Source organism: Flexivirga aerilata, from assembly GCF_013002715.1.
In the GTDB taxonomy this organism is placed as follows: Bacteria; Actinomycetota; Actinomycetes; order Actinomycetales; family Dermatophilaceae; genus Flexivirga; species Flexivirga aerilata.
Genome location: NZ_JABENB010000001.1, coordinates 850,568 through 1,077,859 on the forward strand (window position 1 = coordinate 850,568; position 227,292 = coordinate 1,077,859).

The 227,292-nt window shown below is 70.0% G+C and carries 214 protein-coding genes, 1 pseudogene and 1 riboswitch (2 of these 216 only partly in view); of the genes and pseudogenes, 109 read left to right on the forward strand and 106 right to left on the reverse strand.

Annotated features, from left to right (window positions below):
- The 3 genes from sigM to HJ588_RS04025 form a co-directional block, all read right to left on the reverse strand.
- Positions 1-243, reverse strand: partial view of an RNA polymerase sigma factor SigM gene (gene sigM, locus HJ588_RS04015; RefSeq protein ID WP_171152155.1) — the start only. 321 nt of this gene lie to the left of the window's left edge; only the first 243 of its 564 coding nucleotides appear in the window; the start codon lies at positions 241-243; the stop codon falls past the left edge of the window.
- On the reverse strand, positions 240-1,982 hold the full coding sequence (locus HJ588_RS04020) for a hypothetical protein (RefSeq protein WP_171152156.1): 1,743 nt from the start codon (positions 1,980-1,982) through the stop codon (positions 240-242). The genes sigM and HJ588_RS04020 overlap by 4 nt, the downstream gene beginning before the upstream one ends.
- A gap of 203 nt (positions 1,983-2,185) precedes the next feature.
- Positions 2,186-2,581: a hypothetical protein gene (locus HJ588_RS04025; protein ID WP_171152158.1), complete on the reverse strand. Its 396-nt coding sequence runs from the start codon at positions 2,579-2,581 to the stop codon at positions 2,186-2,188.
- A 177-nt stretch (positions 2,582-2,758) separates the two neighbouring features.
- Between HJ588_RS04025 and HJ588_RS04030 the strand changes: the two genes are divergently transcribed.
- Positions 2,759-3,094: a hypothetical protein gene (locus tag HJ588_RS04030; protein WP_171152160.1), complete on the forward strand. Its 336-nt coding sequence runs from the start codon at positions 2,759-2,761 to the stop codon at positions 3,092-3,094.
- On the opposite strand, the gene HJ588_RS04035 is transcribed toward HJ588_RS04030, so the two are convergent.
- The 3 genes from HJ588_RS04035 to HJ588_RS04045 all read right to left on the reverse strand — a co-directional run bounded on the left by HJ588_RS04035 (position 3,038) and on the right by HJ588_RS04045 (position 5,685).
- Entirely contained in the window at positions 3,038-4,288 is a 1,251-nt protein-coding gene (locus HJ588_RS04035) for an MFS transporter (RefSeq protein WP_171152163.1), read from the reverse strand. The two genes, HJ588_RS04030 and HJ588_RS04035, sit on opposite strands and share 57 nt — an antisense overlap.
- A complete protein-coding gene (locus tag HJ588_RS04040; RefSeq protein WP_171152165.1) occupies positions 4,278-4,871 on the reverse strand; it encodes a winged helix-turn-helix domain-containing protein in 594 nt (197 codons plus the stop codon). Before HJ588_RS04040 ends, HJ588_RS04035 begins: the two co-directional genes overlap by 11 nt.
- A 421-nt stretch (positions 4,872-5,292) precedes the next feature.
- Positions 5,293-5,685 (reverse strand): hypothetical protein, encoded by a 393-nt coding sequence (locus HJ588_RS04045; RefSeq protein ID WP_171152167.1) that lies wholly within the window; start codon positions 5,683-5,685, stop codon positions 5,293-5,295.
- 490 nt (positions 5,686-6,175) lie between these two features.
- On the opposite strand from HJ588_RS04045, the gene HJ588_RS04050 reads away from it, so the two are divergent.
- Positions 6,176-6,751 carry a MarR family winged helix-turn-helix transcriptional regulator gene (locus tag HJ588_RS04050; protein WP_171152169.1) on the forward strand — a complete coding sequence of 192 codons (576 nt, stop codon included), beginning with the start codon at positions 6,176-6,178 and terminating at the stop codon, positions 6,749-6,751.
- Between the two features lie 11 nt (positions 6,752-6,762).
- Here the strand turns inward: HJ588_RS04050 and HJ588_RS04055 are convergent, their stop codons facing one another.
- The 4 genes from HJ588_RS04055 to HJ588_RS04070 are packed head-to-tail and all read right to left on the reverse strand — an operon-like array spanning position 6,763 to position 11,854.
- Positions 6,763-7,107, reverse strand: coding sequence for a hypothetical protein (locus tag HJ588_RS04055; RefSeq protein ID WP_171152171.1), 345 nt, complete (start codon positions 7,105-7,107; stop codon positions 6,763-6,765).
- Positions 7,104-8,990: a murein biosynthesis integral membrane protein MurJ gene (murJ, locus tag HJ588_RS04060; protein WP_171152172.1), complete on the reverse strand. Its 1,887-nt coding sequence runs from the start codon at positions 8,988-8,990 to the stop codon at positions 7,104-7,106. The genes HJ588_RS04055 and murJ overlap by 4 nt, the downstream gene beginning before the upstream one ends.
- Positions 8,983-11,421 (reverse strand): DUF6049 family protein, encoded by a 2,439-nt coding sequence (locus tag HJ588_RS04065; RefSeq protein WP_171152175.1) that lies wholly within the window; start codon positions 11,419-11,421, stop codon positions 8,983-8,985. Before HJ588_RS04065 ends, murJ begins: the two co-directional genes overlap by 8 nt.
- Entirely contained in the window at positions 11,369-11,854 is a 486-nt protein-coding gene (locus HJ588_RS04070) for an NUDIX hydrolase (protein ID WP_171152177.1), read from the reverse strand. Before HJ588_RS04070 ends, HJ588_RS04065 begins: the two co-directional genes overlap by 53 nt.
- A 78-nt stretch (positions 11,855-11,932) precedes the next feature.
- Between HJ588_RS04070 and HJ588_RS04075 the strand changes: the two genes are divergently transcribed.
- Both HJ588_RS04075 and HJ588_RS04080 read left to right on the forward strand, forming a co-directional pair.
- Entirely contained in the window at positions 11,933-13,423 is a 1,491-nt protein-coding gene (locus tag HJ588_RS04075; protein WP_171152179.1) for a CCA tRNA nucleotidyltransferase, read from the forward strand.
- A 147-nt stretch (positions 13,424-13,570) separates the two neighbouring features.
- A complete protein-coding gene (locus tag HJ588_RS04080; RefSeq protein WP_171152181.1) occupies positions 13,571-14,815 on the forward strand; it encodes an MFS transporter in 1,245 nt (414 codons plus the stop codon).
- Between the two features lie 21 nt (positions 14,816-14,836).
- On the opposite strand, the gene HJ588_RS04085 is transcribed toward HJ588_RS04080, so the two are convergent.
- From HJ588_RS04085 to HJ588_RS04120, 8 genes are read right to left on the reverse strand one after another with little or no spacing between them, the layout of a single operon-like run.
- Positions 14,837-15,280: a nitroreductase family deazaflavin-dependent oxidoreductase gene (locus HJ588_RS04085; RefSeq protein WP_171152183.1), complete on the reverse strand. Its 444-nt coding sequence runs from the start codon at positions 15,278-15,280 to the stop codon at positions 14,837-14,839.
- A 20-nt stretch (positions 15,281-15,300) separates the two neighbouring features.
- A complete protein-coding gene (locus tag HJ588_RS04090; protein ID WP_171152185.1) occupies positions 15,301-17,190 on the reverse strand; it encodes a 1-deoxy-D-xylulose-5-phosphate synthase in 1,890 nt (629 codons plus the stop codon).
- A complete protein-coding gene (gene hpnH / locus HJ588_RS04095; RefSeq protein WP_171152187.1) occupies positions 17,190-18,185 on the reverse strand; it encodes an adenosyl-hopene transferase HpnH in 996 nt (331 codons plus the stop codon). The genes HJ588_RS04090 and hpnH overlap by 1 nt, the downstream gene beginning before the upstream one ends.
- Before the next feature lie 16 nt (positions 18,186-18,201).
- Positions 18,202-19,671, reverse strand: a complete 1,470-nt coding sequence (gene ispH / locus HJ588_RS04100; protein ID WP_171152189.1) for a 4-hydroxy-3-methylbut-2-enyl diphosphate reductase — start codon at positions 19,669-19,671, stop codon at positions 18,202-18,204.
- Complete coding sequence (gene shc, locus HJ588_RS04105; RefSeq protein WP_171152191.1) at positions 19,668-21,617, reverse strand: squalene--hopene cyclase; 1,950 nt, start codon at positions 21,615-21,617, stop codon at positions 19,668-19,670. The genes ispH and shc overlap by 4 nt, the downstream gene beginning before the upstream one ends.
- Before the next feature lie 5 nt (positions 21,618-21,622).
- A complete protein-coding gene (gene hpnE, locus HJ588_RS18940) occupies positions 21,623-24,022 on the reverse strand; it encodes a hydroxysqualene dehydroxylase HpnE (protein ID WP_212755276.1) in 2,400 nt (799 codons plus the stop codon).
- Positions 24,019-24,879: a presqualene diphosphate synthase HpnD gene (gene hpnD / locus HJ588_RS04115; protein WP_171152195.1), complete on the reverse strand. Its 861-nt coding sequence runs from the start codon at positions 24,877-24,879 to the stop codon at positions 24,019-24,021. Before hpnD ends, hpnE begins: the two co-directional genes overlap by 4 nt.
- Entirely contained in the window at positions 24,876-25,739 is an 864-nt protein-coding gene (locus HJ588_RS04120; RefSeq protein WP_171152197.1) for a squalene/phytoene synthase family protein, read from the reverse strand. Before HJ588_RS04120 ends, hpnD begins: the two co-directional genes overlap by 4 nt.
- 132 nt (positions 25,740-25,871) lie before the next feature.
- Here HJ588_RS04120 and HJ588_RS04125 point away from each other — a divergent pair, with 132 nt between their 5' ends.
- On the forward strand, positions 25,872-27,080 hold the full coding sequence (locus tag HJ588_RS04125; protein WP_171152199.1) for a PucR family transcriptional regulator: 1,209 nt from the start codon (positions 25,872-25,874) through the stop codon (positions 27,078-27,080).
- A 72-nt stretch (positions 27,081-27,152) separates the two neighbouring features.
- Here HJ588_RS04125 and HJ588_RS04130 read toward each other — a convergent pair whose 3' ends face one another.
- From HJ588_RS04130 to HJ588_RS04155, 6 genes are all read right to left on the reverse strand, one after another.
- The gene (locus tag HJ588_RS04130; RefSeq protein WP_171152202.1) at positions 27,153-28,643 is read right to left on the reverse strand and encodes an HNH endonuclease signature motif containing protein; all 1,491 of its coding nucleotides are present in this window, start codon (positions 28,641-28,643) and stop codon (positions 27,153-27,155) included.
- A 132-nt stretch (positions 28,644-28,775) separates the two neighbouring features.
- The gene (locus HJ588_RS04135) at positions 28,776-29,243 is read right to left on the reverse strand and encodes a hypothetical protein (protein ID WP_171152204.1); all 468 of its coding nucleotides are present in this window, start codon (positions 29,241-29,243) and stop codon (positions 28,776-28,778) included.
- 128 nt (positions 29,244-29,371) lie between these two features.
- Positions 29,372-31,447: a phosphatase PAP2 family protein gene (locus HJ588_RS04140; protein ID WP_171152205.1), complete on the reverse strand. Its 2,076-nt coding sequence runs from the start codon at positions 31,445-31,447 to the stop codon at positions 29,372-29,374.
- A gap of 22 nt (positions 31,448-31,469) precedes the next feature.
- Complete coding sequence (locus HJ588_RS04145; RefSeq protein ID WP_212755277.1) at positions 31,470-32,135, reverse strand: DUF3159 domain-containing protein; 666 nt, start codon at positions 32,133-32,135, stop codon at positions 31,470-31,472.
- Between the two features lie 6 nt (positions 32,136-32,141).
- Positions 32,142-33,041: a DMT family transporter gene (locus tag HJ588_RS04150; protein WP_171152206.1), complete on the reverse strand. Its 900-nt coding sequence runs from the start codon at positions 33,039-33,041 to the stop codon at positions 32,142-32,144.
- Positions 33,042-33,827, reverse strand: coding sequence for an SDR family NAD(P)-dependent oxidoreductase (locus HJ588_RS04155; RefSeq protein ID WP_171152207.1), 786 nt, complete (start codon positions 33,825-33,827; stop codon positions 33,042-33,044).
- A gap of 135 nt (positions 33,828-33,962) precedes the next feature.
- Here HJ588_RS04155 and HJ588_RS04160 point away from each other — a divergent pair, with 135 nt between their 5' ends.
- The 4 genes from HJ588_RS04160 (at position 33,963) to HJ588_RS04175 (ending at position 38,461) form a co-directional block, all read left to right on the forward strand.
- Positions 33,963-36,071, forward strand: coding sequence for a catalase (locus HJ588_RS04160; RefSeq protein WP_171152208.1), 2,109 nt, complete (start codon positions 33,963-33,965; stop codon positions 36,069-36,071).
- Positions 36,072-36,162: 91 nt separating this feature from the next.
- The gene (locus HJ588_RS04165) at positions 36,163-37,143 is read left to right on the forward strand and encodes an LLM class F420-dependent oxidoreductase (protein WP_171152209.1); all 981 of its coding nucleotides are present in this window, start codon (positions 36,163-36,165) and stop codon (positions 37,141-37,143) included.
- Positions 37,140-37,790 (forward strand): HAD-IA family hydrolase, encoded by a 651-nt coding sequence (locus HJ588_RS04170; protein ID WP_171152210.1) that lies wholly within the window; start codon positions 37,140-37,142, stop codon positions 37,788-37,790. Before HJ588_RS04165 ends, HJ588_RS04170 begins: the two co-directional genes overlap by 4 nt.
- Before the next feature lie 44 nt (positions 37,791-37,834).
- Positions 37,835-38,461, forward strand: a complete 627-nt coding sequence (locus tag HJ588_RS04175) for a 4'-phosphopantetheinyl transferase family protein (RefSeq protein WP_171152211.1) — start codon at positions 37,835-37,837, stop codon at positions 38,459-38,461.
- Between the two features lie 34 nt (positions 38,462-38,495).
- Here HJ588_RS04175 and HJ588_RS04180 read toward each other — a convergent pair whose 3' ends face one another.
- Positions 38,496-40,052, reverse strand: a complete 1,557-nt coding sequence (locus HJ588_RS04180; protein WP_171152212.1) for an MFS transporter — start codon at positions 40,050-40,052, stop codon at positions 38,496-38,498.
- 122 nt (positions 40,053-40,174) lie between these two features.
- On the opposite strand from HJ588_RS04180, the gene HJ588_RS04185 reads away from it, so the two are divergent.
- Positions 40,175-40,885, forward strand: coding sequence for a TetR/AcrR family transcriptional regulator (locus tag HJ588_RS04185; protein ID WP_171152213.1), 711 nt, complete (start codon positions 40,175-40,177; stop codon positions 40,883-40,885).
- A 143-nt stretch (positions 40,886-41,028) separates the two neighbouring features.
- On the opposite strand, the gene HJ588_RS04190 is transcribed toward HJ588_RS04185, so the two are convergent.
- Positions 41,029-41,511 (reverse strand): DUF6584 family protein, encoded by a 483-nt coding sequence (locus tag HJ588_RS04190; RefSeq protein ID WP_171152214.1) that lies wholly within the window; start codon positions 41,509-41,511, stop codon positions 41,029-41,031.
- Positions 41,512-41,776: 265 nt separating this feature from the next.
- On the opposite strand from HJ588_RS04190, the gene HJ588_RS04195 reads away from it, so the two are divergent.
- The gene (locus tag HJ588_RS04195; protein ID WP_171152215.1) at positions 41,777-42,469 is read left to right on the forward strand and encodes a hypothetical protein; all 693 of its coding nucleotides are present in this window, start codon (positions 41,777-41,779) and stop codon (positions 42,467-42,469) included.
- An 86-nt stretch (positions 42,470-42,555) separates the two neighbouring features.
- On the opposite strand, the gene HJ588_RS04200 is transcribed toward HJ588_RS04195, so the two are convergent.
- Positions 42,556-43,647: an inositol-3-phosphate synthase gene (locus tag HJ588_RS04200; protein ID WP_171152217.1), complete on the reverse strand. Its 1,092-nt coding sequence runs from the start codon at positions 43,645-43,647 to the stop codon at positions 42,556-42,558.
- A gap of 3 nt (positions 43,648-43,650) precedes the next feature.
- Positions 43,651-44,265, reverse strand: coding sequence for a PadR family transcriptional regulator (locus tag HJ588_RS04205; protein WP_171152219.1), 615 nt, complete (start codon positions 44,263-44,265; stop codon positions 43,651-43,653).
- A 147-nt stretch (positions 44,266-44,412) separates the two neighbouring features.
- Here HJ588_RS04205 and HJ588_RS04210 point away from each other — a divergent pair, with 147 nt between their 5' ends.
- From HJ588_RS04210 to rplI, 6 genes are all read left to right on the forward strand, one after another.
- On the forward strand, positions 44,413-46,719 hold the full coding sequence (locus tag HJ588_RS04210) for a transglycosylase domain-containing protein (RefSeq protein WP_171152221.1): 2,307 nt from the start codon (positions 44,413-44,415) through the stop codon (positions 46,717-46,719).
- A gap of 85 nt (positions 46,720-46,804) precedes the next feature.
- Positions 46,805-48,145 carry a glycosyltransferase 87 family protein gene (locus HJ588_RS04215; RefSeq protein ID WP_171152223.1) on the forward strand — a complete coding sequence of 447 codons (1,341 nt, stop codon included), beginning with the start codon at positions 46,805-46,807 and terminating at the stop codon, positions 48,143-48,145.
- A gap of 187 nt (positions 48,146-48,332) precedes the next feature.
- Complete coding sequence (gene rpsF / locus HJ588_RS04220; protein WP_171152225.1) at positions 48,333-48,620, forward strand: 30S ribosomal protein S6; 288 nt, start codon at positions 48,333-48,335, stop codon at positions 48,618-48,620.
- A 26-nt stretch (positions 48,621-48,646) separates the two neighbouring features.
- On the forward strand, positions 48,647-49,234 hold the full coding sequence (locus tag HJ588_RS04225; protein ID WP_171152227.1) for a single-stranded DNA-binding protein: 588 nt from the start codon (positions 48,647-48,649) through the stop codon (positions 49,232-49,234).
- A gap of 281 nt (positions 49,235-49,515) precedes the next feature.
- Positions 49,516-49,752 carry a 30S ribosomal protein S18 gene (gene rpsR / locus HJ588_RS04230; RefSeq protein WP_171152229.1) on the forward strand — a complete coding sequence of 79 codons (237 nt, stop codon included), beginning with the start codon at positions 49,516-49,518 and terminating at the stop codon, positions 49,750-49,752.
- Between the two features lie 17 nt (positions 49,753-49,769).
- Positions 49,770-50,219 (forward strand): 50S ribosomal protein L9, encoded by a 450-nt coding sequence (rplI, locus tag HJ588_RS04235; protein ID WP_171152231.1) that lies wholly within the window; start codon positions 49,770-49,772, stop codon positions 50,217-50,219.
- Between the two features lie 320 nt (positions 50,220-50,539).
- On the opposite strand, the gene HJ588_RS04240 is transcribed toward rplI, so the two are convergent.
- Complete coding sequence (locus HJ588_RS04240) at positions 50,540-51,898, reverse strand: MATE family efflux transporter (RefSeq protein ID WP_343036589.1); 1,359 nt, start codon at positions 51,896-51,898, stop codon at positions 50,540-50,542.
- Between the two features lie 426 nt (positions 51,899-52,324).
- Between HJ588_RS04240 and HJ588_RS04245 the strand changes: the two genes are divergently transcribed.
- The 5 genes from HJ588_RS04245 to dnaB all read left to right on the forward strand — a co-directional run bounded on the left by HJ588_RS04245 (position 52,325) and on the right by dnaB (position 58,186).
- On the forward strand, positions 52,325-53,104 hold the full coding sequence (locus HJ588_RS04245) for a C40 family peptidase (protein ID WP_171152233.1): 780 nt from the start codon (positions 52,325-52,327) through the stop codon (positions 53,102-53,104).
- A 528-nt stretch (positions 53,105-53,632) separates the two neighbouring features.
- Complete coding sequence (locus HJ588_RS04250; RefSeq protein WP_171152235.1) at positions 53,633-54,658, forward strand: NlpC/P60 family protein; 1,026 nt, start codon at positions 53,633-53,635, stop codon at positions 54,656-54,658.
- Between the two features lie 162 nt (positions 54,659-54,820).
- Positions 54,821-55,483, forward strand: coding sequence for a DUF6318 family protein (locus HJ588_RS04255; protein ID WP_171152237.1), 663 nt, complete (start codon positions 54,821-54,823; stop codon positions 55,481-55,483).
- On the forward strand, positions 55,473-56,387 hold the full coding sequence (locus HJ588_RS04260; RefSeq protein ID WP_171152239.1) for a hypothetical protein: 915 nt from the start codon (positions 55,473-55,475) through the stop codon (positions 56,385-56,387). The genes HJ588_RS04255 and HJ588_RS04260 overlap by 11 nt, the downstream gene beginning before the upstream one ends.
- Before the next feature lie 428 nt (positions 56,388-56,815).
- Positions 56,816-58,186 carry a replicative DNA helicase gene (gene dnaB, locus HJ588_RS04265; RefSeq protein WP_343036688.1) on the forward strand — a complete coding sequence of 457 codons (1,371 nt, stop codon included), beginning with the start codon at positions 56,816-56,818 and terminating at the stop codon, positions 58,184-58,186.
- A gap of 478 nt (positions 58,187-58,664) precedes the next feature.
- On the opposite strand, the gene HJ588_RS04270 is transcribed toward dnaB, so the two are convergent.
- Together HJ588_RS04270 and HJ588_RS04275 are read right to left on the reverse strand one after the other, a co-directional pair.
- The gene (locus HJ588_RS04270; RefSeq protein WP_171152244.1) at positions 58,665-58,976 is read right to left on the reverse strand and encodes a 4Fe-4S binding protein; all 312 of its coding nucleotides are present in this window, start codon (positions 58,974-58,976) and stop codon (positions 58,665-58,667) included.
- A gap of 27 nt (positions 58,977-59,003) precedes the next feature.
- On the reverse strand, positions 59,004-59,999 hold the full coding sequence (locus tag HJ588_RS04275) for an NAD(P)/FAD-dependent oxidoreductase (RefSeq protein ID WP_171152246.1): 996 nt from the start codon (positions 59,997-59,999) through the stop codon (positions 59,004-59,006).
- A gap of 122 nt (positions 60,000-60,121) precedes the next feature.
- Here HJ588_RS04275 and HJ588_RS04280 point away from each other — a divergent pair, with 122 nt between their 5' ends.
- The 10 genes from HJ588_RS04280 to HJ588_RS04325 all read left to right on the forward strand — a co-directional run bounded on the left by HJ588_RS04280 (position 60,122) and on the right by HJ588_RS04325 (position 69,564).
- On the forward strand, positions 60,122-61,357 hold the full coding sequence (locus HJ588_RS04280) for an NAD(P)/FAD-dependent oxidoreductase (RefSeq protein ID WP_171155356.1): 1,236 nt from the start codon (positions 60,122-60,124) through the stop codon (positions 61,355-61,357).
- A 12-nt stretch (positions 61,358-61,369) separates the two neighbouring features.
- The gene (locus HJ588_RS04285) at positions 61,370-62,434 is read left to right on the forward strand and encodes a class I SAM-dependent methyltransferase (protein WP_171152248.1); all 1,065 of its coding nucleotides are present in this window, start codon (positions 61,370-61,372) and stop codon (positions 62,432-62,434) included.
- 25 nt (positions 62,435-62,459) lie between these two features.
- Positions 62,460-63,944, forward strand: coding sequence for an MFS transporter (locus HJ588_RS04290; protein WP_281358805.1), 1,485 nt, complete (start codon positions 62,460-62,462; stop codon positions 63,942-63,944).
- A 9-nt stretch (positions 63,945-63,953) separates the two neighbouring features.
- Positions 63,954-65,189, forward strand: coding sequence for a cytochrome P450 (locus HJ588_RS04295; protein WP_171152296.1), 1,236 nt, complete (start codon positions 63,954-63,956; stop codon positions 65,187-65,189).
- Positions 65,190-65,220: 31 nt separating this feature from the next.
- Complete coding sequence (locus HJ588_RS04300) at positions 65,221-65,580, forward strand: VOC family protein (protein WP_171152302.1); 360 nt, start codon at positions 65,221-65,223, stop codon at positions 65,578-65,580.
- Between the two features lie 32 nt (positions 65,581-65,612).
- Positions 65,613-66,548: a DNA-3-methyladenine glycosylase family protein gene (locus tag HJ588_RS04305; RefSeq protein ID WP_171152309.1), complete on the forward strand. Its 936-nt coding sequence runs from the start codon at positions 65,613-65,615 to the stop codon at positions 66,546-66,548.
- Positions 66,545-67,081 (forward strand): SRPBCC family protein, encoded by a 537-nt coding sequence (locus tag HJ588_RS04310; protein ID WP_171152313.1) that lies wholly within the window; start codon positions 66,545-66,547, stop codon positions 67,079-67,081. The genes HJ588_RS04305 and HJ588_RS04310 overlap by 4 nt, the downstream gene beginning before the upstream one ends.
- Positions 67,078-67,524: an SRPBCC family protein gene (locus HJ588_RS04315; protein ID WP_171152317.1), complete on the forward strand. Its 447-nt coding sequence runs from the start codon at positions 67,078-67,080 to the stop codon at positions 67,522-67,524. The genes HJ588_RS04310 and HJ588_RS04315 overlap by 4 nt, the downstream gene beginning before the upstream one ends.
- A complete protein-coding gene (locus HJ588_RS04320) occupies positions 67,517-68,464 on the forward strand; it encodes an SRPBCC family protein (RefSeq protein ID WP_171152321.1) in 948 nt (315 codons plus the stop codon). Before HJ588_RS04315 ends, HJ588_RS04320 begins: the two co-directional genes overlap by 8 nt.
- Before the next feature lie 167 nt (positions 68,465-68,631).
- A complete protein-coding gene (locus HJ588_RS04325) occupies positions 68,632-69,564 on the forward strand; it encodes a YcaO-like family protein (RefSeq protein ID WP_425483543.1) in 933 nt (310 codons plus the stop codon).
- Between the two features lie 42 nt (positions 69,565-69,606).
- On the opposite strand, the gene HJ588_RS04330 is transcribed toward HJ588_RS04325, so the two are convergent.
- The 7 genes from HJ588_RS04330 to HJ588_RS04360 all read right to left on the reverse strand — a co-directional run bounded on the left by HJ588_RS04330 (position 69,607) and on the right by HJ588_RS04360 (position 75,399).
- Complete coding sequence (locus HJ588_RS04330; RefSeq protein WP_171152331.1) at positions 69,607-70,086, reverse strand: MarR family winged helix-turn-helix transcriptional regulator; 480 nt, start codon at positions 70,084-70,086, stop codon at positions 69,607-69,609.
- An 80-nt stretch (positions 70,087-70,166) separates the two neighbouring features.
- Positions 70,167-70,850, reverse strand: a complete 684-nt coding sequence (locus HJ588_RS04335; protein ID WP_171152337.1) for a 4'-phosphopantetheinyl transferase family protein — start codon at positions 70,848-70,850, stop codon at positions 70,167-70,169.
- The gene (locus HJ588_RS04340) at positions 70,847-71,656 is read right to left on the reverse strand and encodes a cyclase family protein (RefSeq protein ID WP_212755278.1); all 810 of its coding nucleotides are present in this window, start codon (positions 71,654-71,656) and stop codon (positions 70,847-70,849) included. The genes HJ588_RS04335 and HJ588_RS04340 overlap by 4 nt, the downstream gene beginning before the upstream one ends.
- A complete protein-coding gene (locus HJ588_RS04345) occupies positions 71,653-71,928 on the reverse strand; it encodes a phosphopantetheine-binding protein (RefSeq protein WP_171152340.1) in 276 nt (91 codons plus the stop codon). Before HJ588_RS04345 ends, HJ588_RS04340 begins: the two co-directional genes overlap by 4 nt.
- A gap of 66 nt (positions 71,929-71,994) precedes the next feature.
- On the reverse strand, positions 71,995-73,149 hold the full coding sequence (locus tag HJ588_RS04350; protein WP_171152344.1) for a beta-ketoacyl-[acyl-carrier-protein] synthase family protein: 1,155 nt from the start codon (positions 73,147-73,149) through the stop codon (positions 71,995-71,997).
- Positions 73,146-74,411 carry a beta-ketoacyl-[acyl-carrier-protein] synthase family protein gene (locus HJ588_RS04355; RefSeq protein WP_171152348.1) on the reverse strand — a complete coding sequence of 422 codons (1,266 nt, stop codon included), beginning with the start codon at positions 74,409-74,411 and terminating at the stop codon, positions 73,146-73,148. Before HJ588_RS04355 ends, HJ588_RS04350 begins: the two co-directional genes overlap by 4 nt.
- A 37-nt stretch (positions 74,412-74,448) precedes the next feature.
- Complete coding sequence (locus HJ588_RS04360) at positions 74,449-75,399, reverse strand: ACP S-malonyltransferase (RefSeq protein ID WP_171152352.1); 951 nt, start codon at positions 75,397-75,399, stop codon at positions 74,449-74,451.
- A gap of 97 nt (positions 75,400-75,496) precedes the next feature.
- Here HJ588_RS04360 and HJ588_RS04365 point away from each other — a divergent pair, with 97 nt between their 5' ends.
- A complete protein-coding gene (locus HJ588_RS04365) occupies positions 75,497-77,122 on the forward strand; it encodes an acyl-CoA carboxylase subunit beta (RefSeq protein ID WP_212755280.1) in 1,626 nt (541 codons plus the stop codon).
- A 47-nt stretch (positions 77,123-77,169) separates the two neighbouring features.
- On the forward strand, positions 77,170-78,393 hold the full coding sequence (locus tag HJ588_RS04370; RefSeq protein WP_171152356.1) for a cation:proton antiporter domain-containing protein: 1,224 nt from the start codon (positions 77,170-77,172) through the stop codon (positions 78,391-78,393).
- A gap of 549 nt (positions 78,394-78,942) precedes the next feature.
- Here HJ588_RS04370 and HJ588_RS04375 read toward each other — a convergent pair.
- Positions 78,943-79,767 carry a phosphotransferase family protein gene (locus tag HJ588_RS04375; protein ID WP_171152359.1) on the reverse strand — a complete coding sequence of 275 codons (825 nt, stop codon included), beginning with the start codon at positions 79,765-79,767 and terminating at the stop codon, positions 78,943-78,945.
- Between the two features lie 276 nt (positions 79,768-80,043).
- Here HJ588_RS04375 and HJ588_RS04380 point away from each other — a divergent pair, with 276 nt between their 5' ends.
- Positions 80,044-80,565 (forward strand): M23 family metallopeptidase, encoded by a 522-nt coding sequence (locus HJ588_RS04380; RefSeq protein ID WP_171152364.1) that lies wholly within the window; start codon positions 80,044-80,046, stop codon positions 80,563-80,565.
- Positions 80,566-80,652: 87 nt separating this feature from the next.
- On the opposite strand, the gene HJ588_RS04385 is transcribed toward HJ588_RS04380, so the two are convergent.
- From HJ588_RS04385 to HJ588_RS04415, 7 genes are read right to left on the reverse strand one after another with little or no spacing between them, the layout of a single operon-like run.
- Entirely contained in the window at positions 80,653-81,345 is a 693-nt protein-coding gene (locus tag HJ588_RS04385) for a hypothetical protein (protein ID WP_171152368.1), read from the reverse strand.
- Positions 81,342-81,872 (reverse strand): DUF6286 domain-containing protein, encoded by a 531-nt coding sequence (locus HJ588_RS04390; protein WP_171152370.1) that lies wholly within the window; start codon positions 81,870-81,872, stop codon positions 81,342-81,344. Before HJ588_RS04390 ends, HJ588_RS04385 begins: the two co-directional genes overlap by 4 nt.
- A complete protein-coding gene (locus HJ588_RS04395; protein ID WP_171152374.1) occupies positions 81,869-82,282 on the reverse strand; it encodes an Asp23/Gls24 family envelope stress response protein in 414 nt (137 codons plus the stop codon). Before HJ588_RS04395 ends, HJ588_RS04390 begins: the two co-directional genes overlap by 4 nt.
- A complete protein-coding gene (locus HJ588_RS04400) occupies positions 82,275-82,448 on the reverse strand; it encodes a DUF2273 domain-containing protein (RefSeq protein ID WP_171152378.1) in 174 nt (57 codons plus the stop codon). Before HJ588_RS04400 ends, HJ588_RS04395 begins: the two co-directional genes overlap by 8 nt.
- A gap of 47 nt (positions 82,449-82,495) precedes the next feature.
- Positions 82,496-82,783, reverse strand: a complete 288-nt coding sequence (locus HJ588_RS04405) for a hypothetical protein (protein WP_171152381.1) — start codon at positions 82,781-82,783, stop codon at positions 82,496-82,498.
- Positions 82,780-83,091: a hypothetical protein gene (locus HJ588_RS04410; RefSeq protein ID WP_171152383.1), complete on the reverse strand. Its 312-nt coding sequence runs from the start codon at positions 83,089-83,091 to the stop codon at positions 82,780-82,782. Before HJ588_RS04410 ends, HJ588_RS04405 begins: the two co-directional genes overlap by 4 nt.
- Positions 83,081-83,593, reverse strand: coding sequence for an Asp23/Gls24 family envelope stress response protein (locus HJ588_RS04415; RefSeq protein ID WP_171152386.1), 513 nt, complete (start codon positions 83,591-83,593; stop codon positions 83,081-83,083). The genes HJ588_RS04410 and HJ588_RS04415 overlap by 11 nt, the downstream gene beginning before the upstream one ends.
- A gap of 106 nt (positions 83,594-83,699) precedes the next feature.
- On the opposite strand from HJ588_RS04415, the gene HJ588_RS04420 reads away from it, so the two are divergent.
- The gene (locus HJ588_RS04420; protein WP_343036590.1) at positions 83,700-84,275 is read left to right on the forward strand and encodes an RNA polymerase sigma factor; all 576 of its coding nucleotides are present in this window, start codon (positions 83,700-83,702) and stop codon (positions 84,273-84,275) included.
- Entirely contained in the window at positions 84,266-84,715 is a 450-nt protein-coding gene (locus tag HJ588_RS04425; protein WP_171152389.1) for a hypothetical protein, read from the forward strand. Before HJ588_RS04420 ends, HJ588_RS04425 begins: the two co-directional genes overlap by 10 nt.
- Here HJ588_RS04425 and HJ588_RS04430 read toward each other — a convergent pair.
- Both HJ588_RS04430 and HJ588_RS04435 read right to left on the reverse strand, forming a co-directional pair.
- A complete protein-coding gene (locus tag HJ588_RS04430) occupies positions 84,661-85,659 on the reverse strand; it encodes a phosphotransferase enzyme family protein (RefSeq protein ID WP_212755281.1) in 999 nt (332 codons plus the stop codon). The genes HJ588_RS04425 and HJ588_RS04430 overlap by 55 nt on opposite strands.
- 12 nt (positions 85,660-85,671) lie before the next feature.
- Complete coding sequence (locus HJ588_RS04435; RefSeq protein ID WP_171152392.1) at positions 85,672-86,493, reverse strand: SCO6745 family protein; 822 nt, start codon at positions 86,491-86,493, stop codon at positions 85,672-85,674.
- 179 nt (positions 86,494-86,672) lie between these two features.
- Here HJ588_RS04435 and HJ588_RS04440 point away from each other — a divergent pair, with 179 nt between their 5' ends.
- The 4 genes from HJ588_RS04440 (at position 86,673) to HJ588_RS04455 (ending at position 89,991) form a co-directional block, all read left to right on the forward strand.
- Positions 86,673-87,494, forward strand: a complete 822-nt coding sequence (locus tag HJ588_RS04440; RefSeq protein WP_171152394.1) for an enoyl-CoA hydratase/isomerase family protein — start codon at positions 86,673-86,675, stop codon at positions 87,492-87,494.
- Positions 87,495-87,531: 37 nt separating this feature from the next.
- Entirely contained in the window at positions 87,532-88,014 is a 483-nt protein-coding gene (locus HJ588_RS04445; protein ID WP_212755282.1) for a putative immunity protein, read from the forward strand.
- Positions 88,011-88,508 (forward strand): GNAT family N-acetyltransferase, encoded by a 498-nt coding sequence (locus tag HJ588_RS04450; RefSeq protein WP_212755283.1) that lies wholly within the window; start codon positions 88,011-88,013, stop codon positions 88,506-88,508. Before HJ588_RS04445 ends, HJ588_RS04450 begins: the two co-directional genes overlap by 4 nt.
- 106 nt (positions 88,509-88,614) lie before the next feature.
- Positions 88,615-89,991: an HNH endonuclease signature motif containing protein gene (locus HJ588_RS04455; RefSeq protein ID WP_171152400.1), complete on the forward strand. Its 1,377-nt coding sequence runs from the start codon at positions 88,615-88,617 to the stop codon at positions 89,989-89,991.
- Positions 89,992-90,200: 209 nt separating this feature from the next.
- Here HJ588_RS04455 and HJ588_RS04460 read toward each other — a convergent pair whose 3' ends face one another.
- From HJ588_RS04460 to HJ588_RS04475, 4 genes are read right to left on the reverse strand one after another with little or no spacing between them, the layout of a single operon-like run.
- Positions 90,201-90,860 (reverse strand): (2Fe-2S) ferredoxin domain-containing protein, encoded by a 660-nt coding sequence (locus HJ588_RS04460; RefSeq protein ID WP_212755284.1) that lies wholly within the window; start codon positions 90,858-90,860, stop codon positions 90,201-90,203.
- Positions 90,857-91,624 carry an ABC transporter ATP-binding protein gene (locus HJ588_RS04465; RefSeq protein WP_171152404.1) on the reverse strand — a complete coding sequence of 256 codons (768 nt, stop codon included), beginning with the start codon at positions 91,622-91,624 and terminating at the stop codon, positions 90,857-90,859. The genes HJ588_RS04460 and HJ588_RS04465 overlap by 4 nt, the downstream gene beginning before the upstream one ends.
- Positions 91,621-92,682, reverse strand: a complete 1,062-nt coding sequence (locus HJ588_RS04470) for a FecCD family ABC transporter permease (RefSeq protein ID WP_343036591.1) — start codon at positions 92,680-92,682, stop codon at positions 91,621-91,623. The genes HJ588_RS04465 and HJ588_RS04470 overlap by 4 nt, the downstream gene beginning before the upstream one ends.
- Positions 92,679-93,692 (reverse strand): ABC transporter substrate-binding protein, encoded by a 1,014-nt coding sequence (locus tag HJ588_RS04475; RefSeq protein ID WP_171152407.1) that lies wholly within the window; start codon positions 93,690-93,692, stop codon positions 92,679-92,681. The genes HJ588_RS04470 and HJ588_RS04475 overlap by 4 nt, the downstream gene beginning before the upstream one ends.
- Before the next feature lie 40 nt (positions 93,693-93,732).
- Positions 93,733-93,909, reverse strand: a riboswitch (cobalamin riboswitch).
- Between the two features lie 115 nt (positions 93,910-94,024).
- Here HJ588_RS04475 and HJ588_RS04480 point away from each other — a divergent pair.
- Positions 94,025-94,492, forward strand: a complete 468-nt coding sequence (locus HJ588_RS04480; protein ID WP_171152410.1) for a hypothetical protein — start codon at positions 94,025-94,027, stop codon at positions 94,490-94,492.
- Here HJ588_RS04480 and HJ588_RS04485 read toward each other — a convergent pair.
- The 4 genes from HJ588_RS04485 to HJ588_RS04500 all read right to left on the reverse strand — a co-directional run bounded on the left by HJ588_RS04485 (position 94,455) and on the right by HJ588_RS04500 (position 98,704).
- Entirely contained in the window at positions 94,455-95,123 is a 669-nt protein-coding gene (locus HJ588_RS04485; RefSeq protein WP_171152413.1) for a hypothetical protein, read from the reverse strand. The two genes, HJ588_RS04480 and HJ588_RS04485, sit on opposite strands and share 38 nt — an antisense overlap.
- Before the next feature lie 137 nt (positions 95,124-95,260).
- Complete coding sequence (locus tag HJ588_RS04490) at positions 95,261-97,303, reverse strand: ATP-dependent helicase (RefSeq protein WP_171152416.1); 2,043 nt, start codon at positions 97,301-97,303, stop codon at positions 95,261-95,263.
- A 41-nt stretch (positions 97,304-97,344) separates the two neighbouring features.
- The gene (locus tag HJ588_RS04495) at positions 97,345-98,118 is read right to left on the reverse strand and encodes a hypothetical protein (RefSeq protein ID WP_171152420.1); all 774 of its coding nucleotides are present in this window, start codon (positions 98,116-98,118) and stop codon (positions 97,345-97,347) included.
- Between the two features lie 7 nt (positions 98,119-98,125).
- Positions 98,126-98,704, reverse strand: coding sequence for a TetR family transcriptional regulator (locus HJ588_RS04500; RefSeq protein ID WP_171152422.1), 579 nt, complete (start codon positions 98,702-98,704; stop codon positions 98,126-98,128).
- 105 nt (positions 98,705-98,809) lie between these two features.
- On the opposite strand from HJ588_RS04500, the gene HJ588_RS04505 reads away from it, so the two are divergent.
- Positions 98,810-99,769, forward strand: coding sequence for an alpha/beta hydrolase (locus tag HJ588_RS04505; protein WP_171152425.1), 960 nt, complete (start codon positions 98,810-98,812; stop codon positions 99,767-99,769).
- A gap of 136 nt (positions 99,770-99,905) precedes the next feature.
- On the opposite strand, the gene HJ588_RS19925 is transcribed toward HJ588_RS04505, so the two are convergent.
- The gene (locus tag HJ588_RS19925; RefSeq protein ID WP_171152427.1) at positions 99,906-100,283 is read right to left on the reverse strand and encodes an Rv0909 family putative TA system antitoxin; all 378 of its coding nucleotides are present in this window, start codon (positions 100,281-100,283) and stop codon (positions 99,906-99,908) included.
- A gap of 126 nt (positions 100,284-100,409) precedes the next feature.
- Between HJ588_RS19925 and recC the strand changes: the two genes are divergently transcribed.
- The 3 genes from recC to recD are packed head-to-tail and all read left to right on the forward strand — an operon-like array spanning position 100,410 to position 108,972.
- Positions 100,410-103,799: an exodeoxyribonuclease V subunit gamma gene (recC, locus tag HJ588_RS04515; RefSeq protein WP_171152430.1), complete on the forward strand. Its 3,390-nt coding sequence runs from the start codon at positions 100,410-100,412 to the stop codon at positions 103,797-103,799.
- Positions 103,799-107,179 (forward strand): UvrD-helicase domain-containing protein, encoded by a 3,381-nt coding sequence (locus HJ588_RS04520; protein WP_171152433.1) that lies wholly within the window; start codon positions 103,799-103,801, stop codon positions 107,177-107,179. Before recC ends, HJ588_RS04520 begins: the two co-directional genes overlap by 1 nt.
- Positions 107,176-108,972 (forward strand): exodeoxyribonuclease V subunit alpha, encoded by a 1,797-nt coding sequence (recD, locus tag HJ588_RS04525; protein ID WP_171152435.1) that lies wholly within the window; start codon positions 107,176-107,178, stop codon positions 108,970-108,972. Before HJ588_RS04520 ends, recD begins: the two co-directional genes overlap by 4 nt.
- A gap of 93 nt (positions 108,973-109,065) precedes the next feature.
- On the opposite strand, the gene HJ588_RS04530 is transcribed toward recD, so the two are convergent.
- The 4 genes from HJ588_RS04530 to HJ588_RS04545 all read right to left on the reverse strand — a co-directional run bounded on the left by HJ588_RS04530 (position 109,066) and on the right by HJ588_RS04545 (position 112,850).
- Positions 109,066-110,343, reverse strand: a complete 1,278-nt coding sequence (locus HJ588_RS04530) for a threonine--tRNA ligase (RefSeq protein WP_171152438.1) — start codon at positions 110,341-110,343, stop codon at positions 109,066-109,068.
- 185 nt (positions 110,344-110,528) lie between these two features.
- Positions 110,529-110,843 (reverse strand): hypothetical protein, encoded by a 315-nt coding sequence (locus tag HJ588_RS04535; RefSeq protein ID WP_171152441.1) that lies wholly within the window; start codon positions 110,841-110,843, stop codon positions 110,529-110,531.
- 73 nt (positions 110,844-110,916) lie between these two features.
- Positions 110,917-111,630, reverse strand: coding sequence for a hypothetical protein (locus tag HJ588_RS04540; protein WP_171152444.1), 714 nt, complete (start codon positions 111,628-111,630; stop codon positions 110,917-110,919).
- A gap of 107 nt (positions 111,631-111,737) precedes the next feature.
- Positions 111,738-112,850, reverse strand: a complete 1,113-nt coding sequence (locus HJ588_RS04545) for a class I SAM-dependent methyltransferase (RefSeq protein ID WP_171152447.1) — start codon at positions 112,848-112,850, stop codon at positions 111,738-111,740.
- Between the two features lie 48 nt (positions 112,851-112,898).
- Here HJ588_RS04545 and rfbC point away from each other — a divergent pair, with 48 nt between their 5' ends.
- Complete coding sequence (gene rfbC, locus HJ588_RS04550; protein WP_171152448.1) at positions 112,899-113,447, forward strand: dTDP-4-dehydrorhamnose 3,5-epimerase; 549 nt, start codon at positions 112,899-112,901, stop codon at positions 113,445-113,447.
- On the opposite strand, the gene HJ588_RS04555 is transcribed toward rfbC, so the two are convergent.
- From HJ588_RS04555 to HJ588_RS04570, 4 genes are read right to left on the reverse strand one after another with little or no spacing between them, the layout of a single operon-like run.
- Positions 113,412-114,464, reverse strand: coding sequence for an NAD-dependent epimerase/dehydratase family protein (locus HJ588_RS04555; protein ID WP_171152451.1), 1,053 nt, complete (start codon positions 114,462-114,464; stop codon positions 113,412-113,414). The genes rfbC and HJ588_RS04555 overlap by 36 nt on opposite strands.
- Complete coding sequence (locus HJ588_RS04560; RefSeq protein ID WP_171152454.1) at positions 114,461-115,144, reverse strand: PIG-L deacetylase family protein; 684 nt, start codon at positions 115,142-115,144, stop codon at positions 114,461-114,463. Before HJ588_RS04560 ends, HJ588_RS04555 begins: the two co-directional genes overlap by 4 nt.
- Positions 115,141-115,965 (reverse strand): glycosyltransferase family protein, encoded by an 825-nt coding sequence (locus tag HJ588_RS04565; RefSeq protein WP_171152457.1) that lies wholly within the window; start codon positions 115,963-115,965, stop codon positions 115,141-115,143. The genes HJ588_RS04560 and HJ588_RS04565 overlap by 4 nt, the downstream gene beginning before the upstream one ends.
- Complete coding sequence (locus HJ588_RS04570; protein WP_212755286.1) at positions 115,962-117,293, reverse strand: class I SAM-dependent methyltransferase; 1,332 nt, start codon at positions 117,291-117,293, stop codon at positions 115,962-115,964. Before HJ588_RS04570 ends, HJ588_RS04565 begins: the two co-directional genes overlap by 4 nt.
- Before the next feature lie 452 nt (positions 117,294-117,745).
- Between HJ588_RS04570 and HJ588_RS04575 the strand changes: the two genes are divergently transcribed.
- From HJ588_RS04575 to HJ588_RS04585, 3 genes are read left to right on the forward strand one after another with little or no spacing between them, the layout of a single operon-like run.
- A complete protein-coding gene (locus tag HJ588_RS04575) occupies positions 117,746-118,606 on the forward strand; it encodes a glycosyltransferase family 2 protein (protein ID WP_171152460.1) in 861 nt (286 codons plus the stop codon).
- The gene (locus tag HJ588_RS04580) at positions 118,603-119,637 is read left to right on the forward strand and encodes a glycosyltransferase family 2 protein (protein ID WP_171152463.1); all 1,035 of its coding nucleotides are present in this window, start codon (positions 118,603-118,605) and stop codon (positions 119,635-119,637) included. Before HJ588_RS04575 ends, HJ588_RS04580 begins: the two co-directional genes overlap by 4 nt.
- Positions 119,638-119,677: 40 nt before the next feature.
- Positions 119,678-121,828 carry a hypothetical protein gene (locus tag HJ588_RS04585; protein ID WP_171152466.1) on the forward strand — a complete coding sequence of 717 codons (2,151 nt, stop codon included), beginning with the start codon at positions 119,678-119,680 and terminating at the stop codon, positions 121,826-121,828.
- A 39-nt stretch (positions 121,829-121,867) separates the two neighbouring features.
- On the opposite strand, the gene HJ588_RS04590 is transcribed toward HJ588_RS04585, so the two are convergent.
- A complete protein-coding gene (locus HJ588_RS04590) occupies positions 121,868-122,698 on the reverse strand; it encodes a glycoside hydrolase family 16 protein (RefSeq protein ID WP_171152468.1) in 831 nt (276 codons plus the stop codon).
- 57 nt (positions 122,699-122,755) lie between these two features.
- Positions 122,756-124,156 (reverse strand): glycosyltransferase family 2 protein, encoded by a 1,401-nt coding sequence (locus HJ588_RS04595; protein ID WP_171152470.1) that lies wholly within the window; start codon positions 124,154-124,156, stop codon positions 122,756-122,758.
- 82 nt (positions 124,157-124,238) lie between these two features.
- On the opposite strand from HJ588_RS04595, the gene HJ588_RS04600 reads away from it, so the two are divergent.
- Entirely contained in the window at positions 124,239-125,708 is a 1,470-nt protein-coding gene (locus tag HJ588_RS04600; RefSeq protein WP_171152473.1) for a lipopolysaccharide biosynthesis protein, read from the forward strand.
- Here the strand turns inward: HJ588_RS04600 and HJ588_RS04605 are convergent.
- A complete protein-coding gene (locus HJ588_RS04605; protein ID WP_171152475.1) occupies positions 125,665-126,513 on the reverse strand; it encodes a glycosyltransferase family 2 protein in 849 nt (282 codons plus the stop codon). The two genes, HJ588_RS04600 and HJ588_RS04605, sit on opposite strands and share 44 nt — an antisense overlap.
- 305 nt (positions 126,514-126,818) lie before the next feature.
- Here HJ588_RS04605 and HJ588_RS04610 point away from each other — a divergent pair, with 305 nt between their 5' ends.
- The 3 genes from HJ588_RS04610 to HJ588_RS04620 all read left to right on the forward strand — a co-directional run bounded on the left by HJ588_RS04610 (position 126,819) and on the right by HJ588_RS04620 (position 129,431).
- Positions 126,819-127,280, forward strand: coding sequence for a PPOX class F420-dependent oxidoreductase (locus HJ588_RS04610; protein WP_171152478.1), 462 nt, complete (start codon positions 126,819-126,821; stop codon positions 127,278-127,280).
- A gap of 76 nt (positions 127,281-127,356) precedes the next feature.
- Positions 127,357-128,052: a response regulator transcription factor gene (locus HJ588_RS04615; RefSeq protein WP_212755287.1), complete on the forward strand. Its 696-nt coding sequence runs from the start codon at positions 127,357-127,359 to the stop codon at positions 128,050-128,052.
- Positions 128,053-128,063: 11 nt separating this feature from the next.
- The gene (locus HJ588_RS04620) at positions 128,064-129,431 is read left to right on the forward strand and encodes an NAD(P)/FAD-dependent oxidoreductase (RefSeq protein ID WP_212755288.1); all 1,368 of its coding nucleotides are present in this window, start codon (positions 128,064-128,066) and stop codon (positions 129,429-129,431) included.
- Positions 129,432-129,496: 65 nt separating this feature from the next.
- On the opposite strand, the gene HJ588_RS04625 is transcribed toward HJ588_RS04620, so the two are convergent.
- The 3 genes from HJ588_RS04625 to HJ588_RS04635 all read right to left on the reverse strand — a co-directional run bounded on the left by HJ588_RS04625 (position 129,497) and on the right by HJ588_RS04635 (position 133,208).
- Positions 129,497-131,077, reverse strand: a complete 1,581-nt coding sequence (locus tag HJ588_RS04625; protein ID WP_343036592.1) for a DHA2 family efflux MFS transporter permease subunit — start codon at positions 131,075-131,077, stop codon at positions 129,497-129,499.
- A gap of 146 nt (positions 131,078-131,223) precedes the next feature.
- Complete coding sequence (locus tag HJ588_RS04630; protein ID WP_171152480.1) at positions 131,224-131,820, reverse strand: dienelactone hydrolase family protein; 597 nt, start codon at positions 131,818-131,820, stop codon at positions 131,224-131,226.
- A complete protein-coding gene (locus HJ588_RS04635) occupies positions 131,817-133,208 on the reverse strand; it encodes an MFS transporter (RefSeq protein ID WP_171152484.1) in 1,392 nt (463 codons plus the stop codon). The genes HJ588_RS04630 and HJ588_RS04635 overlap by 4 nt, the downstream gene beginning before the upstream one ends.
- A gap of 38 nt (positions 133,209-133,246) precedes the next feature.
- On the opposite strand from HJ588_RS04635, the gene HJ588_RS04640 reads away from it, so the two are divergent.
- The gene (locus HJ588_RS04640) at positions 133,247-133,675 is read left to right on the forward strand and encodes a hypothetical protein (RefSeq protein WP_171152486.1); all 429 of its coding nucleotides are present in this window, start codon (positions 133,247-133,249) and stop codon (positions 133,673-133,675) included.
- Between the two features lie 314 nt (positions 133,676-133,989).
- Here HJ588_RS04640 and HJ588_RS04645 read toward each other — a convergent pair whose 3' ends face one another.
- Positions 133,990-135,012, reverse strand: a complete 1,023-nt coding sequence (locus HJ588_RS04645; RefSeq protein WP_171152488.1) for an ATP-dependent 6-phosphofructokinase — start codon at positions 135,010-135,012, stop codon at positions 133,990-133,992.
- 58 nt (positions 135,013-135,070) lie between these two features.
- On the opposite strand from HJ588_RS04645, the gene HJ588_RS04650 reads away from it, so the two are divergent.
- Both HJ588_RS04650 and HJ588_RS04655 read left to right on the forward strand, forming a co-directional pair.
- A complete protein-coding gene (locus tag HJ588_RS04650; protein WP_171152491.1) occupies positions 135,071-135,592 on the forward strand; it encodes an NUDIX domain-containing protein in 522 nt (173 codons plus the stop codon).
- A 67-nt stretch (positions 135,593-135,659) separates the two neighbouring features.
- Positions 135,660-136,484 (forward strand): alpha/beta fold hydrolase, encoded by an 825-nt coding sequence (locus HJ588_RS04655; protein WP_171152494.1) that lies wholly within the window; start codon positions 135,660-135,662, stop codon positions 136,482-136,484.
- 105 nt (positions 136,485-136,589) lie between these two features.
- Here the strand turns inward: HJ588_RS04655 and HJ588_RS04660 are convergent, their stop codons facing one another.
- Positions 136,590-137,360 (reverse strand): alpha/beta fold hydrolase, encoded by a 771-nt coding sequence (locus HJ588_RS04660; protein ID WP_171152497.1) that lies wholly within the window; start codon positions 137,358-137,360, stop codon positions 136,590-136,592.
- Between the two features lie 70 nt (positions 137,361-137,430).
- On the opposite strand from HJ588_RS04660, the gene HJ588_RS04665 reads away from it, so the two are divergent.
- Both HJ588_RS04665 and HJ588_RS04670 read left to right on the forward strand, forming a co-directional pair.
- Positions 137,431-138,093: a GNAT family N-acetyltransferase gene (locus HJ588_RS04665; RefSeq protein ID WP_171152500.1), complete on the forward strand. Its 663-nt coding sequence runs from the start codon at positions 137,431-137,433 to the stop codon at positions 138,091-138,093.
- The gene (locus HJ588_RS04670; protein WP_171152503.1) at positions 138,086-138,577 is read left to right on the forward strand and encodes an OsmC family protein; all 492 of its coding nucleotides are present in this window, start codon (positions 138,086-138,088) and stop codon (positions 138,575-138,577) included. The genes HJ588_RS04665 and HJ588_RS04670 overlap by 8 nt, the downstream gene beginning before the upstream one ends.
- A gap of 125 nt (positions 138,578-138,702) precedes the next feature.
- Here HJ588_RS04670 and HJ588_RS04675 read toward each other — a convergent pair whose 3' ends face one another.
- Positions 138,703-139,203, reverse strand: a complete 501-nt coding sequence (locus tag HJ588_RS04675) for a rhodanese-like domain-containing protein (protein ID WP_343036593.1) — start codon at positions 139,201-139,203, stop codon at positions 138,703-138,705.
- Complete coding sequence (locus HJ588_RS04680) at positions 139,200-139,670, reverse strand: cysteine dioxygenase (RefSeq protein WP_171152505.1); 471 nt, start codon at positions 139,668-139,670, stop codon at positions 139,200-139,202. The genes HJ588_RS04675 and HJ588_RS04680 overlap by 4 nt, the downstream gene beginning before the upstream one ends.
- Before the next feature lie 252 nt (positions 139,671-139,922).
- On the opposite strand from HJ588_RS04680, the gene HJ588_RS04685 reads away from it, so the two are divergent.
- Entirely contained in the window at positions 139,923-141,314 is a 1,392-nt protein-coding gene (locus tag HJ588_RS04685) for a glucose-6-phosphate dehydrogenase (protein ID WP_171152506.1), read from the forward strand.
- A gap of 124 nt (positions 141,315-141,438) precedes the next feature.
- A complete protein-coding gene (locus HJ588_RS04690; RefSeq protein ID WP_171152509.1) occupies positions 141,439-143,244 on the forward strand; it encodes an exonuclease domain-containing protein in 1,806 nt (601 codons plus the stop codon).
- 75 nt (positions 143,245-143,319) lie between these two features.
- On the opposite strand, the gene dhaM is transcribed toward HJ588_RS04690, so the two are convergent.
- From dhaM to dhaK, 3 genes are read right to left on the reverse strand one after another with little or no spacing between them, the layout of a single operon-like run.
- Positions 143,320-143,742 (reverse strand): dihydroxyacetone kinase phosphoryl donor subunit DhaM, encoded by a 423-nt coding sequence (gene dhaM, locus HJ588_RS04695; RefSeq protein WP_171155382.1) that lies wholly within the window; start codon positions 143,740-143,742, stop codon positions 143,320-143,322.
- Positions 143,743-143,788: 46 nt separating this feature from the next.
- Positions 143,789-144,424, reverse strand: a complete 636-nt coding sequence (dhaL, locus tag HJ588_RS04700) for a dihydroxyacetone kinase subunit DhaL (protein WP_171152511.1) — start codon at positions 144,422-144,424, stop codon at positions 143,789-143,791.
- Entirely contained in the window at positions 144,424-145,419 is a 996-nt protein-coding gene (dhaK, locus tag HJ588_RS04705) for a dihydroxyacetone kinase subunit DhaK (RefSeq protein WP_171152514.1), read from the reverse strand. Before dhaK ends, dhaL begins: the two co-directional genes overlap by 1 nt.
- A 74-nt stretch (positions 145,420-145,493) precedes the next feature.
- On the opposite strand from dhaK, the gene HJ588_RS04710 reads away from it, so the two are divergent.
- Positions 145,494-146,156, forward strand: coding sequence for a DUF4190 domain-containing protein (locus HJ588_RS04710; protein WP_171152517.1), 663 nt, complete (start codon positions 145,494-145,496; stop codon positions 146,154-146,156).
- 3 nt (positions 146,157-146,159) lie between these two features.
- Here the strand turns inward: HJ588_RS04710 and HJ588_RS04715 are convergent, their stop codons facing one another.
- Together HJ588_RS04715 and HJ588_RS04720 are read right to left on the reverse strand one after the other, a co-directional pair.
- Positions 146,160-147,317: a geranylgeranyl reductase family protein gene (locus HJ588_RS04715; protein WP_171152519.1), complete on the reverse strand. Its 1,158-nt coding sequence runs from the start codon at positions 147,315-147,317 to the stop codon at positions 146,160-146,162.
- Between the two features lie 22 nt (positions 147,318-147,339).
- Positions 147,340-148,977 carry a long-chain-fatty-acid--CoA ligase gene (locus HJ588_RS04720; RefSeq protein WP_171152522.1) on the reverse strand — a complete coding sequence of 546 codons (1,638 nt, stop codon included), beginning with the start codon at positions 148,975-148,977 and terminating at the stop codon, positions 147,340-147,342.
- A gap of 150 nt (positions 148,978-149,127) precedes the next feature.
- Between HJ588_RS04720 and HJ588_RS04725 the strand changes: the two genes are divergently transcribed.
- The 6 genes from HJ588_RS04725 to HJ588_RS04750 all read left to right on the forward strand — a co-directional run bounded on the left by HJ588_RS04725 (position 149,128) and on the right by HJ588_RS04750 (position 155,028).
- Entirely contained in the window at positions 149,128-150,651 is a 1,524-nt protein-coding gene (locus HJ588_RS04725; protein ID WP_171152526.1) for a flavin-containing monooxygenase, read from the forward strand.
- 4 nt (positions 150,652-150,655) lie between these two features.
- On the forward strand, positions 150,656-151,885 hold the full coding sequence (locus HJ588_RS04730; RefSeq protein ID WP_171152529.1) for a glycosyltransferase family 4 protein: 1,230 nt from the start codon (positions 150,656-150,658) through the stop codon (positions 151,883-151,885).
- A 124-nt stretch (positions 151,886-152,009) separates the two neighbouring features.
- Positions 152,010-152,726 (forward strand): class I SAM-dependent methyltransferase, encoded by a 717-nt coding sequence (locus tag HJ588_RS04735; RefSeq protein WP_246241755.1) that lies wholly within the window; start codon positions 152,010-152,012, stop codon positions 152,724-152,726.
- Positions 152,726-153,793, forward strand: a complete 1,068-nt coding sequence (locus tag HJ588_RS04740; protein WP_171152534.1) for a prenyltransferase — start codon at positions 152,726-152,728, stop codon at positions 153,791-153,793. Before HJ588_RS04735 ends, HJ588_RS04740 begins: the two co-directional genes overlap by 1 nt.
- The gene (locus HJ588_RS04745; RefSeq protein ID WP_212755289.1) at positions 153,793-154,404 is read left to right on the forward strand and encodes a class I SAM-dependent methyltransferase; all 612 of its coding nucleotides are present in this window, start codon (positions 153,793-153,795) and stop codon (positions 154,402-154,404) included. Before HJ588_RS04740 ends, HJ588_RS04745 begins: the two co-directional genes overlap by 1 nt.
- 93 nt (positions 154,405-154,497) lie before the next feature.
- Positions 154,498-155,028 carry a hypothetical protein gene (locus HJ588_RS04750; RefSeq protein WP_171152536.1) on the forward strand — a complete coding sequence of 177 codons (531 nt, stop codon included), beginning with the start codon at positions 154,498-154,500 and terminating at the stop codon, positions 155,026-155,028.
- Between the two features lie 63 nt (positions 155,029-155,091).
- Here the strand turns inward: HJ588_RS04750 and HJ588_RS04755 are convergent, their stop codons facing one another.
- Together HJ588_RS04755 and HJ588_RS04760 are read right to left on the reverse strand one after the other, a co-directional pair.
- Positions 155,092-155,835, reverse strand: a complete 744-nt coding sequence (locus HJ588_RS04755) for a dienelactone hydrolase family protein (RefSeq protein WP_343036595.1) — start codon at positions 155,833-155,835, stop codon at positions 155,092-155,094.
- Positions 155,836-156,191: 356 nt separating this feature from the next.
- Positions 156,192-157,613, reverse strand: coding sequence for an HNH endonuclease signature motif containing protein (locus tag HJ588_RS04760; RefSeq protein WP_171152541.1), 1,422 nt, complete (start codon positions 157,611-157,613; stop codon positions 156,192-156,194).
- Positions 157,614-157,803: 190 nt separating this feature from the next.
- Between HJ588_RS04760 and argS the strand changes: the two genes are divergently transcribed.
- Positions 157,804-159,570, forward strand: a complete 1,767-nt coding sequence (gene argS / locus HJ588_RS04765; protein ID WP_171152544.1) for an arginine--tRNA ligase — start codon at positions 157,804-157,806, stop codon at positions 159,568-159,570.
- A gap of 15 nt (positions 159,571-159,585) precedes the next feature.
- Here the strand turns inward: argS and HJ588_RS04770 are convergent, their stop codons facing one another.
- Positions 159,586-161,304, reverse strand: a complete 1,719-nt coding sequence (locus HJ588_RS04770) for an alpha/beta hydrolase (protein ID WP_171152546.1) — start codon at positions 161,302-161,304, stop codon at positions 159,586-159,588.
- A 149-nt stretch (positions 161,305-161,453) separates the two neighbouring features.
- Here HJ588_RS04770 and HJ588_RS04775 point away from each other — a divergent pair, with 149 nt between their 5' ends.
- On the forward strand, positions 161,454-161,678 hold the full coding sequence (locus HJ588_RS04775; protein ID WP_171152552.1) for an MbtH family NRPS accessory protein: 225 nt from the start codon (positions 161,454-161,456) through the stop codon (positions 161,676-161,678).
- A 70-nt stretch (positions 161,679-161,748) separates the two neighbouring features.
- On the opposite strand, the gene galE is transcribed toward HJ588_RS04775, so the two are convergent.
- Positions 161,749-162,771 carry a UDP-glucose 4-epimerase GalE gene (gene galE, locus HJ588_RS04780; RefSeq protein WP_171152555.1) on the reverse strand — a complete coding sequence of 341 codons (1,023 nt, stop codon included), beginning with the start codon at positions 162,769-162,771 and terminating at the stop codon, positions 161,749-161,751.
- Positions 162,772-162,803: 32 nt separating this feature from the next.
- Here galE and HJ588_RS04785 point away from each other — a divergent pair, with 32 nt between their 5' ends.
- Entirely contained in the window at positions 162,804-163,391 is a 588-nt protein-coding gene (locus HJ588_RS04785; protein ID WP_171152557.1) for a hypothetical protein, read from the forward strand.
- Between the two features lie 32 nt (positions 163,392-163,423).
- Here the strand turns inward: HJ588_RS04785 and HJ588_RS04790 are convergent, their stop codons facing one another.
- Genes HJ588_RS04790 through paaI form a run of 3 tightly spaced genes read right to left on the reverse strand, consistent with a single transcriptional unit; the run spans position 163,424 to position 166,532 of the window.
- The gene (locus tag HJ588_RS04790; protein WP_171152559.1) at positions 163,424-164,827 is read right to left on the reverse strand and encodes a hypothetical protein; all 1,404 of its coding nucleotides are present in this window, start codon (positions 164,825-164,827) and stop codon (positions 163,424-163,426) included.
- Complete coding sequence (gene paaK / locus HJ588_RS04795) at positions 164,824-166,119, reverse strand: phenylacetate--CoA ligase PaaK (protein WP_171152561.1); 1,296 nt, start codon at positions 166,117-166,119, stop codon at positions 164,824-164,826. The genes HJ588_RS04790 and paaK overlap by 4 nt, the downstream gene beginning before the upstream one ends.
- Positions 166,116-166,532, reverse strand: coding sequence for a hydroxyphenylacetyl-CoA thioesterase PaaI (gene paaI / locus HJ588_RS04800; protein ID WP_246241756.1), 417 nt, complete (start codon positions 166,530-166,532; stop codon positions 166,116-166,118). The genes paaK and paaI overlap by 4 nt, the downstream gene beginning before the upstream one ends.
- Before the next feature lie 440 nt (positions 166,533-166,972).
- Between paaI and HJ588_RS04805 the strand changes: the two genes are divergently transcribed.
- The 5 genes from HJ588_RS04805 (at position 166,973) to HJ588_RS04825 (ending at position 172,796) form a co-directional block, all read left to right on the forward strand.
- Positions 166,973-168,847: a S53 family peptidase gene (locus tag HJ588_RS04805; protein ID WP_171152563.1), complete on the forward strand. Its 1,875-nt coding sequence runs from the start codon at positions 166,973-166,975 to the stop codon at positions 168,845-168,847.
- 184 nt (positions 168,848-169,031) lie between these two features.
- Positions 169,032-169,901, forward strand: coding sequence for a L,D-transpeptidase (locus tag HJ588_RS04810; protein ID WP_171152564.1), 870 nt, complete (start codon positions 169,032-169,034; stop codon positions 169,899-169,901).
- Between the two features lie 40 nt (positions 169,902-169,941).
- Complete coding sequence (locus HJ588_RS18950) at positions 169,942-170,766, forward strand: hypothetical protein (protein WP_212755291.1); 825 nt, start codon at positions 169,942-169,944, stop codon at positions 170,764-170,766.
- 106 nt (positions 170,767-170,872) lie between these two features.
- Positions 170,873-171,850, forward strand: a complete 978-nt coding sequence (locus HJ588_RS04820; RefSeq protein ID WP_171152566.1) for a L,D-transpeptidase — start codon at positions 170,873-170,875, stop codon at positions 171,848-171,850.
- A gap of 31 nt (positions 171,851-171,881) precedes the next feature.
- Positions 171,882-172,796 carry an NUDIX hydrolase gene (locus HJ588_RS04825; protein WP_171152569.1) on the forward strand — a complete coding sequence of 305 codons (915 nt, stop codon included), beginning with the start codon at positions 171,882-171,884 and terminating at the stop codon, positions 172,794-172,796.
- 24 nt (positions 172,797-172,820) lie between these two features.
- Here HJ588_RS04825 and HJ588_RS04830 read toward each other — a convergent pair whose 3' ends face one another.
- Positions 172,821-173,216 carry a phage holin family protein gene (locus HJ588_RS04830; protein WP_171152571.1) on the reverse strand — a complete coding sequence of 132 codons (396 nt, stop codon included), beginning with the start codon at positions 173,214-173,216 and terminating at the stop codon, positions 172,821-172,823.
- 71 nt (positions 173,217-173,287) lie between these two features.
- Between HJ588_RS04830 and hisC the strand changes: the two genes are divergently transcribed.
- From hisC to HJ588_RS04855, 5 genes are all read left to right on the forward strand, one after another.
- Positions 173,288-174,376 carry a histidinol-phosphate transaminase gene (gene hisC / locus HJ588_RS04835; protein WP_171152574.1) on the forward strand — a complete coding sequence of 363 codons (1,089 nt, stop codon included), beginning with the start codon at positions 173,288-173,290 and terminating at the stop codon, positions 174,374-174,376.
- Positions 174,377-174,521: 145 nt separating this feature from the next.
- Entirely contained in the window at positions 174,522-174,746 is a 225-nt protein-coding gene (locus tag HJ588_RS04840) for a hypothetical protein (RefSeq protein ID WP_171152576.1), read from the forward strand.
- Positions 174,747-174,927: 181 nt separating this feature from the next.
- Positions 174,928-176,154 (forward strand): pyruvate dehydrogenase (acetyl-transferring) E1 component subunit alpha, encoded by a 1,227-nt coding sequence (pdhA, locus tag HJ588_RS04845; RefSeq protein ID WP_171152579.1) that lies wholly within the window; start codon positions 174,928-174,930, stop codon positions 176,152-176,154.
- 38 nt (positions 176,155-176,192) lie between these two features.
- Complete coding sequence (locus HJ588_RS04850) at positions 176,193-177,212, forward strand: alpha-ketoacid dehydrogenase subunit beta (RefSeq protein WP_171152582.1); 1,020 nt, start codon at positions 176,193-176,195, stop codon at positions 177,210-177,212.
- A gap of 88 nt (positions 177,213-177,300) precedes the next feature.
- Complete coding sequence (locus HJ588_RS04855; RefSeq protein ID WP_171152584.1) at positions 177,301-178,782, forward strand: dihydrolipoamide acetyltransferase family protein; 1,482 nt, start codon at positions 177,301-177,303, stop codon at positions 178,780-178,782.
- A 258-nt stretch (positions 178,783-179,040) separates the two neighbouring features.
- Here HJ588_RS04855 and HJ588_RS20130 read toward each other — a convergent pair.
- A pseudogene (locus tag HJ588_RS20130) lies at positions 179,041-179,622 on the reverse strand (alpha/beta fold hydrolase); the annotation flags it as partial.
- Between HJ588_RS20130 and HJ588_RS19260 the strand changes: the two are divergent.
- Positions 179,587-179,754, forward strand: a complete 168-nt coding sequence (locus HJ588_RS19260; protein ID WP_246241758.1) for a hypothetical protein — start codon at positions 179,587-179,589, stop codon at positions 179,752-179,754. The pseudogene HJ588_RS20130 and the gene HJ588_RS19260 sit on opposite strands and share 36 nt — an antisense overlap.
- 63 nt (positions 179,755-179,817) lie before the next feature.
- Here HJ588_RS19260 and HJ588_RS04865 read toward each other — a convergent pair whose 3' ends face one another.
- Positions 179,818-180,192, reverse strand: a complete 375-nt coding sequence (locus HJ588_RS04865) for a MarR family winged helix-turn-helix transcriptional regulator (protein WP_212755292.1) — start codon at positions 180,190-180,192, stop codon at positions 179,818-179,820.
- Positions 180,193-180,334: 142 nt separating this feature from the next.
- Here HJ588_RS04865 and HJ588_RS04870 point away from each other — a divergent pair, with 142 nt between their 5' ends.
- From HJ588_RS04870 to HJ588_RS04880, 3 genes are read left to right on the forward strand one after another with little or no spacing between them, the layout of a single operon-like run.
- On the forward strand, positions 180,335-181,276 hold the full coding sequence (locus tag HJ588_RS04870; RefSeq protein ID WP_171152586.1) for an SDR family NAD(P)-dependent oxidoreductase: 942 nt from the start codon (positions 180,335-180,337) through the stop codon (positions 181,274-181,276).
- Between the two features lie 10 nt (positions 181,277-181,286).
- On the forward strand, positions 181,287-181,748 hold the full coding sequence (locus HJ588_RS20135) for a CocE/NonD family hydrolase (RefSeq protein ID WP_171152589.1): 462 nt from the start codon (positions 181,287-181,289) through the stop codon (positions 181,746-181,748).
- Positions 181,637-182,929, forward strand: coding sequence for a CocE/NonD family hydrolase (locus HJ588_RS04880; protein WP_425483544.1), 1,293 nt, complete (start codon positions 181,637-181,639; stop codon positions 182,927-182,929). The genes HJ588_RS20135 and HJ588_RS04880 overlap by 112 nt, the downstream gene beginning before the upstream one ends.
- A 21-nt stretch (positions 182,930-182,950) precedes the next feature.
- On the opposite strand, the gene HJ588_RS04885 is transcribed toward HJ588_RS04880, so the two are convergent.
- The gene (locus HJ588_RS04885) at positions 182,951-185,803 is read right to left on the reverse strand and encodes an FAD-binding and (Fe-S)-binding domain-containing protein (RefSeq protein WP_246241760.1); all 2,853 of its coding nucleotides are present in this window, start codon (positions 185,801-185,803) and stop codon (positions 182,951-182,953) included.
- 16 nt (positions 185,804-185,819) lie between these two features.
- Between HJ588_RS04885 and HJ588_RS04890 the strand changes: the two genes are divergently transcribed.
- The gene (locus HJ588_RS04890; protein WP_171152595.1) at positions 185,820-186,512 is read left to right on the forward strand and encodes a GntR family transcriptional regulator; all 693 of its coding nucleotides are present in this window, start codon (positions 185,820-185,822) and stop codon (positions 186,510-186,512) included.
- Positions 186,513-186,517: 5 nt separating this feature from the next.
- Here HJ588_RS04890 and HJ588_RS04895 read toward each other — a convergent pair whose 3' ends face one another.
- Positions 186,518-187,312 carry an IclR family transcriptional regulator domain-containing protein gene (locus HJ588_RS04895; protein WP_171152598.1) on the reverse strand — a complete coding sequence of 265 codons (795 nt, stop codon included), beginning with the start codon at positions 187,310-187,312 and terminating at the stop codon, positions 186,518-186,520.
- Between the two features lie 112 nt (positions 187,313-187,424).
- Here HJ588_RS04895 and HJ588_RS04900 point away from each other — a divergent pair, with 112 nt between their 5' ends.
- Together HJ588_RS04900 and HJ588_RS04905 are read left to right on the forward strand one after the other, a co-directional pair.
- Positions 187,425-188,690, forward strand: a complete 1,266-nt coding sequence (locus tag HJ588_RS04900; RefSeq protein ID WP_246241761.1) for a hydroxyacid-oxoacid transhydrogenase — start codon at positions 187,425-187,427, stop codon at positions 188,688-188,690.
- A gap of 10 nt (positions 188,691-188,700) precedes the next feature.
- Positions 188,701-190,098, forward strand: a complete 1,398-nt coding sequence (locus HJ588_RS04905; protein WP_171152602.1) for an MFS transporter — start codon at positions 188,701-188,703, stop codon at positions 190,096-190,098.
- On the opposite strand, the gene pdxR is transcribed toward HJ588_RS04905, so the two are convergent.
- Positions 190,023-191,519 carry a MocR-like pyridoxine biosynthesis transcription factor PdxR gene (pdxR, locus tag HJ588_RS04910; RefSeq protein WP_212755295.1) on the reverse strand — a complete coding sequence of 499 codons (1,497 nt, stop codon included), beginning with the start codon at positions 191,517-191,519 and terminating at the stop codon, positions 190,023-190,025. The genes HJ588_RS04905 and pdxR overlap by 76 nt on opposite strands.
- A 160-nt stretch (positions 191,520-191,679) precedes the next feature.
- On the opposite strand from pdxR, the gene HJ588_RS04915 reads away from it, so the two are divergent.
- Genes HJ588_RS04915 through HJ588_RS04925 form a run of 3 tightly spaced genes read left to right on the forward strand, consistent with a single transcriptional unit; the run spans position 191,680 to position 195,197 of the window.
- A complete protein-coding gene (locus HJ588_RS04915; RefSeq protein WP_171152604.1) occupies positions 191,680-193,044 on the forward strand; it encodes an aspartate aminotransferase family protein in 1,365 nt (454 codons plus the stop codon).
- A 38-nt stretch (positions 193,045-193,082) separates the two neighbouring features.
- A complete protein-coding gene (ald, locus tag HJ588_RS04920) occupies positions 193,083-194,201 on the forward strand; it encodes an alanine dehydrogenase (RefSeq protein WP_171152607.1) in 1,119 nt (372 codons plus the stop codon).
- 9 nt (positions 194,202-194,210) lie between these two features.
- Entirely contained in the window at positions 194,211-195,197 is a 987-nt protein-coding gene (locus HJ588_RS04925) for a phosphotransacetylase (RefSeq protein WP_171152609.1), read from the forward strand.
- On the opposite strand, the gene HJ588_RS04930 is transcribed toward HJ588_RS04925, so the two are convergent.
- Genes HJ588_RS04930 through HJ588_RS04940 form a run of 3 tightly spaced genes read right to left on the reverse strand, consistent with a single transcriptional unit; the run spans position 195,190 to position 198,631 of the window.
- Entirely contained in the window at positions 195,190-196,800 is a 1,611-nt protein-coding gene (locus HJ588_RS04930) for a cobaltochelatase CobT-related protein (RefSeq protein WP_171152611.1), read from the reverse strand. The genes HJ588_RS04925 and HJ588_RS04930 overlap by 8 nt on opposite strands.
- Positions 196,801-196,859: 59 nt before the next feature.
- Positions 196,860-197,819 (reverse strand): AAA family ATPase, encoded by a 960-nt coding sequence (locus HJ588_RS04935; protein ID WP_171152613.1) that lies wholly within the window; start codon positions 197,817-197,819, stop codon positions 196,860-196,862.
- Positions 197,816-198,631 (reverse strand): IclR family transcriptional regulator, encoded by an 816-nt coding sequence (locus HJ588_RS04940; RefSeq protein WP_343036597.1) that lies wholly within the window; start codon positions 198,629-198,631, stop codon positions 197,816-197,818. The genes HJ588_RS04935 and HJ588_RS04940 overlap by 4 nt, the downstream gene beginning before the upstream one ends.
- Before the next feature lie 184 nt (positions 198,632-198,815).
- On the opposite strand from HJ588_RS04940, the gene xsc reads away from it, so the two are divergent.
- On the forward strand, positions 198,816-200,654 hold the full coding sequence (xsc, locus tag HJ588_RS04945; protein ID WP_171152615.1) for a sulfoacetaldehyde acetyltransferase: 1,839 nt from the start codon (positions 198,816-198,818) through the stop codon (positions 200,652-200,654).
- Between the two features lie 273 nt (positions 200,655-200,927).
- Positions 200,928-202,448: an amino acid permease gene (locus HJ588_RS04950; protein ID WP_212755296.1), complete on the forward strand. Its 1,521-nt coding sequence runs from the start codon at positions 200,928-200,930 to the stop codon at positions 202,446-202,448.
- A gap of 76 nt (positions 202,449-202,524) precedes the next feature.
- Here HJ588_RS04950 and HJ588_RS04955 read toward each other — a convergent pair whose 3' ends face one another.
- Both HJ588_RS04955 and HJ588_RS04960 read right to left on the reverse strand, forming a co-directional pair.
- Complete coding sequence (locus tag HJ588_RS04955; protein ID WP_343036598.1) at positions 202,525-204,279, reverse strand: MDR family MFS transporter; 1,755 nt, start codon at positions 204,277-204,279, stop codon at positions 202,525-202,527.
- Positions 204,276-204,788, reverse strand: coding sequence for a MarR family transcriptional regulator (locus HJ588_RS04960; protein WP_171152617.1), 513 nt, complete (start codon positions 204,786-204,788; stop codon positions 204,276-204,278). The genes HJ588_RS04955 and HJ588_RS04960 overlap by 4 nt, the downstream gene beginning before the upstream one ends.
- 286 nt (positions 204,789-205,074) lie before the next feature.
- Between HJ588_RS04960 and HJ588_RS04965 the strand changes: the two genes are divergently transcribed.
- Positions 205,075-206,577 (forward strand): hypothetical protein, encoded by a 1,503-nt coding sequence (locus tag HJ588_RS04965; protein ID WP_171152619.1) that lies wholly within the window; start codon positions 205,075-205,077, stop codon positions 206,575-206,577.
- A 13-nt stretch (positions 206,578-206,590) separates the two neighbouring features.
- On the opposite strand, the gene HJ588_RS04970 is transcribed toward HJ588_RS04965, so the two are convergent.
- Positions 206,591-207,481: a maleylpyruvate isomerase family mycothiol-dependent enzyme gene (locus HJ588_RS04970; RefSeq protein ID WP_171152621.1), complete on the reverse strand. Its 891-nt coding sequence runs from the start codon at positions 207,479-207,481 to the stop codon at positions 206,591-206,593.
- A gap of 75 nt (positions 207,482-207,556) precedes the next feature.
- On the opposite strand from HJ588_RS04970, the gene HJ588_RS19265 reads away from it, so the two are divergent.
- Entirely contained in the window at positions 207,557-209,566 is a 2,010-nt protein-coding gene (locus tag HJ588_RS19265) for a cytochrome c oxidase assembly protein (RefSeq protein ID WP_171152623.1), read from the forward strand.
- On the forward strand, positions 209,566-210,360 hold the full coding sequence (locus tag HJ588_RS04980; protein ID WP_171152625.1) for a carbon-nitrogen family hydrolase: 795 nt from the start codon (positions 209,566-209,568) through the stop codon (positions 210,358-210,360). The genes HJ588_RS19265 and HJ588_RS04980 overlap by 1 nt, the downstream gene beginning before the upstream one ends.
- A gap of 208 nt (positions 210,361-210,568) precedes the next feature.
- Here HJ588_RS04980 and HJ588_RS04985 read toward each other — a convergent pair whose 3' ends face one another.
- Positions 210,569-211,195, reverse strand: coding sequence for a LysE family transporter (locus tag HJ588_RS04985; RefSeq protein ID WP_171152627.1), 627 nt, complete (start codon positions 211,193-211,195; stop codon positions 210,569-210,571).
- 110 nt (positions 211,196-211,305) lie between these two features.
- On the opposite strand from HJ588_RS04985, the gene HJ588_RS04990 reads away from it, so the two are divergent.
- The 5 genes from HJ588_RS04990 to HJ588_RS05010 all read left to right on the forward strand — a co-directional run bounded on the left by HJ588_RS04990 (position 211,306) and on the right by HJ588_RS05010 (position 215,365).
- Positions 211,306-211,842, forward strand: coding sequence for a hypothetical protein (locus tag HJ588_RS04990; RefSeq protein ID WP_212755298.1), 537 nt, complete (start codon positions 211,306-211,308; stop codon positions 211,840-211,842).
- A gap of 83 nt (positions 211,843-211,925) precedes the next feature.
- Positions 211,926-213,755: an NHL domain-containing thioredoxin family protein gene (locus tag HJ588_RS04995; protein ID WP_171152631.1), complete on the forward strand. Its 1,830-nt coding sequence runs from the start codon at positions 211,926-211,928 to the stop codon at positions 213,753-213,755.
- A gap of 38 nt (positions 213,756-213,793) precedes the next feature.
- On the forward strand, positions 213,794-214,291 hold the full coding sequence (locus HJ588_RS05000; protein ID WP_171152634.1) for a hypothetical protein: 498 nt from the start codon (positions 213,794-213,796) through the stop codon (positions 214,289-214,291).
- Positions 214,292-214,299: 8 nt separating this feature from the next.
- On the forward strand, positions 214,300-214,740 hold the full coding sequence (aroQ, locus tag HJ588_RS05005; RefSeq protein WP_171152636.1) for a type II 3-dehydroquinate dehydratase: 441 nt from the start codon (positions 214,300-214,302) through the stop codon (positions 214,738-214,740).
- Positions 214,741-214,813: 73 nt separating this feature from the next.
- The gene (locus HJ588_RS05010) at positions 214,814-215,365 is read left to right on the forward strand and encodes a TIGR03086 family metal-binding protein (RefSeq protein WP_171152639.1); all 552 of its coding nucleotides are present in this window, start codon (positions 214,814-214,816) and stop codon (positions 215,363-215,365) included.
- Between the two features lie 2 nt (positions 215,366-215,367).
- Here HJ588_RS05010 and HJ588_RS05015 read toward each other — a convergent pair whose 3' ends face one another.
- The 3 genes from HJ588_RS05015 to HJ588_RS05025 form a co-directional block, all read right to left on the reverse strand.
- Positions 215,368-215,745, reverse strand: a complete 378-nt coding sequence (locus tag HJ588_RS05015) for a COG4315 family predicted lipoprotein (protein WP_343036599.1) — start codon at positions 215,743-215,745, stop codon at positions 215,368-215,370.
- Positions 215,746-215,974: 229 nt separating this feature from the next.
- On the reverse strand, positions 215,975-216,676 hold the full coding sequence (locus HJ588_RS05020; RefSeq protein WP_171152643.1) for an anti-sigma factor family protein: 702 nt from the start codon (positions 216,674-216,676) through the stop codon (positions 215,975-215,977).
- A complete protein-coding gene (locus HJ588_RS05025) occupies positions 216,673-217,185 on the reverse strand; it encodes a sigma-70 family RNA polymerase sigma factor (protein ID WP_171152645.1) in 513 nt (170 codons plus the stop codon). Before HJ588_RS05025 ends, HJ588_RS05020 begins: the two co-directional genes overlap by 4 nt.
- A 95-nt stretch (positions 217,186-217,280) precedes the next feature.
- Between HJ588_RS05025 and HJ588_RS05030 the strand changes: the two genes are divergently transcribed.
- The gene (locus HJ588_RS05030) at positions 217,281-217,769 is read left to right on the forward strand and encodes a DUF2231 domain-containing protein (protein WP_171152647.1); all 489 of its coding nucleotides are present in this window, start codon (positions 217,281-217,283) and stop codon (positions 217,767-217,769) included.
- A 137-nt stretch (positions 217,770-217,906) separates the two neighbouring features.
- On the opposite strand, the gene HJ588_RS05035 is transcribed toward HJ588_RS05030, so the two are convergent.
- A complete protein-coding gene (locus HJ588_RS05035; protein ID WP_171152649.1) occupies positions 217,907-219,766 on the reverse strand; it encodes an acyl-CoA dehydrogenase in 1,860 nt (619 codons plus the stop codon).
- Positions 219,767-219,946: 180 nt separating this feature from the next.
- Between HJ588_RS05035 and cutA the strand changes: the two genes are divergently transcribed.
- The 7 genes from cutA (at position 219,947) to paaE (ending at position 225,289) form a co-directional block, all read left to right on the forward strand.
- Positions 219,947-220,891, forward strand: a complete 945-nt coding sequence (gene cutA, locus HJ588_RS05040) for a divalent cation tolerance protein CutA (protein ID WP_171152651.1) — start codon at positions 219,947-219,949, stop codon at positions 220,889-220,891.
- Positions 220,888-221,358, forward strand: a complete 471-nt coding sequence (locus HJ588_RS05045; protein ID WP_212755299.1) for a Fur family transcriptional regulator — start codon at positions 220,888-220,890, stop codon at positions 221,356-221,358. The genes cutA and HJ588_RS05045 overlap by 4 nt, the downstream gene beginning before the upstream one ends.
- A 119-nt stretch (positions 221,359-221,477) precedes the next feature.
- The gene (paaA, locus tag HJ588_RS05050; RefSeq protein ID WP_171152653.1) at positions 221,478-222,422 is read left to right on the forward strand and encodes a 1,2-phenylacetyl-CoA epoxidase subunit PaaA; all 945 of its coding nucleotides are present in this window, start codon (positions 221,478-221,480) and stop codon (positions 222,420-222,422) included.
- Positions 222,415-222,717, forward strand: a complete 303-nt coding sequence (paaB, locus tag HJ588_RS05055; RefSeq protein WP_171152655.1) for a 1,2-phenylacetyl-CoA epoxidase subunit PaaB — start codon at positions 222,415-222,417, stop codon at positions 222,715-222,717. The genes paaA and paaB overlap by 8 nt, the downstream gene beginning before the upstream one ends.
- A 29-nt stretch (positions 222,718-222,746) precedes the next feature.
- Positions 222,747-223,673: a 1,2-phenylacetyl-CoA epoxidase subunit PaaC gene (paaC, locus tag HJ588_RS05060; RefSeq protein ID WP_171152657.1), complete on the forward strand. Its 927-nt coding sequence runs from the start codon at positions 222,747-222,749 to the stop codon at positions 223,671-223,673.
- Between the two features lie 4 nt (positions 223,674-223,677).
- On the forward strand, positions 223,678-224,193 hold the full coding sequence (gene paaD / locus HJ588_RS05065; RefSeq protein WP_171152660.1) for a 1,2-phenylacetyl-CoA epoxidase subunit PaaD: 516 nt from the start codon (positions 223,678-223,680) through the stop codon (positions 224,191-224,193).
- A 7-nt stretch (positions 224,194-224,200) separates the two neighbouring features.
- The gene (paaE, locus tag HJ588_RS05070) at positions 224,201-225,289 is read left to right on the forward strand and encodes a 1,2-phenylacetyl-CoA epoxidase subunit PaaE (protein WP_171152662.1); all 1,089 of its coding nucleotides are present in this window, start codon (positions 224,201-224,203) and stop codon (positions 225,287-225,289) included.
- Here the strand turns inward: paaE and HJ588_RS05075 are convergent.
- Positions 225,286-225,939, reverse strand: a complete 654-nt coding sequence (locus tag HJ588_RS05075) for a TetR-type transcription factor C-terminal domain-containing protein (protein ID WP_171152665.1) — start codon at positions 225,937-225,939, stop codon at positions 225,286-225,288. The two genes, paaE and HJ588_RS05075, sit on opposite strands and share 4 nt — an antisense overlap.
- Before the next feature lie 159 nt (positions 225,940-226,098).
- Positions 226,099-227,292: the 3' portion of an NlpC/P60 family protein gene (locus tag HJ588_RS05080; RefSeq protein ID WP_171152667.1), read on the reverse strand. Its footprint extends 978 nt past the window's final position; 1,194 of the gene's 2,172 nt are visible here — the last part of the coding sequence; the start codon falls outside the window, past its right edge; its stop codon occupies positions 226,099-226,101.

A 227,292-nucleotide genomic window follows, 5' to 3' on the forward strand; every position in this document is an offset into this window, starting at 1 on the left:
GATGATCCGGTGCAGCCAGGTCGTCACCTGTGCGTCGCCGCGGAAGGAGTCGGCCCGCCGGAAGGCCGAGATGAAGCCGTCCTGCACGGCATCCGCTGCGAGCTCGGGGTCGCGCGTGGTGCGCAGCGCCACCGCCCACATCCGGTCCTTGTGCCGCCGGAAGAGCTCCCCGAACGCGTCAGGGTCACCGGCGCAGTGAGCCGCGAGCAGCTCGCGGTCGTTGCGCTCGGCGGGGTCGGTCACGACAGCACCTGGATCTCGTTGATTCGCTCGCGGTATTCGCCGGTGTCCTGCTGGCTCAGCTGGGTCACCCACACCGTGATGTATTTGCCGGTGGCGTCGTTCAGGGTAGCGGTCTGGGTGCCGGAGCCGGTCAGCGTCGCGGCCGGCTGCTTGGTGCTCACCGGGCCGACCTCGTCGGTGACGTAGAAGTTGATCGTCGACGGCCCACCGGTGGTGGTGATCTTGATGCTGCCGACCTTCTGGCTGGAGCCGAGATTGAGCAGCAGGCCGGTGCCGCTCTTGACTCCGCCGAGGGCGGCCGAGCCGTAGCGGAAGCTCTGCCAGTAGGTCGAGGGGTCGCCGTCGATGACGTTGCGCATCATCTGCGGGTTCTCGGAGCTGCCGGTGCCGTAGTAGCCGACGTAGGTGATGTCGATCGGCGTGGCCGAGGGGGATGGCGAGCTGCTCGGGCTGGCCGATCGGGAGGCGGAGGCGGACGCTGATGGCGACGCCGACTGCGAGGTCGCCCCTGCTGCGGCCTTGTCGCTACCGCCGCCGATGCCGCGCAGGCCGATGAAGGCGAACACGACTGCGACCAGGACCAGCAGCGCCACGAGCAGGAGCGCGAGCTTGCTGCTGCTGCGGTCGGGCTCGAAGCGCCCGGTCAGTCCGGGGACCGGCGGTTCGAGTTCGGTGAACGACGGGTCGTAGTCGTCGTCGTGCGCGGCCGGCGGCCGGGCGGTGCGCTCGCGCGCCGCGTCGAGGACCGACCGGGAGATCTGGGCCGTCTCGTCGGCGTCGTGGTCCGCCTGGGGCACCGGTGCCGTGGCCCGCGAATCCGTTGCGGCGTCGGTGTTTTCGCGATCGTCGGGGGCTTTCGCGAGAGCGGGTCGGCCCGGCATACGGGTGGCAGAGGGGGCGCCGCCGGGCACCGACTGCAGTGCTGCCGCGGGGCCGGCGGATGCCGGACGGGACGGGCGGCGGCCGCTGTCGGAGACGCGCTCGGAGGACCAGGGTGCGAGCTGCCGGGCGAGTTCGCCGGGAGTGCGTGGTCCCTCGTCGGCGCCGAGCGTGGTGCGGCAGAGCGTGTCGAGGTCGCCGGGGACGCCGGGGGCGAGTTCGCTCGGGGCGGGTAGTTCGCCGTCGGCGCGGCGTTCGGCGTCGAGGAGGCCGGGCACCGGCTCGTCGCCGGGCCAGCGGGAGGTGAGTCCGGCATACGCGATCTCGACGAGGGCGACGGTGTCGATGCGGGACGCCTCGTCCGAGGAGACATCGTCGGTGCCGGCGAGCGCGGCGTCGGTGGGCAGGCCGAGCACGGAGACCGCGCCGTCGGGTGAGCGCACGATGTCGTGCGGGGTGAGGCGCAGGTGGTGCAGGCCGCGCGCGGCGGCGGCACCGAGCCCGCTTGCCGCTTCGCCGATGAGCCGGCGTACCTCCTCGGCGGGGAGGCGGTCGAACTGCAGCAGTGACGCCATCGACTCCGCGCCGTGCAGCGCCTCGGTGATGACGTATGCGGTGCCGTCCTGCACCCCCACGTCGAGCACGCGCGGCAGGTGGTGGTCCTCGACGCCGGCCGCGCGGCGGGCGCTGTCGAGCGCGGCGTCGGCGTGTGCCGAGGTCGCCCGGAACACGGTTGCGGTGACTTCGCGGTCGAGGGTGGAGTCGAAGGCGATCCACAACTCCTGGTCGTCGCGTTGCGCGAGCATCCGCGTCAGCGTGTAGCGGTCCGCCAGCACGGTGTCTTCGCCGATGCCCTGCACTCCCCAGCGCTCCCGTCGGCACCGGGGTGTGGTCCGGTGCGCCTCGTTCGTCCGATGGGCCGACCCGCGTGGCGGCTCGGCATGTCCCGGGTCATCCTAAGAGGCCGGGCGGCGGACACCGGTGACGTGACGCGGTGTGCCGGGCTCGGGTTGTGCAGCGGGGTTGTGCAGCGGGGTGGTGCGTATGGCGGGTGCGTCCGTGCTCAGGGCAGTGGTGCGTCGCTGTGCAGCATCGAGGTGACGACCGCGCGGAGCGCGGTGGCTTGGCCGATGGTGCGTTGTTCGGCGCCCCAGTGCGCCCAGGCGCCGGCCGGCAGTCGGACGTGGCCGGAGGGTGCGGTCGGGGCAGTGTTGATGAGGTGGTCCGCGCGACGGCGGGCGAGTCGGGCGAGCAGGTCCAGTCCGGCGACGAGTTGTGACAGGTGCAATCCCCTGATCTGCAGGTGGCCTTCCTCCAGCTTCGCATCGACCGCCTGCTGGTCGAGCAGGCCGGAGATCTCGTGCACCAGGTGCAGGCACAAGTCGTGGTCCCACCGCTCGGCAAGCGGGACGTGGATGACCGCCGGGCGTCCCAACCGCAGACCGGACTGCTTTTCCATGGTGACCTCGAATCGGTGTTTGAAGCTGTCACCAATGTCCTCTCTAGAGGACATCGTGAGGTGGTGTTCCAGCTAAACACCACAACGACCCGTATGTCCTTTGTACTTGTTACAGACTTCTCAAAGATTTCGTAAAGATGTCCTCTGTAAAGGACATATGCGGCGATGATGGGGTCGATGGCCGCGATCGATGACCTGACACCAAACCTCGCGCTGCGAGCGTCCCTCGCAGCCGAGCGGCTCGACCTCACTCCTGGCGCGACTCGGTCGAGGCTTCAAGAGGTTGGGCTTCCAGTCGCTCGGAGTTTCATCTACGCGATCTTCGACGGCAGTGCACGCAACCCGAACTATCGCGTCGTCATCGGACTGGCCGCCGTGCTGGGTGTCCGACCCGCCTGGTTTCTCGATGCTTTTGAAGACGGGGTAACGGACGAGGAGATGCTGCCGCTATACGTTTTAGGCTCGAAGGACGACGCCTCGGCTGTTTCGCCAGACGGCGATGAAGCACCCTAGGCATGCCGCCGTGGCAATGGCGCCGAGCACTTCCGCGGTGTGATTGATACCCAGCGCGGCCGCAACGAGCCCAGTGATGAGCGAGCCGACCGGCTCGATGCCACCGGTTGCGACCGAAATGACTGAGAATACGCGCCCGGTAAGGGATTCGGGCACGTCCTCTCTGGCGAACCCGCTCAGCATCGGCGCGACCGGTCCGATGGTGAGGCCCATGACGAATGCACAACCGATCGTGAGGGCTTGACTGGTCGCCAGACCAATTCCGATGACGGCGGCGGAAGACAGGGTGGCGCCACCGACCCCGATCAGGAGTCCGCCACGGGTAGAAATATTCGTGAGGCGCAGGGTCATCGCTGTACCAAGGGTGATCCCTATGCCGTAGGCCCCGAACGAGCCTCCATATGCCCCTGCATCCCAGCCGGCATGGCGCGCCTTCAGCGGCAGGATGGCCATTACAGCTGCAGCGCTGATGAGGTTCACGACGCCTTGTGTCGTGATCGTCCACCGCAAAATCGGGTGCTTCTTGACGTAGTCGAGGCCTTCTCTGACGGAGGAGTCGTCGGCGTCTGCGACGACGATCTCCTTCTCCGGCGTACGTGCAAGACGCCCGAGTATTGCCAAGGTCACGAGGAGAGCGGCACCAGCAGCCAGTGACGCTGCCGATACGCCTCCATGCCCCAGCAGCCATCCGCCCGCGAAAGCGCCCGCAGCTTGGGCGAACCGGGACGAGACACGTTCGATTTTGATCGCGGTGCCGCGACCGCTGCGGGGCAGAAATTCCGTCGGATACTTCTGCAGCGCAGGGTCGTGATACCCAGCGACCGCCCCAATTGCAAAGGTAACTGCCAGGACCACCACGAGACGCCATGCCCCGATCACCGACGTTGCGACCGCGGCCCAGAGCAAGAACAAGGCCATTCGCAACGGCATCGTGCGGCGCAGCACCTTGCCGGCGCCGACCCGATCTGCCGACAAGCCACCGTGAAAGAGGAACAACACGTGAGGGATCGAGCCAGCAGCGAGTACGAGACCTGTGTACACGCTGCTATGTGCGCCGGACGCTACCCATCCAAGTGTCACCAGCCAGAGCGCGTCGGCCGCGACGTCAAGAACGTAAACAGTCAGGAACGCGCGAAAGTTCGGAACGGCGAGCACCTGGCTCGCTGACCATCGGGTCGCCCGCTCAGTATTCATCGGGGTACGGGAAGGCATGCGTGATGGCGACGACTGGGCGATACCTCGGATCGTCCACTGCTCTTCCCTCCGCCATCTCCTCGACCTTCCTCATGAGTGCCCGCATCTCCTCGGCGATCTCTCGCAACTCGTCAACGGTGAGCCTGACGATTGCATCGGAATTCTCGGCCGCGGAGCGCCACTCCTTCGGCCACCTCGGTGCGACGTCCACCCAATCCACCGCCAACTCAGCTTCGGCAGCCAGCAGGACTTTCATCCATCCGGACGCTGCCTGGGCATAAGACTCGGTCCGGTCAAACTCGTCTAGGTCGACGCCGCCGAGAACCGCGGCCCATTGGAGACTGCGTGGCTTCGCGGGATCACCCTCGGCCGTCACATAGCCGATCGCCTTCATCTCACGAAGGTGCACCGACATGCTCGCCTCTTTGACGCCAACGCGTTTGGCAAGCTCACGCGAGGTGCACGGGCCGAGTGTCCGGAGGGATTCGTACGCGCGCCATCGAACGCTGACCGAAAGCTTCTTCAGAGCTTCAATGGACGGCGGATTTGGTGTTCGGTTAACTGCTGCTGGCTCGTCGGACACAGCGTGCAGCCTAGTGACTTGCACGAGCACTACCGCTAACCTTGGAGAGTCGTCTCTGTGCCCCATCACAGTGGACCCGCTGCAGGAGTCGAGATCTCACGTGAAGGAGTCGCTCGTTATGCGCACTTGTGAAAACGTCAAGGGTGGCGGAGGCGGCTGACCGCCTGCGACCCACCAGCGAAGAGCCTCGGCGCCGTTTGGCGGCCGGGGCTTTCTCGTCGGCAGCGTCGGGTGGTTCGGCCGCTCGCGGTACTTGCGTCACAACTCAGACAGTAGTGAGCCACCCGACCGAATAGCGGTTATCCACAAGCGCATCTTCGAAGCATGTTGAAGGCCCTGGGCTGACGCCCAGGGCCTTCACGTCCCCCAACCCCCCCCACGACCGCGTCCTGCACTCCCCTGAGCTGCAGGCGCTGCCGGGTCAGGCTGTCTTCGCGAATTCGAGTGCGTCGCGCAGCGCTGCGATCTGGTCGAGCTTGCGCTGGGCGTCCTCCCACCGGTGCCAGAGGAACTCCGGCAGCTGGACCACGCCCTCGTCGTTGATGATCGCGGCGTCCTCCACCCGCGAGACGGTGGCGCGGGCGTCGTCGTCGACTGCCTCCAGCCCGTGCAGCAGATCCGGCAGATCGATGCCGTCCACGTCGAGCACCTCGTCGTGCAGTGCGACCGCGACGGTCCGGCGCCGGTCGACGGCATAGGCGGCGCTCTCCACCAGCGAGATGCACGCGCCGGAATCGACCTTCGAGCCCAGGTTGGCGTGGATCCGGTCCCAGCCGCCACGAAGCCCTGCCGTGTCCTCAACGACGTAGGTCATGTCACTTCCTCTGTACTCGTGCCAATACAGACTGTGCCGCTGAGATCTAGTGAACCACGCGAATGCGTCGGTGAAGCCCTGATCAGCGTAATGTTTTGGTAAGGGAACGGTAAAAAGTGTGTACTGTGTTCAGTACACCCACCCGGGACGTATGGCGCGACAGCTCTGCGCCATACGGCCCCGGACATGCAACAAGGCTCCACGGACAACTCCGTGAAGCCTTGTTTCGTACGGGGGTAGACGTCTCTACCGCTCACTCACCATCAACGGCGGCGACGTCCCCCGATGACACTCTTCTTGTCGCGCATCGCATGCTCCTCGGTCAGGGGACTCTGGGGGGAGGGAGGAACCCTCAGCACAGACAGCGGATCGGTTCCGCCATTCCCCAGAGTATAGGGACTGAGCAGTCGTCCGTTAACACATCGGTGCGGTGGAAATGCGCTGAATCCGTGCCTGGCTGCCGCCCAGATCGACGGATAGGCTCGCGGCGATGACTGCCGAGACCCCGCTGCCCACCGCGGAGATCCTGCGAACCCTCGCGGTGCCCGCCCGCTGGCGCGCCTACGAAGCCCTGCGCAACTTCGGATCGATGCGTGGCCGTGACGTCGCCAAGCTGGTCAAGGTCTCCGAGGGGTCGATGCTCGCCCACCTGCGCGAGCTGGAGCGGATCGGCTTCGTCACCTCCACCGGCGACGCGAGCAAGTCCCGGGCGCAGGTCTGGTCCGCGGTCGCCGGCGGCGTCCGGCTCATGGAGTACGACCGCACCGAGGACTACGCGGTGGAAGCGGACGCATGGCTCAAGGTGCGCCTCGAGGCGCAGGCCGACGTCCTCCAGGACTGGGTCACGGTCGCCGGGAACTGGCCGCGGGACTGGCAGTCGGCCGCCGAGATGTACGACAGCTTCCTGCACCTCACCCGCGACGAACTCGTCGAGCTCGGCAACGAACTGCACGAGCTGATGGACCGCTGGCACAACGCACACAGCGCCCCCGGGCCCGGCACCAAGCCGGTCGCCGTCTCGACCAACGCCGTGCCCTACCCGCACAGCTACGACCCGCCGGAGTGACCCTGCCGCGCTCAGGGCTCCCGGAGGTCGTCGACCTGTTCGGCCGCGGGCGCCCCGTCCTCGGGCCGGATGCGGTATTGCCCGAGCAGCAGCGCGTCGCGGGCCGGTGAGTCGGTCAGCACGAAGAACCACCGCACGTCCACCTGCAGCACCCGGGCGAGCCCGGCGATGAGCTCGTGCCGCGGGTCGGCGACCTCGCCGCGCATCAGCGTGTAGATGTAGTTGCGGCTCACCGGCAGCCCGAGCGCCTGCAGCCCGCGCCAGATGTCCGGCGCGGTCAGGCCGATCGCGTCCGCGGCGAGGTTGAGCCGGAAGTGGAAGTCCGGCACCAGCGGGGAGTGGCCCGTCGCCGTCATCGCGACACCAGCCGGCGCACCCCGCCGAGCTTGCTCAGCACGACGCTGACCAGCTCCTCCACCTCACGCACGTGCAAGCGGCGGGCGATCACGACGTACAACGCCATGAAGCTGACCGCCGCACCGACGAGGATGACCAGGTTGGCGGTGCGGGTGGAGTCGCCGAGGACGAACGACAGCGCATAACGCACCGCGAAGGCCACCACCAGGGCGAGCACGCCGGAGACGGCGAGGCGCACCCAGGTCTGCATCACGTCGACGATGTGCAACCGCGGCAGGCGCCGCTGCCGCAGCCACCGGAAGCCGAAGTAGGCCTCCACGACGTACGCGATCGAGCCGGCGAGCGCGACGCCGACGCCGACCCAGGCCCCCGGCAGCAGCAGCGACGGTATGGCGAAAATCGCGGTCACGATCGTGCACACGACCTGCATGACGAACGGTGTGCGGGCGTCCTCGTAGGCGAAGAACACCCGCTGCACCACCACGATCACGGTGAACGGCACGATGCCGAGCATCATCGCGATCGTCTGCCGCTCGACCGCGGTGCCGAGCTCGGCGCCGTAGAAGAAGTGCGCCAGTGGACCCGCGGCGACCAGGGCGCCGAAGGTGGCCGCGATCGTCGCCACCGACGACAGCCGCAGACTGAGGCGCGCGTCCTCGGTCACCGCGCGGGTCGAGCCGGCGTGCGCGGCCCGCGACATACGGGTGAAGAGGGCGGTGATCAGGCTCAGCGTGACCAGCGAGTGCGGCAGCATGAAGAAGAGGAACGCGTAGCTCTGCGCCTGGTTGGCGGTCGGCTGCGAGTTGAGCACGTTGTTGTTGACGATCTGCACGCCGATCTGCTGCACCACCACCGCGGCGGACGCCCAGCCGGCGATCTTGGACGTGGCGCGCAGGCCGACCCCGCGGAAGGTGAAGTTGGGCCGCCAGCGGTAACCCGACCGGCGCAGCGGCACGATCAGCACCAGGGCCTGCGCGACGATGCCGAGGGTCGCGCTGCCGGCGAGGATCAACGTCTGCGTGGTCGTCCAGTCGCCCGGGTCGCGCACCGGCCGGTGGTCCGCGGTGACCAGCAGCCAGACGATGCCGGCGATCGCGAAGATGTTGGCAAGCGCCGGCGCCCACATCAGCGCCCCGAACCGGCTGCGCGCGTTGAGCACCTCGCCGAACAGCGTGTAGAGGCCGTAGAAGAACAGCTGCGGCATACAGATCAGCGTGAAGACGACGCCGAGCTTGAACGTGTCGCCGCTGGAGGCGACGTAGCCGATCTTGAACACCAGCGGCGACGCCGCGGTGAAGACGATCGTCGCGCCGAGCAGGATCGTCATCGCGAGCGTGAGCAGCCGGTCGGTGTAGGCCTGGCCGCCGTCCTTGTGGGTCAACGCCCGGGTGATCTGCGGCACCAGCACCGCGTTGATCACACCGCCGGCGAGCAGCAGGTAGATCGCGTTGGGCAACTGGTTGGCGGTGGTCCAGACGTTGCCGACGGTGTCGAGGATCAGCGCGCCGAGCAGGATGGTGCGCACGAAGCCGAGCATCCGCGACACCAGCGTGCCGGCCGCCATGATCGCGCTCGCCCGGCCGATGCCGCCGCCCGCCGACTGCTCCTGCCCGGGTATGGCGGTGCCCGCGTCCGGACCGGCCGCGCCGGTCGCGGCGTCGGTCGGCACACCGGACCCGGCGGCGGCGTCGGCCTCGAGCTGCGCACGCCGGGCGGCGACCACCTCCGGGTCGGCGACGGGCAGGTAGCCGGAGTCCTCGCCGATCCACTCGGCGTAGAGCGCGCCGAGGCTCGCGCCCGACTCCGGCGCCTGCGGCGGACGGGGCGGGGCGGCGTGCTGCGAATACAGCTGTCCCAGGCTCGGGCGGCTGTCGTCAGTCATCGGTGGTGCTTTCGGTCGTTCGGGTCGGGCCGTCGGGCAGTTTGGCGACGCGCTCGCCGGCGTCGACGATCGCATCATCGCGTGCGGGCGAACCCGCGGGTGCGGGCGCCGACGCGGTGCGCGGGCCGCGGCGCAAGGCGCGGCGCAGCCCGAAGATCAGCACCAGCACCGCCAGCGCGCCGAGCACCCACATGATCCACCCCGACGTGGGCCGGACGTTGACGGTCAGCTCCGCGGGCGCGTCGGAGCTCGGCAGCGTGGTGCCCTGCGGGGTGCTGAGCAGTACGTCGATCGGGACGTTGCCGCTGCCGACCGCCTTGATCCCGAACTTCGCGGCGCCACGGGAGTTGGCGCGGATCTGGACCGTCGTCGACGGGCTCTCGACCTTCAGCTGGTACTTGCGGGGTTGCAGGGTCAGGGTCACGTCGTGGACGGCGCGGTTGAGGTCGTTGATGACCGTGACGGTCACGTCGCCGGAGTTGGCGAAGAAGTTGATCGTCGAGTCGCGCACCGACACCTTGTCGAGCAGTGCGGTCACGGCCATGTCGCCGCGGTCGGCCACCGAGGTCGCCGCCGACGCGTTGCCGCGCCACCGGGTCGACCCGATCACGTCGAGCGCCCGGCGCCGGTCGTCCATCAGGGCGTTGCTGTCGACCAGGATCGACTGCAGGGCGGTGAGGCGCCGCCGCGCGTCCGGCAGGCCGTCGAGCAGCGCGGCGGTCGCGGCCGGTGCCTCCGGGCGCGGGTATGGCGGGCCGGGCCGCGGCGTGCCGAGCAGGGTCGTCACCGGCGCGGACCGCAGTGCCGTGGTCGTGTCCGATCCGGTGCGCAGGTTGACCCAGGGCGCGGCATTCATCGCGCGCACCTGCGCGGCCAGCACCTGGGGGTCCGCGCCGCCGGTGCGGGGCGCGAGCAGCGCCAGCGAGCGCGCGGTGCCGGGCGACTGCTGGTAGGTGGCCATCAGCTCGGCGAGCAGCAGGTTGGCCTGCTGCCCGGCGGAGCTCGACGGGGTGCCGAACGTCGCGGAGAGACTCTCGTCATACGCGAGGACGCCGGAGGTGCCGGCGACGCGCGCGGTCGCCGACGGCTGGTCGCGGACGGGCAGGGCCCGTGACGGCAACAGCGCGATCGGGGCTGCCTTGTCGGTGCCGGAGAGCTTGCGGGCGGCGGCGGTCACCGCGGCGCCCGGCACGGTGCCGACCGGTGCGAGCACCCGCTGCGTGCTTACCCCGCGCAGGTCGGTGAGTATGCCGCGGGACAGGTCGCGGGTGGCGAGGGCCTGCCCGGCCGAGCCGGCCGTGCGCAGTGCGCCGAGGTCGGGGTCGTCCCACGGCAGCCACCAGACCGACTGGGCGGAGTCCAGGCCGGTGAGCCGCTGCTTCAGGCCGGCGACCAGGCCGTCGACGCTGTCGGTCGAGGCGGGCGGCGCGGAGCTGCTGGACGCACTCGACGGGCTCGACGAGCTGGACGAGCCGGACGAACTCGGCGAACCGGACGAACCCGATGCATTCGAGGAGTCGGAGGCGGCGGGCCCCGTGCTGGTCGCCGCGCCCGAGGACGTCGGCCGCGGTGACTCGGTCGCGCTGGGCGCCGCGGACGACGAGGCGCTCGGGGCCGGGGTGTTCGGGGTCGGAGTGCTCGGCGGCGCCGTGGTGGCGGCCGGGACGTTGTCGTCGGCGCCGACCGGCGGGTCGACGACCTCGGGGTCGATCGCCCAGGTGACCGGCAGACCGGCGAACGCGTCGAGGGTCTGCTGGATGCGCGAGTCCGGCCCGATCGCGCGCCGCCACGCGGCGACCCGGTCACCACCGCTCGGGCCGTAGAGCGCCGGGTCGGCCGGCAGTGTCAGCGGCACGACCACGCTCACCTGCAGCGGGGCGGTGACGGCGCCGTTGCGAAACTCCAGGGTGGTGCGGGTGGTGCCGCGCACCGCCGAGCCGGACTGCGCCGCGTCGTCGGTGACCGCGACCGTCATCGGCAGTGAGGCGAGTCCGTAGCTGAAGCGCAGGCGTTCGGCGGGGATGGTCACGCTGAAGGTGACGGTCTGGCCGGCCGCGATGGCGGCGGGCTGCCCGGACGCGACCTGTGCCGTCGCGATGCGGCTGCGCCCCTCGCTCCACGCGTCGACCTCGGCATGGGTGTCGAGCAGCTGATCGGCGAGCGACACCCGCACCACCGGCTGCTGGATGTCGCTCCCGCCGGTGTTGGTGATCGAGCCGGAGACGGTCACCGGGCTGTTGCGGGCGGCGACGACGGGGTCATTCGCGGCGAGCCGGATGTCGGCCGAGGTGGAGAGGTCGGTCGCCGCGTGCGCGGCTCCCGGCATACCGAAGGGGAGAAGGACGAGCAGTGCCGTCAGGACGACGGCGAGCAGGTGGCTACGCAGTGCCGGCGAGATGCTGCCATGCGGTCTGGACGATGCGGCGCTCATTGGGGAAGGTCAGCCTGCGCTGCACCCGGTCGAGCCGGAACCAGCGCGCGTCGACGGCCTCGTGATCGGGGTCGCCGTCGATGCTGATCTCGCCACCGAGTGCCTCCAGCATGTAGTGATGCACCCGCTTGTGGATGCGGAACTGCGGGGTGCTGAACCAATAGTCGATCGTGCCCAGCGTGAGCAGGGCACGTCCGATGATGCCTGTTTCTTCTCTGACTTCACGCACCGCGGTCTCGACCAGCGTTTCGCCGGGCTCCACGTGACCCTTCGGCAGGCACCACTCCAGCCGGCCGGCCCGGTTGTGCCGCGCGATGAGGGCGATCCAGCCGTAACCGCCCGCGACGTCGATGATCACGCCGCCCGCCGACGTCTCCTCCACGGCCGGCAGCCGTCGCACGGGGCGACCGGCGCGGGGGGTGTGGAGCGTCATTCGAACACTGTAAACCGCTCTTGCTGTCACGCCGTCCGGTTCGGCCGATTCGCTGACCTACCCTTGACTCTCGTGCCCATGTCCGACCCCACCACTCCCACCGCCTCGTATGACGCGCTGCGCCGGCGCGCCGTCAGCCGGCTCGCGCCGTCCCTGCCCCTGCTGCAGGAGCTCGGCGACCTGTTCGCCGGCGCCGGTCACGAGCTCGCACTCGTCGGCGGACCGGTGCGGGACGCGTTCCTCGGGCGCAGCTCGCACGACCTGGACCTGACCACCTCCGCCACCCCGGAGCAGACCGAGGCGCTCCTCGCGCCCTGGGCGTCGGCGACCTGGGACATCGGGCGCGACTTCGGCACGATCGGCGCGCGCAAGGGCACCGACATCGTCGAGGTCACCACCTACCGCTCCGACGTCTACGACCGCAAGTCCCGCAAACCCGTCGTCGCCTTCGGCGAGTCGCTCGAGGACGACCTGGTGCGCCGCGACTTCACCGTCAACGCGATGGCGCTGCGGCTGCCGACGCTGGACTTCGTCGACCCGTATGGCGGGATCGCCGCGCTCGCGGCCCGCACGCTGATGACACCGTCGGCGCCCGAGGTGTCCTTCGGCGACGACCCGTTGCGGATGATGCGGGCCGCGCGGTTCGCCGCGCAGCTCGGCTTCGACGTGGACCCGCGGGTGCGGGCCGCGATGAGCGAGCTCGCCGGCTCGATCGAGATGATCTCCGCCGAGCGGGTGCGCGACGAGCTGGTGAAGCTGCTGCTCTCGCCGGACCCGCGGGCCGGGCTCACGCTGCTGGTCGACACCGGCATCGCCGACCACGTCCTGCCCGAGCTGCCGGCGCTGCGCCTGGAGGTCGACGAACACCACCGGCACAAGGACGTCTACGAGCACTCGCTGACCGTGCTGGAGCAGGCGGTGGCGCTGGAGGGGCCGCGGGTCGTGCCCGGGCTCGACGAGCCCGAGACCGTCGGCGGGCCGGACCTGGTGCTGCGGCTCGCCGCGCTGCTGCACGACGTCGGCAAGCCGGCCACCCGCCGTTTCGAGTCCGGCGGCGGCGTCTCCTTCCACCACCACGAGATGGTCGGTGCCAAGCTCGCCCGAAAACGACTGCGGGCGTTGCGTTTCGACAAGGCCACGATCAACGACGTGTCCCGGCTGACTGAGCTCCACCTGCGCTTCCACGGGTATGGCGACGCCCAATGGACCGACTCCGCGGTCCGGCGCTACATCACCGACGCCGGCCCGCTGCTGTCCCGGCTGCACCTGCTGACCCGCAGCGACTGCACCACCCGCAATCGCCGCAAGGCTGCGGCGCTGGCTGCGTCATACGACGGGCTGGAGGGGCGCATCGCCGCGCTGCGCGCGCAGGAGGAGCTGGACGCGGTGCGGCCCGAGCTCGACGGCAACCAGATCGCGCAGGTCCTGCAGATCAAGCCCGGCCCGGTGCTCGGCCGTGCCTACAAGCACCTGCTCGCCTACCGGCTCGACCAGGGCCCGGTCGGGCAGGAGGCGGCGCGCGCGGAGCTGCTGCGCTGGTGGGGCGAGCAGCCGGAGTCGAACGCCTGACGTCCGCCGCCCGGACCGCCGGTGAAAAATCTTGCCAACTCTTTGCCTGTGGAAACGTATATCCACCTGCCAGGCGTGTCAGGTTGGCAGGTGTGAGCCGGGTGCGACCGGCCCCGCACTGTCGTCTGCACGGAGGATCACCGCCACATGAGCGCTGACGCGCCAATTCGCTGGACCCCGCGTCAGGTCATGCGTGTCGGATCCTTCCGGCTGTTGCTCGTCGTGAGCTTCCTCGACGTCTGCGCCGACGCCATGTGGCTGGTCACGCTCGGCTGGGTCGCCGCGTCCGCGCCCAACAGTTTCGTCACCGGCCTGATCCTCGCCGCCGCGGCGATCCCGCAGCTGGCGTTCGTGCTGATCGGCGGGCTGCACACCGACAAGTACGGCGCAGGCACCATCGCCCGGCGCACCACCCCGATCCGGCTCGCGCTCTTCCTGCTCTGGGCCGGGGTCGCGGTGGTCACGCTCGGCCCGTCGCGGCTGGTCGGCGTGCTCGTCGTCTCGCTGCTGATCGGTGCGGTCGCCGGCTTCCACGACTCGGCGATGGAGACCTACCCGACCGAGTTCCTGGTGCCCAAGGCACGCGGCACCGCGGTCACGGTCGAGCGGATCGTGCTGCGCGCGGCGCAGGCGGCCGGCGGTTTCCTCGGCGGTCTGCTGCTCGGCAGCGGCGGCGTCTCCGCCCCGGCGCTCGGCGCGGCGGCCCTGCTCGCGGTGGCGCTCTTCACCCTCACCGTGCTGCGCCGGCGGCCGACCATCGTCGAGGAGCCCGAGCCCGACGAGGAGCCGGTCCAGCTCACGGTCCGGGCCGGCGTCGACTTCGTCGTGCGGCACCCGGTGCTGTCCAACACGATCTCGGTGCAGGGCGTGGTCAACCTGGTCACCGGCGGCGCCCTCATCGCACTGCTGCCGATCAAGGCGCAGCGCATGGGGTGGGGCGCGCAGGACTACGGCTCCGCCTTCGGCGCCTACGGGCTCGGCATCACCGTCGGCACGGTCATCTCGCTCACGCTCACCGGCCTCACGACCCGGGCCCGCACCCTCCTCGGGGTCGCGATGTCGGTGGTCGCCTGCCTCGCCGTGGTGATCATCGGCCTCGCGGACACCCCCGGCGTCGCGACGGCCGCGGTCTTCCTGATGGGCCTGGCGCTCGGGCCGGTCGGGCCGATGCTCACCGGCTACGCCCGGGAGAAGACACCGACCCAGCTCGTCGGCCGCGTCATGGCGATCCTCGGGCTGGTGACCGCCGGCCTGGAGCCGATCGGGTCACTGCTCGCCGGTGTGCTCGCCGGCGTGTTCACCGTCGACCAGGCGGCGCTCGGCCTCGGCGGGGTCGGCGCGGTGGCCTGTGCGGTCGGGGCGCTGCGGCTGCTGCCGCTGCGGGACTACTAGCCCCGGTGTCCCGGCGGCCGGTCAGCGCGGGGTGAGCTCGACGATCGGGATCGTGCGGTCGGTCCGGCGCTGATAGGCGGTGTAGCGGTCGGCGTTGACCTTGTTGACGATGTCCCACCGGCGGGCGTAGTCGGGGTCGTCGGGCAGGGTCGCGCGGGCGTGCACCGGGATCCGCCGGCGGCCGACCTGCAGCTCGACCTCGGGGTCGGCCTTGAGGTTGGCGAGCCAGCCGGGAGCCCTGCGGGATCCGCCGTTGGAGGCGACCACCAGGTATGCCGCGCCGTCACGCCCATACGTGAGCGCGTTGGTGCGGGCCTTGCCGGTCTTGGCGCCGGTGGTGCGCAGCAGCAGCGTCGGGTTGCCGAAGAGCAGCTTGTGGCCGAGGGCGCCCCCGGACTTCTCGTAGATCCACTGGTGTGCCTGCAGCACCTTGCGGCCGATCTGCTCCACGCGCGAAGAAGCCATGACCGCACCGTAGGTGCCAACTACATCTGTAGCAAGGGGTCCGGTAGCAGCGGACGTTCCCCACCGTCAGGTGCTGACCAGTGCGCTCCGCGCCAGAGCGCATCGGTCACCGTGTGCAGCACGCCCTCGACATCGAGCCCGCAGGCGCGCAGCAGCTCGTCGCGCTCGCCGACCGGGAGGAAGTCCACCGGCAGCCCGAGTGGTATGACGCGAGTCCCGAGCCCGGCACGGTGTGCGGCGACCGACAGCGCCGCACCGAGCCCGCCGCCGATCGCGTTGTCCTCCAGGGTGATCACCAGGTCGTGCTCGGACACCAGGCTCATCAGGTCGGCGGTGATCGGGTGGGTCCAGCGCGGATCGACGACGGTCGCCGGGACGCCGAGCTCTGCCAGGCGCGCCGCGGCGGCGACCGCGACGGTCGCCATCGGGCCACTGGAGACGAGCAGCACCTGGGAGTGCAACCGCCGCGGGGTGAGGACGTCCAGCGACCCGACCCGGCTGTGCAACGGGACGGGCGCCGGGGCCGACCCCTTCGGGTAACGCAGCACGGTCGGCCCGGACTCGTGCGCGAGTGCCTCGCGCAGCAGCTCGCGCAGGCGCACCGCGTCGCGCGGTGCGGCGAGCCGCAGACCGGGCACGCCCTGCAGCAGGCTGACGTCCCACATGCCGTGGTGGGACGGGCCGTCCGGCCCCGTGACTCCGGCCCGGTCCAGCACGAAAGTCACTGGCAGCCGGTGCAATCCGACGTCCATCAGCACCTGGTCGAACGCGCGGCCGAGGAAGGTCGAGTAGACCGCGACCACCGGGTGCAGGCCGACGCTCGCCAGTCCGGCGGCGCAGGTGACCGCGTGCTGCTCGGCGATGCCGACATCGACCAGCCGGTGCGGAAAGCGGTCGCCGAACGCGCCGAGGCCGGCGGGCAGGCGCATGGCCGCGGTGAGCGCCACGACATCGGCACGCTCCTCGCCGATCGCGACGAGCTCGTCGCCGAAGACGTCGGTCCAGGCCTGCTTCGGGGCAGGAGGTGGATCACCAGTAACCGCAGTCGGTTTCGGCGCCGGGCTGACCGTGTGCATGCGGTCGGCCGGGTCCTGCTCGGCGGGTGCATAGCCGTTGCCCTTGCTGGTCACGACGTGCACCACGACCGGCCCGTGAGCGTCGTGTGCCCTGCGGAGGGCGGTGTCCAGCGCCCTCAGGTCGTGACCGTCCACCGGCCCGACGTAGCCGAAACCGAGGATTCGCAACAGATTCGGGGCACTGCCGTCCGCGTCGCCGGCTGTGTTGCCATCCGTGCTGTGGTCCGTGTTGCCGGCCGCGTCCTGACGCAGGGCGGTCAGGTGGGCGTGCAGCGCGCCGACGGTCTCGTCATACGACCGGCCGTTGTCGTTGAGGACGATCACGACCCGCCGGCGCGCGGCACCGATATTGTTGAGCGCCTCCCACGCCATGCCGCCGGTGAGTGCGCCGTCGCCGACGACCGCCACCGTGTGCCGGCGCTGACCGGTCAGCTCCAGCCCGCGGGCGAGACCGTCGGCATAGGACAAAGCCGTTGAGGCGTGGGAGTTTTCGACCAGATCGTGGGGGCTCTCCGCCCGGCACGGGTAGCCGGACAGGCCGCCTGCCGTGCGCAGCGTCCCGAGCCGGTCGGCGCGCCCTGTGAGCATCTTGTGGACGTAGCTCTGGTGGCCGGTGTCCCAGACGATGCGGTCGCGCGGGGCGTCGAACACCCGGTGCAGGGCGATCGTGAGCTCGACGACTCCGAGGTTGGGGCCGAGGTGGCCGCCGGTGCGGGAGACCACGTCGATGAGGCGCCGCCGGATCTGGGCCGCGAGCTCGGGCAGTGCCGCCGGTGGGAGCGCCTTGACGTCGGCCGGACCCGCGATCCGGCCGAGCAGATCCGGCGCCGACATCAGGCCACCGCCGCCCGGATGGTCTGTTTCAGCGAATCCATCGTCGCCAGAACGGCGGTCGGCTCGTAACCGCAGTGCGCCATACAGTTGGCGCAGCGGTCGTCCTTGCCCCGGCCGAAGGCCTCCCAGTCGGTGTCCTCGATCAGCTCCTGGTAGGTCGACACGTAGCCGTCGTCGAGCAGATAGCAGGGTCGCTGCCACCCCTTGAGGCTGTATGACGGGATCGCCCACGGCGTGCACTCGTAGTCGACCTTGCCCTCGAGGAAGTCGAGGAACAGCGGCGAGTGGTTGAGCCGCCACTTGGCCCGGCGGCCGTCGCCGAACGCCTTCGCAAAGAGAGCGCGGGTCTCCTCGACGCCGAGGAAGCCCTTCTGGTCGGGCGCCTTCCAATAGGCGTAACCGGGGGCGATCTGCATGTTGTCGACCTTGATCTCGTCGTTGAGGTAGTCGAGCACGTCGATCACATCCTGCGGCGAATCACTGTTGAACACAGTGGTGTTCGTCATCACCCGGAAGCCGCGCGACTGCACCAGCTTGATCGCGTCGATCGCGGCCTCGAAGCCGCCCTCCTTGCTGACCGACGCGTCGTGGCGTTCCTTCATCCCGTCGACGTGCACCATCCAGGCGAAGTTGCGGTGCGGGGTGAACTTGTCGATGTGCCGGGCCATCAGCAACGCATTGGTGCACAGGAAGACGATCTTCTTGCGGTGCAGCAACTCCCGCACGATCTCGTGGATCTGCGGGTGCATCAACGGTTCCCCGCCGGCGATCGAGACCATCGGCGCACCGCACTCCTCGATCGCGGCGACCGCCTGCTCGACCGGCATGCGCTGCTTGAGCATGGCGGCCGGCTCCTGGATCTTGCCGCAGCCGGTGCACTTGAGGTTGCACGCGAAGAGCGGTTCGAGCTCCACCAGCAACGGGAACTTGTCGCGCCGGGCGATCTTCTGCTTCACGAGGTACTGACCGAGCCGAAGGGACTGGCGAAGTGGCATGTGCGGCATGGGATCTCTACACGACCTCTCGGGGCAGGGTGAATTGCACGGTCTCGGTGACGCCGCCGTGGCGGGTCACCTCGATGTCGCCGAAGGCGGACAGTGCGGCGATGAGCTCGTCGACCAGCGTGGGGGGAGCGGATGCGCCCGCGCTGACGCCGATGCGGTGGACGCCGGTGAGCCACTCCAGGCGCAGGTCCGACGCGTCCTCGATCAGGTGGGCGTCGGTGCCGGCGGCGCGGGCGACTTCGACCAGGCGCATGGAGTTGGACGAGTTGGCCGAACCGACCACCAGCACGAGGTCGGTGTCGGCCGCGACCTGCCGGACCGCGTGCTGGCGGTTGCTCGTGGCATAGCAGATGTCGTCGCGGCGCGGCGCCTGCAGAGCGGGGAAACGACCGCGCAGGACAGTCGCGATCTCGTCGGCCTCCTCGACCGAGAGGGTGGTCTGCATGACGTAGGACACCCGCTCCGGATGGGCGACCTGCACGGACCGGGCATCGGCGACCGACCCGACGACCTCCACGTGATCGGGCGCCTCGCCCCGAGTGCCGACCACCTCCTCGTGATCGGCGTGGCCGATCAGGAAGACGGTGCGGCCGCTCCCGCTGAACCGGCGCACCTCCTGGTGCACCTTGGCTACCAGCGGGCAGGTCGCGTCGATCACGTGCAGCCGCCGCTCGATCGCCTGCCGCCGCACGGACGGCGCCACCCCGTGCGCGGCCAGCACGGCGGTCGCACCCTCGGGCACCTCGTCGAGCTCCTGCACGAAGACGGCGCCGCGCCGCTCCAGGTCGGCGACCACGTGGGTGTTGTGCACGATCTGCCGCCGCACGTAGACCGGCGCACCGTGCCGCTCCAGCGCGCGCTCGACGATCTCGATGGCCCGCTCCACACCGGCGCAGAACGACTGCGGCTCCGCACGCACGACCGTGCGCGGGCCACACGCGTCCAGCCACTGCTGCAGCACGGGCGCCGCGCGGCGCAGCGAGCGCAGCGCGGCGACCCCGCGCCGCAGCGTGCCGGGGTGCAGCAACGGATCATCGGCGGTGTCGACGACCGCTCGGACGATCGCGAGCTGCTGAGGGTCCAACTTCGTTGCCAGGTATGCCGATTCGGTGTCGACCGCCAAGCCGCCCCGGGCGGCGAGGGCGTCGCGCTCGGCGCCGGTCACGACGTGGTCGGCGCTCTCGACCGTGCCGACGTGCACCGTCAGCCCGGCCGCACGCAGGGCCGCCGCGAGCGGGCCGGCGGACGGCAGCCGGATCTCGGTGTCGTGGCAGCGAATGCGGTCGGCGACGACCAGGTCGCCCGGATGCACGGCCGGATCGAGACCGCCGGCGACACCCGCGACCACGGTCGGCAGGCCGGTCCGAGGCGGCGCACCGTCCGGCCCTCGCCCCGAGACGTGCACCGGGTCGCGCATCCCGCGCGCGACCGCGGCACGCTCGATGCGCAGCGGGGTGAGGAGCTGGGCCTGCGTCATACCAGCTCCAGGGTGGGGCGGTCGCCCCGCTCGCCACCGCGCAGCGCCGTCACCGCGCGACCCAGCGCCCAGATCGGGAAGATCTGCCGGTAGAGGTGGTAGGCGATGTAGAAGTCGCGGGGGAAGCCGGTGCCGGTGAACATCGCTTCGTCCCAACCGCCGTCCGGGCGTTGGGTTTTCGCGAGGTAGTCGATGCCGCGGGTCAGTGGTGGGCCGAGCTCACCGGCGGCGACGAGCGCCAGCAGCGACCAGGCGGTTTGGGAGGGGGTCGACTCCCCGCGACCGATCCACGCCGGGTCGGCGTAGGACCGCACGTCCTCGCCCCAGCCGCCGTCGTCGTTCTGGTGGGCGACCACCCAGCGCCGGGCCGCGCGGATCGCCGGGTCGGTCACGGGCACCCCCGCTGCGACGAGTGCGGGCACGACCGCGCCGGTGCCGTAGAGGTGGTTCGCGCCCCAGCGCCCGAACCAGGAGCCGTCGGCCTCCTGGTGGTCCAGCAGCCACCGCACGCCGCGCTTGCAGCGGGCGCCGCCCTGGCGGCCGACGGCCGCGAGCATCTCCACGACGTGGGCGGTGACGTCCGCGGAGGGCGGGTCGGTGACCGCGCCGAAGTCGCAGAACGGAAGCTTGCCAGGCAGTTTCGCGGTGCCGTCGGCGTCGAAGGCACCCCAGCCGCCGTCCTTGGACTGCATGCCGGCGGTCCACGCGATGCCGCGGGAGACGGCCCGGTCCACGAGCGGCTGGCGGTGGGAGATGACGCGGTTGAGCGCCATCACGATCACCGCGCTGTCGTCGGTGTCGGGGTAGTTGTCGTTGGCATACTCGAAGGCCCAGCCTCCGGGGGGCAGCGAGGGTCGGCGCACGGCCCAGTCGCCGGGGGTGGTGATCTGCTCGCCGACGAGCCAGTCGGCGGCCTTGCGGATCGCCTCGTCGCGCGGGTCGACCCCGGCGTCGAGGAAGGCGTTCAGCGTGAGCGCGGTGTCCCACACCGGCGACTGGCAGGCCTCGAAGCGGCGCACGCGGCCGTCGGCGGTGTCCTCGGTGATGACGAAACCTTCGAGGCCGTCGATCGCGGTCTTGAGCACCGGGTGGTCGAGCGGGTAGCCGAGTGCGTGGAGCGCGAGCACCGAGTAGATCCAGGGTGGTTGGATTCCGCCCCAGCAGCCGTCGGCCTCCTGCCGGGCGAGGATCCACTCGGCGGCCAGCCGGAGCGAGGCCCGGCGCAGCGGCCCGACCGGGTGCTTGCCGTAGGCGTGCAGCGCGGTGTCGAGCCGCTGGAAGACACCGGCGATCCCGCCGGCGGGCTCCGCCTCCCGTCGCGTCGCGCCGGTGCGCAGCTCGTCGAGGTTCCACGGCATCCGCCGCGTCGGGCGGAGCGTGCCGATCACCGTCAGCGGCACGATCGTCTGACGGGCCCAGCAACCCCAGTCATAGATGTTGAGTGGCACCCGCTTGCCGAGGAGCATCAGCTCCGGCGGCAGGTTGGGCAGGTCGCGCCAGTCCCACCAGCCGAACATCGCGCACCAGATGCGCGTGAAGACGCGGGTGCGCTCCAATCCGCCTGCGGCGAGGATGAATTCGCGGGCTGCGACCATGTGTTCCGCGGTCGGCTTGTCACCGGCGAGCCGCAGCGCGATCCAGGCCTCCACGGTCGTCGACAGTTCGCCCGGACCGCCGTAGTAGATGCCCCACGTGCCGTCCGCCCGCTGCTGGCTGCGGATCCAGCGGGCGGTCTGCTCACGCGTCTCGGCGGTGTCGATGCCGAGCAGCGTCCGGAACATCAGGTCCTCGGCGTCCATCGTGACGTTCGTCTCCAGCTCACCCTTCCAAGCGCCGGAGGGCAGCTGGAGCCCGCGCAGATAGGCGATCGCCCGGTCGGCTGTGGTGCGCGCACGGCCGGCCGCGGTGTCCTCGGATGCGGTTGTGCCGACGAGTGTTTCGGTCATCTGCGTCAGAGCTCCCGTCCGGCGACGTAGTGCGCCACCTCGGTCAGGCCGGCCACCGCGGCCGGGTCGAGTCGTGCGTCGTGCAGCGACCCGAGGGCCGCGTCGATCTCGGCGGCGGCGGCCCGGCGGCACCAGTCGCGGGCACCGAGGTCGTCGAGCTGCCGCGCGGCGTCCGCGATCGTGGCGTCGTCCGTCGGCCCGGTCGCGAGCCAGTCGCGTAGCCGCCCGGATCCGGGTTGTTCCAGCGCCCAGCTGACCGGCAGCGACCGCTTCTTCGCGCGCAGGTCGGAGTGGTTGGACTTGCCGGTCACCTGCGGGTCTCCCCAGCTGCCGAGCAGGTCGTCGACCAGCTGGAAGGCCGCACCGACGTGCCGGCCGTATGACGTCAGCGCCGCCCGCTGCTCCTGCGGCGCCCCGGCGAGGACGGCCGGGATGGCCGCGCTGCAGGCGAGCAGCACGCCCGTCTTCGCGGCCGCCATCGCGCGACACTCGGACAGCGAAACGTGCTCGCGCGCCTCGAATTCCATGTCGAGCACCTGCCCGTGGATGAGCTCCCGGGTGGTGCCAGCGAGCAGGTGCGCCGCGGCTGCCGCGTGCGGGCTCGGGTCGTCGAGCAGGGTCTCGAAGGCGAGCGTCTGCATGGCGTCGCCGGCGAGGATCGCGGTCGCGTCGTCCCAGACCGCCCACACCGTCGGCCGGTGCCGGCGGGTGCGGTCGCGGTCCATGATGTCGTCGTGCACCAACGAGAAGTTGTGCACCAGTTCGACGGCGACCGCCGCGCCGACGACCTGCGCCGGATCGACGCCGACCGCCTGCGCGCCGAGCAGCACCAGGGTGGGACGCAAACCCTTGCCGCCGTCGTGGGCGACGGGATTGCCTGCGGTGTCGACAAATCCGAGGTGGTAGGCGACGACGAGACGCTCCTGCCCGTCCAGGCTGTCGACCGCCTTGTGGAGTGCAGGGGTGAGGAGAGTGCGGGTCTGCTCGAGGACGGTGCGGAGCTCGGTCACGTCTGCCTCCGATCGGCTGGTGCCGCCCAGCCGTGCCGTTGACGCCGCGGGCGACGCCGCGGACCGGCCTGCGGCGAGCAGCGCCTCCGCCGCCGAATTGCCGCTGCGCACAGCACCTTCCATGGTTGCGGGCCACCCTGTGGCGGTCCATGCGCCGGCGAGGAAGACCCGCGGCGCGGCTGACTGCGCGGTCTGGCGGAGCCGGCTGCTGCCGGGCGCCTGCCGGAAGGTCGCCTCGGGTTCGCGGGTGACGAAGAAGTCGAGCACGGTCGCATCCGCGAGGGGCGGCAGCAGCGCGCGCAGGTGCGGCATCGCCCAGTCGCGCAGCTGGGCGTTGCTGCGGCCGACGAACGCGTCGGCCGCGGAGAGCGACACTGCGAGGTATTGGCCCTCGGTGAGCCCGGACTGCGTGGTGCGATCGAACACCCACTGCAGCGGACTGTCCACTGCCGCAACGAAGTCGGTGGCGAGCACGGGCCGGTCGAGCACGAGGTGCAGATTGACGATCGGTGAGACGCCGAGCCGGTCGGCGACATCGGCAGGCAGGCCGAGCACGGCCGGGTCGACACATCGCTGCAGCGCGGTCGGAGGCACGGCCAGCACGACGTGGTCGAAATCCTCTGGCCCGTCGGCGGTTTCGAGGGTCACCCGGTCATCGGTGGTCGACAGAGCGGTCACCTTGCTGCGGGCCCGGACGAACACCCCGGCGTCGTCCAGCGCGCGCACCGCGGCGTCACCGTGCAGGTGCTGCAGGGGCACCGACGCCCAGCCGAGGTCGGCGGCGGACTTGTCGGCGAGCATGCCGACCTGGAAGACCGTCGCGGCCAGCGCCAGCGAGCTGTCGTCGGCGTCGGCATTGAGCGTCGCCTTGCCGATCAGCTCCCACAGGGTCTCGATCGCGCGCGCACTCACCCCGTGCCGCCGGAGCCAGACCCCGAAGGACTGGTCGTCGACGGCCTGCGCGGTGCGGTCCAGGCGACCGATCGCGACCGCGACGGCACCGACCAATGCGCGCTGACTCCAGGGCATCCACCGGTGCCGCAGCAGGGCACCCGACAGTTGCAGCGGGGCCGGAAGACCGCTCCGCCGCAGGCGGGTTGCCGTCGTCGTCGCCTCACTGGCGACCGGCACGTCGAGCCGGTCCTGCAGCGTCGTCAGGTGGCGCACACCGAGCCGGTCGAGCAGCGCCAGGTAGGCGGTGCAGCAGCGCATGAAGACGTGCTGCCCGTTGTCCACCCACAGCCCGTCGCGCTGGAAGGAGTGGGTGAGGCCGCCGAGCCGCGCCCGGCTCTCGAGCAGCGTCACCTCGAGCCCCGCGTCGGCGAGCCGCAGCGCCGCCGCGATGCCGGCGAGTCCACCTCCGACGACGCAGACCGATCCCGGGCGCGCCGTCATACCGGCAACACCGCCCGGCCGAGCGCGGTCAACGCCACGCGACCCTTCTCCAGCGCCGGCAGGGAGAGGCGCCGGTCGTAGACCTGGGTCGGGTTGGCCCGGATGCGGACCAGCAGGTGGTGGTAGATGCCGGCCATGGCCGCGCAGCAGGCGGAGCTGCGCTGGTCGAGCTCGGGCACCAGCCGCAGGCCGAGTTCATACCAGTGCTCGGCGCGGGCGGCGGCGAACTCGATGTATGACGCGAGCCGCGCGTCCGGGTCGTCCAGCGCGCCCTGCGCGTCCAGCTGCAGCCGCACGCCGCGCTCGGCGAGCTCCGCGGTGGGCAGGTAGACGCGCCCGAGCAGCAGGTCCTCCCGGATGTCGCGCAGGATGTTGGTCTGCTGCAGCGCGATGCCGAGCTGGTCGGCGTAGAGGGGTGCGCGCGGATCCGTGCCGGTGCCGAAGATCGACAGGCAGAGGCGGCCGATCGACCCGGCGACGCAGCGGCAGTAGACCCGCAGGTCGTCGAAGGTCTCGTACGTCGCGCCCGACAGGTCCATCTCGACGCCGTCGATCAACTCCTCGAACGCCTCCAGCGGCACCGGGTAGCGCCGTGCGGTGTCGGCCACCGCGACGAGCACCGGGTCGGCGGAGGCGTCGATGTCGGACAGCTGCTTGCGGACCGCGGCCAGGGCGGCGGTCTTCTGGGCCAGTGGCGCATCGTCGTCGCCGATGTCGTCGATGCGGCGGGCCAGCGCGTAGAGCGCGCACAGCCCCTTGCGCTTGGCCGGTGGCAGCAACCGGATGCCGTAGTAGAAGTTGCGCGCCTCGGTGCGGGTGATCCCCTCCGCGTGGGCGTATGCCTGCGCGATCGTCATCGTCGCCCCCGTGATCGCAGCAACAGGCGAATCCCTTGTCGTAGCTGGTGGATTCGGCGTGGTCGCACGGGTTCGCCGGTGACGTCCCCTCCGGCGCGCTCCAGCGCGTCGGCGGTGGCAAGTCCGCCGGCGACGTAACCGGCGACGGCGACGCGGCCCCATCCCCGCAGCTCACCGATCAGCACCGGCCCGTCCTCGAGCAGGGTGCGGGATCGCTGAACTTGTTGCAGCACAACGTGTTTCAGCGCATCGTGGGTGTGAGGAGAGAGGAGATCGTCCGGATCGACCCCGGCGGCCAGCAGGTCGTCCTGAGGCAGGTAGATGCGGCCCGCGGCGTGGTCCTCGACCACGTCCTGACAGTGCTCCAGCACCTGCAGAGCGGCACAAACGTTGTCGGAGAGGCGAATGCGGGAGTCCGTCGACTGCCCGAAGACGGCGAGCACGAGCCGTCCGATCGGATGTGCCGAGTAGGAGCAGTAGTCCAGGAGCGCCGCGAAATCGGCATACCGCGCAACCTGCTGGTCGATCAGGTTTGCCTCGATCAGGTCGTCGAACGGCGCCACTCCCACTCCCACTCGTATGACGGGAGTCGCGCGCCGCAGCACCTCCTCGTGCGGGACGGCACCGTCCCGCAGCCGGTGCAGGTCGGCCCGGAAGGCGAGCAGTGCGGCGACGCGGTCGCCCGCCGCGGCGTCGCCCAACTGGTCGATGTGGCGGGCGACGTCGTAGCTGCGCAGCAGGGCGTCCCGGTGGCGCGCGGGCAGGATGCGCAGCGCGACCGGGAAGTTCTCGGTCGTGGCGTCCGGTGCGGCGGTGTCATCGCTGGCGACGGCGACCGTCGGGGGAGGGGGACCCGACATGACACCACAGTCTGCTCTTCCGGAGGATTCCTCCGGTAGTCCTGAAGGTGTGATGTTCACCCCCCGGAATTGTCACCGAGTGATAGACCTAAGGGTGATGACATCGGGGAAGCACGGAGTGTAAGGCGCGTCATGGCCGAACGAGCCCGGCTGCGCGTCGCCGACGAGCCAGACGTCCAATCGCAAGCATTGGAGCGGTTACTCACCGACCAGTTCAGTGCGATCATGCTGGACGTCTCGGCCGAGCTCGACATTGTCTGGCCGGCGTGCCTGGCATTTGCGGCCGAGCACGGGACCCAGCTGAGCAGTGCCGCCGATCAGGTGATCCCGCGGCTAGTCGGCACGATCGGCGATCACGCACTCGAGCACACCGCGGCCGCTCCGGAGCTGGACCCGCTGCTGGTCGCGATGTTCGAACAGCTCGGGCGCACGCAGTTTCAGCAGGGGCGCGACCTGAACGGGTTGCTCACGGCATACCAGTCGGGCGCCCAGGTGGCGTGGGAGCACATTTCGCGGGCCGCGATCGAGGTGCAGCTGGACTCGCGGCGGGTGTCCCGGCTGGCGCAGACGCTCTTCATGCTGACCCACGACATCTCCGCGCGGACGACGGACGGCTACGTGCGCGAGCAGTCCGAGCGCGGCCTGGTGTCGCACCGTGCCCGTGGCGAACTCTCCGGGCTGCTCATGTCGAGCCTGCCGGACCGCAACGGGGTCCTGCTCGCGGCGGACCAGGCGGGCTGGCCGGTGCCGGACGAACTCAGTTTCGTGTTGCTGCGCGACGACGGCGAACCGCCGTTGCGGACCAGTCCGCGTCTCGATCCGGAGTGGCTGGTCGTGCACGTCGACGACATCGTCGGCTGGCTGGTGCCGTGGGTGGCGGGGATCCGGCCGCGACTGGAGCGGGCGCTCGGCGACACCCCGGCCGTGATCGGGCCGCCGGTGCCGATCAACGACGCCCGGCGCAGCATGCGGGTGGCCCGCATCGCCCGCCGGTTGCAGGCGGGTGGGGCGTTGCCGGACCGGTTGATCTTCGTGCCCGATCATCTGGACACGTTGCTGGTGCATCGCAACCCGGAACTCCTTGCCGCCCTGCGGGATCGCGTGCTCGCGCCGCTGGGGCAGGTGCCGGAGGCGAGCCGGGACCGGCTGGTCGAGACGTTGACGTCCTGGCTGCGGCACTTCGGATCGCGGTCCGCGGTCGCGGAGGAGTTGCACATCCATCCGCAGACCGTGCGCTACCGGATGGACCAGGTGCGTCAGGTCTTCGGCGACGCGCTGGATGATCCGGACCAGCGCGAGCAGCTCTTCCTCGCGCTGGTGTGGGGGCCGCCGAGCCGGTAGGTGGTCGTCGCACGAGGTTCACGGTCGGGCGAAGCTGAGCGCGGAGCTGAGCGCGGTCCCACGGCCGTGCGATCACGCGGCGGCGTGGGCGTGGCCGGGCATGCGTCCTGGGGTGAGGTCCCAGGTGACGCCGTCGGGGCGGACCTGTGCCATGAACCCGTGGCGGTGCACGTCCTGGTGATGCCGGCAGCACAGCATGGCGGAGTTGGTGAGGCTGGTGGTGCCGCCGGCCCACCAGGGGGTGACGTGGTGGACCTCGCAGAAACCGGGTGGTCGATCACACCCAGGGAACGTGCACCCGCCATCACGTATGACGACAGCCGCTCGTAAACCCTTGGTCACCAGCCGTTCTCGCCGGCCCACATCCAACGGCTGACTCGGCCCACCCAACACCGCCGGGATCAGGTCCGCGTCGCAGGCGGCCCTTCGGGTGGCTCCGGCGTCGAGCACGTCACCGCCCGGGGTGGTCGCCCCACCGATCCCGTCGGTCAACGACGTCAGGTCCATGGTCAGCAGGATCGTCGCCGCCGATCCGACCGGAGCCACCTCACCGGCGGCAACCTTCGCGCCCGCAGCGACCAGCTCCATCAATGCATCCGCCCGACGTTTGCCCGGGGTCCGTTCATCCCGGACGGTTTCGCCGACGCTGCCGCCGACGCCGACGCCGACGCCGACGCCGACGCTGCCGCCGACGCCGGTGCTGTTGCCGGCCGCCACGGTCGGGTCTCCAGTGCCAGGGTCCTCTACCGCAGTGTCTGAGCCGTTCGTCTTCGCGCCTCTGGCATCGGACCACGCTGGCGCGGCAGCTGGTCGTGGTGCGGACCCGGCCGTGATCGCCGCCTTCAACACCGCGGCGTTGGCGGGCGCGAGCTCCGCGACCAACCGCGTCATCCCAGTGGCAGTGGTACCCCAGGTCAGGGTTTCGACCTGTTCGAGTTTCGCGTCCTGCACGGAGAGCGCTTCGGTGGCGTAGGTGGCGAGGATCTTCCGGGTCAACGCCTGCACACCACGTGCACCCAGCGCAGGGTCCAGTTGCAGGAACCACGCGAGCACTTCACTCCGGTCGGCGGTCGGGATCACCGGCGCCACCTTGTCCGCATTGGCCAGCGCCGCCCGCGCGGTCGACACCGTGCACGAACCCTGCCGGACTGCGGCGGTGATGACCGCGTTCTTCCGCTCCCGGCACGCCTCGGCGACCACCGCGATCGACTTCGCCTCGGCCGGTTCGATCGGCACCCCGGAAGCTTCGGCGTGACGGCATACCCATTGCGTGGTGTTCGCCGCTGTCGAGCTCGCGACCGTCCCACGGTCCACCGCGTCAGCGGTGACCACCGCGGCAACCTGTGCCGACCGCCCATGCAACCGCAACAACACCTGCGTCAGTGACTCCACTTGCCCGTCGCCGAGCTGGTGCACCACCTCCGGCACCTCATCCAGCAACGCGGCAAGCTCTCGCACTCGGTCCAGCACCGCCGGCCCACGACCCGGCTCAACCGGCACCCGAACCGCCTCGGCAGGCAGCTCCGGACACTCCGGCAACGGCACAGCAGAATCGAGAGACATGGCCCGAATCTCCTTCCGCCGCACTGGTTTTCGTCGTGCTATCAGAATACCGCCAATCCCCAATACTGTACAGATGTTCGACACAAATATCTGGGTGTCACTTTGTCTCACGACTCGAAGTGGCCCGCGGGCTCAGCCGACCACGAGCTTGACCGACCACTGCGCTGTCGGGTCGGTCATGCTCACCTCGACAGGGTTGCGGTTGCCGGCCGTGATGGCAGCGAACGTGATCAGACTGGGCCCACCGACACAGCTGAACGTCGACGTGATGTCCGGCTCGCGGGTGGCGGTCATCGATCCCCTCGCGCAGTCATAGACGACGTTGAGGCTGCGGCCGTCGGGCAGGGGGCCCAGCGATTTCGGCCCGGTGCCTGAGGCATCCGCCACGACCGTGCCCGTCACCGGCGCCACGAACGGCGACGCCGAGAAGCTGCCCCCTGGCGCTGTCCTGGTGCTGGTCGCGGCATCCGGAGCAGGCGTCACCGTGGCTGTCGAGCTGGGGCCGCCCGCGGAGGCCGCCGTGTCCGGTCCGCACCCCGTCAGGGCCGCCAGAGCGACCCCTGCCGCGGCGGCGCCGGCCACCTTTCGGATCACCCTCACGTCGCCCAACCTTCCGCTCGCACCGACCATGAAGCCGGACCCCGGCTCGCGAAAGCTACTCCCCGGACGGCCAGAGCCACCGCGCAGTGATGAGACTGTGACACCACGCGCCGTCCCGGCGCCGGCGACTACTGAGCCACCACACCCACCGGCTCCAGCAACCGCGCCTCCAGCCGCTCGACCACCGCACGCGCGTCGAGCACGGCGGCATCGGTGACGACGGTGATCCCGAGGTGGCCGTCCCAACTGAGCGCCCCGACCGTCAGGGGTATGCCGGGAGCCGGCGGCAGGATCGGCAGCACCCGGCCGACCGGCAGGCCCGCCATCGTGAAGGGCCGGTCCGGACCCGGCATATTCGAGACGATCGCCTGAAAATACTTGGGGCCGTAGACGTTTCGGGCGAATGCGCGACGACCCGTCCGGGGCACGGCACGCAGCGCGGACGCCATCACCCAGCGTGACGCGAGCGCCCGCGTCGGGGAGCGCAGGGGCGCGGCCTTGCGGCATACCTCGTCGCGAAGCTCGTCGATCGAGGCGCCCCGGGCAGGGGTGTCGAGCAGCACCGCCGCCGTGAGGTTGCCGTCGTCATCGCCCGAGCCGGGTGCGCGCAGCATCATCGGCACCGACACCCGCAGCCGGCCGCCGCACCGCGACGCCAGTCCGGGGTCGACGCCGGCCACCGCGCTGCCGGTCGCCGCCAGCAACAGCTCGGTCACCTTCATCCCGCGCGACCGCGCGGCGTCCCGCACCGCGTCGAGCGGCACCTCGGCGGTCGCGAACCCGCGCGCGCTGCCGCCCGTCGCGAGCACCGCCGCCGGTCTGCCATCGGTCGCCAGCTGCGCGAGACCGGCCACCACCCCGGCGCCCCGCTGCACGGCACCGGGCCCCTTCCGGTCCGGCACCGGCAGCTCGTAGGGCGGCTCCAGCAGGCAGAGCAGCTTGGCCACCGCACCCACCCCGTCGGCCATGCAGTGGTGCATCACGATGCAGAAACCGGTCCCGCCTCGCACCCCGCGCACCAGCCACGCCCGCCAGAGCGGCCGGTCCTGCGGCAGCTGCGGGGTGGTGAGCCGGCCGACGAGTTCGTCCAGCGCGACCAGCTCCGGCCCGCCGAAGCTCGGCCCGCCGAAGCTCGGCCCGCCGAAGCTCGGCCCGCCGACCTCCGACCCGCCGACCCCCGACCCGCCAACCTCCGACCCGGCCGGCAACTCGACCTCCACCAGATGATGCGACCAGTCGATCGCACCGGCCGGCTCCCAGCGCGCGGCGCCGCGCACACCCGCCAGCCGGTCGGTGAAGTGCGGCAGCTGCGGCAGGTGGCGCTCGAGCAGGCCGCGGATCTCGTCATACGTGGGCGAGCCGGCGATCAGCGCGAGGCCGCCGACGTTCTGCCCGTTGCCCGGCGTCTCGATGTCGAGGAAGAACGCGTCCGCCGTCGGCAGCCGCCCGCTCGACCCGCGCATCAGCCTGGCCGTGGCGCCGACCGCGACGCCGACGACCACGACCGCGCCGGCCGCGTCGAGGACGTAGTGGTTGGCGGTGGCGAGCACGACATACAGGGTCAGCAGCACGTGCACCGCGCTCACCGCCTGCAACCAGCGCCGCTGCGACATCCGCGCGAGCATCACGCTCACCCACAGCGCCCACGCCATGTGCAGTGACGGCATCGCCGCGAGCTGGTTGGCGCCGGCGACCACCGGCGAACCCCACGAGCCGACCGTGCCGCCGCTCGCGACGGTGTCGACGAAGCCGGGCATCATCCGCGGCGGCATCAACGGGTATGCCGCAAACGCCGCGAAGGCCAGCAGATTGAGCAGGACGAAGGAGTTGCGCGCCTGCCGGTAGACCTGCGGCGCCCAGAGGTAGCTGATCACCAGCAGCAGCGCCGCGCTGACCAGGTAGGTCGTCGCGTATTCGTAGTTGGCCGCGGTCATCAGCCCCGGCCGCGCCGCCAGCCAGTCGTTGAGGCCGCGCTCGACGTCGAGATGCAGCCACCGCTCGAGGTCGATCAGCTGCGCGGCGTTGTCCCGCGCCCACGCGGTGCGGCCCGGGCCGCGCAGCGCGTCGACCAGGAGATAGACGGCGAAAAGCGCTGCGCCGACGAGGATTTCGCCGAGCACCGTCGGCCGCTTCGCGTCGGGTATGGCGGCCAACCGCACCCGCGGCAGGTGGAGGTGCCGGCCGTGCGAGTGGGTGGCGCTCACCGTGCCACACCCGCGGGCAGCCTCAGGCGAAGGCGACCGTGAAGCCGGGCACCCGACGCAGCCTGCTCCAGCCCCACGCCGCGCAGACCAGCACCGACAGCACGGTCAGCGACGAGCTGAAGACGCCCCGGGAGAGCACCGCGCTCTGCGCGCCGAGGTGCAGGAAGCCCAGGCTCATGCCGACGTCGATCAGCCGCGACAGCCCCCAGAGCACGCACACCTGGGTGAACATCCGGTGCGCCCGCCGGTCGTGCATCAGGGTCTGCGGCAGCGCGACGAAGTCGCGGGCCAGGTGCTTGGTGATCGGCCGGCCGACGGCGGCGCTGCCGAGGAAGATCAGCGCCATGAAGAGCGAGCCCGCGATCGGCTGCAACAGGTAGACGTAGACGCTGGACAGTGCCAGCGAGACCGTGGTGCGCCCGACGAGCATCAGCACGGCCATCAGCAGCGTGCGCGGCACGCTCTCCCGGCTGCGCGAGCGGACCCCCACGACGAGAGCCGACCAGGCGAGCACCCCGATCAGACCCCAGAACTGCCCGACCGTGGCCATCGCGGCATAGAGGATCAGGGCGGGCACCACGACCGCCTCCAGCAACAGCCGTCCCGCCCGTAACGTCGACGAGCGAAGGAACGCCCGGTCGATCAGCAGGTGATGGGCATGCGGCTCGGCCGCAGCGGTCGCGGGCATATTTCACTATGACACCGCCACCTGTGCTTTTCGGGGGGTTTCACTCCGAGAGAGCGGGGAGTGGGCGAGCCCGCTGATCCCGACACCGACCAGCACCGCCGTCACGCAGACCGCGGCGAGCGCGCCCGCCGTGTGCGGCGGGGTGACGTGGAAGCCGACAATGCCGGCGAGGTAGCTGGCGACCGGGTTGGTGATGCTCATCGCCGCGACCGCCCACGGCAGGGTGCCGCCGGCGAACGCCGCCTGCTCGATCACCAGCCCGCCGGCGGTCGACAGCGCAAGGCAGTAGCCGGGCCAGTCGAGGGCGGTGTGCAGCACGCCGGGACCGAAGAGATCGGCGGTGGTGAGCTTGATGAGCACGGCGCTCGCCGCGAAGCACATGCCCGCGGCGATCGCGAGCAGCAGGCTGGACGTGCGGCCGGAGCGCACCCGCGCGACCGCGACGAGCGCCACGACGCAGGCCGCCATCACGAGGAGCACGAGCGCCGCCTGGTCCCGGTCGGGAGCGCCGCGCAGCGGAGCCGCGCCGCTCACCGACAGCAGCACGATCAGCCCCGCGCAGATGCAGAGCACGTAGCCCCAGTCGCGCCGGGTCGGTCGCATCCGGCTGCCCACCCCGGTCAGCAACAGCGCGAAGAGCACCTGGCTGACCATGACCGGCTGCACGACGGCGACGCTGCCCAGGTGGAGCGCGGCGGCCTGGATGAGGAAGCCGAGATTGTTGATCAGGAAACCCGCCAGCCAGACGCGGCGGCGCACCAGACTGCGCAGGAAGCCGGAGAAGCCGTGCACGGTGCCGAGCGCATGGTCACCCTTGAGCTGCGCGGCCTCGCGCTGCTGGAGCATCGCCGACAGCGCGAAGGCGAAAGCCGCCGCGCACGCCAGCACGAGCACCAGCCAGAGCATCTACTCGGGATCTCCTCCTCGTAGTCTCGTCCGCTCACCCCAACGCCCCGCCATCGCGTTGTATGCCGCAGGCCACGCCGCCCGCAGCACCGGGGCGACCCGCAGCCCCCGCTCGCTGAAGCGCTCCGGCCGGCCGCTCTCGATCAGCGAAACCAGTTGCCGCGCCACGTCGTTCGCCGGCCGGGGCTTCGGTCGCGACCGGGTGTAGGGCGCCCCGCGGGTGGCGAAGAAGCCGGTCTCGACGACCGCCGGCACGAGCGTGCTGACCTCGACGCCGGTGCCGGCCGCCTCCAGCCGGAGCGCGTCGGCGAAGGCGTCCAGCCCCGCCTTGGTCGCGGAGTAGACCGCCTCCCCGGGCACCGCCGTGCGGCCGGCGATGCTGCTGACGAAGGCGACGTGCCCGGCCCCGCGCTGCAGCATCCCGGGCAGGACGGCGCGGGTGAGCAGGACGGGCGCGGTGAGGTTGGTGGCGACCAGGTCGTCGATCGCGGCCTGCGTCATACGGTCGAAGGGGGAATGGTGGCCGATGCCGGCGTTGTTGACGAGCACGTCGATGCGATCGTGAAAGGCGTTGGCCTGCAAGACGATCGACCCGATCGACGGCTCATCCCGCAGATCGCCGGTCACGTGGTCGCAGTCGAGCTGTGCGGCGAGCCGCGCCGCACGCCGAGGGTCGCGCCCGTGCACGATCACCCGTGCCCCGGCTCCGGCGAAGGCAGCGGCGATGGCGGCGCCGAGGCCACCAGTGGCCCCGGTGACGAGTGCGACGCTCCCCGAGAGCTGCATCTCTGCACGATATTCCGGCCGCCGAAGAGACCTCCCTTCGGGTGAGGCGCCCCGGCGTGCCGCCTTGTTTTGATGTGGTGCTGGTGGGTAATCACCCCTTGCGTACGCAACTCGATCCGACTGGAGGAAATTCGCATGGCCACGTCCTCACGCCGCTCGACCAAGTCGTCGAAGGCCACCGCGCCCGAGACCGTGATCGGCAACGCCGGGCAGCTGGAGCAACAGGCGGCACCGGGCGACGAGGTGCTGACCACCGCGCAGGGTGTGCCGATCGACACCAACCAGGACAGCCTCACGGCCGGGGAGCGCGGCCCGACCCTGCTTGCCGACTTCGTCCTGCGCGACAAGATCTTCCGGTTCGACCACGAGCGCATTCCCGAGCGCGTGGTGCACGCGCGCGGCTACGGCGCGCACGGCACCTTCGAGTCGCTGGCCGACCTCAGCGACACCACCCGGGCCCACCTCTTCGGCAAGAAGGGCCGCAAGGTCCCGGCGTTCGTGCGGTTCTCCACCGTCGCCGGCGGCCGCGGGTCGTTCGACCTGGCCCGCGACGTGCGCGGGTTCGCGGTCAAGCTCTACACCGAGGAGGGCAACTGGGACATCGTCGGCAACAACATCCCGGTCTTCTTCATCCAGGACGCGATGAAGTTCCCGGACCTGGTGCACTCGGTCAAGGAGGAGCCGGACCGCGGCTTCCCGCAGGCGCAGTCCGCGCACGACAACTTCTGGGACTTCGTCGGGCACATGCCCGAGGCCACCCACATGACGCTCTGGCAGATGAGCGACCGCGCCATCCCGCGCTCGTTCCGCTTCATGGACGGCTTCGGCGTGCACACCTACCGCTTCGTCAACGCCGACGGGAAGTCGACGTTCGTGAAGTTCCACTGGAAGCCGGCGCAGGGCGTGCAGTCGGTGATCTGGCCCGAGGCGGTCAAGATCAACGGCGCCGACCCCGACTACCACCGTCGCGACCTGTGGGACGCGATCAACTCCGGCGACTACCCGCAGTGGGATCTCGCGGTGCAGCTCTTCGACGACGAGACCGCCGACCGGCTGCCGTTCGACGTGCTCGACCCGACCAAGATCATCCCCGAGGAGGACGTGCCGCTGCAGGTCATCGGCCGGCTGACCCTCGACCGGGTGGTCGACAACGAGTTCGCCGAGATCGAGCAGGTGGCGTTCTGCACCCAGAACGTCGTGCCCGGCGTCGACTTCACCGACGACCCGCTGCTGCAGGGCCGCAACTTCTCCTACCTCGACACCCAGCTCAGCCGGCTCGGCAGCCCCAACTTCACCCAGCTGCCGATCAACGCGCCGAAGTGCCCGGTCGCCAACTTCGCCCGCGACGGTCACATGCAGACCGAGGTGCCGAAGGGGCCGGTCAACTACGAGCCCAACGGCTACCCGGTGGGCGAGCGCGGCCCGCGCCCCGACCAGGAGGCGAGCTTCCACTCCTTCGCCGAGCCGGTCGAGGGCACCACGCGGCGGCTGCGGCCGGAGAGCTTCGGTGACCACTACAGCCAGGCGCGGGTCTTCTGGATCAGCCAGACCCCGGTCGAGCAGCAGCACATCGTCGACGGCTACGTCTTCGAGCTGAGCAAGGTGCAAAAGCCCGAGGTGCGCGCCGAGGTGGTCGCCAACCTGCGCAACGTCGACGAGGACCTGGCCCAGCAGATCGCCGACGGCATCGGCATGCCGCTGCCCGAGGCGAGCAAGCCGTTCATGCCGGTCCGCACCGACCTGCCGCCGAGCCCGCAGCTGTCGATCCTCGGCAACCCGCCCGACACCTTCGCCGGTCGCAAGCTCGGCATCGTGCTCACCGACGGCTCGGACGCCAAGCTGCTCGACGCCCTGCAGCGCGCAGTGAAGTCGGTGAAGGGCACCGTCGAGCTGATCGCCCCGAAGGTCGGCGGCGTGACGCTCTCCGACGGCACCAAGCAGCCGGCCGACCAACTGCTCAAGGGCGCCCCCTCGGTGCTGTATGACGCAGTGGCCCTCATCCCGTCCGCCGACGGCGCCGACCAGCTGTCCCGCGACCCGGCGGCGAAGGACTTCGTCAACGACGCCTTCAACATGTACAAGTTCATCGGCGTGGGAGCCGACTCGGCTCCGCTCTTCGAAGCGGTCGGGCTCGAGGATCGGCTGGACGAGGCGTGCCCGACGGTCGGCACGCCCGCACAGGCCAAGTCCTTCGTGGCGAGCCTGAAGGCGCTCCGCTTCTGGGAGCGGCCGGTCGACGCGTGAGGGCGTCGACCCCGGACCGGGGCGGCGGTCCTAGACCCGCCGCCGCCCCGGCTCCTGCTCATGCCGGACCGTCCCGACGGGAAGGATCACGATGACGCATTTCGGCTACACGCTGATGACCGAGCAGAGCGGCCCGAAACCGTTGGTGCGCTACGCATCCGGCGCCGAGCAGGCCGGGTTCGACTTCGAGGTGATGAGCGATCACTACTCGCCGTGGCTTTCCAGTCAGGGGCATGCGCCATACGCTTGGAGCGTGCTGGGGGCGGTCGCCCAGGCCACCGAGCGGGTCGGGCTGATGACCTACGTGACCTGCCCGACCGTGCGCTACCACCCGGCGGTCGTCGCGCAGAAGGCCGCGACCGTGCAATTGCTCGCGGACGGGCGCTTCACCCTCGGGCTCGGCAGCGGCGAGCGGCTCAACGAGCACGTGGTCGGCGAGGGCTGGCCCGGCGCCGACGTGCGGCAGCAGATGCTGGTCGAGGCGATCGAGATCATCCGCGGGCTGCACGGCGGCGAGGTCGTGGACTTCCACGGTGACTACTTCGAGGTCGACGCCGGCCGGCTCTGGGATCTGCCCGAGCAGCCCGTCGAGCTCGCGGTCGCGGTCGGCGGCAAGCACGGCATCCGCCGGTTCGCGCCGCTCGCCGACCACCTGGTCGCGGTCGAGCCCAATGCCGACTTCATCGCGCAGTGGAACGACACCGACGGGGCCGCGCAGATCCCGGCGTCCGGCCGGGCGATCGGGCAGATCCCGGTGTGCTGGGCACCGGACGAGCAGACCGCCCGGCGGCGGGCGCACGAGCAGTTCCGCTGGTTCGCCGGTGGTTGGGCGGTCAACGCCGAGCTGCCCACGGCGGGCAGCTTCAAGGCCGCCACCCAGTTCGTCACCGAGGACGACGTCGCGTCGTCGATCCCGTGCGGGCCCGACCTCGACGCGATCGCCGAGGCGGTCCGGCCGTATGTCGACGCCGGCTTCACCGACGTGGCCCTGGTGCAGGTCGGCGACGAGGGCCAGGAGAGGTTCCTCGCCGAAGCCGCCGAGCCGTTGCTGCGCAAGCTGCGTGCGCTGTGACCGGTGTCGTCCTCCTGGACGTCGACGGCACGCTGATCGACTCGACCTATCTGCACGCGCTCGCCTGGGAGCGGGCCTTCGAGACGGTGCAGGTCCACCCGCAGTGGTGGCGGGTGCACCAGGCGATCGGCATGGGCGGTGACCGCCTCGTCGCCCACGTCGCCGGCGACCAGGTGGAGGCCGCGCACGGCGATCAGCTGCGAAAGCTGTGGAGCCGGGAGTATGAAGCGGTGCTTGAGGAGGTGCGGCCGATCGACGGCGCCGCCGACTTCGTGCGCTCGCTCCGGGACGCCGGGCTGCGGGTCACGCTCGCGTCGTCCGGTGCGCCGGACTTCACCGACCACGCCCTGGAGTTGCTCGGGCTGCACCGCGACGACGTCGCCGCAGTGACGACCGCCGACGACGCCGACTCCTCCAAACCGGCGCCGGACATCCTCCAGGTCGCGCTGGACCGCGCCGGCGGCGGCCAGGCCGTCGTCATCGGCGACAGCGACTGGGACGCCCGGGCGGCGCGCCGCCTCGGTGCGCCCTGCGTCGGCGTGCGCACCGGCGGCTTCTCGGTCGGTGAGTTGCGCGACGCCGGCTGCGTGGACGTGCGCGACTCGGTGGCCGACCTGGTCCCGGCCGACATCACCCGGCTGCTCTGACGGTCGACATGCCACTCACCGTGCCCACTAGGGTTGCCGCCGACATGACGACGACTCCCGCCGCGCCGCGCTACTCGGTCGCCGATGCCGCACTGCTCCTGGAGTCGTATGACGCCGTGCCCCCGGATCAGTTGCTCAGCCTCGACGAACAGCTGCGCTGGCGCCGCCTGCGCCGCGCACAGGACCGCGACGACTTCGTGGCCGCCCGCCTGCTCGTGCGGCTGCTGCTGATCGACGGTTCGCCGACCCCGTCCGCGCTGACCGGCATCCGGCTGCGGCAGGTCTGCGCCGAATGCGACGGCGCGCACGGGCGGCCGACCGTGCTCGACGCACCCGAGGTCGCGGTGTCGTGGGCGCACAGCGGCGGCGCGGTCGCGGCCGTCGTGGGGGCGGCCGGGCCGCTCGGCGTCGATGTCGAGCGCGCGACCACCCTGGCACCCGAGCTGTCCCGCCGGATCACCTGGCACGAGTGGACCCGCGCCGAGGCGCTGGTGAAGGCCGGCATGCTCGACCTCGCCGCGGCCGCCGCCCGCGCCGAGCGACTGCAGGCTTCCGAATTTGGTTTGGTCGCAACCGATTTCACCGTCGAGACCACGACCGGCCCGGACGTCTTCGGCACGGTCGTCGCACCGACGACGGCTGCCGCCATACCCGCTGAAACGCTGGTATGACGGCAGCCTGAGGACGACCCAAGGGGGTCCGGGGTCAACCGACCTCGAGCGCGGTCGTCTCGGTGTCGCGCAGCTGCTCGACCGGGTTGTCCGCGTCGCGTTCGGCGACCGACGCGCCCTTGGACGGGCGGCGCATCACCAGCATGACGAGCACGAACGCGACGAGCAGCAACCCTCCCGCGACCTGGAAGCCGCGGTCGGCGCCGGTCACGAAGACGTGGATCGCGTGCGACGGGGCGCCGGGCGCAACCGCGGGATCGCTTCCCGCAGTGGCGAATACGGTGACCAGCACCGCCAGCCCGAGAGCGCCGCCCAGCTGCTGGGTGACGTTGACCAGGCCCGACGCCACCGAGGTGTCCGACGGCTCGACACGGGCGAGCCCGGCCGTGGTGAGCGGCACGAACGCGATGCCGTTGCCCAAGCCGAAGACCAACAGTGCGGGCAGCAGGTCGACATACGAGCTATGCGCGTTGAGCAGGGACATCAGCATCAGCCCGATGCCCGACAGCAGCGTGCCCGCCGCGGCAATTGCCTTGGTGGAGAAGTGATTGACGATCACCCGCGCCACCAGCTGGGACGACGCGAAGATCGTCACCGGGATCGGCAGGAAGGCCAGGCCAGACTGCCACGGCGTCCAGCCGAGCACGATCTGCATGTACTGGCTCATGAAGAAGAACGCACCGAGCGATCCGGCGACCAGCATCAACCGCGCAACGTATGCCGTTGCCCGGTCGCGGTCGGCGAAGAGCCGCAGCGGCATCACCGGCTGCGTCGCGCGCAGTTCGACCGCGATGAACGCGCCCATCAGCACCAGTCCTCCGGCGAACGCGGCCAGGGTGCCGCCCTCGAGCCAGCCGTCGGAGGCCGCACGGATGAATCCGTAGACGAGAGAGGTCATTCCGAGCGTCACGAGGAGCGCGCCGGTGACGTCGACCGAGCCGCGCTGACGTGCGGCGCGCGGCAGCACCCGCAGGGCGATGGCCAGCACCGCCAACCCGATCGGCACGTTGACGAAGAAGACCCAGCGCCACGAGGCAACCGAGGTCAGCACACCGCCGGCGATGAGGCCGATGGCCGCGCCGGACGCGGAAACCACTGTGTACCAACCGATCGCGCGGGTCTGCTCCTTGCCCGGCTTGTAGAGGGACATCAGGATCGCGAGCGCCGACGGGGCGGCGAAGGCGGCGCCGGCACCCTGCAGTGCCCGCGACGCGAGGAGCAGGGTCTGGTCCTGGGCGAGGCCTCCGGCCAGCGAGGCGGCGACGAAGACCGTCATACCGGAGAGGAAGGTGACGCGGCGGCTCATGATGTCGCCGGCGCGCGCCCCGAGCAGGAGCAGGCCGCCGAACGCCAGGGTGTAGGCGTTGACGATCCAGGACAGCGAGGTCGGGGTCATGTGCAGCTGACTGCCGATGTCCGGCAGCGCGATGTTCACGATCGCGGCGTCGAGCACGAGCATCAGCTGGGTGACGAGGACGGCGGCCAGGATCAGTCCGGCGAACGGCCGTGAAGTGGTGGATTCGGCGGCATCGGTGGTGCCGGCCGAGCGTGCGGCGCCCATGGCGTCGCGTGACTTGATAGTAATGGTCACTTGTTATGTCCTTCGCTACTGCGAGGCGTACCATGAATAAAAGTGGAGCTTGGCTCCGGTTAGAACTATACGGAGGATTCCTCCGGTTATGCAACCGGGAATCCGTGAGGTGTTGACGAACGATGGCCCGAAACAGCTCGGCGACCAAGCCGGCGACCTCGGCGAAGACGGCGACCGAGCCGGCCGCCGACAGTGCGAAACCAGCTGCGATCACAGCGGATTCAGCCGCATGCGGTGGCGCCGGCGCACCGGCCAAGCCGCTGCGCGCGGACGCCGCGCGCAACCGGCAGAAGCTGATCGACATCGCCACCGAGGCGTTCACCGACGACGTCGACACCCCACTGGACGAGATCGCCCGCCGCGCGGGCGTCGGCATCGGCACCCTCTACCGGCACTTCCCGACCCGCTGCGACCTGGTGCTGGCGGTGTATGGCGACCAGGTCGACGCCCTCGAGCAGCGCTCGTTCGACCTGCCGAAGCGACTCGGCCCGGGCGAGGCGCTGCACGAGTGGATGCGCGGTTTCGTCAGCTATTACGCGGTCAAGATGGGCCTGATCAACCTGCTGCGCTCGATGATGCAGGGCGATCCGCAGACCTTCGAGGACGCCCGCCGCCGCATGCGCGAGTCGGCCGCCCGCGTGCTCACCCCCGCGATCGAGGCCGGCGTCGTACGCGCCGACGCCACCCCGGAGGAGCTCACCCGCGCGCTCGGCGGCATCTGCCTGGGCGCCTCGGGCAGCACCGAGGGCCAGGAGACCTCGCTCGCCGTCGTCGACCTGGTCTACGACGGCCTGCGCTTCGGCGCCCCGGCCTCCCAGTCACCCGCGAAGTAGCCCGCCGCCCAGTGGCCCGCGAAGTAGCTTGCCGCCCGCCCACTGACGTCGCTCGCACCGACTGACGTCCGTGCAGCGACGTCACTCGTTGCGACGGACGTCACTCGGCGTCACTCGGGGTCGCACGCTCAGTGCAGACAGGCTCACTGCAGGATCCACTGCGCGATGGTGAACGCCCCGACGAGCATCAGCACCACGACAAGGGCGATCAGCAGCAGGCAGCCCGCTGTGCCGCCCCAGCCGCCGCCTTCGGAGAGCACGGTGTCTTTGTCCAGCTGCTTCCCGGGGCCGGCATCCTGCCGGGCTGCCGACCGCAGTTGTGCCAGGTGGTGACGATCGACCGCAGCGCGGACGGGCGGCGGGATGCTGTGCCACTGCGCGTGCGGCCCGCCATACCGCTGCCGCCACGCGGCGCCCGCTACGTGTGCCGAGTCGTCGTCGCGTCCGGTGACGAACCACAGCGCACCCGCGGCCGGCAGATCACCCATGCGGTAGTACACGTCGGCAAGCAGGTCGAGGACTTCGTCGTCCTGGCGCTGGAGCAACAGGCCGACCAGCCTGTCTCGCGCCTTCCAGAGCCGTCCTGCTCCCACATCGGCTCGGGCACGTTCGATCGCGGACGACATCGCCGAAGCTTCGCAGGTCGCCCCACCCGCTCGCACTCTGACGGTCCGATTCACGTTTGACGGTCGAATTCGACCGTCAAACGTGAATGCGGCCGTCAGGGTTGGCGCGTGCGCGACCGGGCCGGCTATCCGTCATACCGTCATGCCGTCATGTCTCGGTCGTGACATTCGGCACGGGTGCGTATGACGGGGCGTTCCTACTGTTGAGGTCGACTGAGGTCGACGCGGAGACGCCGCGCACGACCGGGGGACGAGGAGCACGCCCATGATCCAGTTTCTGCGCAGCAACCGATCCGCACTGTGGCTGCTGATCCCGCTCGGCTGGGTGCTGGTCGCGATGACCGGCGGGTGGCTGGTCTTCCCGATGGTGCTGCTGACGGTCTTCATCGGCACCGGCTTCAGGACCGCCGGCTGCTCGGGCCGGCGGCTGCGGCACGGGCAGCGGGAGCAACTGCCCGCACCGGCCCGCGGCCTGCCGGCCGACCTCCATAGGCCCGTCGACCTCGCCAAGCCGGCCGACCTCACCCCACGTGCCGATCAGGGGCCGGCCCGCCCGCAGACGCTGGCCGAGCTGGCCGACGACGACCGCCTCCCGCAGGACGTGCGCGACCGGGCCCTCCAGCTCGACCGCGACGGCACCGCCGCTCTCACCTACCTGCGCGAGCGCGGCGCGGACGCCAGGGAGATCTTCGACGTCGAGCAACTGGTCACCGACTTCGGCCCGCAGGCGGTGCGGTCCTACCTGGCGCTCGCGCCGGGCGCCGCCGACACCGAGCAGGTGCTGGACGGCAAGACCGGTCGCCAGCTCGTGGTCGAGCAGCTCGACCTGCTCATCGAGCAGACCGCGGCCCGCATGCGGCACGCGGCGCGGCTCGGCAGCGACCAGCTGCTGGCCAACCACCGCTTCCTCACCGAGAAGTTCGGCGGCGCGAAGGACCCGGGGCAGCTGCGGCTCTGACCACGGCCCGTAAGCCCCGCCATACAGAGAAAACACCGGCGCCACTCCTCGGGGGAGCGGCGCCGGTGTTCTTCGCGTAGGACGCGTCAGCGAGCTTCCTCGCCGGTGATGAACGCCTCGAGCTTGGCGCGACCAACCTCGTCGCGACGCTGCTCCGGCGGGGACTTCATCAGGTAGGACGACGCCGACAACAGCGGGCCGCCGATGCCGCGGTCCTTGGCGATCTTGGCCGCACGGACGGCGTCGATGATGATGCCGGCCGAGTTGGGCGAGTCCCAGACCTCGAGCTTGTACTCCAGGTTGAGCGGTACGTCGCCGAACGCGCGACCCTCGAGGCGCACGTAGGCCCACTTGCGGTCGTCCAGCCAGGCCACGTAGTCCGACGGGCCGATGTGCACGTTCTTGTCGTCGACCTTGCCGGCGAGCGGACCCTCCAGGTTGGAGGTGACGGCCTGGGTCTTGGAGACCTTCTTGGACTCCAGGCGCTCGCGCTCGAGCATGTTCTTGAAGTCCATGTTGCCGCCGACGTTGAGCTGGTAGGTGCGGTCGAGCACGACGCCGCGGTCCTCGAACAGCTTGGCCATCACGCGGTGGGTGATGGTCGCGCCGACTTGGCTCTTGATGTCGTCGCCGATGATCGGCACACCGGCGTCCTCGAACTTCTTGGCCCACTCCGGGTCGGAGGCGATGAAGACCGGCAGCGCGTTGACGAAGGCGACGCCCGCGTCGATCGCGCACTGCGCGTAGAACTTGTCGGCCTCCTCCGAGCCCACCGGCAGGTAGGACACCAGCACGTCGACCTTGCGGTCCTTCAGCACCTGCACGACGTCGACCGGCTCGGCCGCCGACTCCTCGATGGTCATCCGGTAGTACTTGCCGAGACCGTCCAGGGTGGTGCCGCGCTGCACCTCGACGCCGGTGGTCGGCACGTCGGTGATCTTGATGGTGTTGTTCTCGCTGGAGTTGATCGCCTCCGCGAGGTCCTTGCCGACCTTCTTGTCGTCGACGTCGAACGCGGCGACGAAGTTGACGTCACCCACGTGGTAGTCGCCGAACTTCACGTGCATCAGGCCAGGCAACGTCGTGTCGGTCGGGGCGTCCTTGTAGTACTCGACGCCCTGCACGAGCGAGCTCGCGCAGTTGCCGACGCCGACGATCGCGACGCGGATCTCTGCCATGTCTTACTCCTTATCGGTGGCCGGCTTTCCGGCGCTGCGCGCCGGGCCGGTTGGTGTGTCGGTGCTGTATGCCGATCGCTCGGTCTCGATCAGCTCGGACAGCCAGCGCACCTCACGCTCGGTCGACTCCAGACCGTGCCGGTGCAACTCGGCGGTGTACTTGTCCGCGCGCTCGCGCCGCTCCCGGGACTGCGCCCGGGCGACGTCGAGCCGCTCCTCCAGCCGGCTCCGGCGGCCCTCCAGGATGCGCAGCCGCACATCCGAGGAGGCCTGACCGAAGAAGGCGAAGTGGACGTCGAAGTTCTCGTCCTCCCACGAGTCCGGGCCGGTCTGGGCCATGAGCGTCTGGAACTGCTCCTTGCCCTCCGCGGTCAGCTCGTAGGTGATCCTGCTGCGCTTGCCGGTCAGACCCTGCCGGGCCGGGGAGTCGCCCTCCCGCTCGGCGATCCAGCCGCGCTGCACCAGCCCGCGCAGGCACGGGTAGAGCGAGCCGAACGACACCACGCGGAAGGCGCCCAGCACGCCGGACAGCTGCTTGCGCAGCTCGTAACCGTGCAGTGGCTGGTCGTGCAACAGGCCGAGGACGGCGAGCTCGAGGATGGCGCCGCGACGAGACATCGGCATACCTCCCTGTTTGCTCACTGTTCGACGGGTGTTGTGCGTCACCATACACGCAACGATGTATCGGTTCGATACATCGGACAGCGTTTCATGGCGGATTCTCAGATTCCCGACCGCGCCATCCCGCGGGTTACGCTGCCTCGCGTGAGTGATGACAATCGGGGCTCCCGGGCCGGTGCCGCGCTGCGCCGCGGCCGTCCGCGCACGGAGCACGGGCTGGCGTTCAAGGTGTTCTGGCGCACCGTTCTCGGCCTGTTCACCCTCTTCGTGCTGGGCTTCGTGGTGCTGCTGGTCATCTACCTGCGCACCCCGATCCCGCAGCCGCAGGCCAACGCCGGCAAGCAGTTGTCGATCGTCTACTACGACGACGGCAAGACCGAGCTCGGCCGCTTCAGCACGGTCAACCGCCAGGACGTGCAGCTGTCCCAGGTGCCGCAGCAGGTGCGCTATGAGTTCCTGGCCGCCGAGGACCGCAACTTCTACAAGAACTCCGGGGTGTCGTTCAGCGGCACGGTGCGGGCGGCGTGGAAGACGCTGACCGGCGGCGGGGAGCAGGGCGGCTCGACGATCACCCAGCAGTACGTCAAGAACTACTTCCTCACCCAGGACCGGTCGGTCAAGCGCAAGGTCAAGGAGATCATGATCTCCCTGAAGATCGACCAGAAGTATTCCAAGGACCAGATCCTGCAGGACTACCTCAACAACATCTACTTCGGCCGCGGCGCCTACGGCATCCAGGCCGCCTCGCAGGCCTACTTCGGCGTCGACGTCGAGAAGCTCAACCCCAGCCAGGGCGCCTTCCTCGCCTCGGTGATCAACGCCCCCGGGCTCTACGACCCGCAGTATGGCGAGGCGGCCGCGGCGCGCGCCAACGCCCGGATGGTCTACGTGCTCGACGGCATGGTCAAGGAAGGCTGGATGACGCAGGCCGAGCGCGACAAGCAGCAGTTCCCGACGTTCAAGCCCTACAAGCCGGCCGGCCAGAGCACGCCCGGCCCGAACGGCTACATCGTCGCCTCCGTCCGCAACGAGTTGCAGACCAAGCTCAAGCTCAGCCCCGAGGACATCGACCGCGGCGGTCTGCGGATCACCACCACCATCCAGAAGCCGGCGCAGGACGCCGCCGTGGCCGCGGTCAACAAGAGCGTGCCGAGCGAGGTCGCCCGCCTCGACCAGCTGCGCACCGGGCTGTTCGCGCAGAAGCCGGACGGCGCCGTCGTCGCGATGTATGGCGGCACCGACATCAGCAAGGCCCCGAACGCCGCGACCTACGCCCAGCTGCAAGGTGGTTCGAGCTTCAAGACGTTCGCGCTGGCCGCCGCGCTGCAGGACGGTATGACGATGCAGACCCGCTTCAGCGGGGCTTCGCCGCTGGTGCTCAACGCCGGCGCCGGCAAGACCAACAAGGTCACCAACGACCACGGGGAGCAGTACGGCAGCCTGACCCTCGACCAGGCCTTCGCGGTCTCGTCCAACACCGCCTTCGTGCGGCTCAACCAGCAGCTCGGCACCGGCAAGACGCTCGCCGCCGCCCAGCAGCTCGGCATACCGGCCAAGGCCCCCGGCATGAACGACCCGTCGGCGGTCGACGTGCTCGGCTACGCGGCGGTGCACGTCAGCGACATGGCCAACGCCTACAACACGATCAGCGCCGAGGGGAAGAAGGCGTCGCCGTACTTCATCCAGAAGGTGTCGAGCCAGGCCGGCGCCTACGACTACACCGCGCACCCCAACACCACCCAGGCGCTCGACAAGGACCTGGCCGCCAACCTGGCCAACGGCATGCAGGGGCCGCTCGACGGCGTCGGCGGCTACCGCGGCACCGCCGAGTCGACGGCCGGCACGCTCGGCCGCCCCGCCGGCGGCAAGACCGGCACGACCGGCGCCAACGGCAAGTTCATCGCCGCCTGGTTCACCGGGTTCACCCCCAACCAGCTGACCACCTCCGTCGGCATGTATGCCGGGGACGGCACCAAGGCGCTGAACCAGGCGGGTGAGTCGTTCTACGGCGGGGACATCCCCGGCACCATCTGGCGCGACTTCATGAGCGGCGCGCTCAAGGGGCAGCCGGTCGCCAAGATGCCCAAGACCAAGGACGTCACGCCGTCGGTGACCAACACCCCGCCGCCGGTGACGCAGACGCAGGGCCCGACGGCGACCTCCACGACGCCGCCCACGTCGTCGGCCCCGCCGAGCCCGACGACCAGCAGCGCCCCGCCGTCGACCTCCACCGCCACGACGCCGTCGACGACCCCGTCCACGACTCAGCCGACGGGGCCCACTCAGCCCACTCAGCCCACTGGGCCGACGCAGCCGACCCAGACGCAGCCGACCCCGACGACGCAGCAGCCGACGACCCAGGCCCCGAGCCGGCCGACGCAGCCGCAGACCCCGCCGGCGGCGAGCGGTGCGCCGCCGCGCGCCGGTGAGCAGGCGTCGCCGGTCGGGTAGTCACCCGGCGGATAGTCACCGGTGGCTGGTCGGATAGCCGGCGAGTCCGGCTTGCGACACCGCGTCGGCAGGTAGGCTCGCCGCCGTGCCTGCGCCCACCCGACTGACCGTGCCCAGCCGCGGCGAGACGACGGCGGCGCTCGCGACCGAGGTAATCGGCGGACCGGTCGGCCGGTTCGCGGCGATCGGCCGCCGCGGCTGGACCTACGTCGCGGCCCTGCTCTCGGCGCTCGCCTCGGTCTTCGTGGCCCTCGGCGTACTCCAGAAGAACCACTGCGTGCGCGAGGGCTGGGGCTCGCCTGGTTCGCTGTGGCGGGAGTGCTATTCGGACCTGCCGGTCGGCGCCACCGCGGTGCACGGCGGCAGTCCCTGGGACACCGGCGGCCTCGGGCACAACCAGCCGGTGCTGACCGCCGTGCTCGGCTGGCTGGTCAACCAGATCACGCCCGGGGGCAGCGCCCTCGCGGTCCAGCAGGTCTACTTCGCCATCGGCGCCGCGATCATCGTGCTGCTCGTCGCGGCCACGACGCTCGCCACCGCCTCGATCGTGCGCGGCACCCCGTGGCTCGCGGCGCACGTCGCGCTGTCGCCGGTGCTGGTCACCGCGGCCCTGGTCTCCTTCGACATGCTCGGTGTCGCGCTCGCCACCTTCGGGCTCGCCTGCTGGGCGCGCCGCCGGCCCGTGGCTGCGGGGGTGCTGCTCGGCGCGGCGGTCATGGCGCGCACCTACCCGCTCGTGATCATCGCGGCGATCGTGCTGATCGCGGTGCGCGACAAGCAGCTCCGGCCGATGGCCCGGATGCTCGGCGGGGCAGCGGCGGCGGTCGCGGTGTGCTGCGCGCTCGCGGTGCTGATGGGCGGCAACCCGCTGGACCCCTACCGCACCTGGTGGGACCAGAAGGGTTCGTACGGCGCGCCGTCATACGTCCTCACGATCGCGCACGTCTCGGTGCCCGGCGACGCGCTGTCGATCATCGCGGTCCTCGGTTGGGTGATCGCGATCCTGCTCGGGCTCTACCTGACCGGTCGCCCCAAGGAGCGCACCCAGCTCGCGCCGCTCGCGCTGACGATGCTCGTGGTGGTGCTGCTCACCGGCAAGTCGATGTCGGTGCAGACCTGCCTCTGGCTGCTGCCGCTGCTCGCGGTCAGCGCGATCCGCTGGCGCGACCACCTGGTCTGGGCCGGGGTCGAGATCACCTACTTCGTCATGGTGTGGCTCTACATCGCCGGACCGTCCAACCCGGGCAAGGCGATGCCCGGTGCGGCGTTCAGTTTCTTCCTGATCGTGCGGGCGATCGCCTACGTCGGGATCGCCTGGGCCTCGTGGGAGTCGTCCGAGGACCTGCCGCGGGACCCGCTCGACCCGTATGCCGAGCCACGGCCCGCGCCGGCGGCCGGCCGCCGATTTCCGCATCCCGTCACCTGACCGATAAACTCGGCCGCTGGCGTGCGTTCGCGACCTGCCTGCACCGGCATACCGCACGGTTGTCGGTGCGAACGGGCAGAGTGTCCATCACCAACGGTGACGACATGAGGTTCGCGCGCCAACGCTGCACAACCCTCCTGTCACGGAGAGACCGTGACCGTTCAGACCGAAGGAGGTGGGTTACCGCATGCGTAAGTACGAACTGATGATCATCATCGACCCCGAGCTCGACGAGCGCACCGTCCAGCCCACGCTGGACAAGTTCCTCAAGGTGGTCACTAAGGATGGTGGCAAGGTCGACAACCTCGACATCTGGGGTCGCCGCCGTCTGGCATACGACATCAAGAAGAAGTCCGAGGGCATCTACGCCGTGGTGACGCTGACCGCTGAGTCGGCGACCGCCAAGGAGCTCGACCGTCAGCTGACGCTGAACGAGTCGATCATGCGCACCAAGCTGCTGCGCGTGGACGCCTGATCCCTCGGCACGACTAGGAGACTGACATGGCCGCAGGCGACACCGTCATCACCATCATCGGCAACCTGACCCAGGACCCGGAGTTGCGGTTCACCCCCAACGGGGCGGCCGTTGCCAACTTCACCGTGGCATCCACTCCGCGTTACATGGACCGGCAGACCAATGAGTGGAAGGACGGCGAGACGCTGTTCATGCGCTGCTCGGTGTGGCGCGAGGCGGCGGAGAACGTCGCCGAGTCGCTCACCCGCGGCTCGCGCGTGATCGTCTCCGGCCGGCTGAAGTCTCGCTCCTGGGACGACAAGGAGACCGGCCAGAAGCGCACCACCATGGAGCTGGATGTCGACGAGGTCGGCCCCTCGCTGCGCTACGCCACCGCGAAGGTCAACAAGACCCAGCGTGGCGGCGGCCAGGGCGGCGGCTTCGGCGGCCAGCAGGGCGGCGGCAACTCTGGCGGTGGCCAGGGCGGCTACGGCGGCGGACAGCAGTCCGACCCGTGGGCGACCGGCGCGCCGCAGCAGGGTGGCGGCCAGGGTCCGCAGTCCGGTGGCCAGGGCGGTCAGGGTGGTCAGGGCGGCTGGAGCACCGGCCCGTCCTACGACGAGCCCCCGTTCTAGTCGTCTCGCTCCGATAGCTGCATCGGAGCCGGTGCCGGTCTCGCTCCGATCCGCGCGTCGGAGCCGGTGCCGGTCTCGCTCCGATCCGCGCGTCGGGACCGGCCACGCACGCTCGGTCCGTCCCGGCTGGATCGGAGCCGGTGCCGGCAGTCCGGTGGTCGAGTAGCGGCGAGCCCCCAGGGGCGAGCCGCGTATCGAGACCACCCACGTCATACGACAAAAAAGCACAACCCCATCCCGAGCGCCGCTCGGGCTCTCCGCAAGAGAAAGAGAGCACCACGATGGCCAAGCCCGCCATTCGTAAGCCCAAGAAGAAGGCCAACCCGCTGAAGGCGGCGAAGGTCGAGTCGATCGACTACAAGGACACCGCGCTGCTGCGCAAGTTCATCAGCGACCGCGGCAAGATCCGCGCTCGCCGGGTGACCGGTGTCTCCGTCCAGGAGCAGCGGCTCATCGCCACCGCGGTCAAGAACGCCCGCGAGATGGCGCTGCTGCCCTACTCCAGCTCGGCTCGCTGACAGGAGGTCACCCAGAGATGAAGATCATTCTGACCCACGAGGTGCCGAGCCTCGGCGCGCCCGGTGACGTCGTCGACGTCAAGGACGGCTACGCCCGCAACTACCTGCTGCCCCGCAACCTGGCCACCCCGTGGACCAAGGGCGGCCAGAAGCAGGTCGACGCGATCACCAAGGCGCGCGAGACCCGCGCGGTGAAGTCGCTCGAGCAGGCCCAGTCGCTCAAGGGCAACCTGGAGTCCTCGGTCGTGCGGGTGCCCGCGCGCGCCGGCGAGTCCGGTCGCCTCTTCGGTGCCGTCACCACCGCCGAGATCGCCGAGGCGGTCAAGGAGGCCGGTGCCGGCGCGATCGACCGTCGCACGATCCACGTGTCGGCCCCGATCCGCAACGTCGGCTCCCACGAGGTCCAGGTGCGCCTGCACCCGGAGGTCGAGGCCGTCGTCAAGCTGGACGTCGTCGCCGCCAAGTGACGCTCGCGGCATACGCCGCAGCACGCGCGAGAGCCGGTCACCCCGCTGGGGTGGCCGGCTTTTGCGTCTCGTGGTGGTACTTGTCCGGTGAAACCTGACTTGTCACGTGGGCGGGCCACTTGTCACGTTGATGGGGTACTTGTCACGTCATCGCGCACTTGTCACGTAAAGGGGTGACTTGTCACGTGCTAGAGCATGTGACAAGTCCACCGACAGCGGACAAGTCGGGTATGACGTGACAAGTCCGCCAAGCACGTGACAAGTCCACCAAGAGCGGACAAGTCGCCCGTCAGCGGACGAGTGCGACTCGAGCAGGGTGCTCAGGCGCCGGTGACCAGCCAGCGGTCGCTGCGGGCGCGCAGGCCGAGCGCGACCAGCCGCAGCGCCATGAAGCCGGTGAACGTCCACCAGAGCAGCACCAGCGCGTGCGTGGCGCCGTCGGCGCGCAGCGAGGCCGCGTTGGCGTGCACCAGCCAGAGCAGCGGCAGGTAGGCGAGCAGCACCAGCACCTGCAGCAGCGCCAGCGCCCGCCCGTCGCCGGCCCCGATCAGCACGCCGTCGAGCACGAAGACCAGCCCCGCGATCGGCTGGCCGACCGCGAGCACTAGCAGTGCGGCCGCGAGCGCGTCGCGGACCCGCGGATCGCCGGTGAACAGCACCGGCAGCACCGTGTGGAGCGCGGCGACGCCGGCGCCCAGCACGACGCCCATCCACCAGCCCCACCACAGCATCAGCCGGGTCATCGCCCGGGTGCCCGCGACGTCGTGCGCCCCGAGCGCCTTGCCGGTGAGCGCCTGCGCGGCGATCGCCAGCGCGTCCAGCGCGAACGCCAGGAAGCCGAAGATCGTCATCGCTACCTGGTGCGCGGCGAGTGGCACGTCGCCGAGTTCGGCGGCGACCCAGGTGCTGGCGAGCACGGCGGCCCGCAGCGCGAGGGTGCGCACCAGCAGGGGTATGCCGAACAGCGCCGCCGCCAGCACCCGCCCCGGGTGTGGCCGAAGCGGCGTGCCGAGGCGATGCGCGCGTCGAAGGACGACGACGAGCAGCCCGGCGGCCATGCCGGTCTGGGCGAGGACCGTGCCGAGGGCGGAGCCGGCGATGCCGAGGCCCACGCCATACACGAGGACGACGTTGAGCAGCAGGTTGCACGTGAAACCCAGGGTCGCGGTGACGAGCGGGGTGCGGGTGTCCTGGAAGCCGCGCAGCACGCCGGTCGCGGCCAGCACCGCGAGCATGCCGGGTATGCCGAAGGCGCTGATCCGCAGGTAGATCGTCGCCTCGTCGGCGGCTGCGGCCGACGCGCCGAAGAGGTCGCAGATGGGCCCGGCGAAGACCGCGACGACCACGGCAGTCACCGCGCCCAGGCCGAGCGACAGCCAGACGCCGTCGATGCCGGCGCCGACCGCCTGCGCCTCCCGGCCCGCCCCGAGTTGTCGGGCGACGAGTGCGGTGGTGCCGTAGGCGAGGAAGACGTAGATGTTCGCGGCGGTCAGCAGCGCGGCGCTCGCGACGCCCAGCCCGGCGAGTTCGTCGGTGCCGAGGTGGCCCACGATCGCCGAGTCGGCGAGCAGGAAGAGCGGCTCGGCGACGAGGGCGAGAAAGGCCGGCACCGCGAGCCGCAGGATCTGCCGGTGCACCGAGTGGCCGGCGCCTGCGTCGGGCGTTGCGTCGTCGGGCACCGGGTCAGCCTATGAGGTGGGCCGTATGCCGGCAGACCCGCGCCCGTCGGTTACCGACCGGTTCGCTGGTCTCACCATCCGGACCAAGTCGGTCTCGGCATGCGAGCGGCGTCGGAACAATGTGGTCAGCCGTCATGTATCGCCGCCGATGCGGCCGAGAACCGCGGAAACGCGCGGAATATCACGGAATGGTCACGGACCGTAACTGGTCAGCTGTGTGACAGATGTGACGTTCGGGGCGTGTGCTGTGCGGTTGGAATGCGCGGAAGGACTTTGGTAACTCGCGCGCGTACGCCATAGTCGATGCCCGTGCGCCGGATCGGGGAGCCGGTTGCGCGAACAGGCACCATCGCCACGCGGTGGGGGCAACGTGGCCCGGCCTGAAGTCAGTAACTACACCGAGGCTACGAAGGGTCCCTTATTTCCATGGGTTCTTACTCTCCGCGTCACCTGAAGCAGCAGCCGAACGCCCTCAACAAGATGGGCCGCCGCGGCATCGCCTTCGCCGCCGCAGGCGCCGTCGTCGTGCCGGTCGTCGGCATGGAAAGCGCATCGGCCGCTCCGGGTGGCGGATTCGTGCAGGCCGGTGCCGTGAAGCAGGCCGGCGCCGTCAAGGCAGTCAAGGCGTCCCCGGCCCGCCCCGCCGGCCCGACCGTCTACTGGGGCTCCCGCGGCTCCGCGGTGAAGGTCGTCCAGCAGCGCGTCGGTGGCCTCGTGGTCGACGGCATCTTCGGCCCGCGCACCGACGCTCGGGTGCGTGGCTACCAGAGTTCGCACGGCCTGGTCGTCGACGGCATCGTCGGCCCGCGCACCTGGGCCTCGCTCGGTGGGTATGGCGGCACCGTCTCCCGCGACACCACGCGGTCGACTTACGTCTCCAACACCAGCGTCACCAGCATCGCGCGCAGCATGCAGGGCGTGCCCTACCGCTGGGGCGGCACCACGCCGGCCGGTTTCGACTGCTCGGGCTTCACCTCCTACGTCTTCGCGCGGGCCGGCAAGAGCATTCCGCGCACCGCCTCGCAGCAGGCCTACGCCAGCCGCCGGGTCTCCAGCCCGCAGCCGGGCGACCTGGTCTTCTGGGGCTACCCGGCCTACCACGTGGCCATCTACCTCGGGAACGGCCAGATCATCGCCGCCCGTCGCCCGGGCACCGTGGTGAGCGTGCAGAACCTCTGGGGCAGCTACTACTTCGGTCGCCTCTGATCGAGGCGGTCGCCCCGCCATACGCGTTGGGGCCTCGACGGCGTTGCCGTCGGGGCCCCTTTCGTGTTGCTGGCGGACTGCTGCCCGCTTCTTCCCGTCTGTCTCGAATGGCGAGACAAACGCTGTCAGCAATTTCGTTCGGCGTGTCGTTCGAACCCGTATCCAGGAACCGGTGTTATAAGGGCCCCCGCGTGCGCGAGGGGCCCCGGGATTGCAACCAATCCGATGTTTCCGGGCCGAAAAGCCGCCAAGTCACACGAGTCACACCAGTAACACGGTGCTCATGGGCCCATTGACGATCAACTTTCGCGCCTTTCACAGTGCCCTCATTTCCCGGCATAGTGCGTGATCGTGCAAACCGCCTTCTTCGGGGAAGGAGTGGGCGACTCCGGGGGATGCCTGCGCCACGCGGGTGTCCCCCTTTGCGCGCGTATCTGACAGCACGAGGACCGAGAGGGTCAGATGACCACGATTACTACTCCGCGCCACCGCAGACCGAGGCCGAGCCTGACGGCCAAGGTCAGCCCAGTGGTGACATCGCGCAAGGGCCTGGTGCTCACCGGGTCGTTGCTCAGCATTCCTGCGACGGCGGCGAGCCTGGTGCACGCCGCGCCGGCGCAGGCCGATCCGGGCACCGGTGGCGCGCGTGCGACCACGGGTAACGCGGGCGTGCGGGCCGCGACCCCGACGCAGGTGGTCTACCTGCAGTCGGGATCGACCGGCAGCTACGTGCGCGTCGTGCAGCAGCGGCTGGGTGGGCTGGCGGTGGACGGCATCTTCGGGTGGCGCACCGACGCCAAGGTGAAGGCCTTCCAGTCGAGCAAGGGTCTGGTGGCCGACGGCATCGTCGGACCGCTGACCTGGACCGCGCTGGGCGGCTTCCCGGGCTCGACGACCCCGGCGCCGCCCACTACGACGCCGACCCCGCCCACCCAGAACCCGCCGACCTGCTCGGTGAGCCAGATCCGCTACGGATCGACCGGTTCGCTGGTGTCGGTCGCGCAGCAGCGGCTCGGCGGGCTCAACGTCGACGGCGTCTTCGGCGTCGACACGCTGTCGAAGGTGAAGGCGTTCCAGTCGAGCAAGGGCCTGGTGGCCGACGGCATCGTCGGCACCGCGACCTGGTCGGCGCTCGGCGGCTACCCGTGCGGGACGAACACCCCGACGCCGCCGACGACCCCTGCACCGCCCACGACGACCCCGCCGGCCGACGCGGGCCTCAGCGCTGTGGTGTCGATCGCGCGCAAGTATCTCGGCGTGCCGTATGTGTGGGGCGGGTCCTCCCCGTCGCAGGGCTTCGACTGCTCGGGGCTCACGTCATACGTCTATAAGCAGGCGGGGCTGTCGATTCCGCGTACGGCGAGTCAGCAGCAGCGCTACATGAAGGCGACCACCAACCCGCAGCCGGGCGACCTGGTCTTCTTCGGTTACCCGGCCTACCACGTGGGCATCTACATCGGGAACAACCAGATGATCGCCGCCCCGAAGCCGGGCGACGTCGTCAAGCAGCAGCAGATCTGGACCACCCCTGCGGGGTACGGCACGCTGCGCTGACGCGCGGCGTTCACAGGTCCACGGCCCCGGTCACCCGTCACGGGTGGCCGGGGCCGTTTGCAATGCCTGTGGACAACTTCTGCGGGAATGGTGCGTTCGTTGGCAGTCTGTGGGGTGGCCCGAGCACGCATAATCGCCGCACCCGGGTCATTGGAGGAAGGCATGTCGATGGACAACGCACGAGTCACCACCCGCAGCGGGGCCGCTGTGCTGCTGTTGGGCGGCCTGCTGGCCGTCTCCGGCTGCAGTGGGAGTTCGGGTGGGTCGGAGGGGGCGGGCAGTTCCGGCGGCTCGCCGACGAGCTATTCGGTGCCGCCGCCGAGCAGCACGGCACCGAGCGCTACGGCGACGGGCACGAGCGCGTCGGCGCCGGCTGGGTCCGCGTCCGGGACGGCCGCCGGGGCGCCCGGGGTTCCCGAGCCCGCCCGCCAGCACACCGAGGCGGGGGCGCGGGCGTTTGTGGAGTACTACGTTGCCAGGCTCAATGCGGCTGCGTTGAAACCAGTGCTCGACCCGGTCAAGGAAATCTCGACGCCGAGCTGCAAAACCTGTGGTCAGTGGACGGAGGCATTGAACCGCTTAGTGACTAACAATGAGCATTACGGCCGGGACGTATTCAAGCGACCTGGGGCGATCAAAGTCCTTAGCGTGGACAAGGTCGAAAAGCATCTATTCTTCGATCTAATCCAGACCGACTCTCCAATACTTTCCTCGTCTGGCGCGGTAGCGCGCGCGGGATCACCGTCGACTACGAAGATCGTATTTTTGATCGATTGGACGCCCGACGGTTGGCGAACTCGTGAGGTTCAAACTAATGAAGACTAGCTCGGTCCGTATTCTCTCGCTTTGTCTCGCTGGTTCGGTGGCTAGCGGCATAGGATTCATCTATCCGGTTTCCGCCCTGGCGTGTGGAGTCCTCGAGACTAAATGCGTCGATGATGGCGGCGCCAAGTACTCAGGATCCACAATGAAGCAGACGTCGGAACTTCCCACTTCCGGTAAAGAGCCGGTGACGGAAAACGGCAAGACAACGGTCAAGACAGTCCCGTACGAATACGACACGGCCATTGCCTGTCCGGGCAACAGCAGTCCCGGCGACGACGTCGGGTGTGCGCGAGCGATGACGATCTGTGTGGATGTGCCGGATGCGGTCGGTCCGCTGGTACGGATCTTCTTTCGGCCGATCCTCCCGGACGGCAAGCGCGGCCAATGGCGTGCGGGCGGTGAAACCTGTTGGCCCAATTTGGTGCCCGGCGGTGCGAGTCGGCCGCAGCTGACCGTGGCGATGATCCTGCAGGCGTTCACCCGGACGCCGTTCGCGAAGCCGCAGGTGGCGATGCAGCCGGTCGGCAACCGCACGCTGGTCAACCTGCCGACCTATTTCCGCACCGTTTTCCCAGGCGCCGGCTGGGCCCCGGACGAGGTGCGCACGGTGACCCTGCTCGGCCACCAGGTGCGGATCAAGCCGGTGCTGAAGTCCAACACCTACCTCTTCGGCGACGGCAGCAGCGCCGGCCCGACCACCTCGATGGGCGGCGTGTGGCCGACCGGCGACATCAAGCACACCTACACCAAGACGGGTTCCGTCACGACGCAGATCACCACGGTCTACGGCGGGCAGTTCTCGGTCGACGGCAGCGACTTCCAGGACCTGCCGGGCGCGGCGACGATCAGCGGACCGACCCAGGCGCTGACCGTCGTGGGCGCCAAGACGCGGCTGGTGCGTTGAACCGCCGGCGGCGTCATACGGCACGGTTTCCTACGCATGGGTAACAGGGGTCCCGCCCGTCCCGCAAGGGCCGCCCGTCCCGATGCCCCCTGTGGGTAAAGGCCAGGCAAAATCCACCGCGACTTTTTCTCGTCCACACCCGGTGGACCGCGTTTGCGCAGGTCAGCGGCCTGCTCGCGGCAGAGGCGTTTCGTCATCCACAGGTCTGTCCCCAGGGTGTGCACCGTCGTACCGGAGATATCCACACGTTGTCCGCAGGTAGTCCACAGGCCGCTTCCGCGGGGGTTTGGCGCGTCGCCGACCCGGGTCGTAGCGTGGCGTCTTCCGTGTCGATCACGGCCGTCACCGCCACCTGTCCGTGACTGTCAGTGGTTGCTGCTGCAATCGACACATGTTCGAAAACGGGTCCAAGGAGCACGTGCGTGGCGATTGCTGAGTTCCCCGGTGAATACCCCCCGGACTCGGGTGGCACCGGAGGTGGCTTGGTGCCGCCGCAGGACGTGCCGGCCGAGCAGTCGGTGCTCGGCAGCATGCTGCTGTCCAAGGACGCGATCGCCGACGCGGCCGAGGCCGTCGACGGGCGGGACTTCTACCGCCCGGCGCACGAGGCGATCTACGAGGCGATCATCGACCTCTACGGTCGCGGCGAGCCCGCCGACGCGATCACCGTCGCCGACGAGCTGACCAAACGCGGCGAACTGCAGCGCATCGGCGGCCAGGCCTACCTGCACGAGCTGATCCAGGGCGTGCCGACCGCCGCCAACGCCGGCTTCTACGCCGAGATCGTCGCCGAGCGGGCAGTGCTGCGCCGCCTCGTCGACGCCGGCACCCGCATCGTCCAGCTCGGCCACACCGAGGGCGGCGGCGACGTCGTCGACATCATCAACGCCGCCCAGGCCGAGGTCTTCGGCGTGACCGCCGGCAAGGAGTCCGAGGACTACGTCCGGCTTGGCGAGGTCATCTCCGAGACCGCCGACGAGATCGACGCCGCCAGCAGCAGCAACGGCGAAATGACCGGTGTGCCAACGGGATTCACCGACCTCGACACGCTCACCAACGGATTGCACCCCGGGCAGATGATCGTCGTTGCGGCGAGACCAGCTGTCGGCAAATCGACCCTGGGACTAGACATCGCGCGCGCGGCCTCCATCAAGGCCGGTATGGCGAGCGTCGTCTTCTCGCTCGAGATGAGCAAGACCGAGATCTCTATGCGGCTGCTGTCCGCCGAGGGAGGCATCCAGTTGCAGCACATGCGCAAGGGCACGATGCGCGACGAGGACTGGACGCGCCTCGCGACGACGATGGGCAAGGTCGCCGACGCCCCGCTCTTCATCGACGATTCGCCCAACATGTCGCTGATGGAGATCCGGTCCAAATGTCGCCGGCTGCGCGAGCGCAACAACCTCAAGCTCGTCATCATCGACTATCTGCAGCTGATGACTTCGGGTAAGCGCGTCGAATCCCGCCAGCAGGAGGTTTCGGAGTTTTCCCGTGCGCTCAAGCTGCTCGCGAAGGAATTGAACGTCCCGGTCATCGCGATCTCCCAGCTCAACCGTGGACCCGAGCAACGCACCGACAAGCGCCCGCAGATGTCGGACCTGCGTGAATCCGGCTCGATCGAGCAGGACGCCGACATGGTGATCCTGCTACACCGCGAGGATTCCTACGACAAGGAGTCCGAGCGTGCCGGCGAGGCCGACCTGATTGTCGCCAAGCACCGTAATGGTCCGACCGACACGATTACGGTTGCGTTTCAGGGGCACTATTCGCGATTTACGAATATGGCGCAGAATTTCTGACCGTGCGAGTCTGCTTCTGAAACTGGTGTGGCACTGGAGACCTCATTGAGGATTTGACCCATTCGCCGATGGTTGGACCGGTTCGGTTGCGTGAGAACTTCGAACGCGGATCAGTGATCGAGGGAACCTCGGTTGAAACGAGTCGGGCATGTGCAAGGGCCACTGCAGCGCCAGATGCCATCAGTGTCTCGAAGCAGTCCAACACGGCTGCGTATGCATCACATTGTCTATCTGGCGCCTGCCGCCTACTTGAAGCGCTGAACATGCCGGTGAGTGATCGTGTTCGGTGGTACTCCGTGCCGATCCTCAAACGGACAGCGGCGTCCCGCGCCAGCCGCTAGGTGCGCGAACTCGCGGGTGACAGGACCCGAGCGTTTACTGGGATCGGGACGTCGCTCGCCCGTACCGTCTGCGTGTGCGGACGCGCGACTGGGGGTCCCCGGACCGGACGGGACCGGGGACCATCGCGCGACCGCGCTCAACCCGCGAGCGGGAGGTCGTCATCCGGCTCGGGCAGCGTTCCTTCGAAGGTCGTCCCACCGGTAGTGGCACCGAGCGTTTCGAAGATGGAGCGCGCGCGCCGTTCGTATGGCTTCCAGGTCTCGGGCAGCGACGACAGCGGCTTGATTGCTCCGACCGGACACACCAGCGCGCAGTTGCCACATCCTATGCACTCGGCTGGGTTGATGAAGGCCTGCCGACGGCCCTGATAGATGGCGTCCGCCGGACACTCGTCCATGCAAGCGCGGTCCTTGACATCGATGCACGGACTTCCTACGACGTGAAGCATGACTCGATTCCTTCCTGTTGCTGTGCCTCACGCGGGATGAGCGGAGGCGTCTGGGGGAGGGCGCAGTGATGAGTGCCCTGGGTCGAGCATGAGGTCATGGCGGGCGATCACGGCGGCGTTGTTGACCGCGGTGGCTGCTTCACCGAAACCGCTCGTGATGAGCGGCACCTTGCCTGGGTAGGTGACGGCATCGCCCGCAGCGAAAATGCCGGTTTGCGACGTCTGCATCGAGCTATCGACGACGATTTTGCCCGCCTCGTTGGTGATACCCCACTCCGTAAATGGAGCCGGGCGCGTGATCAGGCCGAGCGCGATAGTCAGGTGTTGCGCGGGGAGTACGTCGTGCTGGCCCGTGCGGTCCAGACAGACCACGCTCTCAAGTCGGTCCCGGCCGTTGCAGCCGGTGATCTCGCTTCCCAGCCGAAGCTGCACGCTGGACCGTTCGAGCTGCGTAACGGTTGCCTCATGTGCGCGGAATCGGCTGCTGCGATGCACGAGAGTGACCGATGCCGCGACCTGTTCCAGAGCCAGGGCCGCATCGACCGCGCTGTCGCCGCCGCCGACCACGACACAGTGGCCGAGGTCCACCCCCGTGGGGCAGGCGTACCCAGCGCCCCGGCCCAGGAAGCTGTCGGCGCCTGGCAGGGTCCGCGGCCGGAACCGCCCCGCGCCGCCGCAGAGCACCACGGCTCGTGCCCGGAGGCTCTCGCCCTGGTCGGTACCGAGTATCCACGAAGGACCGTGCCGTCGTATGGAAACGAGTTCGTGGCCAAGAAGTGACGTGGTCGGCCACGAGCCAATCTGCTCTGTGAGCGCGCTGATGAGGTCACGTCCGCGGATTGCCGGGTGCCCAGCCACGTCGTAGATGTTCTTGTCGGGCAACAGCTCAGCGACCTGACCGCCCGGGCGATCGAGGACGTCGACCACACCTGTTCGCAGTCCGCGCAACTGGGCGTAGTACGTCGCGAACAAGCCGGCTGGCCCCAGACCGACGACCACGAGGTCTAGATCATCAGTGAACATGATCATCAGCTTACCTGACCATCATCAATTGCTCAAGTATCTTGACAGAGCACTGATCGTCCGATTCACTGATCATCATGTTCGAGAAGATAGATACGGCGACGGTCAAGAGAGGGACGATCATGGAGGTTGAGCACGACGTGCTGGTCATCGGGGGTGGTCCCGCCGGAGCGACCGCAGCCGCGCTGCTGGCCGAGCAGGGCCTGGACGTCATCGTCCTGGAGCGGGAGAAGTTCCCGCGATATCACGTGGGAGAGTCACTCGTTCCTGGTGTGATGTCGGTGCTGGAGCGGCTTGATCTCGTCGACCGGGTCGCCGCGGCGGGCTTCCAGCGCAAGAACGGCATCTCGTTGCTGTGGGGCGCTGAGCGCGAGACCTGGACGGTGTATTTCAACGAGGGCGAACCGAAGTACGGGTTCGCGTACGAAGTCAAGCGTGCGGACTTCGACCACCTGCTACTCAGCCGTGCACGTGAACTTGGAGCCCTCGTCGTGGAGGAAGCCGCGGTCTCCAACGTGCTGTTCGAGGACGGGCGCGCCGTAGGTGCCGAGTACCGAATGGGCGAGGGGCAGGAGACCCAATCGGTGCGTGCCCGTTACGTCGTGGACGCGAGTGGACAGGCCAAGCTGATGGCGCGCTCCCACGGTGATCTGGAATGGCACGACGACCTGAAGAACGTCGCCATCTGGACCTACTTCCAAGGAGGTACCCAGCTCCCGGGCGACGACCGCGGGAACATCTTCACCGAGTATCACCGGGACGGCTGGCTCTGGTGCATCCCGTTTAGCGACGGCTCCCGAAGCGTGGGCTTCGTCGGTCCGAACGCCAATTTCCTGGCCAGCGGCAAGTCAGCAGCCGAGTTCTTTGCAGAGAAGCTTGGCACCGCTCAGGAGATCCCGCGCCTACTGGAGGACGCCACTCGGGTCGCCGACTTCCGAGCTACCAAAGATTGGTCCTACCAGGCGACCAGCTTCCACGGCCCAGGTTACCTGCTGGCAGGCGACTCAGCGGCCTTCGTCGATCCGCTCTTCTCCACCGGCGTGATGCTCGCCATGCGCTCCGGCGCGGCCGCTGCTGACACCGTCGCCGCGATCCTCACGGACGACCCGGCCAAGGAGCAGGGGCACCAGCAGAACTACGAGGACACCTACCGCTCCTTCTTCGACACCGTCGTCTCTTTCGTCCGCTATTTCTACGACGCCCGGCGTAACCGGGAGGACTACTGGCGCCGCGCACAGCAGATGATCGATCCCGTCCGAGAACTCGCGCAGCGCGAAGACTTCGTCAAGCTCATCTCGGGTCTGGGCGGCGCCAGCCGAGTCATGGAACTCCCCGACGACGATGCCGACGTCGCCTGAGAGGCCACGCTCATGACGACAACCACAGGCGCAACCACCGCCCCGACTCTCCAACAGGCCGTCACTCCCGCGCGGATAATGGGAATCTCGTGGGGCATTGCCCATACGGGAACGCTAATTGCTGCGCTGGACCTCGGGATCTTCACGTGCATCGCCCAGGGCTATCGCCGAGCCAGGGAGATCGCCACCGAGACGGGATGCTCCGAGGAAGGTATCGCTCGCCTACTGGATGCGGTCGGCGCACTCGGCCTGGTAGAGCCGCAGGACGACGCGGGCGAGACGTCGTACGCCCTGGCTCCCGACGCCGCAGCGTTCCTGGTCGAGGGGCGAACGGGCTACATCGGCGACCTGCGGCACATGCACCACGAGCTGAACTTCACGGTATGGCCGACGCTGGCGGACACGGTCCGTGCCGGCTCACCGACCACGGACTATTTCGGGAGCGACGGTAGCAGCCTGTGGACTCAGGTCACGCCGTACCTCGACCAGCTCGCCGCGGCCGCCCAGCAGTGGCTGGCTCCGACCCTTGCACGTCGCCTTCCCCCCGACAGCAGCGTGCTAGACCTTGGATGCGGCTCGGGAGGCTACAGCCGGCTGATCGCGCAGAGCCGGACTGACGCGAGCGTCATCGGAGTCGATCGCTCGGAGGTCATCGACGCGTTCAGTCGCAAGGCCGCCGACGCCGGCTTGTCCGGTCAGGTCTGCGGCGTGGCGGGCGACCTGCGCGAGGTCATCCGGGCCGAGCCCGACGATAGCCACGACCTGGTAATGCTGTGCAACCTGCTCCACGGCTACGACCTGACCGAGTGCCAGGCGCTCATGCAGCAGGTCGCGCGCGTGCTCAAGCCGTCGGGTCGGGTCGCGATCTTCGAGATCGTCCCCGATCCGCTTGCGCCTATGAGCAATCCGGTGGCCACGTTCTTCGGTCTGCAGATGCTCATGACCAGCGGGGGGCACGCGTACGACGCCGCGACCTACCGCGCCCTCTGCGAGTCGGTCGGCCTTCGGTACTACGAGGAGGCTCGATGCCCGTCCGGGCCGCAGACCCTGATTACCGCTGCGACCAGTCCACTCTGACTCGACCTACGAACGGAGGATCACCATGACTGCCCTTGCCCCGCCCTCACGCCGTAACCCGAAATCGCACGGGTCATCGCTGGTACCGCAGCTGACTCGGCCCGCGTTGGTCGTACTGCTCTCCGCAGCCTTCATGCAATTGCTCGACTCGACCATCGTCAACGTCGCCGTGCCTGACATCCGTGCCGACCTGCACACCGGTTCATCGACGGTCGAGCTGATCATGGCCGGTTACCAGGCCGCGTTCGCGGCCGTACTGCTCGTCGGCGGCCGACTCGGTGACGTCCATGGTCGGCGCCGGCTATTTCTCCTCGGGATGGCCGGGTTCGTCTTGGCTTCGGTCGCCTGCGGACTGGCGGGCACCGGGAGCCAGCTGGTCGCCGCTCGCTTCGCGCAAGGTGCGTTCTCCGGGCTGATGTTTCCGCAGGTGCTGGCCATCCTCAAGGTCAGTACGCCGCCGGCTCAGCGACCCAAGGTGTTCGGCATCTACGGCGCGACCGTCGGATTGTCCACGGTGCTCGGACCGGTTCTGGGCGGCGTCCTCATTGACCCGCTCGACGCCGGCTGGCGTTCGGTGTTCTGGGTAAACGTGCCGATTGGACTAGCAGCGCTAGCCGCGGGCAGAGTCCTCCTCCCAAACACACCACCCCAGCGCGGCCGACCCGTGGACCTGTTCAGCGCGGCGCTGCTTGCGTCGGCGCTGCTCGCGGTACTGTTCCCGCTTACATTCGGACGCGAGAACGGTTGGCCGATAAGCGGATTCGTCGTGATGGCCGCCGCCCTGGTGCTGTTCGGCCTGTTCGTACGTCGTCAAGCACGGCTCGACTCGATCGCCAGGCACCAGCAGGCAAAGCCCGCACCGGTCGCGCCTCTTGCACTGTTCGCGGCACCCGGGTTCGCGGTGGGAGCTGCAGCCAACGTGGTGTTCTTCGCCGGCATCGGTCCGTTCTTCTTCATCTTCCTGCTCACCCTCCAGCTGGGCATGGGTGAGTCCGCACTGACAGCCGGGCTGGCCACGGTGCCGTTCGCCGCATTGGGAGCAGTCTCGTCCAAACGGTCCGCGCTCTTCGCCCGACGCCTCGGTAGCAGGGTGCTCGTCCTCGGCTGCGGACTACAGGTCGCTGGCCACCTCATGCTGATGGCGACCCTGCAGGTCGCAGACCAACCGACCCCCTGGGCGTTGGCACCCGCGTTGGCAGTGGCCGGGTTCGGGATGGGGCTCTTCGTGGCTCCTGTCACTGAGATCGTCCTGCGACACGTGCCACATGAGCTGGCCGGCGCCGCCTCCGGGCTGCTGGCCACGTGTCAGCAGGTCGGTGGCGCTGTCGGCCTCGCTCTGCTGGGGACGCTCTACTTCCACCTGTTGGGCGCGCGGCCGGGTCCGGCGGGTTTCCAGCACACCTTGACCGACGCGCTCTGGTGGGAGGTGGCGGTCTTCGTCCTCGCCGCAGCGATGTGCCTACGGCTGCCGTCCCCCCGTACCGCACCTGTCCAGCCGACCACCGTCTGAGGAGCCATCATGACGACCACCGCCGAGCCCGACACCACGGTCGAACCCGCCATCCGTCGGCTGTTCACCGACCCGTCGGTGGCGGCCAATCCGTACCCCACCTACCGGTTCCTGCGCGAGAACGCGCCCGTGCACCGCAGCGCATTCGGGCATTGGGTGCTCAGCCGGTACGAAGACGTCGAGGCGGTGCTGCGGTCACCTGCCGTCGGCAAGAACGTCGAGGCCTTCATCGCAGGACAAGGTGTGCGGGACTGGCGATCCCACGAGTCGTTCACCCGGATGCTTGACCACCTGATCTGGATGAATCCGCCTCGCCATACCCGACTCCGTCGCCTCCTGGCGTCCGGCTTCACCCCGCGCGCCATCCAGGCCTTCCAGCCACGCATCGAGGAGCGGGTCGGAGTATTGCTCGAGCCGCTTCGGGACCAACGCGAGATCGACCTGTTGGATGTCTTCGCGTTCCCGCTTCCAGTCGCAGTCATCGGCACACTGCTCGGTGTACCGCAACAGGACTGGCCCCAGTTCCGGCGACTCGTCCGCGACGTCACGCTGTGCGTCGAACCCTCCCCCTCGGCGGAACAGTTGGCCACCGCCGACGGCGCGGCCCACGAACTCAACGCCTACTTCGACGAGCTCATCGCCCGCCGCAGACGTCATCCGCAAGACGACCTGATTACGCACCTCGTCAACGTCGAGATCGACGGCGACCGGATCGCCGCCGGCGAGCTGACCAGTCTGATCCAGTTCCTATTCGGCGCCGGGTTTGAGACCACGACCAACCTCTTCGGCAACGGCATGCTGGCGCTGCTCCGACACCCCGGACAGCTGACCCTCCTGCGCAACCACCCCGACCTCATCCCCGGGGCCGTGGAAGAGCTGCTGCGCTATGACCCATCTGTTCAGCTCACCATGCGTACAGCGCTGGAAGACCTCCCGGTCGGCGATCACGCGATCCCGAGAGGCGACTCCATCGTCCTGCTGCTCGGCGCGGCCAACCACGACCCGGCACGGTACGACAACCCCGACCAACTCAACGTGACCCGCACCGAGATCCACCCGCTGTCGTTCGGCGGAGGCATCCACTTCTGCCTCGGAGCGGCCCTCGGTCGGCTCGAAGGCCAGTGCGGGTTCCGCGCTCTGCTGTCGGCATTCAGCGATATCGAGCTTGCCGGAGAACCGTCCTGGAAGAGCAACCTGACCTTGCACGGCTTGCTGAACCTCCCGCTGCGAGTCACCTCAGCCTGACTCGTTCACCCCCACGAAAGGAAGTATCACCATGACACGCACCACCGGACTCGACTTTGCCGCCCTCCAGGTCCGCGATGTCGACGCATCGGCCACGTTCTACAAGGACGTCCTCGGCCTTACGGAGGCGCCCGAAGGGCCGCCCCACGCCGTCGTCTTTGCCACTGAGCCCATTCCGTTCGCAGTGCGCGAACCCATGGTCGACCTCGACGCGGTCGACCGACTCGGCTGGGGCGTGGCCCTGTGGTTCAAGGCCGACGACGTCGATGGCGTACACGCCAGGGTCGTCGCCGCGGGTCGTCCGATCCTGACGGAACCGTTCGACGGGCCGTTCGGGCGCACCTTCGCGTTCGCCGACCCCGATGGTTACGCGATCACCGTGCACGCCTGACCGAGTAAAGACCCTCCCGACGAGGAGCACGTATGAGCTCATCCACCACCCTGGAAATCGAACCGCGCGGCCCCTTTGATCTGAGGGCATCCGCCGCGTTCCTGGCCGGCTTCACACCATTGCAGGACACGGCACAGCAGCCGGCCGCCCCCGAGGAGCTGGTGACCGCATTCACCGTCGACGGTGAATGGTCGCCGCAGGGCGTGCGGGTTCTCCAGGACCCCGACGGAACGGTCCGGTGCCAGTTCGCTTCCCCGGCGGGCAGTGCGGCGCGCGACCAGGTCCGCCGCATGCTCTGCCTCGACATTGACGGCAGCGCGCTGGACCAGGTCGCCGCGAGAGACCCGCACGTTGCTGACCTGATGCGGCGTGCCCCGGGCTTGCGGCCGGTCCTGTTCGCCAGCCCGTACGAAGCCGCGGCCTGGAGCGTGCTCAGTCAACGTGTCCGCATGACCCAGGCGGCGGCGGTACGGGCCCGATTGTGCGCCGAGCTCGGCGACGTGGTCGACATCGCCGGGGTGCGTCGTACGGTCTTCCCCCGCCCGGACACACTGCTGCGGTCGGCCGCCGACCTGAGCCTCCCCGACACCGCTCGAGACCGGCTGCAGGCTGTGGCCCGTGCCGCCCTCGACGGGCAGCTCGACGCGGCGATGCTGCGCTCGCTGGATCCGCAGGACGCTCTGCGGCGACTGCTCACGATCCACGGGATAGGCCCGTTCTCCGCGGAACTGACTCTCGTGCGCGGTGCCGGAAGCCCGGACATGTTTCCCGCGCAGGAGCGGCGGCTGCGGAAGGTGCTGTCGCGGGTCTACCACCATTCGGCCGACGACGACCAGTACTTCGCCGAAGTCTCCCGCGCGTGGTCGCCGCTGCGCAGCTGGGTCTGTTTCCTGTTCCGCACCACCGAGGCCATCCCACTGATGTTCAGCGCACGAAAGTTGACCCCACGAAAGGAATCACCGGTATGACCACCACCATCGAAGCCGCAACCATCGCGATTGACCAGTCCGAATGCTTCGAGTATTCGTGTCGGGAGGAAGCGGTCTTTCCCGTATCGCAGGAGCGTGCATACGAGGCGCTGTTCGATCTCACCCAGTGGCAGCGATTGCTGCCGCACATACTCCAGCTGGACGTGGCCTACGACGACGGCCGATATCAGGAGTTCTACATGACGGTGGCTTCGGAGGCCGAGGGTCAGCCGCCGTTGACGGTCCGCTCTGTGCGCAACTGCGGCCCGAACGTCATCGAGTTCTTTCAGCCTGTGCCGCCCAAGTTCTTGCGGCATCACGGCGGGATCTGGAGATTCTCACAGGTCGGTGAGAGCACGACCCACGTTGAGATCACCCATGTCTGGAACCTCGACGAGGACGTTGCCAACGAAGTGTTCCCCTCTGACGCGGACGGGACAACCCAGGAGAAGGTGCACGCCACCCTGGCCGGGCATTCACGGATCACTCTGCAGACGTGGCGCACGATTCTGGAGCGGGAGGCCAAAGGATGAACGTCGTCGACACGCTCACCATCGACGCACCACGGGACCGGATATTTGACACCTTCGCCGATCTCACCCAGTGGCCGCGAATCCTGCCCGACACGGTCGGAGTCGAAGTGCTCTATCACGATGGCTTCAATCAAGAGTTCACCATGACTGTGCTGCGGCCGGCAGGCGAGGAGACCGTCCACGGCTTCCGATACCTGCGTCGACCACACCAGCTCGAGCTGGTCCAGACCACGCCCCCACCGATCATGACCTACATGAACGGTGTGTGGGACTTCACCACCAACCAGGACGGCAGCACGGTCGTAACCGCCAGTCGGGTCTTCGAGCTGCGGTCTGTCGAGGACGGCGGCCCGGCGGGCGACGAGGCGCAGTTCGCTGAAAAGCTGCGCGGACTGCTGCATCACAACCTCACTCTGTTCAAGGAGGCTATTGAAAATGCCTAAAATCACCGGAGTCCGCGACACCGCCCGGGCCCAGCAGCTCGTCCAGTCCGATCGCAGAACAGTCTCCGACCTGTTCTGGGACGTCCGCGCCTGGCACGAAATCTGGTCCGGGATTGATTCCGTCGAGGTGCTGTACGACGACGGCGTCCACCAAGAGTTCACGATGACTGTCTACCGAGGGGGCGTCACTGAGACCGTCCGCACCATCCGGTACCGGCACCCCACGGGTGATATCGAGTTCTTCACGCCGGAATGTCCGCCGGGGATGGAGCAGCACAGCGGGTACTGGATGTTCCACGAGGTCCCCGGTCAGCCAGGCACGTGTGAGGTTCTAGCAGGCAGGCAGTACACCCTCACGCCGGACCAGCGCTCGTTCGAGCAGTACGAAAATGATCGGTGGTTCTACCAACTCTCTTTCACCGGTCGGCTGCACGCGATCCTGCTGTCGTTCGCTGAGCACTTCGCCCACGAGCCGGCGGCAACCAACGGTCACCGCTACCACCGGTGCGATGCGAGCATTGTCGCGCCGGTATCGGCCGCCGACGTTTCAGCTTTCCTGCAGGTCACCGAGAACCTCCCGCAGTGGGCAGCGTTCTTCAGCACGGTCGAAGACATGGTGGACGATCGGGTCCGTATGCGCACAGTGCTCGGTTCGACCGTATTGACGCGGGTCGAGCATCCCTACGAAGGGCTGTTCATCATCTCGTCAGTCACCGAGATCGGCGAGGAACGAGCGCTCGTCACAGTGCATCCGCTGGGAGACGAATCCATCCTGAGGTTCACTATGTGGATGACCGATGCACTGGTATCAGCACGATTCCGCTCACAAACCGACACCATCGACCAGCAGCGTGGCACATTGGTTGAGGAACTTAACCGTCTGGCTGACGCGGCAAAGCTGGTGGGGGAATCGCCAGATTCCGAACGTGCGGCTGCATAGATGCCGTCCGTGTCAGCGTGACCGAGGGGGAATCGTTGGCACCAATCACCGTGTCTCAGGTCGACACACACGAGCAGAAGCCCGTCCCACACAGGCAGTCGACCCACGCCAAGGGACGGGCTTCCGTTCGTGTGCTGCGCGCTCCAGGAGGAGTGTTCGTGGCGACTGTGCCGGGGGATCACCTGGTCGTCACAGGAGCCTTCGATCGCTCCAGTGCGCAACGACAGGCGAGTACCCGCGCTGCAGTGGCGGCCCGGGCGTTAGCTCAAGCCGCCTGGTGCGAGGACACGACGGGCAACACAACCATCGCTCCGGAGGACCTGGGGCTGCCGCCGGCCCTGCCACGGCAACCGGAGCTGTGGGCATCGTGCATCGGTCTGGTCACCGGTGACCCGTACACCGTTCCAGTCCGGGGCCTGATGCCCTCGAGCGACGGTGACCGGGTCCTCAACCTGATCGCGGGCGGGGCGAGTATGGCGGCCACGGTCGCAGTCGCAACCCAGCACGCTGTGCAGGAGACGGTCGCTCGAGACCTCGTCGCCAGGTGGTGGAGACGCGCCGCCGACCAGCGCCGCCCCTTACTTCCCGCGCATGACCTGCTGCTCGAGGCCATCTCACCGGCCCGAGCCGACGAGCTGGACCACGAGAACCTCAGCGTCTCGGGCTATCTGCTCCGGGTGGGTGCGGGGTCCACGCTGGCCGTCGTGACTCTGCGGTGCGTCACCACCGGTGCTCTCAGTATCGGAGATCACCTGGTCGGGCCATGGACTCCGCACGAGGCGTTGCGGGAAGCTTTCGTCGAAGCATCGGTGCGACGGGCCGTAGCCGTCGAGGCGATCGGCGAGGGCCCCGGTGCTCATCCAGACACTCAGTGCTTGGTCCGCCGCTGGCTGATGGGCCCACGAATCCACGAGCGGCTCAGCGCCAGCTGCGCACCGGTGCGGCCAAATAACCTGCCTGACTCGGCTGACTACACCGACGTGATCACCCATGCGATGGCGCGGTACGACCATGAGCCCGTCGCGATGATCGTCGCCGAGGAAGCCGGCTGTCTGGCAGCTGCCTGCTGCCCGGGCACGGTCGAGCCGCTTCGCTGGTGACCCACGCAGCGCCCCTTATCGACAAGCGGCTTGACCGCCTGCTCAGCGCGCGGCGTTGTCGGCGTTGTGAGCGACCAGTCGCCGGATCAGGTCTACCAAGGTGTCCCGCTCGGCCGCCGTCAGCGGTGCCAGGTACTGGTCGTGGGTCTCGGCGTCTACGACCGGAAGGGTCTTGTGGACCAGCTTCTCCGCAGCCGGCGACAAGGTCAGCGCATAACGGCGCCGGTCCTTGGCGTCACGGACTCGTTCGACCAGCCCGCTTTCCTCCAGGGAATCGACCAGGTTGACCATCGTTGTCCGGTCAATCCCGATCTGCGATCCGATCTGCTGCTGGGACTGCGGCCCGCGGCGCGCGATCGTGGTGAGGATCCCGTACTCACGGGGTGTGATGCCGTGTGGCCCCAGGGCAGTCGCGAACTGGGACTCGACCTGGTCGGCCGCCTTGCTCAATAAAAACCCGATCGAGCCCCACAACGGCTCCGCGAGGTTCTTCGGCACGACCTGCGCCTGCTCGCTTGTCATTTTGACCACCCGCGCTGCCGCGCGCCTTCCTTTGCCTGAGCTGATGGTGAACGCCTCCCACTGGCGAAGTCGAGGGCTAGTTATCGCGGAAACCGCGCGTCAATTCTCTTGATTGTCAGTTTATCTGATAGTTGAAAACTTGTCGCGTCGCCGCGCGCGGGGTGCCGCGCGGCGCTGACCGCAGCGATCGCGATGCCGCAGTCATGGGAGAACGCGGCCTCGACCGAGGGCCGGTCGGCCAGGCCGAGCGAACTCGGAGATGCCTCCCGAGGAGCGGTGAACCGCACCGGTCCCACGCCCAGCTCGTGCGCCGCGCGCCGCCCGGCCTGACGGGCGGCGCGGGAAGCCGCGCGGGCGCGTGCCTGACGCGGGTACGACTGATAGCAGACCGCCGCCAGGCGGGTGGCGGCGCAGTCGCCCGTGAGCGCAGTAGCGACGAGCGAAGGTCCGAGGCAGGTAACTGCGACGAGCGGGTGCACCAGCCTCTGATGACACAGCTCCTGGGCAGGCGGGCTCAGCCTGATGTGCAGCTGAGTCGTCTCGCAGCCGATCAACGCGACGCCCTTCCACCCGATGCCGTCGAAACCGCAACCCAGCAGCTTCAGCACAGACTCTTTCACCGTCCACGCCAAAGTCAGCCGGGCGGGCTCACCGCGAGCCCAGTTGATCTCCTCCGCCGTGAACGCCGTGCTGGTCAGCCGCTGGACACGCCGTAGTCGTCCGGACCAGCAGCTGACGCACCCCACGTCGATCGCGATGCTCATGGTGAGGGCAGGTGGGCGACGACACGTGTCCAACCGGCTCCCGCGCCCATGACCGGAATCGGGAAGCAGCTGACGACGAACCCAGTCGCGTCCGGGAGTTGGTCTAGATGGTTCAGCTTCTCCAGCTGGACGTACTCATGAGTGCGTCCAGCCATGTGGGCTGGCCAAAGGTACGCCTGATCGCCGGTGTTCTCGTAATCCTCGACCATGACGGCGGTCGGGCGGTCCATCCCCCAGGCGTCAATGCCGATGACGCGGACACCCTGTTCCACCAACCAGCGCGTCCCGGCGCCCGTCAGCCCTGGGAAATCTGTGCGGTACGCCTGCGTACCCCACAGCCGCGACGCTCCGGTCCACAGCAATACGATCTCGCCATCCTGCAGCACGTGATCGGCGCGCTGTAGCGCCCGCTCCAGGTGCGCCACCGTGATGCCCTTGCCGACCGGGACGTCGCGCACGTCCAGTCGGACGCCCGGAGCGTGACACCACTCCAACGGGATCTCGTCGATGCTGCGCGCAGGTCGGCCGAGGGTCTCCGGGCCGTAGTGCAGCGGAGCGTCCATGTGCGTGCCAGTGTGTGTGGTGAGCTGAACGGTCTCGTTCGAGATAGCCATCCCGCCGGGAAAGTCCGCTGCCGTGAGTCGGCCCTGGGTGAGAACGGCGGCACCTGCGGCGTGGTCGAGGACGTCGACGGAGACTGGAGTCGCTTCGCTCACGGAGGCCTGGATCGGCACGCTCAGATCGACAATCCGACCCAGGGTGTCGGCCGCCCGGTGCAGTTCGGGTGCCACTGTCGTTGTCATCATGCGCTTTCCTTGATCGGTTCGGACGGCTGGTCAGGCGCGCCGCCATCGAGGAACGTGACCAGCTCGGCCACGGTGCGGACGTGCTTGAGCGCCTTGCCGTCAGGAGCCTGCCCGGCGACGTCGGTCACCAGCTCCACGAGCTCAGCGGAATCCACGTCCAGGTCTTCCCGGAGGTGGGTGTCAGGGGTGATGTCGACGCCATCAATGCCCATGTCGCGCATGGCCTCGATGACCATTGCAAGCGTGTCCTGATCGGTGCGGGTGGTGGTCATGGGTTTGCTCTCCTTCGAGTGATTCGGATACTGGTTCGGATTCTTCAGATTCGGATTCTTCAAAGTTCAGGCCGCGGTCAGGACCGAACTGGTGACCGTTCCTTCAGCGCCTCGCGCGTGCACCAGGGCGGTCTGGCTGGCGCCGCGCTGAATGGCGTGTACGGCGGCGCCGAGCTCGACCGCTGCGGCGGCGCCGAGTAGGTGGCCGGTGTGCGGCTTGATCGTGTGGCGACCGACTGCGTCGCTGTTACTGCCAAGGATGGTGTCGAGGCCATGCAGTTCGGCCTGGTCAGCACCGGTCTGCCCCTGCGCGTCCAGGCCGACATAGTCGACCTCGCCGGCGTGCACGCCGGCGCGCTGCAGTGCGGTGAACGCGCTCCAGGTGGTGGCCGCAGGTTCGGCGAAGGGCGCCTTGGAGTGGGCGTGGGTGGAGGCGAAACCGCCGAACTTGGCCAACGGGGTCGCGCCGCGGGCTTGAGCGTTCGCTGCGCTCTCCAGTACGAACACCACCGAGCCCTCTCCAGCGGTGAACCCGTCCGCAGACGCGGTGAACGGCCGGTAAGTGGTTGGGGATAGCCGCCCGGTCGTCGTACAGAACGTCCAGGTGTACGGGGTGACGGGCGCCTCCGCGGCGCCGGCGATCACCAGATCGGCACGCCCGCTACGAATAGCGTCCGCCGCTGTGCCGACTGCGGTCGCGCCCGATGCGGTATCAGCCACGACGGTCTTACTGAACCCGCGCAGACCCCACCGGATGCTGACCTGCCCCTGGCTGGCCGTCGGAAACCATCCCGCAGCGATGTACGGACTGACACCGGTGTAGCCCACCTGGCAAAGCCGCCGCAGGCTGTCCTCGGTCATCTCCCAGCCGCCGAACATGTTGCCGAAGATGACTCCGGCACGATCCCGGTCGACGGCGGAGCTGAGAGTGCCGTCGTTGCTTACGAGCCCGGCTGCTCCCAGCGCTCGGTCAACCGCGACCAAAGAAAGGGCGCAGAACCGGTCGACCCGCTTGCGTAGCCTACGGGGGACGCTGGCCAACTCTGCGTCGTCCACCACGGCGGCGGTACTACTCGTGTGCCCGGTCGTGTCGAACCGGTCGATGGGGCGGGCCATCACCCGATCCCGAAAGTGGTCCGGGCTCAGCTCGCTCAGATCACGCGCGCCGGGTACGACGACGCCCACGCCGGTGATCAGGACGTCACGGTTATCTGTGCTCATTTGCGGGTCCCTTCCCGGGAGATCACAAGCGTGGAATGGATGCCGCCGAACCCGCTGGAGAGGCTCGCGACGTGCCGCAGGTCGCAGACCTCGCGGGCGTGGTTAGCGACGTAGTCCAGGTCACAGCCCGGGCCTGGCCGGACGTGGTTGATGGTGGGCGGCAGCACCTGCTCCTGGAGCGCCAGCACGGAAGCGACCAGCTCCACTGCGTTCGCCGCGGCCAACGCGTGGCCAAGCATCGATTTGATGGAGCTGACCGGAGCTTGGTCCGCGTGCGCTCCGAGAATGGTGCGGATCGCGCTGGTCTCACACACGTCGTTCTGCGGTGTCGAACTGCCGTGAGCGTTGACGTAGCCGACCTCACTGGGGTCGACGGCCGCATCCTGCAGAGCAAGCCGCAACGAGTGGCCCAGGCTCGTGCCGTCATCGGGCAGGTCGGTCATGTGGAACGCGTTGCTGGTCGACCCGAACCCCGACACCTCCGCCAGGATCGGCGCACCGCGGCGACGAGCGTGCTCCCACTCCTCCAGGACCACCAAGCCCGCACCCTCGGCCAGGACGAACCCGTCCCGGTCGGAGTCGAAAGGCCGTGATGCGTGCGCCGGGTCATCGTTGCGCACTGACAGCGCGCCAATGACGTCGAAGCAAGCGAGGACGAAAGGCGTGATCGGAGCCTCAGCCGCGCCAGCGATCATGACGTCGGCGTCTCCTCGCCGGATCGTGTCCAGGGCCGAGCCGACGGCGTCGTTGCCGCCCGTGCAACCGGTAGTCAAGGTGGTCACCGGACCCATCAGCCCGAACGTGTCCGCGATGACGCTGCTGGCGATATCGAACGTGGCTGCGCGATGCAGCCGGGGATGCGCGGAGGCGACATCGATCGGAGCGAGACCCTCCTGGGTGATATCGGGGAAGTGCTCGGTCATGAACTTGGTTCCACCGATGGCGTTCGCGAGAGAAACGCCCATGCGCGTCGGATCCGGCAGGGACTCGGCGTACAAACCTGCATTGGTGACCGCTTCGGTCGCAGTCGCCAGAGCGATCCGGACGACGCGATCCTCTCCTCCTTCAGGGTCCTCAGCCGGTGGCAGCGGTAGGACGACCTCGGGCAGCTGCCCTGCGATCCGGGATCCGAATCCGGAGGCGTCGAACCCGCTGATGGGTGACACGCCGTTGCGGCCATTCCACAACGACTCAGCGAACGCCTTCACCCCAATGCCGTTGGGCGCCATGACGCCCATGCCAGTGACAGCGACTCGTCTCATGCTGTGCCTTTCTGCGTAGTGGTGGGAGATGTGTGGTTCAGCCGGCGGCGACGGTCGGCTGCTGGATGAGCTCCTGCGCCTCGGCCCATGACGAGCACGAACCCACCGGTCGACGGCGGTCGTGCTTGCGTTGCAGACCGCGCAGGACGCGACCCGGCCCGATCTCGAGCACGCCGCCGTCGTCGGGCAGCACGTCGTCGAGGGTCCGCAGCACCGCGGTCCACTGCACGGGCGCGGTCACCTGCTCGCTCAGCGCGGCGCGGTAGCGACCCACATCACTGATCGTCGAGCCACTGATGCTGCTGATCATCGGCGTGTGACCAGGTCGCAGGTTGGCCGCGGCGATACGGGGTGCGAGCGCGTCGCGAGCCGGCGCCATCAGGTTGGAGTGGAACGCCCCAGCGACGTCGAGCTCGACCACCGTCGCGCCCAAGTCGCGCAGGCACGCGCCTACGTGGAATAGGTCGGCAGTAGGTCCGGACACCACCGTCTGCCGCACAGCGTTGTAGTTGGCCAGAACCGCGTCGCTACCCGCGCACGCGTTTGCCACGATCTCGGGCGCGATGCCGAGCACCGCCATCATGGACGCCTCCTGACGGCAGCACGCAGCCATCGCACTCGCCCGGTGGAACACCAGCTCCAGTGCCTCGCTCGGCTCGAGCCAGCCGCCCGCTGCCAGGGCAGCGAACTCGCCGACGCTATGCCCGGCCAGCACCTGCGGCCGCTCGCCCGCCTGCAGCAGCGCATCGGCGAGGCCGACCGAGACGGTGAACACCGACAGCTGCGTCAGCACGGTCGGATGCACGCCGCCCCCGTCGACCGGCTGGACGGGGACGGCAGGGTCGAAATGCGTCGCGGTGAGCTCGGACGCGTGCTCCAGAAGAGTGCGGTACGTGCCGCTTGCTAGGCGCAGGTCCTCCCCCATGCCGGGCTCTTGGCTGCCCTGGCCGGGGAACACCCACGCGCTGTGGCTTGCGCTGAAAACCATGACTCCCTCTCTTGACTATCAAGGTCGATAATCATCACTATAGCGATCATCAGGAACATGTCAATCAGTAGTTCTGATTATCAATAGGGAGATCATCGTGACTGATCTGCGATCCGCACCTGCCCCCACTACAGACGCGAATCTGCCTGACCTGCAAGCAGATTCGATGCCTACGCTGGTTGAGCGCACGGCTGAACTCGCCCGGCTTCGTGCGACCGTGCTGGCTGGACCCGACCAGCGGGCGACCGAGCGGCAGCATGCACGCAACAAGCTCACGGCGCGGGAGCGCATCGATCTGCTACTCGACCAGGGATCGTTCCGCGAGATCGAGACCTTCCGCCGGCATCGTGCGACAGGGTTCGGGCTGGAGAACCGACGTCCGGCGACCGACGGCGTCATCACCGGGTGGGGAACGGTGTACGGGAGGAAGGTCTTCGTGTACGCCCACGACTTCCGCATCTTCGGCGGTGCGTTGGGTGAGGCGCACGCACAGAAGATCTGCAAGGTCCTCGACCTGGCCGTTGCCGCACGCTGCCCAATCGTTGGCATTAACGACGGGGCCGGCGCGCGGATCCAGGAGGGAGTCACCGCGCTGGCAGGGTACGGCGAGATCTTCCGTCGGCACGTCGCGGCGTCCGGGGTCATTCCCCAGATCAGCGTCATCGCGGGTCCGTGCGCAGGTGGCGCCGCCTACTCACCTGCGCTTACGGACTTCGTCTTCACGATCCAGAACACGTCTCAGATGTTCGTCACCGGACCTGATGTGGTTGCGGCAGTGACGGGTGAGGAGGTCACCATGAATGATCTCGGTGGCGCCGTCCCGCACTCGCAGAAGTCGGGGGTCGCCCACTTCGCCCACCCGGACGAGCCCGAGTGCTTCGCCGACGTGCGCTACCTGCTGTCACTGCTCCCGCGGCACAACCAGGAGCGCCCGCCGATCGACGAAGGCCTCGACGACCCGGTCGACCGACGACTTCCCGAGCTGACGGCGATCGTTCCCGCCGACCCGGCCACGCCGTACGACATGCGCGAGGTCATCGACGCGGTGGTCGATGACCAGCAATGGATCGAGATCCACGAGAACTGGGCAAAGAACATCCTCTGCGCGCTCGGCCGCATCGGCGGCGAGGTCGTCGGAGTGGTCGCCAACCAGCCCCTGGTCCTGGCCGGTGCGCTCGACATCGCCGCGGCCGAGAAGGCCGCGCGGTTCGTCACCATGTGCGATTCCCTGGGTATCAGCCTGGTCACACTGGTGGACGTGCCTGGGTTCATGCCTGGCGTCGACCAGGAGCACGGCGGAATCATTCGCCACGGAGCCAAGCTGCTCTACGCGTACTGCAACGCCACGGTTCCTCGCGTCCAAGTCATCGTGCGTAAGGCGTACGGCGGCGCGTACATCGTGATGGACTCTCGGTCGATCGGCTGTGATCTGTCCTTCGCCTGGCCAACCAACGAGGTCGCCGTGATGGGTGCGGAGGGTGCCGCCAGCATCATCTTCCGCCGCGAGATCGCGCAGGCCGACGACCCGGACCAAGTGCGCGAAGACCGCATCAATCTCTATCGCGACGAGCTCATGCATCCCTATTACGCCGCGGAGCGCGGCTTGGTCGACGACATCATCGATCCCGCAGACACCCGGGCGGTGCTGTGCGACGCGCTCAGCACGCTGGCGACTAAGCGCGTGACGCTGTCGGAGCGCAGGCATGGCAACCAGCCGGCGTGACGTTTATAATCAGTAATACTGAATATCACTGAGACTGAGGAACTGTTGTGTCACTCGCCATCGCCTGCACTGCCGCGGCACTGCTGACGCTCTCGGCCGTCGCCGGTCTCGCAGCCCACGTCACCCGCCAACCCGTTGTCGTCGGCGAGCTCACGGTGGGGATCCTCACCGGTACCGCCCTGGTGTACTGGCGTCCCGAGCTGCTCAGTGCCCCGTCGACCCAGGAGATGACACAGCTAGCGACGCTGGGGCTGTGCCTGTTCCTGTTCACGATCGGGCAGGAGATCCGCGCCGGCGGCAGCGCCTGGCGGAGCAGTGCCGCGCTGGCGGTGCTCTCGGCGGCGATCCCGTTTGCGTTCGGGATCGCCGCAGCCCTCTGGCTCATACCGACCGGGACGACTGGCGGATGGAGCAGCACGGTGTTCCTGGGCGTCGCGATGGCGGCCACGGCGCTGCCGGTGCTCTACCGCATTCTGGACGACCACGTCGTTCCCGAACGGGTCCGCAGCCTCAGCCTCGGCGCCGCAGGAACTCTCGACCTCGTCATGTGGATCACGCTCGGTGTAATCATCCTCGCTCGCGATGCAGGGCACCCCAGTAGATGGCTGCTCGGTCCTGCCGCGGTAGCGGGCATTCTGGTCATCGGCCGGGTGGTGGCGCGCGCGCTGCGCATCCCGTGGCTGCCCCGAGCGGTCGCCGTACTCCTCCTCACGGGTTTCGTCTGGGCGGCCGCCGCCGCCACCGAAGTTGCCGGACTGCACTACGCGTGCGGGGCTATGCTCGCCGGAGTCACCATTCCGCGGGATGACTCTGCGGTGCGGGAGGTCGCCGACACCCTCCGCCACGGAACATTCGTCTGGCCGTCGCTCTACTTCGTGCTCGCGGGCGCACATGTGGACCTGGCCTCGGTCAGCCAGCAAGGTGTCTGGGTGCTGCTCGTGGGCACGGGCGCGGTCGTGACCAAGCTTGCTGGGTCATTCACCGGAGCCCGCTGGGCCGGACTCACCCGTGCCGAGGCGCGCCAGACAGCCGTCCTGATGAACACCCGTGGACTCACCGAGATCGTCATCCTGGATCTCGGCCGCCAGCTGGGACTAATCGCGCTCCCGACATACTCCGCGCTGATCCTGCTCACCCTGCTCGCCACGGCGATGACCAGTCCACTCTTACGCGCTCTGTCGCCCCAGGTCACCGAGTACCCACCCGAACCGACGCCGCTCTCCCGTCCCTCCAAGGATCGGTCGACTACGGTCACTCGCACCGCAGCCTGAGGAGTCCCGGTCGTGCTGAAGAACGAGGGTCGATACTGAAGTGATCCGGTGGGATGGGACGGCTTCCAGCGAGTCTCTTGCCTGATCTGGCTTGATTCGTTTGCCGAGCAGGCCGGATCGGAGATCGCACATTCGTGCAGCAGCTCGGCAATCCATGCCCTGCAGGCGGCTGGAAAGAAGATCTTCGCGCGCACTCTGCCGACGTGGCCGCCGTGCAGCCCCGGACCTGTGGAGTTGGACTCGGCCGTGTCCGTGATCCGCACGATGGGAGCCCTCTTCGGGTTGATAGGTGTCGAGCGGGAGGGGCATCGCTCGGCGACGTGGATCGGTCGGCTGACTGACGTGGGTCCCAAGTGGACCTGGCTGCTGGAGGTACGCCCGGATGGGTCCTGGCACCAGGAGCCGTTGGGCTACAAGACGAAGCAGATCACTTTGGTAACGGCTGATTCCATGTACCAGCAGGCGTTGAGCACCGTCGCGGGACCTCCACCTGAGGGGAACGTTCTACCGGACTGACAAGAGTCCACAGCCGCAACGGCCCTTCCGACGTCAGAACCGCGCCAGTGCCCCTTTGACGACGGCCTCTACGCGTGCCGTCATACCGCATGCGTCGACCGGACAGCGTCCGGCGACCTGGCGGCGGACCCATCGCGACTGACTGTCGTCGTAGTGCAGCAACGCGAACAGGTCCCACCACGGGTCGAGCGCGACGCCGGCGATCGACTCGTAGCGCGATCGGAGATCTTCGGACTCTTCCGGGGAGTAGAGCGCGGCGAGGTAGCGACGGCAGTGCCCGACGTCGATCGCGCGCGATCCGCGATGGATGCCGTTCCAGTCGGTCAGGCCGGTGATGGCCCCTCCGGACCAGAGGAGATTGACTGGCAGGAAGTCGCCGTGCAGAAAGACCGCTCGGTCCGCCGGTGGCGGTGCGGCCATCACCTCGAACGCCGCTCGCCATACGCCGGGTCGCTGCGCGTCCGCAGGCACCCGCAACTCGGCGAGCGGAGCAATCCAGGAGTCCGCCCAGGGCCGGAAGGTTGGGGCGGGAAGATCGAGCGAATGCACGAGCGCGGCGAGCTCGGCGGTCCTCGTCCGCCAGGAGCCGGGTTCGGTCGGGTTGAGCTCGACCTGCCCTGGAAGCCGGGTCATCAGCAGCGACGGCGAACCGTCGGTCGAGTCACCGGCAGCATCTGCGGCCAGGACGCGCGGCACCGGCAGCCCACTTCCTGCGACCAGCTCAAGATTGGCGATCTCGTTCGTGAGCGTCTCGTGCAAACCGAGGCCACCCGGATATTGACGGAGTATGACGAGAGTCCGCGCACCGCGCACGTCCACGGTGACCTCGTGCACCGCGGAGGAGACGCCTCCCGTCATACGGCGGCAATCGACGACCCGGGCGTCCGGTCCCATCGCCCTCGCGGCCCAAGCGAGCGAGGCCCGGGTAAGCGGTCGCCGCCTGAACCCGCCCTCTCTCCAGTCACTCTCGGCCACGGATGCGACGCTATCCGCGTTCACGTCACATAGGGCTGCCACACGCGCGCGACACGACGGGCCTGACTTCGCAGCGGATTCGCAGTGGCGGTTGGAACGCTCGGTGCCGTGCCCGTCAGGCATGAAGTGACCAGACAAGCAGCAGTCGGGAGAACTCTCATGACAGACCGTCAGGAACCGTCCAACCTGCCCAGTCGACGGCTGATCCTCACCGGGGGCGCAGCGGTCGCCGGCCTCACCGTCGCGAGCGTCGCGATCGCGCCGGAGGCGCAGGCTGCGTCATACGTGCGGCCGGTGAAGAATCCGACCGCGCACCCGATCACCGCCCAGTGGCGCCAGCCCGGCAACTGGGCGGCCGGCTATCACACCGGTGTCGACATCGGCTGCCCGATCGGCACGCCGGTCTACGCGACCATCGGCGGCGACGTGCGCACCGGCCGGGCCAACTGGGGCTCGGCATACGGCACGATGATCCTGATCAACGACAACGTCGACGGGTCCGACTGGGGTTATTGCCACCTGTCGCGCCGGGTCGTCAGCGACGGTCAGCGCGTCGCCACCAACCAGCTGATCGGCTACTCCGGCAACACCGGCAACACCACCGGCCCGCACCTGCACCTCGAGCGCCGTCCCCGCTACGGCGGCTACGGCACCGACAAGAACCCCAACCTCTGGCCCTGACCCACGCATAACGACCTCCGGGCGGCGCGTATGACGTGAGTCGCGCGCCGCCCGGAGGTCGTGTGCTTGATGGGAGTCGCCCAGGTGTCAGCCGGACTGCTCCGCACCTGAGTCGACCGACCGCTCCGGCGAGCCGTCACCCGACTGCTTCGTCAGGTCCGCGCGGGGCGCGGGGGCGGGAGTGACCACGCCCGGGCCGCCGAGCGCGGACCGGCGGCCGCGGGTGCGACGCGGCTTGTCGAGCACGAGCCGCGTCTGCAGGCCGGTGCCGGGGAACGCGTCGGCGATCTGACCGGCGAGCCGCTCGTAGGAGGCCCGCACGGTGTCGCCGGTGGCGCGTTCGTCGAGCGGTGCGGTGACCAGCTCCATCCGGCCGCGGCGGCTGTTGACGGTCTTGGCGTGGGCGCCGGTCACCGGGCCGTGGTCGGTCAGGTCCTGCGCGACCACGGACTCCAGCGGGCCGGCCTCGACGGTCAGCGTGCCGTTGCCCTGCCCGTCGCCGGTCGCCGGCACGGTGAAGGAACGCACCCGGGCCCGGCGCAGGTGCGCCAGCAGCCAGTAGAGACCGAGCAGCGCGAGCACGACGCCGGCCGCGGCGGTCGCCCACGGCCACCAGTCCGAGTGTGACCACTCGACGAGCCGGCCGAGCTGCAGCCGGCGCGGGTAGTCGCTGCGCACGATGTGCTGCTTCCAGTCGATCAGCAGCAGCCCGCCGGCGATCAGCACGAGACCCACGAGCGCCGTTGCGAACCGGTCGAATCGGTAGGGTGCCCGGCTCATCGCGTCACCTTCCGGCTGCGCACGGAAATCGGCATGTCACTCAGCCCTTCCTGTTGGCTCTCGACCTGTCGCTGCACCGCCTGGTCCATGCCCTCCAGCTGGCGGTCGGCGTCCGCCTGCACCGACACCTGGATCTTGCGGCGGGTATGGCGCGCGTCGGCGCTCACCACGCCGGGCGTCCTGCGCGCGGCGACGGCCGCGATCGTGGCGAGCGCCGCCGGTGAGACCCAGGCGTCGTCGGTGCCCGGCACGCGGCGGTGCGTCGCCCGGCGCGGCTTCAGCGCCGCGAAGAGCAACAACAGACCGACGACGACGGCGGCGATGCCGGCGGGCAGCGCCCACGAGGCCGGCGTCGCGTGCTGGGCGTTGTCGATCAGCGTGCTGAGCCACGGCTTGCCGCTCACCCAGTCCTGCCGGGTCAGCAACTCCTGCACCCCGACGACTCCGAGCCCGATCAGCCCGAGCGCCAGCAGGGCGGCGGTGTATGCCGCGGCCGGTCGCGCCTGGGGAGGTGGCAGCTTGCTCATATGACCCTCCGTTCGTTGCCCTGGTCGGGGCTCACCAGGTGCATCACCACGTCCACCTCGGCGACCGTGGTGCCCGACAACTTGGTCGCCTCCTGCTGCACCCGGTCACGGGTCGTGGTCATGATCTGCTCGACCGCGCACGGCCAGACCGCGGCGACGTGCAGCGTCACCCAGCTCGTCGTTCCCTTGACGGTGATGTCGGCGTGCGGGTAGCCGCGGCCGCGCAGCCGGTCCAGGCCGGACCGCTCCCGCACCGTGCCGGGGACCGTCGTCGCGGCGTGCTCCACCAGGTGCTGGAGGGCGCCGGGACGCACCTCCAGCCGGCCGCGGGTGGCCGGGTCGCCCAGCTCGGCGGCGGTGCCGGTGTCCGTCGGTGCGGTCTGCGTGGGCGCGGCGTCCTGCTCAGCCACGGCGGTTCCACAGGGCAGTCAGGTCGAGCTCACCGCCGACATGACCGCCGACCAGGTAGCCGCCGCCGCCCAGCACGATCGCCAACAGCAGGCCGAGCCATCCGCCGGTCACGATGGCGATGGTGAGCAACAGTCCGGCGAACAGGCCGGTGGTAGAGGCAGTCATCGAAAAATCTCCTTCGTGCGAAACGGGCTCCCGAGTGGTGTGCCCGGTCAGAGCTGGCCGTAGCGGCGGGCGCCCGGCCAGCCGCGGGGGAGGTGCCGGCGTACGGCGGTGGTCACCGAGCGGGCGCGGCCGGTGACGGCCCGCACCGCGCGGCTGCCGGCGGTGGTGTGCACCACCGTCATACCCTCGGCGCCGTGCAGCACACCCATGGCGGCGGCGCGCCGCTGCTCGAGCGCCTGCATGGCGGCGATGTAGTCGTCCGGGTCGCCGCCCAGGTCCGGATGCAGCCGCCGCGCCACGCGGCGCCGCTCGGCAGACCAGACGTCTTCGGTCATGCCGAGTCGGCGTGGTCGGCGATGTCCTCGACCGCGACGTCGACCGGGCCTTGCGCACCGGCCGCGCGCGCGGCATCCCGCACGGCGTCGGCGGTCGCCGCGATCGGCGCACCGGCCGCGAGCACCACGTGGATGTCCCACCCGTGCTCGCTGCGGCGTATGCCGGTGACGCGCCGCCCGGGCAGGTAGGTGCCCACCTGGCCGAACGCGCCACCGTGCAGGCCCTGGACGCCGCGCACGTCCTCGACGCGCGCGGCGATCAGCTCCGAGAGGTCACGCGTGGTGTCCGGTGAGGACTCATTCGACACGGGACTGCCCGTTGTCGCTGTCGTCGCCGTCGTCCAGGAACACGTCGTGCACGGTGATGTTGACCTCGGTCACCTGCAGGCCGGTCATGCTCTCGACCGCGTCGATCACGTTGCGGCGCACACCGGCGGCCAGGTCGGCGATGGCGACGCCGTAGTCGGCGACCAGGTCGATGTCGACGGCGGCCTGGCGCTCGCCGACCTCCACGCTGACGCCCTGGGAGTGGTTGGTGCGCGAGCCCGGGATGCGCTCGCGGATCGCGCCGACCGCACGCGCGGCACCGCCGCCGAGCGAGTGCACACCGGAGACCTCACGGGTGGCGACGCCGGCGATCTTGGAGACCACCGTGTCGGCGATCGAGGTGCGGCCCTTGGAGGTGACCAGCGGGCCGTCGGCGCGCTGCTCGACCTTGCCGTTGCCGTCCCGGTCGCGGCGCGTTGCGGTCGAGGAGCTGTCCTCGTCCTGCGCGCGGTGGGTACCGGTCGGGTTCGGGGTCTGAGTCATGGGCAGTCCTTTCATCGGCGCTGAATCGGATAGTGGTTGGTCGTTGCGGGTCGGCAAATCCTCACGGTGATCTACGTCATATTTCAGGATCGGTCAGGATGGCACCGTGCCACACGACACCAGCGCGCCCGAGCGACCGGATGCCATGCCGGATGTCGAGCTGGCCCGCGCGGCCCGGCTCGGCGACGAGGTCGCGTTCGAGCAGATCGTGGACCGGCACGGGCCGGCCATGTATCGCTTCGCGCGCCGGTTGCTGTTGCACGACGCCAACGCGCAGGACGTGGTGCAGGACGCGTTCGTGTCGGCCTGGAAGGACCTGCCGTCATACGCCGGGAGGTCGAGCCTGCGCACCTGGCTGTTCAGTCTCACCGCCCGCCGGGCCGCCGACCTGCAGCGGCGGCGCACGCCGGTGCCGGTCGACGACGAGGTGCTCACGACCCTGCTGCCCGCGACCACCCGCAGCCCGCAGCAGGACGCGCTGGACCGCGAGCTCGTGACCGCGCTGCGGCAGGCGCTCGCCGAGCTGCCGTGGCGACAGCGCGCGATCTGGCTGCTGCGGGAGATCGACGGGCTGAGCTACCGGGAGATCGCCGACGCGCTCGCGATCCCCGAGGACAGTGTCCGCGGGCAGCTCTACCGGGGCCGCCGGGCCCTCGCCGAAAGGATGAATTCGTGGCGATGAACGATGCCGACGATCCGCTGGCCCGGGCCACCGCGGCGATGAAGCGGAGCGAGGAGCCGGTGTGGGCCGGTGACCAGCGGGCGCACGTGCTGCGCAGGGTGCGGTCGGCGGTGACGCCCGCCGAGTTGGTCACCACCGACGGCGCCGGCGACCACGACGCCGACGGCTCGACCACGTCCGTGTCGACGCGCGTGCTGCGCCGTCTGCTGCGTGAGGGGCTGCCCGCCGACGACAGCTCGGCGCTGGACCGCCTGACCTTCACCGTCGACGGTGGCCGGCTGACCGCACTCGGTCTGCGGCTCGTCGGCGTTTACGGGCACGACCTGCGGCGGGCGGCGGAGACGCGTCGCGAGCGGGCGCGGGCGATCCTCGCCGACCTGCTCGGCTACGACGACTTCCCGATCGACGTGTCGGTCGCCGACGTGCTCGGGGAGAGCTGACGCAGCGCCGCGTCGCCCCAGCCGGTCGGGTCGTCGCCGTCCGGCACGAAGAGCAATGCATGCCACAGCACGAGCGGCTCCCACCAGCTCGCCTCGGCCGTGGTCAGCCGGCGGTGCGACTCATAACCGTCACGCAGGGCCTGCCGGACGGCCGGGGAGACCGGGCCCCAGTCATGGAAGCGGGTGCCGAGAAGCACTGCGGATCGTGCGAGTTCGCCGATGCAGTGGTCGAGGCGGGCCTCCTCGAAATCGAGGACCGCGGTGACGCGGCCTGCGGCATACAGGATGTTGGCGGAGCGGTAGTCGCCGTGCACGAGCTGCTTCGGCGGCAGGTCGGGGCGTGCGGCGGCGACGAGTGACCGGAGTCGGTCGAGGGCCCCGGCGGGCAGGTGGCGCGGTGCGACCTCGAGCCAGCCGGTGACCTGCTCGCGCAGGCTCTGGCGCGGCGCCACGACCCCCGCCATCGGCCCGTATGACGAGAGCTCCTCATGCAGCAGCGCCAGCGTCACCCCGGCCGCGCGCACCTGGGCCGCGTCCTCAATGTCCAATAGCTCGCCGGTGACCTTGCGCTGCAATCCCATTGAGGCACCGTCGATTTCGACCTGCAGCCGGCCGTCGCGCGCCGGCACCGGCATCGAGACCGGCAGGCCGCCTGCGCCGAGCCGGGCCGTCAGGGCGGCCAGCGCGGCGAGCCGTGGGAAGGTGCCGGCCGCGACCGACCACCTCGCGAGCATCGGGCCGTCCGGCGTCGTCAGCCAGGCGAGTGCGTTGTGGCTGCTCAGCACGATGCGTTCGCAGCGGTCGACGACGACGCCGTAATCGTCGGCCAGGGTCGCGCTGACCCACCGGGCGGCGGAGCCGGCGTCGTCGAAGCCGAACCTCGTCCGGAGGACGACGTCCGGGTCACCCGACTCCCACAGCAGCTGGACCGGCGGCGCACTCACCAGGCCAATCCATCACGACTCCAGCGGATTTCCGTGGAGGAGGAGGTCGAGTCCGGCGATCAGTTCGTCGATCTCGCCCGCGCTCAACACCGCGTATGCCGGGCCGGCAAGCTCGTCGGTGAGCTGCTCGATGCGGTCCTTGAGGTCGCGCCCCTGCGGGGTGAATCCGCCTGCGGCGTCGACGATTCCACGCTCTTGGAGGCCGGCGACGAGTGCCGAGACGTGGGCGCGCGGCAGGTGGTGCAGTCGTCCGAACTCGTGCGCCTGCATCCCGAGATCGATCGCGAGCAGCACGTGCGCCTCGCCGCCGGAGATGCCGTGCGTGACCAGTGTGGCGTTATGGCCGTCGCCGCGGTGCTCGCGCAGCAGCGTCGCCGCGTGCCAGAGCCGGGCCACCGGGTCCTGCGGCAACGGGAGTGCGCGGAGCGCGGCATACAGCAGCCGCCCCTCGGTCGGCGCACTCGTCGCCGCCTTGGTGGCGAGCTCGGCCACCCGCGGCAGCGCGGGAGAGTCCACCCGCGAGCCGAGTCGCCGCCGCAGCGCGTCGGCGCTGCCACGCTCGCGGATCGCGAGTGCCTCGTCGGGTGTGACCTTGCTCCACACCCACGGGATGTGCCGCGCCACCTCGCCGTCGGCGAAGTTGTAGAACACCGCGTGCACCACCTCGGCCGGCACGAGGCCGAGCGGCGCCGCGCGGCCGGCGAAGTAACCGTCCCAGTAGTTGCGCATGCCGGCCGCGAGGAACGCCTCGTTCGGCACGTCGGAGAAGGTGATGGTGCCGATCGGCTCGACGAGTTCGAAGAGGCGGTGGATCGTGGCTGGTGAGTGCTGCATCGGTGTCAGCTCCTGAAGGCTCGGCCGGCGCCCCGGTGGCGACGTCTCATTGTTGCTACGAACGGCTCGCGCCGAAATCGACAGCGGCGGCCCGGCTTCCGCTGCGCGTCCCCGCGTAGTCTCGGCGGGTCGATGCGGGTGAGGTGGGCGATGAAGCGGTGACGGAGAGGTCTGACGCGATGACGAACGAGGCTGCCGACGGTCGGGTGGAGACGGCCGTGCAGGGATCGGTGGCGACGATCACGCTGCACAATCCCGCGAAGCGCAACGCGATGACCACTCGCATGTGGGACTCGCTGCCGCCGCTGCTCGCCGAGCTCGAGCAGGACGCGTCCGTGCTCGCTGTGGTGCTGACCGGCGCCGGGGAGCACTTCTGCGCCGGCGCCGACATCACGTCGCTCGTCGGCACCCTCGGCATCGAATCTCCTGTGACCCCAGACGATTCCGGTATGGCGTTGTCCCCGCCCGAGCGCGCCGAGGAAGCGCTGGCCGCCTTCGCCAAGCCGACGGTGGCCGCAATCCGCGGCGCGTGCGTCGGCGGCGGCGTCGAGCTGGCATTGGCGTGCGATCTGCGAATCGCGAGCAATACCGCCAGATTCGGCGTCACCCCGGCCAAGATCGGGGTCTTCTACCCGCCACGCACGACGGCGCGTCTCGTGGCGGCGGTCGGCCCGGCATACGCCAAGCAGCTGCTGTTCACCGGCGACCTGATGCTCGCCGACGAGGCGCGGCGCATCGGGCTGGTCAACGAACTCGCCGAGTCGGACGCGCTCGACAACGTCGTCGCGTCGCTGCTCGAGACTATCACGGCACGCTCGCAGCTGAGCATTCGTGCAGCGAAGGCGATCGTCGACGCGGCGACGGCGTATGGCGTCGACGGGCCGCTCGGCGCGGTCGCCACTGCGACGCACTGGCAGGACGTGATGGTGCGGTCTGGTGACCCGCAGGAGGGCATCGCCGCCTTCGCCGAGCGGCGGGCGCCGGAGTTTCGGTGGCGGTGAGCGACCGGTGATCCTCCCGAAGGTGCGTGATCCGCGCATGATCACGATCCGTCGCGGCGGCACGCTCACCGACGAGCATCATCGACTGCTCGCACTGTGGGCGGCCGACTGCGCCGAACGCGTGCTGCCGCTCTTCGAGTCCAAGCGGCCGGACGACCCGCGACCGCGCGAGGCGATCGAGCAGATCCGCGCGTGGTCGCGAGGGGAGGTCGGCATGATGACGTCGCGCGCGGCCGGCGGCCACGCGATGGGCGCCGCCCGTCCCCTGCGGGGCGCGCCCCGGTTTGCGGCGTATGCCGCGGGTCAGGCCGGCGTCGTCGCGCACGTCGCCGAGCACGACCTGGGCGCTGCGGCATACGCGATCAAGGCGGTGCGCGCGGCGGCGCCCAAGGGGATGGAGGCAGCCGCCGGGGCTGCCGAAGGTCATTGGCAGCGCGAGCAATTGCCCGACGCGGTGCGGGACCTCGTGCTCGAGGACCAGCGGAGGCGCAACGAGATCTGCTGGTCGGTGTTCGGGTGACCGTGCGTCGCTATCCCGAGGCGCTGCGGGTCGACGACACCCTCTCGCTACGGCCCGCGACCGACGCCGACGCAGAGTTGATCAGCGGCTGGACGCAGGCGCCGGAGGTGCACGAGGGCTGGGGCGGGACGCCGCTCTCGGTCGCCGAGGTGCTCGCCAAGTACACCGGCCGCAGGGCGCCGCGGGTTGCGTCATACCTGGTGGTCGAGGGGGCCGAGCCGGTCGGCTATCTGCAGGCGTGGCAGGACGAATCTGCCTGTGGTCTGGACCTTTTCATCGCTGCACCCGCGCAGGGCCGGGGCATCGGACCGCGCGTGGCTCGAGCCCTCGCGGTCGCACTCGACGCGCTGGGCTGGCGGCCGCTCACCGTCGACCCGGCGGTCGGCAACGAGCGTGCGGTGCGGGCCTGGCAGGCAGCCGGGTTCGTGATGACGGGCCAGCAGGGTGTCGACCACGGGCGGCCGACCCACCTCATGGTGTTCGGCGGCGGATGACGCAGCGGTGCGCCGGAAACTTGTGTCGAACATATGTACAATTATGCCGATCGACGGTATTCTGGTGGCACGACGAAACCCACTGCGGCGGAGGGAGATTCGGGCCATGTCTCTCGATTCTGCTGTGCCGCTGCCCGAGTGTCCGGGCGTGCCGGGTGAGGCATCGCGGGTGCCGGTTGAGCCGGGGCGCGGGCCGGTCGTGTTGGAGCGAGTGCGGGAGCTTGCGGCGTTGCTGGATGAGGTGCCGGAGGTGGTGCATCAGCTCGGGGAGGAGCAGTTGGAGGCACTGACCGAAACCCTGCTGGGACTGTCGGGCCGGTTCGCGCAGCTTGCGACCGTCGCCACTGTGGAAGCGGTTGACCGTGGGACGGTTGCGGGTTCGACGGCGGCGAACACCACCCAGTGGGTATGCCGTCACGCCGAAGCGTCCGGGGTGCCGATCGAACCGGTGGAGGCGAAGTCGATCGCGGTGGTGGCGGAGGCGTGCCGGGAGCGGAAGAACGCGGTCATCGCGGCAGCGGTCGCACGTGGGTCGTGCACGGTGTCGACCGCGCGAGCGGCGTTGACGAATGCGGACAAGGTCGCGCCGGTCATCCCTTCGGCGGACCGGGATGAAGTGCTGGCGTGGTTCCTGCAACTCGACCCGGCACTCGGCGCCAAGGGTGTGCAGGCATTGACCCGGAAGATCCTGGCGACCTACGCCACCGAAGCACTCTCAGCACAGGACGCGAAACTCGAACAGGTCGAAACCCTGACCTGGGGTACGACCGCTACTGGGATGACCCGGTTGGTCGCGGAGTTGGCGCCGGCGAATGCTGCGGTGTTGAAGGCGGCGATCACCGCCGGGTCCGCACCACGGCCCGCTTCCCTGACCGCAGACCCCGCCGCGGCGGCCGCTGCCGGCACTGGCACTGGCGAGTCCGTGCGGGACGAGCGGACTCCGGGCAAGCGCCGGGCGGATGCGTTGATGGAGCTGATCGCTGCGGGCGCGAAAGTTGCTGCCGGTGAGGTCGCGCCCGTCGGGTCGGCGGCGACAATCCTGCTGACCATGGACCTGAGCGCCCTTACCCAGGGGATTGGTGGGGCAACCACACCCACCGGTGACGTGCTCGACGCCGGAGCGGCCCGGCGGGCAGCGTGTGACGCGGAGCTGATCCCGGCAGTGTTGGGTGGGCCGAGTCAGCCGTTGGATGTGGGCCGGCGAGAACGCCTGGTCACCAAGGGTTTACGCGCGGCTGTCGTCATACGCGATGGCGGGTGCACCTTCCCCGGGTGCGATCGGCCACCGGGTTTCTGCGAAGTCCATCACGTGATCCCGTGGTGGGCCGGCGGGGAAACCAGCCTGACCAATTCGGCCATGCTGTGCTGCCGGCACCACCAGGAAGTCCACCGCCACGGGTTCATGGCACAGGTTCGCCCCGACGGCGTCACCTGGGACCTCACCCCCGGCCGCATGCCCAGCCACACCCACGCGGCGGCATAGCTGAACTGCGTCGGTCGATCGATTGCGCGACTTTGTTCGGCGGCAGGCGCCCGTCAGCAGAGACCGTGTCAGCAGCGACCCGTCGGAAAGAACTCAGAGCGGACCGATCCGGTTGTTCATCCGCTGGTTGTGCGCGGCCCGCCCGCACGAGCTCGCGCCGCAGGAGATGACGGCTCAAGATGACGGCTCGCATGACGGGTAAGCGCGGGTCAATCGCCGAGCAGGTCCTCTTCGACGATGCGCCGCACGTCATCCGCGCCGACGTGCCGATACCAACGATTGTCCGGATGGCTCACCACTACCGGCGCCCCGTTGCACGGATAGAGGCAGCCGGTGAGCGCCACCAGCACCTCGCGGTCGAGCACCCCACGGCGAGTCAGCTCGTCGGTCAGCGCGGCCGAGGTCTCCTCCGCACCCTTGGCATTGCAGCGCGGGCCACGGCACACCAGCACGTGACGACGGTATGGCGGAGCTTCCTCCCACGCCGGGCTCTCCAGCGGCGCCTCGGCTCCGGTGACCGCGCGTGCTTCCGTTGCGCACGCCGCTCGCACCGCGGCCACCCCGAAACCACGGGACAGGCCGCCCGCCACCTCGACTTGCAGCACACCGCGGGTGCGCACCCAGTGGCCGGCAACCCGGCCGAGCCAGGATCGGCCGGTGTGGGAGGTCGTGCGCGCCGCCGCGACGAGGCGCACCGACGTGCCCACCGCCTCGGCGGCGATCGCGTCCAGCACGCCCACGAGGCTCGGGCCGCCACCTTGCAAGCAGGCGACGGTCGCCCCGAGATCATCTGCGGTGGCGAACAATTCGGCCAGGTGGTCGTCGTCGAGCCCGGTCAGGCTGACCAGCACCAGCCGCTGATCCGTCATCGGCCCGCACCCTGGCGCGACCAGGAGATTCGCAGCCGGTCGGTGCGCTCGACCGTCGCGCACACCCCGAAGACCGTGTCGACCAGGCCGGCCGTCAGCACTGCTTCGGTGTCGCCCGACGCGGCCACCCGGCCCTGCGACATCACGATGATCCGTGGGCAGAATGCCGCCGCCAGGTCGAGATCGTGCAGCACCGCCATTGTCGTAATCCCCTGTCGCGCAACAGTTTCCAGGAGTGACAACTGGTGCTGCAGGTCCAGGTGGTTGGTCGGCTCGTCCAGCAACAGCAGCCGCGGCTGCTGCGCCAACGCCCGCGCAAGCTGCGTGCGCTGACGCTCCCCGCCCGACAGGGTCGACCACGTGCGGTGCGCCAGGTGCACGACATCGGCTTCCCGCATCGCGGCCGGCACAAGCTGCGCTCCCTCGTCCAGGGCTCCCGGCCAGCGGCCCACGTGCGGGATGCGTCCCAGGGCGACGACGTCGCGCACGCTGAGCTCGAGTGAGGTGTCGGGCTGTTGTTCCAGCAGGGCGGTCGACCGCGCCCGCTCCCGAGCAGGTAGGTCGCGCAAGGGTTTTCCGTCATACCGGACCTCGCCGCGAGCAGGTCGTCGCAGGCCGGCGACGAGGTGCAGCAGGGTGGTCTTGCCGGATCCGTTCGGGCCGACGACGGCGGTGAACGACCCCGCCTCGAGCGTCGCCGTGACGTCATCGACGATCGCGGAATCTCCTGCGTCCCAACCGATCCGGTCGATCTCGACCCTCATGCGCGCCGAGCCTGACGGCGCAACAGCACGATGAGCACCGGGGTGCCGACCGCGGCCGTCACCACGCCGATCGGGATCTCGCTACCGCCGCCGAGAGTGCGCGCCGCAGTGTCCGACCAGAGCATCAGCAACGCACCGCAGATCGCCGAGGCGGGCAACAGGATGCGATGTCCTGGCCCGGTGACCAGCCGCACCACATGCGGCACGACGAGGCCGACGAACCCGATCGGCCCGACGACCGCCACCGTGGCGGCCGTCATGAGTGCCGTGCCGGTCAGCAGGATCCAGCGGATCGTTGTGACGTTGACCCCGAGCGAGCGCGCCGACACCTCCCCGAAGGCGAAGGCGTCGAGTGCCGGAGCGCACAGCCCGAGACCGATCATCGCCGCCACGAGCAACGCCACCAGAAAGACGGCGTCACCGCCGCGCACCCCGGCGAACGACCCCAGCGTCCAGTCGAGCACCGCCCGTGCGCCATCCCGCGGGCCGAGCACGATGACGATGAAAGACGTTGCGGCACTGCACAATTGGCCGACCGCGACGCCAGCCAGGATCGTCCGCCCGGGTGGCAGTTGTCCCGACCTGCCGGTGGCGAGGGCCAGCACCAGCACGAGTGCGACGAGCGCCCCGACAAAAGCCGTGCCGGCCACGCCATAGCGGGACGGGATGCCCGGCAGCGTCCAGCCGAGGATCAACGCCGACACCGCTCCCACCGCGGCGCCGCTGGAGACCCCGAAGAGATAGGGGTCGGCCAGGTCGTTGCGGGTCAGCGACTGCAGCACGCAACCGCACTGCGCCAGCGCCGCACCCACCGCCATCGCCGCGACGATCCGCGGCAGCCGCAGCTGCCAGACGATCTCGTCGTCCATCGGGGTCACACCCGCGCCGCCGATCAGCTGCATCCGCCGGGCAACCACCTCGAGCACCTGGCCGGCGGGGACGTGCACCGGCCCGGTGCCCAACGCGATCACCGCGCTTGCCAGCACCGCCGCCACGCCGACGGTCAGGACCAGCAGCCGGAGCGCGGTCGACGGCGCCCGGCATCCCGCCGTCGTCACGTCGCCGGCAGTGCGGTGAGCTGGTCGGAGACGGCCTTCGCGCCGTCGACGAGCCGCACCCCGGGCGTGGTCTCGCTGAACGGCAGCACCACGAAACGGTTGCGCTTGACCGCCGTCAGCTTGCGCAGCACCGGGTCGGCGCGCAGATACTTCTTCTTCGCGTCCGCGGTGCTCCACGATGCGTCGGCGAGCACGATCACGTCCGGGTCGGCGGCGACGACCTTCTCCCAGGACCCGTCCGCCCAGCCGCCCGGCAGCCCCGCAAAGACGTTGCGCGCACCCACCGCGTCCATCACCAGTTGCGGCCCGCCCTTGCCGGCACCGACGAACGGCGTCTTCTCACCGGAGTCATACCAGAGCACCGTCGTGCCCTTGCCCGCAGCCGTCGAGCGGACCGTGGCGAGCTCGGACCGTTGCGCGTCGACAACACCCTCTGCTTTGTCACGTATGCCGAAAACGCTTCCCACGTCGGTGATTTCGCGCCAGGCACTGTCGAAGGTCGGCGCCGCTGCCGGCGTCCCCTTGGGGCAACCGAACGGGCTCAGGTAGCTGCCGATCCGCTTGCCAGCCAGCTCCGCCCGCGTGCCGATTGCCTTGGCGTCGAACGCGCTTGCGTAGGCGGCATACGCGAAGTCCGGCTTGGCCGCGACGAACTGCTCCTTGGTCGGATACTCCTTCGCCAGCACCGGCACCGACCGGTATGCCGCGGCGTACTTCGCGGACACCTCGTCGTCGAGGTAGGCGGTGCCCGCCATCCGGTCCTGCAGGCCGAGCGCGAGCGCGACCTCGGTCGCGCCCTGATTGAGCGTGACGAGCCGACGCGGAGGAGCCTCGACCGTGACCCGCACGCCGCAGTTGGTCAGGGTCACCGGCGAGAACGCCGTCGACGCGGAACCGGTCGCCGCAGAGCCCGCGCCGGGCCCGCCGCCGGACGGGGCATCGGCGCACGCGCCGAGCAGGAGGGACGTGGCGGCGGCAGCCGCGGGGAGGCCGATCCGACGTGGGCGCATGGCGCAAATCGCTTTCATCAGGGGCCGAACGCGAGGCCCACAGGTGTGTCCGGCACCGGCAGGTCTTCGGGCTCGGGTTCGTCCGAGCGTGGCGCCTTCCCGGGTCGGAACCCAGTGGCGTCGTGCCACGCTCGTCACCCCTACCGCTGCGCGTCAGCTCCGGATTCGGACCGGATTCCCTTGCATCGGTGATGCGACCAGTGTCGAGTGGGGAGTGCCCCACGGCGCCGATCGTAACCGAGGCCCGATCGGCGTCCCCGCACCGATGCGACTGCGGCAGACTGGGCACCGCACCGACGAGACAGCGAGACAGCGAGACAGAAGGAGTCGACATGTCCGACGCGACGATGGACGAGGCGGCCAAGCAGCAGGTCAAGGACGCGCTCGTGCGGCACCTAAAGGGTGAGCTCGACGCCTCGCAGACCGCGGTGTCCACCGAGCAGCGCACCGCCCAGGTCGACCCGGACGACTCGCACTCGGTCGACGACACCGCACAACTGGACGAGGCCGGTGACAAGAACGCCATCTTCGAGCAGGTGGCCGACACCGAGCGCTCGGACGTCGCGACCGCGGAGAGCCTGGACTTCTCGGTGACCGACGTCGTGCGGCCCGGCGCGATCGTCGGGTTCGGCGGCGACCGTTACGTCGTCGGTGTCGTCACCGACGCGTTCGACGCCAACGGCCTGAGCTACGAAGGCATTTCGCAGGACTCTCCGGTGTATGCCGAGATCGACGGCAAGCGCGCCGGCGACACGTTCACCATCAACGACCGGCAAGCACGGATCGACTTCCTGGCCTGACCACGGCCCGCTGCCGCACCATCGCGACGCTCACCGCCAGCGTCCACAGGCTCCACACCAGCCCCATCGTCGCGGTGGTGCCCCAGCCCTGCGCGCTGTAGAAGTCGGCGGCGTTGTCGCCGAAGTAGACCGCGGGCAGGAACGCCAGGTTGACCGCCGCCAGCACGATCGCCGACCGGCCGACCCATCGCGGCAGCAGCTGCGACCGGGAGAGTATGACGGCGAACGCGATCAGGAAGGCCGCCATCAGCAGCCGGGAGACGCCGCCCTGCAGGAGATACTGCGCCGGCGCATAGGGGCCCTCCGTGGTGGTGTCGATGTCCTGCCGGGTGGCGATGGCGGCGCCGACCTCCATGGACTGCGGCACGAAAACCACCACCGCCCAAGCGAGCCCAGTCAGCTGCATGACATTGGCCGGCCAGTCGAGAGCCGGCGCGTGGCGTCCGATCCAGCTGCGCAGCCCGGTGAAGAAGACGATGTAGAACGTGCACCCGACGATGCCGATCAGGCTCCGCGTGAGGATGTTGGCGTCGGGCGGGGCGCCGTCATACAGGAAATAGAGGGGGACCTGGAGCACGATCAGCGCGCTCGCGATCAGGCCGAAGATGCCGACGTTCCGGTGGGTTGCCATGACTGTGACTCCACTCAATCGTGAGGTTTTGCACCGTGATTGAGGCTATGAGTCAGCTGTGGCCGGCACAGTGGGCTCAGGCCGTGGCTTCCGGCAGCCACGAGGTGGAGCTAACTCCCTTGTGCAGGATCGGGTGGTCAGCCGAACAGCTCGTCCATCGACGGCACCGTGACGGGGGTGGCGGATCTGCTGGCGGCACAGTCAATGTCACTGTCGATGCCGATGTCAGTGTCGATGTCGACCGGCGCCGCAGGGCGCGTCACGTCGACCCGGTCGGCGACGGCCAGCACCTCCGGGGTCAGGAAGCGGCTGGGCTTGGCGAGCACGTGCCGGGCGTGGAAGCTCGTCGGGTGGGTGGGCAGCCGGCCCGGCGAGTAGACGTGCAGGGTGTCGCGGGCGCGGGTCACCGCGACATAGAACAGTCGCTCCTCCTCGGCGAGGCCCGCGTCGGAGGTCAGCGCCATGTCGGACGGGATGGCCCCGTCGGACGCCCGGATCAGGTGCACCGCCGACCACTCCAGCCCCTTGGCCGAATGAATGGTCGACAGGGTCAGGTAGTCCTCGTCGAGGTAGGGCTGCTTGGCCCAGTCGCCGGCGACGTTGGCCGGGTCGATCGTGGCGTCGGCGATGAAGGCGCGCAGATCACTCCCGCCGGCCGCGGACTCCACGAGGCGCTCGATGTCGGCCGACCGGCGTGACCAGTCGGCGTAGTGCACCCGCAGCAACGGCAGCACCGCGGCGTGACACGCCTCGACCACGGCTGCCGTCGCGTCGGCGGACTGAGCCGTGCGCAACTGGTCCAGGGTCGCGGCCAGCCCGGGGCGGGCCTTGTCCGAGGCGGTGCGCAATGCCTCGTCATACCTGCCCTCGTCGGTGCCGGATAGGATGCCGGCCAGCGTGCGCGCTCCGGCCTTGCCGATCGCTCGGTGGCGGGTCAGCAGGCGATACCACGACACCTCGTCGGCGGGGTTGAGCGCGAGCCGGAAAGCGGCGAGCACGTCGCGCACATGGGCGGTTTCGAGGTATCCGATCCCGCCGTACTTCACGAACGGGATCGAGCGCACCTTGAGCTCGATCTCCAGTTGGTGGGAGTGCGTGCCGGTGCGCATCAGCACGGCCTGCTCGCGCAGGTCCAGGCCCTCCTGATGCGCGGCGAGCACGGCATCGGCGACCTGCCGCGCCTCGTCGTCGGCGTCCCTGCACCGTATGACGCGAGGCCGCTCACCGGCCGCGCCCCGGTCGGCGACCAGTCGCAGCCGCAACTCACCCGGCCGGGCGACGTTGGCCAGGTCGAGCACCGGCTGGGTCGAGCGGAAGTTGCGCTCCAGCCTCACGAGCGACGCCTTGGGTAGGTCGTCGAGCAGCGACAGCAGGTGCTCCGGGCTCGCGCCGCGGAAGCCGTAGACGGCCTGCGCGTCGTCGCCGACCACGGTCAGCCCGTCACCGTCCGGCCGCAGGCCGCGCACGATGTCCACCTGCACCCGGTTGACGTCCTGATACTCGTCGACCAGCACCCAGTCCCAGCGCGCCCGCAGCCGGGGCCCGACCCGCTCGTCGTCGAGCAGCGCACGCCAGTAGAGCAGCAGGTCGTCGAAGTCGAGCAGCCCACGGGCCCGCTTGCGGGTGCCGTAGTCGCGCAGCAGCCCGGTGATGGCGTCGGCGTGCGGCAGGCACCACGGAAACTGCTCCGCCATCAGCCGGCGGGCGGGCGTGCCGGTGTTGACCGCCCGCGAGTAGATGTCGGCGATCGACTGCGAGGTCGGCAGCCGGCGCCCGGTGCCGGTGAGGCCGTGCTCCTCCCGGATCAGGTCGAGCAGGTCGGTGACGTCGCCCGGGTCGAGCACGGTCACGTCGGCCAGGCCGAGGTGCGGGGCGTGCTCGGCCACCAGCCGGTGGGCGACGGCGTGGAAGGTGCCGCCCCAGAGGCGCCCGGCCGCCTCCGGCCGGGCGCACGCGGCAGCGGCCCGCGTCGTCATCGCGGCCGCGGCCCGGCGGGTGAAGGTCAGCAGCAGCACCCGCTCCGGCGGGACACCGGCATCGAGAAGCCGGGCCACCCGCGCGGTCAGCGTGCGGGTCTTGCCGGTGCCCGCGCCCGCCGCGACGACCAGCGGCGTCGCGCCGTGCTCCACCGCCCGGCGCTGCTCGTCGTCGAGGCCGTCCGACCACTCCATCTCAGACATGCGTTCGAGGGTAGGTGCGGGCACCGACAGCCGGTCGAGGGCTACTTCCCGGGTGTCGGGGAGACCGTCGGATCCGGCTCGGAGGGCGCTCCGCCGATGAGGTCGTCCCACCGCTTGCGCATCGGATACCACCGCTCGTCGAAGGCGTCCGCGCGCCGCGTCGCGTGCTGGATCCGCTTGGCGGAGTAGAACTTTCGCGCCCACGGCGAGTGCGGCCGGGCGAGTCGCACGGCGGCATACCAACTGAGCGGAGCGAGGAACATGCCGACCAGCGCGGTCGGATATTTGCCCTTCAGCGCGGTGATCGCCACCAGCACCAGATGTATGACGAGAGCCGCGGCCACCCCGCCCCGCACGAAGCGGTCGGTGCCGCTCAGTCCGGGCACGCCGACCGGTGACACCCCGGCGACCGCGAGCCCGACGCAGGCCGCCGACAGCGTCACGACGTTGACCGAGAGCTGCCCCTCCTGCGCCCAATAAACGTCCTGCAGGTGGAAGATCATCGCGAATTCGTCGAGCACCAGGGACGCACCGACGCCGACCATCGCCGCGCTCACGTAGTTGAGCGGCGTGCGGCCGTCGGCCCCGATCGCGGTGAAGGCCCCGGCCACGAGCAGCAGCGTGCCGGGCGTCGAGTGGTGCAGGTGCACCCCGCCGCTGCTGAGGTTGTGGAAGGGCCCCTTGCCGGCGCGGATCAGCCGGGTGATCGTGCGGGTGGTCAGGAAGGTGACCACGAACGCGATCAGCGCCAGCAGCAGCGGACCCTTGTGGCCGTGGACGATCTCGTGCGTCCACCAGTGCGCGAACCAGTGCATCGAGGGCCTAGGCGCCGCGCATCGCGGCCAGCGCGCGGTCGATCGCCGGGCCGAGCGCCAGGGGTCGGGTCTGCAGCGTCTCCTCCCGGGCGGCCTCGACACACGCGGTCACCGCGCCGACGAGAGCGCGCACCGCGAGCCGGTCGCCGCCGCGCTGTTTGAGGAGCATGTCGGTCACGATGCCCTCGAAGACGTCGCGCCGCGCGAGGTAGGAGTGCCGCAGCGCCGGCGTGGCCGCGACGATCGAGTCCACGGCCAGGGACTGCTCGCGCTTCTCGGGGTCGGCGTAGTGCTGGATCACCACGTCGTACATCGCGCGGAGGGAGTCCCAGATCGGTTCGTCCGCCGGCCGCTCCTCGAGCGCGGTGACCATGTCGAGACCGATCAGGTCCCACTTGCCGACGATCACGTCCTCCTTGGCGTTGTAGTAACGGAAGAACGTGCGGCGTGACATGCCGGCGCCGGCGGCGATCTGGTCGACGGTGGTGTTCTCGTAGCCGTCGCGCAAGAAGAGCTCCAGCGCGACCGCGGTCAGATCGCGCCGGATCGCAATGCGCTTGCGCTCCTTCAGGCTCAGATCGGGCACTCGCAGATTATGTCGCAACCGGCTGCAGGACATCGATGTATGGCATTGAGTGCCAAAAATGCCATACAGTGAACGAAAGCCGTCTCATCCAGCCCGGAGCACCCGATGACCACCCGCCGCTATTACCGCGACGAGCGCGCCTGGCGCGACCAGCAACAGTTCCTGCCCGAGCGGCTGCGCCTCACCGACGAGACCGCACCGGAGGAGGACCACTGGGACTGGTGGGGACACCAGATCCACCTCGACCGCTATCGCAACCCCGGCGCGCCCGCGCGTGTCGTGCTGCACCACGGCGTCGGCACCAACGGCCGGCAGCTGTCGCTCATCCTCGGCCGCCCGCTCGCCGAGCGGGGGTATGACGTGGTCGCGCCCGACAACCTCGGCTACGGCATGACGACGGTCGCGAAGGGGCGCACCCCGTCATACGACGACTGGGTGCAGCTGATGGTCGACCTGCTGGAGGCGGAGAACACCCGCGACCCCAAGCCGACGGTCTTCTACGGGCTGAGCGCCGGCGGCATGCTCGGCTACCACGTCGCGGCGGCCGCGCCCGAGGGCACGCTGCGCGGCATCGTCGGGATGACCTTCCTCGACCAGCGCTTCCAGCAGGTGCGCGACCAGACCGCGCACGACGTCGCGAGCGCCCGGCTCGGCGTGCCGCTGCTGCGTATGACGGCACGCACGCCCCTCGCGGTGATGAAGTATCCGATGACGCTCGCCTCGAAGATGACCGCCCTGGTCAACGACCGCAGAGCGCTGAAAATCTTTCTGCGAGACCGTAGTTCGGCGGGCAACTGGGTCAGTGTGAAGTTTCTCGCCAGCTACCTCGACTACCAGCCCGCGGTCGAGCCGGCCGCCTTCGACGCGTGCCCGATCCTGCTGACCCAGCCGGAGCTCGACCGCTGGTCCCCGCGCGAGCTCAGCATGCCGGTGCTGTCGCGGGTCACCAGGGTCGCGGTCGACGAGGTGACGCTGCCCGGTGCCGGGCACTACCCGCTGGAGGACGCCGGGCTGCGCGAGCTGGTGAACGCCGTCGACGACTTCGTGCAGGTGGTGCGCGGCTGAGCGGCGCTCGCGACCGGCTGCACCTACCCACCGCCACGACATCGACAGGCCCACCTACGCACCGAGGGGACCACCAATCCTGGGTCGGATCAGTGGTCCCCTCGGTGCGGATGTGTGCCGCTCGATCAGGGCTCAATCAGGGCGTGGGCGGCACCTGTCCCGGCGGGGTCTGCGGCGGCGTCTCACCGGCCGGCGGGGTCGGGGGCACCTGCCCGCCGGGCGTGCCCGCGGGCGGCGTCTGCCCGCCCGGCGCCTGACTGCCCGGCACCTGACCGCCGGGGGTGGTGCCACCGGGTGCCTGGTCGGCGAGCTTGTCGGCGCCCTTCAGCGCGGCGTCCTTGGCCTTGTTGATCTTGTCGGAGTACTTGTGCGACGTCTTGTCGTCGATCGTCGAGGCGAGCTTGCCCAGCGCCCCACGGATCTTGTCGCGGTTGTCGTGGGCGAGCTTGCCGGCCTTCTCCTTGGCCTGCTGGGCGGCGTCTCCGGCCTTCTTGAACTGGTCGTTGTTTGCCACGTTCGGGCTCCTTCCCGGGTGTCCTTATAACGACCCAGCGTATGACGCGGCGCAATGGTGCCCGCTCTTCGCGCGTGTCGGATCCGGACGGGAAATCCTGTCCGACCCAGGCAATAGGGTCGGGCCGTGGCCCTGATCCTGCACCGAGCGGAGCGCACCGGCCCGCTCGCCGACGGGCTGGGGCGGCTGCTTGCGCGGCCGCTGCCCGACCCGTTCGAGCAGGAGCTGGTCATCGTGCCGACCCGCGGCGTCGAGCGGTGGCTCACCCAGCGTCTCTCGCACCAGCTCGGCGCCGCCGACGGGCGGGACGACGGGGTCTGCGCGGGCGTGCGCTTCGTCGCGCCGCACTCGCTGGTCGCGCTGCTCACCGGCCGCGACCGCGACGACCCGTGGCACCCCGACCGGCTGGTCTGGCCGCTGCTCGAGGTGATCGACGCCCACCTCGACGAGCCGTGGTGCGCCACCCTCGCCGCGCACCTCGGCCACGGCGGCACCGGCGCGGACGCCGAGCACCGGGTCGGCCGGCGCTATGCGGTGGCGCGGCGCATCGCCGGGCTCTTCGCCTCCTACGCCACCCAACGCCCGGCCGTGCTCGCCGACTGGCGCGCCGGCCGGATCACCGACGGCTACGACGCCGACCTCGACCCCGACCTGGTCTGGCAGGCGCACCTGTGGCGCCGGCTGCTCGACCACGTCGACGAGCCGCCACCGGACGAGCGGCACGCCGCCGCCCTCGCCGCACTCCGCGCCGGCGACGACCCGACCCCGCGGCACGAGCTGCCCTCCCGGCTGTCGATGTTCGGCCACACCCGGCTGCCCGCGACCGAGCTGGAGCTGCTGGCCGCGCTCGGCGCGCGCCGGGAGGTGCACCTCTGGCTCCCGCAGCCGTCCGCGGTGCTCTGGGAGCAACTGCGGGCTGCGGGGATGCGCGGCGTCATACCCCGGGCCGACGATCGCAGCGCCACGCTCGCCCGGCATCCGTTGCTGGCCTCACTCGGCCGGGATGCGCGGGAGTTGCAACGCACGCTGCCCGACGCCGAGGAGGCCGCGCCCGAGCGTGCCGGCCCGCCGGAGGGGTCGACTAACCTCGGGCGGTTGCAGGCCGACCTGCGCGCCAACCGTGCGCCGGACGCCGCCGAGCGGGCCCGGCGGGCCATCGCGCCCGACGACCGCTCGGTGCAGGTGCACGCCTGCCACGGTCCAGCGCGTCAGGTCGAGGTGCTGCGCGAGGTCCTCGTCGGTCTCCTGCAGGACGACTCGACGCTCGAGCCGCGCGACATCCTCGTGATGTGTCCCGACGTCGAGGCCTACACCCCGCTCTTCCAGGCGGCCTTCGGGCTCTCGGCGTCCGGTGACGAGGCGCCGAGCGCGGGCCATCCAGCGCATCAGCTGCGCGTCAAGCTCGCCGACCGGGCGCCCGCGACGACCAACCCGTTGCTCGAAATCGCCACTGCCCTGGTCGATTTCACGTCCGGGCGAGTCACCGCGAGCGACGTGCGGTCGCTGATCGCGCTCGATGCCGTACGCCGCAGGTTCCGCTTCGACGACGACGAGCTGGAGCGCATCGCGACCTGGGTGCAGGAGGCCGAGATCCGCTGGGGGCTGGACGCCGGGCATCGGGGGCGCTTCGCGTTGCAGCACGTCGGGCAGAACACCTGGCGCTTCGGACTCGACCGGATGCTGCTCGGCGTGACGACCGACGCCGGGCACGGCGTGACCCTCGGCGACGCGCTGCCGCTGGACGACGTCTCGAGCGGCGACATCGACCTGGTCGGCAGACTCGCCGAGCTCGTCGACCGGCTGGACGCCACGGTGACCGCTCTCGGCGCCGCCACGACCGTGCCCGCCTGGACGACCGCGCTGGTCGAGGGTGTTGGCGCACTGACCGAGGTGAGCCGCGAAGATGCCTGGCAGCAGGCGCAATTCGACAGTGAGCTCGCAGCGGTCCGCGACCTGGCCGCCGACGACACCACGCTGCGGCTGAGCGACATCCGGCACCTGCTGCGGGCGCAGTCGCGCACCCGCGCGACCCGGTCCAACTTCCGCACCGGCACGCTGACCGTCTGCACCATGATGCCGATGCGGTCCGTGCCGCACCGGGTGATCGCGCTCGTCGGACTCGACGACGGCGTCTTCCCGCGGCTCGGCGCGGTCGACGGCGACGACGTCCTCGCGCGTCACCCGCTCACCGGCGAACGCGACGTGCGCAGCGAGGACCGGCAGCTGCTGCTCGACGCCGTGCTCGCGGCGCAGGACCAGCTGATCGTCACCTACTCCGGCGCCGGCGAACACACCGGCGCCCCGAAACCGCCGGCCGCCCCGCTCGGCGAACTCATCGACGCGGTCCGGGCGACCGCGACGTTCCCGCCGGACCGCGACGTCGTGACGCGGCACCCGCTGCAGCCCTTCGACCCGCGCAACCTGACCCCCGGCGCGCTCGGTGCGCCTCAGGCGTTCAGCTTCGACCGGCCCGCGCTCGCCGGTGCGCGCGCGGCCCGCGGGCCGCGTCGCGAGCGTGGCCCGCTGCTCACCGCGGAGCTCCCGCAGCTGTCCGGCGACCAGCTCGAGCTCTCCGAACTGGTCGGCTTCTTCGCAGACCCGGCAAGGCATTTCGTGCGTCGCAGGCTGGACGTGGCGCTGCCCTTCGAGCAGGACGAGCCCGGCGACGCGATGCCTATCGAGCTCGACGGGCTCGGCAAGTGGCAGATCGGCGACCGTGCCCTGCGCGAGTCGCTGGCGGGAGCCACTCCGGACCAGGTCGCGCGCATGGAGCAGCTGCGTGGCGCCATACCTCCGGGGGAGCTGGGGCGCGGCATCGTCACCGACGTGATCGACAGCGTGCGCCAGGTGCGCGGGCAGGCGGTGCCGCTGCTGCAGCAGGAGGCGACCAGCATCGACCTCGATCTCGTGCTGCCCGACGGTCGCCAGCTCACCGGCACGATCACCGACTTGCACGGCGATCACCAGGTGGCCGTGACGTTTTCGACGCTGCGGGCCAAACAACGGCTCGCCTCCTGGCTGCGACTGGTCTCTCTGGCGGCCGCCGTGCCGGACCGTCCGTGGCAGGCGGCGACTGTCGGTTTCGTGAAGCCGTCCTACCGGCCGAAGGTGCCGGGCGGCTATCTCGCCGGCCCGCTCGACCAGCAGGCCGCGCTGAGCGTCCTCACGCAGCTGGTCGACGTCTACGACCGCGGCATGCGCACGCCGATCCCGTTGCCGTTGCGGACGTCGCTGTCCTATGCCGAGAAGCTGCGCCGGTCGCCGGACAAGACGGTGACCGCGGCCGCTGCCGCCCGACGTGACTGGGAATCCTCGGGATTCGGCGAGCGCCGCATCGCGGGCGAGCAGGAGGACGAGGCGCAGGTGTTGGTCCGCGGCGGGGTCGTCGACTTCGAGCAACTCCAGGCGGAGCGGCCGCTGCCCGAGGAAGCCTGGAACGCCGCCACCAGCCGGCTCGGGCAGTACGCCCTGCGGGTCTGGGTGCCGCTGCTCGACGGGCAGCGGGTGGTGACCTGATGAGCACCGACACCGGCCGGACGAGCGCCGAGACCGCCTTCGACATACGCAGTCCGCTGCCCACCGGCACCACAGTGCTCGAGGCGAGTGCCGGCACCGGCAAGACGTGGACGATCGCGGCGCTCGTCACCCGTTATGTCGCCGAGGGCGTGCACACCCTCGACGAGTTGCTCGTGGTCACCTTCGGTCGCGCCGCGTCGCAGGAGCTGCGCGAGCGGGTGCGTGAGCAACTCGTCGCCGCCCGCGAGGCGCTCGACGACCCGGAGCACGCCGGCGACGACCCGCTGACCACACTGCTGCTCGACGCGACACCGCAGGAGAGGGTGGCCCGTGCCGGGCGGCTGCGGGAGGCGCTCGCGTCCTTCGACGAGGCGACGATCGCGACGATCCACCAGTTCTGCCAGCGCGTGCTGGACGGCCTCGGCATCGCGGGCGACACCGACGCCGACGCCCAACTCGTCGACGACCTGGACGACCTGCTCGTCGAGGTCGTCGACGACCTCTACGTGCGCGGTTTCGCCGGACGGCCCGGCACGCCCGAGTTCGGCTACCGCGAGGCGTTGCACATCGCCCGCACGGTCGTCGGCGATCCGGAGGCGGTGCTGCTGCCCGCCGACGCGGAGCCGGGCAGCGTCGCCGCCCGGCGGGTCGGCTTCGCGACCGCCGTACGTGCCGAAATGGCGCGCCGCAAAAGGCGATTGGGCCTGCTCAGCTATGACGACCTGCTCAGCGGACTGGCCGGGGCGCTGCGTGCGCCGGACGCGCCCGCGCGCGACCGGATGCGCCGGCAGTGGAAGGTCGTGCTGATCGACGAATTCCAGGACACCGACCCGGTGCAGTGGGAGGTGTTCGACCGGGCGTTCAACGGCCACGCGACGATGGTGCTGATCGGCGACCCGAAGCAGGCGATCTACGCCTTCCGCGGCGGCGACGTCGTCACCTATCTGCAGGCCGCCGGCACCGCAGGCGTGCGACACACCCTCGCCACCAACTGGCGCTCCGACCGGCCGTTGGTCGACGCCGTCGGCGCCCTGCTCGGCGGCAGCGCCCTCGGCGACCCGCAGATCCGGGTGCACGACGTGCGCGCCCACCGGGAGGCGAGCCGGCTCGCCGGAGCACCCGTCGCCCACCCTTTCCGCCTGCGCATCGTCGACACGGCGCAGGTCGGCACCGGACTCAGCCGGGACGGCGACACCGTGCTGGTCGACGCGTTACGCCCGTTCCTCGCCCGCGACGCCGCGCGCGACATCGCCCGGCTGCTCACCTCCGGCGCGACGTATGACGAGGGCTCCGGCCCGCGGCCGCTCCGCCCGAGCGACGTCGCCGTGCTCGCCGCCACCAACGCCCAGCTCGCGATGGTGCAGGAGGAGCTGCGCGCGGTCGGCATACCCGCGGTCGTGAGTGGTGCCGGGAGCGTCTTCCACACCCCCGCGGCGCGCGCCTGGCGCACGCTGCTGGAAGCCATGGACCAGCCGCACCGGTCGGGCCTGGTGCGGGCGGCCGCGTTGACGCCGTTCTTCGGAGTGGGCGCCACCGAGCTCGACGAGCGCGGTGACGAGCTCACCGACGAGATCGCCACCACCCTGCGAGTGTGGTCGGCGATCTACGGGAAGCGAGGCATCGCAGCGGTTTTCGAGGCTGCCGGCGCGCGGGGCCTGCCCGCGCGGGTGCTCGGTCTGGTCGGCGGGGAGCGGGAGCTAACCGACCTGCGGCACGTCGCCGAGGCGCTGCATGCCGCCGGGCTCGAGGGCACCCGCGGCCTGCCGGGCCTGATCGGCTGGTTGCACGAGCAGTCGCAGCAGGACCGGCCGGCCAGCGGCGACGCCCGGGCCCGCCGGCTCGACAGCGACGCGCAGGCGGTGCAGCTGTCGACCATCCACGGCAGCAAGGGCCTGGAATATCCCGTGGTCTACCTGCCGTTCGCCGGCGACCGCAGTGTGCCCCGCAAGCTCAGCGTGCCGCTGCTGCACCAGCCGGCCGCCGGCGGCCCGTCGTCGCCGGTCCGCTCGCTCGACGTCGGCGGCGAGGACGCCGCGCTGGAGTCGCTGGCCCGGGCGGAGGACGCCGGCGAGTCGCTGCGGTTGTTCTACGTCGCAGTGACGCGCGCCAAGTCGCAGGTCGTCGCGTGGTGGCCGCGCGGCTCCACGGTGACCGCGTCCGCGTTGCACCGGTTGCTGCTCGATCGTCAACCGGCACAACGCGATCCGGATGGTCGTGTCGACGATGTGGTGGCGCTGCCCGACAGCGCGCACATGCGCCAGGTGCTCGACGCGTGGGCGCTCGCAGGCGGTCCGCGCTGGGAGCTGGCCGACGACCTCGTCGAGGAGCGGCTGCGATTGCCGGTCGAGAGCACCGAGCTGACCGTGCGCGACTTCACCCGCGAGATCGACACCGAGTGGCGACGCACGTCATACAGCGCGCTGAGCCGGGCGATCGACGACGTGCCGCTGGTGGAGGGCGTGGGCAGCGAGCCCGAGGTCGACGTGCTGGCCGACGAGCCGGAGATCGTGCTGCCGGACCGCGGCGGGCAGGCGGTGCCCGGTGCCGACCTCCCGTCGCCGATGGCCGACCTGCCGGTCGGCGCGACGTTCGGGTCGCTGGTGCACGCCGTGCTCGAGCTCGCCGACCCCGAGGCGGCCGACCTGCGGGCCGAGGTGGCCGCCCGGGTGCGCGAACAGCTGATCCGCTGGCCGGTCGATCTCGACCAGAGCGCCCTCGTCGAGGCGATCCTGCCGGTCTACGACACCCCCCTCGGTCCGCTCGCGCACGGGGAGACGCTGCGCACGATCGGGCGAAATCGGTTGGCAGAGCTTGATTTCGAGATCCCGCTCGTCGGTGGGGACGACCGGGACCGGCTCGCCGAGCGGGTCACCCTCGGCGAGATCGCGGCCATCCTGCGCCGCCACCTTCCGCCCGGCGACCCGCTGCTGCCCTATGCCGACCTGCTCGACCACGAGGTCGTGGGCGGTCAGGTGCTGCGCGGCTACCTCACCGGGTCGATCGACGTCGTCCTGCGGTTCGGCGACCGCTACCTGGTCGCCGACTACAAGACCAACTGGCTCGGCCCGGCCGACCAGCCGCTGCTGCTCGGCGCCTACGGTCCCGACCAGCTCGCCGGTGCCATGGGGCATTCCGACTACCCCCTGCAGGCGTTGCTGTATGCCGTCGTGCTGCACCGCTACCTGCGCTGGCGGCTGCCCGGCTACACCCCCGAGCACCACCTCGGCGGCGTCCTCTATCTCTACCTGCGCGGCATGGCCGGGGAGGCGACCCCGATCATCAACGGACAACCCACCGGCGTCTTCTCCTGGCGGCCGCCCACCGCGCTGGTCACCGCCATCTCCGACCTGCTCGACGGCCGATCGGAGGACCGGGGATGACCCTCACCCGCCCCTCGTATGACGCCGCGCTCGCTCTCCGTGCCGATCCGCTCTTCCGGCCGGCGCGCGACGCGCGAGTGCTCGACGCCGCCGACATCCACGTCGCCTCGCGCCTGGGCACCCTTGCGGGAGAGCAGGATCCGCTGGCCCGCCTGGCACTCGCCCTCGCGGTGCGCGCGGTGCGCAAGGGCTCGACGTGCCTCGACCTGGGCGAGGCCGTCGGCATCCCGGACGAGGTGCGGCGCGCCGGTGAGGAGCCGGACGTCGCGGACCTGCTGGCGCGGGACTGGCCGACCGATGCCGCCGCCTGGCGCACGGCCGTCGCGGGCAGCGCGCTCGCGTCGGCGGGCGTGCTGGCCGTCGAGCACGACCTGGTCTATCTCGACCGCTACCGACGGCAGGAGGTGCAGGTCGCGCAGACCCTCACCGACCGGTTGCGCGAGCAACCGCCGCAGGTCGCCGAGGACGTGCTGGCCGAGGGCCTGCGCCGGCTCTTCCCGCAGGCCGGATGGGCCGAGCAGTCGGCCGTGGCCGGCCGGGCGGTGCGGCAGTGGACGACCGTGCTGACCGGCGGCCCGGGCACCGGGAAGACCACCACCGTGGCGGGCATCCTCGCGCTGCTCGCCGAGCAGCACGAGGCGCTCGGTGGCTCGGGACGGCTGCGGGTTGGGCTCGCGGCGCCGACCGGCAAGGCGGCGGCGCGGCTGCAGGAGTCGATCGCGCAGGCAGCGTCGGTCTTCGGTGCGACGGACCAGGCGCGCGTCAGCGGGCTGGAGGCGTCGACGCTGCACCGGCTGCTCGGCTGGAACCCCAGACAACGCAACAGGTTTCGGCACGGCGCGGACAACCGTCTGCCGCACGACGTGATCGTCGTCGACGAAACCTCGATGGTCGACCTCACCATGATGGCGCGCCTGCTCGAGGCAGTGCGGCCGCGGACCCGACTGCTGCTCGTCGGCGACCCCGACCAGCTGGCGTCGGTCGACGCCGGCGCGGTGCTCGCCGACCTGGTCGACGGCTACCAACAGGTCGCACCCGACACCGTCGCCCGGCTGCTCGTCTCGCGGCGCTTCGACGAGTCGATCGGCGCGGTCGCCGCCGCGATCCGCGACGGCGACGCCGACCGGGTGGTCGAGCTCCTGCGCGACGCCGGTGACTCGACCTCCTGGATCGAGCAGGAGGACCCGACGGAGCTGCTCCGCCCACGGCTCGTCGAGCGTGCCCTGCGACTGCGGCGGCTCGCCGCCGACGGCGACGTGACCGGCGGCCTCGCCGCCCTCGGCGAGCACCGGCTGCTGTGCGCCCGCCGCACCGGTAGCCGCGGCGTGACCGGCTGGAATCGCGTTGTCGACCAATGGCTTTCGGAGGCGACCGGCGACCCGCTGTGGGACCCCATGTATGTCGGGCGCCCGCTCCTCGTCACCCGCAACGACTACGCCCTCGGCCTGCTCAACGGTGACAGCGGGCTCGTCGTGGCGGGCGCCGACGGCGCACCGACCGCGGCGATGGTCACCGCCGGCGGGGTGGTGCAGCTCGGGGCGGGCCGGCTCTCCGACGTCGAGACGATGCACGCGATGACCGTGCACAAGAGCCAGGGCAGCGAGGCACCGGAGATCACCGTGCTGCTCCCGGAGGACGAATCCCCCATGCTGGTGCGCGAATTGCTCTACACCGCAGTCACCCGCGCCGGCAGCAAGGTCACCGTCGTCGGCAGCGAGGAGGCGGTCCGCACCGCGGTCGCCACGCGCATCCGCCGGGCGAGCGGGCTGCGGCAGCGGCTGCAGGCCGACTAGCCGTAATAGCTGTACTCGCTGCACTGCCAGGCATTGCCGTGTCGGCACTGTGTCGGTGTCTCCTCGGTGTCTCGTCGGCGGCTGGTGGGCGGCTCACCCGACGGGCCAGAGCGGCTCGGCGCGCTCGGCATACGCGCGGGTGAGTATGCCGAGCAGGTCCCTCACCGGCAGCGACCCGCGAAAGCCCGACGCCACGTCGGTGACCGCGACCCGCCCGTCGGCCACCTCGCGCTCGCCGACCACCGCGATCACACTGTCCCGACGCGAGCGGCTGGCCCGGATGCGTGCGCCGAGGGAGCCGGCCGGCTCGAAGCGCGCACGCAAACCCGCGCCGAGCAGGTCGTCGGTGAGGCCACGTGCGGCCGCGTCCTGCGCCTCGCCGACCGGCAGCACGCACACCTGCACCGGCGCCAGCCACAACGGGAGCCGGCCGTCATACCGCTCGAGCAGGGCCGCGGTGACCCGCTCCATCGAGCCGACGGTGCCGCGGTGGATCATCACGACGCGTTGCCGGGTGTCGTCGGCCGCGTCGTAGGTCAGGTCGAAGCGTTCGGGCTGGACGAAGTCGAGCTGCACGGTCGCGATGGTCTCCTCGTGGCCGTTCGGGCCGATGACCTGCAGGTCCAGTTTGGGGCCGTAGAACGCGGCCTCCCCCACGGCGTCGACCAGCGACAGCCCCTGCGACGGCAGGTCGACCGCGCCGGCTGCGCGCCGCAGCGCATCGGCCGCCTCCGACCACTGCTGCGGCGAACCCAGGTAGCCACCGCCGTCACCGGGCAGCGACAGCCGCACGTAATCCACCGGCAGGCCGAGCACCTGCTGGGCCCGCAACGCCGACCGCAGGGCGGTCTGCGCCTCCGCGGCGATCTGGTCGGGCCGGCAGAAGACGTGGGTGTCGTCGAGGTTGATCTGGCGCACTCGCGACAGGCCGCTCACCACCCCCGACCGCTCGGCCCGGAACATCGACGCCAGCTCGTTCAGCCGGATCGGCAGCTCGCGGTAGGAGTGCCGGCGCGCGGCATAGACCATCGCGTGGTGCGGACAGTTGGCCGGCCGCAGGACCAGCTCGTCCCCGGGCAGCTCGTCGCCCAGCCGCATCGGCGGGAACATGTCGTCGGCGAACTTCGCCCAGTGCCCGGAGCGCTCGAACAGCGCGCGCTTGCCGAGCACCGGGGTGTGCACCGGCTGGCAGCCGTCGCCGCGGGCGATGTCGGCCGCGAGTGCGGCGAGCTCGTCGTAGATCACCGCACCGTCGGGCAGCCACAACGGCAGGCCGGAGCCGACCATCGGGCTCCCGGCGAAGACGCCGAGCTGGCGACCGATGGCGCGGTGATCCGCGCCCGAATCGTCATAAGGGGCAACGGTTTCCATGATTCTCCTGCTCTCCTGATTCTCGCGTTCTGATCAGGTGCGGTGGAGCCGGCCCGGGGACGAAGAAACCCGAAAAACCCCGGAGCGTGGCTCCGGGGTCAACTGGTGCAGTGGCAGCAGGGACTAGCCGGAGTGGTCCGGCGTCGTCGTCTGCTGCAGCTGCATGGGCACGACGATAGCGCGCGTCAGCGGCGGTCGACCAGCGCGTATGACGCGGCCGCGCTCACGGCGGTCACCGCGAGCACCGACGGCCACGCGCCGATCTTCTTGGCCAGCGGGTGCGAGGCGCCGAAGCCACCGAGGTAGAGGGCACCCAGGCCGGCGGCCACCTGCGGGCCGCCCTTGGCCAGCCAGGTGCGTCCGGCGAAGATGCCCGCCGCACCGAGCACGACGCCGCCGAGCGGACGGATGCCGGTCTCGCGCGCGGTGAGGTAACCGCCGAGGAGGCCGAGCGCGGTCAGCGGCGCGGTCTGGACGTCGAGTGCGTTGCGAAGAGCCATGACCACCATGCTAATTCGCCGGCCGGGGCGGCGAGGGACGGGCCTGGCGGGGTCAGCCGACCGCCCGGCGGGGTCAGCCGAGGAAGCGGGCGCGCTCGGCGCGGGCCTGGTCGCGCAGCTCGATGAGCTGATGGCGCACCGAGGAGACCAGCAGGCCCGGGCGACCGAGCCGCAGCAGTCGCAGCACCGACTGCTCCGGCCGGCCGAAGGTGGACCACGGAGAGAGCGGCTCCGGCATACCGAAGGGACGCACCGCGGCTGCCACCCGGTGCCCCTGCTGCGAGACGTAACCGTCGATGCCGAGGCGCCCGAGCACGTCGCGCTGGGTCGCCGCGCGGCGCGGACCGAGCAGCCCGTTGGCGTGCCCGACCGCCCAGCAGGTCGACGCCGCCAGCAACTCGGGGGAGTAGTCGGTGACGAGCGCAGGGTCACGGCGCACGGCGAGCACCAGCCCGGTGCGCAGCGCGATCGCCGCCTCGTCCGGGAACCACACGCCGGCGACGTCGGCCAGCAGCGCGGCCGCGCCGGCCACCTCCGCCGGTGCCGGCGGGAGCGCCGTGAGCGGGCGCCCCGGCAACTGGTCGAGGGTGGCGGCGCCACCAACGGTGTCCGCGAGCTGCCGCAGGATCGTGTCGTGCTCCCGCGGCGCCCGGTGCGTGGTGAACGGTGCGGTGCGGTCGACCAGGTCCTGGCCGGTGCGTGCGGTCGCGCCGTCCGGCCAGTCGAGCACCACGCGTCCGCGGTGCACGACCATGCGCCGTATGCGCGGCTGGCCGATCAGACTCATGCGGGCTCCTGGTGGTCACCGACCGTGTGCATCCGTGCGAGCGGTGCTCGCGGTTGGTCATCGAAGCGATGATTACGGTCTCGTAAGGTCATGGGGGTCTCGGCTCATCAGGAGAGACGTTGAGTCCCGCGATGTGAGAGAAGGTCCTCCACCGGGACCAAAAGGTCGGCGAGATCGGGGTGCTCCGCGGCGATCTCGGGCAGCAGCTCGGCCAGGAAGACGAACACCTCGTCCGGCCGGTCCGTGGTGAACCGTAGCGGGTCGACGATCGGTATGTCGGTGCCGGGCATCCGGCGGCCGTGCTTGGCCGGGCTGGCGTCGGCGACCGAGGCCAGCAGGCGCCGGTCCACCCCGGCGGCGGCGAGCAGCGCGACCGCGCGGGATGCCGCACCGTAGCCGTGCACCCGGCGGCCGTCCTCGGCGCGCGCGGCCAGCACGGCGCGCAGTGCGGTGACCTGCCGGTCGAAGTCGGACTGCAGCCGCCCCACGACGTCGGCGTCGGTGATGCCGAGGTCGGCCTCCTCCTGCAACTGCACGTCGACCGACCGGTCGACCGGCCGGCCTTCCCTGCGGTGCGTCGCGACGAGCAGCAGGGTGCCGCCATACAACGGGAAGGGCCAGACCTGGTTGACGCGCAAGCCGGCCGCATCGAGCAGACGCCGCAGGGTGGTGAGGCTGTAGTAGCCGAAATGGCTGTGCCGCAACGCATTCCACTCACCACCGGTGACGATCGAGCCGAGGGTCTGAAACTGCAGCACGAGCGCGCCGCCGGGCGCGAGCAGTCGCGCCCGGATCGCGAGGGCGGCCGCCTGGTCGGCTTCGTGCATGAGCCCGAAGCTGTCGATCAGCACCTCGGCGGGACCCCGGCCGGTCAGCTGCAGGCCGAGGGCCTGCGCGTGGGCGAGCCAGCTCCCGCCGTGCGGCGACGGGAACTCCAGCGCGCGGCGTCCGGGCGACGTCCAGCCGGCCACCGCGACAGCGGTCATCGCGGCCGCCGCCTGGTCGATCAGCGCCCGCGGTTCGACGCCGCGCGGCTCCTCGACGGGCGGGCCGCCGCCGGCGAGCTGGGCCAGACCGCACGGACCGCACATCCACATGGCAAGGGGGTGCCGCGCGTCCGGGCCCGGGTCGTCCTGCCCCGGGAAGTCCCCGGCGGCGGGTTGCCGGCCGAGGTCGAGCACGACCCGCCCGACGCCGGAACCGCAGCCACGGCAGTTCATTGCGCCGTTCCGTTCGTATGCCGGGACCGGGCACGACACCATGGCGGCATGGACATCGAGCAGGCGCCCATCCCCGGAGTGCTGGTCTTCCGGCCGCAGCCGCATCGCGACGACCGGGGCTTCTTCACCCGCACCTTCGACGCCGACATCGCGGCCGCGCACGGGCTGGACGCGACCGGGTTCGTGCAGGATTCGCAGTCGCGGTCGTCCCGCGGTGCGGTGCGTGGGCTGCACGGGCGCGCCGGGCGCGGCGAGTCGAAGCTGGTCCGCTGCGCGCACGGCGCGGTGCTCGACGTGCTGGTCGACGTCCGGCCCGGATCGGAGACGTTCGGCACGGTGCTCACCGTCCGGCTGGACGACGTCGACTTCGCCCATGTCTACGTGCCGGCCGGTCTGCTGCACGGCTTCCAGGTGCTGTCCGAGACCGCCGACGTGTGCTATCGCATCGACCGCCCGCACGATCCGTCCGAGGACCTCGGGGTGCGCTATGACGACCCGGAACTCGCGATCGACTGGCCCCTTCCAGTTGCTCAGCTGAGCGAAAGAGACCGCGCCGCAATGTCATTCGCCGACCTGCGCAGTCAGCTCGGAGTCTGACAGCGGCCGGAACGTCGGCCCGAGCTCGCCGGCTTCCTGCCGCCGGCGCAGCGTCGCGAGGCGGACGAAGGTCTGCTCGAAACCGGTCGTGGTGAGCGGCACGGCGCGGTAGGCGTCGGCCAGCTCCACCGCGCCGTCGGCGACGCTCCACCGCGCGTCGTAGCCGGGCAGTGCGGCCCGGATCGCATGGAAGTCGACGCGGTAGGAACGCGGGTCGGCCCCGGTCTCGCCGGTGATCTCGAGCTGCGAGCCGGGCACCGCGTCGAGGACGGTGGCCGCGATCTGGGCGACGGTGAGGTTGTTGGCCTCGGTGCCGACGTTGAACGCCCTGGCATGGACGGCGTCGCCGGGAGCGGTGAGGCACCGGTTGAAGGCTTCGGCGATGTCCTGGGCGTGCACCAGCGGCCGCCACGGCGTGCCGTCCGACAGCACCCGGACCGACCCGGTGAGCACGGCGTGCCCGACCAGGTTGTTGAGCACGATGTCTGCGCGCAGGCGTGGGGAGAAACCGAAAGCCGTTGCGTTGCGCAGGAATACGGGTGAGAAGTCAGCATCGGCGAGGTCGTGCACGTCGCTCTCGACGCGCACCTTCGACTCGGCGTAGGGGGTGACCGGCCGCATCGGCGCGTCCTCGGTGACGGCGTCGTCGCCGGCGGCGCCGTAGACCGAGCAGGTGGAGGCGTAGAGGAACCTGCGCACCCCCGCCTCCTTGGCGGCCCGCGCCAGCCGCACGGACGCGTGGTGGTTGATGTCGAAGGTGGTCTGCGGGTCGACCGAGCCGAGCGGGTCGTTGGACAGCGCGGCCAGGTGGATGACCGCGTCGAAGCCCGCGAGGTCGGCCGCGGTCACGTCGCGCAGGTCGATGGCGAGGGTCGGGGTGTCCTGCGGCGGCGGCCCCAGCACGCAGTCCGCGAAGAGGCCGGTGTCCAGCCCGACGACCTCGTGCCCGGCGGCCGCCAGCAGCGGAGCCATGACCGTGCCGAGATATCCCTGGTGTCCGGTGAGCAATGTTTTCAACGTGATTCCCCCTCCTGGTCGCGCCCACGTGAAGGGCTGCTGAGATCGAGCGTGAGCTTGTCGGTGACGAACCCCTCGGCGTATGGCGCGCGGCACTGCACCCCGCGCAGCCGGGCGAGCCCGCGGAAGGCCTCGTCGTCGAACCAGTCGTGACCGGCCTGGCTCGGGTAGCAAGTGCGCAGCACCTGCAGCTTGTCGTCGATGTCGGCCGCGGACAGCGGCTGGTAGAGCGTCGTGCGCGGCAGGTCGCTCTCCCACTTCAGCACCTCGTAGCCGAGCACCGGATGGTCGCGGAAGATCGTCGGGGTGATCTCGCCGAGCAACCGGTGGTCCTGGTGTGCGTCGCCCGCATGGGGCGCGAGGACGAGATCGACGTCGCTGTCGTCGCGTAGCCCTGCCACGGCGTCCTTCGCCTCGGCGAAGTGCTCGGGCACGCGTCCGTCAGGCAGGTCGAGCACGGTGAGGTGCACCGACGCGGGCCCGCACAGCGCGCTCAGCGCAGCGTGCTCCTCGTCGGCCCGCACCGAGCTGCCACCGGTGAGCACGAGCGCCCGCACGGTGAGGCCCGGACGCGCGCGACAGATCAGCTGCAGCGTCGCGCCGCAGCCGATCGCGATGTCGTCGCAGTGTGCGCCGAGCACCGCGACCTCCTGGAGCAGGCCGGGATGGAGTGGGTTCATGGGGTAATTGGGGTCACGGGGCCACCCGCGTGGGCGACCTGCGGCGAGCCGTCCCGCCATACCGCCCAGGGGGCGTCGCCACGCTCCCACTCCGCGTCGAGCTGGGCGCGCTCCTTGAAGGTGTCGGCCGGCTTCCAGAACCCGCTGTAGGGGTAGGCCATCAGCCGGCCCTCGCCGGCCAGCTTGACGCAGACGTCCTCCACCAGGTCGCCGTTCTCCGGCAGGTAGTCGAACACCTCGGGGCGCAGCACGAAGTAGCCGCCGTTCTCCCAGATCGCCATCCGGCCCACCTGGTCGACCTCGCTGACCTGGTGGCCGTCGTCGAATCTCACGACGTGGAAGGAGGATTGGGGTGGCACGGCCATCAGGGAGGCGGCGTTGTCCGATGCCGCGAACTCCTCGATCATGCGGTCGAGCGGCGCGTCGGTGAGCACGTCGGCGTAGTTGGCGAGGAACATCTCGTCGTCGCCGAGGTGCTCGCGCACCCGGCGCAGGCGCTCGCCGATCGGTGAGTCCAGGCCGGTGTCGACGAAGGTGATCTTCCAGTCGGCGATGTCGTGGGACAGCAGCTCGACGTCCCCGCCCTGCAGCACGAAGTCGTTGGACGCGGTCTCGTCGTAGTGCAGGAAGTGGTCCTTGATCTGCGTGGCGCCGTAGCCCAGGCAGAGGATGAACTCCTTGTGGCCGTAGTGCGCGTAGTAGCGCATGACGTGCCACATGATCGGGCGCGGGCCGACCAGGTGCATCGGCTTGGTGAGGACGTCGTCGGCACTGCTGCGCATGCGCATGCCGTAGCCCCCGCAGAACAGCACTACCTTCATGACGAGACCTCCTGGGCCGGCTCGACAGGGTGGACAGGTTGAACAGGTGTGACAGGTTGGGCAGATCCGTCGGGCCGGGCTGCGTGCTCCGCCGGATCGACGACGGTGACCTCGGGCAACGGGAAGACCAACTTGCCGCCCCACGTCGCCACGTGCGCGAGCTGGGCGCTCAGCTCGTCGCGGAGGTTCCACGGCAGCACCAGCACCAGGTCGGGGCGGTCCGCGTCGAGATGTTCGGTCGGCTCGATCGGGATGCGCACGCCCGGGGTGAATCTGCCGTGTTTGTAAGGGTTTCGGTCGACGGTGTAGGCCAGCAGGTCGGATCGGATGCCGCAGTAGTTGAGCAGGGTGTTGCCCTTGCCCGGCGCGCCGTACCCGGCCACCCGCAGGCCCGTGGCGCGGGCCTCGAGCAGGAAGCGCAGGAGGTCCTGGCGCAGGCGCTCGGTGCGGGGCGCGAGATCGTCATACCCGTCGGGGGAGTGCAACCCGGCGTCGCGTTCGATGCCGAGGATCCGCTCGACCTCGGGCGTGGCCGGCCCGGCGGTCGCCGTCGGCGCGGCCCAGATCCGCAGCGACCCGCCGTGGGTCCGCAGCAGCTCGGCGTCGACCACCTGCAGGTCCCCGGTGGCGAGCGCACGGATCGCGGACAACAGCGTGTAGTACTGGAAATGCTCGTGATAGATCGTGTCGAACTGCGCGTGCCGCACCAGGTTGAGGGCGTGGTGCACCTCGATGCACACCTGGCCGTCGTCGGCGACCAGCCGGCGCAGCGACCGGGTGAACCCGACCACGTCCGGGATGTGCGCGTAGACGTTGTTGGCGACCACGAGCTGCGCAGGGCCGTGCTCGGCGCGCACGGCGGCCGCCACGATCTCGTCGAGGAAGGCGGTGAGAGTGGGCACACCCTTCTCGCGGGCCGCCTCGCCGACGTTGATCGAGGGCTCGATGCCGAGGCGCCGGATCCCGGCCGGCACGTGCTGCAGCAGGTAGCCGTCGTTGGAGGCCACCTCGACGATCAGGTCGCCGTCCCGCAGGCGAAGACGCTCGACCGCGCCGTCGACCAACTGCCGCGCGTGCTCCACCCAGGAGTCGGAGTATGACGAGAAGTACGCGTAGTCGACGAACGTCTCCTCCGGCGCGATCAGCGGCGGCAGCTGGAGCAGCAGGCAGTCGTCGCACAGCCGCAGGTGCAGCGGGTAGGTCGGCTCCGGGGCGTCGAGCCGCTCGCGGGTGAGGAAGGACTCACAGGGCGGCGTCGCGCCGAGGTCGAGGACCCCACGCAGGGCGGTGCTGCCGCAGACGCGACAACGAATGTATGTATTATCCATCTATAATTTTCGACTCCCGAAAATGCTGAATGCGGGCGGTTATCGCGGCTTTCGACACCGCCACATTGAACGACTGTTCCAGTGAATGCGGGTCGGCAAATGCGCTCATCTGAGCATCACGCGGTGGTGCGAGGTCGTGTGACGGGCACGACCGGTCCTCCCTCCCGTCATCCTCCGGCCATCGACGGACTTCCCCCAAGATCGTTGATATTACACGGTTCTACTCGCCGCCTCGGCGCACTGTCCACCATTTTGGACAGATGGACAGGATCTGTCCATCTCAACTTGACGCCTGTCCTAAGAAGAGTATCGTTCTAAGCCGCATGCCGCGGGGGATCGACATACCCAAGGAGGATTCAGGGGGTTTGGACGCTCGTATGAATATGCACATTTCAATTACCTCTGCCGAGGTAGGAACGGGCCACTGCGGGGCCCGCAGTTGAGGGGATTTGATGCCTGAGGACTTGACCGACCGGATTGCCGACCGCGCCGATGCGCGGGTCACCGTGGTGATCCCGGCCATGAACGAAGCCGCCAATCTGCGGGTGGTGCTGCCGACCCTGCCCCCGGTCGACGAGGTGATCCTGGTGGACGCCGGGTCGATCGACGGGACCGTCGAGGCCGCCCGTGAGGTGATGCCGGACATCCGGGTGCTCACCCAGACCCGGCGCGGCAAGGGCAACGCACTGGCGTGCGGCTTTGCCGCCGCGACCGGCGACATCATCGTGATGTTCGACGCCGACGGCTCTGCCGACCCGGCCGAGATTCCGCACTTCGTCCAGGCGTTGCGCGACGGCGCCGACTTCGCCAAGGGAAGTCGCTTCATCGAGGGTGGCGGGAGTGAGGACATCACGCGCTTCCGCCGGGCCGGCAACGCCGGGCTGCACCTGCTGGTCAGCGCCGCGTTCGGCAGTCGCTTCACCGACCTGTGCTACGGCTACAACGCCTTCTGGACCTCGCTCGTGCCCAAGCTCAGCCTGCCGGATCCGGACATTCCGGCGCCGCCCAAGGGCCAGATGCTCTGGGGTGACGGGTTCGAGATCGAGACGTTGATCACCTGCCGCATGCTGCAGGCGGGCGTCCGCATCGCCGAGGTGCCGAGCGTGGAGCGGCTGCGGCTGCACGGCGCGAGCAACCTCAACGCCGTCTCCGACGGCGTGCGGGTGTTGCGCACGATCGTGGCCGAGCGGCTGCGCCAGCCCGCGGTCAAGGCGTTCCCGACCGACGTCGACGCGGCGCGGCACACCTCCCGTGAGTCCGCGCCGGCCCGTGGCGTGATCCCCGTGGATCCCGAGGCCGAGCTGAGCGCATGAGCACGACGGACGGCTCAGCGCTCGCGACGTCCGTCTCGGTGGTCATCTGCGCCTACACCGAAAAGCGTTGGGAAGACTTGCGATCGGCGGTCAACTCAGCGCTCGGTCAGACGCACCCTCCCACCGAGGTGCTGCTGGTGATCGACCACAATCCCGAGCTGCTGGAGCGCGCTCACCACGAGTTCACCTCGGTGCCCGACGACTACATCCGGGTGCTGCCCAACCAGCACCGCCAGGGCCTGTCGGGCGCCCGCAACACCGGTGTCGCGGCAGCCACCGGCGACATCCTGGCCTTCCTCGACGACGACGCGACCGCGCAGCCGGACTGGCTGGAGTCGTTGCTCACCCACTACGCCGATCCGGACGTGATGGGCGTCGGCGGTCTCGCCGAGCCGCTCTGGCCGGACGGGCACTCCCGCCCGTACACCCTGCCCGCCGCCACCGGTGGGCTCGGCGAACTCGACTGGGTCGTCGGCTGCTCCTATGCCGGCCTGCCGGTCGCGGCGGCGCCGCTGCGCAACCTGATGGGCTGCAACATGTCGATCCGGGCGGTCGCCTTCGGGCAGGTCGGCGGCTTCAGCGAGGACCTCGGCCGCGTCGGACGCACCCCGCTCGGCGGTGAGGAGACCGAACTCTGCATCCGGGTCCGGCGGCGCGTGCCCGGCGGGCAGTTCATCTACGAGCCGGCGGCGCGGGTGCGCCACCGGGTCAGCGACGACCGCCTGACCTGGCGCTACCTCCTGCGGCGTGGGTATGCCGAGGGTCTCTCCAAGGCCGCGATCTCGCGGATCGCCGGGCCGGACGACGCGCTGTCCACTGAGCGCGGCTACGTGGCGAAGGTGTTGCCGCGAGCCGTCATACGCCAACTCGGGCAGGTGGGACCGAGCGGTTTCGCGGGCGCCGTCGCGGTCGTCGCCGTGCTCGCGGCGACGACGATCGGTTATCTGCGCGGGCTGGTGAGCTCCGTGCGACCGCTGCGCGCCGCCCCGGCCGTCGCACCGACCCCCGAACGCACCCACATTCCCGCCTGAATCCATGTCGGTTGCGACCGAAGTCAGACAATATTTCGGGGTGCTACCCCCGCAGCCCACCTCCCGGCGTGATCGCTGGCGGCAGTTGCAGCCGTTGCGCTCCCACGAGGAGTCCGCGCCGCTGACCGCGAGCCAGCAACTCCTCGTCGGGGTGGCCGGTGCGGTGGCGGTGCTCGCCCTCGCGGCGCTCGTGCTCGCCGGAGCCGACGGTCCCGCGGCAGTCTGGTGCTGGATCTGCCTGCAACTGCTGCCCGGCGCGGCCCTCTGCGTCTGGGTGCCGTCATTGACGCGAGTCGGTTTCGCGCTCTACACGGTGGTCGGCTCTGCGGTCTTCAACATCCTGGTCGGGCTCGTCATGGCCCGCGGCGGCTGGTGGGAGCCTGTGCCGGTGCAGGCGCTCACCGTTGCCGTGTGCTTCGTGTCCTTCGTCGCGGTCTCGTCGCGGCTCGCCGGCCGGGGCGCGCGGCTCGGGCGGCTCGCGCGTGAGCGCGGCGTCACGCCGGTCGCCGTCGTCTCCATGGTGTGCGCGGCCGGGATCGCGCTGGTCGCGGCCGGCACGCCGTCAGGGGTGACCGCCCCGCGGGCGGGGCTGATCGGTGTGGTCGGGCCGGCCTGGTGGGCGGGGATGGCCTGCCTGGTGGTGGCGTTCGGCTATGCCGTATGGCGCCGGTCGGGCATGGCCCTGCCGGTCCTCACCGCGTCGATCATCGTCGTGCTCGCGCAGGCGATCGCCTACCGCACCCCGGTGGTGACGGCCGCGGCCGGTCACATCGGCGTCATCGAGTTCATCACCACGGGCGGCCGGGCCGATCCCAACCTGGACATCTACCAGGCCTGGGTGGGTTTCTTCGGAGCCCAGGCGTGGACCGGCTCCGGCATCGGCGACTGGTTCCAGCTGGCGACCTGGTGGCCCATCTTCGGCAGCCTCGCCGAGGTGCTCGCGGTCCGGGTGCTCGCCGGCAAGTTCGTCGACACCCGCCGGGCCTGGCTCGCGGCAGGCCTGTTCACCCTGGCCGACAGTCTGAACATCGCCTACTTCTCGCCGCAGACCTACGTCTTCGCGCCGGCCCTCACCATCCCGATCCTGCTGCTGCACGGGCCCGAGAGCCGCGCCCGGGCGACGGCCCGGTGGATCGCGCTCGCCGGGGTGAGCGTCGCGGTCATCGTGAGTCATCAGCTGACGCCATACATGCTGGTGTGCCTGCTCGCCGTGCTCGTGGTGGGGCGGGCGATCCGGCCGTGGTGGACGCCGCTGGCGTTGTTCGGCGTCGCGGTGGTCTGGGCGCTGCTCAACCGCAGCGTGCTCGGCAACTACGTGAGCCTGTCCACCTTCGGCGACGTCTTCAGCAACCTGTCGCCGCCCGATCACGGCACGCCCGTGCTGCCGCCGCAGCGGGTCACCGACCTCACCTTCGAGGTGCCGTCGTTCGGTGTCCTGCTGATCGGCATCGGGGCGCTGGTCGCCCTGGTGCGATGGCGGCATTCGCGCGAGGCGTGGCTGCTCGTCGCCGCCGCGATGAGTCCGGCCGGCGTCGCCGCGGCGACCGACTACGGGGCCGAGGGCATCTTCCGGGTGGTGCTGTTCGCGCTGCCGTGGCTCAGCATCCTCGCGGTGACCGCGACGGTGCGGGTGGGTGCGCCGACCGGTGGCCACGCCGCGACCCGCAGCGTGCGGGTGGCGACGGTCAGCGTCGTCGCCGCGATGACCGGGGCCGCGGTGCTGCTCGCGATCAATGTGCTCGGGCAGAGCGCCATGGACTGGGCGCGGGCGATGCGGCCGGGCACGATCGAGGTGGCCGGTTATTTCGAACGCAATGCCGCGCCGAACGCCGTGCTCTTCTCGTCGGGCACCGGACGGGTGACTCCCGGCCGGCAGAGCGCGCGCTATGCGGACTTCCAATACCTGAGCCGGGACGACCTCGCCGGCAAGGGCGTCAACGGGTTTGCCACGACCACCGGCAGCGCCTACGACCCGCAGGCCGACATCCGCGCCTGGACCGACAAGTTGCTGACCGTGTCGGCGCGCGGCCACTACGTGATCTTCTCGGTCGAGATCGGAGCCGCCGGCGAGCGTTACCGCAACCAGTCCTACGTCGACTACCGCCGCATGTGGGCGGCGATGGCCGACGCACCCGGCTGGCAGCTGGTCGATCGATCGGACTCCGCGGCGCTCTATCGGTGGGTCGGCTGACCGACTGATCAGCCGACCCACCGAGAGCAGCGGCCGCGCTCAGCCGCGGTAGGCCCAGGTGCTCAGGTTCGAGATCTGGACCATCGCTGTCGCTCCGGGCGCTCGCTTGGCCGGCTTGTAGGGCGGTTCGCCGGTCTGCACGACCCACCGCATCGGCTGGTTCGGGATGTTGGTGGAGGTGCTGAACACGATGCGGCCGTTGAAGCCGTATCGCACCGACGTGGGTGTCCACTCGAGCACGTAGTCGTTCCAGTCCGCCCACGAGCCGGTGCCGTCGATGACGTATTCCGTGGGCGCCCGCCCGCCGGCGGGGTGGTAGAACCCCTTGACCTGTTCGCTCAGATCGCTCTCGGGCCAGTCGATCTCGCCCGATCGCGGCCACGACGCGTCGTCGACCGGCCAGAGCAGGCAGACGCAGTTCCAGCCGGGGCTGGTGGTCAGGCCACGCATCCGCCAGGCCCACCGGCCGTAGGTGCTGGAGCCGGTCGTGCCGACCGCGCCCGAGACGGGCTCGCCGGTGGTCGCGTCGGTGAAGCAGCGGATGGTCAGGGCGCCGGAGTCGACGCTGACGGAGCGGGACGGTGCGTAGATGCCGACGCCATTGGTGGCCCGCCAGCCGTCCGGGTAGGCGATCAGCCGTTCGGCGTAGGGCGCCGTCTCGGCCGACACCAGTCGGCCGGCGGGGTTGGGGCGGAACGTGCCACGCGCGACGTTGTGCGTGAAGTCCTCGGTCCACAGCGGCACCCACGGGGATCGGGCTGCCGTCCACGGGCGGATGCCGGCAACGGCGGCGCCGGGGGACAGGAGTGCTCCGGCGGTGCCGAGACCGGCAAGGGTGAGCGCTGTGCGTCGGTTGGGGTAAGGCCTCATTGCGGGGTTCCTCGGGGATAGGGATTGCATGCGGGCGCTATCTTGACAGCTGACAGGTTACCCCGCATCGGCCCGGCGTGGGCCGGACCGGACCAGTCGGATCCGCTCCCCGAGGTATGCCGCAGGTCCGCCGGCCATCGATCGTCGTTCGATGCGCTCCATCCCCGCCGTGTCCCGAATCGTGTCGTGCGCCGTGTCCTGAGCCGTGTCGTAAGTCGTGTTTTGCGTTAGGTCTTGCGTCGCGACCCGCGTGGTCGCCTGCGCACCGCCCGCGGTCGCGTCGACGGCCAGCGCCCTGGGGCGCCGCGCGTCCGGTTCGCGGGTGCCGAGCGGCCTGCCCGAGCGCAGTTTCGGGCGGTCCGGGTTGCGGTGCAGGCTCGCCAGGCCGCGGCGCAGATCACCCGGCGACAGGGCGAGCTTGGTGAGCCAGCCGGTCAGGCCGCGGCCGTAACCGGTCATCTGGGCCCGGAGTTCGGGTGCGGTGTCGCGATGCCGGTGCCAGATGATCGCCCCTGGCTCGTAACGCAGCACGTGGCCCCGGGCGACGAGCCGGTAGAACACGTCGATGTCCTCGCCGCCGAGGCAGCGGGTGCCGGCACCCAGCGCCCGGTCGAAGCCGCCGATGTCCAGCATCGCCGACCGGTGGGCGGCGAAGTTGGCGCCGGTGCCGTAGGCCCCGACCTGGAACGGGAAGAGCGGCACGCCGTGCGGTGGCCGGTCCCGATCGAACACGCGCGGCTCGAAGGTCTTGCTCCAGGTCACCCGGTCGTCGAACCACGCCTGGGTGCGGCTGCGCAACTCGGCGGCCGGGACCAGGCCGCTGATCGCACCGACCGGCCGTCCGTCGTCGGTGTCCGCCGTCGCGTCGGCGAGGGCCGACAGCCAGTGCCGGTCGACCACCACGTCGTCGTCGACGAAGGCGATCCAGTCGTGCCGTGCCTGCGCGATCCCGAGGTTGCGGGCCGCGGAGACGCCTGGCCGTGGCTCCACGATGCGCCGGATGCGGGCGTCACCGATGGCCTCGACGGTGTCGGCGGTCGCGGTCGTCACCGGGGCGTTGTCGACCACCACGATCTCGAAATCGGGGTAGTCCAGTCGCAGCAGCGACCGCAGCGCGACGTCGAGGGCCGCGGCCCGCTCCCGGGTGCACAGCACGACGCTGAACGGCGGTCGCGGCGGCGGCGCAGCGGTATGACGGGCGGCCGCCGGAGGGAGGGCCCGCACCTGCTCGTCCAGCGAGGCGACGTCGAGCGTGCCCTCGGGGCCGATGTCGGCCGCGACGAATCCGCGAGGTCTGCCGTCGTCGACGACGAGGAGCCGGGCGCGGGCGTAACCGTCGGCGCCGGTGAGCCGGATCGTCCCGTGCGGACGGGACGTGTCGGCGTCCTCAGTGGAGACGTCGAGCGCCCCCACCCACGAGGCACCCGGCCAGGTGACGGCGGCAGTGGACGGGAACATTGGTCCGCGCACGGAATACCCATGAGTCATCGCGCCGATCATAGAATGGACGGGTGTCAAGCATCGTGTGCGCGGGTCGAAAATGACGACCGAACTGCCGGAGCAGGGGACCGGTCCCAGCCTGTTCGGCCGCGGCATGATCTATGTGCTGGTCTGGTCGATGCAGTTGCTTGCTGCCACGGTGGTGTCGCCGATCGTGGCGCACGCGCTGTCGATGGAGGAGTTCGGGCGGGTCGCGGCCGCTCTCGCGCTCTACCAGCTGCTCGTGCTGATCTCGGTGTTCGGGATCGACCAGGCGCTGGAGATTCGTCGCGTCGAGGACGCCGGCGACGACCGGCCGGCGCGGGGTCTGCTCACCACCGGTGTGGTTTTCGCGTTCGCGCTCGCCGGCATACTCGCGCTCACGGCCCGCTGGTGGGCGCCGGTCCTCGGGTTCGATCGCGACCTGACGCTGGTGCTGGTCGCGCTGGCCTGGGTCGCGCCCGGGTCATCGGTGCTGCTCGTGCTCGGCATCCTGCAGGCCGAGGACCGGCTGCGCCGGTTTGCCACGGTGAGCTTCGTCTCCACGGTCGGCAGCCAGCTGTGCGGACTGTTGCTGATCTTCCTGGTGCGTCGTGACGCGACGACGTATGTCGCGGGCGGCGTGATCGGCCAGTCCCTCGCCCTGCTCGGCGGTCTGCTGTGGGTGGGTCCCCGGCTGCAGGGTGCCTTCGACCCCCACGTGACGCGGCAGGCGCTGCGGCTCGGGCTGCCCCTGGTGTTGACCAGTCTCGCCGAATACATCCTCACCACGGCGGACCGGCTGGTCGTGCAGCGCTGGTTCGGGTCGGCGCAGGTGGCGCAATATCAAGTGGGTTTCGTGGTCGGCAACGCGGTGACCCTGATGCTGATCTTCACCAACCGGGCGTGGCTGCCGAGGCTCAAGGCGATCACCGACCCGGAGGTGCGGTGGCAACTCATCGCGTCCTCGCGCGACGGCGTCTACTGGCTGCTCGGCTGGGCGCTGCTCGGTGTCACGGTCGCGGCGCCGGGGCTGCTGCGGGTGTGGGTGCCGGACACCTACGACCGCCCCGCGCTCACCCGCATCATCTTCGTCGTGGGCCTCTGCGCGATCCCGGTCGCGGCGATGGGCGCGTCCCAGCGGATGCTGGTGACGATGCGCTGGTCCCGCCCGCTGGCGGCGTCGGCCGTCGTCGCCGTGGTGGCGAAGCTGATCGCGCTCGCGGTGCTGCTCGCGACCGTCGGGTTGCTGGGTGCGGCGATCAGCACCCTCGTCGCGCTGGCCGTGCAGGCGATCTATCTGCGACGTGCCGTGGTCCGCAGACACCCGGCGATCCCGTCACAGCCGAGTTGCCTTGTGTTCCTGGGTGTCTCGGCCGTGCTGGCCGCGGCTTCCCTGACGCTGCCGGTGACCACGACCTGGGACGTCGTCCGGGTCGCCTTCGCGATGCTCTGCCTCGTGCCGTTCGCGGCCGCCCTCCGCCGCCTGCAGCGTGCCGAGCCGCCGGTCAGTGTGACGGCGGCCCGGACGGCCACCGATCGCCCGGTGTGATCGACCGTTGCCGCAGCGGCCACGCCTCCCACGTCGCCCGGCGTATGACGGCGCCGGCCGCACGCTCGCGCAGGGGCACCTGCCACCCGGTCGCGACGCGGCGGCTGAAGCCGACGTACTCGGCATACTGATCCTTGGAATGCGCTGTCGAATAGGCGGATTCGCTGGTTCGGAACGCCGCGAGCTCATCGGGCTGACCGAAGAGGTCGCCGCGCCGGAGCAGCCGCAGCCACAGGTCGACGTCCATCGGGTGCACGCGGCTGCCGTCCCAGCCGCCGACCGCGTCGTAGTCGGCGCGGCGGAACATCACCCCGCACGGCTCGCCGATCGGATTGATGCCACCACGTCGCACGATCGTGCGCGCCACCCGCCCGCCGGGATGCACGCCGAGGAGGCCGCGTAGTCCCATGTGCCGCAACAGGATGCGGCTCTGACTGTCGATGAGTGCCCGGCGCGCGGCCACCACCGACACCTCGGGCCGGGCGGAAAGCACGGCCGCCTGCCGCCGGATCGCCCCGTGCGCGATGAGGTCGTCGGCGCAGACCAGCTTCACGTAGTCGCCCGTCGTCGCCTCCACGGCCAGCCGCCAGTTGGTCGGCAGGTCCACGGTCTCCGCCGCAGTGATCACGCGAAGGCGCGGGTCGTCATGGGCCGCGAGCACCTGCGCGGTCTCGTCGGTGCTGGCGTTGTCGCGCACCACGACCTCGAGATCGTCGGCGTCCTGCGCGAGCACCGACCGCAGCGTTTCGTCCAGAAAACGGCCGCCCTGATAGGTCGGTATGCAGACCGACACCCTCACCCCCATGGGAGGAGGTTATCCAGCCGGGTCAGGCGCGCGCGACGAGGCGTCGGACTCGCTGCAGCACCGAGCCTCCCGCGGTCGGCCGGTAACGCCCGCACCCGCAGGTCTGACGGAACGCGCAGTCCGTGCCGGCCCGGAGATGCTGGTGAGCCTGGTGGGGATGGCCGCAGACGCACGGTGCTGGCGGCGGCATCCTGCTCGGTGCTCCTCGGACGGTGGCGGCGGGTGGTCGGCAGCATCATGGCAGACCCGGCACCGGCGATGTCGGCGGCGCTGCGGACAACTGCGCGCGAGCTAGTCTGACCGGCATGCCACGCCGTATCGCGACCGTAGACCGCGTCGACCGCGACGCACTCGTCGACTTCGTGCGCACCCGCCACCGGGCCACGCTCGTGACGCACAAGCGGAACGGGTCGCCGCAGCTGTCGCTGGTCACCTGCGGCGTGGGCCCGGACGACCGGGTGCTGATCTCGACCTACCCGCAGCGGGCCAAGGTGGCCAACATCCGGCGGGACCCGCGCGTCTCGCTGCTGATCCAGTCCGACGACTGGGACGACGCCTACGTGCAACTGGACGGCGACGCCGAGGTGATCGACCTGCCCGGCGCGGTCGAGCCGCTGGTCGACTACTTCCGCAGCATCTCCGGCGAGCACCCCGACTGGGACGAATATCGCGAGGCGATGCGCACGCAGGGCAAGTCGCTGATCGCGGTGACCATCACCGGATGGGGGCCGATCGCCACCGGGGGCTTCCCGCCCGAGCACGCCTGAAGCCGCGGAGCGCAGGTTAGCGGCGGGTTCTCGACAACGCGGAGTACGTGCAGGTTCGCGCCCTACACTTGTTCGTATGCTCCCTTCCGACATGCAGCGACCGGTTCGCGTCGCCCTGCGCAACGACTACGAACTCGTGGTCGTCGGGCTCGCGGCACTCCTGCAGCCGCATGCCGACCGCGTCGAGGTCATCGAGGCGATGGCCACCGTCGACGGCGACGCCTCCGTCGACATCACGCTCTACGACACCTTCTCCCAGACCCAGGTCGACGGCAGCGACGTCGACGAGCTGCTCGCCGACCCGGCGTGCGGCAAGGCCGTCATCTACACCTGGAACACCGACCCCCGGCTGATCGACATCGCGGTGCAGAAGGGCGTGCACGGCTATCTGCCCAAGAGCCTCAGCGGCAAGCTGCTCGCCGACGCGTTGGTCGACGTGGCACGCGGACAGGTCGTGGTGATGACCAACAACCCGCGCGTGCCGCTCGCGAGCGAGCAGGACGAGATGGAGCAGTACGGGTCTTGGCCGGGTCAGGCCTACGGGCTGACCGCGCGCGAGGCCGAGGTGATCGCGTTGATCACCCAGGGGCTGCGCAACCAGGAGATCGCGGACCAGGCTGCGATCTCGATCAATTCGGTCAAGACGCACATCCGCGCCGCCTACCGCAAGATGGGCGTCAGCTCCCGCTCGCAGGCGGTGCTCTGGGGTGTCGAGCACGGGATGCTGCCGGACGCGGTGCGGCTGTCGAAGCCGGCGCTGCAGCGCCGCTGAAGCGACCCGCCTTGCGCAACGGCGGGGTCTCCCACTGGTGGCATCAGCTGGGCGGTCCCGGGCCTCGCCGGCCCTCGCTGCCCGGCGATCGTGACGTCGACGTCTGCATCGTCGGCGCCGGTTACACCGGTCTCTGGACGGCGTTCTACCTCAAGCAGCTCCGGCCCTCGCTCACCGTCGTGGTCCTGGAGCGCGAGTTCGCCGGGTATGGCGCGTCCGGCCGCAACGGCGGCTGGCTCACCGCGGCCCTGCCCGGGTCGGCCGCGGTGCTCGGCCGCGGCCCCGGCGGGCCGTCGGCGGTCACCTGCCTCGCCGCGCACCTGCGGCAGCAGGTCGACGAGGTGATCGCGGTGTGCCGGGCCCACGGCGTCGATGCCGACATCGTCAAGGGTGGCGAGTTGCGCGTGGCGACGGGCCCTGCCCAGTTGCAGCGGCTGCGCAGTGACTGGTCCGGCCGCGCGCCGGACGACGCGGACCAGTGGCTCGATGCGGACGAGCTCGCCGCCCGGGTGCGCATCGCGGGCGGGTCTGGGGCGATCTGGTCGCCGCACTGCGCGCGGCTGCACCCGGCGAAACTGGTGCGTGGCCTGGCGGCGCTGGTGCAACGGCAGGGGGTTTCGGTCTTCGAGACCACCCCGGCGACGTCGATCGCGCCGGGATCGGTGGTCACGCCATACGGGACGGTGCGGGCGGGGACGGTGCTGCGCTGCACGGAGGGGTTCACCGCCGAGGTGCCGGGGCAGCGGCGTGCGTGGGTGCCGATGAACTCCTCGATGATCGTGACCGCACCGCTGCCGGACCGGGCGTGGCGCGAGATCGGCTGGGACGGCGCCGAGGTGATCGGGGACGAGGCGCACGTCTACATGTATGCCCAGCGCACCGCCGACGGCCGCATCGCGATCGGCGGCCGCGGCGTGCCCTACCGCTTCGGCTCCCGCATCCGCGGCGACGGCGCGACGGCCGCTCGCACCGTGGACGAGCTCACCGCGACGTTGCACCGGCTCTGGCCGACGACCCGGGATGTCGCGGTCGAGCACGCCTGGTCCGGGGTGCTCGGCGTGCCACGCGACTGGTCGGCGACCGTCTCCTTCGACCCGCGCACCCGCACGGGTTTCGCCGGCGGGTATGTCGGTCACGGCGTCGTCTCCTCGGCCCTCGCCGGGCGCACGCTCGCCGACCTCGCCACCGGACGGGACACCGAGCGCACCGCGCTGCCGTGGGTGGACCGGCGGGTGCGGCAGTGGGAGCCGGAACCGTTGCGGTGGCTGGGGATTCGCGGGCTGTATGCGGCATACCGGCTCGCCGACCGCATCGAGGCGCGCAACGGCCGCACCAGCGTCGTCGCGCGCGCTGCCGACGTCATCTCCCGCAAACCGTGATCGGGGTGAGGCGAGCCCGGCGGCTCGGCCTCACCCCGATCGGTGCGGTGTCTTCTCGGCGTGCGTCAGTGCATCATCATCGGCGCCGACTCTTCGCCGGCTGGGGTCTCCGGCAGCGGCTTGCGCGGCAGGAAGAACGCCGGGATGACCGTCAGCAGGCAGAGGATCGCGGCCACCCAGAAGGTGGTGCTGAACGCTCCGGCCATGTCGGAGGCGACCTGGGCCATGAACGACTTCTGACCGCCGGCCTGTGCCACGACCTGCATCTGCTCGGCGGTCGGCGGGATCGGCGGCTTGTGCTGCTGCTGCTCCATGATCGCCTGCCCGGTCTGCACCAGGTCGGAGGACTTGAGCCGGTCGGTGAGCACGGTCGACATGATCGCGACGCCGACCGAGGAGCCGATCTGCTGGATGATGTTGATCAGCGTCGAACCGCGCGCGACCTCGTGGTGGGTCAACGTCTTCAGCGCCGACGTCATGATCGGCATCATCGTGCCGCCCATGCCGAGACCCATGATGAACAGCACCGGGATGATGTAGCCCCAGTAGCTGGTGTCCGGGCCGATCTGGGTGAGCCCGAACATGCCGGCGATGATCAGCACCAGCCCGAACGGCACGATGCGGCCGACCGGGAACTTGTCGACCAGCGCGCCCGCGATCGGCATCGTCAGCATCGCGCCGATGCCCTGCGGTGCGACCAGCAGACCGGCGTCGAGCGTCGACTCACCGCGCACCTGCTGGAAGTAGGTCGGCACCAGCAGCAGACCACCGAAGAACGCGGCGACGAACAGGAACATCGTGATCGTCGACACCGACAGCAGGCGGTTCTTGAACAGCCGCAGGTCGAGCAGCGGGTGCTCCGGCCGGAAGGTGTGGAAGATGAACGCGACGATCAGGACGATGCCGATGATCCCGGTGATCAGCACCTTGGCCGAGCCGACGCCGTCGGTCGGGATCGAGGAGACACCGAAGAGGAACAGCGCCAGCCCCGGCGACATCATCGCCATGCCGAGGAAGTCGAACGACTCCGACGGCGTCGGCTTGTCGTCCTCGAGCGCGAAGTAGGCGTAGATCAGGGCGATGATGCCGATCGGCAGGTTGATCAGGAAGATCCAGTGCCAGCTGGCGTGCTCGATGAGGTAGCCGCCGAGGATCGGTCCGAGGATCGGGCCGAGCAGCATCGGCACGCCGAGGATCGCCATGAGCCGGCCCATCCGCTTCGGGCCGGCAGCGTGGGTGAGGATCGTCATGCCGAGCGGCATGAGCATGCCGCCGCCGAGGCCCTGCAGGACCCGGAAGGCGATCAGCATGTTGATCGAGTTGGCCGCCGCGCAGAGCGCCGAACCGGCGGTGAACAACAAGATCGCGAGCATGTAGAGGCGCTTCGGGCCGAAGCGGTCCGCGGCCCAGCCGGTCAGCGGGATGACCGTCGCCAGCGCGAGGGTGTATGCCGTGACGGTCCACGCGACGGTCGAGTAGGCAACAGGGGTCCCGCCATCGGCGAAGACATTCTGGAAGGTCGGCAGTGCGACGTTGACGACGGTGATGTCGAGGATCGACATGATCGCCCCAAGGACGACGACGCCGGCGATCTTGAGGACCGCCCCGTCGATCTCCTCGGGGTAAGTGGGTGCGGTCTGAGACACGCGGCCCCTCCTTAAGGGTGAACTTGTGCAGCACTTGAGCCTAGCGCCGCACGGCGACAGCCTCCACGTCGTTTCCGGGCGGCCGGAGGCTCGCCTGCCGCCTGCTGCACCTCCTTGGTCGACGGCGTGCGCCGGACCGCGAGGACCTAGCCTCGTGCGGTCGTATGCCGGGAGTCGCGCAGCAGCGCGTCGATGCGCTCGATCGTCTCCGCCGTCGCCTTCTCGTCACCGTCGGGCAGGTCGGTGTCGGTGAACAGGTGCCCCTTGCCCGGGGTGACGAAGTCCTCGAAGCTCGCGCCCGACCCGCGCACCGCCTCGCCGAGCGCCACCAGGTCGGACTCGGCGACGAACGGGTCCTCGGCGTAGCGGTGCACCTGCACCGGCTGCCCCGGCCACGCGCCGTCGCGGGGTGCAGCGACCGAGTGCATGAGGATCACCGCCCGGGCATCCGGCCGGTCGGCGGCGAGCCGCTGGGCAAACGCGGCCCCGAGCGAAAACCCAGCAAGGACAGTGTCTTCCGGGATCTGGTCGACGATGGGACGCACCCGCTTGAGCAGCTGCGCCGGGCCGACGTCGTCGCGGTGCGAGAGCCCCGCGCAGGTGTCGTCGAAGACGCTGCCGTCGTAGTAGTCGGGACTGACCACGTCATACCCGCGCTCGCGCAGCTGATCGGCGAACCGGGTGACCGCGGGGCGCAGGCCGAGCGCGGAGTGGAGCAACAGGATCGTCGGGGCGTTCGTCATACCTTCACCTCGTGTGCGGCGGATTCGTCCTTGGCCGGTGGCAGGGTGCGGAGGGCGACGGCGAGCACGCCGGCGAGCACCATCGCGATGCCGACCGCCCACAGCCCGGCCTTCTGGGAGCCGGTGCCGTCCTTGAGCCAGCCGGTGATGTAGGGCGCGAGGAACCCGGCCGAGTTGCCGACCGAGTTGATCAGCGCGATCCCGCTCGCGGCGGCCGCGCCGGACAGGAAGTTGGTCGGGAGTGCCCAGAAGGTGGGCAGCGCGCACATGATCCCGATCGCGCACACCGACACCGCGACCATCGCCGCGAACGGGCTGTCCAGATAGAGCGCGACCGGGATCGCGATGCCGCCGACGATGCTGGGCAGCGCGACGTGCCAGACGCGTTCGCGGGTGCGGTCGCCGTGCAGTGCCCAGGGGATCATCGCGATCGCGCCGATCACGTAGGGGATCGCGTTGATCAGCCCGCGCTGCATGATCGAGTAGTGCGCGCCATACTGCTCGGCGAAGCCGGCGATGATCGTCGGCAGGAAGAAGCCGAGCGCGTAGAGGCCGTAGACGACCCCGAAGTAGACGAACGCCAGCGCCCACACCCGGGGCCGGGTGAGGGACTCCAGGATCGTCACCTTGTATGCCGATGCGCGGGTCCGCTGCTCGGCGTCGAGGGTGCGTTGCAGCGCGTCCCGCTCGGCCGGGGCCAGCCACCTGGCCGCCTCGGGCCGGTCGGTGAGGAAGAACCAGGTGACGACGCCGAGCAGCACCGCGGGCACGCCCTCGACCAGGAACATCACCCGCCACCCGTCGAGCCCGAACCAGCCGTGGCCGTGCTCGATGAGCAGCGACGACAGCGGCGACCCGATGGCCGTCGACAGCGGCACGGCGACCATGAAAAGCGCTGTCATCCTTGCGCGTTCGCGCTGCGGGAACCAGAAGGTGAGATAGAGGATGATGCCCGGGAAGAACCCCGCCTCGGCGACGCCGAGCAGGAAGCGGAGCAGATAGAGCGTGCCGGCGTTGGGCACGAACGTCACGAGCGAGGCGATGATGCCCCAGGTGACAAGGATCCGGGCGATCCACCGGCGCGCACCGAAGCGGTGCAGCGCCATGTTGCTCGGCACCTCCAGCAGCAGGTAGCCGAGGAAGAAGATGCCGGAGGCGAAGCCGAACATCGGGCCGCTCAGCCGGAGCGCGTCGTTCATCCCGCCCGGGCCGGCGAAGGCGATGTTGGTGCGGTCGAGGTAGTTGACGAAGTAGAGCAGCGCCACGAACGGCACGAGCCGGCGCACCGACTTGCGCACCGCGCTGCGCACCAGGGGGTCGTATGACGCGTCCACCGCAGCGCCGGTCTGCTTCGACAGGTCCGGCCCGCTGCCGCCGCGTTGCGTCATACGGCCACGCTAGCGGGAGGGGGAGTAGAACTGGTGGGGTGATCGAATCAGAGACCTGGCACATCCGCGACGGGGAGCTGGTCGGCGAGCCGCCCGACTCGTGGATCTACGTGTGGCGATTGCCGGAGGGCGCCGACCCCCGCGCCGACGTGCTCTTCGTCGGCGCCACCAACGCCGCTCCCGCGCTGCGCACCTGGCTGCACCTGCACTCCTCGGACAAGGAGGCGGGGCGGGTCGCCAAGCGATTTCCCCGGATCGCGACCGAGCCGGCCGACGTATATGCCTTCCGGGTGCCCGTCGGCATGGAGCGACCGCACGTGAAACACGCTCTGCTGCACGCGCTTTCGGATGCCGGACGCATAGCGCCGGAGTATGTCGGCTTCCCGATCGAGGGAGTGCTGCACCCGGACGAGTCCGTCGAGGCCTACGTGCGCGAGGTGATGGGGCAGCTCTACCCCGCCGGGTAGACGTGCTGGTCTCGATACGGCTCGCCCCTGGGGGCTCGCCTACTCGACCAGCATTGCCACGGTTCGCCCATACGCTGGTTGAGTAGCGGCGAGGAACGAGCCGCGTATCGAAACCAGCAGCCGCGTATCGAAACCCGTCGGCTGGTGGTGGGCTGGTCTCGATACGGCTCGCCCCTGGGGGCTCGCCTACTCGACCAGCATTGCCACGGCTCGCCTACTCGACCAGCATTGCCACGGCTCGCCCATACGCTGGTTGAGTAGCGGCGAGGAACGAGCCGCGTATCGAAACCAGCAGCCGCGTATCGAAACCCGCGTCAGCCGAAGAGGATCGCGGCTTCGTCCCAGCGTTCGCGCGGCACGGTCTTGAGCACGGTGGTGGCCGAGTGCAGGTCGACCGATTCGATGTCGGTGCCGATCAGCGAGACCATCGAGCCCCACTGCTTGTCGACGACGGCGTCGACGGCGGCGGTGCCGAAGCGGGTCGCCAGCACCCGGTCGTATGCCGAGGGGACGCCCCCGCGCTGCAGGTGACCCAGGGTCGCCGAGCGCGTCTCGATGCCGGTCTGCTCCTCGATCGCGGGTGCGAGTCGTTCGCCGATGCCGCCGAGCCGCGGCCGGCCGAAGGCGTCCAGCCCGCGCGGGGCGTGCACGTGCTCGGCGCCGTCCGGCACGAAACCCTCGGCGACCACCACGACCGGCGCGCGACCGCGATCGCGGGCCATCTCGACCCATTCGCAGATCTGCGCCAGCGAGACGTCGACCTCGGGGATGAGGATCGCGTGGGCGCCCGAGGCGACCCCGGCGTGCAGCGCGATCCAGCCGACGTGCCGGCCCATCACCTCCACGACCATGCAGCGGTGGTGCGACTCGGCCGTGGTGCGCAACCGGTCGATCGACTCGGTGGCGATCGAGACCGCGGTGTCGAAGCCGAACGTGTAGTCGGTCGCGGACAGGTCGTTGTCGATCGTCTTCGGCACCCCGACGACCGGGATGCCCTCGTCGGACAGCCGGCGGGCCGCGGTGAGCGTGCCCTCGCCGCCGATCGCGATCAGCCCCGTCATCTCGTGCCCCGCCATCACCTCGCGCACCCGCGCCGCCCCACCGTGGTCGAACGGGTTGGTGCGCGACGTGCCGAGGATCGTGCCGCCGAGCCGGGAGAGGCCGCGCACGTCATACCGGGGCAGCGGCTCGATGTCGTCCTCGACGAGGCCACGCCAGCCGTCCTTGATGCCCACGAACGACTCGTGGTGGATGCGGTCGCCCTTGATGACGGCGCCGCGGATCACCGCGTTGAGGCCGGGGCAGTCGCCGCCGCTGGTCAGGATTCCGATCGTCACGCGCCCCATCGTCGCGGTTACCGGCCGGTGCCGGAAACTGTCGGGCATGCTGTCTCAGGTGACGAAATCGACCTGTCTGGCCTACCTGATCCGCGATGACGGCACCCCGCACGCCCAGGTGCTGCTCGGCGAGAAGCTGCGCGGCTTCGGCGCCGGGCGGGTCGTCGCGCTCGGCGGCCACGTCGAGCCCGGGGAGAGCAGCCTCGAGGCAGCCGTCAGGGAGACCCGCGAAGAGTCCGGATTGCTCGTGGCCCCAGACGATTTCGCCGCCGCAGGGCAGGTGCGCTTCCGCTGGGCGGACACGCCGGCGTGGGACATGGACGTCGACCTGTTCCGGGCGACGCGGTGGACGGGCGACATCGTGGCATCGGACGAACTGGAGCCCGAGTGGTGGCCGGTCGCCGACCTGCCGCTCTGCCGGATGTGGGACGACGCGCGCATCTGCGTGCCGTTCGTGCTGCGCGGCGACGCCATCGACGCCGAGATCGCGTATGACGCGGCGAGCGAGCGCGTCGTCGCGGTCGCGCTGCGGGTGCTGGGGCGCTCGCAACCCCTACCCGGCGGCGTTACCGGCGGGTAAGGTGGGCGGGCGAACTCGCGGAACGCCCGCCGTCGGACGTGGCACGCCATACACGAAGTGAGGCTCGATGAGCACCATCAGTTATTCGCGCAAGGGCTCGGGTGAGCCGCTAGTCCTGATCCACGGGATCGGCCACCAGCGCACCGCATGGGGTCACACCTTCGACCTGCTCGCCGAGGACTTCGACGTCATCGCGGTCGACCTGCCCGGCTTCGGCACGTCGCCCAAACCCGCCAAGCCGCACAGCTATCGGATGAGCAGCTACCTCGACCAGTTCGAGGAGTTCTTCGCCGACCTGGGGCTGGGTCGGCCGCACGTGGCGGGCAACTCCCTCGGTGGGCTGCTCGCGCTCGGGCTCGCCGCGCGCGGGTCGGTGCGCACCGCGACCGCGCTCTCGCCCGCCGGCTTCTGGGGGCCGGTCGGCCTCGCCAACGCGATCGCGAATCTCGCGGTGCTGAAGGCCTCCACCTATTCGCCCGGTCCGGTGCTGAAGCTGTTTGCCGACAAGACCGCGCTGCGCAAGATCAGCATGGGTTCCCTCTATGCCCACCCCGAGCGGGTCGACCCGCAGACGGCGCTCGACGACACCTACAACCTGCGGCGGTCGCCGGGCTTCTTCCCGGTGGCCTGGCAGGTGTCCCGTGCGCGCTATCGCGACCGGCCGGTCGTGCCGGTGACGATCGCCTGGGGCACCAAGGACCGGCTGCTGCTGCCGTCGCAGGCGGTCACCGCTCGCGAGCAGCTGCCGACCGTCGGGCACGTCTCGCTGCCCGACTGCGGGCACGTGCCGATGATCGACAACCCCGAGCTCGTCGCCGGCGCGATCGTGCAGACGATTGCCCAGGCCGCGGACCGGGCCGGCGACACGATCGGCCTGCACGCGGCGGGCTAGCCGGATGCGCCCCGCGCCTCGCGCCGAGTGACGTCGTAACCGGTGAGTGACGTCGTTGCACGGACGTCACTCGTTGCGCCGGACGTCACTCGGTGGTGACCGACGTCAGCGCAGATGGTCGGCGGCCAGCTGCGGCCACGCGTCGCGCTGCTGGGGCGTGTGGGCGACGTTGAGCTCCACGTCCGGGAGCAGGTCGAGCAGGCGCTCGGCAGTCTCGGTCGGATGGCCCGGGTCGTCCGCCCACGCGAGGATCAGCGTCGGTTGCTCGAGCTGCGAAATCGCTTCCGGCGCAGGCAGATCGGAGACCGCGGCTCCCCGGAACGCCGCCGCCAGCAGCTTGTCGGGTATGTCGGGGGCGACTCGCTCGGGCAGGTCCGCCTGAGCGGGCGGCAGTGGCAGCAGCCGTGCGGCACGGGCCAGCGCGCGGGAGCCCTGGGCCTCGACCAGGTCTGCGCCGTCGCGGTAGACGGACGCCTGGGCGGCCCGGGTCTGCCACGCGGTCGGCGGGATGACCAGCACCAGCCGCCGGAAGCGGTCGGGGTGCGTCGTCGCCGCGTGCAGCAGCGTGCCCACGCCCATCGACACCCCGAGCGCGTCGACCGGCTCGTCCGGGTGCAGGTGGTCGATCAGCGCGAGCAGGTCGTCCGCGAGCTGCGGCCAGCGGTAGTCGTCCGGCTCGGTGCGCCCGGTGGACCGGCCGTGGCCGCGTGCGTCATACGCCGTGAGGGTGTGGGTGTCGCGCAAGCTGCGGAAGTCGAGTCGGTTGCGAATCTCGTTGTCGCGGCTGGCAGTCAGGCCGTGCAGCAGGACCAGTGGCGGGCCGCTGCCCTCGGTCGTGTAGTCGAGCTCGGCGCCCGGGACCGAGAACGTCGCCATGGTGAGCCCTTTCGGCGGAGGGGTGGGCCGCGGCGAGCATATTGCGTCGCGCGGGGGCACCGTCATACCTATGCTCGTGGGCGTGTTCGTCGAGGAGTCCGCCCGTCCGTATGTCGACGGCTGGGTCGGCGGATGGGCCCGGTCGAAGGGCATCGCCGCGCCGTCGCCCACCTCGACCGGGTGGTATCTCCCGACCCGCAACGACCGCGAGTACGAGCGGTTCGTGCTGACCAGCGGCGACGAGCGCGCGGTGCGCGACGTGCTGGACGCGGTGACCGAGCCGCGGACGGCGGTGAAGTTCGTCGGCGATCCGGCGCGGTGGCGGCCGGTCTTCCCGCCGGCGTGGATCGACGAGGAACCCGGCTGGTTGATGCATCGCACGCTCGGCCCGGGGCCGCTGGTGCCGGTGCCCGATGGTTACGTCTCGTCGACCGACGTCCGCGACGACGTGATCTATCTCGAAATCCATTGCCGGGCCGGCCAACTCGCCTCCTGGGGGCAGGCCGGCATCGCCGACGGGTGGCTCGTGCCGGATCGCATCAACACCGCGGCCGCGCATCGCCGCCGCGGGCTCGGGCGGGCGTTGATGACCGGTCTGGAGCAGGCGGGTGTGCTGGGCGGTGCGCGACGCGCCGTGCTGAGCGCGACCGCCGATGGGCGCGAGCTCTACCGGGCGCTCGGCTGGCAGGAGGTCGGTCCGCTCGTCGCGTCGTACTATCGGGGCCATGGCTGAAAACCACTCGTATCCGGTGCGATTGAGCTGGTCCGGGTCGACTGGCGTGGGGTATGACGAATACGGCCGCGCGCACGAGGTCGCCCCGGGCGATCTGCCTCCCTTCCCGATGTCGTCCGACCCGCACTTCCGCGGCGACCCCTCACTGGTCAACCCGGAGCAGTTGCTGGTGATGTCCGCGAGCAGCTGCCAGCTGCTGTCGTTTCTCGCCGTCGCGGCCCGCTCGCGGTTGGACGTGCTCGACTACGTCGACAACGCCGAAGGGTTGATGCCTGAGTCGTCAGATCCGATGTGGGTCACCGAGATTCGGCTGCGGCCGACGGTGACACTGGCGCCCGGCAGTCGGCTGGACCGGCTCGAGCGGCTGGTCACGCTCGCGCATCAGCAGTGCTTCATCGCCAACTCGCTGCGCTCCCGGATCACCGTCGATGCCCGGTTCGTCATCGACGGCGCCGAGGTCGCCCGCGTGCAGCTGACGGATTGAGCAGCGCACGCTGATCGAGTAGCCCGACCGGTCACGCTGATCGAGTAGCCCGGAGGATGGGGCTGGTGACGCTGATCGAGTAGCCCGGAGGAGCGAAGCGGGGGAGGGCGTATCGAGATCAAGCCTCAGCGCGCATCGCCATCAACCGGCAGGCCGAGAGCCCGCCACGCGGCGAAACCGCCGATGACGTCGGTGGCGCGCCATACGCCGAGTCGGGCCAGCGCGTCGGCGGCCAGCGACGAGGTGTACCCCTCCTGGCAGAGCACGATGACGCGCAGGTCGGGGTGGGCGAGCGGCAGCCGCGCCTCGTGGCGGGGGTCGAACCGCCATTCGAGCACGTTGCGCTCGACCACCAGTGGCGCCAGCGACGACGCTACCTCGCCCTCGGCGGCACGTTGCGCCTCGGGCCGGATGTCGACCAGCACCGACCGCCGGTGCAGCAGCTCCTGGAACGCGGCGCGCGGGCTGAGCCGGTGCAACCGGCTGCGGGCGTCCGCGAGCTGGTCGTCGATGCCGTCGTAGGTCGGCGCCTTCGACCCCCGGCCCGGGCGCGGATCGTCATAGGGCACGGTCGACGATGCGAAAAGCTCGGACTGCCAGGTGATTTCGTCGGCGAAGGTGCTCACCAGGACTCTCCCTCGGTGTCGACCCCGGTCAGCACGAGCTCTCCCGCGACGAGCGCGTAGCGGCTCATCTCCTGCAGCACCGGGAAGTAGGCGTGCACCGACACCGCCCACTCGTCGGACTCATTGCGGACGTCGTGAATGTGCTTGTCGGTGAAGTGCTTTCCGCGACCGGCGTCCAGCTCGCTGATCGTTTCGTAGCCGTGCCAGGCGTGTTCGCGCAGGCTCCCGCGCACCGTGACGAAGGCGCCGAATGCGGTGCCGTGGTCGTGCCATCCGGTGGAGCTGCCGGGTGGCCAGGCGATCGCCCAGACCTGCACCTGGTCGGCGGTGGTCAGTGCGGTCCACTGCCGCTCGGCGGAGGTCTCGTCATACCCGAAGCGGAGGGCCTCGTCGGTGAAGAGGTGGGCGATGCTGAGCAGTTGGCGTGGGGTGAGTGCGGTGGAGACGGTGTGCGTGAGGGTGGTCATGGCTGCGTAATCCTTCAGTGCTCGTGAGTGGCTGGTGAATTGCTATCTGGCAGAGGTTGTTTCGGCCCGATCGCTGCCCGATTGGCAGGTCAGGCCGACAGACAGCAATGTCGGGCGGCCGGTCGCGACACCCGCATCAAGTCACGTTGCGTGATGGATTGCATAACGAAAAGTTAAGGCAGTCATCATGATCGGCGCAACTGGCGTGTCCGCGATGTGGGCCGGGCAGGCTGTCGTGCCATGCTCGGCCCCATGGCCGATGACGCTCCTGTGACTTTGTTGATCCTCGGTGCCGGTGGCGACCTCACCCACCGGCTGCTGCTGCCCGGGCTCGGCAGCCTGCTGACCGCCGAGCCGAAGCGGAAGGTGCAGATCGTCGGCGCCGACCGCGAGCCGATGACCCCGGCACAGTGGAAGAAGCTGATCGAGAAGGCGTTCGCCGACGTGCCGGTGCCGGCGCGGCCCACCCGGTCGGTGCTGTCGAAGGCGCGCTACGAGCAGACCGACCTGCTCGACCCGGAGCAGCTTGGCCGGCTGATCGGCTCGTGCACGGGGCCGCTCGTCATCTACTTCGCGCTGCCGCCGGCGGTGTCGATGAAGGTGTGCCAGCTGCTGGAGGACATCGAGCTGCCGCAGCCGACGCGGCTGGCGCTGGAGAAGCCGTTCGGCACCGACGAGCAGACGGCGCGCGACTTCAACGAGCAGTTGCACAAGCTGGTGCCGGAGGAGCAGATCTTCCGGGTCGACCACTTCCTCGGCATCTCCACCGTGCTCAACCTGATCGGGCTGCGCTTCGCCAACCGGATCCTGCAGCCGATCTGGAACGCCGAGCACATCGAACGGGTCGAGATCCTGTATGACGAGGACCTCGCCCTCGAGGGCCGCGCCGGCTACTACGACGGCGCGGGCGCGCTCAGGGACATGCTGCAGTCGCACCTGCTGCAGGTGCTGGCGATCTTCGCGATGGAGTCCATCGCCGAGCTGTCCTCGCAGGAGTTGCAGGACCAGAAGGCGCAGGTGCTGCGCTCGACCCGCCTGTGGGGCAACAGCCCGAAGCGCGCGAGCAAGCGGGCCCGCTACACGGCCGGGTCGATCGGACGACGGAAGGTGCCGTCATACGTCGACGAGGAGGGGGTGGACCCGAAGCGGAACACCGAGACCCTCGCGCAGGTGCAGGTCGAGGTGCGCAACAACCGCTGGGCCGGGGTGCCGTTCACGCTGCGCAGCGGCAAGGCGCTCGGCACCGCGCGCAAGCAGATCGTCTGCTACTTCCGCCCGGTCGGCCACGTGCCGACGGGTTTTGAGAACACCAGCCCGCCGGACAAGCTCATCATCGACCTCAAGCCCGGTGCGGTGTCGTTCGTGCTCACCATGAACGCCGAGGGCAGCCCGCTCGACCTCGAGCAGAAGACCCTGCGCGCCGAGCTCGCCGCCGGCCGCATGCTGCCCTACGGCGAGGTGCTGTCCTACATCCTCGACGGCAACCCGTTGCTCTCGGTGCGCGGTGACTCCGCCGAATCCTGTTGGCACATCGTCGAACCCGTGCTCAACGCATGGGCGGCGGGCAAGGTGCCGATGGAGGAGTATGCCGCGGGCTCCGAAGGCCCGGAGGGTTGGTTGCCCGAGGACTCCGTCGTCGGCTGAGCCCCTCCTCCCGCGCCGAGGTAGCACTCGTTGTCGCTATGCGCCGCCGATAACGGCAGCGACTGCTACCTCGCGGGCGACCGTTATTGCGTCATGGGCGGCGCGGGCGGATTAGCATTTTGCCGTGTCTCAGGGATTGCTGCCGCCGGCAGTGGCAGAGCAGTATCCGCACTCATATGCCGCTGTTGACGTTGAGACGACGGGACTCGACCCCGCCCGTGATCGCATCCTTCAAATTGCGGTTTCGCAGATGCGTTCTGACGGTGTGCTGGAGAGGTCTTGGAGCAGCCTGGTGGACCCCGGGTGCGATCCCGGTCCGACCCATATTCATGGCATCACCAAAGAGCGGCTTCGTGGCGCGCCTCGCTACGACGACATCGTCGACCGGGTGCATTCGCTGATCAACGGCCGCATCTTCGTGGCGCACAACGCTCGCTTCGACTGGGCCTTCCTCGCCCACGAAGCTGATCGGGTGCGGAGCAGACTCCCGGTCCAGAAGACGTTGTGCACCTGGCGCATGTCCGGGATGTTTGATCTGCCCGTGCCAGACCTCAAGCTGGCCACCATTTGTCGCTATTGGGGCGTACCGCAGGCGCGTCCCCACGATGCGGAAGACGACGTTCGTGTTCTCGTGGAAGTGACTCGGCATTCGCTGGCGTACTCCTCGTTCCTCAAGCTCGCCCTGCCCGTTTCCCGGCCGCGCCCGATCGGTGGATACCCGCCGGCGGCGCCGCGCGTCGTCTGCCCGTGGCCGTACCCGGGTCGCCACATGCCCGGCCAGCCTTTAAAGCAGGGAATGACGGTCGTCTTTACCGGCGTCACTGCCATGGATCGTGCTGACCTCATCCAGGAAGCGACCGACGCCGGCCTCGCTGTCATGAACAACGTGAGTTCTCGCACCAGCCTGCTGGTGGCGAACCTTGAGGAGACGACCCTCAAGGCACGGCGCGCCCGTGAGCACGGAACCAGTGTCTTGACCGAGCCCGAGTATCGCAGTCTGCTGGCAACCATCGAGGCTGGTGACTCGGTCCCGCCTGCCGTACCCCGCGTCCAGGAGAAGAAGCGGCCCACAGTGATGCCACGGGTGGTCGATGGTCCGCTACGTGGTCATCGCGTAATCGTGCTGGGCAGCGAACACGACCACGCAGTTGCCGTGCGCGCGCGGATCGTTGAGTTCGGTGGTGAATGCGCCGTAAACCTCACCGCATCGGTCACGTCGGCCGTTGCGCTGGAGGGGTTCGAGACTGACAGTCGGTGGAGTCGAGTGCGAGCGAGTGGCTTGGAGTTGCTTGACCCTGAATCGCTGCGTCCGATGACCGTGACCCATGCGCAAGCGGAGGTCGCACATCCGCTGACGACCGGGATACCCATGGTCCGCGCGGACCCGGTGGTGCTGCCCCGCGGCGGGGTCCATGATCTCCGGTCCACTGACTTGGTGCTGGCCGTTCGGTGGCAAGCGGACGCAATTCAGGGCGTAGTCGATGTCGTCGCACTCGTGACAGGTGAGGACGGCCAGGTCGGGTCGGACGCCGACTTCTGCTTCTACAACCAGCCGAGCCATCCAAGTCGGATCGTTGAGCTCGATGCAGACGCCGTGGGGGAAGCGGTCATTGCAATCGACGCCTCGCAGCTCGCGCCACTGCACCGCATCACCGTGGCAGCAGCAATCGACGGAACCGGTACCTTTGGGGAGCTGGGTGCGATCGAGATGGAGCTACGCACCCGCGACGGCGAACCGCTCGCCCGGAGCATTCTCGATGCGGCCGAGAAGGAGACGACCATGCTGCTGACTCGGATCTACTGGCGTTCCGGGCAGCTCCGTGCCCGCGCGATCGGGCAGGGCTACCAGCAATCCCTGGAGTGGCTGGCGGTCCAGTATGGCGTCGACATTGAGGATTCGGTCACCGGCCCGAACGCCGCGCCGAGGTAGCAGTGGTTGTCGCTATGAGCCGCCGATAACGGCAGCGACTGCTACCTCGGCGCAAGTGGGTGCCCGCTGCCCGGCTCAGTCGGCCGCGAGCTGCGACTGCTTCGGCTGCAGCGCCCCCGATGCGTCGGCGGCGACGCGTTCGCGGGGGGTGCCGATGGAGGCGTTGATCATCGCGACCACCAGCCCCTCGACCAGCGGTGCGGGCGAGACGATCGTGCGGTCCCGCACGTCGGCGGGCACCAGGTCGAGCGCGAGCTGAGTGGACAGGATCGCGCTGCCGAGGTCGAGGAGTACGACGACACCGGCGCCGTCCGAAGCTCCGTCGGCAGCCTGGATCGCGGCCGCGATCTCGGCCGCGTCGGTGCCGAACGACATGTCCGGCGCACCCGCCGCGACCCGCACCGGCACCGAGCCGGCGGGCACCATCTCGGCGGCGAGTGCCACCGCGGCGTCGGCCAGGGCGCGGCTGTGCGAGACCACGACGATGCCGACAGTCATGCGGGGCACCCGCGAAGTATCGAACGGCGGCGAGAACGTCGGGTGATCATGCGAATACCTTTGCAGCCGTTTCGAAGAGGAGCGTCATCGAGGTCGCGCCGGGGTCCTGGTGGCCGACGCTGCGCTCGCCGAGGTAGCTCGCGCGCCCCTTCTTGGCCTCCATCGGCGTCGTCCCGTCCCTGCCCTGCGCCGCAGCCTGCGCGGCCGCCGTCAACGCCGACACCATCGGCCCGCCGTCGGCGGCGACCTCGTCATAGGCACGCACCGCCGGCAACATCGCGTCGACCATCGTCTTGTCGCCCGGCTGCGCCTTGCCGCGCTGCACCAGCCCGTCGAGGCCGGCCTGCAGGCACTCTCCAAAAAGCTGTATGGCGAGAGTCCCGGCCGTGCCGGCCACCGTCCCCATCCGCAGGAACAACGTCCCGTAGAGCGGACCGCTCGCACCACCGACGTTCGAAACGAGCGACATACCAACGGTTTTGAAGAACGCGCCGCAATCTGCGGGTGGCGCCTGCGACACCGCCGCGACGGCCGCCGCGAGACCACGGCGCATGTTGCTGCCGTGGTCGGCGTCCCCGATCGCCGAGTCGAGCGCGGTCAGCTCCTCACCCGCCTGGTCGACGGCATCGCGGAAGCCGGTGAGCCACTCCGTCAGCAGCGGCACATCCCACGCGTCGGGCATCACCGACCCCACCGCAGGCCGGGGGTGTTGACCGGCGCGTCCCACCAGCGCAGCAACTCGTCGTCGGCGGACAGCAGGGTCAGCGAGCAGCCGGACATGTCGAGTGACGTCATGTAGGACCCAACGAGCGTCCGCGCGACGGTGATTCCTTGATCGGCAAGGATTTTCGCGACCTCGCCATACATCAGGTAGAGCTCGATCTCGGGCGTCGCGCCCATGCCGTTGAGGAACGCGATGGTGTCGCCCTGGGTGAAGTCGGCGTCGTCGAGGATCGGCTCGACGAGCATCTGCGCGATCTCGTGCGCGGGGGCGAGGGGTTCGCGGCGGCGGCCCGGCTCGCCGTGGATGCCGATGCCGACCTCCATCTGGTCCTCGGGCAGGTCGAACGTCGGTTGGCCCGCGGCCGGCACGGTGCCTGACGTCAGCGCGACGCCCATGCTGCGTCCGCCCTCGGCGACCCGCCGCGCGAGCGCGGTGAGCGACTCGAGGTCGGCGCCCGACTCGGCGGCGGCCCCGACGATCTTCTCCAGCAGCACGGTCACGCCGACCCCGCGCCGGCCGGCGGTGTAGGTGCTGTCCTGCACCGCGACGTCGTCGGCGGTCACCACGGTCGCGACCTCGATGCCGTCGGCGGCCGCGAGCTCGGCGGCCATCTCGAAGTTCATCACGTCGCCGGTGTAGTTCTTCACGATGTGCAGCACGCCGGCGCCGCGGTCGACCTCCTTGGTCGCGGCCAGGATCTGGTCGGGCACCGGGGAGGTGAAAACCTCACCGGCACAAGCGGCGTCGAGCATGCCGGTGCCGACGAAGCCGCCGTGCATGGGCTCGTGGCCGCTCCCGCCGCCGGAGACCAGCGCCACCCGGCCGTCCGGTTTGGGCCGCGCCCGGTAGACGACGCGCTGGTCGAGATCGACGCGCAACGAGGGGTGGGCTGCCGCCATACCGGCCAATGCCTCGGTGACGACGGCTGACGGATCGTTGATGAACTTCTTCATCGGGCTCCTCGGGTCGCCACCGGCGCACGGAATGTGACCTACCCGACACTAGCGCGCTGCCTAGGATGTTTCGCATGTCCGATCCGTATGGCGAGCGCCCCGACCGCCCGCAGTCCTCCGGCCCCCACTACGGGCAGCCGCCGAACGAGCCGCCGGTGCACGAGCAGGAGACCCGTGCTCAGCAGATCCCGCAGCAGCCGCAGCAGACCGGGCAGGGCTACGGCCCGGGCTACGGACAGTACGGCTCGGGCGTCTACGGGCAGAGCGGCGAGAGCAGTCAACCCAGCCAGGGCGACCAGCCCAGCCAGGGCGGCCCCGACCTGACCAAGCGGCCACCGGCGACCTACGGTCAGCAGCCGAACCCCTACGCCGAGCAGTACGGCGGGGGCCAGTACACCACCGGCCAGTACGGCGCCGGCTACGGCGGCCAGTACCCCGCCCAGCCCGGCTACGGCGCCCCCTACCAGGGCGGCAGCCCCTACGTCGCCTACCAGGAGAAGCCGAGCAACGGGCTGGCGATCGCGTCGCTGGTGACCAGCCTCTGCGGGATCTTCCTGTGCTTCATCGGGTCGCTCGTCGGCATCGGTCTCGGCATCGCGGCGCTGAGCCAGGCCAAGAAGACCGGCGCTGGCCGCGGCATGGCGATCGCCGGCATCGTGATCGGTGCCGTCGAGATCGTGCTGGGCATCGGCTTCTTCATCGTGCTGTTCGCGACCGGCAGCAGCAGTTCGAGCTGAACCTCACCAGCGGTTCATCGCGGCGAGGCCGGCGGCGACCGACCGGTGCCGCACCACCCGCGCGAGGGTGGTGTCGCCGCGGGTGATGCGGGTGAAGACGCGCCACCCGACGCGGGTGCGCAGCATCGTGTGGAAGGCGCGCGGGTGGCGCTCGAAGGCCCGCAGCGTCCGCTCTCCGGCGGCCATCTCGATGCCGAGCTCACCCCCGATCCCCTGCTCGTATGACGCAAGCGCCCGCCCGGCGCCGGCCTCTCCGGACCCCATGGACGCGGCCGCCGCGCCGGCGAGCGTGCCGGAGCGCACGGCATAGGAGATGCCCTCGCGGGTCCACGGCTCGAGCAGGCCCGCGGCGTCCCCGGCGACCAGCACCCGCCCGCGCCCAAGAGGTGAGTCGGCCGCTCGGCAGCGCGTGAGGTGCCCGCTGCTGCGAACCTCCGGCAGATGCGAAAGGCCTTGCTGCGCGGTGAAATCGAGCAGATATTGCCGGGTCGCGGCCGGCTCGCCCTTGGCCTGGATCACGCCGACGGTCAGCACGTCACGCTTGGGGAAGACCCAGGCGTAGGAGCCCGGCGTCGGTCCCCAGTCGATGTGGATGCGCCCGGCGAAGGCGCGCGCGGAGCGCTCGTCGGGGGCGAGTTCGACCTCCAGGCCGAGGTCGGTCTGGCGCAACCGCACCCCGACATACCGGCCGATCCGGCTGGCCGACCCGTCCGCGCCGACGACCGCGCGGGCGGTCAGCTCGCCGTCCGCGGTGCTGACGGTCACCAGCTGCCCGTCGTCGGCGATGCCGGTGACGGTCACCCCGGTGCGGACCTCCGCGCCCGCCTCCCGCGCGGCGTCGAGCAGCGCGGCGTCGAAGTCGGCCCGGTTGACCAGGCTGAGGATCCGCTCGCCGGCGTCGCGCTCGAAGGCGGCGGTCCCGCGCAGGCTGAACGACGCCCGGTGGATCTCCTGCTGCACCGGCACGTCGAGAGCCGCCGGCAGGGAGCGCAGGGTGGGGCCGATCAGGCCGCCGCCGCAGGTCTTGTAGCGCGGGAAGTGCGCCCGGTCGACCAGCAGGGTGCGGGCGCCGGCCACCGCGGCGGCGCGGGCCGCGCTGCTGCCCGCGGGTCCGGCGCCGACGACCACCACGTCATACGCCTGATCTCGATGCCCCTGCACGGTGCTGGATGCTAACGGCGCCTCAGAGGTGTTCGACGGTGAGGTCGCCCTCCTGGAAGCGCGCCCGCAGCCGCTTCTTGTCGAACTTGCCGACGCTCGTCTTGGGCACCTCGTCGATGTAGGCCCAGCTGTCCGGCAGCTGCCACTTGGCCAGATGCGGCGCGAGGTAGTCGCGCAGCTGCTCGGTGGTGGTGCTCGACCCGTCCTTGAGCACGACCGTCATGAGCGGCCGCTCCTGCCACTTCTCGTCGGGTATGGCGATGGCCGCGGCCTCGACCACGTCCGGGTGGCCCATGAGGATGTTCTCAAGCTCGACCGACGAGATCCACTCGCCGCCGGACTTGATGACGTCCTTGGCCCGGTCGGTCAGGGTGAGGAAGCCGTCCGGGGTGATCCGGCCGACGTCGCCGGTGCGCAGCCAGCCGTCGTCGAAATTGGCTTGCAGTGCGTCGGATTGGCCGTCGGGGGAGTAGTAGGAGTCGGCGATCCACGGGCCGGTGACCTCCAGCTCGCCCACCGCCTCGTCGTCCCAGGGCAGCACCGAGCCCGCGTCGTCGACGATCCGCGCCTCGACGCTCGCCGGGAACTGGCCCTGGCCGGTGCGCAGCGCCCACGCCTCGTCGCCCTCCGCCCACGAGGGCACCCGTGCGACGCTGCCCAGCGGGGAGGTCTCGGTCATCCCCCACGCCTGGATGACCGGCACGTCGTACCTCTCCTCGAAGGCCCGCATCAGCGACGGCGGGCACGCCGAACCGCCGACGATCACCTCGCGCAGGTGACTGATGTCCTGCGGGTGCTGCTCCAGCTGGGCGTTGAGGCCCTGCCAGATCGTCGGCACCGCCGCCGCGAAGGTCGGCCGCTCCGCCTGCATGATCGCCGCGAGCGGCTCGGGCTGCAGGTAGCGATCGGGCATCACCAGCGACGCGCCACTCATCATCGCGGCGTAAGGCAGCCCCCAGGACATGGCGTGGAACATCGGCACCACCGCCAGCACGGTGTCGCGGGCGGTGAGCGCCATCGTCTGTGCGGCGCACACCTGCATCGAGTGCAGCCAGATCGACCGGTGCGAGTAGGCCACGCCCTTCGGGTCGCCGGTCGTGCCCGAGGTGTAGCAGAGCGCCGCCGCCGAGCGCTCGTCCAGCGCCGGCCAGTCGGTCTGCGGCTCGTGGGCGTCGAGGAGTTCGTCATACCCGTGCACGGTGACGCCGGCGGGTGCCTCCAGGGTCGCCGGGTCGCCGCCGACGACGACCACGTGCCGCACCGAGTCCATGGTCGGCAGCACCGGCTCGAGCAGCGGCAGGACGGTGGCGTCGACGATGATCACCGAGTCCTGCGCGTGGTTCACCACGTAGCTCAGCTGCTCCGGCGCGAGCCGGATGTTGAGGGTATGCAGCACCGCGCCCATCGCGGGTATGCCGAGGTAGGCCTCCAGGTGCTCGTTGTTGTTCCACATGAAGGTCGCGACGCGCTGGTCGCCGTCGATGCCGAGCGACCGGAGCGCGCTCGCGAGCCGACCGGCGCGCGTCGCCACCTCGGCGTAGGTCTCGCTCCGGGTGTCCGCGCCGGTCCAGGTCCGCACGGTGCCGCGGCCCTGCACGGTCCCGCCGTACCGGAGAAGTCGGCCGATCGTCAGGTCGCCATCCGCCATAGTGCTCTGCACGGGTGATCACTTCGCTTTCGTCGGGTCCGCGATAGGTGGCACCATCCAACCCCGACCGGGCCCGATCAGCCAGGCTTGATCTGGCGAGGAAGTTAACCGGCGAGTAACTTAGAGCCGTTGTCCCGCGGGCGAGACCCACCGAGGAGAGTCATGCCGCAGCTGAAAGACCACTACGACGTCATCGTCGTCGGCGCCGGCCTGTCCGGCATCGACGGTGCCTACCGGCTGCAGACGATGTGCCCGGACAAGGACTACGTGATCCTCGAGGCCCGGGACTCGCTCGGCGGCACCTGGGACCTCTTCCGCTATCCGGGCATCCGCAGCGACTCCGACATGTTCACCCTCGGGCTGCCATTCGAGCCGTGGACCGGGGAGAAGTCGATCGCCGACGGCGCCGACATCCTGCAGTACCTCAAGGACACCGCCGCCAAGTACGGCATCGACAAGCGGATCGTCTACCGCACCAGGGTGACCGGCGCCGACTGGTCCAGCGCCGACGCGCAGTGGACGCTGCAGCTCGACACCCCGGACGGCGCGCGCGAGGTGACCGCAGACAGCGTCTACCTGTGCGCGGGCTACTACAACTACGCCGCCGGCTACCAGCCCGACTTCCCCGGCCGCGCGGACTTCACCGGCGAGTTCATCCATCCGCAGTTCTGGCCGGAGGGCCTCGACGCCGCCGGCAAGAAGGTCGTGGTCATCGGCTCCGGCGCGACTGCGATGACGATCGTCCCCGCGCTCGCCAAGCAGGGCGCGCAGGTGACGATGCTGCAGCGCTCGCCCACCTACGTGCTGTCGTTGCCGGCGCGCGACCCGATCGCCACGGTGCTGCGCCGCACGCTGCCCGCCCAGCGGGCGTACGACGCCATACGCATGAAGAACGCCGTGACGGCGGTGGGCTTCTACGAGTTCTGTCGCCGGGCGCCGGGTGCCGCCACGAAGGTCATCCTCGGAGGGGTCGCCCGCCAGCTGCGCGGCACCGACGTGGGTATGGCGGCGTTCACGCCCCGCTACCGGCCGTGGGACGAGCGCTTGTGCATCGTGCCGGACAGCGACTTCTTCAAGGCGATCCGGCGGCACAACGTCGACGTGGTCACCGACAGCATCGACACGGTGCTGCCCCGCGGGATCCGCACGGCGTCCGGCACCGAGATCGAGGCCGACATCATCGTCAGCGCCACCGGACTCAACATGCAGATGGCCGGTGGCGCGACCCTGCGGGTCGACGGCAAGGAGGTCGACCTCGGCGACCGCTACATCTACCGCGGCATGATGATCGAGGGCATCCCCAACGCCGCCGTCTGCATCGGCTACACCAACGCGTCCTGGACCCTGCGGGCCGACCTCACCGCGAAGTACTTCTGCCGGTTCCTCAACCACCTCGACGCATCGGGTTACGCCTACGGCTACCCCACGGCCGACCAGGCGATGCCGACCCGGCCGGCGCTCGACCTCGCCTCCGGTTACGTGCAGCGGTCGATCGCACTGCTGCCCAAGCAGGGCGACCGCAAGCCGTGGTTCCTCAAGCAGAACTATTTCTACGATCGGCGCGACTCCAAGCGGGCCGACGTCACGCAGGACATGACGTTCGTCCGCCCCGGCGAGGTCCGGCTGCCCGAGGACGACCTGCACGACGCGGCCGCCGCGCGACCCGAGCCGGTCGAGGTCGCTTGACGCGATGAGGGTCGCTCTTGCGTCATACCGCAGTAAGCCGCACTCGGGCGGGCAGGGCATATACGTGCGCAACCTGTCCCGGGAGCTGGTCGCGCTCGGTCATCAGGTCGAGGTGTTCAGCGGACAGCCCTACCCGGAGCTCGATCCCGGGGTGCGGCTGACACCCGTCCCGAGCCTCGACCTCTACCGGGAGGACGATCCTTTCCGGCGACCGGGTCTGCGCGAATTTCGTTCTGCCGTCGACGTTTACGAGTTCGCCGCGATGTGCACGGCCGGATTTCCCGAGCCGCGCACCTTCGGCATGCGCCTGTCGCGGTTGCTGCGCGACCGCATCGGTGACTTCGACGTGCTGCACGACAACCAGACCCTCGCGCCCGGCATCCTCGAGCTCGAGCGACGTGGCCTGCCGCTGCTGACCACCATCCACCACCCGATCAGCCGCGACCGCCGCCTCGAACTTGAGGCGGCCCGTGGGTGGGGCCGGATCACTAAGCGCCGCTGGTACGGCTTCGTGCAGATGCAACGGCGCGTCGCGCAGCGCAGCAAGCACATCCTGACCGTCTCCCAGGTGTCCGCGCAGGACATCGCCGCCGACTTCGGGGTGCCGCGCGAGCGGATGCGGGTCGTCCCGGTCGGTGTCGACACCGCCCGCTTCCGTCCGCCGGAGACGCCGCGGGTGCCCGGCCGGATCGTCACGATCGCCAGCGCCGACGTGCCGCTGAAGGGCCTCCCCGTGCTGATCGACGCCCTCGCCGGGCTGCCGCCCGAGGCGTGGGGTGAGCTGATCGTGGTCGGCTCGGCGAGCGAGGCGACCAGCAAACGGCTCGCACAGGCCGGCCTGCTCGACCGGGTCACCTTCCGGTCCGGGCTCACCGACGAGGAGCTCGCCGCGCTTATCGGTTCGGCCCAGGTGCACGCGATTCCGTCGCTCTACGAAGGGTTTTCGATCCCCGCGATCGAGGCCATGGCCTGCGCCACCCCGGTCGTCGCCTCCGAGGTCGGTGCCCTGCCGGACCTGCTCGCCGGCGGCGTCGGCCGACTCGTGCCGGCCGGCGACGCACCAGCACTGGGCCGCGCGCTGGCGCAGGTGCTGGCCGACCCGCGCGAGGCCGACCGCATGGGAGCGGCAGGCCGGGAGCGCGCGGCATCGACATACAGTTGGGCGGCGGTGGCGCGCGCGACGGCCGACGTCTACGCCGACGTGATCGCAGACTCGAAGGAGCACACGCAATGACCATCCCACACAGTTCTCCGCTCCTTCGTCGCTCCGATACTTTGCGAGGACCCCGGATGACCACCCCACAAAGTTCTCCGCTCCTTCGTCGCTCCGATACTTTGCGAGGACCCCGATGATCACCATGGATTTCGATTCCGCCTTCCCGGTCGCACCGGGCATGACGGTGCTCGACGTCGGAGCCGGTCAGGGCCGGCACTCCTTCGAGGCGCTGCGCCGTGGCGCCGTCGTGACCGCCTTCGACATGAACGAGTCGGATCTGGCCGATGTGAAGACGATGTTCGGCGCGATGGAGGTGGAGGGCGAGGTGCCCGACGGCGCCTCGGGCACGGTCATGCACGGCGACGCACGCCAGATGCCCTTCGCGGACAACAGTTTCGACCGAGTCGTCGCCTCGGAGATCCTGGAGCACATCCACGAGGACGAGGCCGTGATGGCCGAGATCTTCCGCGTCGTCAAGCCCGGCGGTCTGGTCGCGGTGTCGGTGCCGCGCAACTGGCCGGAGCAGGTCTGCTGGAAGTTCTCCGACAGCTACCACGAGGTCGAGGGCGGCCACATCCGCATCTACCGGGCCAGTGAGCTCGTCGGCAAGCTGCAGCGCGCCGGCCTGGCGCCCTACAAGCAGCATCACGCGCACGCCCTCCACTCGCCCTACTGGTGGCTGAAATGCGCTGTGGGCACTGAGAACAACGACAACCCGGCGGTGAAGGCCTACCACAAGCTGCTGGTCTGGGACATGATGCGCGCGCCGCTCGTGACCCGCTTCGCCGAGAACGCGCTCAACCCCGTGGCCGGCAAGAGTTTCGTGGTCTATCTGCGCAAGCCGGCGGTCGCCGCATAATGGCCACCCGCCTTGCGCTCGCCGGCGTGCTGAGCGCCGAACAAGCCGGCGCCACAGCGGATTTCATCTTGCGGCACCAGCGCTCCAACGGCGCCATCCCCTGGTATGACGGCAGTCATCTCGACCCCTGGGACCACGTCGAGTCCGCGATGGGCCTGACCGTGTCGGGCCACTGGTCGGCCGCGTGGCGGGCGCTGGAGTGGTCGGCCCGCACGCAGCGCAAGGACGGCTCGTGGCCGATGGTGCTGCGTGGCGACGAGGTGGAGGACGCGGCGGCCGACACCAACCAGTGCGCCTATCTCGCGGTCGGGGTGTGGCACTTCTATCTCGTCACCGGTCGCACCGACGCCCTGGCCCGCATGTGGCCTGCCGTGGAGTCCGCGATCAACTTCGTGATCCGCGCCCAGCTGCCGGGCGGCGAGCTCGGCTGGGCGGTCGATCCGGAGGGCAACATCGGCGACTTCGCTTTGCTGACAGGCAGTTCCAGCGCTCTGCAGTCGATCGAGTGCGCGTGCTTCATCGCGTCGACGCTCGGTCACGACCGGCCGCGCTGGCGGTGGGCCGGCAACCGGCTCGCCGAGGCGCTGCGCGAGCGGCCCGAGTCGTTCGCCGACCGGTCGAGGTTCTCAATGGACTGGTACTACCCGATCCTCGCCGGCGCGCTCCGCGGGCAGCCGGCGGCGGACCGCATCGAGAGCGGTTGGGACGACTTCGTGCGCGATGGGCACGGAGTCCGGTGCGTGAACGATCAGCCGTGGGTCACCTCCGCCGAGTCGGCGGAGTTCGTGGCGGCTCTCGACGCGATCGGCGAAACCGACCGTGCGACAAGGGTGCTCGCCGACCTGCAGAGTCTGCGTGATGAGGAGACCGGCGGCTACTGGACCGGGCGCAACCTCCCGGACATGGTGCTCTGGCCGAGGGAGCAGACCACCTGGTCGGCGGCCGCCGTCTTGCTCGGCGTCGACGCGATCACGCAGACCACCGGTGGCGCTTCGCTGTGGCGAGACGCCTGCTGGTCCGGCGGCGAGCTGTCCGACACCGCGGTCGACGACGGAGCCGCCAGCTGATGCCGATCTCCGGTGCGCTCGCCGAGGTCGTAGCGGCGACAACGGGTTTCATGCCCGTCGGCGAAGGCGAAGCCTTGCACTCGGCCGCGCTGACCGCGCGGGCCGGCACGTGGCTGGAGATCGGCACCTACTGCGGCAAGTCCACCCTGCTGCTGGGCGACGCGGCACGAGCAGTCGGTGCCTCACTGGTGACGGTCGACCACCATCACGGCTCGGAGGAGAACCAGCCCGGGTGGGAGTGGCACGACACGTCGCTCGTCGACCCGCGGACCGGCCGTCTCGACACCCTGCCGCACTTCCGTCCGGTGCTCGACTCCTTGGCCGACGTGTGCTCGGCGGTCATCGGCGGCACGGAAGTCGTTGCCAAGTGGTGGACTTCGCCGGTCGAGCTGCTGTTCCTCGACGGCAACCACACCGAGGAGACGGCCCAGCACGACTACCGGGCCTTCGCGCCGCACGTGGTCCCCGGCGGCCTGCTGCTGGTGCACGACGTCTTCCCGGACCCGGCCGACGGTGGCCAGGCGCCGTGGCACGTGGTGCAGGCCGCCCTGGCCGACGGTTTCTCCGAGCGCAGCGTGCACGGCTCGTTGCGCGTGCTGCAGCGCACCTGACGCCGATCGGCCGCTTCCCTTGATCTCGGCGGTCCGGTGCGCTTGGCTGACCAATGAATAGCCAGTAGATCCAAAAAGTGGTGAGGGGAAGCCATGGGGATTCGAGTGCTGGCCACGGCGGCCGGTGTGGCGTGCGCGGCGGCGGCGAGCGTGGTGACGGCCGGCGGCGCGGCGGCGCAAGGGAGTCCGTGGACGCCCTACCGCGCCTCGGACGTGCTGGTCACCGCGGCGCGATCGACCTGTGCGTTCGACGTGCAGGAGACGGTGCTCCGGGACCGTGAGGAATACCGCACGACGGCCAGCTATCCGGACGGTTCGCCGAAGGAGCAGGTCTACCGCGGCGATCTCGTCGTCCGCTTCACCAACACCACGACCGGCGAGAGCGTCGTGCACGACCTCGGCGGCACCGCCGTCTACGCCTTCGCCCCCGACGGCACCCCGTTGTCGTTGACGTCGGAGCACGGTCCCTTCAGTGCCACGTTGCCGGCGGGCAGCGTGCCGATGACCGGCATCTACGTGGTGTCCGGCAAGGGCACGAGTGTGTTGTTCGGCGCCGACGGCACGCGCACACTGACCCTCGGCAGGAACGGCACGGCGATCGACGTCTGCGCCGAGCTCGCCTGACCGCCTCTGCCGGTCGTCGTCTCGTGACCGAGGGTGACGCCGGCGCCACCCTCGGTGACGAGATCAGCGCTTGAGGGTGCGGTCGAAGAGCGCCCGCAGTTCGGCGAACGACCGCTCGGTGGCGGCTTCGTCGTAGACCGCGGTGTCGGACATGGTGTAGCCGTGGGCGGCCCCGGCATACACCTCGTTGCTGGCCTCGAGGCCGGCGTCGCGCAGCGCCGCGTCCAGGCGCTCGATGGCCGTGGCGTCCATGGAGCGGTCACCGTCGGCGTGCCCGAAGACGAACTCGGCCGTGGCCTCGGCGAGGCGGGCGTGCGGGCTGTCCGGCTCCTCGGTCGCGAGACCGCCGCCGTGGAATCCCGCTGCGGCTGCTACCTGTTCGGTGCGCAGATAGGTTGCCCGTATGGCGAGGCGCGCGCCCATGCAGTAGCCGACGACGCCGATCGGAGCGGTGACGTTTGGCTGCGCGAGTAGCGCGTCGACATACTGCGGGATGTCGCGTTCGGCGAGTTCGGCGGTCAGGCCGTGCACCCGTTGCATCGCGCCGCCGAAGAACTCCTCGCGCTTGGCGTCGGTGTCCAGCGGCCCGTCGGGCGAGAGGTCGGCGGCCTTTCCGTTGCGGTAGAACGCATTCGGCGCTAGGACCGTGTAGCCCCAGGCCGCGATCCGGTCGGCCATCTCCTCGATGCGCGGTCGCAGCCCGATCGCGTCCATGAAGAGCAACACACCCGGCTGTGGATGGTCGGCAACGCCGGTCAGGTATGCCTCTGCGGTGCCATCGGTCATCGGGATCTCGATCACAGTCACGCACGACATATTGGCAGTCGAAGCTGTGGCGCCGGGTGGAACCCGGTCTGGCAGCATCGCACGTCGCATTCGCGCGAAGGGGAGGTGAGGAGACGGCCCAACCACCAGAATTGTCGGCACGCTCGGGCGACCGGGCGTGAAGGCAGACACCTGGGGTCGTCCGCTACGTGCGACACCAACTTCACGACGAACGTCTCTCGCCGAGCGGTGTCCGGGAGCTGGTGATCGCTGCCGCAGACAGGATGAGTCTTGATCCAACGCATCTCGACCACGCGATCTGGCGCTACGCACGGTCGCGTTCCCGCGATATCTAACACCCGCCCGCAGGCTGCTGTCGCAGGTGGTGTCCTCGTCCGTCATGCGGCGGCGTGGGTGTGGCTGGGCATGCGTCCTGGGGTGAGGTCCCAGGTGACGCCGTCGGGGTGAACCTGTGCCATGAAGCCGCGGCGGTGGACTTCCTGGTGATGTCGGCAGCAGAGCATGGCGGAGTTGGTGAGGCTGGTTTCTCCGCCGGACCACCAGGGTGTGACGTGGTGGACTTCGCAGAAACCGGGTGGTCGATCACAGCCGGGGAAGGTGCACCCGCCATCGCGTATGACGACAGCCGCTCGTAAACCTTTGGTGACCAGGCGTTCTCGCCGGCCGACGTCCAACGGTTGACTCGGACCGCCGAGGACGACGGGGATCAGGTCCGCGTCGCAGGCTGCCCTTCGGGCGGCACCGGCGTCGAGGACGTCAGCGGTGGGGGTGGTTGCCCCGCCGATGCCGTCGGTCAGCGCCGACAGGTCCATGGTCAGCAGGATCGTCGCCGCCGACCCGACGGGCGCCACGTCACCGGCGGCAACTTTCGCGCCCGCAGTGATCAGCTCCATCAGCGCGTCCGCGCGGCGTTTGCCCGGGGTGCGTTCGTCCCGCACGGTCACGCTGCCGCCAGCGTCTTTGCCGCGCGGTTCGTCGGCTCCAGTCGTGCGGCCCGCGTCGTGTGATCCGGCGCGACCGGAACCGTCGGTGTCGGCGGTGGCGGGCCGTGGTGCGGACCCGGCCGTGATCGCGGCCTTCAACACCGCAGCATTCGCCGGTGCCAGCTCCGCTACGAGCCGGGTCATCCCGGTCGCTGTCGTACCCCACGTCAGGGTTTCGACCTGTTCGAGTTTCGCGTCCTGCGCGGACAGCGCTTCGGTGGCATAGGTCGCCAGGATCTTCCGGGTCAATGCCTGCACACCCTTGACCCCGAGTGCCGGATCCAACTGCAGGAACCACGCCAGCACCTCACCCCGGTCGGCGGCCGGGATCACCGGCGCCACCTTGTCCGCATTCACCAACGCCGCCCCGGCCGTCGACACCGTGCACGAACCTCGTGCGACCGCGGCGGCGATGACCGCGTTCTTGCGCTCCCGGCACGCCTCCGCGACCACCGCGATCGTCTTCGCCTCGACCGGTTCGATGGGCACCCCGGATGCTTCGGCGTGACGACCTACCCACTGGGTGGTGTTCGCCGCCGTCGAGCCCGCAACCGTCCCACGGTCCACCGCATCAGCAGTCACCACCGCAGCAACCTGCGCCGACCGTCCATGCAACCGCAACAGCACCTGCGTCAACGCCTCCACCTGTCCGTCGCCGAGCTGGTGCACCACCTCCGGCACCTCATCCAGCAACGCCGCAACTGCCTGCAACTGCTCCAGCACCACCGGCGCGCGCCCCGGCTCAACCGGCACCCGCACGGCCTCGGCAGCCACGTCCGGACGCTCCGGCAGCGGCACAGCAGAATCGAGAGACATGGCCCGAATCTCCCTCCGCCGCAGTAGTTTTCGTCGTGCTAGCAGAATACCGCCAATCACCAGTCCTGTACAGATGTTCGACACAAATATCTGGGCATCACTTTGTCTCACGACATCGGAATGCCCCGCGGGCGCAGCTCCGGACGGACGACGTCACGACCCCGCCCGGCCACGCCTTAATCTTGAGGGCATGATCGATCCGACCCTTGCCCTGACCGCGCGCGTCCAGGAGGCGATTGCCGCCGCCTTCGGTGCGCAGTGGCGAGAGGCCGACCCGGTGATCCGTCCGGCGAACCCGCGCCAGTCGGACGCCGACTTCCAGGCCAACGCGGCGATGGCCCTCGCCAAGCAGGTGGGCAAGCCCCCGCGCGAGGTGGCGCAGGCCATCGTGGACGCGCTGCCCACCGACGACGACCTGATCGACACAGTCGAGATCGCCGGCCCAGGCTTCCTCAACATCTGGCTGCGCACCGACTGGATCGCGCAGGCCGCGACCACCGAGCTGGCCGACGACCGGCTCGGCATACCCACGCCGGCGCAGGAGACGGTCGTCGTCGACTACTCCTCCGTCAACGCCGCCAAGGAGATGCACGTCGCGCACCTGCGCAGTGCGGTCGTCGGCGACTCGCTGGTGCGCACGCTGGAAGCCTTGGGGCACAACGTGATCCGGCAAAACCATCTCGGCGACTGGGGCACCGCCTTCGGCATGCTCATCGAGCACCTGCTCGAGGTCGGCGAGGGCAGCGACGAGGCCAAGCTGCTGGAGACCGACCCCAACGCGTTCTACCGGGCCGCCCGTGCCAAGTTCGACGCATCCGACAAGGCCGAACCGCCAGGATCCGCAGGCGATTTCGCGACCCGCGCTCGCAAGCGGGTCGCCACTCTGCAGAGCGGTGACGCCGACAGCCTCCGGCTCTGGAACGAGATCATGGACCTGTCGAAGGTCTATCTCAACCGGGTCTACACCCAGCTCGGCGTCACCCTCACTGACGACGACATCCGCGGCGAATCGTCCTACAACGACGAGCTCGCCGAGGTCTGCGACTCGATGGAGGCCAAGGGCATCGCGGTCGTCAGCGACGGCGCGCTGTGCATCTTCCAGGACGAGTTCATCGGCCGGGACGACAAGCCGGTGCCGCTCATCATCCGCAAGTCCGACGGCGGATACGGTTACGCCACAACCGATTTGGCGACCATCCGGCACAGGTCCCTCCACCTGCACGCCGACCGGGCGTTGTATGTCGTGGGCGCCCCGCAGAACCTCCACTTCCGGATGGTCTGGTCGGCCGCCGACAAGGCCGGCTGGATCAAGGGCACCGAGCCGATCCACGTGCAGATCGGCAACGTCGTCGGCCCGGACGGCAAGATCCTGCGCACCCGCTCGGGTGACCTGATCTCACTGCAGTTCCTGGTGGACTCAGCGCTGGAGCGTGCGGCCGAGGTGGTCGCCGAGTCACGTCCCGACCTCGACGAGCAGACGAGGGCGACCATCGCCCACCAGGTCGGCATCGGCGCGATCAAGTATGCCGATCTGTCGGTCTCGCACGACTCGGGCTACACCTTCGACCTGGACCGCATGCTCGCGCTGCAGGGCAACACCGGTCCCTATCTGCAGTATGCGACGGCTCGGCTGCGCTCGATCCTCGGCCGGGTCGACGCGGCCGACCCCAAGGGCCCGATCGTGCTCACCGAGCCGGCCGAGCGCGCACTTGCCTTGCGGTTGTTGGAGTTTGGCGCAGTCGTGGCCCAGATCGGGGTGACTCTCGAGCCGCACCGACTGGCGGCATACCTCTATGAGCTGGCGTCGGCGTTCACGACCTTCTACGAGCACTGCCCGGTGCTGAAGGCCGAGCCCGCCGAGGTGCGCGACAGCCGGATCGCGTTGTGCGCGCTGACTCTTCGAGTGCTCGTGCGCGGTCTCGACCTGCTCGGCATCGAGGCGCCCGAGCAGATGTGAGACCGCACCCGGCCGTCAGTGGTGCGGGCCGCCGAGGATGTCGCCGACGAACTTCTCCAGCAGCTTGATCAGCGTGTCGGCGAGGTCCGGCAACTTCTTCTCCTCGGGCTTCGGCGTCGGCTGCGCGGCATCCGGCCGCGGTCCGGTCACCTTCGGACCGACCGGGTAGACCTTGTCGTCGTCCGGCAGCGGCACCCCGGGGCACACCGCATCGCCTTGGAGCGCAGTGCCTTTCGTCAGGAAGCCGTATGCCGCGTCGGTCACGCAGGTGTTCTTGCTGCCGAGGACCGCGCCGTGCGCGCCCTGATCGGTGACGGTCAGCAGCACCGTATTGGGCGACGCCTTGTGCGCCTTCACCGCGCCTTCGTATGGCGTGGCCGGGTCCACCGTCGCGTTCACCATCATGATCGCGGGCGCCTTCGACAGGTCGACCGTGGTGTTGGTCGCCTTGTAGGGCCAGTATGCGCACGGGTTCACGACCTGCCGGTAGCCGGTCAGCGGGAACTTCGGCCCGGCCGAACGTGCCGCTGCGACATACGAATTGGGGTCCTTGTTCCAGTCGGTGTCGTTGCAGGTGGTCGCCATGAAGGTCGTGCTCTCCCGGTTGTCGGGGTAGCTGTCCGACCCGCCCTGCAGGAGCATGAACGCCCGGTAGAGCGCGGTGCGGTCGCCGTCCGCGGCCTCGTCGAGGAAGCCGAGGAACTTCGCGGCCGTGACGAAACTCCTGTCCGAGTACATCTGCTGCGCCATCACGTTGTCGATCACGTTGGGGGTGAAGTAGCCGAGCTTCCCCTTGCCGGCCGCGGCTCGCACCCGGTCGAAGGTCGCCTGCACCTCCTGCGGGGTCGAGCCCAGCCGGTAGGTCGCATCGTGGCGGGCCGCCCACGGCACGAACTGCGCGCCGAACCGCCGCTGGAAGCCCATCGGCTGATAGGCGAAGCTCTCCTGGAAGGTGCCGGTGAAGTCGGTGTTGCTGTCGAGTACGAACCGGCCCACCTGCTCGGGGAAGAGGGTCGCGTAGCGGGCACCGAGCCAGGTGCCGGCGGAGACACCGTAGTAGTCGACGGTTTTCGTGCCGAGCAACCGGCGCACCAGCTCCTGGTCGCGAGCGGTGTTGTCGGTCGTGATGTACGGCAGGTAGTCGCCGTGCGCGGCAACGCAGTCGTCGACCATCTTCCGGGTGGCGGTCTGCAACGTGCGCACGTCGGCATCGCTCAGCTGCCGGTCGTCGGTGACGCGGGACCGGGCCGGCGCGCAGCTGACCGGGGTGCTCTCGCCGGTGCCGCGTGGATCGACGCCGATCACCGTCTCGTTGCGGCCGAGCGGCGAGAGTGCCGCGACCAGCACCGAGAAGCGGGCGGCGGGACCGCCCGGTCCGCCCGGGTTGGTGAAGACGTAACGTGGTGCAGCCGCCGGGGTCTGCCCGGTCGTGCGCGTGACCATCAACGAGATGTCGCCCTTGCCGGGGTCCGAATAGTCCTTGGGTGCAACGACTTTCGCGCACTGTGTGCGTGCGGCGGCCTTGCCGAGCGTGCGCACTTCCTTCGGGCAGAGCGCGGCGTCCCACGTGAGCTGCTGCGAGGTGTATGTCGTCAGGTTGGCGCCGTTCGGTGACAGTCCGCCGGCAGCCGGGGCCGCGGCGTCTGCGGCAGTCGCGGCATACACGACACCTGAGGTGGCCAGCAGCGCGGACGCGGCACCGAGCGAGGTGAGGCGGGCGGGGCGGCGGTTCATCGGGGACTCCTTCGTCGAGTTCGCCGTGATGGACGCGCCCGGTGCGGTGAACGGTTCCGCGACCTCAGGAAATCGGCTGCGAAGGTCGGACCAATGGGGTCACACTGGTCACAGGTGACTCGGGGACCACCTGCTACCTGGAGGAAGTCATGTCCGGCCCGTCGGATTCGGGTTTGTTCTTCGTGCTCGTCGGCCGCGTCGAGCGGCTCACGATCTGGCCCGTCGGGTCGTCGATCCCCGCCGACTGGCGGGTGGCGTTCGGTCCCGGCACCCATCAGCAGTGCGAGGAGTATGTCGAGCGGCACCGCGGGGAGACCCATCCCAAGGGTGTGCCGGCCACCGCCTGGCAGGTGCCCGAGCGGCTCACCAGCTGACGGCGGGCGCCGCCCGCGCCTCCGCCCGCGCCTCCGCCCGGCTCAGCCGCCCGCGCTCAGGAGCCCGCGCTCAGGCGTCCGGGAAACCTTGCGGGTTGTCCGACTGCCACCGCCAGGTGTCCGCGCACATGTCGTCGATGGTGCGGGTCGCGTGCCAGCCGAGCTCCTGCTGCGCCCGCGTCGCGTCCGCCCAGTAGGCCGGCAGGTCACCGGCGCGACGTCCCGCGACCTCGTAGGGCAACTCCCGCCCGACGGCGCGCTCGAAGGCGTGCAGCATCTCCAGCACCGAGGTGCCGGTGCCCGTGCCGAGGTTGAACGGCCGCACCGGCTTCTGCATCGACTCGAGGTGCTCGAGCGCGACGACGTGCCCTTCGGCCAGGTCCATCACGTGGATGTAGTCGCGTTCGGCGGTCCCGTCGGCGGTCGGGTAGTCGTCGCCGAAGACGGTCAGCTTGTCGCGACGGCCCACCGCGACCTGCGCGATGAAGGGCATCAGGTTGTTGGGCACGCCCTGCGGGTCCTCGCCGATCCGGCCCGACGGATGTGCGCCCACCGGGTTGAAGTAGCGCAGCAGCGCGACCTTCCAGCCCTCGCTGATCGCCGCGATGTCGGTGAGCACCTGCTCGATCATCACCTTCGTCCTGCCGTATGGCGAGGAAGCCGAAAGCGGCTGGTAATCCTCGTGATAGGGCACCGGCGCGTGGTCGCCGTAGACCGTCGCCGACGAGGAGAAGACCAGCCGGTCCACGCCGTGCCTCGTCATCGCACGGGCCAGGGAGAAGGTGCTGTCGAGGTTGTTGCGGTAGTACTCGAGCGGTTTGGCGACGCTCTCGCCGACGGCCTTGTGGCCGGCGAAGTGGATGACCGCGTCAAACTCCTCCTGCGCGAAGAGCCGCTCGGTCTTGTCGGCGTCGGTCAGGTCGAAGGAGTGCAGCGGGATCTGCTTGCCGGACAACGCCTCCAACCGTCCGAGCACGGTCGGCTTGCTGTTGGCGAAGTCGTCGACGATCACCGCGTCGTGGCCGTGGTCGAGCAGGGCGAGCACGGTGTGGGAGCCGATGTAGCCGGCACCGCCGGAGACGAGGACACGCATGGGGCTCAGGGTACGGGTGCGACGATGTGCCGGTGACCAGGACTCCGTGGACCCCCGATCACGTCGCCCGCATCGAGCGCCCGGCTCTGCCGATGCAGTCGCGGGGTGGGTATGTCGTCGCCGACGTGCAGTTGCAGCTCGACCGGATCGCCGGCCTCATGCGCGCCGGCCGCCCGGTGCCGCCGATCGCGACCTCGGCCCTGCGGCGCTCCTATCTGCGCCCGGGTTACGCACCCGAGCCGGTCGAGGCGCTCTTCTCCCACGTGGGTGAGTGGCAGCGCCAGTTCGACGAGGCGGCGCACAGTGCGGCGACCGCGGCGCTGGCTGACCGGTCGTCCTCGGCGGAATCCGCCTCCGATGAACGACGGCTGAATTGGACCAGGCAGCAACAGGTTTGGGTGCGCGAGATGCAGTTTCCGTCAGCCCGCCGCAGCGCCTACGAGGTGGGTGAGGTCGACGACTTCCTCGACCGGGTGCTGGTCGCGATGGCCAAGGGCGAGGAATTGCCCGACGTGCAATCGGCCAAGTTCTACATGGCGCGCCTCGGCCGCTCCGGCTACGACTCGGTGGCGGTGGACCACTTCCTCGATCAGCTCACCCGGTTGCGGCCGGCGCTCTAGCGCTTCGGCCGGCGAAGAGGCGCAGGGCGGTGTCATCCCCGCTGCTCGACGGTCACCGTCGCCGGCGACGCGTCGGTGATCTTCAGCACCGGCGCGCTGCGGGGCGCACGGTCGACGCGCCGGAAGGAATCGTCTTCCGGCTTCGGCCAGCCGGAGTCGAAGTAGGGCTGGTAACCGTGCGTGGCCAGGGCCGCGGCCACCGCCGTCTGGTAGCTGGCATAGCTGAGCAGACCCTCTGTCCGGATGACGACCGGGCCGCCTGACATGTGGTGAGTTCGTAGGTCTGTCAACGATTTCCACACCACCACGCGTGCGTTGCGCGATGTCTGGATGTCGTGGTCGGACTTTCTGAACAGGTCCGCCCGTCCGGGGCCGAGCAGCAGAGCCATGCCGAGCGCTGCGACGCCGAGAACGGTCGCGACCACGATCCTCGGTGTGCGTCGCGGGAGCGCGCCGTAGCCGAAGCCGAGCAGGGCGGTGCGGTTGGTGATCTTTGCGGCCCGGCCCAGCGTCCACGATGCCCAGCCGATGACCACGAGCAGTGCGGCGACGCCACCCAGCGCGAGCGGTGACGACAGCGAATGAGTCACCAGCTGCCACACCTGCGACGGGTTGTTGGGGCTGATCAGTGCGATCTCCGCGATCGGCGGCGCCCAGCAGAGCAACGTGACCGCGGTGGCGATCACGCCCGGGCGCCGCCACCACGGTGTATGCCGGGCCGGCCCGCCCCAGCCGGGCATCGGCCACACGGTGCCGCGTTCGGTGCGCCACCGCACCAGCCCGACACCCGTGAGGAGCAGGAGCAAAGGCGAAACGATCGGCAGCAGCGCGAGATTCGACTGCAACACATAGCTCGCGACCGCCGCAAACCACGGCAGCGCTGAGAGCCTCCCGCGCAGCACCCGCCAGGACAACGCCATCAGAGCCGCCGACGCGAGGACCGGCGGCCACGGGTTCCACGGCAGCACCACCGACCGCCCGAGGAGGAGTTCCGCGCCGAGGATCGCGCCCGCCGCCAGCCAGACCCCGCGCGCGCCGCCGACGATCCAGGACTGCCAGATCGTGAGCGCGACGACGAGCACCGCGAGGATCAGGCAGCCGAGCAGCAGGCCGAACGGGTGCCAGCCGCTGACGGCATACGGGATCGCCAGGAGGTAGAACTCCATCGGTCCGGGGTGGTGGGCCCACACGCCCGGCACACTGATGGCGCTGGTCGATCGCATGCCGAGCAGTGGCGGATGCGAGCTGAAGACGTCATGGGTCTTCAACGCGATCACGCCTTCGTCGCCCTGCGGCAGCCAGCCGAGCCGGATCCACCAGATCGTCCACACGATCAGCGGGATCGAGAGCAGGAGCACGGCAGTCACCGGCCAGCGGCGATCGCTCAGTCGCTCGCCCGCAGCACGCCGGGACGGCCGGTCGAGTTGTGGGGTCACCGCGGTCGCTGATCGACGATGCGCCGTGCCTTGCCGACCGACCGCTCGATGCCGCCGGGCGGCAGCACCGTCACGGTGGCGGTGGTGCCGATGCGGTCCTTGATCTGCGCCGCCAGTGCGGTCTCGACGGCTGGCCATTCGCTCGCCGAAAACCCTTCGGCCGCTTCGACATTCACCGTCAGCTCGTCCATCCGTCCCGGTCGCGTCAGCACGCATTGAAAGTATGGCGAGAGTCCCTCGTGGGCGAGGGCCAGCTCCTCGATCTGGGTCGGGAACACGTTGACCCCGCGCACGATCATCAGGTCGTCGCTGCGGCCGGTGATCTTCGCCATCCGGCGGAAGCTCGGCCGGGCGGTCCCGGGCAGCAGCCGCGTCAGGTCGCGGGTGCGATAGCGCAGCACCGGCATCGCCTGCTTGGTGAGCGAGGTGAAGACCAGCTCGCCCTCCTCGCCATCGGGCACGGGCTCGCCGCTGACCGGGTCGATGATTTCGGGCAGGAAGTGGTCCTCCCAGATCGTCGGCCCGTCCTTGGTCTCGACGCACTCCTGGGCGACGCCCGGACCCATCACCTCGGACAGACCGTAGATGTCGACCGCGTCGATCCCGGCCCGCTGCTCGATCTCGGCCCGCATCGCGTCGGTCCACGGCTCGGCGCCGAAAACGCCTGTCGACAAAGGGAGTGCGGCGGGGTCGATGCCCTGCGCGGTCATCTCGTCCAGGATCGACAGGAAGTATGACGGGGTCACCATGATCGCCCGCGCGCCGAAGTCGCGCAGCAGCTGCACCTGCCTGGCGGTCTGGCCACCCGACATCGGCACGACCGTGCAGCCGAGCCGCTCGGCGCCGTAGTGGGCGCCGAGACCACCGGTGAACAGCCCGTACCCGTAAGCGACCTGCACGATGTCGCCCGGTCGCACGCCGGCCGCGAAGAGCGACCGGGCGACCAGCCCCGCCCAGGTGTCGATGTCGTCGCGGGTGTAACCGACGACGGTCGGCGAGCCCGTGGTGCCGCTCGAGGCGTGCACGCGCACCACTTGCGGGCGCGGCACCGCGAACATCCCGAAGGGGTAGTTGTCGCGCAACTCCGCCTTGCCGGTGAACGGCAGCAGCCGCACGTCGTCCAGTGACCGGATGTCCTCGGGCCGGACGCCTGAGACGTCGAGCGCGTTGCGGTAGTGCGGCACGTGCGCGTAGGCGTGCGCGACCGTCTCCTGCAACCTGGCGAGCTGGTGGGCCCGCAACTCATCCAGTGACCACCGCTCGGCGGCGTCATACAGCTGCGGTGTCGTCATGAGCGCAGCGACCTGGACCGGCCGCGGAACTCGGCGACGATCTCTGCATCGCTCTCGCGGCGCACCGTCACGTCGGTGATGCCCGAGCGGCCGTAGGTGGTGCGTTCGCGGGCGTCGGCGACCAGCACGTCGCCCAGGTTGCCCGGGGTGATGAAGTCGATCTCCGCGCCGGACGCCACGGTCGGACGGCCCGAGGCGTTGCAGGCCACCGCGAAGGTCGAGTCCGCGAGGGCGAAGATGAATCCGCCGTGCGCGATGTTGTGGCCGTTGACCTGCCGCGCGGTCACCGTCATCCGGGTGCGTGCATAGCCGAGGCCGTCGTCGACGCCGATGTCGAGCAGTTCGATGCCGAGGGCTGCCGACGCGTCATCGGACCGCCACATCGCCATGACGTGGTCCAACGGGTCGCTCATGAGGGGCATGGTGTCACCTGCTCGACCCGCGCGGGCCCGAAACCCGGCCGGTCGATGAGGGGAATTCAGGGGAGTGTCGATGGGGCAGATCCGGACGGCACTGTTGGACGCCTGGTGAATATTTCGGTTTGCACTTCCCTATCCAGAAGCTGTGCGGTAAGAAAGACGGCGGTGCCGATGCGCGGTCGTGCAGTCCGAGGGGGAGGGACGCTCGCGCACCGGTGTTCAACCGAGGGGAGAGTTCATGGTCGGGTCGGCAATCGCGTTGCGATGTGCCGACTTTCGGCGTGCCTTCCCGTCGTCCAGCTGCTCGGCTGTTCCTCACCGCACACCACTGCCGGAGCCTGCTCATCAGTAAGTCCGCACTACGAGTCCGCATTACGAGTCCGCATTACGTACGACTACGCACGCACACATCACCACAGAGGAAGGCACTCAACATGAAGCGTCGACAGATCGCTGTCGCGACCGTCGCAGTGACGACGGCTTTCGGCCTCGTCGGGGTCGGCTCCGCGACCGCGGCCAACGGCGGTGGCGGGAACGGTGACGTCAAGCTCGCCAACTCCGGCCGCTCGGCCATCGCTGCCAACGGTGCGTTCGCCGACCAGGGCGCCGCTCCGGCGACCGCCAGCCTCGCGCTCGCACTGCAGGTGCCGCTGCGCAACGAGAACATCCGGCAGACCATGCTGGCCAACGGCGCGGTCATCTCGCCGGCGCAGTACGCCCGGATGTTCGCCTCGTCGCCGAAGGACCTCAAGAAGGTGGCCGACTGGGCCGCCAAGAAGGGCTTCACGGTCACCGGCACCAACGCCAACGCGGGCACCGTGTCGGTCACCGGCTCGGTCGCAACCGCCAACAAGGCGTTCAAGCTCAAGTTGCGCAAGACCGCCGTCGACGGCCGCCGCGGGATCACCCCCGACACCGACCCGACGGTGCCGGCCGGCATCGGCGTCACCGGCATCTCCGGTCTGAACACCCTGGCCACGTTCGCCCCGCCGCCGCAGCAGAAGATCGCCACGAAGAAGGCGCCGAAGACCGGCGCCGTGCCGCGCACCGGCGCCGCACCGGCGCAGAACCAGTACTGCTCGGACTTCTGGGGTCAGAACCTCGCGGTCACCGGCAAGAAGTACCCGAACATGTCCAACGTGCAGTGCCCGCTGCCCCCGCAGGCGGCGGTCAGCCTCTACGGCATGCAGGGCGCGGCCAACGCGACCCCGACCCTCGGCATCCTGCTGTGGGGCGACGACCCCAACGCGGTGACCAACGCCAACGTGCTGGCCAAGGCGACCAACTCGCCGCCGCTGACCACCTACTCCAAGGTGGTGGAGCGGCCGAACAACAACATGAACCGGTGCGAGGACGGCAGCGGCGAGCAGAACCTCGACGTGCAGTCGACGCACGCGATCGCGCCGAAGGCGAACATCCGCTATTACGGCGCCGCGAGCTGTGCCTTCTCCGACACGACCGCGAGCCTGGCGAAGGCGGTCAACGAGCACAAGGTGACCACGATGTCGCTGTCGTTCGGTGCCCCGGAGAAGCTCGTCGACTCGGCGTCGCTCTCCGGTTTCAACCGGGTCGCGCAGCAGGCCACGCTCACCGGCATCTCGGTCGTGGTGTGCAGCATGGACAGCGGTGACTACTCGACCGACCCCGGGGTCAAGGTCAAGGGCGTGGCGTTCCCGGCATCGTCGCCGTTCGTCACCGCCGTCGGCGGCACCGCGGTCGGCGTCACGCAGACCGGCGGCCGGCTGTTCACCGTCGGCTGGGAGAGCAAGTGGTGGCGTCAGCCCAACCCGGGCACCACGGCCGGCATGACCCAGACGTATGGCGGCCAGAACTCGATCGGCGCCGGCGGCGGCGTGAGCTCGGCGTTCGCGCAGCCGGGCTGGCAGAAGGGCCGGGTCAAGGGCAGCACGACCATGCGTGCGGTCCCCGACGTCGCGGCGCTCGCCGACCCCCTGACCGGTCTGGCCATCGCCTACGGCCCGTCGGAGGCGGAGATCGCCAACGGTGGCGGCACCAGCCAGGCCGCGCCGCTGGTCGCGGCGATGGTCGGCGCCTCCAAGTCGATCACCAAGCGCAACTTCGGCAACGCCGCACCGATGCTCTACCGGCTCGGCTCCGCCGCTCTGCTCGACGTCACCGGACCGACCGGCACCTACGGCGGCTGGTACGGCACCTGGGACGACGGCGCCCAGCGCATCGCGGGCGTCGGCGACACCCCGGACTCCCTGCGCTTCGGTGCGGGCTGGGACAACGTCACCGGTCTCGGTGAGCCCAAGGGTCAGGCGTTCCTGACCGGGCTCGGCGGCTGACCGCACGCCGGGAGCGCCGACCCATCGGGTGGTGCGGCGGGTCTGTCTTTCGCGGGCCCGCCGCACCGCCCGCCGAAGCTCGCAACGGATGAGTAGTGGGACGCGTCCGACACAGAGCGACACGTCCGACACGTCCAGCACGGGCCGACATGTTCGGAACGGGCATGGCTGACAAAGGGAACTGATGACGCAGCAGGGCAAGCACGGCTCCGGCGACAACGGTGCGGCACGACGTCTGATGACGTCGGTGCTCGGCGTCGTCGTGGGGTTCCTGGTTGTCGCGTTGCTCGTCTTCGCCGGGGTGAAGATCTTCGGCGACCGCGGCACGACCGCCGCGTCGCCGGCGAGCGGCAGCCCGTCCGCGGCTCCCGCCATACCGGTGCCGAAGGTGCCTGCCGACGTGCTCGCGAAGCTTCCGCGCGCGACCACCGAGGGCAAGGTCGCGAACGCACCGATCGACCTGCGGACCGCGAGCGAGGGACGCACGATCAACATCGCTCGTGACCTGCCTGGTTTTGCCAAGCCGGGCGCGGACCCGATCACGGTGATCCCGAAGTCGCAGTTCGGCAGCGCCACCTGGCTCCCGGTGATAAACCAACGGTCCGGCTGGGTGCAGGTGCGGTTGCCGGCCCGGCCCAACGGCGCCACCGCGTGGGTGCCCGCCGCCGGGCTCGGCATGGCGCAGACCAGTTGGTCGGTCAAGGTCGCACTCGGCGCCGGCACGATCACCGTCAGCAAGGACGGCACCGAGCAGGGCAGCTGGCCGATCGGACAGGGTATGGCGGCCACGCCCACTCCGGTCGGGCAGACGTTCCTGCTCGGCAGTTTCGTCGACCCGAAGCAGACGTTCTCACCGGTGATCTACGCGTTGGGGACCCACTCCGACACGCTCGACACCTACGGCGGGGGGCCGGGCACGGTCGCCGTCCACGGATGGCCGACGCAAGAAGGCCGGATCGGCAAGGTCTCGCACGGATGTGTGCGCGTGCCGCCGGCCGGGTTGGCCATCTTCGCAAAGCTGCCCACGGGCACACCGATAGATATCACTGCATAAGTCAGCATCACTGCATCAGTCAGAGGGAAGGGAACACAACATGAAGCGCAACACAGCGCTCTTCAGCGCGTCGCTCGTGGCAGGCGTCGCGGCAGCGGGGGCTCTGGTGGCAACCAGCACCAGCAGTTCCGCGGCGAGCACCTACTACGGCGTCAACTGGTCGGACCAGACGAGCTTCACCTCCAGCGGGGGTGCCTGGAAGAACGGTTCGTACGGCGACGCCTACGGCTCCTTCTCGGGCACTGCGGCCGCGGGCACCGGCACCTTCTCGCTGGGTGGCAAGGCCCCGGTGACGGTGCGGGTGGCCTGCACCGACGGCAAGCCGGTCACCACGGTCATCGGTGGCGGCGCGGCCGGCACCTACCAGCCCGGCGCGACCGTCAGCCTGGCCAAGTTTGCCAACTACGCCGGCTCGAACGGCTCGGTCACGTTCGGCTCGGTCAAGGTCGGCGGCCACACCGCCGGCGCCTACATCAACCTGTCCGACTCGCTGGGCCCGGGCTCGTTCGTCGCGCTCACCGGCGCCGACTGCGAGGGCGGCACCGGCCCGACCTCGCCGACCACGGGTCCGACGAGCCCGACCACTGGTCCGACGTCGCCGACCACTGGCCCGACGAGCCCGACGACCGGTCCGACGTCGCCGACCACCGGCCCGACGTCGCCGACCACGGGCCCGACCTCGCCGACCACCGGCCCGACGAGCCCGACGACCGGCCCGACGTCGCCGACCACTGGCCCGACGAGCCCGACCACGGGTCCGACGTCGCCGACCACCGGTCCGACGAGCCCGACCACGGGTCCGACGGCTCCGACCGAGCCGCCGACCCCGACGGCCACCACGACGACGCTGCCGGTCACCGGCTGACGTTCGCGTCCTCACCGGATGCGCCCCCGACCTCGCCTGCGGGCCGAGGTCGGGGGCGCACCCGCCTCAGCCCGGACCTGCCACCGACGATCGCCGCGGAGTAGCGATGAAATCTGGCCGTCCCGCCACCTGCCTGCTCACCGGTGCCCTGCTGCTCACCGCCTGCGGCAGCACGACCGCTGACCGCGCGGCCCGGTCGGCACCGGCAACCTCGTCACCAGCCGCATCGCCGGCTCCGCCAGCAGCGTCGTCGTCCCCGACATCCCCGACAACCCCGACAACATCGACGCCCGCCGCCACACAGCCGGCGACTCCGGCTCCTCGCGGCTCGAGCCGGCCCGCACTGCCGGGCGCGACGACCGCCCGCGGCTGGACCACGCCATCGTCGGCCACCACGCCGCCCTCGGTCACCGCACCGCCGAAGCCGGCAGCCGCCCCGGCCGGCCTGCCGGTCGCCGACACCTACGGCCGCGTCGACACCGCGGTCGACCTCACGACGTCCAGCAACGGCAACGTCGCCGGATTCGGCCGGACCACCACCGCCTACCGCACGCCCGGCGGCCCAGCGGTGGCCCGCATCCCGGCCACCCAGCTCGGACTGCCCACCTGGTTGCCGGTGATCGGCAGGCAGGCCGGCTGGCTGCAGGTGCGGCTGCCGACCAGACCCAACGGTGCCGTCGCGTGGGTGCAGGACGCGGGAGTGACTCTGCGGCATACGAATTGGCGCGTGCAGGTGTCGCTCTCCGCCAACACCATCACCGTGTATGACGGCAGCCGCCGCGTCGGCAGCTGGCCCGCGGGCAAGGGATTGCCCGCGACGCCGACGCCGGTCGGGCAGACATTCCTGCTCACCACATTCGACAGCCCACCCGGCTCCTACACCCCGTCGACGTTCGTGCTCGGCGTCCACTCCGACACCCTCGACACGTATGGCGGGGGCCCCGGCACGGTTGCGGTGCACGGGTGGCCGACGGCCGCGGGCCGGGTCGGAGCCGTGTCGCACGGCTGCGTGCGCGTGCCGCAGGCGACCCTCGATGCGTTCCACAAGCTGCCGCTCGGCACGCCGGTCGACATCGCCCGCTGACCCGCGCCGCGTGCCTCACTAGGCTGGGCGCATGCCGGACGTCGCACCCGATCAGTCGATCCTCAGCGGCGACGGCTTCGTCCTGCGGCCGCGCACCGGAGCACCCTCGGTGCACGGTTTCACCGTGGAGATCGACGGCCGGGAGGCGGGCAGCGTCGAGCTGCAGGTGTGCGACCACCGGGTCAGCACCGCGCACGTCTGCTGGCAGATCGCGTCCGACTTCCGCGGCCGGGGCCTTGGCCATCGGGCGCTGCAACTGCTGGTCGAGCACGCCTTCGACACCCTCGGGCTGCGCCGCGTCGAGACCTACGTGGACCGGCGGCACCGGCACGCGATCCGGTCGGCGGCCCGCGCCGGCCTGCGCAAGGAGGGCGTGGTCCGCGACTACGCCGAGGACGCCGACGGCTGGTATGACGCCGTCCTGCTGAGCCGCCTGGCCACTGACGCACTGCCGTCGACGCGGGAGGCGTTCACGGCCTGGCTCAACAGCTCGCTGCCGACCAAGCGGGCGATCGCGCAGGCGCTGATCCGCGACGCCGACGGCCGCGTGCTGGCCTGCGAGCTGGTCTACAAGAAGCCGTGGGACCTGCCCGGTGGCGTCGTCGATCCCTTCGAGTCCCCGGCGGCCGCGGTGCTGCGGGAGTTGTCCGAGGAGCTCGGGGTCAGCGCGCGCATCCGCTCCCTGGCCGCGGTCAGCTGGCTGCCGTCCTGGCGGGGCTGGGACGACGCCACGCTGTTCCTCTTCGACGTCGAGGCCGATCCGGCCGCGCTCGCCCGGGCGACGTTGCAACCACGAGAGATTCGCGCCATACATTGGTGTGACGAGGAGCAGCTGGCGGACCACGCCGCCGACTACACGGTGCGGGTGGTGCGGGAGGCGATCGCCGCGCTCGATGCCGGGACCGGCACGGCATACCTCGAGGACGGCCGGCCCGCCGACTGGTGACGGGCGGCCGCTCGTCGGGACGTGCTACCGCGTCTCGAGCCGGTCCGGCAGCAGCATGTTGATCAGCAGGCTGACGAACGACACCACGAGCGCGCCGAGGATGGCGTCCCAGAAGAATGTGTCGACGTGGAAGGCCAGGCCCAGCGGGTCGGACAGCCACGACAGGATCTGCAGCATCAGGGCGTTGACCACGAAGGTGAACAGGCCCAGGGTGAGCACGATCAGCGGGAACGAGAAGAACGTCGCGATCGGCTTCACGATCGCGTTGATCACCCCGAAGATCAGCGCCGCGATGATGACGGTGAGCACCTTCGAGCCGGTCGTCTCACCCGACTGCGCCAGGGTGATGCCCGGCACGACGAGCGCCGCGATCCACAGGGCGACCGCGTTGACGCCGGTCTTGATGAGGAAGTTCTGCATGCGCTCAGCTTGGCACAGCACCGCCCGCAGGCCGCGTTTTGCGCGCGGGCGGACCGCCTAAGCTGAGCCGTATGACGGAGGCCACACCACCAGAAGTCCGGCTGCGCGAGAGCCTCGGGGCCATCCCAGGATACGTCCCCGGCAAGCCCGCCGCCGAGCAGCCCGGGCGCACCACCTACAAGATCAGCAGCAACGAAAACCCTTACCCGCCACTGCCTTCGGTGGTGAAGGTGGTGCAGGAAGCCACCCTGTCGATGAACCGCTATCCCGACATGGGCGTCACCGAGCTGCGCGACGCGATCGCCCGGCGGTTCGAGGTGAAGCCGGAGCAGGTCGCGACCGGCACCGGCAGCGTCGGCATCCTCGGCTCGCTGCTGCAGATCACCTGCGAGCCCGGCGACGAGGTCGTCTACGCGTGGCGGTCCTTCGAGGCCTACCCGATCGTCGTCGGCCTCTCCGGCGCCACGTCGGTGCAGGTGCCGCTCACCGAGGAGTCGCGCCACGACCTCGCCGCGATGGCGGACGCGATCACCGACCGCACCCGGCTGGTCATCGTCTGCAGCCCCAACAACCCGACCGGACCGGCGGTGCGCGCCGACGAGCTCGACGCCTTCCTGCAGCGGGTGCCGCCGCACGTGCTGGTCGTGCTCGACGAGGCCTACCTGGAGTTCGTGCGCGCCGACGACGTGCCGGATGCGCTCAACGTATGGCGCAGGCACCCCAATGTCGCTGTGCTCCGGACGTTTTCGAAGGCCTATGGCCTCGCCGGCCTCCGGGTCGGATACTGCATCGCGCACGAGCCGGTGGCCGAGGCGCTGCGCAAGGCCGCCGTGCCGTTCGGGGTGTCCGAGATCGCCCAGCGGGCTGCGATCGCCAGCCTCGACGCCTACGACGAGCTCGACCAGCGGGTCCAGGACATCGTCGCCGAGCGGGACCGGCTGCTGATCGGGCTGCGCGACCTCGGCTACCCGGTGCCCGACACCCAGGCCAACTTCGTCTGGCTGCCGCTCGGCGACAAGACGCTCGACTTCGCCGCCGCCGCGGAGGCCGCCGGGATCGTCGTCCGGCCGTTCGCCGGCGACGGCGTGCGGTGCACGGTGGGCGAGGTGGAGGCGACCGACCGCCTGCTCGAGGTCGCCAAGGAGTTCGCCGGCCGCTGATGCCGCCGGCCGCTGACGTCGTCGGCGGCTGACCCGCCCGCGTCGCTGGTCGCGTGTCGCTACTAGCCAGGACGCGCCGCCTGGAGGACGCTGGAGCGGGCAGCAGCAGTAAGGGCAGCCGTAGCCGGAGCGAGGGAGCGCTCAGATGGTCACCAGGCGCAGCATGCTGACGGTCATGGGGTCGATCGTCACCCTCTCTCTGGCCGGCGCCGCCATCGAGACCCGCATCGCGCAGTCGTCGGCCGACTCCGGCCAGCGGCGCGTGGATCCGCCGGCAGGTGCAGGCGGGCTGGTGGTCGCGCCGGCCGACGCGCCGCTCGGCCGGGCGGGGCACCTGCCCGATCGGAACGCTCGTCATACCGGCGGGTAACGCTCCCCGATGTGGCCCAGCCGACGCGCCCGGGTAGCCTTCGAACGTAACCAGATGTGAGCCCCGTCATACCCGGACAGAGGTATGCCGACGGGCTTCGCGCCCGCCCGGAGACCCCGCGGCACCAGGCACGTACGCAGTCGCGGCTGACCCGCACGCGGCCGCCCACGAAGGAGTGGACATGCACGACGACGCGATGGATTCGGCGCCCGTGGGGGAGCCGAACTCCGTGCAACATCACGAAACGGTGGTCAGTTCGCCCATGGAACACGACATCACCGACGGCGGGCCAGACATGGTCCAGTTCGTGGACGGCGACGGCAACCGGCTCGCGACGACCGAGGCCAACGCCGCCTACGCGCAGATCGTCGAGGACCTCACTGCCGAGGACGGCCGGTCGATGTACCGCGACCTGGTGCTGGTGCGCCGGATGGATGCCGAGGGTCACGCGCTGCAGCGGCAGGGCGAGCTCGGTCTCTGGCCGTCGCTGCTCGGCCAGGAGGCCGCGCAGGTCGGCGCCGGCCGCGCGATGCGCCCGCAGGACTACGCCTTCCCCGGTTACCGCGAGCACGGCGTCGCCTGGTGCAAGGGCGTCCCGCCGGAGAACCTCCTCGGCATGTTCCGCGGCGTCAACCACGGCGGCTGGGACAGCAACGCCAACAACTTCCACCTCTACACGATCGTGATCGGCAACCAGATGCTGCACGCGACCGGTTACGCGATGGGCATCCAGCGCGACGGTGACGTCGGCACCGGCGACGAGGACCGCGACGCCGCGGTGATGGCGTTCACCGGCGACGGCGGCACAGCGCAGGGCGACTACAACGAGGCGATGGTCTTCGCGGGTGTCGCCAACGCGCCGATGGTCTTCTTCGTGCAGAACAACCAGTGGGCGATCAGCGAGCCCAACTACAAACAGTTCCGCATCCCGCCCTACCAGCGCGCCCGCGGTTTCGGCTTCCCCGGCGTGCGCGTCGACGGCAACGACGTCCTCGCCGTGTATGCCGTGACCAAGGCCGCGATGGACGCCGCGCGCTCCGGCCAGGGTCCGACGCTCATCGAGGCGTTCACCTACCGGATGGGCGCGCACACCACGTCGGACGACCCGACCAAATATCGCATCGCCGCCGAGGTCGACATCTGGCGGGAGAAGGACCCGATCAAGCGGATGCGCGGCTTCCTCGCCAGCAAGGGTCACGCGGACGACGCGTTCTTCGACGCCGTCGACGCCGAGGCCGACCAGCTCGCGGCCCGCATCCGCACCGCCTGCCAGCAGATGCCCGACCCCGAGAAGCCGACGATGTTCGACGACATCTACGCCGAACCGCACCCGGTGGTGGAGCGCGAAAAGGCCGAATACGTCGACTACCTGGCATCATTCGCCGACGCGACCGAGGGAGCCCACTGATGGCCGCCGCAGGACCGACCGAAGGACGGCCGGAAGGCATGAATTCAGGATCGGCGGTGAGGAACGAACCGGCGATCCAGAAATTGTCCTTGGCGAAGGGTCTCAACGCCGGTCTGCGCAAGGCGATGGAGGACGACCCGAAGGTCGTGCTGATGGGTGAGGACGTCGGCAAGCTCGGCGGCGTCTTCCGCATCACCGAGGGCCTGCAGAAGGACTTCGGCGAGGACCGCGTCATCGACACCCCGCTCGCCGAGTCCGGCATCGTCGGCACCGCGGTCGGCCTCGCGCTGCGCGGTTACCGCCCGGTGGTCGAGATCCAGTTCGACGGGTTCATCTACCCGGCGTTCGACCAGATCATCAGCCAGGTCGCCAAGATGCACGCCCGCTCGCTCGGTCACCTGCGGGTGCCGATGGTGATCCGCGTGCCGTATGGCGGTGGCATCGGCGCCGTCGAGCATCACTCGGAGTCCAACGAGGCTTACTTTGCGCACACCGCCGGTCTGCGGGTCGTCACCTGCGCCGACCCGGCCGACGCCTATTGGATGATCCAGCAGGCGATTTCGTCGGACGACCCGGTGATGTTCTACGAGCCGAAGCGGCGCTACCACGAGCGCGCGGAGGTCGTCATCGACGAAGCGGCCGGAGCGCCGCTGCCGTTGCACGCGGCCCGGGTGGCCCGCGAAGGCAGTGACCTGACGCTGATCGCCTACGGCCCGATGGTCAAGACCGCGCTCGACACCGCGGCCGCGGCGGAGGGCGAGGGCAAGTCGCTGGAGGTGATCGACCTGCGCTCGCTGTCGCCGCTCGACACCGACACGATCATGGCGTCGGTGCGCAAGACCGGCCGCGCCGTCGTGGTGCACGAGGCGTCGACCTTCCTCGGCATGGGAGCCGAGCTCGCGGCGCAGATCCAACGCGACTGCTTCTACTCCCTGGAGGCGCCGGTGCTGCGGGTGGGCGGCTACAACATCCCCTACCCGCCGTCGCGTTTCGAGGAGGACTTCCTGCCCGACCTCGACCGCATCCTCGACAGCGTCGACCAGGCGCTCAGCTACTGATGGTCGCGTGCATAACCCGCAACAGTCGCGACCTGTGCACGCGCTCTCAGACTCGCTCGGCGAAAATACTTGAAGGAGAACACATTTCATGGGCGTGAAGCAGTTCAAGCTGCCTGACCCCGGCGAGGGTCTGGTCGAGGCCGAGATCGTCACCTGGAAGATCAAGCCGGGCGATGCGGTGAAGGTCAACGACTTCGTGGTCGAGATCGAGACCGCGAAGTCGCTGGTCGAGCTCCCGATCCCGTGGGAGGGCACCGTCGTCGAGTTGCTCGTCGACGAGGGCACCACGGTCGACGTCGGTGCGCCGATCGTGTCGATCGAGGTCGCCGGCGCCGATGACGATCCCGCGCCGGCAGGCGATGCCGCCGCCCCGGCCGAAACGCCTGCGGCAGAGGGTGATGCGGGCGAACGCGTCGCCAACCTGGTCGGTTACGGCGCGGTCGAGGGCTCGACGAAGCGTCGCGCCCGCCGCGCCCTGCACGGACACCACGAGCACGTCGCGACCAGTGACCCGCTGCCGCCGCCCGACCTGCACGCGCACGTCGCCACCGACTCGGTGCCGACCGCGCCCGCCCGTCCCGCGCAGGACGGCGCTCCCAGCCGGTCCGCGCGCGGCGCAGCCCCGGCGCTGCCCACCACTGCTGCCTCGGGCAAGGTGCTCGCGAAGCCGCCGGTGCGAAAGTTCGCCAAGGACAACGGGATCGACCTGTCGCAGGTCACCTCGTCGCGTGACGACGGCGTGATCAGCCGCGCCGACGTCGAGGCGTTCATCGCAGGCGGTGCCGGTGCTGCCGGGGCGACCACCGCAGCTCCGGCGGGTGCCGGGTTTGCGGGGCCTGCGTCATACGACGGGGAGCGGGAGACCCGCGTCCCGGTCAAGGGCGTGCGCAAGATGACCGCGCAGGCGATGGTCGGATCGGCGTTCACCGCGCCGCACGTCACCGAGTTCATCACCGTCGACATGACGCGCACGATGGAGCTGGTCGACCGGCTGAAGTCCGACCGCGACTTCCGCGACGTCAAGGTCACCCCGCTGCTCATCCTCGCCAAGGCGCTTCTCGTTGCGATCAAACGCAATCCGGAGGTCAACGCGACCTGGGACGAAGCAGCCCAGGAGATCGTGATCAAGCACTTCGTCAACCTCGGCATCGCCGCGGCGACGCCTCGGGGCCTGGTCGTGCCCAACATCAAGGACGCCGACCGTATGTCGATGCTCCAGCTCGGCACCGCGCTCGGTGAGCTGGTCGGCACCGCCCGCGAGGGACGCACGCCGCCGGCCGACATGTCCGGCGGGACGATCACGATCACCAACGTCGGTGTCTTCGGCGTCGACAACGGCACCCCGATCATCAACCCGGGGGAGTCGGCGATCCTGTGCTTCGGCGCGGTGCGCAAGATGCCGTGGGTGGTGACCGACGAGCAGGGCGTCGACCAGATCGTGCCGCGGCAGGTCACGCAGCTGTCGCTGTCCTTCGACCACCGGCTGATCGACGGCGACCTCGGCTCGCGCTTCCTGGCCGACATCGCGGCGCTGCTCGAGGACCCGGCGCGCGCACTCGTCTGGGGCTGAGCGGGGCCCGGTGCTGAGCCGGCTCTCGTGCTGAGTGGAGTCCGAGCGGTCAGGGTTTCGACCGACCGCGCGGGCGACATCGGCTGCCGAGCCGAAGCGCGGCGCGCTCGTCATGGTCGGGGCGGATCGCGTTGCCACGTCGAGGGATTCGGTGACCCGGGCCAGCCAGTCGCCGACCAGCGCATCGAAGACGGCGGCCTGCTCGATGTGCACGTTGTGTCCGGCCCGGTCGAGGGCGGCGTAGGTGGTGCGCGGCCAGTCCCTGGTGAGCGCGAACTGATCGGCATAGCCGACCACCGCGTCCTGCCGTCCCGCGACGACCAGGCCGGGCCGGTCGAACCGCGGCACCGAGCCTTCCCAGGCTCCGCGGTAGTCGGCCGAAATGCGGGCGAGGACAGCCGGATCGACGCTGTCGATGCCGGTCTGCACCTCGAGGGCGGTGCGGCGGAACGTCTCGGGTGTCTGCACGACCCCGAGCGCGAAGGCCGACTCGGGCTCGACCTCGACGCCGTCGACGTCTCGCGCGATCACCCGGTGCTCCGGCACCGTGCGGGTCTCGAAGCCGGCGAGCACGGCCGGCGCGACGAGACAAGCGCCGGCATAGCGCTCCGTGTCGGCGGTGAGCAGACCCTGGGTGAGATATCCGCCGTACGACTCGCCGGCGACCGCGAGCGGACCGTCGGGCACGAGCTGCCGCACCGTCTCCTGCACGACGGCGAAAACGTCGTCGGTGCCGCGCAATGCGGTTGTCGCGGTGCTCCGTCCATGACCTGGTAGGTCGAGGTAGACCCGTCGCCAGCCCGGGTGCCGCTCGAGCACCGGCTCGAAGGCGCCGCTCATCAGCCGGTGGTCGCAGGTGAAGCCGTGCAGCAGGACGAGCGTGCCGACCGCCGCTCCGGCTGCCGGGAGGTCGAGGTAGTGGACGCGGGCGAGCGGCAGGTCGAGGAAGGGCATGACGCCAGCATCTCGTAAGCGGCGGTGCTGCTCGCGTCACCCTTGCTCACGAGAGGAGTCGCAGCAGTGCGGGGCCGCGCGTCACACGAGCTTCGCGACCAGCTTCGCGAATTCCTCCTGCTGCGGACCGGTGAGCCGGCCCAGGCGCTCGCCGAACTCCGCGGTCACCAGCGCCATGCCCTCGGCCGTCACCTGCTGTCCCTTCGCGGTGAGCCGGAGGCGGTGCCGGCGCAGGTCGCCGGGATCGATCTCGCGGTCGACGTAGCCCTCCGCCTGCAACTTCTTCAGGTGTGCCGCGACGGTGGCCTTCGGCATCAGCAGATCGGCCGCGATCGCGGCGGGATAGGGCTGGTCCTCGATCGCCGCGAGCACGAAGAGCTCCTTCGGGTCGAGACCGAGTGCCCGGAGGTCGGGCGCGGCATTCGCCACGACCTGCTGGCCCAGCCGAAACGTCACCGACCACAACCTGGCCGCGTCGATTTCTGTCATCACCCTTGCCAATTCGTACAGAACGGAACTAACCTGAAATGGAATTACATTGATCTGGAACGACGTTACCACCCACGGCGCGTGCTGTGGTCCCACCGTTAGGAGTCTTGTGTCTACTTCTCTTCGCACCCCGTTCGGCGCGCAGTCCACCGCTGCGGAGGTGCTCGCCGACGTCGATCTGACCGGGAAACGCGCCATCGTGACGGGCGCTTCCTCGGGCATCGGGATCGAAACCGCCAGGGCGCTCGCATCCGCGGGCGCCGCGGTCACTCTCGCCGTGCGAGACACCGCGCGCGGTGCCGACGTGGCCGCCGACATCGTCCGCACCACGGGCAACGCAGGGGTCGAGGTGGCGCCGCTCGAGCTCGCCGACCTCGCCTCGGTCGATGCCTTCGTGCGGGCGTGGACCGGGCCACTGCACATCCTGGTCAACAACGCCGGGATCATGGCGGTTCCTCAGCGCACGCTGACGTCATACGGTCAGGAGCTGCATTTCGCGACCAACCACCTGGGGCACTTCCGCCTCGCGACGGGTCTGCACCCGGCCCTCGCGGCGGCCGGCGGCGCACGGATCGTGTCGGTCAGCTCGGCGGGAAACCTGGTCTCGCCGGTGAACTTCGACGACCTCACCTACAACTTCATCCCGTATGACGGGATCGGCGCCTACGGCCAGTCGAAGACGGCCAACGTGCTCTTCGCCGTCGGAGTCGGGCAGCGGTGGGCCGACGACGGGATCGTCGCCAACGCGCTGATGCCCGGCGCGGTCAACACCCGCCTCATGCGCCACGTCGATCCGGCCTGGTTCGAAGGACAGGAGGACGCGATGCCGATCACGACGAAGACCCCTGAGCAGGGAGCGGCGACGTCCGCGCTGCTTGCCGGCTCCCCGCTGGTCGACGGCGTGACGGGACGCTACTTCGAGGACGTCAACGAGGCCGAGGTGGTCCACGAACGCGGCGGTGGCGGGTCGGGTGTGGCGCCATACGCACTCGACCCCGGCAACGCCGAGCGCCTGTGGACCGTGTCGTCTCAGCTCGTCGGCATCGCGTAGGGAGCTGAAGATGTCGGTCACGGGCTTGCTTGCCAGCCACGTCTGCCAGCGCCTCTTTCGCCTCGGACGTCCCGAGACGCGGCACGTCACCGTCGAACGTGGCATCGAGGTCCCCCTCGGTGGTGGGGTCGTCCTGCGCGCCGATCGTTGGGCGCCGGAGCCGCTTCCGGCCGCGGCGCCCGTGATGCTGTTTCTCACGCCGTACGACCGCGGCGGCTTCCAGAACGCGATATCCCGCATGGTCGCCGAGCGCGGATTCCAGGCGCTCGCGGTCAGCTCTCGCGGGACCTTCGGCTCGACGGCGGGGCCGTTCGCCCCGGTCACGCACGACGCCGGCGACGGGCTCGCCGTCTCGACTGGATCCGCGCCCAGGACTGGTATCCGGGCAAGATCGTGCTCGCGGGTGCGAGCTACGTCGGCTACACGCAATGGGCGGTTGCGGCGCGCGCCGGGGACGACGTCGTCGCGATGAACCCGCACGTCACCTCCTCGAGGCTGATCCGTTCCACGCTGGAGGGCGGGGTGCCGCAGACCGATCTCGTGGTGCGCTGGGGAGCCATGCTGCACGCCCAGGAGAACGCCGTCGCGTTTGCCCGGCTGCTCCTCGGCATCGGCGCCGGGCGGGTCCGCCGCGCCATGGACGCGAAGCCGACCACCGAGGGGGATCGCCTCGCCTTCGGGCAGCAGTGGCAGTTCATGCAGGACGTCCTGCGGCGCCCCGTCGACGACCCGCACTGGGACGCAGGCGATTTCAGCGCAACGGTGGGTGACATCGCGATCCCGGCGAGCCTCTACGCGGGCTGGTACGACATCTTCCTGCCCGACCAGCTCCGCGACTTCGCGGCGATGCGGGCGGCCGGGCGGGACGTCCGCCTCACCGTCGGCGACTTCACCCACTCAGCGCTCTCCGGCATGGCCGCGTCGCTTCGGGAAACGGTGACCTTCAGTCGTGAGCGCGCCGGGCTGCAGCCTGTCGTCGAGCGCAAGCCGGTGCGTCTTCGACTCATGGGCACCGACACCTGGCGCGAGTTCGACACCTGGCCTCCCGCCGCGACCATGACGACCTGGCATCTCCACGCGGGTGGGGGCCTCTCGGAGAACAGGCCGCCAGAGGTCTCCCAGGACGGCGCGACCAGCCTCTACCGCTACGACCCGGCCGACCCCACCCCCACGGTCGGCGGTCGCCTGCTCCTCAAGGGCGCCGGGCGGGTCGACCAGCGACCGCGGGAGAGCAGGGACGACGTCCTCGTCTTCACGAGTCCGCCACTCGCCGCGGACCTCGACGTGATCGGTCCGCTGTCGGCGACGATCTGGGCGGAGTCGGACGTCCCGTTCTTCGACCTCCACGTGCGGCTGTGCGAGGTCGACGAGCGCGGCCGGTCGTTCAACGTGTGTGACGGCATCGCCAGCCTCCGGTGCACGCCAGGTGCCGGCCCGCAGCCCTACGCGATCGCACTGGCTCCCACGGCTCAGAGGTTTGCGCGTGGCCGCCGCATCAGGGTGCAGGTGTCGAGCGGCTCCCATCCCGAATACCTCCGCAACGCCGGCGGCGACCCGAGTCGCGCCACCGCTACCGAGCTTGTCCCTGCGCTGATCACGATCCACCACGACCGCCGGCACCCGTCCGGCGTCCGGTTGCCGCACCTGTCCTAGGCGACGCGAGCCACCGGTGTCCTACGCGCGGTGCTGCCCGTCCAGCAGCTGTGCCAGGTGTATGCCGTCGGCCCCGGCGAGGTCGCGCAGCTGGGTGCGGCAGGAGAATCCGTCGGCCAGGATCACGTCACCCGGCCGGGCGTCGCGCACCGCGGGCAGCAGGTTGGTTTCGGCGACCGCGACCGAGACGTCGTAGTGCCCACGCTCGACGCCGAAATTGCCTGCCAGACCACAGCATCCGCCGATCCTGCGCACTTCGGCACCGGCCCGGCCGAGCAACGCGGCATCGGCGTCCCAGCTCATCACCGCGTGGTGATGGCAGTGCGGCTGGGCGATGACGCGGGTGCCGGTCAGGTCCGGTGGTGTCCAGCCGTCGGTGCGTTGCAGCAACTCGGCGAGGGTGACGGTCGCGGCGCTCACCACCGCGGCGTCCGGGTCATCGGGCAGCAGCTCGGTCAGGTCATGGCGCAACACAGCGGTGCACGAGGGCTCGACGCCGACGATCGGCGCACCGGCGCGAGCAGCGGGTGCGAGCGTCGAAACCAGTTTGTGCAGAGTCGATTTCGCGGCATCCAGCTGGCCGGTCGAGATCAGCGTCAGGCCGCAGCAGCCGCGGGCGGGTGGCAGCACCGGTTGATAACCGGCATCGCGCAGCACCCGCACCATCGCCTCGCCGACCTCGGGGGTGAAGGAGTCGGTGAAGGTGTCCACCCACAGCAGCGCCGGTCGCTCCACCTCGGGCGTGTATGGCGGGAGCCCCGCACCGGCGGCCCACCGCGCGAACGACACCGGCGCGATGACCGGGATCGACCGGCGCGCGTCCACCCCGCCCGCGGTCTTGAAGACGCCGACCCGGTCGGCCACCCGCATCGCGGCGCGCGACAGGCGCGGGGTGCGCCCGGCCAGCCGCAGCCACTGCGGGAGCCGGCCGAGGGAGTAGTGCGAGATCGGCCGGCGCCGGCCGCGGTAGGTCTGGTGCAGCACCTCGGACTTCATCGACGCCATGTCGATGCCGGTCGGGCAGTCCGACAGGCACCCCTTGCAGGACAGGCACAGGTCGAGCGCCTCGTGCACCTCCGGAGCGGCCCAATCCGCTTGCACCACAGAGCCGTTGATCATCTCCTGCAGCACCCGGGACCTGCCGCGGGTGGAGTCCTTCTCCTCGCGGGTGGCGCCGTAGGACGGGCACATCACGCCGCCGCTGCCGGTGTTGTCGGCGCGGCACTTGCCGACGCCGGTGCAGCGGTGCACCGCCTGGGAGAAGTCCCCGCCGTCGGCGGCCCACGCGAGGGCCAGTGGTGCCGAGCGGTCGCCACGATCGCCGCGGCCGCCCGGTGCGGCGGGAGCCGGGAAACGCAGGTCGGCATCCAGCGGCGCCGGCTCGACCAGCACGCCGGGGTTGAGCAGGTTGTCGGGGTCGCAGAGCTGCTTCGCGGCGCCGAAGAGCGCGAGTGACTTCGCGTCATACATGTGGGGGAGCAGCTCGCTGCGGGCGCGGCCGTCGCCGTGCTCGCCCGACAGCGACCCGCCGTAGCTGCCCACCAGCTTCGCGGCGTCGATCATGAAGGACCGCAACACGTTTCGGGCGTCGGGGCGCTGCAGTGGAAGGTCGAGGCGGACGTGCATGCAGCCGTCGCCGAAGTGCCCGAAGGGGGCGGAGGTGAGGCCGTGGTCGGCGACAAGCGCGTCGAAGTCGCGCAGGTAGCTGCCCAGTTGGTCCGGCGGCACCGCCGCGTCCTCCAAGCCGGGCCAGGCGGGCCGGCCCGCAGGCGAGCGCCCGGCCAGCCCGGCGCCGTCGGCGCGAATCCGCCACAGGGCCGCCGTCTCCGCGGGGGAGGTCACGACGCGCGAGTCGATCGCGCCGAGCGACGAATCCGCTGCAACCGCAGTGGCTCTCGCTTCGACCTCTGCCAGGTCGTCACCGCTCACCTCGACGAAGAGCCACGCGCCGCCGCCCGGCAGGTCGGGCACCGCGCCGTCGCCACGCCGTGCCCGCAGCACGTCGGTCAGGCGGGCATCCAGGCCTTCGCACGCAGTGGGCCGGTGCGCGAGCACGGCCGGTGCGGCATCGCCCGCCGCCGCGATGTCGGGGAAGCCCAGCACGATCATCCGGCGGTGCGCCGGGTCGGGCACCAGTCGCACCGTGGCCTCGGTGAGCACGGCCAGCGTGCCCTCGCTGCCGACCAGGAAGCGCGCGACGTCGCGCTCGCGCTCGGGCAGCAGGTGCTCCATCGAGTAGCCGGAGACCTGGCGGCCGAAACGGCCGAACTGCGTGCGGATGTGGGCGAGTTCGGTGCCGGCGAGGTCGCGCAACCCGGCGGCCTCGGGTGTCGCGGCCGGTTCCACCACGCTCGAGGTGAGCGCGAATTCGCTTCCGGTGCCGAAGAATCCGCGCAGCGCCACGACGTTGTCGACCGTGCGCCCGTAGCCGAGCGAACGCGACCCGCACGCGTTGTTGCCGATCATCCCGCCGATCGTGCAGCGGGTCGAGGTCGACGGGTCGGGTCCGAAGCGCAGGCCGTGCGGCGCCGCGGCGCGTTGGAGCTGCTCCTGCACAACACCTGGCTGCACCCGCGCGGTGCGAGCCTCTGCGTCGACCTCGAGGACCCGCGCGTAATGCCGTGACAGATCCAGCACGATGCCGGGCCCAACCGCATTGCCGGCCACGGAGGTGCCCGCCCCGCGCATGGTGAGCGGGATGCCCTCGGCGCGCGCCGTCGCGTGCGCGGCGGCGATCTCCTCGGCCGAGCGCGGGAACACGACGGCGACCGGTAGCACCCGGTAGAGCGAGGCGTCGGCGCTGTAGGCCGCGCGCGTCGTGGTGTCGTCACGCACCTCGAGCCCGGCGGCGCGCAGGTCGGCAAGCAGAGTCATGGGTAACATGTTACTCATGACTCTGGCGGGACAGGCAGCGGAGCGGGTCCGCGGTTGGCTGTATGACGGGACCATCGAGCGCGACGCCTTCTACTCGGTGCCGCAGATGGCCGATCTGCTCGGAATGTCCCGGTCGCCCGTGCGGGAGGGTCTGCTCAGCCTTGCCGGTGCCGGGTTGATCGAGTTCGTGCCCAACCGCGGCTTCCGCGCGGTGCGCCCATCCGGGCACGACATCGCCGAGATCTTCGCATTGCGCCTCGCGCTCGAGCCGTTGGGTGCCGCGCGCGCGGCAGCTCTACCGGCGTCTGCCGACGTGCGCAACCCCGCGGCGACCTTGGCACTCGAAACGATGAGAACTGCTGCTGTCAAAGGGGATTCGGCACAGTTTGCGTCGGCGGATCAACGGTTGCACGCGGCGATCCTGGAGACCGTGGGCAACGCCCGGATGACCGCTCTGATCGCCGATCTGCGTGACGCGACCAGGCTGCTGGGCGCGTCGACCGCTGGTCGGTCTCGTTCGCTTGCGGAGATCCTCGACGAGCACGAGCCGTTCGTCGCCGCGATCGAGGCAGGCGACGGCGCGCGGGCCGCGATGTCGATGCGGCGTCACCTGATCGCGACCGGCCGGCTCTTGGTGCAGCAGGCCTTCGACGACGGCGACGACGAGGCGTGGGCCGCGTGGGATCGGCTGGTCGACGAGGACGAATGAGGTGCTCAGCCCTGGGCGCGCAGTGCCGCCGGATCGGGTATGACATGGGAGATCTCGCGGGCGGTCGCGACCACTGCCGGGCCGAGCTCTTCGATCCGCTCCTTGCGCATGCGCACTGCGGGCGCCTGGAGGACGACGGCCGCCCGCGCCACCCCTTCGTCGTCCAGCACTGGTGCCCCGACGCACCGGACGCCCTCGACGTTTTCCTCGATGTCGATGGCGTAGCCGCGTTCGCGGATCTGCTCAAGTTGCCGGGCCAGCTGAGAGCGGGTCGCGAGGGTGCCCGGTGCTATCGGCTCGAGCGTCGTCGGTAGACCGGATACATAGTCGTCGCCGGCCTCGCCGAAGGCGAGCATGGCCTTCCCCGATGCGGTGCTGTAGAGCGGGAAGCGAGCCCCGACATACTGCTCGAAGCGCAGCGGGAGGGTCGACTGCACTCTGAGCAGCACGACCGACTCGTCTCCCTCTCGCGCTGCGAGATTGACCGATTCGCAGGTGGATTCGCCAAGTTTGCGGAGCTCAGGGAGTGCCTTGTCGAGGCCGAGGACACGCTCGGCGGCACGGCCTAACGCCACCGATCGCGGGCCGAGGTGGTAGCGGTCGGTGGCCGGGTTGCGACGGATCATGCCTTCGATTGCCAGTGCGCGTGCGATGCGGCTCGCCGTGCCGGCGGTCAGACCGGTCCGGTCGGCAATCTCACCGATGGCGAGTTCGCCACCGGAGGCCAGCACAAAGAGCACGGCGAGCGCTCGTTCGATCGCCTGGGTTCCGGTTGGCGCGCCGCCTGCTGCATTCACCACTCGGCCGACTCTAGCCCGGCCGCGGAGGAGTTCCGCTTTCCGGGAAATCCTTGTGACCTGGGACACATGCACTTAATGTGGCGATTATCACCACATTATGACGGAGGTCAGCATGGCTCTGGACAACGAATCGGTCTTCACCTGGGCGGCGCCGCCGCTGAAGTTCGGCATCGGTGCGCTGCAGGAGGTGGGTGCGGAGGTCGGCAACCGCGGAGCTCGGTCCGTGCTCGTGCTCACCGATCCGGGCGTCGCTGCCTCAGGTGTGCCCGCTCAGGTCGTCGCCTCCCTGGAAGCGGCCGGACTCGACGTCACGCTGTTCGACCGGGTCGGCGTCGAGCCCACAGACGACTCGATCGGTGAGGCGATCGACTTCGCGCGCGCCGGAGAGTACGACGCCTACGTCGCGGTCGGCGGCGGGTCCGCCATCGACACCGCCAAGGCGGTGAATCTGTTGACGACGCACGACGGCGAGCTGCTGGACTTCGTGACACCGCCGATCGGCGCGGGGCGCACGCCCACCGAGCCGTTGCGGCCGTTGATCGCGATCCCGACCACCGCGGGAACCGGCTCGGAGTCGACCACGATCTGTGTCATCGACATGCTCCGCCTGCACCTCAAGGCGGGGATCAGTCACCCGGCGCTGCGGCCGTGCCTGGCGATCGTCGACCCGACGACCACCTTGACGATGCCTGCCGAGGTGACCGCGGCGAGCGGCATGGATGTGCTCTCACACGCTCTGGAGAGCTACACCAGCGTGCCGTTCGACTCCAAACCCGCACCGGAGGACCCGATGAAGCGCCCGGCCTTCTGCGGTGCCAATCCGATCAGCGACGTCTGGTGCGAGATGGCGTTGAAGCTGGTCGGCGCCAATCTGCGGCGCGCGGTGATGAACGGCCGTGATCTGCAGGCGCGCACCCAGATGGCGCTCGCATCGACATACGCCGGAACGGGATTCGGCAACGCCGGCACTCACCTGCCGCATGCGAATGCCTACCCGATCGCCGGCGCCGTCCAGGCCTACAAGGCCGATGGCTACCCCGAGATGCCCATGGTGCCGCACGGCCAGGCGGTCTCGGTCACCGCGCCGCATGTGTTCCGCTGGACCTACCCGGGAGACCCGGCTCGTCATCTGCGGGCCGCCGAGCTGCTCAGCGGCCGCACATTCACCGGCGTCGACGGTGCGGATGCGCTCGCCGGTGTGCTGAGCGAGCTGATGACCGACATCGGGATCCCCACGCGCCTCACGTCATTCGGGTATGGCGCGGGCGACGTCGACAACCTGGTCGCCGGAGCGATGAAGCAGACCCGCCAGCTGTCGGTCGTGCCGCGAGCGGTGACCGCCGAAGCGCTCGGGGACATCTTCCGGGCCGCCTTGTGAGGACTTCGCTATGAGTGACCAGACCGTTCCGAGACCCAGCCGATCGCAGGTGCGCGCAGTGCTGGCCTCCTGCATCATGGGGACGACCGTCGAGTGGTACGACTTCTTCCTCTACGGGGTCGCCGCCGGGATCATCTTCAACAAGCAGTTCTTCCCGGCCGACGACCCGGCGGTCAGCACCCTGCTCGCGTTCGCCACCTTCGCGCTCGGCTTCGTTGCTCGGCCGGTGGGCGGGCTGATCTTCGGTCATATCGGGGACCGGGTCGGCCGCAAACGCACGCTGGTGATGACGATGCTGATCATGGGCGGGGCGACGTTCCTGATCGGCTGCCTGCCGACCTACAGCCAGATCGGGCTCTTTGCGCCAGTGCTGCTGATCGTGCTGCGCCTGTTGCAGGGGATCGCGATCGGCGGGGAGTGGGGCGGCGCCGTGCTGATGTCGGTCGAGTATGCGCCGAAGGGCAGGAAGGCGTTGTTCGGGTCGACGCCGCAGGCCGGCCTTGCACTCGGGCTGCTCCTGGGCACAGGTGTTTTCGCCGCCGCCGGAGCCGTGATGAGTGACTCGGCCTTCAATGCCTGGGGTTGGCGGATCACCTTCTGGCTGAGTCTGGCGCTCGTCGTGGTCGGCATGATCGTGCGCCTCCGGGTGATGGAGACACCGGCCTTCCGCGACATGGAGCAGGGCGACGGCGCAGCTGTCATCCCCGCCAAGGAGCTGCTCGCCGATGCCGAGAATCGTCGAAACCTGTTGCTGGGCATGGGCGCTCGCTGGATCGAGGGTGTCGCGTTCAACGCCTGGGCGGTCTTCTCGATCAGCTACGCGACCGGCACGCTCGACATGGCCCGGCAGCCCGCGCTGCTCGGGGTGATGGCGGCGGCCGGTCTGCTGCTGGTGCTCATCCCGGTCAGCGGCGCGCTCGCAGACCGATTCGGCTGCCGGCGGGTCTATGCGACCGGCGCGGTGCTCGCCGCCGTCGCGCCGCTGCTGGTCTTCCCGTTGATGCACACGCGTGATCCGTGGCTCGCCGGTCTCGGGATCGTGCTCGCGCTTGGCGTCCTCTATCCACTGATGTACGGACCGGAGGGTGCGTTCTTCGCGGAGCTGTTCCCGGTGCGGGTGCGCTACTCGGGGATCTCGGTGGTCTACCAGATGTCCGGCATCTTCGCCTCCGGCCTGACCCCACTCGTGCTGACCTGGCTGCTCGACAGGGCCGGCGGCGGCACCGGGCTGCTGATCGGCTATTTCCTCCTCACCGGAGTCGTCTCCGCGATCTGCACCCTGCTCATCCGCACGCCGGGAGAGCGCTCGAGCAAGCGGTCGGTGCGGTCTGGTCAGGGCAGTTCGCGGATCAGCTCGGCGAGCACCCGCACCCCTGGCTCGATCGCCCGCAACGGGATCGCCACGTAACCGAGGCGGAAGTGACGGCGGGCGTGCGCATCGGCTGCGGGGAAGTAGACATCCCCGGGCTCGATGAGCACGCCCGCACCGCGGGCCCGCTCGGCCAGCACCCGAGCATCGAAACCCTCCGGGCCGCGCATCCAGAGACTGACCCCGCCGGGTGGGAAGCCCTCGGTCGGGAAGGGAAAGAGGCGCTCGACGGCGTCGGTCATGGTCAGCCAGCGTTGCTGCAGCTTCGCCTTTTGCCTGCGCAGCGCGCGGTGGTAGTCGCCACTACCGATGAACAGTGCCATCGCGCGCTGCAATTGCCCTGCAGGGTGGCGCAATTCGTAACGCCGGATCTCCGCCAACTCACGCACCAGGTCGCGATGGGCCACCAGGTAGCCCAGCCGCAGGCCAGGCGACAGGAATTTGGAAAAGGTGCCCAGATAGACCACGTCGCCGCTGTTGTCGAGGGCCTTCAGGGCGGGGCTCGGCCGGCCCTGGTAGCGGAACTCCGAGTCGTAATCGTCCTCGACCAGCACCGTCCCGGCGGCCGCCGCACGCTGCACGAAGTGCAGCCGCCGCTCCATCGGAAGCGTGACATTGGTCGGCGACTGGTGGCTCGGGGTCACGTACGCCAGGTCGATCCCGGCGAAATCCGTTGGAGGCACTGCCCCGTCGCCGTCGACCGACATCGGTCGCAGCGCCGCCCCGGTGCGGGCGAAGATGTGCCGCGCATCAAGGTAGCCCGGGGACTCCACGGCCACCGTGCTCCTGCTGCTCAGCAGGCTTCGCCCGAGCAGGTCCAGGCCGTGCTGCGAGCCGACGGTGATCAGGATTTCCTCGGGCTCGGCCTCGATGCCGCGCGCCGGCAGCAACTGCCGTCGTACGACGTCGACGAGCATCGGGTCGTCCGAGCCCAGACTGTCCTGCAGCGACGGGTAGATGTGCGGGTGGTAGAGCGACTCCCGCAGCGCTCGTTGCCACGCGCGCACCGGGAAACTGCGCACGTCCACCTGCCCGGCAAGGAACGGATAGGGGTAACTCGACCAGTCGGCGACCTTTTCGATGTGCGGCAGCCGGGCGTCCGGGAAGCCACGCGTGCGGCGCGACCAGTCGATGCCGGGCGTGCGGTCAGGCGCGTTGATCAGCGCCGACTGCACGTCGGGATTGACGAAGAGCCCCTTGCGCTCGTGACTGATGACGATGCCCTCGGCGATCAACTCCTCGTAGGCGAGTTTGATCGTGTTGCGGGAGACGCCCAGCTCATCGGCGAGCGCGCGCGAGCTGGGCAGAGGTTGATCAAGGTCGAAAAGCCCAGTAGTCACTGCGTTTTCGAGAGCGCGACGGGCCTGGCGGTAAAGCGGTTCGGCGCTGTCCCGGTCGAGCTGCAACAGCGTGAGCGCCATCCTGATCACCTCCTTCGCGCGGACCCGGGCCTCGGCCATGAAACCAACCCGGTCGGTCCGGCGAGGGCAGGTTCCGCGAATTCGAACTCCCGCCTGCTGGGTCCTGCAACCGGACCAGATCTGGGACTTCTGTGGTCCAGTCTCCCGCCCCATCGTGGTGGGTGCACCGCAAATCGAAAAGCGTCCAACGGAGGTCGTCATGGCTGACACCCGCGCGCTCGCGCAAAGCCACCTGTTCCCACACTTCACCCGTGGCCAGGTGTGGCGCGACAACAGCCTGCCCATCATCGAACGTGGCCAGGGCTGCTATCTGTATGACGACTCGGGCCGCAAGTTCCTCGACGGCCTGGCCGGTCTCTTCTGCGTCAACATCGGCCACGGTCGCAGCGACATACCTGCTGCAGCCGCCAAGCAGATGGAAACCCTTGCCTACTGGACCAATTGGTCCGCGGCACACCCGATGGCGGCCGAGGCCGCGGCGACGATCGCCGGTCATGCGCCGGGTGACTTGAATACCGTCTTCTTCGTCAACTCCGGCTCCGAGGCAGTCGAGTCGGCGGTGAAGTTCGCCCGGCAGTACTGGCGCAGCCAGGGGCAGCCGGAGCGCACCAAGATCCTGTCCCGCGAGATGGCCTACCACGGCACGACGCTCGGCGCCCTTGCCGTCACTGCGATCCCGAAGTACAAGGAGCCGTTCGGGCCGCTCATGCCCGGTGTGCGGCACTTCCCCAACACCCTCGGAGAGCAGGTGCCGGAGGGCGGCACCGCCGCCGACCTGCCGTCGCTGCGCGCGCTGGTGGACATCATCGAGGAGGAGGGGCCGCACACCATCGCCGCGATCTTCGCCGAGCCGGTGCAGAACTCCCGCGGTGCGCTCGTGCCGCCGGATGGCTACTGGCGCGAACTGCGAGCAATCGCAGACCGATACGGCATCCTGCTGGTTGCCGACGAGGTGATCTGCGCCTACGGCCGGCTCGGGGAGTGGTTCGGATCCGCCAAGTATGGCGTGACGCCCGACCTGATCACCTTCGCGAAGGGGTCGACGTCCGGCTACGCACCACTCGGTGGCGTGCTGATCCGGGAACCGCTCGCCCAGGCACTGCTCGACTCACCGTCGGCCGGCATGTTCACCCACGGTGCGACCTGGGGCGGTCACCCGGTCTCGACCGCGGTCGCCCTCACCAACCTCAACGCGCTCGACGAGGAGCAGGTGCTGGCGGGTGTGCGGGGCAACGAGCCGTACTTCCAGCAACAACTCGACCAGTTGGTGCAGGCACACCCGACGCTTGCCGAGTGGCGCGGCACGGGGTACTTCTATGCACTCGAACTGACCGGTGACCGGGAGTCGGGCCGGGAGCTGACCACGGACCAGGCGGGTGCGTTGGTGCGCGAGGTGATGCCAGCTGCCATGCGTGACGTCGGTCTGGTCACCCGCCCGGACGACCGCGGCGCGACCATGCTGATGCTCTCCCCGCCGCTGATCGCCGACCGCGAGGTGCTCGATCACCTCTTCCGGTGCGTCGACTCCGTGCTCACCGCCACCGACAGCTACGTGCGGTCCTGAATCTTCCACATCTGATCGACCAGAAAGCGAGAAATACCATGCGCATCGGCGTCCCCGCTGAGGTGAAGAACCACGAATATCGAGTCGCCGCAACGCCAGCCGGCGTCCATGAGCTGACCGAGCACGGACACAGCGTCTACGTCCAGCAAGGTGCCGGTGAGGGATCGTCGATCACCGATGCCGAGTTCGAAGCTGCGGGTGCCCAGCTCGTGCCGACCGCCGAGGAGACCTGGGGCATCGCCGAGATGGTGCTGAAGGTCAAGGAGCCGATCGCATCGGAATACCACCTGCTGCGCAAGGACCTGACGCTCTTCACCTACCTGCACCTCGCAGCCAGCGGGGAGTGCACCGACGCACTGGTGTCGGCCGGCACCACCGGAATCGCATACGAGACAGTGCAGTTGAGCAACGGCGCACTGCCGCTGCTCTACCCGATGAGTGAGGTCGCCGGCTGCCTGGCGCCGCAGGAGGGCGCGCACCACCTGATGAAGGCACAGGGTGGACGCGGCGTGCTGCTCGGCGGGGTGTCCGGAGTCCGCCCCGCCAAGGTCGTCGTGCTGGGAGCCGGCGTCTCCGGCATGAACGCGATCGCGATGGCGGTCGGCATGTGGGCCGACGTCACCGTCTTCGACACCAACGTCGACAAGCTGCGCGCTCTGGACCGCCGCTACAACGGTCGGGTCAAGACGCTCGCCGCCAACCGGTTCGACATCGACAAGGCGGTCACCGAGGCCGACCTGGTCATCGGCGCGGTGCTGGTCGCCGGCGCACGCGCTCCGCGACTGGTCACCAACGAGATGGTGAGCCGGATGCGTCCGGGCAGCGTGCTGGTCGACATCGCGATCGACCAGGGCGGTTGCTTCGAGGACTCCCGCCCGACGACGCACGCCGAGCCGACCTTCCAGGTGCACCAGTCGACGTTCTATTGCGTGGCGAATATGCCTGGTGCCGTTGCGAATACCTCAACCTACGCACTGACCAATGTCACCCTGCCCTACGCCGTCGCGCTCGCCGACCAGGGCTGGCAGCAGGCGATGCGCACCGACGCTGCCCTGGCCGGTGGCCTGAACACCTTCGAGGGCCGGGTCACCAACGAGGCGGTCGCGCAGGCACACGGTATGGCGTGGACGCCCATCGCCGAGGTCATCGGCGGATAGGGACCGACAATGACCGACTCACTGAGCCGGACCTGGTCCAAGCGGCTCGCGTCGCTTCGACCGGGTCCGGCGACGGTGCTCCTGCCCGAAGGTGATGACCCGCGCGTTCGGCGAGCGGCCACCCAGCTCCTGGAGCACGGCGTCCGCCCGCTGCTGATCGGTCCGTGGCGAGCTGACCTCCCGCGTGCGCTGGAGTGCCGGTCGGTCTACGAGTGCGAGACCAGCGAGGTGGCCGACCGTCTCGATGCGATCGCCGCCCGTAAGAAGTGGACGGGTGACCGCAGGCGAGCCGCTTCGACCGATCCGCTGCTGCTCGCGGCGGCCTCGGTCGGGGTCGGCGAAGCAGACGCGGCCGTTGCCGGTGCGATCCACGCGTCGGGCGACGTGATCCGCGCCGCGCTCACAGGCATCGGTCTTACGGCTGGCAATTCGCTGCTATCCAGTTGCTTCCTGATGCGGCTGCCCACCGGCCGACTCGTCGCATTCGGCGACTGTGCGGTCGTGCCCGAACCCGACGTGGCGGGCCTGACGGAGATCGCGATCGGCACTGCCGGCACCTTCCGCGCGCTTGCTGCGGAGGAGCCGGCCGTCGCGATGTTGTCCTTCAGCACCAGCGGCAGCGCCGACCACGCCAGCGTCCGCACGGTGCGGGACGCGACGACCGCGATCCGCGGCCGCGAGCCGGACCTGCGCGTCGACGGCGAGCTGCAGTTCGACGCCGCGTTCGCGCCCGCCGTCGGAGCCAGCAAGGCCCCCGGATCCCGCGTCGCCGGCCACGCCAACGTCTTCGTCTTTCCCAATCTGGCTGCGGGCAACATCGGCTACAAGATCGCCGAACGCATAGGCGGCGCAGCGGCATACGGCCCGATCCTGCAGGGGCTTCGCGCCCCGATGAACGACCTGTCCCGCGGCTGCAGCGCCGAGGACGTCGTCAACGTGGCGCTGATCAGCGCGCTGCAGGCAAGCGTGCAGGCGCAGGTCGCCGCCGTCAGCTGAGAACGAGGTCGAGCATCGCGTGCACCAGCCCGGTAGGTAGGTCGTCATCCTCGTCGACCACCCGGGTGCGTCGATAGAAGGGACTCAAGTCGGCGCCGATGCCGATCGCGCCGAGCCGCACCTCGCCGGCCTGCTCGATCCGGTCCGCGACAGCCGTCAGGTGGGCATCGAGGTATGCCGAACCCTCCGCGTCCCGGGTCGCCGTCGACATCGGTCCACCGTCTGAGATCACCACGAGCGTCCGCCGGCGCGCGTCCTGCTGCGCGACGACACCGGCCGCCCACTGCAGCGCCTCGCCGTCGACGCCCTCGGCGAAGAGCTCCGGGCGCAGCAACGCGGTGAGGCCGCTGCGTCCACGGGCCCACGAAGCGCCGGGCGGCACCAGGACGAGGTGATGCACGCCGCCCAGCCGGCCTGGATGCTCCGGCGCACCAGCCAGCTTCCAGTCACGCGCTGCGGCTCCACCGTGCCAGTCGACGGTGCTGAAACCGAGCACGGTCAACGGGATTCCGGCCAGATCGAGGCCGCGCCCGATGGTGTCGACGAGCGTCGCGACAACGCGGCCGTGAGTGCGCATCGACCCAGAGCAGTCCAGCAGCAGGGTGACGGCGGTGTCAGGGCGCGCGACGGTGTGCCGGGTGCGGAAGATGCCTTCCGTGCTGCCCGAGGCGATGAAACCGCCGAGCCGACCGGCATCCAGCAGGCCCTCTTCCGCTCCACCGCGCCAGTCATCGACGGTGGGCGCCGACAGCCGGCCGGTCACCACACGGGCGATGCGTTGCGGTGCCACCGGCCGGGGCCGCCTGTCGAGTTCGGCCTGCCAGCGGGCACGTTGGTCGGCCCGACCGATCGTGGTCGCGTCCGTGACCCGGTCGTACGCGGTGGTGAACACGCGGTATTCGGCCAATACGTGGCGCCCCCAGCCGGTTTCGCCGCCTGAGCCGCCAGGTTCGTCGCCGGCGGGCGGCTGCGCCTGTTGCTGGACCAACGGCACGAAACCCAACTGCCGCACCTGGTCGCCGGTCTGCTTGGTCGGCGGGGCGGGGAATCGCGCGGCGAGGACCGCACCGATCAGCCGCGCCTGCTTCGCGAACGCGCGCTGGTCGTGCCGCAACCGGCGCAGCGAGCGCAATGGCGCGCCGATCTCGCCGGCAAGGGCGAAGCGCGTCCCCTCGATCTCGTCCTCCAGCGCCGCCGGGATCGGTATGGCGAGCAGGCGCGATCGCAACAGCACCGCGACCGTGAGCACGTGCAGCCCGAGCTCGGTGTCGACTGCGCCTGCCGCGTGGGCGGTGTCCAGCCAGGCGTCGAACAATCCGTTGAGGTTGCGCACAGTGCCGGGAAGTGTTGCGGGAGTGAGGGATTCGCAACGCAGCTGTTCGGCGAGTTCGACGACCACAGCGGCGAGCGGGTCGGCCGGCAGCAACTCCCCGTGCACCTGCGCGCTGCTGTGGCGTAGCCGGGCGGCGACCGCATCGGCGACACCGGGCCCGAGCCTCGGGTCGGTGACGGGCGCGGTCGCCACGTGCGCGGCCGACACCGGGCTGCCGGTGCCGGTGACCAGCACCTCGCCGCGCCGGACCAGCCGTGGCACCCGAGACATGGCGCGCGCGGCGGCGGCTGTCGTGTCGGGTGACGACCCGCCTGCTCCGGTCGTCGCCGTCATGCCGTCGCCGGCAGCACGTCGTCGAGATCGGCGTCGAAACACCGCTGGAAGAGCTGCGCGACCAGGGCTCGCTCGTCCTCTGCACACTTGTTGGTGAAGGACAACCGGAGGGACCGCGCGACGTCGCCGAAGATCTCGACGTTCTCACCCCAGGCGATCACGGTCCGCGGCGACATCAGTGTCGACAGGTCGCCGGCGGCGAAGGCGGAGCGGGTCAGCGCGGCGAATTGCACCATGCCGCTGACCAATTCGTCGCGACCGACCAGGCCCGGCACCTGGCCCACGACGATCTCGGCCTCGCGCTCGGCGGGCAGGTAGTCGAGCGCGGCGACGACCGACCACCGGTCGAGCTGAGCGTGATTGAGGCGTTGCACCCCGTGGTAGAGCCCGCTGGTGTTGCCGAGCCCGACGGTGTTGGCTGTGCCGAAGAGCCGGAAGCCGGGGTGTGGATGCAGCACGCGGCTCTGGTCGAGCAGGGTGAGACTTCCTTCGCGCTCCAGCACCCGCTGCAGCACGAACATCACTTCGGGACGGCCCGCGTCATACTCGTCCAGCAGGAGCGCGACCGGCCGCTGCAGTGCCCACGGCAGGATGCCCTCGGCGAACTCGGTCACCTGCACGCCGTCGCGCAGCACCACCGTGTCGCGCCCGACGAAGTCGAGCCGGGACAGGTGTCCGTCGAGATTGACCCGCACGCACGGCCAGCCGAGCCGCGCCGCGACCTGCTCGACGTGCGTCGACTTGCCGGTGCCGTGCATGCCCTGCACCAGCACCCGCCGGTTGTGTGCGAAGCCGGAGAGGATCGCCAGGGTGACGTCGGGGTCGAAGACGTATGCCGGATCGATCTGGGGCACGTGCTCGGCCAGCTCCGGTGGCGGCGTTGCCACCGGCACCCGCATTGAGGTGTCGATGCCGAAAAGCTTTCGCACCTGGGCTGTTTCGGGTGCGTCATTCATCTGTTGCCCTCGCGTTCGATCTCGCGGAGTGCCTCGGCGGCCTTGCGCAGTGGCGGCAGCAGTTGCTCCGCGGCGGCGTCGGGGGCGACGCGCAGCACCGGCGCCTGGGCGGCGACACACAGGTTGGACCGCTCCCGACCGCCGGGCACCAGCACGGCGACGCACACCAGTCCGGGCAGGTACTCCTCGTTGTCGATCGCGTAACCCTGTGCGGCGATGCGGTCCAGCTCGGCGCCGAACTCGTCGAGGTCGGTGATCGTGTTGGGGGTGTAGCGCTGCAGCGGGACGTGACCGAGCAGCCGTTGCCGCTGATCGGGGTCCAGCTGGGCAAGGATGCGCTTACCGCTTGCGGAGGCGTGCATCGGCACCCGTGATCCGGGGTGCAGCAGGAAACGCAACGGGGCGTCGGTCTCGACCCGGTCGAGATAGACCACCTCGTCGCCGGACAGCGCGGTGATGTTGCAGGTCTCACCCGTCTGGTCCACCAGATGGCGCAGCACCGCGTGCCGGGCGCCGAACTGCACGGTGTTGAGCATCAGCGTCTCGGCGAAATTGCGCAGCCGTGCGCCGGTGCCGTAGTGCCGGCCATCGGCCTGGCGTACGACGAGGCCGGCGGTTTCGAGCTGTTGCAGCATCCGGTGCACGGTCGCCTTCGGCAGGCCGGTCTCGTCGACCAGGCCCTGCAGCGTGACGAAATGATCCTTGCCGCCGATCAGCTCCAACAACGCGAACAACCGCAGCGCCGGGGTCTCGCCGGTGAGCGAATGCTGTGTTGCCAGAACGGGATTGGCGTCGGTGGCGGGGCTGCTCACGTCATACCTCCGAGTTGTGCCGGCAGTCGGGAGATCCGGAAACCGGCACGTGGTGGTCCGAAAAACGGGATTTCCTTGACACTAAACGATGACGCCTCCTACTGTCCAATGTGTTCAGTAATACCGACCGTGAGGTCCCATTTTTCGGGACCATATCGGCGATCAGCATGAAGGAGTCGAGGCGATGACCGACCTGGCAGAAAACATCGAGGAGCAGGTGCTGGAGACGCAGGTCGCCGGCCGCGGCGAGGCGTTCGGCGTACAACGCATGACGCCGTCGGAGGCATTCGTCGAGACGATGGCCGCCAATGGGGTGGACACGATCTTCGGGATCATGGGCTCGGCCTTCATGGACGCGATGGACATCTTTGCGCCGGCCGGCATCCGCCTCGTCCCCGTCGTCCACGAGCAGGGCGCCGCACACATGGCCGACGGTTACGCCCGGGTCAGCGGCCGGCACGGCGTCTGCATCGGGCAGAACGGCCCCGGCATTAGCAACTGTGTCACCGCGATCGCGGCCGCGTTCTGGGCACACAGCCCGGTCGTCATCGTCACCCCGGAGACCGGCACGATGGGGCAGGGCCTGGGTGGCTTCCAGGAGGCCAACCAGATGCCGATGTTCGCCGAGTTCACCAAATACCAGGGGCACGTCAACAACCCCAAGCGGATGGCGGAGATCACCGCCCGCTGCTTCGACCGGGCGCATTCCGAGATCGGCCCGACCCAGCTGAACATCCCCCGCGACTACTTCTACGGCGAGCTCGAGTGCGAGATCCCGCAGCCCCAGGTGCTCGACCGCGGCCCCGGCGGCGCGCGCTCGCTCGACGAGGCGGCCGATCTGCTCGCCTCCGCGAAGTTCCCGGTGATCGTGTCCGGCGGCGGCGTTGTGATGGCCGACGGTGTCGAGGAGTGCAAGGCGCTCGCCGAGCGTCTGGGCGCGCCGGTGGTCAACTCCTACCTGCACAATGACTCGTTCCCGGCCAGCCACCCGCTGTGGTGCGGTCCCCTCGGCTACCAGGGATCGAAGGCGGCGATGAAGCTGATCAGCCAGGCTGATGTCGTGCTGGCGCTCGGCTCCCGCCTCGGGCCGTTCGGCACCCTGCCGCAGCACGGCATGGACTACTGGCCCAAGGACGCCAAGATCATCCAGGTCGATGCCGATCACAAGATGCTCGGCCTGGTCAAGAAGATCTCGGTCGGCATCTGCGGCGACGCCAAGGCCGCAGCCGAGGCGCTCATCGAGCGACTGGCCGACCGCACACTGGCCGGCGACGCCACCCGCGCCGAGCGGGCCGACCGCATCGCGACCGAAAAGGCTGACTGGGAGCGGGAACTCGACGAGTGGACCCACGAGCGCGACGACTTCAGTCTCGACATGATCGAGGAGGCGAAGGGTGAGGAGGGCAACTGGCTGCACCCGCGCCAGGTGCTGCGTGAGCTTGAGAAGGCAATGCCGCCGCACGCGATGGTGTCGACCGACATCGGCAACATCAACTCGGTCGCCAACTCCTACCTGCGCTTTGAGGAGCCGCGGTCGTTCTTCGCCCCGATGAGCTTCGGCAACTGCGGTTACGCCCTGCCGACGATCATCGGCGCCAAGGCCGCCGCGATGGACCGGCCCGCGATCTCGTATGCCGGGGACGGCGCCTGGTCGATGAGCATGGTCGAGATCATGACCGCGGTGCGGCACCACATCCCGGTCACCTCGATCGTCTTCCACAACCGGCAGTGGGGCGCGGAGAAGAAGAACCAGGTCGACTTCTACAACCGGCGATTCGTCGCCGGCGAGCTGGACAACCCGAGCTTCGCCGAGGTCGCCCGATCGATGGGGGCGCAGGGCGTCACCGTCGACAAGCTCGAGGACGTCGGGCCGGCGCTGCAGGCGGCGGTCAAGGCCCAGCTGGAGGACGGCGTCACCACGGTCATCGAGATCATGTGCACTCGGGAGCTCGGCGACCCGTTCCGCCGGGATGCCCTGTCCAAGCCGGTGCGACTGCTGAAGAAGTACGCCGACTACGTGTGAGGTGTCGGCGCTCCCACCTCATCGGGGGCGGGGGATTGAGGGGCTCGCCTTGCGTCATACCGGCGCGGGGCGGGCCTTTCGCGGCTTGTGGGCGGACACTGGTGTCCTGGATGTGATCTGGCTCATAACTGGTACCACCATCGGTGCGCTCGTTGGTACTCCCGCCCCCGCCGCGGTGCCGGTCTAATGGCTGAATCGAATCACCAATAACCGCAAACATATTCACCAATCTTTGGGTGCAGACGGTGTCGGCGGGAGACGGAGGCAAGACCTATGGGTGACCTTGATGACACGACCACGGACAGTGGTCTGGGTAAGGGCCTGAAACAACGCCACATGAACCTCATCGCCCTGGGTGGGGTGATCGGAGCGGGTCTGTTCGTCGGCAGTGGCGTGGTCATCGAGGACGCCGGCCCGGCCGCGGTCGTGTCGTTCCTGATTGCCGGCCTGATCACCGTGCTGATCATGCGGATGCTCGCCGAGATGGCCGTCAACAAGCCGGCGCTCGGCTCCTTCTATGTCTACGCTCGCGAATGCCTAGGCCGCAGAGGCGGATTCGCGGTCGGCTGGATGTATTGGTACTTCTTCGTGATCGTCGTGGCCGTCGAGGCTGTCGCCGGCGGCCGCATCCTGCAGCTGTGGGTGCCGAGCGTGCCGCTCTGGGTGCTCAGTCTGGGGCTGATGCTGCTGCTCACCGCCACCAACATGGTCAGCGCGCGCTCCTACGGCGAATTCGAATACTGGTTCTCCTCGATCAAAGTCGTCGCGATCACGCTCTTCCTGCTCGCCGGCATCCTCTGGATCACCGGCCTCTGGCCGGACTCGACCCCGGGCCTTGCCAACCTGGTCGATCACGGCGGCTTCGCGCCGATGGGTTGGGGCGCGGTGCTGGCCGCGGTCGTCCCGTGCGTGGCGTTCTACACCGGCGCCGAGATCGTCACCATCGCCGCGGCCGAGTCGGAGAACCCGGCCCAGGCGATCCACAAGGCGATGCGGTCGATCATCGTGCGGGTCGTCACCTTCTACGTCGGTTCGACCTTCGTCGTGGTCACCGTGCAGGCGTGGAACGCCGAAAACGTCGGCGTCAGCCCGTATGCCGCGGTGCTCGGCGTGCTCGGCATCCCGGCGGTGAGCACGATCATGAACCTCATCGTGCTGACCGCCTTGCTGAGCTGCCTCAACTCCGCGCTCTACACCTCCTCCCGGATGCTGTTCGCGCTCACCCGCAACAACGACGCTCCGCTCGCCTTCACCAAGCTGTCCAAGAGCGGTGTCCCGCGCCGGGCGATCTTCGCCGGCACGCTCGTCGGCTACGTCTCGGTGATTGCCGCCTACGTCTCGCCCGACAAGGTCTTCAACTTCCTGGTCAACTCCTACGGCGCGGTCGCGCTGTTCGTCTACCTGGCGATCGCGGTGTCCCAGGTCGCGCTGCGCCGTCGGCTCGACCGGGAGCTGCCGGGCGGCCCGGTCCTGCGGATGTGGCTCTTCCCGTGGCTGAGCTACCTGACGATCGCGCTCATGGCCGTGGTGATCCTGGCGATGGCCTTCATGGACAAGACCCGCTCGCAGTTCTGGCTCAGCCTGGTCACGCTCGCGGTGATCCTCGCGGTCTACGAGTGGTGGTCGCGCCGGCACCCGAGCGTCGGCGAGCAGCGTGCCGTCCCCGGGCCGAACAAGACAGAGCGTCCGGCGCCCGCGTTCGCGATTGTCGACGTGCCGGACAAGTCGGTCAGCGCCCGCAACCGTGCCCGGCGGATGCGTGAGTTGGCCGAGACCCGCCGGCGGGGCGACTGATGCGCGGCCCCCGCCATACCTGAAGGAGGGAGGTGTCGGTCCGACACCTCCCTCCTTGCTCGTATGACGCAGCCCGCTACTCGGCGGCGTGCCGTGGGGTCCGCGTCTCGTCGACGTCGTCGGCGACTGCGTCCTCGGCAGCCTCGTGCCGGCCGGCGGCGGCCGCCACTCCCGCGGCGACCGGCTCGTCGGTGGCTGCCGGTGCGCCGGCGTTGGCCGCCGACTCCGACGCGGCCGCCGCCTGCGCCGACTGGGCCCGCAGCTCCACCTGCGGCATGAGCTGCAGCACCAGGAAGCCGATGAACATCACCACTGCCGCGCAGAGGAAGATCATGTCCATCGAGTCGGCGAAGCCGACCTTGAACGGGTGCGTCAGCTTGTCGGCGTACTGCTGCAGCACGTCGGAGTTGTCCTCGACCTGCGAGGAGATCGCGCCGATGATCTTGCGGTTCTCCGGCGAGGCGAGCGACGGGTCGGCCTTGGTGGCCGCGGTGAGCGCGTCCTTGATCTTGTCGCCGACCGTGCTGAAGAGGATCGACAGGAAGATCGCGACGCCGAGCGTTCCGCCGACCTGGCGGAAGAAGGTCGCCGCCGAGGTGGCGACGCCGATCTCGCGCGGCGGCACGGCGTTCTGCACGATCAGGGTCAGCGGCTGCATGCAGTTACCGAGGCCGAGGCCGACGATGAACATGTAGACCATGACCAGTGGCAGCGGGGTGTCGGCGCCGATGCGCCACAGCAGCAGCAGGCCGATGGTCGCGACCAGGGTGCCGATGATCGGGAAGATGCGGATCTTGCCGGTGCGGGCGGTGATCTGCCCGGAGACGATCGCGGCGAGCATCAGGCCGCCCACCATCGGCAGCATCATCAGACCGGACTCGATCGGCGAGGCGCCGTGCACGATCTGCATGTAGAGCGGCAGCACGGTGATGCCACCGAACATGCCCATGCCGACGATCACGCTGGCGACGATCGTGACCGAGGCGGCGCGCAGCCGGAAGATGCGCAGCGGGATGAGGGCGTCCTGCTTCATCATGCGCTCGACGAGCACGAACGCGATCAGGCCGATGCCACCGATGACGTAGCAGAGCAGCGCCCGGCCGGAGCCCCAGCCCCAGGTGCGCCCCTGCTCGGCGACGGTCAGCAGCGGCACCAGGCAGACCACGAGGGCCGCGGCGCCCCACCAGTCGATGCGGGCCTCGCGGCGGGTGTGCGGCAGGTGCAGGGTCGCCGAGACCACGAACAGCGCGATGATGCCGATCGGCACGTTCACGAGGAACACCCAGCGCCAGCCGGTGATGCCGAGGAAGATGTTGGTCTCGGCGAGGATGCCGCCGATGACCGGGCCGAGCACCGAGGAGGTGCCGAAGGTGGCCATGAAGTAGCCGGTGTACTTGGCGCGCTCGCGCGGCGGCACCAGGTCGCCGATGATCGCCAGCACCAGCGTCATCAGGCCGCCGGCGCCGATGCCCTGGATGGCGCGGAACGCGGCGAGCATGTACATCGAGGTGGCGAACGAGCACAGCGCCGACCCGATGATGAAGACGGTGATCGCGAAGAGGAAGAGCTTCTTGCGGCCGTAGAGGTCGCCGAGCTTGCCGTAGATCGGGGTCGCGATCGTCGAGGTGATCAGGTAGGCCGTGGTCACCCATGCCTGCACGGACAGGCCGTGCAGGTCATCGGAGATCGTCCGGATCGCCGTGCTGACGATCGTCTGGTCGAGCGCGGCGAGGAACATGCCGAGCATCAGACCTGAGAGGATCGTCAGGATCTGCCGGTGACTGTATTCACCGTCCGTGGGGGCCGTGGGGGCCGCCGTCTGGGTGGTCACGAAACATCCTTCCGGGTGTCGGGGATCGGTGGGTATTCGGGCAGTTCGCCGCCCGCGACGCGCACCCGGTCGAGTTCTTCGCCGAGTTGGCCGACGAACCGCCGCAGGTGCGATGCGAAGTCCCGCGCCTCGTCGTTGTCCCAGCTCTCCAGCAGGGTCTGGAACCACAGGCCGCGGCCGACCTGCAGCCGCTCGACGAGCGACTCGCCCTCGGGCGTGAGCGCAACCCGCTGCGCGCGGCGGTCGTCCGGGTCGGAGACCTTGGCGACCAGGCCGTAGGACACCAGGTTGCTCACCTGCCGGCTCACCGTCGACACGTCCGAATGGATCAGCTCGGCCAGCGCGGAGACGCGTGCCGGGCCCTTCTTCAGCGCGAAGATCAACGGGTATGACGAGGGCTCCGCCCCCGCGTGGACCCGCGGCGAGTGCGCGCGCAGCGACTCGATCTTCTTCACCATGTGGATGAGTTCGGTCGACAGCTCCATCGCGACGTCGTGGTCGATGGGCACGGCAGCTGATCCTTCGGGCGAGGTGGGTGGTGGTGTGCGACGAGGCATGCGCCGGAACGGCTGAAGGGCTCCCCGCTCACGGGGAAGTAAACCCGTCAAGCAGAACTTGCTTGCGGCACACAACCTTATGCATCGATGGCCGATGCATCAAATCGGCCCGGTGCCGGACGCGCGCCGGACCGATGTCGGACAGGTGCCTGACGGGCGCCGGCGCGGTCGTGACGACGGTTTTGCTCATAGGGTGCGGCGAGTGCGCGAGCGACGGCTGAGGCCAGGGTGGCCGCTGGTGGCGGCGGTCCTGTGTGTGCCGCTGCTGATCTGGCTGGTCGCGTGGGTGTCGCGGGGGTGGCTGCCGCAAGGGGATGAGGGTGTCATCGCGCTGAAGGCGCAGGCGGTGTGGAGCGCGCACCCGCCGGTGCAGGGCATGCGGTCGACGAGCGCGGCTTCGGTGCCGGGGGTGTATGCCCACCATCCGGGGCCGATCGAGTTCTACGGCTTGTCGCTGCCCTACGCGATGACCGGGTGGCGGCCGGTCGGACTGCTGATCGGGGCCGCGGCCTGGGCGGCGGCGATGATCGTCGTCGCGGTGGCGCAGGCGGCGGCGATCGCCGGGCGGGCCGGGCTGTGGCTGGTCGCGGCTGCGGTCGTGGTGACGGAGTTTGCCGTGGGCGGGTCCCTGGTCTTGCCGTGGAATCCCTGGCCGCCGGTGCTGGGGATGATCGCCCTGCTGGTGCTGGCGTGGCGGCTGCTGGTCGGGCACCCGGGCGTCTTGCCGGGGTTCGCCGCGATCGCCAGCGTGGTGATCCAGGCCAACCTCGCGTTGGTGCCGGTGCTGGCCCCGTTGCTGCTGGTGCTGGCAGGACTGGGGCTGCGCCGCTGGCATCGGGCTCGTGGCACGGTGTGGCCGGTCCCGGGCAGCCGCCCGGCACCCCGCGCTGCGTGGTGGCGCCGGCCCGGGGTGATCGCGATGGCGGTGCTGGCGGCGGCGTGGGCACCGGCACTCGCCGAGCTGTGGCTGATCTCTCCGAGCAACCCGGTCGAACTGGCCCGGTTGGCCGCCGGCACGGTCGACAGTCCGGCGCGCGTGGTCGGGGTGGTGGCCGCGGTCGGAGCGTGTGCGTGGGTCGGGTGGCACCTCGGTGATCAGCCGGTCGGCGCCCGGACCGGGTTGCGGTGGGTGACCGCGGTGTTCGTGGCCGGTGTGGTCGCGGCGTTGGCGGCCGGCGGTTTGGCCAGGGCGGTCTATCTGATCATGACGACCGGGGGCATCGCGTTCGTGCTGACGGCGCTCGGGCAGCAGGTGGTGTTGATGAGCCGCCGCCGCGTCCGACCGGCCCCGCGTGGTGCCGGTGACATCGGGACTGCCGCTCAGCCGGCCGGTGGCTCGGGCAAGGTCCGAGTGGTCGCGGGCATCCTGGCAGTCGCGGCGGTGACGGTGGTTGCGGCGGTCGGGGCCTTGACCGGTCCCGGTGCGGTGGCTGCCAATCCGTTCACCCGGCTCGACGACTACGCCGTGCACCGCGCGACCCCGGTCGTGAACGACACCGTGGCGGCTCTACGAGCCCGGGGGATCACCCGTGGCCCGGTGGTGATCCGGTGGACCGACGGATGGTCCTACGGCAGCTTCCAAACAGCGGTCGCGGCCCGGTTGGCCGCCGACGGATACACCCCGTTCTACGACTCGCCATGGCCGTACGCCGAGGACGACGCGTACCGGCGCATCAGGCATGCCCCGGCCGGAGCCCCGACGGTGACTTTGCGCGACGGTCCGGTCACGGTGACCCCGTGACCGGCCGAGGGGCTCAGGGCGTGATCGCGAGTTCGTCCAGCACGCGGGCGGCGACGTCCTCGTCGCCCTCGACCGAGTAGCGCAACTGCGCGGTCGGCACCCGGCCGGCGCCGCGGCGTGTCAGCGCCTCGGTGGTGAGGCGGATGGTCGTGATCGAGCCGGGTGGCACGACGATCACCTCGCCGGTGGTCTCGTCGGTCTCGTCGACGTGCGCCTGCCCGGAGAAGAGCGGCTCGCCCCAGACCGACCCGTCGCTCTTGGGGGTGATGCGCACGCCCTCACGGGCGAGCACGGGCCCGGTGCTCTCGATGATCACCGACGTGCCGGGCTCGAGCCCGGCGAGGGCGGCGCGCCGGGGGAAGCCGCGCAGCACCCGGGCGACGAACTCGGCAGCGGCCGGGGAGTCGAGATTGCCGGGGCGGTCCAGCGCCTCGCGCAGGTCCTGCTCGTGCACCCAGATGTCGATGATCCGCAGCCGCAGCAGTTCGCCGAGCGTCGTACTCCCGTCGCCGAGCGGGCCGGCCACCTCGGTGTCGATCGTGAGCTCCGGGTCGCGCAGTGCGCGCAGCCGGCGCGGCAGCACGTGCTTCCACTCGTTGACCACTTCCGACCCCGGCCGGTCGCGGCGCAGCTGCACCGACTGCTCCAGGAAGCGCCCCATCTCGTGCCGGATCCACGGATGGTCCGGCACCTCCACCTCCGGGTCGGGGTTGCCGGCGAGGGCGCTCTCGACCCCCACGACGTGCGAGATGTGGTCTTTGACCGTCCAACCGGGCGCCTGCGTCTCCCTGTCGAAATCCTCCGGCCGGCAGGTCAATCCGAGGTCGAGCACGGCCTGTGCGGTGTTGGCGTAGGCCTCGACGAGTTCGGAGAGACCCTCGGGCGGGAGCGAGCGCGTCGGCATACGCCCAACGTAACCGGTGCGAGCCTCCGGCAAACCGAACTCCGCATTCCGCCGGTCACGACATACGCTCATGCCGTGACCGACAAGCCCGCCGCACCCCCCACCTCCCGGCCGCTCGGTGTCGCCACCGCGGTCGTCACCGGGCTCGCCGCGTGCGCCGCGGGGCTGCAGTTCACCGGTGCGACCAAACCGCTCGAACTGCTCGACCCGGGTGCCGTCGTGCGCTGGGGCGTGCCGCTCTCCACGACGGTCGTCCAGTTCGCGGCCGCCACCACGATCGGCCTGCTGCTGCTCGGCGGCCTGCTGATGCCCGAGGGCAAGCGCTCGGCCCGGCGCATCCGCACCGGCCGGTATGCCGGGTGGGCCGCGCTCATCTGGGGCCTCGCCGGCGTCGTCGGGGTGCTGCTCAGCTACTCCGACATCTCCGGCGTGCACCTCGGCGGGGCCGGCTACTGGTCCGGCGCATGGGATGCCACCTGGCAGCTCGAGCTGCTCCGGGCACCGGCGATCTCCGCGCTCGCGGCCCTGGTGATCTCCGCCTTCGCGTTCGCCGGCGTCGGCCGGGCCGGTCAGGCGTGGCTGTTCTTCGGCGCGGTCGCCGCCCTCTTCCCGATGGCCCTGATCGGCCACGCGGCGACCAGCACCGACCACGACGCGGCGGTCAACTCGCTGCTGTTCCACCTGGTCGGCGTCGCCATCTGGGTCGGCGGCCTGCTCGCCCTCCTGCTGATGTGGTCGCGACTCGGCAAGGGCACGGCCGACGTCATCGCCCGCTTCTCGCTGATCGCCACCTGGTGCTACGTCGCCGTCGGCCTGTCCGGACTGCTCAACGCGTGGATCCGGCTCGGCGGTCTCGGCGGCCTCGACAGCAAGTACGGCGTCGTCATACTCGCCAAGCTGGCCGCGCTGATCGTGCTCGGCGGCTTCGGCTGGCGCCAGCGGCAGCAGGTGGTCGAGCGGCTGCGCGCCGACGGCGCGTCGACGCCGGCGCGCTCGGCGTTCGTGCGGCTCGCCCTGGTCGAGGGCCTGGTGATGGGGGTCGCGGTCGGGCTGGGTGCGGCGCTGTCCCGCTCCGAGCCGCCGGTGAGCGGCGAGTCCGAGCTGGCCAAGACCGACCGCGCCTACGCGCTCACCGGCTACCCGACGCCGCCGCGGCTGCAGGCGAGCAGCTGGGTGTCGCAGTGGAGCGTGGAGTGGCTGTTCACCGCGGTCGCGGTCGTCGCGATCGCCCTCTACCTGCACTGGGTATGGCGCCTGCACCGCCGCGGCGACCGCTGGCCGATCGCGCGGACGATCTGCTGGGTCGCCGGCTGGCTGGTCTTCCTCTACCTGATCGACGGCGCACCGGCGGTCTACGGCCGGGTGATGTTTTCCGCGCACATGCTGATGCACATGGGTGTGGCGATGTTCGTGCCGATCCTGCTGGTCCGCGGCGGCGTGATCACCCTCGCCCTGCGGGCCCTGCCCGCGCGGCACGACGGCACGCTCGGCCCGCGCGAGCTGATCCTCGCCGTCGTGCACTCCCGGGTCTTCGCGTTCTTCGCCAACCCGATCGTCGCCGCGGTCTTCATGCTCGGCACGCTGATCGGCTTCTACTACTCGCCGTGGTTCGAGCAGTCGCTGACCACCCACACCGGGCACGCGCTGATGATCGCCCACTTCCTGCTGAGCGGTTACGTCTACGCCTATTCGCTGGTCGGCATCGACCCGGGGCCGCCGCGCTGGTCGCCGCCGCTGCGCATGCTGGTGCTGCTCGTGACGATCGCCTTCCACGCGTTCTTCGGTGTCGCCCTGATGACCGGCACCACGCTGCTCGCGCCCGACTTCTTCTCCGTGCTCGACCTGCCATGGGTGCCCGACCCGGTGCTGGACCAGCAGCGCGGCGGCACCGTCACGTGGGGTGCCGGTGAGCTGCCGAGCTTCGTGCTGGCGATGCTGATCGCCTACGAGTGGTACCGCCAGGACCAGGCCGAGGGCCGCCGCGCCGAACGCCGCGCCGACCGCGACGGCGACGCCGAACTGCACGCCTACAACGACTACCTCGCCTCCCGCGCCCGGGCCGGTGCGGTCGACAAGGAGGACTGATGCGCGTCTGCCTCATCCAGTTGGCGTATGACGACGACGAGTCGCTCGCCGAGCGCACCCGCCGGGTCGCCGGGCTCGTCCGCGAGCAGGCCGGCGCCGACCTCGTGGTGCTGCCCGAGCTGTGGTCGGCGGGCGGCTTCTCCTACCGGGAGTGGCCGGAGCGGTCGCAGGACGTGCGCGGCGAGGTCGCGCAGGCGCTCGCGGCCGCCGCGGCGGACGCCGGGGTCTGGCTGCACGGTGGTTCGATCGCCGAGCGCCCCGACTCGGGGGAGACCGGCCCGGAGGGCAAGTCGCTGTGGAACACCTCGCTGGTCTTCTCCCCGTCCGGCGAACTCCTCGCCACCTACCGCAAGATCCACCGGTTCGGCTTCGCCGGCGGCGAACCCAAGCTCATGGAGGCCGGCACCGACCTGGTCTTCCTCGACGCGGTCGGGCTGCGGGCCGGGTTGTCGACGTGTTACGACCTGCGCTTCCCCGAGCTCTATCGGGCCCAACTCGACCAGGGCGCAACGGCTTTCGTCATACCGGCCGCGTGGCCGATGGCGCGGCTCGACGCCTGGCGCCTGCTGCTGCGGGCGCGGGCGGTCGAAAACCAGTGCCTCGTGCTCGGCTGCAACACCGCCGGCACGCACGCGGGCACCCAGATGGCCGGGCACAGCGCGGTCGTCGCCCCGACCGGCGAGGTGCTCGCCGAAGCCGGCGACGACCAGGAGGTGCTGCGGGTCGACTTCGACGTCGACACCATCGCGGCCTTCCGCCAGGACTTCCCGGTGCTCGCGGACCGGCGCCTCTGAGGCGGTTTCCGGCGGCGAGGAGTGCAGAAGTCGCGACGGTTGCGCCGTACGCACGCGAATCGGGCTCGGGGCGTGCAGAAGTCGCGACGGTTGCGCCGTACGCACGCGGATCCGGCTGGGGGCGTGCATAACTCGCGACGGTTGCGGGCTGTGCACGGGTTGAGGCAGCCCCTCGAGCCGAGGCCGCCCGCCGGTCAGCTGGTTAGGGTCAGCTGGACTCCACGGCCAGCGCGGTCGCGAAGCCCAGCATCACCGCGCCGGTGGCGCCCTCGATGCTGCGTCGCACGGTGAGCCGCTGCAGCACCCGGGACGCCACCCCGGCGATCGCGACGAGCGCGAGCAGCACCAGGGTGCCGACCGCAGCAAGCGTGAACGCATAGGTGAGAAGCGTTGCCGCAGAGGCGTGTTCGCCGACAAACTGCGGCAGAACCGCGATGTTGAAGGCCAGCACCTTGGGGTTGGTGATGTTGCATAGGAACCCCTGCCGCGCCGCCACCCACGGACGACGCGGCGTGGCGAGCCGGCCCGCGTCGGCGGCGTCGACCGACCGCATCCGCCAGGCGGCCCGGATCGCGAGGAAGCCGAGGTAGGCCAGGTAGGCCGCGCCGGCCCACTTGATGACCCGGAAGATGGTTTCGGCGTGCACCAGGATCGCACCGAGCCCGGACGCGGCGAGCGTGCCCTGCACGATGTTGGCGACGGTGATGCCGGCGATCGTCCAGACGCCCCGGCGGCGGCCACCGAGCAACGTGCTACGCAGCGTCAGCAGGGAGTCGGGGCCAGGCGCGAGCGCGAGCACGAGGGCGAGCGCCACGAAGGACAGATACTGCGTCACCGGCAAATCGTATGGCGCCGACGGCCGCGCCCGGAGAGGTTGTCCACAACCTGGCAGCGCGCGCCCGCGCGGGGGAGCGGCTGCGCCATACAGTGCGTCAGCACGTAGGAGTGGAGGGGAAGCAGGCGATGGAGAAGGCGGCGAGCCCGTGGGGCCGGACCTACAAGGTGAAACGGCGCTGGCTGCCGTGGCGCCGCACGAAGGGTGGCCTCGACGGCATGGACTCGCCGCCGGACCTCGGCGACGACCCGCTCTCGATCATCCTCTTCGTGGTGCTGGCCGTGCCGCTGATCATCGTCCTCGTGCTGTTCTTCGGGGAGTTGCTCCTGCTGATGCTGTTGCTGCCGGTCTTCGTGCTGGCGCGCGCCGTGCACGGTGAGCCGTGGACCATCGAGGTGCTTGACCGGGACGACGTCGTCTACACCGAGCGGGTGAAGGGCTGGAACGCCTCGCAGGAGCGCATCGACCAGATCGCGAAGCTGATCCGGGCCGGCATCGCCCCTCCCGGCGTCGGCCCCCAGGTGCCGCCAGGGCCGCCGATGCCACCAGGGCCCCAGGTGCCGCCAGGGCCCCCGATGCCACCAGGGCCCCAGGTGCCGCCAGGGCCCCCGATGCCACCCGGTCCTCCGGTGCCGCCGGCGGCGTGAGGCGGGCGAGCCGACCGGCCCCGTGGCCCGGCGCGGTGCCCCACCGCGGCCGGCCGCGCAGCACCGGCGAATAATGGGTGGTTATGACTTGGCCCAAGGTGCGTGCACCCGAACTCGTCGGCCGCGGCTGGCTCAACACCGGTGACCGGCAGGTCAGCCTCGCCGACCTGCGCGGCAAGGTGGTGGTGCTCGATTTCTGGACGTTCTGCTGCGTCAACTGTCTGCACGTGCTCGACGAACTCCGCTCTCTGGAAACCGAATTCGCCGACCAACTCGTGCTCATCGGGGTGCACTCGCCGAAGTTCGAGCACGAGGCCGACCCGGACGCGCTGGCGGCCGCGGTCGAGCGCTACGCCGTGCACCACCCGGTGCTCGACGACCCGGAGCTGGTGACCTGGCGGGCCTACACCGCACGGGCCTGGCCGACGCTGGTGGTCATTGACCCGGAGGGTTATGTCGTCGCGCAGCTGTCGGGGGAGGGGCACGCCCACGGGCTGACCGTGCTGATCCGCGAACTGCTCGAGGAGCATCGCGCCAAGGGGACGTTGCGCTCGGGTGACGGCCCCTACGTGCCGCCGCCCGCCGCGCAGACCGCGCTGCGCTTCCCCGGCAAGGTCGTCCGGGCCCGCGACGGCAGCTACCTGGTGTCCGACACCGCGCACCACCAGGTGGTGCAGCTGGAGGCCGACCTGGAGACCGAGCGGGCGCGGTTCGGCGGCCCGGGGGTCTTCAACGAGCCGCAGGGATTGGTCGTGCTGCCCGGCGACGTCGCCGCGCGGGTCGGCTATGACGTGCTCGTCGCCGACAGTGTCAATCACCAGATCGCTTCGATTCGCTTGTCGGACGGGCAGATCAGGGTGCAGGCGGGCACAGGCGAGCAGCTGCGCGAGCGGTCCGGCAGCGGTCCCGCGCTCAAGCAGCCGCTCTCGACGCCCTGGGATCTCGCCTGGTGGATCGACCGGGTCGTCATCGCGATGGCGGGCACCCATCAGCTCTGGGCGCTGCACCTCGCCCAGGACTCCGCCGACAACTCGGTCGCGGTGCTCGCCGGCACCAGCGGGGAGGGCCTGCTCGACGGCCCGGCGCACGACGCGCTGCTCGCGCAACCGTCCGGGCTGGCCACCGCCGCCGACGGCTCGCGGGTGTGGATCGCCGACTCGGAAACCTCCGCGCTGCGGTCGATCGCCTTGGACGACAACGGTTTCCAGCTCCAGACGTATGTCGGCAAGGGCCTCTTCGACTTCGGCCACGTCGACGGTCCGGCCGCGGACGCCCTGATGCAGCACCCGCTCGGGGTCACCGAGCTGCCGGACGGCTCGGTCGCGGTCGCCGACACCTACAACGGCGCCGTGCGCCGTTACGATCCCGCGACCGGCGAGATGAGCACTCTCGCAACGGGACTCGCCGAGCCCAGCGACGTGCTGGTCGAGCAGGACGGCGACACTGCGCGACTGCTCGTCGTGGAGTCGGCCGCGCACCGCGTGACCCGCGTCGCCATACCTGCGGACGCGCAGGTGGTCGCCGGCGCTGCCCGGCAGACACAGCGGCCCGAGACCGAGTTGGCACCCGGAAAGCTCGAGCTGACAGTCAATTTCGCGCCGCCGACCGGGCAGAAGCTCGACCACCGCTACGGCGACCCGACGCAGCTGATGATCTCGGCCAGCCCGCCAGAGCTGCTCGCGGCCGGCGACGGCACCGCGCCGGGGCTGACCCGCACACTCGACCTCGACCCGGAGGTCGCGGCCGGCGTGCTGCACATCTCGGTGCGCGCCGCGGCCTGCGACGGCGACCCCGTCACCGGCGAGCTGCCCGAGCACGCCGCGTGCCACCTCTACCAGCAGGACTGGGGCATCCCCGTGCGGTTGGTGGAGCGGGCGCCTGCCGAGCTCGCGCTCGATCTGCGCGGCGTCTGACCCTTGACGTCGTAATCATGTAAGCGTGTAATCAATCCATGAGCGAGATCGAGGGTTGGTTCGCCGGGCGACTTCCCGACGAGTGGTTCGAGGGCGCGCCGGAGGTGACCGTCGACCGCGAGGAGATCGTCGTCGTCGGCACGCTCGCCGCGCCGGCGGTGGACGGCGACGAGACCGCCGCCCGGGCGGCGCAGTCCGGCCGCATCACCCGCTGGCGCGAGGACACCCGCGGCGAGCGCATGCGCATCGCCGACGAGGCGCAGCAACGATTCGGCGGCAAGGTCGCCTGGGGTGCGCAGTGCGGGCCGACCCGCGAGGTCTTCACCAACCTCGCCGTGCCGGTGATGACCCGGCTCCGGCAGCCCGAGCGGCGGGTGCTCGACACCCTCGTCGACGCCGGCGTGGCCCGGTCGCGCTCCGAGGCCCTCGCCTGGTGCGTGCGCCTGGTCGGGCAGCACGAGGACGACTGGATCGGCCGGTTGCGCGACGCGGTCGCGGCGGTGCACGACGTGCGCGACGAGGGACCCGCCGCATAATTGCCGCTATGACGCGCCCGGTCTTCACCGTCCTCAACGGCCCGAACCTCAACCTGCTCGGCACCCGTGAGCCCGACCTCTATGGCGCAGCCGGTCTCACCGAGGCGCAGACCCGGTGCGAGCAGGTCGCGGGCGAGCTCGGGGTGGGCGTCGAGTTCTTCCAGAGCAACCACGAGGGCTCGCTGATCGACGAGATCCAGCAGCGCGCGCAGAGCCCGGGCCTGATCGTCAACGCCGGCGCCCTCACCCACACCTCGATCGGCATCCGCGACGCGCTCGCCGCGACCGGCGTGCCGTTCGTCGAGGTGCACGTGTCGAACGTCTACGCGCGCGAGGACTTCCGCCAGCGTTCCTACCTGTCCGACCTCGCGTCCGGGGTGATCGTGGGCTGCGGCATACAGGGATATGAGCTGGCGCTGCGGCGGCTGGCGGCACTCGCCGCGACCTGACCCGCGGGGCGACCGATGAGTTTGCGGCGGCGGCCGGGTCTGCCTGGGTGACCGCTACCCGAAGGAGTCACCCGTGTTCGACCTCGGACCTGCCGCAACCACGATGAGCACGCTGGTCGCCGGCGTCACCGACGACCAGCTCGACCGGCCGACGCCATGCACCGACTGGACCGTCGGTGACCTGCTCGCGCACATCCACCAGTTCGCGTCCGTCTTCACGGCCAACGCGCGCAAGGAGCCGCTCCAGCCGCCGACCACGCTCGTCGAGGACTGGCGCACCGCCATACCGGAGCAGCTCGATCGACTCGCCGCCGTATGGCGGGAGCCGTCCGCCTGGGAGGGCCGCGCGTCGGCGGGCGGGGTGGACATGTCCGCCGAGGACAACGCGGTCGTCGCGATCGAGGAGCTCACCGTCCACGGGTGGGACCTGGCCCGCGCGACCGGGCAGGGCTTCCACACCGACGGCGGCCAGCTCGACCAGGTCGACCGGTTCGTCGCGATGTTCGGCAGCGACGGCGACGGCCCGTTCGGCCCGCGAGCGGCGGTGCCCGCGGACGCCGACCGCGTGCAGCAGCTGATCGCCGCCACCGGCCGCGACCCGCTCTGGCAGCCGGCGGCTCAGTAGTCTCAGTAGGCGCCGCCCTGGCCGGTGGTCGCCGGCGCCGTCGTGGTCACCTTGCTCCCGGCCGGAGAGACCGCCCACCAGATGCCCTGCACCCCTTGACCGGCAACCGCGCCCGGCCCCGCGTCGGCCGAGAAGTAGTAGAGCGGCCAGCCATTGAGAGTGAGTTGCTTCGTGCCGGCATTGCCGGTGATGCTGCCGAGCGTGCCGCTCACCCCGTCGGCCTTGGGTGCCGATCCGGCCGGCACCGGCGGCCAGGTCGCGAGGCACGGACCGGTGCACGCGCTCTTCGTCGCGCCCTGCGTGTCCTTGTCGAAGACGTAGACGGTGCGGCCCGAGCCGTCCACGACGACCGTGCCGAGGCCGGTGGAGGCGGTCTGCACGGTGGCGTTCCCCGTCCCTGCGGTCGCTGACGCCGAGGGTGATCCGGAGTATGCGCCGCCGCTCGATCCGCACGCCGTCAATGACATCGCGGCAGCAGTGGCGGCCACGGCTCCCAGCAGCTTTCGGGTCGACATGGCAGGTGTCCTCTCGTCGCGCGAAGGGCGAACCGCCCCTGACGAGAAGGACACGACGCGCACACCGGAAAGGTTCGGCGACAGCGACATTCGCTCAGGACGCCGAGCCGTTCATCGTGAGCAGCAGGGTGCCGGAGGCGGCGTCGCGCACCTGCACGGTCTTGATCTGGCCCGGCTGCAGCGCGGTGGCCGCCGTGAGGTCGGACAGGTCACCCGGGCCCGCGCGCCAGGTCGACACCTGCGACCGATTGCCTTGTGCGTCAACGACGTCCAGCGCGTAGGTGCGCACCCCGCCCGGGTATGCCGAGTCGCGATAGCGGCACGACATGCGCACACTCGTGCCCCACTTCTTCTGGGTCAGCTGCACCTGCGCGGTGAGCGCGGACTGGTGCAGCTGCTGCATCGCAACACTCGGCGCCGAGGGACTTCCGTCCGGCACGACACGCGGTATGACGGCAGCTCCGAGCACCGCGGCCGCGGCCACCCCGACGCCGGCGACTGCCAGCCGGCGTCGCACCCGCGTGCGGCGCCGCTCCGCCACCTCGTCGCCCGCGGTGCCGAAGAGCCGTGCGGTCAGCTCCGGCGGGGGAGCCTCGGCGGTCTCCGGCGCGAGCGTCGACATCGCGCGGTCCTCGTCCACTCGGCCCAGAAGCCCTGGCATTGCTGCAAGTTCGGCCACCGAAGCGCGGCACTCGCCGCACGTTTGCAGGTGGCGCTCGAAGTCCTGGCGATCGGTCGCCGACAGCGCGCCCAGCACGTAGGCCGCGTCCCAGCCGGCGTAACGGTCTTCGCTCATCGGGTGACCCCTCTCTCCTGCAGCGCGAGCCGGAGGGCGCGCAACCCGTAGTGCATCCGCGACTTGACGGTGCCCGGTGGCAGCCCGAGGGCCGCGGCGATCTCGGCGACGGTCTGCCGCCCGTAGTACGCCCGCACGACCACCTCTCGATGGTGAATGCTCAAGGATCGCAACGCATCCAGCACGATCAGCTGCTCGAACACCGCGTCGACACGGTCGCCGACCGCCTGGTCCGGCAGCTCGCCCTCCACGACCTCGTGCCGCCTGCGGGCACTGCGCGCCTCGTCGACGACGAGATTGCGGGCGACGGTGAAGAGCCAGGCCCGCGCGGACGTCGCCCGGGTGGCGGAATCGTCGGTGATCCCGCTCCGCCAGGCACGCAGCATGGTCTCCTGCACCACGTCCTGCGCGGTCGCGCGGTCGCCGGTCAGCCGGACGACGTAATTCCACAACGCGGCCGCGTGGTCGTCGTGCAGCTGCCGCAGGACCGCCTGGTCGCTGGGCGGCATCACTCACCTCCGACCGGTGACACGACATGCGGCCGCCGAAGGTTCAGGCGGCCGGCCGGATCGAACCGAATGCCTCCACGCTACGTGTCCCGGGCATGAACGCACCCGACACGATCAACGGCCTGCCCGCTCATCCCCTGATCGTCCACGCGACGGTCGTGCTCGTGCCGCTCGCGGCGCTGGCGGTGATCCTGCACGCGGTGTGGCCGGCCGCGCGCCGCCGTCTCGGCGTCCTCACGCCGGTGCTCGGCGTCGTCGCGCTGATCCTGACCTGGGTCACCATCGGCGCGGGCGAGGCGCTCGCCCGCGACCTCGGACCGGCCGGCACGTCGCCCGCGGTCCAACGTCACGAGCACTTCGCGGAACAGCTGCCGCCCTGGGCGATCGCGCTGGCGGTCATCTCCGTCGGGGAGTGGCTGTGGTTCCGGTATGACGTGCCGGCGCGCATCTCCCGTCATACGGCACGACGGGGGAGCGACCTCGCGGTGCGCGCCGTCTCGTGCGTGGTCGCCGTCGGGATGACGGTCATGCTGGTGCGCGCCGGTGACGCCGGGGCCCGGGCCACGTGGGGCGGCGTCGGCTGAGCAGCACGCCCCGCAGGCGCGGGCCCAGCAGCCCCGCAGCCGCGCACCGACAGGCCCATTTACACACCGAGAGGCCCACGAAATCGGCGTGATTTCGTGGGCCTCTCGGTGCGGTGCTGTGCCGCTCGGTGCAGGGTTTAGAAGGCGGCCTCCGGCAGCTCCATGAGCGACAGGTCGGTGCGCTCGGCCATCGCGCGCTCGGCGGCGATGCGGGGCAGCACGTTGGCGGTGAAGAACTTCGCCGCCGCGACCTTGCCCTGGTAGAACGCCTCGTCGGCGCCCGCGTCACCGGCGTCGAGCCGGGCCTGCGCGATCTCCGCGCCGCGCACCAGCAGCCAGCCGATCACCAGGTCGCCCGCGGCGAGCAGGAAGCGGGTGGTGTTGAGCCCGACCCGGTAGGCCTGGTCGTGCTTGCCGTCCTCCAGCGCGCCCATCGCGGTCGTGGCCAGCCACTCGGCGATGCCCTGCACGTCGGCGAGGGCGGCGCCGAGCAGCTCGCGCTCGGTCTGCAGCTTGTCATCACCGGCGCCGCCCTTGACGGTCTCGGTGATCTGACCGGCCAGGTGCATCAGCGAGGCGAACTGGTCCTTGACGATCTTGCGGAAGAAGAAGTCCAGGCCCTGGATCGCGGTCGTGCCCTCATAGAGGGTGTCGATCTTGGCGTCGCGGACGTACTGCTCGACCGGGTAGTCCTGCAGGAAGCCCGACCCGCCGAAGGTCTGCAGCGACTCGGTGCCGAGCAGCACCCAGGCACGCTCGGAGCCGACGCCCTTCACGATCGGCAGCAGCAGGTCGTTGAGCTTGTTCGCCATCTCGGCCGGCGTGCCGGGCTCGGGCTGCTCGTTGCCGGTGCGCACGAACTCCGCGTCGACGATGTCCTGCTGCGAGGCGGTGAAGAGCACCAGCGAGCGCAGGCCCTCGGCATACGCCTTCTGCAGCATCAGGCTGCGGCGCACGTCGGGGTGGTGGGTGATCGTGACGCGCGGCGCGTCCTTGGCCGGCGTGGTCATGTCGGCGCCCTGCACCCGCTGCTTGGCGTAGTCGAGCGCGTTGAGGTAACCGGTCGACAGGGTGGCAATTGCCTTGGTGCCCACCAGCATTCGCGCGTGCTCGATGACGCGGAACATCTGCGCGATGCCGTCGTGCACGTCGCCGAGCAGCGTGCCGACGGCCGGCTCGCCGTCGCCGAAGGTCAGCTCGCAGGTGGTGGAGACCTTGAGGCCCATCTTGTGCTCGACGTTGGTGACGTAGACGCCGTTGCGGTCGCCGAGCTCACCGGTCTCGAGGTCGACGTGATACTTCGGCACGATGAAGAGCGACAGGCCCTTGGTGCCCGGACCGGCGCCCTCGGGGCGGGCCAGCACGAAATGCACGATGTTGTCGGTCATGTCCTGCTCGGCGGAGGTGATGAAGCGCTTCACGCCGGTGATGTGCCAGGTGCCGTCGGGCTGCTGCACGGCCTTGGTGCGGCCGGCGCCGACGTCGGATCCCGCGTCGGGCTCGGTCAGCACCATCGTGCCGCCCCAGGCGCCCTCCGCCATCCACTGGGCGAGCTTCTTCTGGTCCTCGGTGCCGAGGATGTGCAGCAGCTTGCTGAAGGCGAAGGTCGCGGCATACATGCCGATCGCCGGGTTGGAGCCGAGCACCAACTCGTTCATCGCCCACTTCAGCGACGGCGGCGCGACGGTGCCGCCGAACTCGGCCGGCAGGTCGACGTTGTAGAAGCCCGAGTCGAGGTAGGCCTGGTAGGACTTCTTGAAGCTCTCCGGCAGCGTCGCGGTCTTGGTCTCGGGGTCGTAGACCGGCGGGTTGCGGTCGGAGTCGAGCAGGCTCGCGCCGAGCTCGTTCTCGGCCAGCCGCGCCAGCTCCTTGATCATCTCGCGGGCGGTGTCGGCGTCGACCTCGTCGTATGGCGCAGCGCCCAGCACCTCGTCGCGTCCGAGCAGTTCGAAGAGGTTGAACTCCAGGTCGCGGACATTGCTCTTGTAGTGGCTCAAGGTTCCTCCAGCCTCACCGGGAAGCGCGCGAGATCAGGTGGATGCCCGCCGCACCATCCGTAGTCCTACTCATCAGTAACATCATTGTGCTACTCGCCAGTAGATTCTGCAAATATCGAGCCGGCGACCGTCCGTGCGATTGCGCCCACCGCGGGGCGGGTCGTGCGTGACAATGGCGTGGTGACGGAGGAGATGCTCGAGGTCCGCATCGCGGCCGGATCCGCCGACGAGGCGGCCACCATCGCGCAGGCACTGGTCGCCGAGCGGCTCGCAGCCTGTGTGCAGGTGACTCCCGCCATACGGTCGAGCTATCTGTGGCAGGGCGCGGTGGAGTCGGCCGACGAGGTGCTGCTGACCGCGAAGACGACGGCCGGCCGGTTTGACGAGCTCGCGGCGCGGGTGCGGGAGTTGCACTCCTACGACGTGCCCGAGATCGTCGGGACGCCGATCACCCACGCCGACGAGCCGTATGCCGCGTGGCTGCGTGCCGCCGTGCACCCGGAGCGAGGCGAGCCGCGAGCGCACGTGGAGACCGAGCGGAAGTTCGAGCTGCCCGAGGGACGCCCCGCGCCCGACCCGCTGGAATGGCCCGACGTCGACCGGCTCGGCGAGCCCGTGGGGCAGCACCTGCGCGCGGTCTACTACGACACCCCCGACGTGCGCCTCGCCCAGCGCGGCATCAGCCTGCGACGGCGCACCGGCGGCGGCGACGACGGCTGGCACCTGAAGATCCCGCGCGGCGGGGACTCCCGGCTGGAGCAATGGCTGCCGCTCGACGCGGGCGACGAGCCGCCGGATGCCTTCGTCGGTCAGGTGCGGGACGTGCTCGGCGACGGCGCGCTGCAGCCGATCTGCGAGGTCGAGACGCGGCGGTCCGAGCGCGAGGTGTCCGGTCGCGGCGTCGTACTCGCCGGTGTCTGTGAGGACTACGTCTGGACCCGCAACCTGCTCGACCCATCGCTCGACCGGGCGTGGCGTGAGCTCGAGGTCGAGCTGCGCCATGGCGGCGCGGACTTCCTCGACCGGGTGAGCGAGCACCTGCGCGCCGGCGGCGTGCGGCAGGCGGCGATCGCCTCCAAGGTGCGCACCGCCCTCGGCCACCTGCTGCCCCAGGCGGCGTCATGATCCGCGGACGCGGCGAGTCCCCGGCGGTGGCCGAGGCGATCAACGCACTGCGCGAGCATCACGAGCGGGTCACCCCGGCACGGCGGGCCGTGCTGGAGGTGCTCGACGCCGCCCGCGACCACCTCACCGCCGAGGACGTCGCCGAGCGGGTCGACGCCAACGAGCCGGGGGTGCACCGGGCGACGGTCTACCGCTCCCTGCAGTCGCTCGCCGAGCTGGGCATCGTCGCGCACACCCACGTGCCCGGCGGCGCGACCATCTACCACCTGCGGCACTCGCCGGCGGCCGCGGTCAGTCACGCCCACCTGCAGTGCACGACGTGCATGCGGTTCTTCGACGCGCCGGTCGAGTGGCTGGCGCCGCTGCGCGAGCGGCTCGGTGCCGAGCTGGAGTTCCGGCTCGACGTGCAGCACGCCGCCCTGCTCGGCACCTGCGCGCAGTGCCGGGAGATCGAGTCCGAAGCCTGAGCTGGATGTCCGCGCCGGGGCTACCGCGCCGGGGTTTGCGGCCCGGCGTGGTCCGTGTCACACTAATAACTGACCAATCGGTCTGTAATTAGTTTCGCGGATGCGCGAGGAGGATCCCCGTGACGGTTGTGGAGGAAGCGCCTCTGGAGGAGGCGTTCGAGCAGACCATCGCGCGCAACGACCGCATCGAGCCGCGCGACTGGATGCCCGACGACTACCGCAAGACGCTGATCCGGCAGATCGCGCAGCACGCGCACTCCGAGATCATCGGCATGCAGCCGGAGGGCAACTGGATCACCCGGGCGCCGTCGCTGCGGCGCAAGGCCGTGCTGCTCGCCAAGGTGCAGGACGAAGCCGGTCATGGCCTCTACCTCTACTCGGCCACCGAGACCCTCGGTGTCTCCCGTGACGACCTGACCCGGCGGCTGCTCAGTGGCACGCAGAAGTACTCCTCGATCTTCAACTACCCGACGCTGTCGTATGCCGATGTCGGCACGATCGGCTGGCTCGTCGACGGCGCGGCGATCTGCAACCAGGTCCCGCTGTGCCGCACCTCCTTCGGCCCCTACGGCCGGGCGATGATCCGGGTCTGCAAGGAGGAGTCGTTCCACCAGCGGCAGGGTTACGAGCTGCTGATGACGATGATGCGCGGCACCGACGAACAGCGAGCAATGGTGCAGGAATCCGTCGATCGCTTCTGGTGGCCGGCGCTGATGATGTTCGGCCCTCCCGACGGAGACTCACCCAACACCGAGCGCTCCATGACGTGGGGCATCAAGCGTCATACCAACGACGAGCTGCGGCAGAAGTTCGTCGACATGACGGTGCCGCAGGCGAAGGCGCTGGGTGTGACGTTGCCCGACCCGGAGTTGCGCTGGAACGACGAACGCCAGGCACACGACTTCGGCTCGCCCGATTGGGAGGAGTTCTGGCAGGTGGTGAAGGGCAACGGACCCTGCAACGCCCAGCGGCTCGCCCACCGGCAGCGCGCCTACGACGAGGGAGCCTGGGTGCGCGAGGCAGCCATGGCCTACGCCGACCGACAGGTGGATGAAAATGTCTGACAACAGGGCAGATTCGCGCGAGTGGCCGCTCTACGAGGTCTTCATCCGCAGCAAGCGCGGCCTCAACCACGTGCACGTCGGCTCACTGCACGCCCCCGACGACGGTATGGCGCTGCGGCACGCCCGCGACGTCTACACCCGCCGCAACGAGGGCGTCTCGATCTGGGTCGTCCGCTCGGACGCGATCACTGCGTCCAGCCCGGACGAGAAGGACCCGCTCTTCGCGCCGAGCGGCGACAAGGTCTACCGGCACCCGACGTTCTACGACATTCCGGACAACGTGCCGCACATGTGAGTCACCCCGCGAAGTTCCTGGAGAAGCAAATGACCTCCTCTCACGTGCAACAGCCCGCAGCTGACGAACACGACAGCGCCTACGACGGCCTGCTCGGCAACGACGCCCACTGGGCCTTCGGCACCGGTTTCGAGGACCCGCTGGCGGGCGTCGACACCACCATCCCCGACGGCATCGACGCAGCCGAACTCGCTTCGTATTGCGTGATGCTCGGCGACGACGCGCTCGTCTACGCGCAGCGGCTGTCGGAGTGGACCAGCCGGGCGCCCGACCTGGAGGAGGACATCGCGATCGCCAACATCGCCCTCGACCTGGTGGGCCAGGCGCGGCTCTTGCTGACCCGGGCGGCCGCGGCCGACCCGGGCATCGTCCCCTCGCTGCCGGAGGGTTCGCCGGTGCCGGCCGAGGACGCGCTCGCCTACTTCCGCGACGCGGGCGACTTCCGCAACGTCCGCCTCGCCGAACTGCCGAACGGTGACTTCGCCGAGCTGGTCGTGCGGCTGCTGGTGCTGTCCTCCTGGCGGCTGGCGATCTTCCAGCGACTGGTCGCCCACCCCGACCCGGTGATCGCGGCGATCGCCGCGAAGGGCGTCAAGGAGCTCAGCTACCACCGTGACTTCGCCGGTCGCTGGTTCGTCACGCTCGCGCAGGGCACCGAGGAGTCGCGGCGCCGGCTCGAGGCCGCGATGGCCGGCGTGTGGCCGCTCATCGGTGAGCTGAAGTCACCCACCGCGGTCGAGTCGTCGGTCGGTGCCGACCCTGCCCAGATCACCGATGAGCTGGAAGACGTTCTCGCGCAAGTGCTTTCGGTCGCCGACGTGACACCTCCCGACGTCCGGCCCATTGCGGTGACCCGCGGCGGCACCGGCCGGGACGGCATGCACACCGAGGCGCTGAGCCGCATGCTCGCCGAGATGCAGGTGGTCGCACGCGCCCACCCGATGGGGCAGTGGTGACGTCATGGCAGCGGTGCGTGAGTCGCAGCTGACCCTGGAGCGGGCACGCGCGGTGGCCGGGACGGTGACCGATCCCGAGCTGCCGATGCTCAGCCTGGCCGACCTCGGAGTGTTGCGGGAGGTCGAGTTCGACAGCGACGGAGCGCTGATCGTGTCGATCACCCCCACCTACTCCGGCTGCCCGGCGATGGCTGCCATGCGGGACGACCTGGTCCGCGAGCTGCAGGGGGCCGGTTTCGAGCGCGTCGAGGTGCGGGTGCAACTCAGCCCGCCGTGGACCACCGACTGGATCTCCGAGCGCGGCCGAGTTGCGTTGTCCCGCAACGGCATCTCGCCACCCGGGCGCGCACCGGCCGGGCCGGTCACGTTGTCGCTCGGGCCGACCCGGCGCGCGGTGACCTGCCCCCTCTGCGGCTCCGCCGACACCGAGGTGACCAGCGAGTTCGGCAGCACCGCGTGCAAGGCGCTCTATCGCTGCCGGTCCTGCCTCGAACCCTTCGACCACGTGAAAGCGATCTGAGCTGCACATGACCGTAACGACAGAGACCGGCATCAACAGCCGGACCGCACCCTTCCGCGAGCTCGTGGTGCAGGACGTCGAGCGTCTCACCGACGACTCGGTGGCCGTGACGTTCGCCATACCCGAAGAGTTTGCAGGTGAATTCGCGTTTCGCGCAGGGCAGGCGCTGACCCTGCGCCGCTGGGTCGACGGCGTCGAGCACCGGCGCACCTACTCGATCAGCTCCGCGGTCGGGCAGGCGCCGCGGATCGGGGTGCGCGAGATCCCGGACGGGCTCTTTTCCCGGTGGCTGGTGCGCGACGTGGCGCCCGGCGACGTCATCGAGGTGCAGGCGCCGAGCGGCAGCTTCTTCGCCGACCCCGACCAGCCCGGGCGCCACCTGTGCATCGCGGCGGGATCGGGCATCACGCCGATGCTGTCGATCGCGAGCTCGGTGATCGGGCATCCCGAGGCGAGCGTGACCATGCTCTACGGCAACCGCGCGACCGGCACGGTGATGTTCGCCGAGGAGCTCGCCGATCTCAAGAACGCCCACCACCAGCGGTTCGACCTCATCCACGTGCTCTCGCGCGAGCCGCGCGACGTCGAACTCTTCTCCGGCCGGCTCGAGGGCGACCGGTTGCGCACGATCCTGCGGGAGCTCGTCCCGCTGGACGCCGTCGACCACGTGTGGCTCTGCGGGCCGCTGGAGATGCTCGAGGAGGCCCGCGGCGTCCTCCGCGAGCTGGGCGTGCCCGACGACCGCATCCACTACGAGCTGTTCTACGTCGACGCTCCGCCCCCTCAGCGGCGTCATGCCGATGCGGTCGCAGAGGGCGAAACCGCAGAGCTGACAGTGCTGCTCGACGGTCGCAGCACCACGGCGCCGGTGTCGAAGACGATGACCGTGCTCGACTCGGCGCAGACCAAACGCCCGGACCTGCCGTTCGCCTGTAAGGGCGGCGTGTGCGGCACCTGCCGGGCGCAGGTCACCGACGGCGAGGTCGAGATGGTGCGCAACTACGCGCTCGAGGACGACGAGGTGGCGCGCGGTTTCGTGCTCACCTGCCAGAGCTTCCCGGTCAGCGACGAGGTCACGGTCGACTACGACGCCTAGTCGCGGTCGGTCAGCAGTCCGTCGAAGGCGAGTGTCGTCAAGGCGTCGGCGATCTCGTCGGCGCTGCGCGGCCCACCCGGGCGCACCCATTCGGTGAGCGAGTTGACCATCCCGAAGAGCAGGCGGCTGATCAGGTCGGGCGGCAGATCCGAGCGTATGCCGCCCTCGGCCGCCGCATCGGCGACGAGCGCGGTGAGGTCGGCGTCGATGCGCCGCCGCCGGTCGAGCGCCGCCAGCTCGGCCGGGCTGTTGCCGCGCACCCGGAGCAGCAAGGTCACCGCCGGCAGGTGATCGACGAGGATCCCGACGCTGCCCCGCACCGCACCCCGCAACCGGTCGAGCGCGGACGCCGACCGGTCGGCCCGCGCGCTCGCGACGGCCTCCGACAAGCCGTCGAGTGCCTCGTCCAGGGCCGCCTGCAGCAGGTGCTCCTTGCTCGGAACATGATGGTAGAGAGCCGATTTGGTGAAGCCGAGCCGTTGGGCGAGATCGCCCATGCTGGTGGCGTCATACCCCTGCTCGTTGAAGAGGTCGATGGCCTCCCGCAACACCGTCTCGTGATCCTTGCCGGGGCGCCCGCGACGTCGCGGTGCGGCGTCGGAGCGGCTCTCGCCGACGGTGCCGCTGGCGTTCTCGGCTGCTCGGGTCACCGCCACAGCATGCCACCCTCCCGCCCGGCCGTCCTCCCGCCGAGAGGCTCACCTACCGCCGACAGGCTCACTTATCCAGCGCATCACAGGGCCGAAATCGACCGAATAGGTGAGCCGCTCGCCGATAAGTGAGCCTGTCGGCGGGGTGCGTCGCGGCGATCAGTGCGGCCGCAGGGCGGTCCCGGCCGCGCCGAGGTTGACCACCGGGGAGTCGACACCGACACCGGCGGCGTCCTTGGCCGGGATCAGCAGCGCCGCGTCCACGCCGGCCGGCACCTGCACCTGGCCCTTCGCGTCGGGCGTCACCCGCACCGCGTGCCCACCACCGGCGAGCACGAGCGTGAGGCCCGCGCCCGAACCGACCGTGACCGTCTGCCCGGACCGCACCGACAACCAGCCGCCCGCGCTGCCGGCCCTGCCGAGGTCGGTGCCGGACAGCTTTGGCAGCGATGCGTTCCACGAATTCAGTTGCCACAGAGTGTCACTCGCCGGTCGCTGGTCGAGGCGCGTCTGCGGCCGCACCGACCGGAACGGCGTGCCGGAGAGCGGCGTGGTGCCCGCACCGGCAAGCGCGTTGGTCGACGAGGTGGTGAACGGACGCTTGGCTCCGAGCGTCGCCCAGCCCCACGACGACGTCGACAACGGCATGATCTGCACGCGCGTGCCACCAGACTGGATGGTCTGCCCGTTGCCGATGTACATCGAGACGTGCCGGGCGTGCGGGGTGCTGCCGTCATACGTGCCGTAGAAGATGAGGTCGCCGACCTGCAGGTTGTTGTAGCTGACGCTCTGCAACTCGCTGTCGTGCAGCATCTTGTTGGACAGGTCCGACGGCGGGTACTGGTCGTAATAGTTGCTGACCTTGGTCAGGTTGAGGCCACCGGCGCGCAGCGCCTGCGAGATGAAGCCCGAACAGTCGTAACCCAGTGACGTGCCTGGGTTTCCGGTGCCGCCCCACAGGTAGTCGATGCCGTTCTGCGACCTCGCCCACCCGATCGCCGCGTTGATGTGCGCCGTGCGGGTGCTCGCGACCGACGCCTTCAGCGGCGAAATCCAGGTGGAGGAGTTGAAGGGGTAGGGGATCCCGAGGAAGGACCAGAGCGCCGGGTCCAGCTTGGTGGTCGCCGGCCGGCCGCGGTTCGCCAGATACTGCGTGAGCAGCGCCTGAGTCTGCGGGCCCCACACCGAGGAGTTGGTCTTGTTGACCGTCATCCCGAGCTTGCGCTGCATCATGTAGACGGCGGTGCCCTGATATCCCTGGTATTGCACGTTGCCCGACCCGGGTCCGGCCTGGCTGAGATAGGGCCCGGCGTATGGCGAGTTGGGGCACCACCGGTTGTCGATGCCGAGTCG

Coding starts and splice junctions, on each gene's coding strand:
- HJ588_RS04305 (WP_171152309.1), top strand. CDS start 65,613: ATGAGCTCATCCACCACCCTGGAAATCGAACCGCGCGGCCCCTTTGAT.
- HJ588_RS04850 (WP_171152582.1), top strand. CDS start 176,193: ATGAATTCAGGATCGGCGGTGAGGAACGAACCGGCGATCCAGAAATTG.
- HJ588_RS04360 (WP_171152352.1), bottom strand. CDS start 75,399: ATGGTTTTCAGCGCAAGCCACAGCGCGTGGGTGTTCCCCGGCCAGGGC.
- HJ588_RS04340 (WP_212755278.1), bottom strand. CDS start 71,656: ATGATGACAACGACAGTGGCACCCGAACTGCACCGGGCGGCCGACACC.
- HJ588_RS04125 (WP_171152199.1), top strand. CDS start 25,872: ATGGCCGAACGAGCCCGGCTGCGCGTCGCCGACGAGCCAGACGTCCAA.
- HJ588_RS04320 (WP_171152321.1), top strand. CDS start 67,517: ATGCCTAAAATCACCGGAGTCCGCGACACCGCCCGGGCCCAGCAGCTC.
- HJ588_RS04055 (WP_171152171.1), bottom strand. CDS start 7,107: ATGACGGCGACGGGCCACTCCCCGCTGGTGCCGGACTTCCACTTCCGG.
- HJ588_RS04970 (WP_171152621.1), bottom strand. CDS start 207,481: ATGCCGACGCGCTCGCTCCCGCCCGAGGGTCTCTCCGAACTCGTCGAG.
- HJ588_RS04195 (WP_171152215.1), top strand. CDS start 41,777: ATGATCCAGTTTCTGCGCAGCAACCGATCCGCACTGTGGCTGCTGATC.
- xsc (WP_171152615.1), top strand. CDS start 198,816: ATGACCGACCTGGCAGAAAACATCGAGGAGCAGGTGCTGGAGACGCAG.
- pdhA (WP_171152579.1), top strand. CDS start 174,928: ATGCACGACGACGCGATGGATTCGGCGCCCGTGGGGGAGCCGAACTCC.
- HJ588_RS04225 (WP_171152227.1), top strand. CDS start 48,647: ATGGCCGCAGGCGACACCGTCATCACCATCATCGGCAACCTGACCCAG.
- HJ588_RS04480 (WP_171152410.1), top strand. CDS start 94,025: ATGTCCGACGCGACGATGGACGAGGCGGCCAAGCAGCAGGTCAAGGAC.
- HJ588_RS04545 (WP_171152447.1), bottom strand. CDS start 112,850: ATGAACTGCCGTGGCTGCGGTTCCGGCGTCGGGCGGGTCGTGCTCGAC.
- HJ588_RS04390 (WP_171152370.1), bottom strand. CDS start 81,872: ATGAGCAAGCTGCCACCTCCCCAGGCGCGACCGGCCGCGGCATACACC.
- HJ588_RS04465 (WP_171152404.1), bottom strand. CDS start 91,624: ATGAGGGTCGAGATCGACCGGATCGGTTGGGACGCAGGAGATTCCGCG.
- HJ588_RS04455 (WP_171152400.1), top strand. CDS start 88,615: ATGTCTCTCGATTCTGCTGTGCCGCTGCCCGAGTGTCCGGGCGTGCCG.
- HJ588_RS04280 (WP_171155356.1), top strand. CDS start 60,122: ATGGAGGTTGAGCACGACGTGCTGGTCATCGGGGGTGGTCCCGCCGGA.
- HJ588_RS04405 (WP_171152381.1), bottom strand. CDS start 82,783: ATGACCGAAGACGTCTGGTCTGCCGAGCGGCGCCGCGTGGCGCGGCGG.
- HJ588_RS04535 (WP_171152441.1), bottom strand. CDS start 110,843: ATGGCTCTTCGCAACGCACTCGACGTCCAGACCGCGCCGCTGACCGCG.
- HJ588_RS05025 (WP_171152645.1), bottom strand. CDS start 217,185: ATGCCGCCCAGCGACCAGGCGGTCCTGCGGCAGCTGCACGACGACCAC.
- HJ588_RS04155 (WP_171152207.1), bottom strand. CDS start 33,827: ATGCAGCTCTCGGGGAGCGTCGCACTCGTCACCGGGGCCACTGGTGGC.
- HJ588_RS04330 (WP_171152331.1), bottom strand. CDS start 70,086: ATGACAAGCGAGCAGGCGCAGGTCGTGCCGAAGAACCTCGCGGAGCCG.
- HJ588_RS04385 (WP_171152368.1), bottom strand. CDS start 81,345: ATGAGCCGGGCACCCTACCGATTCGACCGGTTCGCAACGGCGCTCGTG.
- HJ588_RS04655 (WP_171152494.1), top strand. CDS start 135,660: ATGAGCACCATCAGTTATTCGCGCAAGGGCTCGGGTGAGCCGCTAGTC.
- ispH (WP_171152189.1), bottom strand. CDS start 19,671: ATGACGCAGGCCCAGCTCCTCACCCCGCTGCGCATCGAGCGTGCCGCG.
- HJ588_RS04380 (WP_171152364.1), top strand. CDS start 80,044: ATGACAGACCGTCAGGAACCGTCCAACCTGCCCAGTCGACGGCTGATC.
- HJ588_RS20135 (WP_171152589.1), top strand. CDS start 181,287: ATGTCGGTCACGGGCTTGCTTGCCAGCCACGTCTGCCAGCGCCTCTTT.
- HJ588_RS04885 (WP_246241760.1), bottom strand. CDS start 185,803: ATGACTCTGCTTGCCGACCTGCGCGCCGCCGGGCTCGAGGTGCGTGAC.
- HJ588_RS04415 (WP_171152386.1), bottom strand. CDS start 83,593: ATGACTCAGACCCCGAACCCGACCGGTACCCACCGCGCGCAGGACGAG.
- HJ588_RS04575 (WP_171152460.1), top strand. CDS start 117,746: ATGCCTGAGGACTTGACCGACCGGATTGCCGACCGCGCCGATGCGCGG.
- HJ588_RS18950 (WP_212755291.1), top strand. CDS start 169,942: ATGAAGCGCAACACAGCGCTCTTCAGCGCGTCGCTCGTGGCAGGCGTC.
- HJ588_RS04905 (WP_171152602.1), top strand. CDS start 188,701: ATGAGTGACCAGACCGTTCCGAGACCCAGCCGATCGCAGGTGCGCGCA.
- shc (WP_171152191.1), bottom strand. CDS start 21,617: ATGACCGAAACACTCGTCGGCACAACCGCATCCGAGGACACCGCGGCC.
- HJ588_RS04025 (WP_171152158.1), bottom strand. CDS start 2,581: ATGGAAAAGCAGTCCGGTCTGCGGTTGGGACGCCCGGCGGTCATCCAC.
- murJ (WP_171152172.1), bottom strand. CDS start 8,990: ATGACTGACGACAGCCGCCCGAGCCTGGGACAGCTGTATTCGCAGCAC.
- hpnD (WP_171152195.1), bottom strand. CDS start 24,879: ATGACGATCGCGCAGGCATACGCCCACGCGGAGGGGATCACCCGCACC.
- HJ588_RS04760 (WP_171152541.1), bottom strand. CDS start 157,613: ATGTCTCTCGATTCTGCTGTGCCGCTGCCGGAGCGTCCGGACGTGGCT.
- HJ588_RS04375 (WP_171152359.1), bottom strand. CDS start 79,767: ATGACGGGAGGCGTCTCCTCCGCGGTGCACGAGGTCACCGTGGACGTG.
- HJ588_RS04925 (WP_171152609.1), top strand. CDS start 194,211: ATGACCGACTCACTGAGCCGGACCTGGTCCAAGCGGCTCGCGTCGCTT.
- HJ588_RS04345 (WP_171152340.1), bottom strand. CDS start 71,928: ATGACCACCACCCGCACCGATCAGGACACGCTTGCAATGGTCATCGAG.
- HJ588_RS04285 (WP_171152248.1), top strand. CDS start 61,370: ATGACGACAACCACAGGCGCAACCACCGCCCCGACTCTCCAACAGGCC.
- galE (WP_171152555.1), bottom strand. CDS start 162,771: ATGCGTGTCCTCGTCTCCGGCGGTGCCGGCTACATCGGCTCCCACACC.
- HJ588_RS04050 (WP_171152169.1), top strand. CDS start 6,176: ATGACTGCCGAGACCCCGCTGCCCACCGCGGAGATCCTGCGAACCCTC.
- HJ588_RS04915 (WP_171152604.1), top strand. CDS start 191,680: ATGGCTGACACCCGCGCGCTCGCGCAAAGCCACCTGTTCCCACACTTC.
- HJ588_RS04935 (WP_171152613.1), bottom strand. CDS start 197,819: ATGAATGACGCACCCGAAACAGCCCAGGTGCGAAAGCTTTTCGGCATC.
- HJ588_RS04435 (WP_171152392.1), bottom strand. CDS start 86,493: ATGCAGCACTCACCAGCCACGATCCACCGCCTCTTCGAACTCGTCGAG.
- hpnH (WP_171152187.1), bottom strand. CDS start 18,185: ATGCCACTTCGCCAGTCCCTTCGGCTCGGTCAGTACCTCGTGAAGCAG.
- ald (WP_171152607.1), top strand. CDS start 193,083: ATGCGCATCGGCGTCCCCGCTGAGGTGAAGAACCACGAATATCGAGTC.
- HJ588_RS04080 (WP_171152181.1), top strand. CDS start 13,571: ATGAGCGCTGACGCGCCAATTCGCTGGACCCCGCGTCAGGTCATGCGT.
- HJ588_RS04605 (WP_171152475.1), bottom strand. CDS start 126,513: ATGGGGGTGAGGGTGTCGGTCTGCATACCGACCTATCAGGGCGGCCGT.
- HJ588_RS04035 (WP_171152163.1), bottom strand. CDS start 4,288: ATGAATACTGAGCGGGCGACCCGATGGTCAGCGAGCCAGGTGCTCGCC.
- HJ588_RS04615 (WP_212755287.1), top strand. CDS start 127,357: ATGCTCCCTTCCGACATGCAGCGACCGGTTCGCGTCGCCCTGCGCAAC.
- paaB (WP_171152655.1), top strand. CDS start 222,415: ATGTCTGACAACAGGGCAGATTCGCGCGAGTGGCCGCTCTACGAGGTC.
- rplI (WP_171152231.1), top strand. CDS start 49,770: ATGAAGATCATTCTGACCCACGAGGTGCCGAGCCTCGGCGCGCCCGGT.
- paaC (WP_171152657.1), top strand. CDS start 222,747: ATGACCTCCTCTCACGTGCAACAGCCCGCAGCTGACGAACACGACAGC.
- HJ588_RS04810 (WP_171152564.1), top strand. CDS start 169,032: ATGACGCAGCAGGGCAAGCACGGCTCCGGCGACAACGGTGCGGCACGA.
- HJ588_RS04750 (WP_171152536.1), top strand. CDS start 154,498: ATGGGGATTCGAGTGCTGGCCACGGCGGCCGGTGTGGCGTGCGCGGCG.
- HJ588_RS04185 (WP_171152213.1), top strand. CDS start 40,175: ATGGCCCGAAACAGCTCGGCGACCAAGCCGGCGACCTCGGCGAAGACG.
- HJ588_RS04540 (WP_171152444.1), bottom strand. CDS start 111,630: ATGAGTCTGATCGGCCAGCCGCGCATACGGCGCATGGTCGTGCACCGC.
- HJ588_RS04270 (WP_171152244.1), bottom strand. CDS start 58,976: ATGCTTCACGTCGTAGGAAGTCCGTGCATCGATGTCAAGGACCGCGCT.
- HJ588_RS04980 (WP_171152625.1), top strand. CDS start 209,566: ATGCGCGTCTGCCTCATCCAGTTGGCGTATGACGACGACGAGTCGCTC.
- HJ588_RS04145 (WP_212755277.1), bottom strand. CDS start 32,135: ATGCCCGCGACCGCTGCGGCCGAGCCGCATGCCCATCACCTGCTGATC.
- HJ588_RS04190 (WP_171152214.1), bottom strand. CDS start 41,511: ATGTCGTCCGCGATCGAACGTGCCCGAGCCGATGTGGGAGCAGGACGG.
- HJ588_RS04075 (WP_171152179.1), top strand. CDS start 11,933: ATGTCCGACCCCACCACTCCCACCGCCTCGTATGACGCGCTGCGCCGG.
- paaK (WP_171152561.1), bottom strand. CDS start 166,119: ATGACGACACCGCAGCTGTATGACGCCGCCGAGCGGTGGTCACTGGAT.
- HJ588_RS04175 (WP_171152211.1), top strand. CDS start 37,835: ATGACGACGACTCCCGCCGCGCCGCGCTACTCGGTCGCCGATGCCGCA.
- argS (WP_171152544.1), top strand. CDS start 157,804: ATGATCGATCCGACCCTTGCCCTGACCGCGCGCGTCCAGGAGGCGATT.
- HJ588_RS04295 (WP_171152296.1), top strand. CDS start 63,954: ATGACGACCACCGCCGAGCCCGACACCACGGTCGAACCCGCCATCCGT.
- rpsR (WP_171152229.1), top strand. CDS start 49,516: ATGGCCAAGCCCGCCATTCGTAAGCCCAAGAAGAAGGCCAACCCGCTG.
- HJ588_RS04255 (WP_171152237.1), top strand. CDS start 54,821: ATGTCGATGGACAACGCACGAGTCACCACCCGCAGCGGGGCCGCTGTG.
- pdxR (WP_212755295.1), bottom strand. CDS start 191,519: ATGGCCGAGGCCCGGGTCCGCGCGAAGGAGGTGATCAGGATGGCGCTC.
- HJ588_RS04260 (WP_171152239.1), top strand. CDS start 55,473: ATGAAGACTAGCTCGGTCCGTATTCTCTCGCTTTGTCTCGCTGGTTCG.
- HJ588_RS04495 (WP_171152420.1), bottom strand. CDS start 98,118: ATGCACTGGTTCGCGCACTGGTGGACGCACGAGATCGTCCACGGCCAC.
- HJ588_RS04460 (WP_212755284.1), bottom strand. CDS start 90,860: ATGACGGATCAGCGGCTGGTGCTGGTCAGCCTGACCGGGCTCGACGAC.
- HJ588_RS04660 (WP_171152497.1), bottom strand. CDS start 137,360: ATGGCGACGTTCTCGGTCCCGGGCGCCGAGCTCGACTACACGACCGAG.
- HJ588_RS04570 (WP_212755286.1), bottom strand. CDS start 117,293: ATGGATAATACATACATTCGTTGTCGCGTCTGCGGCAGCACCGCCCTG.
- HJ588_RS04200 (WP_171152217.1), bottom strand. CDS start 43,647: ATGGCAGAGATCCGCGTCGCGATCGTCGGCGTCGGCAACTGCGCGAGC.
- HJ588_RS04680 (WP_171152505.1), bottom strand. CDS start 139,670: ATGACCACCCTCACGCACACCGTCTCCACCGCACTCACCCCACGCCAA.
- paaD (WP_171152660.1), top strand. CDS start 223,678: ATGGCAGCGGTGCGTGAGTCGCAGCTGACCCTGGAGCGGGCACGCGCG.
- HJ588_RS04505 (WP_171152425.1), top strand. CDS start 98,810: ATGACCACCCGCCGCTATTACCGCGACGAGCGCGCCTGGCGCGACCAG.
- dhaM (WP_171155382.1), bottom strand. CDS start 143,742: ATGACTGTCGGCATCGTCGTGGTCTCGCACAGCCGCGCCCTGGCCGAC.
- HJ588_RS04855 (WP_171152584.1), top strand. CDS start 177,301: ATGGGCGTGAAGCAGTTCAAGCTGCCTGACCCCGGCGAGGGTCTGGTC.
- dhaK (WP_171152514.1), bottom strand. CDS start 145,419: ATGAAGAAGTTCATCAACGATCCGTCAGCCGTCGTCACCGAGGCATTG.
- HJ588_RS04045 (WP_171152167.1), bottom strand. CDS start 5,685: ATGACCTACGTCGTTGAGGACACGGCAGGGCTTCGTGGCGGCTGGGAC.
- HJ588_RS04670 (WP_171152503.1), top strand. CDS start 138,086: ATGGCTGAAAACCACTCGTATCCGGTGCGATTGAGCTGGTCCGGGTCG.
- HJ588_RS04590 (WP_171152468.1), bottom strand. CDS start 122,698: ATGAGGCCTTACCCCAACCGACGCACAGCGCTCACCCTTGCCGGTCTC.
- hpnE (WP_212755276.1), bottom strand. CDS start 24,022: ATGACGGCGCGCCCGGGATCGGTCTGCGTCGTCGGAGGTGGACTCGCC.
- HJ588_RS04580 (WP_171152463.1), top strand. CDS start 118,603: ATGAGCACGACGGACGGCTCAGCGCTCGCGACGTCCGTCTCGGTGGTC.
- HJ588_RS04665 (WP_171152500.1), top strand. CDS start 137,431: ATGCTCGTGGGCGTGTTCGTCGAGGAGTCCGCCCGTCCGTATGTCGAC.
- HJ588_RS04245 (WP_171152233.1), top strand. CDS start 52,325: ATGGGTTCTTACTCTCCGCGTCACCTGAAGCAGCAGCCGAACGCCCTC.
- HJ588_RS05045 (WP_212755299.1), top strand. CDS start 220,888: ATGATCCGCGGACGCGGCGAGTCCCCGGCGGTGGCCGAGGCGATCAAC.
- HJ588_RS04520 (WP_171152433.1), top strand. CDS start 103,799: ATGAGCACCGACACCGGCCGGACGAGCGCCGAGACCGCCTTCGACATA.
- HJ588_RS05000 (WP_171152634.1), top strand. CDS start 213,794: ATGAGCGAGATCGAGGGTTGGTTCGCCGGGCGACTTCCCGACGAGTGG.
- HJ588_RS04130 (WP_171152202.1), bottom strand. CDS start 28,643: ATGTCTCTCGATTCTGCTGTGCCGTTGCCGGAGTGTCCGGAGCTGCCT.
- HJ588_RS04930 (WP_171152611.1), bottom strand. CDS start 196,800: ATGTCTCGGGTGCCACGGCTGGTCCGGCGCGGCGAGGTGCTGGTCACC.
- HJ588_RS04300 (WP_171152302.1), top strand. CDS start 65,221: ATGACACGCACCACCGGACTCGACTTTGCCGCCCTCCAGGTCCGCGAT.
- HJ588_RS04165 (WP_171152209.1), top strand. CDS start 36,163: ATGACGCATTTCGGCTACACGCTGATGACCGAGCAGAGCGGCCCGAAA.
- HJ588_RS04290 (WP_281358805.1), top strand. CDS start 62,460: ATGACTGCCCTTGCCCCGCCCTCACGCCGTAACCCGAAATCGCACGGG.
- HJ588_RS04900 (WP_246241761.1), top strand. CDS start 187,425: ATGGCTCTGGACAACGAATCGGTCTTCACCTGGGCGGCGCCGCCGCTG.
- HJ588_RS04745 (WP_212755289.1), top strand. CDS start 153,793: ATGCCGATCTCCGGTGCGCTCGCCGAGGTCGTAGCGGCGACAACGGGT.
- HJ588_RS04630 (WP_171152480.1), bottom strand. CDS start 131,820: ATGACGAACGCCCCGACGATCCTGTTGCTCCACTCCGCGCTCGGCCTG.
- HJ588_RS04610 (WP_171152478.1), top strand. CDS start 126,819: ATGCCACGCCGTATCGCGACCGTAGACCGCGTCGACCGCGACGCACTC.
- HJ588_RS04595 (WP_171152470.1), bottom strand. CDS start 124,156: ATGTTCCCGTCCACTGCCGCCGTCACCTGGCCGGGTGCCTCGTGGGTG.
- HJ588_RS04805 (WP_171152563.1), top strand. CDS start 166,973: ATGAAGCGTCGACAGATCGCTGTCGCGACCGTCGCAGTGACGACGGCT.
- HJ588_RS04440 (WP_171152394.1), top strand. CDS start 86,673: ATGACGAACGAGGCTGCCGACGGTCGGGTGGAGACGGCCGTGCAGGGA.
- HJ588_RS04725 (WP_171152526.1), top strand. CDS start 149,128: ATGCCGCAGCTGAAAGACCACTACGACGTCATCGTCGTCGGCGCCGGC.
- HJ588_RS04150 (WP_171152206.1), bottom strand. CDS start 33,041: ATGCTCTGGCTGGTGCTCGTGCTGGCGTGCGCGGCGGCTTTCGCCTTC.
- HJ588_RS04995 (WP_171152631.1), top strand. CDS start 211,926: ATGACTTGGCCCAAGGTGCGTGCACCCGAACTCGTCGGCCGCGGCTGG.
- HJ588_RS04820 (WP_171152566.1), top strand. CDS start 170,873: ATGAAATCTGGCCGTCCCGCCACCTGCCTGCTCACCGGTGCCCTGCTG.
- HJ588_RS04770 (WP_171152546.1), bottom strand. CDS start 161,304: ATGAACCGCCGCCCCGCCCGCCTCACCTCGCTCGGTGCCGCGTCCGCG.
- HJ588_RS04740 (WP_171152534.1), top strand. CDS start 152,726: ATGGCCACCCGCCTTGCGCTCGCCGGCGTGCTGAGCGCCGAACAAGCC.
- HJ588_RS04830 (WP_171152571.1), bottom strand. CDS start 173,216: ATGCAGAACTTCCTCATCAAGACCGGCGTCAACGCGGTCGCCCTGTGG.
- HJ588_RS04120 (WP_171152197.1), bottom strand. CDS start 25,739: ATGTCGGGTCCCCCTCCCCCGACGGTCGCCGTCGCCAGCGATGACACC.
- HJ588_RS04735 (WP_246241755.1), top strand. CDS start 152,010: ATGGATTTCGATTCCGCCTTCCCGGTCGCACCGGGCATGACGGTGCTC.
- HJ588_RS04600 (WP_171152473.1), top strand. CDS start 124,239: ATGACGACCGAACTGCCGGAGCAGGGGACCGGTCCCAGCCTGTTCGGC.
- HJ588_RS04730 (WP_171152529.1), top strand. CDS start 150,656: ATGAGGGTCGCTCTTGCGTCATACCGCAGTAAGCCGCACTCGGGCGGG.
- HJ588_RS05030 (WP_171152647.1), top strand. CDS start 217,281: ATGAACGCACCCGACACGATCAACGGCCTGCCCGCTCATCCCCTGATC.
- HJ588_RS04565 (WP_171152457.1), bottom strand. CDS start 115,965: ATGAAGGTAGTGCTGTTCTGCGGGGGCTACGGCATGCGCATGCGCAGC.
- HJ588_RS04475 (WP_171152407.1), bottom strand. CDS start 93,692: ATGCGCCCACGTCGGATCGGCCTCCCCGCGGCTGCCGCCGCCACGTCC.
- HJ588_RS04160 (WP_171152208.1), top strand. CDS start 33,963: ATGGCCACGTCCTCACGCCGCTCGACCAAGTCGTCGAAGGCCACCGCG.
- HJ588_RS04065 (WP_171152175.1), bottom strand. CDS start 11,421: ATGAGCGCCGCATCGTCCAGACCGCATGGCAGCATCTCGCCGGCACTG.
- rfbC (WP_171152448.1), top strand. CDS start 112,899: ATGGACATCGAGCAGGCGCCCATCCCCGGAGTGCTGGTCTTCCGGCCG.
- HJ588_RS04685 (WP_171152506.1), top strand. CDS start 139,923: ATGGCCGATGACGCTCCTGTGACTTTGTTGATCCTCGGTGCCGGTGGC.
- HJ588_RS04560 (WP_171152454.1), bottom strand. CDS start 115,144: ATGAACCCACTCCATCCCGGCCTGCTCCAGGAGGTCGCGGTGCTCGGC.
- HJ588_RS04070 (WP_171152177.1), bottom strand. CDS start 11,854: ATGACGCTCCACACCCCCCGCGCCGGTCGCCCCGTGCGACGGCTGCCG.
- HJ588_RS04275 (WP_171152246.1), bottom strand. CDS start 59,999: ATGTTCACTGATGATCTAGACCTCGTGGTCGTCGGTCTGGGGCCAGCC.
- HJ588_RS04890 (WP_171152595.1), top strand. CDS start 185,820: ATGACTCTGGCGGGACAGGCAGCGGAGCGGGTCCGCGGTTGGCTGTAT.
- hisC (WP_171152574.1), top strand. CDS start 173,288: ATGACGGAGGCCACACCACCAGAAGTCCGGCTGCGCGAGAGCCTCGGG.
- HJ588_RS04840 (WP_171152576.1), top strand. CDS start 174,522: ATGGTCACCAGGCGCAGCATGCTGACGGTCATGGGGTCGATCGTCACC.
- HJ588_RS04485 (WP_171152413.1), bottom strand. CDS start 95,123: ATGGCAACCCACCGGAACGTCGGCATCTTCGGCCTGATCGCGAGCGCG.
- dhaL (WP_171152511.1), bottom strand. CDS start 144,424: ATGCCCGACGCGTGGGATGTGCCGCTGCTGACGGAGTGGCTCACCGGC.
- HJ588_RS04310 (WP_171152313.1), top strand. CDS start 66,545: ATGACCACCACCATCGAAGCCGCAACCATCGCGATTGACCAGTCCGAA.
- HJ588_RS04335 (WP_171152337.1), bottom strand. CDS start 70,850: ATGAGCATCGCGATCGACGTGGGGTGCGTCAGCTGCTGGTCCGGACGA.
- HJ588_RS04635 (WP_171152484.1), bottom strand. CDS start 133,208: ATGACGCAACGCGGCGGCAGCGGGCCGGACCTGTCGAAGCAGACCGGC.
- HJ588_RS04950 (WP_212755296.1), top strand. CDS start 200,928: ATGGGTGACCTTGATGACACGACCACGGACAGTGGTCTGGGTAAGGGC.
- HJ588_RS04090 (WP_171152185.1), bottom strand. CDS start 17,190: ATGTCGGCGCCGGATCTGCTCGGCCGGATCGCGGGTCCGGCCGACGTC.
- HJ588_RS04030 (WP_171152160.1), top strand. CDS start 2,759: ATGGCCGCGATCGATGACCTGACACCAAACCTCGCGCTGCGAGCGTCC.
- paaE (WP_171152662.1), top strand. CDS start 224,201: ATGACCGTAACGACAGAGACCGGCATCAACAGCCGGACCGCACCCTTC.
- HJ588_RS04775 (WP_171152552.1), top strand. CDS start 161,454: ATGTCCGGCCCGTCGGATTCGGGTTTGTTCTTCGTGCTCGTCGGCCGC.
- HJ588_RS04400 (WP_171152378.1), bottom strand. CDS start 82,448: ATGACTGCCTCTACCACCGGCCTGTTCGCCGGACTGTTGCTCACCATC.
- HJ588_RS04825 (WP_171152569.1), top strand. CDS start 171,882: ATGCCGGACGTCGCACCCGATCAGTCGATCCTCAGCGGCGACGGCTTC.
- HJ588_RS04445 (WP_212755282.1), top strand. CDS start 87,532: ATGATCACGATCCGTCGCGGCGGCACGCTCACCGACGAGCATCATCGA.
- HJ588_RS04315 (WP_171152317.1), top strand. CDS start 67,078: ATGAACGTCGTCGACACGCTCACCATCGACGCACCACGGGACCGGATA.
- HJ588_RS05020 (WP_171152643.1), bottom strand. CDS start 216,676: ATGAGCGAAGACCGTTACGCCGGCTGGGACGCGGCCTACGTGCTGGGC.
- HJ588_RS04710 (WP_171152517.1), top strand. CDS start 145,494: ATGTCCGATCCGTATGGCGAGCGCCCCGACCGCCCGCAGTCCTCCGGC.
- HJ588_RS04205 (WP_171152219.1), bottom strand. CDS start 44,265: ATGTCTCGTCGCGGCGCCATCCTCGAGCTCGCCGTCCTCGGCCTGTTG.
- HJ588_RS04355 (WP_171152348.1), bottom strand. CDS start 74,411: ATGAGACGAGTCGCTGTCACTGGCATGGGCGTCATGGCGCCCAACGGC.
- HJ588_RS04350 (WP_171152344.1), bottom strand. CDS start 73,149: ATGAGCACAGATAACCGTGACGTCCTGATCACCGGCGTGGGCGTCGTC.
- HJ588_RS04530 (WP_171152438.1), bottom strand. CDS start 110,343: ATGGAAACCGTTGCCCCTTATGACGATTCGGGCGCGGATCACCGCGCC.
- aroQ (WP_171152636.1), top strand. CDS start 214,300: ATGACGCGCCCGGTCTTCACCGTCCTCAACGGCCCGAACCTCAACCTG.
- HJ588_RS04085 (WP_171152183.1), bottom strand. CDS start 15,280: ATGGCTTCTTCGCGCGTGGAGCAGATCGGCCGCAAGGTGCTGCAGGCA.
- HJ588_RS04490 (WP_171152416.1), bottom strand. CDS start 97,303: ATGTCTGAGATGGAGTGGTCGGACGGCCTCGACGACGAGCAGCGCCGG.
- paaI (WP_246241756.1), bottom strand. CDS start 166,532: ATGAGCGACCCGTTGGACCACGTCATGGCGATGTGGCGGTCCGATGAC.
- recD (WP_171152435.1), top strand. CDS start 107,176: ATGACCCTCACCCGCCCCTCGTATGACGCCGCGCTCGCTCTCCGTGCC.
- rpsF (WP_171152225.1), top strand. CDS start 48,333: ATGCGTAAGTACGAACTGATGATCATCATCGACCCCGAGCTCGACGAG.